Annotated in this window: 207 protein-coding genes and 2 pseudogenes (2 of these 209 only partly in view); 101 read left to right on the top strand and 108 right to left on the bottom strand. The window is 71.7% G+C overall.

Annotation, left to right across the window (positions count from 1 at the left end; translation table 11 throughout):
• Together ACQP2F_RS26920 and ACQP2F_RS26915 are read right to left on the bottom strand one after the other, a co-directional pair.
• Positions 1 to 824 carry the 5' portion of an SDR family NAD(P)-dependent oxidoreductase gene (locus ACQP2F_RS26920; protein WP_433292024.1) on the bottom strand. It extends 37 nt beyond the left edge of the window, so the window shows 824 of its 861 coding nt (coding positions 1–824); its start codon is at positions 822 to 824; its stop codon lies off the left edge, out of view.
• Complete coding sequence (locus tag ACQP2F_RS26915; RefSeq protein ID WP_433292022.1) at positions 821 to 2,299, bottom strand: flavin-containing monooxygenase; 1,479 nt, start codon at positions 2,297 to 2,299, stop codon at positions 821 to 823. Before ACQP2F_RS26915 ends, ACQP2F_RS26920 begins: the two co-directional genes overlap by 4 nt.
• 70 nt (positions 2,300 to 2,369) lie before the next feature.
• Here ACQP2F_RS26915 and ACQP2F_RS26910 point away from each other — a divergent pair, with 70 nt between their 5' ends.
• Positions 2,370 to 3,377, top strand: coding sequence for an AraC family transcriptional regulator (locus tag ACQP2F_RS26910; protein ID WP_433292020.1), 1,008 nt, complete (start codon positions 2,370 to 2,372; stop codon positions 3,375 to 3,377).
• Here the strand turns inward: ACQP2F_RS26910 and ACQP2F_RS26905 are convergent.
• Together ACQP2F_RS26905 and ACQP2F_RS26900 are read right to left on the bottom strand one after the other, a co-directional pair.
• Positions 3,371 to 3,664, bottom strand: coding sequence for a DUF4873 domain-containing protein (locus ACQP2F_RS26905; RefSeq protein ID WP_433292018.1), 294 nt, complete (start codon positions 3,662 to 3,664; stop codon positions 3,371 to 3,373). The two genes, ACQP2F_RS26910 and ACQP2F_RS26905, sit on opposite strands and share 7 nt — an antisense overlap.
• Positions 3,654 to 4,325 (bottom strand): TetR/AcrR family transcriptional regulator, encoded by a 672-nt coding sequence (locus ACQP2F_RS26900; protein WP_433292016.1) that lies wholly within the window; start codon positions 4,323 to 4,325, stop codon positions 3,654 to 3,656. Before ACQP2F_RS26900 ends, ACQP2F_RS26905 begins: the two co-directional genes overlap by 11 nt.
• Positions 4,326 to 4,381: 56 nt before the next feature.
• On the opposite strand from ACQP2F_RS26900, the gene ACQP2F_RS26895 reads away from it, so the two are divergent.
• The 9 genes from ACQP2F_RS26895 (at position 4,382) to ACQP2F_RS26855 (ending at position 13,644) form a co-directional block, all read left to right on the top strand.
• Complete coding sequence (locus ACQP2F_RS26895) at positions 4,382 to 5,275, top strand: AurF N-oxygenase family protein (RefSeq protein ID WP_433292014.1); 894 nt, start codon at positions 4,382 to 4,384, stop codon at positions 5,273 to 5,275.
• A gap of 169 nt (positions 5,276 to 5,444) precedes the next feature.
• Complete coding sequence (locus ACQP2F_RS26890; RefSeq protein ID WP_433292012.1) at positions 5,445 to 5,636, top strand: hypothetical protein; 192 nt, start codon at positions 5,445 to 5,447, stop codon at positions 5,634 to 5,636.
• Entirely contained in the window at positions 5,629 to 5,811 is a 183-nt protein-coding gene (locus tag ACQP2F_RS26885; RefSeq protein WP_433292010.1) for a hypothetical protein, read from the top strand. Before ACQP2F_RS26890 ends, ACQP2F_RS26885 begins: the two co-directional genes overlap by 8 nt.
• Positions 5,812 to 5,935: 124 nt before the next feature.
• Complete coding sequence (locus ACQP2F_RS26880) at positions 5,936 to 7,039, top strand: uroporphyrinogen-III synthase (RefSeq protein WP_433292008.1); 1,104 nt, start codon at positions 5,936 to 5,938, stop codon at positions 7,037 to 7,039.
• Positions 7,040 to 7,370: 331 nt separating this feature from the next.
• On the top strand, positions 7,371 to 8,036 hold the full coding sequence (locus tag ACQP2F_RS26875) for a sirohydrochlorin chelatase (RefSeq protein WP_433292006.1): 666 nt from the start codon (positions 7,371 to 7,373) through the stop codon (positions 8,034 to 8,036).
• A gap of 131 nt (positions 8,037 to 8,167) precedes the next feature.
• Positions 8,168 to 10,624, top strand: a complete 2,457-nt coding sequence (nirB, locus tag ACQP2F_RS26870) for a nitrite reductase large subunit NirB (RefSeq protein ID WP_433292004.1) — start codon at positions 8,168 to 8,170, stop codon at positions 10,622 to 10,624.
• Complete coding sequence (locus ACQP2F_RS26865) at positions 10,621 to 10,953, top strand: Rieske (2Fe-2S) protein (RefSeq protein WP_433292002.1); 333 nt, start codon at positions 10,621 to 10,623, stop codon at positions 10,951 to 10,953. Before nirB ends, ACQP2F_RS26865 begins: the two co-directional genes overlap by 4 nt.
• Positions 10,950 to 12,284: a nitrate/nitrite transporter gene (locus tag ACQP2F_RS26860; protein WP_433292000.1), complete on the top strand. Its 1,335-nt coding sequence runs from the start codon at positions 10,950 to 10,952 to the stop codon at positions 12,282 to 12,284. Before ACQP2F_RS26865 ends, ACQP2F_RS26860 begins: the two co-directional genes overlap by 4 nt.
• Positions 12,285 to 12,612: 328 nt before the next feature.
• Positions 12,613 to 13,644, top strand: a complete 1,032-nt coding sequence (locus ACQP2F_RS26855) for an alpha/beta hydrolase-fold protein (protein ID WP_433291998.1) — start codon at positions 12,613 to 12,615, stop codon at positions 13,642 to 13,644.
• Between the two features lie 7 nt (positions 13,645 to 13,651).
• Here the strand turns inward: ACQP2F_RS26855 and ACQP2F_RS26850 are convergent, their stop codons facing one another.
• Positions 13,652 to 15,736 carry a galactose-binding domain-containing protein gene (locus ACQP2F_RS26850; RefSeq protein WP_433291996.1) on the bottom strand — a complete coding sequence of 695 codons (2,085 nt, stop codon included), beginning with the start codon at positions 15,734 to 15,736 and terminating at the stop codon, positions 13,652 to 13,654.
• Between the two features lie 86 nt (positions 15,737 to 15,822).
• Positions 15,823 to 16,803 (bottom strand): AraC family transcriptional regulator, encoded by a 981-nt coding sequence (locus ACQP2F_RS26845; protein WP_433291994.1) that lies wholly within the window; start codon positions 16,801 to 16,803, stop codon positions 15,823 to 15,825.
• Between the two features lie 39 nt (positions 16,804 to 16,842).
• Here ACQP2F_RS26845 and ACQP2F_RS26840 point away from each other — a divergent pair, with 39 nt between their 5' ends.
• The 5 genes from ACQP2F_RS26840 (at position 16,843) to ACQP2F_RS26820 (ending at position 22,728) form a co-directional block, all read left to right on the top strand.
• Positions 16,843 to 17,352 carry a VOC family protein gene (locus ACQP2F_RS26840; RefSeq protein ID WP_433291992.1) on the top strand — a complete coding sequence of 170 codons (510 nt, stop codon included), beginning with the start codon at positions 16,843 to 16,845 and terminating at the stop codon, positions 17,350 to 17,352.
• The gene (locus ACQP2F_RS26835) at positions 17,349 to 18,377 is read left to right on the top strand and encodes a Gfo/Idh/MocA family protein (RefSeq protein WP_433291990.1); all 1,029 of its coding nucleotides are present in this window, start codon (positions 17,349 to 17,351) and stop codon (positions 18,375 to 18,377) included. Before ACQP2F_RS26840 ends, ACQP2F_RS26835 begins: the two co-directional genes overlap by 4 nt.
• Positions 18,378 to 18,470: 93 nt before the next feature.
• Positions 18,471 to 20,681, top strand: coding sequence for a GH92 family glycosyl hydrolase (locus ACQP2F_RS26830; protein ID WP_433307622.1), 2,211 nt, complete (start codon positions 18,471 to 18,473; stop codon positions 20,679 to 20,681).
• 24 nt (positions 20,682 to 20,705) lie between these two features.
• Entirely contained in the window at positions 20,706 to 21,971 is a 1,266-nt protein-coding gene (locus tag ACQP2F_RS26825) for a glycosyltransferase (RefSeq protein WP_433291988.1), read from the top strand.
• 31 nt (positions 21,972 to 22,002) lie between these two features.
• Complete coding sequence (locus ACQP2F_RS26820; protein ID WP_433291986.1) at positions 22,003 to 22,728, top strand: class I SAM-dependent methyltransferase; 726 nt, start codon at positions 22,003 to 22,005, stop codon at positions 22,726 to 22,728.
• An 805-nt stretch (positions 22,729 to 23,533) separates the two neighbouring features.
• Here ACQP2F_RS26820 and ACQP2F_RS26815 read toward each other — a convergent pair.
• Entirely contained in the window at positions 23,534 to 24,118 is a 585-nt protein-coding gene (locus ACQP2F_RS26815) for a DUF664 domain-containing protein (protein WP_433291984.1), read from the bottom strand.
• Positions 24,119 to 24,292: 174 nt separating this feature from the next.
• Between ACQP2F_RS26815 and ACQP2F_RS26810 the strand changes: the two genes are divergently transcribed.
• Both ACQP2F_RS26810 and ACQP2F_RS26805 read left to right on the top strand, forming a co-directional pair.
• On the top strand, positions 24,293 to 24,916 hold the full coding sequence (locus ACQP2F_RS26810) for a DedA family protein (protein WP_433291982.1): 624 nt from the start codon (positions 24,293 to 24,295) through the stop codon (positions 24,914 to 24,916).
• Positions 24,917 to 24,925: 9 nt separating this feature from the next.
• A complete protein-coding gene (locus tag ACQP2F_RS26805) occupies positions 24,926 to 25,570 on the top strand; it encodes a VOC family protein (RefSeq protein WP_433291980.1) in 645 nt (214 codons plus the stop codon).
• A 78-nt stretch (positions 25,571 to 25,648) separates the two neighbouring features.
• On the opposite strand, the gene ACQP2F_RS26800 is transcribed toward ACQP2F_RS26805, so the two are convergent.
• On the bottom strand, positions 25,649 to 27,538 hold the full coding sequence (locus tag ACQP2F_RS26800; RefSeq protein WP_433291978.1) for a Na+/H+ antiporter NhaA: 1,890 nt from the start codon (positions 27,536 to 27,538) through the stop codon (positions 25,649 to 25,651).
• Between the two features lie 100 nt (positions 27,539 to 27,638).
• Between ACQP2F_RS26800 and ACQP2F_RS26795 the strand changes: the two genes are divergently transcribed.
• On the top strand, positions 27,639 to 28,094 hold the full coding sequence (locus tag ACQP2F_RS26795) for a hypothetical protein (RefSeq protein ID WP_433291976.1): 456 nt from the start codon (positions 27,639 to 27,641) through the stop codon (positions 28,092 to 28,094).
• Here the strand turns inward: ACQP2F_RS26795 and ACQP2F_RS26790 are convergent.
• Both ACQP2F_RS26790 and ACQP2F_RS26785 read right to left on the bottom strand, forming a co-directional pair.
• Positions 28,075 to 28,974: an SMP-30/gluconolactonase/LRE family protein gene (locus ACQP2F_RS26790; RefSeq protein WP_433291974.1), complete on the bottom strand. Its 900-nt coding sequence runs from the start codon at positions 28,972 to 28,974 to the stop codon at positions 28,075 to 28,077. The genes ACQP2F_RS26795 and ACQP2F_RS26790 overlap by 20 nt on opposite strands.
• A 41-nt stretch (positions 28,975 to 29,015) precedes the next feature.
• Positions 29,016 to 30,110 carry a hypothetical protein gene (locus ACQP2F_RS26785; RefSeq protein WP_433291972.1) on the bottom strand — a complete coding sequence of 365 codons (1,095 nt, stop codon included), beginning with the start codon at positions 30,108 to 30,110 and terminating at the stop codon, positions 29,016 to 29,018.
• A 142-nt stretch (positions 30,111 to 30,252) separates the two neighbouring features.
• Between ACQP2F_RS26785 and ACQP2F_RS26780 the strand changes: the two genes are divergently transcribed.
• Positions 30,253 to 30,741 (top strand): hypothetical protein, encoded by a 489-nt coding sequence (locus ACQP2F_RS26780; protein ID WP_433291970.1) that lies wholly within the window; start codon positions 30,253 to 30,255, stop codon positions 30,739 to 30,741.
• A 367-nt stretch (positions 30,742 to 31,108) separates the two neighbouring features.
• On the opposite strand, the gene ACQP2F_RS26775 is transcribed toward ACQP2F_RS26780, so the two are convergent.
• A complete protein-coding gene (locus tag ACQP2F_RS26775) occupies positions 31,109 to 31,534 on the bottom strand; it encodes a VOC family protein (protein WP_433291968.1) in 426 nt (141 codons plus the stop codon).
• Between the two features lie 48 nt (positions 31,535 to 31,582).
• On the opposite strand from ACQP2F_RS26775, the gene ACQP2F_RS26770 reads away from it, so the two are divergent.
• Complete coding sequence (locus ACQP2F_RS26770; protein ID WP_433291966.1) at positions 31,583 to 32,794, top strand: serpin family protein; 1,212 nt, start codon at positions 31,583 to 31,585, stop codon at positions 32,792 to 32,794.
• Between the two features lie 6 nt (positions 32,795 to 32,800).
• Here ACQP2F_RS26770 and ACQP2F_RS26765 read toward each other — a convergent pair whose 3' ends face one another.
• The 4 genes from ACQP2F_RS26765 to ACQP2F_RS26750 form a co-directional block, all read right to left on the bottom strand.
• A complete protein-coding gene (locus tag ACQP2F_RS26765) occupies positions 32,801 to 34,591 on the bottom strand; it encodes a carbohydrate-binding module family 20 domain-containing protein (protein WP_433291964.1) in 1,791 nt (596 codons plus the stop codon).
• Between the two features lie 165 nt (positions 34,592 to 34,756).
• A complete protein-coding gene (locus ACQP2F_RS26760) occupies positions 34,757 to 35,968 on the bottom strand; it encodes an MFS transporter (protein ID WP_433291962.1) in 1,212 nt (403 codons plus the stop codon).
• Between the two features lie 48 nt (positions 35,969 to 36,016).
• Positions 36,017 to 37,036 carry a hypothetical protein gene (locus ACQP2F_RS26755; protein WP_433291960.1) on the bottom strand — a complete coding sequence of 340 codons (1,020 nt, stop codon included), beginning with the start codon at positions 37,034 to 37,036 and terminating at the stop codon, positions 36,017 to 36,019.
• 86 nt (positions 37,037 to 37,122) lie between these two features.
• Positions 37,123 to 38,253, bottom strand: coding sequence for a BadF/BadG/BcrA/BcrD ATPase family protein (locus ACQP2F_RS26750; RefSeq protein WP_433291958.1), 1,131 nt, complete (start codon positions 38,251 to 38,253; stop codon positions 37,123 to 37,125).
• A gap of 77 nt (positions 38,254 to 38,330) precedes the next feature.
• Here ACQP2F_RS26750 and ACQP2F_RS26745 point away from each other — a divergent pair, with 77 nt between their 5' ends.
• From ACQP2F_RS26745 to ACQP2F_RS26710, 8 genes are all read left to right on the top strand, one after another.
• Positions 38,331 to 39,263 (top strand): MurR/RpiR family transcriptional regulator, encoded by a 933-nt coding sequence (locus ACQP2F_RS26745; protein ID WP_433291956.1) that lies wholly within the window; start codon positions 38,331 to 38,333, stop codon positions 39,261 to 39,263.
• On the top strand, positions 39,260 to 40,012 hold the full coding sequence (locus ACQP2F_RS26740; protein WP_433291954.1) for a sugar isomerase domain-containing protein: 753 nt from the start codon (positions 39,260 to 39,262) through the stop codon (positions 40,010 to 40,012). Before ACQP2F_RS26745 ends, ACQP2F_RS26740 begins: the two co-directional genes overlap by 4 nt.
• A 17-nt stretch (positions 40,013 to 40,029) precedes the next feature.
• On the top strand, positions 40,030 to 41,451 hold the full coding sequence (ngcE, locus tag ACQP2F_RS26735; protein WP_433291952.1) for an N-acetylglucosamine/diacetylchitobiose ABC transporter substrate-binding protein: 1,422 nt from the start codon (positions 40,030 to 40,032) through the stop codon (positions 41,449 to 41,451).
• A complete protein-coding gene (locus tag ACQP2F_RS26730; protein WP_433291950.1) occupies positions 41,451 to 42,335 on the top strand; it encodes a carbohydrate ABC transporter permease in 885 nt (294 codons plus the stop codon). The genes ngcE and ACQP2F_RS26730 overlap by 1 nt, the downstream gene beginning before the upstream one ends.
• Positions 42,332 to 43,207, top strand: a complete 876-nt coding sequence (locus ACQP2F_RS26725; RefSeq protein WP_433291948.1) for a carbohydrate ABC transporter permease — start codon at positions 42,332 to 42,334, stop codon at positions 43,205 to 43,207. Before ACQP2F_RS26730 ends, ACQP2F_RS26725 begins: the two co-directional genes overlap by 4 nt.
• 38 nt (positions 43,208 to 43,245) lie before the next feature.
• Positions 43,246 to 44,412: a glycosyl hydrolase gene (locus ACQP2F_RS26720; protein ID WP_433291946.1), complete on the top strand. Its 1,167-nt coding sequence runs from the start codon at positions 43,246 to 43,248 to the stop codon at positions 44,410 to 44,412.
• 98 nt (positions 44,413 to 44,510) lie between these two features.
• Positions 44,511 to 45,023, top strand: a complete 513-nt coding sequence (locus tag ACQP2F_RS26715; RefSeq protein WP_433291944.1) for a hypothetical protein — start codon at positions 44,511 to 44,513, stop codon at positions 45,021 to 45,023.
• A 48-nt stretch (positions 45,024 to 45,071) separates the two neighbouring features.
• Positions 45,072 to 46,097 (top strand): lysylphosphatidylglycerol synthase transmembrane domain-containing protein, encoded by a 1,026-nt coding sequence (locus ACQP2F_RS26710; RefSeq protein ID WP_433291942.1) that lies wholly within the window; start codon positions 45,072 to 45,074, stop codon positions 46,095 to 46,097.
• Between the two features lie 38 nt (positions 46,098 to 46,135).
• Here ACQP2F_RS26710 and ACQP2F_RS26705 read toward each other — a convergent pair whose 3' ends face one another.
• Positions 46,136 to 46,861 (bottom strand): alpha/beta hydrolase, encoded by a 726-nt coding sequence (locus tag ACQP2F_RS26705; RefSeq protein ID WP_433291940.1) that lies wholly within the window; start codon positions 46,859 to 46,861, stop codon positions 46,136 to 46,138.
• A 55-nt stretch (positions 46,862 to 46,916) separates the two neighbouring features.
• Here ACQP2F_RS26705 and ACQP2F_RS26700 point away from each other — a divergent pair, with 55 nt between their 5' ends.
• Positions 46,917 to 47,918 carry a LacI family DNA-binding transcriptional regulator gene (locus ACQP2F_RS26700; RefSeq protein WP_433291938.1) on the top strand — a complete coding sequence of 334 codons (1,002 nt, stop codon included), beginning with the start codon at positions 46,917 to 46,919 and terminating at the stop codon, positions 47,916 to 47,918.
• A gap of 16 nt (positions 47,919 to 47,934) precedes the next feature.
• On the opposite strand, the gene ACQP2F_RS26695 is transcribed toward ACQP2F_RS26700, so the two are convergent.
• Genes ACQP2F_RS26695 through ACQP2F_RS26665 form a run of 7 tightly spaced genes read right to left on the bottom strand, consistent with a single transcriptional unit; the run spans position 47,935 to position 54,783 of the window.
• Positions 47,935 to 48,798 carry a sugar phosphate isomerase/epimerase family protein gene (locus ACQP2F_RS26695; RefSeq protein ID WP_433291936.1) on the bottom strand — a complete coding sequence of 288 codons (864 nt, stop codon included), beginning with the start codon at positions 48,796 to 48,798 and terminating at the stop codon, positions 47,935 to 47,937.
• Complete coding sequence (locus ACQP2F_RS26690) at positions 48,795 to 49,871, bottom strand: Gfo/Idh/MocA family protein (RefSeq protein ID WP_433291934.1); 1,077 nt, start codon at positions 49,869 to 49,871, stop codon at positions 48,795 to 48,797. The genes ACQP2F_RS26695 and ACQP2F_RS26690 overlap by 4 nt, the downstream gene beginning before the upstream one ends.
• Positions 49,868 to 50,695 carry a sugar phosphate isomerase/epimerase family protein gene (locus ACQP2F_RS26685; protein WP_433291932.1) on the bottom strand — a complete coding sequence of 276 codons (828 nt, stop codon included), beginning with the start codon at positions 50,693 to 50,695 and terminating at the stop codon, positions 49,868 to 49,870. The genes ACQP2F_RS26690 and ACQP2F_RS26685 overlap by 4 nt, the downstream gene beginning before the upstream one ends.
• A 12-nt stretch (positions 50,696 to 50,707) precedes the next feature.
• Positions 50,708 to 51,655: a Gfo/Idh/MocA family protein gene (locus tag ACQP2F_RS26680; RefSeq protein WP_433291930.1), complete on the bottom strand. Its 948-nt coding sequence runs from the start codon at positions 51,653 to 51,655 to the stop codon at positions 50,708 to 50,710.
• On the bottom strand, positions 51,652 to 52,515 hold the full coding sequence (locus tag ACQP2F_RS26675) for a carbohydrate ABC transporter permease (protein WP_433291928.1): 864 nt from the start codon (positions 52,513 to 52,515) through the stop codon (positions 51,652 to 51,654). The genes ACQP2F_RS26680 and ACQP2F_RS26675 overlap by 4 nt, the downstream gene beginning before the upstream one ends.
• Positions 52,512 to 53,432, bottom strand: a complete 921-nt coding sequence (locus ACQP2F_RS26670; RefSeq protein WP_433291926.1) for a carbohydrate ABC transporter permease — start codon at positions 53,430 to 53,432, stop codon at positions 52,512 to 52,514. Before ACQP2F_RS26670 ends, ACQP2F_RS26675 begins: the two co-directional genes overlap by 4 nt.
• Before the next feature lie 13 nt (positions 53,433 to 53,445).
• Positions 53,446 to 54,783, bottom strand: a complete 1,338-nt coding sequence (locus ACQP2F_RS26665) for an ABC transporter substrate-binding protein (RefSeq protein WP_433291924.1) — start codon at positions 54,781 to 54,783, stop codon at positions 53,446 to 53,448.
• 170 nt (positions 54,784 to 54,953) lie between these two features.
• Between ACQP2F_RS26665 and uxaC the strand changes: the two genes are divergently transcribed.
• On the top strand, positions 54,954 to 56,351 hold the full coding sequence (gene uxaC / locus ACQP2F_RS26660; protein ID WP_433291922.1) for a glucuronate isomerase: 1,398 nt from the start codon (positions 54,954 to 54,956) through the stop codon (positions 56,349 to 56,351).
• Here uxaC and larC read toward each other — a convergent pair.
• From larC to larE, 3 genes are read right to left on the bottom strand one after another with little or no spacing between them, the layout of a single operon-like run.
• Positions 56,324 to 57,598, bottom strand: coding sequence for a nickel pincer cofactor biosynthesis protein LarC (gene larC, locus ACQP2F_RS26655; RefSeq protein ID WP_433291920.1), 1,275 nt, complete (start codon positions 57,596 to 57,598; stop codon positions 56,324 to 56,326). The genes uxaC and larC overlap by 28 nt on opposite strands.
• Entirely contained in the window at positions 57,595 to 58,254 is a 660-nt protein-coding gene (larB, locus tag ACQP2F_RS26650; protein WP_433291918.1) for a nickel pincer cofactor biosynthesis protein LarB, read from the bottom strand. Before larB ends, larC begins: the two co-directional genes overlap by 4 nt.
• The gene (gene larE / locus ACQP2F_RS26645) at positions 58,251 to 59,072 is read right to left on the bottom strand and encodes an ATP-dependent sacrificial sulfur transferase LarE (protein WP_433291916.1); all 822 of its coding nucleotides are present in this window, start codon (positions 59,070 to 59,072) and stop codon (positions 58,251 to 58,253) included. The genes larB and larE overlap by 4 nt, the downstream gene beginning before the upstream one ends.
• Before the next feature lie 95 nt (positions 59,073 to 59,167).
• On the opposite strand from larE, the gene ACQP2F_RS26640 reads away from it, so the two are divergent.
• Entirely contained in the window at positions 59,168 to 61,882 is a 2,715-nt protein-coding gene (locus tag ACQP2F_RS26640) for a hypothetical protein (RefSeq protein ID WP_433291914.1), read from the top strand.
• Positions 61,883 to 61,895: 13 nt separating this feature from the next.
• Here the strand turns inward: ACQP2F_RS26640 and ACQP2F_RS26635 are convergent, their stop codons facing one another.
• From ACQP2F_RS26635 to ACQP2F_RS26615, 5 genes are all read right to left on the bottom strand, one after another.
• Complete coding sequence (locus ACQP2F_RS26635; protein ID WP_433291912.1) at positions 61,896 to 63,698, bottom strand: glycoside hydrolase family 15 protein; 1,803 nt, start codon at positions 63,696 to 63,698, stop codon at positions 61,896 to 61,898.
• 851 nt (positions 63,699 to 64,549) lie between these two features.
• Complete coding sequence (locus ACQP2F_RS26630) at positions 64,550 to 65,464, bottom strand: carbohydrate ABC transporter permease (RefSeq protein WP_433291910.1); 915 nt, start codon at positions 65,462 to 65,464, stop codon at positions 64,550 to 64,552.
• On the bottom strand, positions 65,461 to 66,402 hold the full coding sequence (locus ACQP2F_RS26625; RefSeq protein ID WP_433307620.1) for a carbohydrate ABC transporter permease: 942 nt from the start codon (positions 66,400 to 66,402) through the stop codon (positions 65,461 to 65,463). Before ACQP2F_RS26625 ends, ACQP2F_RS26630 begins: the two co-directional genes overlap by 4 nt.
• A gap of 139 nt (positions 66,403 to 66,541) precedes the next feature.
• Entirely contained in the window at positions 66,542 to 67,912 is a 1,371-nt protein-coding gene (locus ACQP2F_RS26620) for an ABC transporter substrate-binding protein (RefSeq protein ID WP_433291908.1), read from the bottom strand.
• Between the two features lie 294 nt (positions 67,913 to 68,206).
• Positions 68,207 to 69,571: a UDP-glucose dehydrogenase family protein gene (locus ACQP2F_RS26615; RefSeq protein WP_433291906.1), complete on the bottom strand. Its 1,365-nt coding sequence runs from the start codon at positions 69,569 to 69,571 to the stop codon at positions 68,207 to 68,209.
• Between the two features lie 324 nt (positions 69,572 to 69,895).
• On the opposite strand from ACQP2F_RS26615, the gene ACQP2F_RS26610 reads away from it, so the two are divergent.
• Genes ACQP2F_RS26610 through ACQP2F_RS26600 form a run of 3 tightly spaced genes read left to right on the top strand, consistent with a single transcriptional unit; the run spans position 69,896 to position 76,681 of the window.
• Positions 69,896 to 72,574: a cellulose binding domain-containing protein gene (locus ACQP2F_RS26610; RefSeq protein ID WP_433291904.1), complete on the top strand. Its 2,679-nt coding sequence runs from the start codon at positions 69,896 to 69,898 to the stop codon at positions 72,572 to 72,574.
• Positions 72,575 to 72,611: 37 nt separating this feature from the next.
• On the top strand, positions 72,612 to 75,539 hold the full coding sequence (locus tag ACQP2F_RS26605) for a glycoside hydrolase family 48 protein (protein ID WP_433291902.1): 2,928 nt from the start codon (positions 72,612 to 72,614) through the stop codon (positions 75,537 to 75,539).
• 11 nt (positions 75,540 to 75,550) lie between these two features.
• A complete protein-coding gene (locus ACQP2F_RS26600; RefSeq protein WP_433291900.1) occupies positions 75,551 to 76,681 on the top strand; it encodes a lytic polysaccharide monooxygenase auxiliary activity family 9 protein in 1,131 nt (376 codons plus the stop codon).
• A gap of 55 nt (positions 76,682 to 76,736) precedes the next feature.
• On the opposite strand, the gene ACQP2F_RS26595 is transcribed toward ACQP2F_RS26600, so the two are convergent.
• Positions 76,737 to 77,789, bottom strand: a complete 1,053-nt coding sequence (locus tag ACQP2F_RS26595) for an endo-1,4-beta-xylanase (RefSeq protein ID WP_433291898.1) — start codon at positions 77,787 to 77,789, stop codon at positions 76,737 to 76,739.
• A 201-nt stretch (positions 77,790 to 77,990) separates the two neighbouring features.
• Here ACQP2F_RS26595 and ACQP2F_RS26590 point away from each other — a divergent pair, with 201 nt between their 5' ends.
• The 5 genes from ACQP2F_RS26590 to ACQP2F_RS26570 all read left to right on the top strand — a co-directional run bounded on the left by ACQP2F_RS26590 (position 77,991) and on the right by ACQP2F_RS26570 (position 84,317).
• On the top strand, positions 77,991 to 78,584 hold the full coding sequence (locus tag ACQP2F_RS26590; protein WP_433291896.1) for a polysaccharide deacetylase family protein: 594 nt from the start codon (positions 77,991 to 77,993) through the stop codon (positions 78,582 to 78,584).
• Positions 78,545 to 78,700 (top strand): hypothetical protein, encoded by a 156-nt coding sequence (locus ACQP2F_RS26585; RefSeq protein ID WP_433291894.1) that lies wholly within the window; start codon positions 78,545 to 78,547, stop codon positions 78,698 to 78,700. The genes ACQP2F_RS26590 and ACQP2F_RS26585 overlap by 40 nt, the downstream gene beginning before the upstream one ends.
• Before the next feature lie 130 nt (positions 78,701 to 78,830).
• Positions 78,831 to 80,114: an SGNH/GDSL hydrolase family protein gene (locus ACQP2F_RS26580; RefSeq protein WP_433291892.1), complete on the top strand. Its 1,284-nt coding sequence runs from the start codon at positions 78,831 to 78,833 to the stop codon at positions 80,112 to 80,114.
• A complete protein-coding gene (locus ACQP2F_RS26575; RefSeq protein WP_433291890.1) occupies positions 80,111 to 83,071 on the top strand; it encodes a glycosyl hydrolase 115 family protein in 2,961 nt (986 codons plus the stop codon). The genes ACQP2F_RS26580 and ACQP2F_RS26575 overlap by 4 nt, the downstream gene beginning before the upstream one ends.
• 1 nt (position 83,072) lies before the next feature.
• Positions 83,073 to 84,317, top strand: coding sequence for an SGNH/GDSL hydrolase family protein (locus tag ACQP2F_RS26570; RefSeq protein WP_433291888.1), 1,245 nt, complete (start codon positions 83,073 to 83,075; stop codon positions 84,315 to 84,317).
• A 97-nt stretch (positions 84,318 to 84,414) separates the two neighbouring features.
• Here ACQP2F_RS26570 and ACQP2F_RS26565 read toward each other — a convergent pair whose 3' ends face one another.
• From ACQP2F_RS26565 to ACQP2F_RS26555, 3 genes are read right to left on the bottom strand one after another with little or no spacing between them, the layout of a single operon-like run.
• Entirely contained in the window at positions 84,415 to 85,671 is a 1,257-nt protein-coding gene (locus ACQP2F_RS26565; RefSeq protein WP_433291886.1) for an FAD-dependent oxidoreductase, read from the bottom strand.
• 39 nt (positions 85,672 to 85,710) lie between these two features.
• The gene (locus ACQP2F_RS26560) at positions 85,711 to 87,531 is read right to left on the bottom strand and encodes a DUF6461 domain-containing protein (protein ID WP_433291884.1); all 1,821 of its coding nucleotides are present in this window, start codon (positions 87,529 to 87,531) and stop codon (positions 85,711 to 85,713) included.
• Between the two features lie 46 nt (positions 87,532 to 87,577).
• The gene (locus ACQP2F_RS26555; RefSeq protein WP_433291882.1) at positions 87,578 to 88,198 is read right to left on the bottom strand and encodes an L-threonylcarbamoyladenylate synthase; all 621 of its coding nucleotides are present in this window, start codon (positions 88,196 to 88,198) and stop codon (positions 87,578 to 87,580) included.
• A 76-nt stretch (positions 88,199 to 88,274) separates the two neighbouring features.
• Here ACQP2F_RS26555 and ACQP2F_RS26550 point away from each other — a divergent pair, with 76 nt between their 5' ends.
• Entirely contained in the window at positions 88,275 to 89,207 is a 933-nt protein-coding gene (locus tag ACQP2F_RS26550; protein WP_433291880.1) for a GlxA family transcriptional regulator, read from the top strand.
• Here ACQP2F_RS26550 and ACQP2F_RS26545 read toward each other — a convergent pair.
• Positions 89,098 to 90,009: an NAD(P)-dependent oxidoreductase gene (locus ACQP2F_RS26545; protein WP_433291878.1), complete on the bottom strand. Its 912-nt coding sequence runs from the start codon at positions 90,007 to 90,009 to the stop codon at positions 89,098 to 89,100. The genes ACQP2F_RS26550 and ACQP2F_RS26545 overlap by 110 nt on opposite strands.
• A gap of 109 nt (positions 90,010 to 90,118) precedes the next feature.
• On the opposite strand from ACQP2F_RS26545, the gene ACQP2F_RS26540 reads away from it, so the two are divergent.
• From ACQP2F_RS26540 to ACQP2F_RS26520, 5 genes are all read left to right on the top strand, one after another.
• Positions 90,119 to 91,546 carry an NAD-dependent succinate-semialdehyde dehydrogenase gene (locus tag ACQP2F_RS26540; protein ID WP_433291876.1) on the top strand — a complete coding sequence of 476 codons (1,428 nt, stop codon included), beginning with the start codon at positions 90,119 to 90,121 and terminating at the stop codon, positions 91,544 to 91,546.
• Positions 91,547 to 91,627: 81 nt separating this feature from the next.
• On the top strand, positions 91,628 to 92,041 hold the full coding sequence (locus tag ACQP2F_RS26535) for a GntR family transcriptional regulator (RefSeq protein WP_433291874.1): 414 nt from the start codon (positions 91,628 to 91,630) through the stop codon (positions 92,039 to 92,041).
• A gap of 2 nt (positions 92,042 to 92,043) precedes the next feature.
• On the top strand, positions 92,044 to 92,925 hold the full coding sequence (locus tag ACQP2F_RS26530) for an ABC transporter ATP-binding protein (RefSeq protein ID WP_433307618.1): 882 nt from the start codon (positions 92,044 to 92,046) through the stop codon (positions 92,923 to 92,925).
• Positions 92,922 to 93,938 (top strand): ABC transporter permease subunit, encoded by a 1,017-nt coding sequence (locus ACQP2F_RS26525; protein ID WP_433291872.1) that lies wholly within the window; start codon positions 92,922 to 92,924, stop codon positions 93,936 to 93,938. Before ACQP2F_RS26530 ends, ACQP2F_RS26525 begins: the two co-directional genes overlap by 4 nt.
• 166 nt (positions 93,939 to 94,104) lie before the next feature.
• Entirely contained in the window at positions 94,105 to 95,223 is a 1,119-nt protein-coding gene (locus tag ACQP2F_RS26520; RefSeq protein ID WP_433291870.1) for a sugar ABC transporter substrate-binding protein, read from the top strand.
• Here the strand turns inward: ACQP2F_RS26520 and ACQP2F_RS26515 are convergent.
• Genes ACQP2F_RS26515 through ACQP2F_RS26495 form a run of 5 tightly spaced genes read right to left on the bottom strand, consistent with a single transcriptional unit; the run spans position 95,216 to position 99,008 of the window.
• Positions 95,216 to 96,499: an NYN domain-containing protein gene (locus ACQP2F_RS26515; protein WP_433291868.1), complete on the bottom strand. Its 1,284-nt coding sequence runs from the start codon at positions 96,497 to 96,499 to the stop codon at positions 95,216 to 95,218. The two genes, ACQP2F_RS26520 and ACQP2F_RS26515, sit on opposite strands and share 8 nt — an antisense overlap.
• A complete protein-coding gene (locus tag ACQP2F_RS26510; RefSeq protein WP_433291866.1) occupies positions 96,499 to 97,224 on the bottom strand; it encodes an alanyl-tRNA editing protein in 726 nt (241 codons plus the stop codon). Before ACQP2F_RS26510 ends, ACQP2F_RS26515 begins: the two co-directional genes overlap by 1 nt.
• A complete protein-coding gene (locus ACQP2F_RS26505; protein WP_433291864.1) occupies positions 97,221 to 98,252 on the bottom strand; it encodes an LLM class flavin-dependent oxidoreductase in 1,032 nt (343 codons plus the stop codon). Before ACQP2F_RS26505 ends, ACQP2F_RS26510 begins: the two co-directional genes overlap by 4 nt.
• 1 nt (position 98,253) lies before the next feature.
• Entirely contained in the window at positions 98,254 to 98,736 is a 483-nt protein-coding gene (smpB, locus tag ACQP2F_RS26500; RefSeq protein ID WP_433291862.1) for an SsrA-binding protein SmpB, read from the bottom strand.
• Between the two features lie 8 nt (positions 98,737 to 98,744).
• Positions 98,745 to 99,008, bottom strand: a complete 264-nt coding sequence (locus tag ACQP2F_RS26495) for a hypothetical protein (RefSeq protein WP_433291860.1) — start codon at positions 99,006 to 99,008, stop codon at positions 98,745 to 98,747.
• A gap of 167 nt (positions 99,009 to 99,175) precedes the next feature.
• Between ACQP2F_RS26495 and ACQP2F_RS26490 the strand changes: the two genes are divergently transcribed.
• Genes ACQP2F_RS26490 through ACQP2F_RS26480 form a run of 3 tightly spaced genes read left to right on the top strand, consistent with a single transcriptional unit; the run spans position 99,176 to position 103,361 of the window.
• Positions 99,176 to 101,305, top strand: a complete 2,130-nt coding sequence (locus tag ACQP2F_RS26490) for an MMPL family transporter (RefSeq protein ID WP_433291858.1) — start codon at positions 99,176 to 99,178, stop codon at positions 101,303 to 101,305.
• A 50-nt stretch (positions 101,306 to 101,355) separates the two neighbouring features.
• Positions 101,356 to 102,354: an NAD(P)-dependent alcohol dehydrogenase gene (locus ACQP2F_RS26485; RefSeq protein ID WP_433291856.1), complete on the top strand. Its 999-nt coding sequence runs from the start codon at positions 101,356 to 101,358 to the stop codon at positions 102,352 to 102,354.
• Positions 102,354 to 103,361 carry an amidohydrolase family protein gene (locus tag ACQP2F_RS26480; RefSeq protein ID WP_433291854.1) on the top strand — a complete coding sequence of 336 codons (1,008 nt, stop codon included), beginning with the start codon at positions 102,354 to 102,356 and terminating at the stop codon, positions 103,359 to 103,361. The genes ACQP2F_RS26485 and ACQP2F_RS26480 overlap by 1 nt, the downstream gene beginning before the upstream one ends.
• Here ACQP2F_RS26480 and ACQP2F_RS26475 read toward each other — a convergent pair.
• Positions 103,319 to 103,642, bottom strand: coding sequence for a putative quinol monooxygenase (locus ACQP2F_RS26475; RefSeq protein ID WP_433291852.1), 324 nt, complete (start codon positions 103,640 to 103,642; stop codon positions 103,319 to 103,321). The genes ACQP2F_RS26480 and ACQP2F_RS26475 overlap by 43 nt on opposite strands.
• Positions 103,643 to 103,711: 69 nt before the next feature.
• Here ACQP2F_RS26475 and ACQP2F_RS26470 point away from each other — a divergent pair, with 69 nt between their 5' ends.
• Complete coding sequence (locus tag ACQP2F_RS26470) at positions 103,712 to 104,518, top strand: IclR family transcriptional regulator (protein WP_433291850.1); 807 nt, start codon at positions 103,712 to 103,714, stop codon at positions 104,516 to 104,518.
• 87 nt (positions 104,519 to 104,605) lie between these two features.
• Positions 104,606 to 105,550, top strand: a complete 945-nt coding sequence (locus tag ACQP2F_RS26465) for a hypothetical protein (RefSeq protein ID WP_433291848.1) — start codon at positions 104,606 to 104,608, stop codon at positions 105,548 to 105,550.
• Here ACQP2F_RS26465 and ACQP2F_RS26460 read toward each other — a convergent pair.
• From ACQP2F_RS26460 to ACQP2F_RS26435, 6 genes are all read right to left on the bottom strand, one after another.
• Complete coding sequence (locus ACQP2F_RS26460; protein WP_433291846.1) at positions 105,512 to 106,051, bottom strand: GNAT family N-acetyltransferase; 540 nt, start codon at positions 106,049 to 106,051, stop codon at positions 105,512 to 105,514. The two genes, ACQP2F_RS26465 and ACQP2F_RS26460, sit on opposite strands and share 39 nt — an antisense overlap.
• Before the next feature lie 80 nt (positions 106,052 to 106,131).
• Positions 106,132 to 106,449, bottom strand: a complete 318-nt coding sequence (locus ACQP2F_RS26455) for a hypothetical protein (RefSeq protein WP_433291844.1) — start codon at positions 106,447 to 106,449, stop codon at positions 106,132 to 106,134.
• A gap of 96 nt (positions 106,450 to 106,545) precedes the next feature.
• Positions 106,546 to 107,247: an SHOCT domain-containing protein gene (locus ACQP2F_RS26450; RefSeq protein WP_433291842.1), complete on the bottom strand. Its 702-nt coding sequence runs from the start codon at positions 107,245 to 107,247 to the stop codon at positions 106,546 to 106,548.
• Positions 107,248 to 107,258: 11 nt separating this feature from the next.
• The gene (locus ACQP2F_RS26445; RefSeq protein ID WP_433291840.1) at positions 107,259 to 107,672 is read right to left on the bottom strand and encodes a DUF6325 family protein; all 414 of its coding nucleotides are present in this window, start codon (positions 107,670 to 107,672) and stop codon (positions 107,259 to 107,261) included.
• A gap of 555 nt (positions 107,673 to 108,227) precedes the next feature.
• Entirely contained in the window at positions 108,228 to 109,118 is an 891-nt protein-coding gene (locus ACQP2F_RS26440; RefSeq protein WP_433291838.1) for a M56 family metallopeptidase, read from the bottom strand.
• On the bottom strand, positions 109,115 to 109,495 hold the full coding sequence (locus ACQP2F_RS26435; protein WP_433291836.1) for a BlaI/MecI/CopY family transcriptional regulator: 381 nt from the start codon (positions 109,493 to 109,495) through the stop codon (positions 109,115 to 109,117). The genes ACQP2F_RS26440 and ACQP2F_RS26435 overlap by 4 nt, the downstream gene beginning before the upstream one ends.
• A 322-nt stretch (positions 109,496 to 109,817) precedes the next feature.
• On the opposite strand from ACQP2F_RS26435, the gene ACQP2F_RS26430 reads away from it, so the two are divergent.
• Complete coding sequence (locus ACQP2F_RS26430) at positions 109,818 to 110,807, top strand: DMT family transporter (RefSeq protein ID WP_433291834.1); 990 nt, start codon at positions 109,818 to 109,820, stop codon at positions 110,805 to 110,807.
• A gap of 87 nt (positions 110,808 to 110,894) precedes the next feature.
• On the opposite strand, the gene ACQP2F_RS26425 is transcribed toward ACQP2F_RS26430, so the two are convergent.
• On the bottom strand, positions 110,895 to 112,550 hold the full coding sequence (locus ACQP2F_RS26425) for a methyl-accepting chemotaxis protein (protein ID WP_433291832.1): 1,656 nt from the start codon (positions 112,548 to 112,550) through the stop codon (positions 110,895 to 110,897).
• Positions 112,551 to 112,733: 183 nt separating this feature from the next.
• Here ACQP2F_RS26425 and ACQP2F_RS26420 point away from each other — a divergent pair, with 183 nt between their 5' ends.
• Complete coding sequence (locus ACQP2F_RS26420) at positions 112,734 to 113,069, top strand: carboxymuconolactone decarboxylase family protein (RefSeq protein WP_433291830.1); 336 nt, start codon at positions 112,734 to 112,736, stop codon at positions 113,067 to 113,069.
• Here ACQP2F_RS26420 and ACQP2F_RS26415 read toward each other — a convergent pair.
• The 4 genes from ACQP2F_RS26415 to ACQP2F_RS26400 are packed head-to-tail and all read right to left on the bottom strand — an operon-like array spanning position 113,039 to position 115,603.
• The gene (locus tag ACQP2F_RS26415; RefSeq protein ID WP_433291828.1) at positions 113,039 to 114,199 is read right to left on the bottom strand and encodes an AI-2E family transporter; all 1,161 of its coding nucleotides are present in this window, start codon (positions 114,197 to 114,199) and stop codon (positions 113,039 to 113,041) included. The genes ACQP2F_RS26420 and ACQP2F_RS26415 overlap by 31 nt on opposite strands.
• Positions 114,183 to 114,626 (bottom strand): DUF7144 family membrane protein, encoded by a 444-nt coding sequence (locus ACQP2F_RS26410; protein ID WP_433291826.1) that lies wholly within the window; start codon positions 114,624 to 114,626, stop codon positions 114,183 to 114,185. Before ACQP2F_RS26410 ends, ACQP2F_RS26415 begins: the two co-directional genes overlap by 17 nt.
• A gap of 3 nt (positions 114,627 to 114,629) precedes the next feature.
• A complete protein-coding gene (locus ACQP2F_RS26405) occupies positions 114,630 to 115,382 on the bottom strand; it encodes a potassium channel family protein (protein WP_433291824.1) in 753 nt (250 codons plus the stop codon).
• Positions 115,379 to 115,603: a hypothetical protein gene (locus tag ACQP2F_RS26400; protein WP_433291822.1), complete on the bottom strand. Its 225-nt coding sequence runs from the start codon at positions 115,601 to 115,603 to the stop codon at positions 115,379 to 115,381. Before ACQP2F_RS26400 ends, ACQP2F_RS26405 begins: the two co-directional genes overlap by 4 nt.
• A gap of 174 nt (positions 115,604 to 115,777) precedes the next feature.
• On the opposite strand from ACQP2F_RS26400, the gene ACQP2F_RS26395 reads away from it, so the two are divergent.
• Positions 115,778 to 117,163, top strand: a complete 1,386-nt coding sequence (locus ACQP2F_RS26395) for a DUF2252 domain-containing protein (protein WP_433291820.1) — start codon at positions 115,778 to 115,780, stop codon at positions 117,161 to 117,163.
• Between the two features lie 11 nt (positions 117,164 to 117,174).
• On the opposite strand, the gene ACQP2F_RS26390 is transcribed toward ACQP2F_RS26395, so the two are convergent.
• Positions 117,175 to 117,375 carry a hypothetical protein gene (locus ACQP2F_RS26390; RefSeq protein ID WP_433291818.1) on the bottom strand — a complete coding sequence of 67 codons (201 nt, stop codon included), beginning with the start codon at positions 117,373 to 117,375 and terminating at the stop codon, positions 117,175 to 117,177.
• Between the two features lie 33 nt (positions 117,376 to 117,408).
• Positions 117,409 to 118,797, bottom strand: coding sequence for a hypothetical protein (locus ACQP2F_RS26385; protein WP_433291816.1), 1,389 nt, complete (start codon positions 118,795 to 118,797; stop codon positions 117,409 to 117,411).
• Between the two features lie 205 nt (positions 118,798 to 119,002).
• On the opposite strand from ACQP2F_RS26385, the gene ACQP2F_RS26380 reads away from it, so the two are divergent.
• From ACQP2F_RS26380 to ACQP2F_RS26350, 7 genes are all read left to right on the top strand, one after another.
• Positions 119,003 to 119,515 carry a DUF1269 domain-containing protein gene (locus tag ACQP2F_RS26380; protein ID WP_433291814.1) on the top strand — a complete coding sequence of 171 codons (513 nt, stop codon included), beginning with the start codon at positions 119,003 to 119,005 and terminating at the stop codon, positions 119,513 to 119,515.
• Positions 119,516 to 119,613: 98 nt separating this feature from the next.
• A complete protein-coding gene (locus ACQP2F_RS26375) occupies positions 119,614 to 122,319 on the top strand; it encodes an MGH1-like glycoside hydrolase domain-containing protein (protein WP_433291812.1) in 2,706 nt (901 codons plus the stop codon).
• The gene (locus tag ACQP2F_RS26370) at positions 122,316 to 123,779 is read left to right on the top strand and encodes an alpha-amylase (protein WP_433291810.1); all 1,464 of its coding nucleotides are present in this window, start codon (positions 122,316 to 122,318) and stop codon (positions 123,777 to 123,779) included. Before ACQP2F_RS26375 ends, ACQP2F_RS26370 begins: the two co-directional genes overlap by 4 nt.
• Positions 123,776 to 125,200 (top strand): MFS transporter, encoded by a 1,425-nt coding sequence (locus ACQP2F_RS26365; protein ID WP_433291808.1) that lies wholly within the window; start codon positions 123,776 to 123,778, stop codon positions 125,198 to 125,200. The genes ACQP2F_RS26370 and ACQP2F_RS26365 overlap by 4 nt, the downstream gene beginning before the upstream one ends.
• A gap of 23 nt (positions 125,201 to 125,223) precedes the next feature.
• Positions 125,224 to 125,628, top strand: a complete 405-nt coding sequence (locus ACQP2F_RS26360) for a DUF6325 family protein (RefSeq protein WP_433291806.1) — start codon at positions 125,224 to 125,226, stop codon at positions 125,626 to 125,628.
• A gap of 12 nt (positions 125,629 to 125,640) precedes the next feature.
• Positions 125,641 to 126,087 (top strand): DUF6325 family protein, encoded by a 447-nt coding sequence (locus ACQP2F_RS26355; RefSeq protein WP_433291804.1) that lies wholly within the window; start codon positions 125,641 to 125,643, stop codon positions 126,085 to 126,087.
• A gap of 3 nt (positions 126,088 to 126,090) precedes the next feature.
• On the top strand, positions 126,091 to 126,411 hold the full coding sequence (locus tag ACQP2F_RS26350; RefSeq protein ID WP_433291802.1) for an SHOCT domain-containing protein: 321 nt from the start codon (positions 126,091 to 126,093) through the stop codon (positions 126,409 to 126,411).
• Positions 126,412 to 126,481: 70 nt separating this feature from the next.
• Here the strand turns inward: ACQP2F_RS26350 and ACQP2F_RS26345 are convergent, their stop codons facing one another.
• On the bottom strand, positions 126,482 to 127,321 hold the full coding sequence (locus ACQP2F_RS26345; RefSeq protein WP_433291800.1) for a M48 family metallopeptidase: 840 nt from the start codon (positions 127,319 to 127,321) through the stop codon (positions 126,482 to 126,484).
• Positions 127,322 to 127,830: 509 nt separating this feature from the next.
• On the opposite strand from ACQP2F_RS26345, the gene ACQP2F_RS26340 reads away from it, so the two are divergent.
• The 5 genes from ACQP2F_RS26340 (at position 127,831) to ACQP2F_RS26320 (ending at position 134,336) form a co-directional block, all read left to right on the top strand.
• Complete coding sequence (locus ACQP2F_RS26340; protein ID WP_433291798.1) at positions 127,831 to 130,428, top strand: LuxR C-terminal-related transcriptional regulator; 2,598 nt, start codon at positions 127,831 to 127,833, stop codon at positions 130,426 to 130,428.
• Between the two features lie 65 nt (positions 130,429 to 130,493).
• Positions 130,494 to 131,069 (top strand): HdeD family acid-resistance protein, encoded by a 576-nt coding sequence (locus ACQP2F_RS26335; RefSeq protein WP_433291796.1) that lies wholly within the window; start codon positions 130,494 to 130,496, stop codon positions 131,067 to 131,069.
• A 3-nt stretch (positions 131,070 to 131,072) separates the two neighbouring features.
• The gene (locus tag ACQP2F_RS26330) at positions 131,073 to 132,971 is read left to right on the top strand and encodes a phage holin family protein (protein ID WP_433291794.1); all 1,899 of its coding nucleotides are present in this window, start codon (positions 131,073 to 131,075) and stop codon (positions 132,969 to 132,971) included.
• Positions 132,972 to 132,973: 2 nt separating this feature from the next.
• Entirely contained in the window at positions 132,974 to 133,798 is an 825-nt protein-coding gene (locus tag ACQP2F_RS26325) for a class II glutamine amidotransferase (RefSeq protein WP_433291792.1), read from the top strand.
• A gap of 151 nt (positions 133,799 to 133,949) precedes the next feature.
• Positions 133,950 to 134,336 (top strand): VOC family protein, encoded by a 387-nt coding sequence (locus ACQP2F_RS26320; protein ID WP_433291790.1) that lies wholly within the window; start codon positions 133,950 to 133,952, stop codon positions 134,334 to 134,336.
• 103 nt (positions 134,337 to 134,439) lie between these two features.
• On the opposite strand, the gene ACQP2F_RS26315 is transcribed toward ACQP2F_RS26320, so the two are convergent.
• Positions 134,440 to 134,661 (bottom strand): hypothetical protein, encoded by a 222-nt coding sequence (locus ACQP2F_RS26315; protein WP_433291788.1) that lies wholly within the window; start codon positions 134,659 to 134,661, stop codon positions 134,440 to 134,442.
• A gap of 279 nt (positions 134,662 to 134,940) precedes the next feature.
• Between ACQP2F_RS26315 and ACQP2F_RS26310 the strand changes: the two genes are divergently transcribed.
• From ACQP2F_RS26310 to ACQP2F_RS26290, 5 genes are read left to right on the top strand one after another with little or no spacing between them, the layout of a single operon-like run.
• A complete protein-coding gene (locus ACQP2F_RS26310) occupies positions 134,941 to 135,201 on the top strand; it encodes a hypothetical protein (RefSeq protein ID WP_433291786.1) in 261 nt (86 codons plus the stop codon).
• Positions 135,180 to 135,560 carry a helix-turn-helix transcriptional regulator gene (locus tag ACQP2F_RS26305; RefSeq protein WP_433291784.1) on the top strand — a complete coding sequence of 127 codons (381 nt, stop codon included), beginning with the start codon at positions 135,180 to 135,182 and terminating at the stop codon, positions 135,558 to 135,560. The genes ACQP2F_RS26310 and ACQP2F_RS26305 overlap by 22 nt, the downstream gene beginning before the upstream one ends.
• A 37-nt stretch (positions 135,561 to 135,597) precedes the next feature.
• Positions 135,598 to 135,855: a hypothetical protein gene (locus tag ACQP2F_RS26300; protein ID WP_433291782.1), complete on the top strand. Its 258-nt coding sequence runs from the start codon at positions 135,598 to 135,600 to the stop codon at positions 135,853 to 135,855.
• Positions 135,830 to 136,525 (top strand): helix-turn-helix transcriptional regulator, encoded by a 696-nt coding sequence (locus ACQP2F_RS26295; RefSeq protein ID WP_433291780.1) that lies wholly within the window; start codon positions 135,830 to 135,832, stop codon positions 136,523 to 136,525. Before ACQP2F_RS26300 ends, ACQP2F_RS26295 begins: the two co-directional genes overlap by 26 nt.
• Before the next feature lie 12 nt (positions 136,526 to 136,537).
• Positions 136,538 to 136,789 (top strand): helix-turn-helix transcriptional regulator, encoded by a 252-nt coding sequence (locus ACQP2F_RS26290; RefSeq protein ID WP_433291778.1) that lies wholly within the window; start codon positions 136,538 to 136,540, stop codon positions 136,787 to 136,789.
• A gap of 132 nt (positions 136,790 to 136,921) precedes the next feature.
• Here the strand turns inward: ACQP2F_RS26290 and ACQP2F_RS26285 are convergent, their stop codons facing one another.
• The 6 genes from ACQP2F_RS26285 to ACQP2F_RS26260 form a co-directional block, all read right to left on the bottom strand.
• Positions 136,922 to 137,581 carry a class I SAM-dependent DNA methyltransferase gene (locus ACQP2F_RS26285; RefSeq protein ID WP_433291776.1) on the bottom strand — a complete coding sequence of 220 codons (660 nt, stop codon included), beginning with the start codon at positions 137,579 to 137,581 and terminating at the stop codon, positions 136,922 to 136,924.
• A 23-nt stretch (positions 137,582 to 137,604) separates the two neighbouring features.
• Positions 137,605 to 138,063 (bottom strand): RDD family protein, encoded by a 459-nt coding sequence (locus ACQP2F_RS26280; protein WP_433291774.1) that lies wholly within the window; start codon positions 138,061 to 138,063, stop codon positions 137,605 to 137,607.
• Positions 138,060 to 140,789, bottom strand: a complete 2,730-nt coding sequence (locus ACQP2F_RS26275; RefSeq protein WP_433291772.1) for a cation-translocating P-type ATPase — start codon at positions 140,787 to 140,789, stop codon at positions 138,060 to 138,062. The genes ACQP2F_RS26280 and ACQP2F_RS26275 overlap by 4 nt, the downstream gene beginning before the upstream one ends.
• Positions 140,790 to 141,020: 231 nt before the next feature.
• Positions 141,021 to 141,515, bottom strand: coding sequence for a hypothetical protein (locus ACQP2F_RS26270; protein ID WP_433291770.1), 495 nt, complete (start codon positions 141,513 to 141,515; stop codon positions 141,021 to 141,023).
• Between the two features lies 1 nt (position 141,516).
• Positions 141,517 to 141,951 (bottom strand): DUF7144 family membrane protein, encoded by a 435-nt coding sequence (locus ACQP2F_RS26265; protein ID WP_433291768.1) that lies wholly within the window; start codon positions 141,949 to 141,951, stop codon positions 141,517 to 141,519.
• Between the two features lie 13 nt (positions 141,952 to 141,964).
• Positions 141,965 to 142,462, bottom strand: coding sequence for a DUF6069 family protein (locus ACQP2F_RS26260; RefSeq protein WP_433291766.1), 498 nt, complete (start codon positions 142,460 to 142,462; stop codon positions 141,965 to 141,967).
• On the opposite strand from ACQP2F_RS26260, the gene ACQP2F_RS26255 reads away from it, so the two are divergent.
• Positions 142,461 to 142,988 (top strand): DUF7144 family membrane protein, encoded by a 528-nt coding sequence (locus ACQP2F_RS26255; RefSeq protein ID WP_433291764.1) that lies wholly within the window; start codon positions 142,461 to 142,463, stop codon positions 142,986 to 142,988. The genes ACQP2F_RS26260 and ACQP2F_RS26255 overlap by 2 nt on opposite strands.
• 114 nt (positions 142,989 to 143,102) lie before the next feature.
• Here the strand turns inward: ACQP2F_RS26255 and ACQP2F_RS26250 are convergent.
• The 5 genes and pseudogenes from ACQP2F_RS26250 to ACQP2F_RS26230 all read right to left on the bottom strand — a co-directional run.
• Positions 143,103 to 143,684 (bottom strand): annotated as a pseudogene (locus tag ACQP2F_RS26250) (ribonuclease BN); the annotation flags it as partial.
• A gap of 157 nt (positions 143,685 to 143,841) precedes the next feature.
• Entirely contained in the window at positions 143,842 to 146,529 is a 2,688-nt protein-coding gene (locus tag ACQP2F_RS26245) for a LuxR C-terminal-related transcriptional regulator (RefSeq protein WP_433291762.1), read from the bottom strand.
• Positions 146,530 to 146,677: 148 nt separating this feature from the next.
• Positions 146,678 to 147,775, bottom strand: coding sequence for a carboxylate-amine ligase (locus ACQP2F_RS26240; protein WP_433291760.1), 1,098 nt, complete (start codon positions 147,773 to 147,775; stop codon positions 146,678 to 146,680).
• A gap of 88 nt (positions 147,776 to 147,863) precedes the next feature.
• Positions 147,864 to 148,352, bottom strand: coding sequence for a hypothetical protein (locus ACQP2F_RS26235; protein WP_433291758.1), 489 nt, complete (start codon positions 148,350 to 148,352; stop codon positions 147,864 to 147,866).
• Entirely contained in the window at positions 148,349 to 148,882 is a 534-nt protein-coding gene (locus ACQP2F_RS26230) for a hypothetical protein (RefSeq protein WP_433291756.1), read from the bottom strand. Before ACQP2F_RS26230 ends, ACQP2F_RS26235 begins: the two co-directional genes overlap by 4 nt.
• Positions 148,883 to 148,993: 111 nt before the next feature.
• Here ACQP2F_RS26230 and ACQP2F_RS26225 point away from each other — a divergent pair, with 111 nt between their 5' ends.
• Together ACQP2F_RS26225 and ACQP2F_RS26220 are read left to right on the top strand one after the other, a co-directional pair.
• Positions 148,994 to 149,395: a hypothetical protein gene (locus ACQP2F_RS26225; protein WP_433291754.1), complete on the top strand. Its 402-nt coding sequence runs from the start codon at positions 148,994 to 148,996 to the stop codon at positions 149,393 to 149,395.
• 9 nt (positions 149,396 to 149,404) lie between these two features.
• Complete coding sequence (locus ACQP2F_RS26220; RefSeq protein WP_433291752.1) at positions 149,405 to 149,953, top strand: Rv1733c family protein; 549 nt, start codon at positions 149,405 to 149,407, stop codon at positions 149,951 to 149,953.
• 42 nt (positions 149,954 to 149,995) lie between these two features.
• Here the strand turns inward: ACQP2F_RS26220 and ACQP2F_RS26215 are convergent, their stop codons facing one another.
• Positions 149,996 to 150,424, bottom strand: coding sequence for a hypothetical protein (locus tag ACQP2F_RS26215; protein WP_433291750.1), 429 nt, complete (start codon positions 150,422 to 150,424; stop codon positions 149,996 to 149,998).
• Entirely contained in the window at positions 150,421 to 151,905 is a 1,485-nt protein-coding gene (locus ACQP2F_RS26210; protein ID WP_433307617.1) for an APC family permease, read from the bottom strand. The genes ACQP2F_RS26215 and ACQP2F_RS26210 overlap by 4 nt, the downstream gene beginning before the upstream one ends.
• Before the next feature lie 225 nt (positions 151,906 to 152,130).
• Between ACQP2F_RS26210 and glnII the strand changes: the two genes are divergently transcribed.
• On the top strand, positions 152,131 to 153,141 hold the full coding sequence (gene glnII / locus ACQP2F_RS26205) for a glutamine synthetase (RefSeq protein WP_433291748.1): 1,011 nt from the start codon (positions 152,131 to 152,133) through the stop codon (positions 153,139 to 153,141).
• Between the two features lie 46 nt (positions 153,142 to 153,187).
• Positions 153,188 to 153,961: an N-formylglutamate amidohydrolase gene (locus ACQP2F_RS26200; protein ID WP_433291746.1), complete on the top strand. Its 774-nt coding sequence runs from the start codon at positions 153,188 to 153,190 to the stop codon at positions 153,959 to 153,961.
• On the opposite strand, the gene ACQP2F_RS26195 is transcribed toward ACQP2F_RS26200, so the two are convergent.
• Positions 153,945 to 154,535, bottom strand: coding sequence for a TetR/AcrR family transcriptional regulator (locus tag ACQP2F_RS26195; RefSeq protein WP_433291744.1), 591 nt, complete (start codon positions 154,533 to 154,535; stop codon positions 153,945 to 153,947). The genes ACQP2F_RS26200 and ACQP2F_RS26195 overlap by 17 nt on opposite strands.
• An 87-nt stretch (positions 154,536 to 154,622) precedes the next feature.
• Between ACQP2F_RS26195 and ACQP2F_RS26190 the strand changes: the two genes are divergently transcribed.
• Positions 154,623 to 156,029: an MDR family MFS transporter gene (locus ACQP2F_RS26190; RefSeq protein ID WP_433291743.1), complete on the top strand. Its 1,407-nt coding sequence runs from the start codon at positions 154,623 to 154,625 to the stop codon at positions 156,027 to 156,029.
• Between the two features lie 32 nt (positions 156,030 to 156,061).
• Here the strand turns inward: ACQP2F_RS26190 and ACQP2F_RS26185 are convergent, their stop codons facing one another.
• The gene (locus ACQP2F_RS26185) at positions 156,062 to 158,356 is read right to left on the bottom strand and encodes a CHAT domain-containing protein (protein ID WP_433291742.1); all 2,295 of its coding nucleotides are present in this window, start codon (positions 158,354 to 158,356) and stop codon (positions 156,062 to 156,064) included.
• Positions 158,357 to 158,461: 105 nt separating this feature from the next.
• Between ACQP2F_RS26185 and ACQP2F_RS26180 the strand changes: the two genes are divergently transcribed.
• The gene (locus ACQP2F_RS26180; RefSeq protein ID WP_433291740.1) at positions 158,462 to 159,055 is read left to right on the top strand and encodes a hypothetical protein; all 594 of its coding nucleotides are present in this window, start codon (positions 158,462 to 158,464) and stop codon (positions 159,053 to 159,055) included.
• A gap of 8 nt (positions 159,056 to 159,063) precedes the next feature.
• On the opposite strand, the gene ACQP2F_RS26175 is transcribed toward ACQP2F_RS26180, so the two are convergent.
• Together ACQP2F_RS26175 and ACQP2F_RS26170 are read right to left on the bottom strand one after the other, a co-directional pair.
• On the bottom strand, positions 159,064 to 159,645 hold the full coding sequence (locus ACQP2F_RS26175; protein ID WP_433291738.1) for a GNAT family N-acetyltransferase: 582 nt from the start codon (positions 159,643 to 159,645) through the stop codon (positions 159,064 to 159,066).
• A gap of 87 nt (positions 159,646 to 159,732) precedes the next feature.
• Entirely contained in the window at positions 159,733 to 160,212 is a 480-nt protein-coding gene (locus ACQP2F_RS26170; RefSeq protein WP_433291735.1) for a molybdenum cofactor biosysynthesis protein, read from the bottom strand.
• 203 nt (positions 160,213 to 160,415) lie between these two features.
• Between ACQP2F_RS26170 and ACQP2F_RS26165 the strand changes: the two genes are divergently transcribed.
• Positions 160,416 to 161,207: a phosphatase PAP2 family protein gene (locus ACQP2F_RS26165; RefSeq protein WP_433291733.1), complete on the top strand. Its 792-nt coding sequence runs from the start codon at positions 160,416 to 160,418 to the stop codon at positions 161,205 to 161,207.
• On the opposite strand, the gene ACQP2F_RS26160 is transcribed toward ACQP2F_RS26165, so the two are convergent.
• Positions 161,208 to 162,530 (bottom strand): neutral zinc metallopeptidase, encoded by a 1,323-nt coding sequence (locus ACQP2F_RS26160; RefSeq protein WP_433291731.1) that lies wholly within the window; start codon positions 162,528 to 162,530, stop codon positions 161,208 to 161,210.
• A 91-nt stretch (positions 162,531 to 162,621) separates the two neighbouring features.
• Between ACQP2F_RS26160 and ACQP2F_RS26155 the strand changes: the two genes are divergently transcribed.
• Positions 162,622 to 163,632: a molybdopterin-dependent oxidoreductase gene (locus ACQP2F_RS26155; RefSeq protein ID WP_433291729.1), complete on the top strand. Its 1,011-nt coding sequence runs from the start codon at positions 162,622 to 162,624 to the stop codon at positions 163,630 to 163,632.
• 382 nt (positions 163,633 to 164,014) lie between these two features.
• On the opposite strand, the gene ACQP2F_RS26150 is transcribed toward ACQP2F_RS26155, so the two are convergent.
• The 5 genes from ACQP2F_RS26150 to ACQP2F_RS26130 are packed head-to-tail and all read right to left on the bottom strand — an operon-like array spanning position 164,015 to position 171,166.
• Positions 164,015 to 165,181, bottom strand: coding sequence for a PP2C family protein-serine/threonine phosphatase (locus ACQP2F_RS26150; RefSeq protein ID WP_433291727.1), 1,167 nt, complete (start codon positions 165,179 to 165,181; stop codon positions 164,015 to 164,017).
• A 43-nt stretch (positions 165,182 to 165,224) separates the two neighbouring features.
• Positions 165,225 to 166,049, bottom strand: a complete 825-nt coding sequence (locus ACQP2F_RS26145; protein ID WP_433291725.1) for a carbohydrate ABC transporter permease — start codon at positions 166,047 to 166,049, stop codon at positions 165,225 to 165,227.
• Positions 166,046 to 166,969: a carbohydrate ABC transporter permease gene (locus ACQP2F_RS26140; protein ID WP_433291723.1), complete on the bottom strand. Its 924-nt coding sequence runs from the start codon at positions 166,967 to 166,969 to the stop codon at positions 166,046 to 166,048. The genes ACQP2F_RS26145 and ACQP2F_RS26140 overlap by 4 nt, the downstream gene beginning before the upstream one ends.
• 2 nt (positions 166,970 to 166,971) lie before the next feature.
• Entirely contained in the window at positions 166,972 to 168,288 is a 1,317-nt protein-coding gene (locus ACQP2F_RS26135; RefSeq protein ID WP_433291721.1) for an ABC transporter substrate-binding protein, read from the bottom strand.
• 1 nt (position 168,289) lies between these two features.
• Entirely contained in the window at positions 168,290 to 171,166 is a 2,877-nt protein-coding gene (locus tag ACQP2F_RS26130; RefSeq protein WP_433291719.1) for a family 78 glycoside hydrolase catalytic domain, read from the bottom strand.
• Positions 171,167 to 171,345: 179 nt separating this feature from the next.
• Between ACQP2F_RS26130 and ACQP2F_RS26125 the strand changes: the two genes are divergently transcribed.
• Positions 171,346 to 172,239, top strand: coding sequence for an AraC family transcriptional regulator (locus tag ACQP2F_RS26125; RefSeq protein ID WP_433291717.1), 894 nt, complete (start codon positions 171,346 to 171,348; stop codon positions 172,237 to 172,239).
• 47 nt (positions 172,240 to 172,286) lie between these two features.
• Complete coding sequence (locus tag ACQP2F_RS26120; protein WP_433291715.1) at positions 172,287 to 173,612, top strand: MFS transporter; 1,326 nt, start codon at positions 172,287 to 172,289, stop codon at positions 173,610 to 173,612.
• Positions 173,613 to 173,648: 36 nt separating this feature from the next.
• Here ACQP2F_RS26120 and ACQP2F_RS26115 read toward each other — a convergent pair whose 3' ends face one another.
• Complete coding sequence (locus ACQP2F_RS26115; RefSeq protein ID WP_433291713.1) at positions 173,649 to 174,104, bottom strand: ribosomal protein L7/L12; 456 nt, start codon at positions 174,102 to 174,104, stop codon at positions 173,649 to 173,651.
• A gap of 8 nt (positions 174,105 to 174,112) precedes the next feature.
• Positions 174,113 to 174,658, bottom strand: coding sequence for an HXXEE domain-containing protein (locus tag ACQP2F_RS26110; RefSeq protein ID WP_433291711.1), 546 nt, complete (start codon positions 174,656 to 174,658; stop codon positions 174,113 to 174,115).
• 140 nt (positions 174,659 to 174,798) lie between these two features.
• On the opposite strand from ACQP2F_RS26110, the gene ACQP2F_RS26105 reads away from it, so the two are divergent.
• Positions 174,799 to 175,302: a permease-like cell division protein FtsX gene (locus ACQP2F_RS26105; protein WP_433291709.1), complete on the top strand. Its 504-nt coding sequence runs from the start codon at positions 174,799 to 174,801 to the stop codon at positions 175,300 to 175,302.
• A 284-nt stretch (positions 175,303 to 175,586) separates the two neighbouring features.
• Here the strand turns inward: ACQP2F_RS26105 and ACQP2F_RS26100 are convergent, their stop codons facing one another.
• The 5 genes from ACQP2F_RS26100 to ACQP2F_RS26080 form a co-directional block, all read right to left on the bottom strand.
• Positions 175,587 to 176,402, bottom strand: coding sequence for a hypothetical protein (locus ACQP2F_RS26100; protein ID WP_433291707.1), 816 nt, complete (start codon positions 176,400 to 176,402; stop codon positions 175,587 to 175,589).
• Between the two features lie 386 nt (positions 176,403 to 176,788).
• Positions 176,789 to 178,189 carry a WD40 repeat domain-containing protein gene (locus tag ACQP2F_RS26095; protein ID WP_433291705.1) on the bottom strand — a complete coding sequence of 467 codons (1,401 nt, stop codon included), beginning with the start codon at positions 178,187 to 178,189 and terminating at the stop codon, positions 176,789 to 176,791.
• An 82-nt stretch (positions 178,190 to 178,271) separates the two neighbouring features.
• Positions 178,272 to 183,323, bottom strand: coding sequence for a DUF4011 domain-containing protein (locus ACQP2F_RS26090; protein WP_433291703.1), 5,052 nt, complete (start codon positions 183,321 to 183,323; stop codon positions 178,272 to 178,274).
• 57 nt (positions 183,324 to 183,380) lie between these two features.
• Positions 183,381 to 183,968: a hypothetical protein gene (locus ACQP2F_RS26085; RefSeq protein WP_433291701.1), complete on the bottom strand. Its 588-nt coding sequence runs from the start codon at positions 183,966 to 183,968 to the stop codon at positions 183,381 to 183,383.
• Positions 183,911 to 184,384, bottom strand: coding sequence for a hypothetical protein (locus ACQP2F_RS26080; protein WP_433291699.1), 474 nt, complete (start codon positions 184,382 to 184,384; stop codon positions 183,911 to 183,913). Before ACQP2F_RS26080 ends, ACQP2F_RS26085 begins: the two co-directional genes overlap by 58 nt.
• A 62-nt stretch (positions 184,385 to 184,446) precedes the next feature.
• On the opposite strand from ACQP2F_RS26080, the gene ACQP2F_RS26075 reads away from it, so the two are divergent.
• The 4 genes from ACQP2F_RS26075 to ACQP2F_RS26060 all read left to right on the top strand — a co-directional run bounded on the left by ACQP2F_RS26075 (position 184,447) and on the right by ACQP2F_RS26060 (position 186,187).
• Positions 184,447 to 184,794, top strand: coding sequence for a MerR family transcriptional regulator (locus tag ACQP2F_RS26075; protein WP_433291697.1), 348 nt, complete (start codon positions 184,447 to 184,449; stop codon positions 184,792 to 184,794).
• Between the two features lie 23 nt (positions 184,795 to 184,817).
• Positions 184,818 to 185,531, top strand: a complete 714-nt coding sequence (locus ACQP2F_RS26070; protein ID WP_433291695.1) for a lysostaphin resistance A-like protein — start codon at positions 184,818 to 184,820, stop codon at positions 185,529 to 185,531.
• Positions 185,532 to 185,622: 91 nt separating this feature from the next.
• Positions 185,623 to 185,862, top strand: coding sequence for a hypothetical protein (locus tag ACQP2F_RS26065; protein ID WP_433291693.1), 240 nt, complete (start codon positions 185,623 to 185,625; stop codon positions 185,860 to 185,862).
• An 85-nt stretch (positions 185,863 to 185,947) separates the two neighbouring features.
• The gene (locus tag ACQP2F_RS26060; RefSeq protein WP_433291691.1) at positions 185,948 to 186,187 is read left to right on the top strand and encodes a hypothetical protein; all 240 of its coding nucleotides are present in this window, start codon (positions 185,948 to 185,950) and stop codon (positions 186,185 to 186,187) included.
• A gap of 29 nt (positions 186,188 to 186,216) precedes the next feature.
• Here the strand turns inward: ACQP2F_RS26060 and ACQP2F_RS26055 are convergent, their stop codons facing one another.
• On the bottom strand, positions 186,217 to 187,020 hold the full coding sequence (locus ACQP2F_RS26055; protein ID WP_433291689.1) for a class I SAM-dependent methyltransferase: 804 nt from the start codon (positions 187,018 to 187,020) through the stop codon (positions 186,217 to 186,219).
• Between the two features lie 68 nt (positions 187,021 to 187,088).
• Between ACQP2F_RS26055 and ACQP2F_RS26050 the strand changes: the two genes are divergently transcribed.
• Complete coding sequence (locus ACQP2F_RS26050) at positions 187,089 to 187,844, top strand: DUF899 domain-containing protein (protein WP_433291687.1); 756 nt, start codon at positions 187,089 to 187,091, stop codon at positions 187,842 to 187,844.
• 3 nt (positions 187,845 to 187,847) lie between these two features.
• On the opposite strand, the gene ACQP2F_RS26045 is transcribed toward ACQP2F_RS26050, so the two are convergent.
• From ACQP2F_RS26045 to ACQP2F_RS26035, 3 genes are read right to left on the bottom strand one after another with little or no spacing between them, the layout of a single operon-like run.
• Positions 187,848 to 188,438: a TetR family transcriptional regulator gene (locus ACQP2F_RS26045; RefSeq protein WP_433291685.1), complete on the bottom strand. Its 591-nt coding sequence runs from the start codon at positions 188,436 to 188,438 to the stop codon at positions 187,848 to 187,850.
• 12 nt (positions 188,439 to 188,450) lie between these two features.
• Positions 188,451 to 189,194, bottom strand: coding sequence for an ABC transporter permease (locus ACQP2F_RS26040; RefSeq protein WP_433291683.1), 744 nt, complete (start codon positions 189,192 to 189,194; stop codon positions 188,451 to 188,453).
• Entirely contained in the window at positions 189,191 to 190,039 is an 849-nt protein-coding gene (locus tag ACQP2F_RS26035; RefSeq protein WP_433291681.1) for a hypothetical protein, read from the bottom strand. Before ACQP2F_RS26035 ends, ACQP2F_RS26040 begins: the two co-directional genes overlap by 4 nt.
• Here ACQP2F_RS26035 and ACQP2F_RS26030 point away from each other — a divergent pair.
• Positions 190,023 to 190,247 (top strand): hypothetical protein, encoded by a 225-nt coding sequence (locus tag ACQP2F_RS26030; protein ID WP_433291679.1) that lies wholly within the window; start codon positions 190,023 to 190,025, stop codon positions 190,245 to 190,247. The two genes, ACQP2F_RS26035 and ACQP2F_RS26030, sit on opposite strands and share 17 nt — an antisense overlap.
• Before the next feature lie 557 nt (positions 190,248 to 190,804).
• Here ACQP2F_RS26030 and ACQP2F_RS26025 read toward each other — a convergent pair.
• Positions 190,805 to 191,381: pseudogene (locus tag ACQP2F_RS26025) on the bottom strand (ATP-binding cassette domain-containing protein); the annotation flags it as partial.
• Between the two features lie 87 nt (positions 191,382 to 191,468).
• Here ACQP2F_RS26025 and ACQP2F_RS26020 point away from each other — a divergent pair.
• The 4 genes from ACQP2F_RS26020 to ACQP2F_RS26005 all read left to right on the top strand — a co-directional run bounded on the left by ACQP2F_RS26020 (position 191,469) and on the right by ACQP2F_RS26005 (position 195,878).
• The gene (locus ACQP2F_RS26020; RefSeq protein WP_433291677.1) at positions 191,469 to 192,575 is read left to right on the top strand and encodes a sensor histidine kinase; all 1,107 of its coding nucleotides are present in this window, start codon (positions 191,469 to 191,471) and stop codon (positions 192,573 to 192,575) included.
• Between the two features lie 27 nt (positions 192,576 to 192,602).
• Complete coding sequence (locus ACQP2F_RS26015) at positions 192,603 to 193,283, top strand: response regulator transcription factor (RefSeq protein ID WP_433291675.1); 681 nt, start codon at positions 192,603 to 192,605, stop codon at positions 193,281 to 193,283.
• A gap of 126 nt (positions 193,284 to 193,409) precedes the next feature.
• Complete coding sequence (locus ACQP2F_RS26010) at positions 193,410 to 195,059, top strand: dynamin family protein (protein WP_433291673.1); 1,650 nt, start codon at positions 193,410 to 193,412, stop codon at positions 195,057 to 195,059.
• A 57-nt stretch (positions 195,060 to 195,116) separates the two neighbouring features.
• Complete coding sequence (locus ACQP2F_RS26005; protein WP_433291671.1) at positions 195,117 to 195,878, top strand: MBL fold metallo-hydrolase; 762 nt, start codon at positions 195,117 to 195,119, stop codon at positions 195,876 to 195,878.
• An 87-nt stretch (positions 195,879 to 195,965) separates the two neighbouring features.
• Here the strand turns inward: ACQP2F_RS26005 and ACQP2F_RS26000 are convergent, their stop codons facing one another.
• From ACQP2F_RS26000 to ACQP2F_RS25955, 10 genes are all read right to left on the bottom strand, one after another.
• On the bottom strand, positions 195,966 to 196,973 hold the full coding sequence (locus ACQP2F_RS26000) for a 5'-3' exonuclease (RefSeq protein WP_433291668.1): 1,008 nt from the start codon (positions 196,971 to 196,973) through the stop codon (positions 195,966 to 195,968).
• A 514-nt stretch (positions 196,974 to 197,487) separates the two neighbouring features.
• Entirely contained in the window at positions 197,488 to 198,480 is a 993-nt protein-coding gene (locus tag ACQP2F_RS25995; RefSeq protein ID WP_433307615.1) for a LacI family DNA-binding transcriptional regulator, read from the bottom strand.
• A gap of 69 nt (positions 198,481 to 198,549) precedes the next feature.
• Complete coding sequence (araA, locus tag ACQP2F_RS25990) at positions 198,550 to 200,058, bottom strand: L-arabinose isomerase (RefSeq protein ID WP_433291666.1); 1,509 nt, start codon at positions 200,056 to 200,058, stop codon at positions 198,550 to 198,552.
• Between the two features lie 2 nt (positions 200,059 to 200,060).
• Complete coding sequence (gene araD / locus ACQP2F_RS25985) at positions 200,061 to 200,756, bottom strand: L-ribulose-5-phosphate 4-epimerase AraD (RefSeq protein ID WP_433291663.1); 696 nt, start codon at positions 200,754 to 200,756, stop codon at positions 200,061 to 200,063.
• A complete protein-coding gene (gene araB, locus ACQP2F_RS25980) occupies positions 200,753 to 202,399 on the bottom strand; it encodes a ribulokinase (RefSeq protein WP_433291660.1) in 1,647 nt (548 codons plus the stop codon). The genes araD and araB overlap by 4 nt, the downstream gene beginning before the upstream one ends.
• Positions 202,396 to 203,400 carry a LacI family DNA-binding transcriptional regulator gene (locus ACQP2F_RS25975; protein WP_433307613.1) on the bottom strand — a complete coding sequence of 335 codons (1,005 nt, stop codon included), beginning with the start codon at positions 203,398 to 203,400 and terminating at the stop codon, positions 202,396 to 202,398. Before ACQP2F_RS25975 ends, araB begins: the two co-directional genes overlap by 4 nt.
• 32 nt (positions 203,401 to 203,432) lie before the next feature.
• On the bottom strand, positions 203,433 to 204,470 hold the full coding sequence (locus tag ACQP2F_RS25970) for an ABC transporter permease (RefSeq protein WP_433291658.1): 1,038 nt from the start codon (positions 204,468 to 204,470) through the stop codon (positions 203,433 to 203,435).
• Entirely contained in the window at positions 204,467 to 205,438 is a 972-nt protein-coding gene (locus ACQP2F_RS25965) for an ABC transporter permease (RefSeq protein WP_433291656.1), read from the bottom strand. Before ACQP2F_RS25965 ends, ACQP2F_RS25970 begins: the two co-directional genes overlap by 4 nt.
• The gene (locus ACQP2F_RS25960) at positions 205,435 to 206,988 is read right to left on the bottom strand and encodes a sugar ABC transporter ATP-binding protein (protein ID WP_433291653.1); all 1,554 of its coding nucleotides are present in this window, start codon (positions 206,986 to 206,988) and stop codon (positions 205,435 to 205,437) included. The genes ACQP2F_RS25965 and ACQP2F_RS25960 overlap by 4 nt, the downstream gene beginning before the upstream one ends.
• On the bottom strand, positions 206,988 to 208,160 hold the full coding sequence (locus ACQP2F_RS25955; protein WP_433291651.1) for a substrate-binding domain-containing protein: 1,173 nt from the start codon (positions 208,158 to 208,160) through the stop codon (positions 206,988 to 206,990). Before ACQP2F_RS25955 ends, ACQP2F_RS25960 begins: the two co-directional genes overlap by 1 nt.
• 384 nt (positions 208,161 to 208,544) lie before the next feature.
• On the opposite strand from ACQP2F_RS25955, the gene ACQP2F_RS25950 reads away from it, so the two are divergent.
• The gene (locus ACQP2F_RS25950; protein ID WP_433291649.1) at positions 208,545 to 209,747 is read left to right on the top strand and encodes an FAD-dependent monooxygenase; all 1,203 of its coding nucleotides are present in this window, start codon (positions 208,545 to 208,547) and stop codon (positions 209,745 to 209,747) included.
• On the opposite strand, the gene ACQP2F_RS25945 is transcribed toward ACQP2F_RS25950, so the two are convergent.
• Positions 209,720 to 210,574 (bottom strand): alpha/beta hydrolase family protein, encoded by an 855-nt coding sequence (locus ACQP2F_RS25945; RefSeq protein WP_433291647.1) that lies wholly within the window; start codon positions 210,572 to 210,574, stop codon positions 209,720 to 209,722. The two genes, ACQP2F_RS25950 and ACQP2F_RS25945, sit on opposite strands and share 28 nt — an antisense overlap.
• 187 nt (positions 210,575 to 210,761) lie before the next feature.
• Between ACQP2F_RS25945 and ACQP2F_RS25940 the strand changes: the two genes are divergently transcribed.
• Positions 210,762 to 213,305, top strand: a complete 2,544-nt coding sequence (locus ACQP2F_RS25940) for a LuxR C-terminal-related transcriptional regulator (RefSeq protein ID WP_433291645.1) — start codon at positions 210,762 to 210,764, stop codon at positions 213,303 to 213,305.
• A 98-nt stretch (positions 213,306 to 213,403) separates the two neighbouring features.
• On the top strand, positions 213,404 to 213,982 hold the full coding sequence (locus ACQP2F_RS25935; protein WP_433291642.1) for an RICIN domain-containing protein: 579 nt from the start codon (positions 213,404 to 213,406) through the stop codon (positions 213,980 to 213,982).
• On the opposite strand, the gene ACQP2F_RS25930 is transcribed toward ACQP2F_RS25935, so the two are convergent.
• On the bottom strand, positions 213,979 to 215,070 hold the full coding sequence (locus tag ACQP2F_RS25930; RefSeq protein WP_433291639.1) for an MFS transporter: 1,092 nt from the start codon (positions 215,068 to 215,070) through the stop codon (positions 213,979 to 213,981). The genes ACQP2F_RS25935 and ACQP2F_RS25930 overlap by 4 nt on opposite strands.
• A 47-nt stretch (positions 215,071 to 215,117) precedes the next feature.
• Between ACQP2F_RS25930 and ACQP2F_RS25925 the strand changes: the two genes are divergently transcribed.
• Complete coding sequence (locus ACQP2F_RS25925) at positions 215,118 to 216,503, top strand: PLP-dependent aminotransferase family protein (protein ID WP_433291636.1); 1,386 nt, start codon at positions 215,118 to 215,120, stop codon at positions 216,501 to 216,503.
• Here the strand turns inward: ACQP2F_RS25925 and ACQP2F_RS25920 are convergent.
• Positions 216,475 to 217,467: a sensor histidine kinase gene (locus ACQP2F_RS25920; RefSeq protein WP_433291633.1), complete on the bottom strand. Its 993-nt coding sequence runs from the start codon at positions 217,465 to 217,467 to the stop codon at positions 216,475 to 216,477. The two genes, ACQP2F_RS25925 and ACQP2F_RS25920, sit on opposite strands and share 29 nt — an antisense overlap.
• Positions 217,412 to 217,840, bottom strand: coding sequence for a Crp/Fnr family transcriptional regulator (locus tag ACQP2F_RS25915; protein WP_433291630.1), 429 nt, complete (start codon positions 217,838 to 217,840; stop codon positions 217,412 to 217,414). Before ACQP2F_RS25915 ends, ACQP2F_RS25920 begins: the two co-directional genes overlap by 56 nt.
• Before the next feature lie 169 nt (positions 217,841 to 218,009).
• On the opposite strand from ACQP2F_RS25915, the gene ACQP2F_RS25910 reads away from it, so the two are divergent.
• Positions 218,010 to 218,153, top strand: coding sequence for a hypothetical protein (locus ACQP2F_RS25910; RefSeq protein ID WP_433291628.1), 144 nt, complete (start codon positions 218,010 to 218,012; stop codon positions 218,151 to 218,153).
• A 114-nt stretch (positions 218,154 to 218,267) separates the two neighbouring features.
• Positions 218,268 to 219,059 carry an SDR family oxidoreductase gene (locus ACQP2F_RS25905; RefSeq protein ID WP_433291626.1) on the top strand — a complete coding sequence of 264 codons (792 nt, stop codon included), beginning with the start codon at positions 218,268 to 218,270 and terminating at the stop codon, positions 219,057 to 219,059.
• Positions 219,060 to 219,305: 246 nt separating this feature from the next.
• On the opposite strand, the gene ACQP2F_RS25900 is transcribed toward ACQP2F_RS25905, so the two are convergent.
• Positions 219,306 to 221,684 carry a glycoside hydrolase family 3 N-terminal domain-containing protein gene (locus ACQP2F_RS25900; RefSeq protein WP_433291624.1) on the bottom strand — a complete coding sequence of 793 codons (2,379 nt, stop codon included), beginning with the start codon at positions 221,682 to 221,684 and terminating at the stop codon, positions 219,306 to 219,308.
• A gap of 296 nt (positions 221,685 to 221,980) precedes the next feature.
• Here ACQP2F_RS25900 and ACQP2F_RS25895 point away from each other — a divergent pair, with 296 nt between their 5' ends.
• From ACQP2F_RS25895 to ACQP2F_RS25885, 3 genes are all read left to right on the top strand, one after another.
• Positions 221,981 to 223,321 (top strand): extracellular solute-binding protein, encoded by a 1,341-nt coding sequence (locus ACQP2F_RS25895; protein ID WP_433291621.1) that lies wholly within the window; start codon positions 221,981 to 221,983, stop codon positions 223,319 to 223,321.
• Positions 223,322 to 223,398: 77 nt separating this feature from the next.
• Positions 223,399 to 224,241, top strand: a complete 843-nt coding sequence (locus tag ACQP2F_RS25890) for a carbohydrate ABC transporter permease (RefSeq protein ID WP_433291619.1) — start codon at positions 223,399 to 223,401, stop codon at positions 224,239 to 224,241.
• Between the two features lies 1 nt (position 224,242).
• Positions 224,243 to 225,127, top strand: coding sequence for a carbohydrate ABC transporter permease (locus ACQP2F_RS25885; protein WP_433291617.1), 885 nt, complete (start codon positions 224,243 to 224,245; stop codon positions 225,125 to 225,127).
• Here ACQP2F_RS25885 and ACQP2F_RS25880 read toward each other — a convergent pair.
• On the bottom strand, positions 225,092 to 225,931 hold the 3' portion of the coding sequence (locus tag ACQP2F_RS25880; protein WP_433291614.1) for a LacI family DNA-binding transcriptional regulator. It continues 198 nt past the right edge of the window; only the last 840 of its 1,038 coding nucleotides appear in the window; the start codon falls outside the window, past its right edge; it ends in the stop codon at positions 225,092 to 225,094. The two genes, ACQP2F_RS25885 and ACQP2F_RS25880, sit on opposite strands and share 36 nt — an antisense overlap.

The raw sequence follows: 225,931 nt of genomic DNA, 5'->3' as shown, positions 1-225,931 counted from the left end.
CGCGCCGAGGTCGCCGCGCGCACGATGCGCTCGTGGCCGACCGGCAGCAGGCGGGCCAGCAGGTCCGGCACCTTGGCGCTGGACGCGATCAGCACCCGGGCCTTGCGCTTGCCGACGGCGTCCAGGATCTGCCGGGCGGCCTTCTCCGGCGGGAACGTCAGCAGCTTGGCGAACACCTTGCGGTGGGGCTCGACCTCGGCGGCCGGGACGCCGCTGCCGACGATCGCGCTTTCCGCGATCCGGGTGCGTACGCCGCCCGGATGCACCGTGGTGACCCCGATGCCGTCGTCCGCGAGCTCGCTGTGCAGCACCTGGCTGAGCCCGCGCAGCGCGAACTTGCTGGCGCTGTACGCGGACTGGCCGGCCGGCGCGATCAGGCCGAACAGGCTGGAGACGTTCACCAGGTGGCTGCCCGGCGACGCCTTGAGCGCCGGCAGCAGCGCGTGGGTGAGCAGCATCGGCGCCCGGAAGTTCACGTTCATCACCCGCTCGAACTCCTCGACGGTGACCTGGTCGAAGCGGCCGCCCAGCGCCATCCCGGCGTTGTTGACCAGCAGGCCGATCGCCGGGTGCTCGGCGAGGACCTGGGTGGCGACCCCCTCGACGGCGGCGCGGTCGGCCAGGTCGGCGACGATCGTCCGCACGGCGCGGCCGGGGTGGACGCGCCCGATGCGGCCGGCGACGTCCTGGAGCCGGGCGTCGTCGATGTCCACGAGCACCAGGTCGCTGCCGCGCGCGGCCAGGCCGTACGCGAGCTGCTCGCCGATGCCGCTGGCCGCGCCGGTGAGCACGGCGGTGCGGCCGGGGAAGTGGTAGGGGGTCATGAGGGGATCTCCTCCAGGGGCGACGAAGAGGGGACGGGGGCGGGGGTCCGCCGGGTGAAGCTCATGTCGCGGGTGACGTCGGCGCGCGGGGTGGTGACCAGGTCGCGCAGGTAGTTCTGGCGCACCAGCCACGGGTCGCGGGCGCCCTGACGGGGGAACAGGTCGAGCGCGCGCTGCACGTAGCCGGAGGAGAGGTCGAGCAGCGGCCGGCCCTGCCCGCCCGGGGTGCGCGGGACGGCGACCGCATAGCCATTGCGGTCCATGTGCTTGAGCAGCCGCATCACGTACCGGTGGGAGAGGTCGGCGCGCAAGGTCCAGGACGCGTTCACATATCCGATGCAGTACGCCATGTTGGGGACGTCGCTCAGCATGATGCCGCGGTACGCCGTGCTGGCACCGATGTCGACCGGCCGGCCGTCCACCGTGGCCTGGACGCCGCCCACCGGGATGAGCGACAGCCCGGTGGCCGAGACGACGATGTCCGCCTCGAGGACGCGGCCGGAGCGAAGCCGGATGCCCTCGGGCACGAACGTGTCGATGTGGTCGGTGACGATCGACGCGCTGCCGTCCCGCAGCACGTCGTAGAGGTCGCCGGACGGGATCACGCACAGGCGCTGGTCCCACGGCTCGTACTTCGGGTTGAAGTGCTCGTCCACGAACGCCGGGTCCTTCAGCGACCGGAGAGCAAAGGACCGCAGGATCTGCCGTACGCGGGCTGGCCGCCGCCGGGCGAGCTGATAGAACCCCTGCGTGATCGCGATGTTCTTGGCGCGCGCGATCCGGTTGGCCACGCCCGCCGGCAGCACCCGCCGCAGCCCGTTGGCGATCACGTCGCGTTCCGGCAGCACGGTCATGTAGGTGGGCGACCGCTGCAGCATGGTGACGTGCCCGGCCTCGGCCGCCATCGCCGGCACCAGCGTCACCGCCGTCGCCCCGCTGCCGATCACCACGACCTTCTTGCCGGCGTAGGACAGGTCCTCCGGCCAGAACTGCGGGTGCACCAGCTTGCCGGAGAAATCCGGAATGCCGGGGAAATCGGGCTGGTACCCCTTGCCGTAGTCGTAATAGCCGGCGCACGCATAGAGGAAGCCGCAGGTCAGCGTCGTGCCGTCGGCCAGGCCCACGGTCCAGCGAGCGTCGCCCGAGTGCCAGTCGGCGGAGACGACCTTCGCGCCGAACCGGATGTGCGGCATGATCCCGCCCTCGACCGCCGTCTCCTCGATGTAGCGGCGGATCTTGTCACCGGGCGCGATCGACTCCGGCTCCCGCCAGGGCCGGAACGGGTAGCTGAGCGTGAACATGTCGGAGTCGGAGCGGACGCCGGGGTAGCGGAACAGGTCCCACGTGCCGCCGATCGCGTCGCGGGCCTCGAGGATCGCGTACGTCTTGCCCGGCAGCTGCTCCTGGAGCCGCCAGGCCGCGCCGATGCCGGACAGGCCGGCGCCGATGATGAGCACGTCGAAGTGTTCGGCCATGTGGCCAGTGTCGATGCCCGCCCCGCCCGGTGACTTGCCTTCTCGCGACACTGATTTATCCTTTCGCGACATGGGATCGGTGGTGCGGGCCGCCGGGCTGCGCGGACTGCCCGGCCTGATCGACGAGCTCGGCGGCGACGGCCGGGGGTTGCTGGCGCGCTACGGCGTCGACGCGGCGCTGCTGGAGACCGACGACGCGGTGATGCCGTCGCTCGCCGCCGGCCGGATCCTGGAGGCGGCCGCCGCCGACCGCGACTGTCCCGACCTGGGCCTGCGACTGGCCGCCCGGCAGGACATCGCGGTGCTCGGCCCGCTCGCCATCGCGATCGAGAACTCGGCCACCCTCGGTGAGGCCCTCGACTGCGCCACCCGGTTCCTGTTCGTGCACTCGCCCGCGCTCACCGTGACCCAGGTGCCCGACCCGTCCGGCCGGCCCGGCGTGATCGGCCTGCGCTACGGCTCGACCGAGATGGACCCGATGCCGCCGCAGGTCTGCGACAACGGGCTGGGCCTGCTGCACCGGATCACCGTGCTGCTGGCCGGCGGCCGGTACGGTCTGCGCTCGGTCCACCTCACGCACCGCCCGCTCGCCCCGGTCGCCCGCTACACCGAGTTCTTCGGCGCCGACGTCCGCTTCGGCCAGGCGGCGGCGGTGCTGCGGGTGCCGGCCACGCTCAACGACGCGACCGTCGCCGGCGGCAACCGGGTGCTGCGCGAGGTCGCCCTCGACTACATGCGCAGCCATTTCCCGGCGCCCGAGCAGGGCCTCGACGAGCGGGTGCGGCAGCTGCTGACCCAGTCGCTCGGCTCGTCGCCGGCCGGCATCGCGGCCGTCGCCCGGCGCCTGCAGATCCATCCGCGCACGCTCCAGCGGCGGCTGGCGGAGAGCGGGACCACCTACGACACGATCCTCGACGCCGTACGCCGGGAGACCGCGCACCGCCTCATCACCACCACCGACCTCCCGTTCAGCCAGGTCACCGCCATGGTCGGGCTGACCGAGCAGTCGGCGCTGACCCGGGCGGTCCGGCGCTGGTTCGGCGTGGGTCCCCGCGACCTGCGCCGCGGCGCTCACTGAAACCACGGGGGCGTGCCGGCTCCGGAAAGCCGGATGCCGCCCCAGGGGTCGGGCTCGCTCAGGCGTACCGCCGCGTCCGGGGAACCCGGAATGGCGATCCGCGCCTCCCGAAGGCCGCCGCTCACCCGCTCGCGCAGCTCTTCGTGCGGTGTCGTGCGCCCCGCCCAGCGGAACCGGCCCTCCAGCGGCTCGAAGTGCGCCGACATCCGGATCTCCACCGGCAGGTCGGCGTCGCCGATCCGCAAGGTCGCCGGGCCGCGGTACTCCTCGTCGTTGTCAGCGTCCATGCCGGGTCTCCTCCTGGTAGGCGGCCAGGCCGCCGGGGATGTCGGCGGCGTGCGCGATGCCGGACACGCCGCCCCACAGGAACGTGGTCAGGTACTCGCCGAGCGCCTCGCGGCTGATCGGCTGCTGCTGCCGCAACCACCAGTCGCCGACCGTCTGCACGTAGCCGACCACCCCGTAGGCCCAGGGCAGGGCCGCGCCCGAGTCGAGCCCGCGCGCCCGCAACCGGTCGCCGAAGATCCGGGCCAGGCCGCTCGCGACGGTGTCCACGACATCGGCCACCACGTCCCGGTGGCGCGCGATGTCGGGCTGGTGCACCACGAACTGGTAGAGGTTCGTGTCGGCCTCGATGTGGCCCAGGTAGGCGTCGATCGCCGCGGCTATGACGTCGCGCTCCTCCCGTACCGCGGCCACGGCCGGGACGATCGCGTCCAGCACCATGGCCGCCGCCCGCCGGCCGACCGCGAGCCAGAGCGCCGACTTGTCGGCGAAATAGCGGTAGAGGACCGGCTTGCTGACGCCGGCGTGCGCGGCGATCGCCTCCATGCCGACCTCGGGGCCCAGCTCGCGGATCGCCTCGATGGCCGCCGCGGTCAGCTCCTCGCGGCGCTGCTCGCGATGGCCGACCCAGCGGCCCTTGCGCCCGTCCTCCGGTGCGTTCATAGTACTAGGAGTAACTGTTACCTCGAGTAACGTCAAGTGCCACGAGGGGGCCACCCATGACCACTACGGATCGTGATCGGACTGCCGCGCGACTGTTGCGCTCCTCGGCTGAGCACTCGTACGACCCCGAGGTGGAGATCGACTGGGAAGCGCCGTTCGCCGACGGGCTCTACTTCGTGCCGCCGGAGCGCTCGTCGCTGTTCGGCACGCCGCTGTGGGAGTCGCTGAGCGAGGAGCAGCGGATCACGCTGACCCGGCACGAGGTGGCCAGCATCGCCGGGCTCGGCGTCTGGTTCGAGACGATCCTCATGCAGCTGCTCATCCGCGGCTACTACAAGCAGGACCCGACCGCCGCCCACGCGCAGTACGCGCTGACCGAGGTGGCCGACGAGTGCCGGCACTCGGTGATGTTCGGCCGCATGATCGACCGGCTCGGCACGCCCGTCTACCGGCCGGACGGGGTGAACGAGTTCCTCGGCAAGTGGATCGCGGCGACCGGGACCGGGCCGCGCATGTTCGCCGCCATCCTCATCTGCGAGGAGATCCTCGACACGCTGCAGCGCGAGGCGATGGCCTGCGAGCAGGTGCAGCCGCTGGTCCGCATGGTGAGCCGCATCCACGTGGTCGAGGAGGCGCGGCACGTGCGCTACGCCCGGGAGGAGCTGGCCCGGCAGGTACGCGCGGCGGGCCGGGGGCGGCTGGCCTTCGACAAGCTGGTGATCGGGCGGGCCGCGTACCTCTGCGGGCGGCGTTTGATCCACCCGGCGGTGTACCGGTCGGTGGGCATCGATCCGGCGGTGGGGCACCGGGCGGCGATGGCCAACCCGCACTTCCGCGAGACGCTGCGGTGGTCGGGGGAGCGGGTCGTGGCCTACCTGCGGGACCTGGACCTGATCGAGGGGCCGGGCATGCCGTTCTGGCGGCGGTCGGGTCTGCTCTCGCCGGCCTGACGGCATCCTCGCCTTTGCCGCATGCTTTGCCGCATCGGCGGGTTGACGCTTTGTCGTATCGGCCGGTTGACGACGCGTTCGAGGCTTACGGTCCGACCGATCGGCCGGTGGGCGGACATCACTCTGCGTGACAGATTTGCGGTCGGGTTTTCCGGGAGGGACCGCAGAGATGGATGACGCACTGGCCGCCTACGGCTCGGGGCACGCCGACGGGATGGCCGGGCGGCACGACGCCGGGCGGGCCGGCGATGCCGAGACCGGCGCCGACTATCGCGTCGGCGTGGTGGACGGGCAGCTCGCCGCCTTCGAGGAGGCCCTGATCGCGGCGATCAGGAAGGCGATGGGCGACCGCCGTGGATGACGAGTTCCGCGCGTACGAGAATGGTCGCTCCGACGGCATCGCCGCGCGCCGCGATGCCGGACGCGCGGAAGACCCCGCGTTCGGCCGGGATTACCGGATCGGCTTCCTGGACGGGCGGCTCGAGGTGTTCCGGATGCACGCCGCCGCCCGCAAGATTGCCGAGGAGCGCGAGTAACGTGGTGCTCACAATCGCCGGCGGGCGGTTGTGAAAGCGCGTTGACGTGTCCGAAACGCCTGTTCGACGTCGCGGTAACCGCAGGTGGCAACGCTTGCGTGAACGACGGCGAGATGGGGAGCGGATGAGCGAGGGCGTGCTGACGGGCTTCACCGTCGCGGTGACCGCCGAGCGGCGCCGTGACGAGATGACGGCGCTGCTGCGCCGCCGCGGGGCCCGGGTGGTGGCGGCGCCGGCCCTCACCATCGTCCCGCTCGCCGACGACGAGGCCCTGCACGCGGCCACCGCGGCCTGCATCGGGCTCGCCCCCGACCTGGTCATCGCCACCACCGGCTTCGGCTTCCGCGGCTGGATCGAGGCCGCCGAGGGCTGGGGGCTCGGCGACCGCCTCCGCGAGGTGCTCGGCAAGGCCCGGATCGTCGCCCGCGGCCCCAAGCCGTGCGGCGCCGTGCGCGCGGCCGGGCTCACCGAGGACTGGGCAGCGGCAACGGAGGCGTCCGAGGAGATCCTCGAACGGCTGCTGTCCGAGGGCGTCGCCGGCCTGCGCATCGTCGTCCAGGAGCACGGCGAGCCGCAGATCGAGTTCGTCGAGGCGCTGCGGTCGGCCGGCGCCGCCGTGGTCGAGGTGCCCGTCTACCGCTGGGTGCCGCCGCCCGACACCGCGCCCGTGCGCCGGCTGGTCGAGCAGATCGCCGCCGGCCAGATCGACGCCGTCACCTTCACCAGCGCGCCCGCCGTCAAGTCGTTCCTGCGGCTGGCCGGCGACGAGGAGGGCGTGGTGCTCGACCGGTTCCGCGCCGGCACGCTGGCCGCCTGTGTCGGCCCGGTCACCGCGGCCCCGCTGGTCGAGCGCGACGTGCCGGTGGCGATGCCGGAGCGCTTCCGCCTGGGCGCGCTGATCAAGACGGTCACCGACGAGCTGCCCCGCCGGACGACGAAGCTGCGCGTCGCCGGCGGCACGCTGGAGGTCCGGGGCCACGCCGTCCTGATCGACGACGTCCCGCACTCCCTGGCCCCGGCCGCGATGGCGATCCTCTCCGCCCTGGCCGCCCGCCCCGGCGTCGTGGTCGGCAAGGATCAGTTGATCGCCGTCCTGCCCCGCGGCAACGACGGGCACGCCGTGGACGTCGCGGTGGCCCGCTTACGCACGGCGCTCGGCTCGGGCCGGCACATCGAGACCGTTATCAAGCGCGGGTATCGGTTGCGCGTCGACGACCCGGCCGCTTGAGTCGCTCCCTGTCGCCGGCCGTGGGATCGCCGCCGTGGTCGGGCCGGGTTGCGCGTGGTGGCGGGTGGCGGGTGGCGGCTCGCCGCGGGATCGTCGCGCCTGGCCCGCGCGATTTTTCCGGCCGCGCCTCGCGGTCGCGCCGCTCGCGCCCGTGCCGCGCGATTTTTGCCGGCCGCGCCTCGCGGTCGCGCCGCCTCCGCCCGTGTCACCACGATCTTGCCGCTCCCGGCTCCGCGATCTTGCCGGCCCCCGCCCTCTCGGGTGGGGGTGAGTCAACCACGGGGCTACGACATTTTCCGGAGCGTCGTCCACAGACTCGAAAGGCCGCGCCATGACCAATCGCCGCACTCTGCTTGCCGTTGCGCACGGCACCCGCTCGGCCGCCGGGCAGCGTCAGATCCGCGATCTCGTCGCGGCGGTCGCCCGCCGGCGGCCCCGGCTCGATGTGCGCCTGTCCTACGCCGACGTCCAGCACCCGCGGATCGGCGAGGTCACGCCCGGCGTCCGCGACGCCGTGGTGGTTCCGCTGCTGCTGTCGGCCGGTTACCACGTACGCGTGGACATCGCCGACGCCGTCGCCGGAACCGGAATCCCGGTGGCCGCCACCCTCGGCCCCGACGATGTGCTGCTGGCGAGCCTGACCCGGCACCTTCCGGCCGCCGCCGACGCCGTCGTGCTGGCCGCCGCCGGATCGTCCGACCCGGCCTGGCGCGCCGGCATCCACGAGATGGCGGACCGGCTCGGCGGCGCCCACGTCGCCTACGCCTCGGGCCGCGACCGCCCGGTGTCCGACGTGGTCGCCGGGCTGCGGGCCGGGGGCGCGCGCCGGATCGCGATCGCCGCCTACCTGCTCGCCGACGGCCAGTTCTACCGCACCCTGCATCGCGCCGGGGCCGATCTCGTGACGCCGCCCCTCTGTCTCGACCCGGCGGTGGCCGGCCTCGTGCTGCGCCGCTTCGAAACGGCTTCTCTCACAATGGCCGCGGCGCCTCTGTAGGGTTTTCCGAACCAACGCGCAATCGCGGCGGTCCGGGCGCAAAACAATGGCCCGGAAGTATCCGTGATGTGCATTCGCCATCGCGATTTCCACGGATGCACGGTCATTGGCCAGGCTCCGCTGGAGGTCTGATGAAACAACGATTGGTGGTCATCGGCAACGGGATGGCCGGTGCCCGGACGGTCGAGGAGATACTGGGCCGCGGCGGCGACTTCGCGATCACGATGTTCGGCGACGAGCCCTACGGCAACTACAACCGGATCATGCTGTCCAACGTGCTCGCCGGCGTCGAGGACGAGTCCGGGATCTTTCTCAACGACCTTTCCTGGTACGCCGACAACGACATCACGTTGCACGCGGGCACTCGCATCGAGCGCATCGACCGGTCGGCCAGGACCGTGCACGCGTCGGACGGCACCGTCACCCCGTACGACAAGTTGGTCATCGCCACCGGCAGCTCCGCCTTCGTCCCGCCGATCAAGGGCGCCCATGTTCCCGGCCGCGGCTATCACCAGGGCGTCTTCGTCTTCCGCACGCTCGACGACACCAGAGCCATGATCCGGTACGCGAAGGAGCACGAGCGCGCGGTCGTGATCGGTGGCGGCCTGCTGGGTCTCGAGGCGGCCCGCGGCCTGCAGAGCCACCTGAGCCGGGTGACGCTCGTGCACGCCCCGGGCCACCTGATGAACACCCAGCTCAACGAGCGGGCCGGCCGCACCCTGCAGGCCACCGTCGAGCAGAAGCTGGGCATCGAGGTCGTGGTCGACGGCATGACCACCGAGATCCTCGGCAAGCACGCCGTCACCGGGGTCAAGCTGGCTGACGGCCGGGTCATCGACTGCGACGTGGTCGTGGTCGCGGCCGGCATCCGGCCCAACGTGCAGGTGGCGGCGGACAGCGGCCTGGTCGTCGAGCGCGGGATCGTGGCCGACGACCAGATGCGGGCGGCCGGCGAGGACGACATCTACGTGGTCGGCGAGTGCGCGCAGCACCGGGGCCAGGTCTACGGCCTGGTCGCCCCGCTCTGGGACCAGGCCAAGGTGCTGGCCGACCACATCACCGGCACGGACAGCGCCGCCGCGTACCACGGGTCGCAGGTCGCCACCAAGCTCAAGGTGGCCGGCGTGGACGTGGCCGCGATGGGGTTGCAGAGCCCGGAGCGCGAGGACGACGAACTGCTCGAGTTCGCCGAGCCCAAGCGGGGCGTCTACAAGAACGTCATCATCCGCGACGACCGGCTCGTCGGCGCGACCCTGGTCGGCGACAACAGCAAGGCGCTCGCCCTGATCAAGGCGTTCGAGAAGGGGCTTCCGCTCCCGGAGGACCGGGCGTCGCTGCTGTTCGACCTCGGCGGCCCCGCGACCGAGGAGAGCGTCGCCGACATGGCCGACGACGAGCAGGTCTGCAACTGCAACGGCGTATCCAAAGGGGCTCTCTGCGGCGCCGTCGCCGAAGGCTGCAGGACGGTCGGCGCGGTGATGGACCGGACGCGGGCCGGCAAGGGCTGCGGCACCTGCAAGCCCCTGGTGCAGCGGATCACGGAGTGGGCCGCCGGCGGCGAGCTGGAGGCCGACCCGGCCGCCTCCTACTACGTGCCAGGCGTGCCGATGCCGAAGCCCGAGCTGATGGACGCCATCCGGCTCTACGGGCTCAAGTCGGTGTCCTCCGTCTTCGCCAGGCTCGGCGGCGAGGAGGACGCGAAAAGCAAGATGGGGCTGGCCTCACTGCTCAAGATGATGTGGGGCGACGCGTACGTCGATGAGCGTGACGCCCGGTTCATCAACGACCGGGTCCACGCCAACATCCAGCGCGACGGCACCTTCTCGGTGGTGCCCCAGATGAAGGGCGGCGTCACCACTCCCGCCCAGCTCAAGCGCATCGCCGAGGTCGCCGAGAAGCACGGCGTCCCGATGGTGAAGCTGACCGGCGGCCAGCGCATCGACCTGCTCGGCATTCCCAAGGAGAAGCTGCCGCAGATCTGGGCCGACCTCGACATGCCCTCCGGATACGCGTACGCGAAAAGCTTCCGCACCGTGAAGACGTGCGTCGGATCGGATTTCTGCCGCTTCGGCGTCGGCGACTCGACCGCGCTCGGGATCGCGCTCGAGGAGCGTTATCAGGGCATCGAGGGGCCGGGCAAGATGAAGCTCGCCGTCACCGGATGCCCACGCAACTGCGCCGAGGCGTACGTCAAGGACCTGGGTGTTGTCGCTATTGACGGCGGCAAATGGGAAATCTACGTCGGCGGCGCGGCCGGAGCGCACGTCCGCAAGGGTGACCTGCTGGCCACGGTCTCGTCGGCGGACGAGGTGATCACGCTGACCGGGCGGTTCCTGCAGTACTACCGGGAGAACGGCAACTGGCTCGAGCGCACGTACGCGTGGGTGCCGCGCGTGGGGATCGAGAAGATCCGGGCCGTGGTCGTCGACGACGCCGAGGGGATCGCCGCCGGACTCGACGCCCGGATGGCGGAATCGGTCGCCGCCTACCGCGATCCGTGGCGGGAACGGACCGAGCCGGTGACGCCCGGGCAGTTCCGCACCTCGCTGCCGCTGACCGTGCTGCCCCAGGTCCCGGTGCGCGCATGAGCGTCGACGCGATCCACGACATCCCGCTCGGGTCGATCCACGACATCCCGCCGGGGGAGGGCCGCGCCTTCGCGGTCGGCGGCGAGACGGTCGCGGTGTTCCGCCTCCGCGACGGTTCCGTCCGCGCCACCTCGGCCGTGTGCCCGCATCGAGGCGGGCCGATCGCCGACGGCCAGATCGACCTCAAGCAAATCGTCTGCCCCCTGCATCTGTACGCCTGGGACCTCACCACCGGCTGCTCGCTCAGCGGTCAGCCCGACATTTCCGTCTTCTCCGTCCGCGTCGACGGCGACCGGCTGTACCTGGCTCTTCCTGGAGGTGCGAATTGACCGCGACCCTGCCCGTGGCCCGTCCCGCCGTGACCGTTCGCGGACACTGGATCGACGACTGGCGTCCGGAGGACCCCGCTTTCTGGGCCACCACCGGCGCGCCGATCGCCCGGCGCAACCTGATCTTCTCGATCCTGTCCGAGCACATCGGCTTCTCGGTCTGGTCGCTGTGGTCGGTGCTGGTGCTTTTCCTCGGTCCCGCGTACGGCATCGACCCGGCCGGCAAGTTCCTGCTCACCGCCGTGCCGACGCTGGTCGGGGCGGCGCTGCGCATCCCGTACAGCTTCGCCGTGTCCCGCTTCGGCGGCCGCAACTGGACCGTCTTCAGCGCGTCCCTGCTGCTCGTGCCGGCCGTGCTGGCCGCGTTCCTGATCCGGCCCGGCGTCTCCTACTCGACGCTTCTCGTCCTGGCCGCGGTGGCCGGCGTCGGCGGCGGCAACTTCGCCTCGTCGATGACCAACATCAACGCCTTTTACCCCAACCGCCTCAAGGGCTGGGCGCTGGGCATCAACGCCGGCGGCGGCAACCTCGGCGTCGCCGCGGTCCAGCTGGTCGGCCTGTTCGTGCTGGCCGTCTTCGGCGCCGGCCACCCCGGCATCGTGGCCGGCATCTACATCCCGCTGATCGTCATCGCCGCGCTGTGCTCGGCCTTCTACATGGACAACCTGACCCAGGCCCGCAGCGAGAAGAGGGCCATGCGCGAGGCCACCCGCTCGCCGCACACGTGGGTGATGTCGCTGCTCTACATCGGCACGTTCGGCTCGTTCATCGGCTTCGGCTTCGCCTTCGGCCAGGTCCTGCAGGTGCAGTTCCACACCGAGTTCAGCACCCCGGTCAAGGCCGCCTACCTGACCTTCCTGGGCCCCCTGCTCGGCTCGCTGATCCGCCCGGTGGGCGGCGCCCTGGCCGACCGCCTGGGCGGTGCCCGCGTGACCTTCGCCAACTTCATCGCCATGGCCGCGGGCGCCGGCATCGTGCTGCTCGCCGCCCAGCAGAGGTCGCTGCCGCTCTACCTGATCGGCTTCATCGCCCTGTTCATCCTGAGCGGCATCGGCAACGGCTCCACCTACAAGATGATCCCCGCCATCTTCAAGGCCCAGCACCCCACCGACGAGCCCCGGGCCCGCCGCCTCTCCGGCGCCGTGATCGGCATAGCCGGCGCGATCGGCGCGCTCGGCGGCGTCCTGGTCAACCTGGCGTTCCGCCAGTCCTTCCTGGAGACCAAGAGCGCCGACGCCGCCTACGTCGCGTTCATCGCCTTCTACGCCCTGTGCGTCCTGGTCACGTGGGCGGTCTACTTGCGACCCACCCGCACCCCCGGCGCCGTCTGACCAGCCTCCCGCGCGACCCCGTTCGACCGGGCGACCCACCTGGCGTGGGTAGCCCGGTCAGCACTCACCCGACGCGGTCTCCGCCCGGCCGGCACCCGCCGCGTTTGCCGGTCGCGCCGCGTTTGCCGGTCGCGCCGCGTTTGCCGGTCGCGCCGCATTTGCCGGTCGCGCCGTGTCTGCTGGTCGCGCCGCGTCTGCCGGCGTCCGGCGGCCGGACCGGGCGGATCCCGCGTTCGCCGAGGCCGCGCTCTATCCGGGCCTCGCGCCGGCCGGCAGCGGCTGGTGGGAGACGCACGTGGAGCCCGGAAACCGTGATTGACTCTCACGCATGCTGCCATGGAGTCACGAGCTCGCCGGAGAGCTGCATCAAGAGACGATCGAGTCGGAGCTGCTGCGCGGAAACCCGCTCGGCGATCCGCACGTACGCCCGCTGTGGGTCTACACCCCGCCCGGCTATGCGGAGAGCCAGGAGCGTTACCCGTCGATCTATGTGATCCAGGGGTACAGCGGACACGTCGGCATGTGGGCCAACCGGTCCCCGTTCCGGCAGCCGTTCATCGAGACCGCCGACGAGGTCTTCGCCAGTGGGGAGGCGCCCGGCTGCGTGCTGGTCTACGTCGACGCGTGGACGGCGTACGGCGGGTCGCAGTTCGTCGACTCGGCCGGCACCGGGGCTTATCACTCGTACCTCTGCGATGAGGTTGTCCCCTGGGTCGACGCGCGCTTCCGCACCCTCGCGGCGCCGGAGTCGCGCGCCATCTCCGGCAAGTCCTCCGGCGGCTTCGGCGCGATGATCACGCCGATGCTGCGGCCGGACCTGTTCGGCGCGCTCGCCACGCACGCCGGGGACGCGCTCTACGAATACTGCTATCTCAACGAGTTCGCCAAGGCCACCCGGGCGTTGCGCGAGTACGACCACGACATCCTCAAGTGGTGGAGCGACTTCCGCGGCCGCACGTCCTTCACCAAGGACAGCGACATGGCCCTGCTCCTGATCCTCGGGTGCACGGCCGCGTTCAGCCCGGCCGAGGACGGCACCCCGCAGCTGCCGTTCGACTCGCGCACCGGCCAGTTGATCCCCGAGCTGTGGGACAAGTGGCTGGCCTGGGACCCGATCCGGATGATCGACAAGTACGCGGACGCGCTCCGCGGGCAGCGCGCCATCTGGATCGACGCCGGCACCAAGGACGAGTGGTTCCTCGACCTCGGCGCCGAGGCGTTCCGGGACGGCCTGATCCGGATCGGCGTTCCCGCGGAGCGCATCCAGTTCGAGCTCTTCCCGGCCGGGCACGGCGGGATCGACTACCGCTATCCCCAGGCGGTGTCGTGGCTGGCGCACCGCTTGGCACGCCAGCCGTGACGACCGCTCAGCCGGCGTAGAGCTCCACCGCGGAGAGCTGGGCGGCGGGCCAGCCGGTGTTCCCGGTGACGGTGACGCGGAGATAACGGGCCTGGGCCGGCGTCCAGCTCACGGTCACCGCGTTGCCGGCGCCGGGGTCGAACGTACGCCCGGAAGCCGCCGCCAGCGTCGTGAAGGCCGACCCGTTCGTGCTCCCCGAGATCGCCACCGTCTGCGTCCGCGCGCCCCACGACGGCGGCAGTTTCAGTACCGCCCGCCCGACGCTCGTCGCCGCGCCCAGATCGACCTGCAGCCACTGGGGGAAGGCGTTGTTGGTGCTCTCCCAGTAGCTGTTGGCGTCGCCGTCGACGGCGTTCCCCGGCGTATATGTCTGGACATATCCGCTTGAAGTGGCGCTCTTGCCGCGCGCGAGGTCGCTCGGCACCGGGGGCGGCGTCGTCGTGTTGTCGGCGAAGGCCTGGAGCTGGGCGAGCTGCGCCGCCGGCCAGCCGGTGTTGGCCGTGACGCTCAGCCGGATATTTCGGATATTTACCCCGGGGAGCGCGATCGAGACCTGGTTGCCGGACGCCGGGTCGAAGACGTAGCCGGCCGAGGCGACGAGAGTGGCGCCGGTCGAGCCGTCCAGCACGGTGATCGTCTGCGTGCGCCGCTCCCAGCCCGAGGGCAGGCGCAGCACCAGCGACTTCACCGCGTAGGCGGCGCCCAGGTCGACCTGGATCCACTGTGGGAACGCGCCGCTCGACTCCCAGTAGCTGCTCGTGCCGGCGTCGACCGCGTTCGACGCCGGGAAGCCGCCGTTCGCGCTGCTCGCGCTCACCGCCTTGCCGGCGGCGAGATCCCCGGTGGCGGGCGGCGGCTGGGTGCCCGCTTGCGGCTGCGTCGGCCGTACGGACGTGAGCGCGATCTGCCCCTTGAGCATCTTCCCGGCGTCGGTCGTGATCCGCAGGTAGTAGTCGGCGTCGCAGCGGGTGCCGTCCTCGTCCAGCGCCCGGATGCCGGTGCCGGCCGGGACCGAGGCCTGGGTCTCGGCCGTCTTGGCGATCTGGTTGCCCTCGTTGAACTCGTCGAACATCGACACGTACAGGCCCTGGGCGCCGAGCCGGACCATGTTGTAGATGCTGCGCCAGTAGAAGTCGCCGTGCCGGCGGTGCCCGGCGCTCAGGTCGCCGGGGAGCACGCACGGCTGGTAGTCGATGCCGCGGGCGTTGCAGTCGGCCTGGTCGGCGGTGTTGACGTTGGTGTAGAACCAGTCGAGCCCGTCCAGGTCGCCGGTGCGGCCGACCATCCACGGCGAGATCATGTTGAAGGCGTGGTAGACGTCGAGGTACCCGGCGCGGCTGTCGTTCTTGCCCTCCCGCCAGTACGTGGGCACGCCGCCGATCACGTAGCAGCCCTGGGCCTTGAACCAGGTGATGACGTCCAGGCAGGCGGCCGGCGTGAAGGTGTGGTTCTCGTCGTTGAAGCCGAAGCCCCAGATGCAGACGACCGGCTTGCCGTTCTGCCGCGCATAGGACGACGACGCGGTGTGCGCCGACATCTTCGACGACCAGTCGGTCTTGATCTCGTTCTGCATCGACGACCAGCCGCTGACGTCGTACATGATGTAGAACTTCCGGCCGGTGGCCTCGGCCGCGGTGCGCACCTTCTGCGCCATCGCGTCCCGGGTCGGCCCCTCGTCGCCCATCGGGTTGAAGCGCTGCAGGGCGGCGGTGTCGATCCCGTACGTGCGCATCCAGCCGAAGTGGGTGTCGACGGTCTGCTGGTCGTAGGAGGAGAAGAGCGTCGCGACCGCGCCGTTGCCGAGGTTGGGGTACGCCGTGGGGTAGGCGTGCGTGTAGTCGCGCATGTCCGGCCAGGACACGATCGTGGTGTTGCTCGGTGACGGCGGCTGGAACCGGTCGCGGCTCCAGTGCCACCAGCCGCCGATCGGGGCGCCGTCGCCGGCGCAGGCGAACCAGCCCTGGTAGCCGACGCTGATCTTGCCGACGACGTCGCCGGGCGCGGAGGCGGCGTCCGCACGGCCGGTCGTGAGCAACGTCGCCGCGGGGGTGAGGGCGGCCGCCGACAGCAGCGCCCGTCGGGTGAGAGGCATGGGGGACTCCAGTCGATCCGGGGGAGACGGGGAACGGATCGACGGTCATCGTGACAGCCTGCGTCACACGATTGCAATACTTGGACTTATTCCTGCAATAACTGACCCGATCGCCGGTAGACGCCGGGCGGCAGGCCGACCTCGCGGCGGAACGCGGCCGCGAACGCCACCTCGGACCGGTAGCCGACCCGGGCCGCGACCGTCGCCACGGTGGCCTGCTCGTCGCGCAGCAGGGTCTTCGCCCGCTGCATGCGCAGGGTCAGCAGGTAACGCATCGCCGGCTCGCCGACGTGGCGGGTGAACCGGGCGGAGAAGGCGGCCCGGGACAGCCCGGCGGTGGCGGCGAGGCCGGCGACGGTCCACTCACGACCGAGGTCGGCGTGCAGGGCGGCGAGCGCGGCCGCCACGTACGGGTCGCGCAGGCCGGCCAGCCAGCCCGGCTGCTCGCCGACGGAGACGTGGTGGCGCAGCGCCCGGATGATCAGCGCGTCGGAGAGGCGGGCCATGACCAGGTCGCTGCCGGCGCCGCCGTCGAAGGCCTCGGCGGCCAGCGCCTGCAGCAGGGACGCCAGCCACGGCGGCGGGTGGCCGGCCACGCCGGGCACGTGGATGATGCGGGGCAGGCCGCGCAACGCGGGATGGTCCGGCTCGCCGACCACGAACGCGCCGCACACCACGACGGCGTCGGCCCGCGCGCCGCCTCCGGGCTCGCCGGCCCTCGGTCCGCCGGCTCGCAGGCGGGTCCCGGGTGTGCGCATGGCGAGCTCGAAGCCCGGCGTCACCGGCCCGCCGCGGGCGCCGGGGGAGCGCAGCACGTGCGCGTCGCCGCGCGGGAAGATGACCAGGTCGCCGGTCGCGAGCGGGAGCACGGTGCCGTCGTCGAGGGCCAGCTCGCACTCCCCGCGCGCGACGTGGTGCACGCCGCGCAGGCCCGGGCGGTCGAAGCCGACCCGGAACGGCGCGCCGAGCTCGAGCCACCTGTAGCCGGCGCTCTCCAGGCGCAGCTCCCGCAGGACCGCGCTGAGGAGATCGGCCGAGACGGTCGCTGTGGTTTCCCGGACGCCCACGCATGGATTGTCGTCACCGGGATTCCTAGCGTCGACCCCATGGAAACGACAGGGATCGACGGACTCGACCGGATCGCGCAGATCAAGCTGCCGGTGACCGACCTGGCGCGCAGCGTCTCCTGGTACTGCCGCGTGCTCGACCTGCGGCTGTGGACCGAGTTCGTGGAGGACGGCGTGCTGCGCGGCGCCGGGTTGATCGACCCGCGCGGGCGCTTCAACATCGCGCTGCGCGATCGCACCGTGTGCGCCGGCCGGCCGAGCCTGACCGGCTTCGACGTCGTGGCCTTCGTGCCCGGCTCGCGGGCGGTGCTCGAGGAGATGGTGGCGCGCTGCGACCGGCTCGGCGTCGGGCACGGGGCGATCGAGGACACCCCGGGCGGGCCGCGGCTGGACATTCCCGACCCGGACGGCACCGTGCTGCGCTTCTACCACTTCACCGCGCCGATCGGGGAGTTCGCCGGCATCGAGATGCGCGACGGCCAGTTCGCCGGCATCTATCGCGAGCCACGGCTCTCCGGGGCGGGAGGGCCGGTACGGTCGGCCGGGTGACCTCCTTCGCCCTGGTCGGCTTCGGTTTCCGGGCCCGCACCCTGCTGCGGGTCGCCGCCGGGCTGCCCGGCCTCACCTGCGTCGGCGCCGTCGTGCGCTCCCCGCGAGAGCTGCCGGTTCCGGCGTTCGCGTCGCTGGCCGAGGTGGCGGCCGACTTCGTCGTGACCGCGGTGCCACGCGCCGCCAACCCGGCGGTGATCGAGGAGGCCGTCGCCCGCGGCCTGCCGGTGCTGGCCGAGACGCCGCCCGCCCCCGACGTGGCGGGACTGCGCGCGCTGTGGGCGGCCGCCGGCGACAGCGTGCAGGTCGCCGAGCAGTACCTGCTCATGCCGGCGCACGCCGCCCGGCTCGCCGCCGTCCGGAGCGGGATCATCGGCACGCCCACCCAGGTCCAGGTCTCGTCCACCCAGCAGTACCACGCGGTGTCACTCATGCGGGGCTTCCTCGGCGCCGGGTTCGGCCCGGCCACCGTGCGGGCCTCGCGCACCACCGCGCCGCTGGTCGATCCGCTCGACCGGGGCGGGTGGACCGGCCAGGCCGAGCCGGTGGCGGCGACCACCACGATCGCGACGATCGACTTCGGCGACGGGAAGAGCGGCCTCTACGACTTCACCGACAACCAGACACGGAACCAGCTGCGCTTCCGGCGGCTGCTCGTCCGCGGCACGCACGGCGAGCTGCGCGACGACGAGATCGTGCACCTGGCCGGGCCGGAGGCGATCGCGGTCTCCCCGATCAGGCGGCGGCAGAGCGGCCACGACCTCGACCTGAACGGCTTCGACACCGAGACGTTCACGCTCGGCCGCGACGTCCTGCACCGCAACCCGTTCCCGGGGCGGCGCTGGAACGACGACGAGATCGCCACCGCGACGATCCTCACCCGGATGGCGGACTGGGTACGCGGGGCGGGGCCGGCGCCGTACCCGCTCGCCGAGGCCGCCCAGGACCAGTTGATCGCCCTGGCCATCGAGCGCGCCGCCGACCGGGACGAGACCGTGACCACTACCGGCGAGGCGTGGGGCTAGCGCATGCTGCCGGTAGCGCCGATCCCTGGGGGTCGGCGAGGAGTTCACACGCTGGAAACCGAACTATCCCTTTCTAGTAGATAGAGTGCCGCCATCCTCGACGACATAGACCCGTTCATCGGCACCGCCGCGACCGACCTGCCCCGCTCGCACGGTCTGGCCGCCACCTGGTGGTGGCCGAAACCGCAGGTGGGCAACACCCACCCGGGCGCGACCTCGCCGCTGGGCATGGTCAGCGCCTGCGCCTACTCCGGCGCCTACCCGACCGGCTACGGGCGTTACGCCAAGAACACCGAGGGCGTGCCCGAGGAGATGTTCGACCGGCTCGAGGCCTCCGGGTTCACCCACTTCCAGCAGTCCGGCACCGGCGCGATCCGCAAGTACTACAACTACGTGCGGGTCACCCCGATGGTGCAGCCGCTCGACGCGCTGGGGGAGTCCTGGGCGCTGCGCGACGAGGAGGCCCGTCCCGGCTACTACGCGGCCACCCTCGACACCGGCGTGCGCTGTGAGATCACGGTGGGCAACAAGGTGGCGGTGCACCGCTACACCTTTCCGGAGCACCGCTCCGCCCGGGTGGTGGTCGATCTCTCCTGCGGAGGGCTCGCCATCGACCTCGGCCGTACGGTGCCTCTGCGCGCCCAGGTCGAGAGCATCGGCCGGGGACGGGCCCAGGGCACGGTCGTCATGGAAGGCGTGCCGCTCTCGGTCCACATCGAGGCCGACACGCCCGGCTGGCGGCAGATGCTCTGGTACGACCGGCGGCTCATCGACGGCGGCACCCGGCTCGACTTCGACAGCATCCGGCACACCACGCTCCGCCCGTTCGGCCTGCTCTTCGTCGGCCCGGTCCGGGCCGGCCAGGTCGTCGAGCTGCGGATGGGCTTCTCGCTGCGCGGCTGCGACCAGGCCCGGGTCAACCTCGAGCGCGAGTGCGGCACCGAGCAGCCGGCCTTCGACGTGGTGCGCACCCGCACCCGGGCACGCTGGCGCGAGCACGTCGGCCGCGTCCAGGTCGAGGGCGGCACCCGGGCCCGGCGCAAGGTCTTCGCCACCGCGCTCTACCACTCGCTGATCAAGCCGTGCTTCGCCGACGACGAGAGCCCGTTCTGGCCCGACGCCGGCCCGTACGCGTTCGACGTCTGCACCATGTGGGACATCTACAAGACCCAGCTGCCGCTGCTGGCCGCGATCGCGCCGGACCGGCACACCGATCTGCTCGAGTCGCTGATCCGGGTCTGTGAGGAGGAGGGCAACTTCCCGATCGGCTACCGGATGGCCCGCGGCGCCGACCGGTTCTTCCGGCAGGCCAGCGCCCTGGCGCACACCGCGCTCGCCGACGCGCACGCGCTGGGCCGGCCCGGCATCGACTGGAGCTGGGCGATCGTGCACATGGTCGACGACCTGCGGCGGATGTACGGCGAGGACTTCTTCGAGCACGGCATGGTGCACCCGATCACGCACACCCTCGATCTCGCGTACGCGCATCACTGCACCGCCCAGGTGGCGCGCGCGCTCAACGACCGCCGGCTCGCCGACGACCTCGAGCGGCGCGGCCGGCAGTGGGTCAACGCCTTCGACCCGGCCACCGGCCTGCTGCGCGACTCCGAGTTCTACGAGGGCGGCAAGTGGAACTACTCGTTCCGGCTGGTGCACGACATGGCCGCCCGGATCGCGCTGGCCGGGGGCGACGCCGCGTTCATCGGCATCCTCGACCGGTTCTTCGGCTACGGCGCCGACCCGGTCAAGCAGCCCGGGCGCTGCCCGCAGCCGGCCGAGATGGCGGCCGGGTACGCCCTCAACCGCTTCGAGGGTCTCAACAACGAGCCGGACATGGAGGCGCCCTGGGCGTACCACTACGCCGGGCGCCCCGACCGTACGGCCGAGATCGTCCATGCCGCGCTGACCTGGCAGTACGGCACCGGCCCCGGCGGGCTGCCGGGCAACGACGACTCGGGCGGCCTCAGCTCCTGGTACGTCTGGGCGTCGCTCGGCCTGTTCCCGGTGGCCGGCCAGAACCGGTTCCTGATCAACGCCCCGGCGTTCGCCCGCACCGTGCTCCAGGCGGGCGACGGCGAGTTCGTCATCGAGACCAGCGGCTTCCACGAGTCGCCGATCGGCGTCGACGGCGTCGACCGCGACCCGCCGCCGCAGTACGTGCAGTCCGCCACCCTCAACGGCGAGCCGCTGCACGCCGCCCACCTGTCCGCCGCCGACGTGCACCGCGGCGGCCGGCTGCACCTGACGCTGGGCCGCGAGCCCAGCAGCTGGGGAAGCGGGATCCGTCCGCCGTCCCTGTCCTGATCCCTCCACCCCCGAGGAACGACCATGAGCCACCCCAGCCGCCGCCTCGTCATCGTGGTCCGGGCCGATCCGGTGATCTGCGGCCACTCCGGCGAGGCCCGCAACCTCGCCGAGGTCGCGCTGACCCGGGGCTTCGACGACGTCCGGCTGCTCACCTGGCCGATACCGGCCCTGGAGGCGGCCGGGCTCCCGCTCAAACCGCTGGACCGGCTCCTGCCGTACAGCCCCGGCATCACCGTCGAGCGGCCGGAGGCGGTCGGCGACTACCGGGTGCCGGACGGGCGCCACCTGGCCGGGCTGACCGGCCGGCTGGTCGAGCTGCTCGCCGAGCCGGTCCCCACGGTCTGCCTCTCGATGTACCTGGTGCCGCACACGACGGTGGTCGTCGACGCGGTCAACGCGGCCCGGGCCGCGGGCTTCGCGCCGCAGGTGCGGACGGTGGCCAAGGCGGTGGGGTCGGACGTCACGAACGTGATCCGCTCGTGCCTGCGGGAGGGCCGGTTCGGCGCCGCCACGGTCCTGTTCACGACGTTTCTCGCCAACGACGATCTGGTGGCCGTGTCGTCCTACACGCGCGATGAGATCATCGCTTCGGCGGCCGAGGTCGATGCGCACTGTGGCACCTCTTTTGCCGCGCAATGCTCCGCTCGCGTGCGGGTCAGTTACCCGCCGATCGACGCGTCCGCCTTCTTGAACAGATCCGATTTGGCGGTGGAGCACGCCCTCGCCCGGCGCGGGCTGGAGCGCGGCCGGTACATCCTCTTCCTCAGCCGGGTGGCCCGGGCCAAGGGCATCTACGACCTGATCATCGCGTACGGGCAGATGCGCTGCCGGGACGACGTGAAGCTCGTGGTCGCGGGCACCGGGCCGGCCCTCGATCACGTGCGGGCCATGGCCAAGGAGGACGACCGCATCGTCTTCCTGACCGACGTGGACGACGAGGAGAAGCCGCTGCTCATGGCCGGCTGCGCGGCGTACGCTCTGCCGACCAAGCCGGAGCCGGACTTCGTCGAGACGTTCGGCATCGCGCTGGCCGAGAAGATGCTGGCCGGCGGCGGCCCGATCGTCACCACCCTGACCGGCGGCACCGGCGAGGCGGTCGGCCAGGCGGCGGTGATCGTCGAGCCCGGCGACATCAACGGCCTCGCCGAGGCGCTCGACCGGGTGGTGCTCGACATGAGCGTCGCGCAGCGGGCCGACTACGAGCGGCGGGCGCGCGAGAAGGCACTGGAGTTCGACCGGACGGCCGTCTTCGACGGCCTCTTTCCCCAGGAGGCCGGCGTTCACTGAGCTGACGGAACGACCCCGATACCGTACGTGGGTGCGGCCCGCCCGGCTGCGCGCGTTCGCCGCGGTGACCGTCCTCTGCCTGGCCGGCGTCGTGCTCGCCGCGGTGTCGCCGTGGTTCCTGCTCTTCCTCGCGCCGCTCGTCCTCTTCGGCTACATCACGCTGATCCTCGCCCTGACCGTCTACCGGCTGAGCCCGCGCGGGGGCGCCTACCAGCACAAGATCCACTCGCTGATCGCCCACTCGGCGACGGTGCCGCCGGGCGGCCGGGTCCTGGACATCGGCTGCGGCAGCGGCGGCCTGACCGTGGCGGTCGCGCAGGCCCGGCCGACGGCCACGGTGACCGGCGTCGACTCGTGGGCCGGCGACTGGGCGTACTCCCAGGACCAGTGCGTCCGGAACGCGCGCTTGGCGGGCGTCGGCGATCGAGTCGCGTTCGATCAGCAGAACGGCGCGGCGCTCGCCTTCGGCGACCACACCTTCGACGCGGTCGTGAGCTGCCTGACTTTCCACGAGATGACCCAGATATCCGACAAAGTGGACGGAGTGGCCGAGGCGCTGCGCGTCGTGCGGCCGGGCGGCAGCTTCGTCTTCGTAGATCTCTTCGGCGACAAGAGGTTCTACCCCGATCCGGCCCGGATCCGCGAGGTAGCCGGCGCCGAGCCGCGCCCGTTGGCCGACCTGATGCCGCTGCCCTACCCGTTGCGCCACCCGAAGGTCCTGGGCCACGCGATGGTCCTCTCCGGCGCGAGTCGCTGAGAGCCGGAGCCGGAGCCGGAGCCGGAGCCGCACCCCACCCGGTCACTGGGTGGGGTGCAGATTACGGCCGGGGTGTGACAAGATCGGCTCGCCATCCACAGCGCGGCGCCGCGATCGGCCGCAGCGCCACGCGGAATGCAGTCCCGGTGCGCCTCCCGCCACGCCGGCCTCCACGCGGGCCTCGAACGCTGGCAACTCGACCTGCCTCGACCCGCGCCATGAGCTACCGGCACCTCGACCCGCCGGACCCGCGCCACGAGCTACCGGCACCTCGACCCGCCCGACCCGCGCCACGAGCTACCGGCGCCTCGACCGCCCGACCCCGGCTACGAGCTGCGAAGCAACTCGGCCCGCCCGACCCCGGCCACAAGCTCGGCGTCGGTAAGAAGGCCGCGGCCAGCCTCACAACCCACCCTCGGTCGAGGGCAGCCGATTGCCGGCGCTGCGCGGGCGGCCGTGATACAGCCGTTCGGTGGTGGGGCAGGCCGGTGGCCGGCGTTTCCGGGCGCGCCGTCATGCAGCCGTTCGGTGGTGGGGCAGGCCGGTGGCCGGCGTTTCCGGGTGCGCCGTCATGCAGCCGTTCGGTGGTGGGGCAGGCCGGTGGCCGGCGTTTCCGGGCGCGCCGTCATGCAGCCGTTCGGTGGTGGGGCAGGCCGGTGGCCGGCGTTTCCGGGCGCGCCGTCATGCAGCCGTTCGGTCGTCGGGCAGGCCGGGTGGCCGGCGTTTCCGAGGCGCCGTCATGCGGCCGCTCGGTCGTGGGCGGACCGGTAGCGGTGCTTCGCCGGGCGGCCGCACGCGAGGGCGGTCAGCTCGCGCCCGGGATGCGGTAGCTGCCGGAGGCCGGGCGCCAGCCGGCCGGGGGGTCCTCGCCGGTGCGGCCGTCGACCGCCTCGCGCAGCAGGTCGGCGTGGCCGGTGTGGCGGCCGTACTCCTCGAGCAGGTCGCACAGCAAACGCCGCAGGGTGGCGTGGTGGCCGTCGGCGGAGCCGGCGTGGATCGGCCGGCCGACGCCGCCGTCGGCGATCGCCGACGACAGCCGGGCGCGGGACCGCTCGACGGCGCCGTCGTAGAGGTCGTAGAGCGCGGCCGGCGGATCGGCGGCCGCCGACGTGAACTCCCAGTCGTCATCGTCGCGCGGCATCGCGGCCCACTCGGGGCCCAGCGGCTCGCCGTGCAGTTTCGTGGTCGAGTAGTAGTCCTCGATGAGCGCCAGGTGCTTGAGCAGGCCGCCGAGGGTCAAGGTGGACATACCCAGCCGCGCGCGGAGGCCGGCCGCCTCGAGACCGTCGGCCTTGAAGCGGAACGTCGTGCGCAACCGGTCGAGCGCACCCACCAGTTGCTCGGCCTCGGTGCCGGCCAGCGGCGGTTCCCACGGGAAGTCGTCGGTCATGCGGGCCACCCTAGAGTCATGCGGGCCACCCTAGAGTCATGCGGGTCACCCTAGACCGGCCCACCGACATTTTCGCCGGGCCGGAAAGCCGCAGTGACGCCCGTCCCTTATGCGTGGCTTCGGGGACCGCGCGGTCCTAACGTGTAAGCAGAGCGGGCGACGGGGAGGTGGCCGATGCTCCAGCTGGCGACGCCACTGCTCGGCGCGGTCGATCGGTTCGGGTATTTCGGCATCGCGCTCATCGTCTTCATCGAGAGCTTCGGCATCCCGGCGCCGGGCGAGACCGCGATCATCGCCGGGGCCGCGTACGCCGGCCGCGGTCACCTGAACATCTTCGCCGTCGCGGTCATCGCGTTCCTGGCCGCCGTGGTCGGTGACTGCCTCGGCTACTGGATCGGCCGGCGCGGCGGGCGACCGCTGGTGCGGCGCTTCGGCCGGTACGTGCGGCTGACCCCGGTCCGGCTCGGCAAGGTCGAGGGCTTCATGGGCCGCCACGGGCCGAAGATCGTCGTGGTCGCCCGTTTCGTCGAGGGCCTGCGCCAGTTCAACGGCGTGGTGGCCGGCCTGACCGGCATGCGGTTCCCGACGTTCGTGCTCTGGAACGTCCTCGGCGCCCTGCTCTGGGTGGGTTGCTGGGCCACGGCCGGCTACTTCGCCGGCGATCACCTCGACCAGATCACGGCCACGGCCGGACGCTATCTGACGGTCGCCGCCGGCATCGCGGTGCTGCTGACCATCGCGTACGTGTGGAGACGTCGCCGCCGTCACCGGCGCGAGCGGGAGATGGCCGCCGATTAGGCTCCGCCCATGGATCATCAGCCGCTGACCCGCCGGGCGGCATCGGAGGCCGTCGGCGACCGGGGATGGCGCTTCGTGCTCGGCGCCCTGCGCACGTCGATCCCGGCCGGGTCGATGGCGGAGGCGGCCGGGATCGCCGCGCGGGCCGTGGCGGCCTGCGGCCCGGACGCGGACGACCAGCTGCGCGCCGAGCTGCGACCGGGCCGCGTGGTGCTGACCCTGCGCTCGCGGGCCGGCGGCGGCGTGACCACCGGCACCGTCGAGCTGGCTCACCGGATCGCCGCCGCCGTGCCGCCCGGCCGGCCCGAGTCGGTCCAGCAGCTGGAGATCGCCGTCGACGCGCTCGACATCGCCGCCGTCCGCCCGTTCTGGCGGGCCGTGCTGGCCTACGCCGACGGCCCCGGCGACCTGCTCGTCGACCCGAACGGCACGACCCCGGTGGTGTGGTTCCAGCAGATGGACGCGCCCCGCCCGCAGCGCAACCGGCTGCACCTCGACATCTCGGTCCCGCACGACGAGGCGCCGGGCCGGCTCGAGGCCGCGCTGGCCGCCGGCGGCCGCATCGTCTCCGACGAGCACGTGCCCGCCTGGTGGGTGCTGGCCGACCCCGAGGGCAATGAGGTCTGCCTGACCACCTGGCAGGGCCGCGACTGAGCCGCCCGGCGGTGGGGATGGAGCCGCCCGGCGGGCAGGGATCGAGCCGCGCGGCGGGCGGGGACCGAGCCGCCCGGGTCAGCGGCGGCGCTCGGCGATGCGGGCCCGGACGCGGGCCAGGCGGATCGCCTCCTTGAGCGTGTGCACGTCGTAGGCGCCGTAGTGGCGCTGGCCGTTGATGAAGAACGTGGGAGTGCCGGAGACGCCGCTGAGGTCGGCGGACTCGAGGTCGGCGGCGATCCGGTCGGCGGTCGCGCGCCGCATCATGTCGTCGTGGAACTTCTCCTCGTCGAGGGCGATCTGCCGCGCGTACGTGAGCAGGTCGGTGATGCGCAAGTGGTCCTGATGCGCAAGCAACAGATCGTGCATCTCCCAGAATTTGCCCTGAAGCCCGGCCGCCTCGGCCGCCTCGGCCGCCAGTTGCGCCTGCGGGTGCACGTCGGTGAGCGGCAGATTCCGCCAGACGAAGCGCAGGTCGACGTCGGCGAACAGCTCGCGCACCACCGGCTCGGCCTGACCGCAGTACGGGCATTGGAAGTCGCCGTACTCGACGACGGTGACCGACGCCCCGGCCGGCCCACGGATGTGATCGCGCTCGTCGTCGACCTCCGGGATCAGGTCGACCAGCTGCTCGGACTCGCCCAGCAGGGCGACCGCCCGCTTCGGCTTGGGCAGCAGGAACGTGATCCGGAACTCGGCCCAGGTGAGCACCGAGGCGGCGACGGCGGCGGTCAGCACGCCCAGCTTCGCCTCGGCCAGCGCCGGGCCCTCGAAGGCGAGCGCCGCGATCAGGAACGAGACGGTGAAGCCGATGCCGGCGATCGTGCCGGTGCCCAGGACCGACGCCCAGCCCACGCCGGGCCGGACCCGACCCCGGGACAGCCAGGTCACCAGGGCCGAGGTGCCGGTGATGGCGATCGGCTTGCCGAACACGTACGCGACGAAGACGCCGATCGTGATCGGTGAGGTGACCGCCCGGCGCAGGAAGTGCGCGTCGATGGCGATGCCGGCGTTGGCCAGGCCGAACAGCGGCACGATCAGGTAGCTGCTCGCGCCCTGGTAGGTGCGCTGGAGGCGGTCGTTCCAGGAGAACGACCGGGTCACGCCGAGGCTCGCGAACCGGGCCAGCTCCGGCGTCGGCTGCTCGCGGAACGACCGGAACAGGTCGCTCGCCTGCTCGAGGTCGCCGCGGGCCGGGGTGTACGCGGCGGCCGCCAGCCCGAGGGCGAGACCGGAGACGACCGGGTCGACCCCGCTGGCCAGCATCGCGCCCCAGATGGCCACGCCGAGCGGCACGTAGGCGTACCCGCTGCGGACCTTGAGCCGCACCAGCACGAAGGTGCCGAGGTAGAGCACGATCGCGATGACCAGCGGCATCACCTCGATCTTCTCGGTGTAGGCGAACGCGATGATCAGCAGCGCCACCAGGTCGTCCACCACCGAGACTGTGACCAGGAACAGCCGCGCCTGTTCCGGCACCCGGCGACCGACCAGCGCGAGCAGGCCGAGCGCGAGCGCGGTGTCGGTGGACATCGCCACGCCCCAGCCGCCGCTGCCCGGCCCGCCGTGGTTGATCGCCAGGAAGATGGCGATCGGGATGAGCATGCCGACCAGCCCGGCCGCGGCCGGCAGGATGAACCGGCGCCGGTCGCGCAGGTCGCCGAGGTCGAACTCGCGTCGCGCCTCCAGCCCGACCACCAGGAAGAACAGCGTCATCAGGCCGCTGTTGACCCATTCCCGCAGGGTCAGCGAGATGCCCATCGAGCCGAGGTCGATCGAGAGCTCGGTGTGCCAGAAGTCCTCGTAGGACCCGTCGGCCACGTTGGCCCAGATCAGCGCCACGACGATGGCGAGGACGAGCACCCCGGCGCTGCCGGCCTCGGTGCGCAGGATCCGGCGGACGGTGACCACCCGGTTGGTCCAGGCGGTGCTGCCGCTCATCTCGGCGGTGGCCTGCTGTTCGCTCACGGGATCACCCAAGCATGCCGCGCCCCTTCGATCCACGGTCTGTGACGCGCGTCCGCCGTGCCGTATAGTCTGGGAGCGCTCCCACTATTGGAGGTCCTCGATGCGTCGCGGTGTGCTGGCTCTGCTGTTCGTTCTGCCGCTGGCGGCCTGCGGCACGGACCGCACCGGGCTCGACGGCCAGCCCGCGGTCGCCGGCAGCCTGGCGTCCGTCGCCGCGGACACCAAGACCGCCTGCGAGGCGGTCGGTGCGGCGTACACGAAGAACATCGGTCCGTTCGCCGAGGCGGTCACCAAGCTCACGCCGGCCGGCACCGCCGCCGACCGCAAGGCCGCCCAGCAGCGGCTCGGCGACTTCGCGACCTCGATCCGCACCGCCACCGAGAAGAGCGCCGACCCGCGGATCGTCGCCGACGGCAAGGCGACCGCCGACGCGCTGAAGGCCAAGGCTTCCGACCCCGCCGTCTTCGCCGCGATCAAGACGCCGCAGGACGCGAGCACGCTGCTCGGGCCGACGCTCAAGCAGTGGCTGTCGCCGATCAACCACCACTGCTCGTAGCCTTCGGCAGCACCGCGACGGCCGGCTCGTGCAGGCTGCCGAGCCAGACGTCGCCGTCGTGCTCCCGCACGCCGGTGACCATGTGGAAGCCGGCCGCCTCCGCGCCGAGGTCGTGCACGAGGGTGCCGTCGGCCGCGTAGGCCTGCACCCGCACGGTCCGCTTCGGCGCCGGCTGCAGGCCCTGCGGAATGCGGGTCACCGCCCGGCGCACCCAGAGCGGCCCCCGCTGGATGCGCTCGACCAGCGGGTCCCGCGGGCTGGCGATCGTCACCCAGATCAGCCCGTCACTGCCGCGGGAGATGTTGTCCGGGTAGCCCGGAAGATCGGTGACCAGGAAGTCCCGCCGCCCGTCCGACAGCCAATGCCGCACGACCGTGCGGGTGGCCGTCTCGGCGACCGCGACGAACTCGTCGGCGAGCGCGACGCCGTTCGCGAAGGCCAGGCCGTCCTGCAGAACCTCGACCTTGCCGCCGGGGTCGCGGCGGAGCAGCCGCCCGGTGCGGGTGACCTCGACGACCTCGGCCCGCCACTCGGCGATCGGATGCACGGTCGAGGAGTCGGAGAAGTAGATCGTGCCGTCGCCGGCCACGGCCGCGTTGTTGCAGAACATCATGTCGCCGGCGAGCTGCTCGATCGCCCCGCCGGCCGGGTCGACGGCGAGCAGGCCACGGCGGGCGTCGCAGACCAGCAGCCGGCCGTCGGGCAGCAGCTCGATACCGAGCGGCCGCCCACCGGTGTCGGCGACGGCTTTGACCGCGCCGGTGCCGGGGTCGATCCGGTGGACAATGCCGTCCTCCGTGCCGGTGTAGATCTCGCCACCCGGCCCGACCAGGACATCCTCGGCCCCGTACCCCGGCACCTTGATCACGCGCATGGCCATGCCCGACTATCCACCGCCGCCCGGCGGAAAATCAACTTTCCTCAGTGCCGCTCCAGAATCAGCGGCACGCCCCCGGTCTGGTTGCCGGCGGCCCAGGTGTGGGTGGTGCCGGGCCGCGCCGAGACCGCCCACAGGCTCGGCACGCCGGTGGCCGGTGCGTCCGGCCGCGTCCACTGCCGGCCGTCCCAGTGCTCGGTGAGCGGGGCGACGTACGGGGTGTCGGCCAGCAACTGCGGTCCGACCGCCCAGACGTCGCCGGTGGCCCGGGCGCTCACCGCGCGCAGGTATCCACCGTTGCCCGGAATCGGCGGGCCGGCCACGACCGACCAGGCGGTGCCGTTCCAGTGCACCATGGCGGGCTGGACCGTGTCCTGGACGGTGGCCGGGTCGAGCTGCCCGACCGCCCACGCATCGGCGGGGCTGACCGAGGTCACCGACCACACCTGGAGGCCGGCCGGCATCGGCACGAGCGACCACGCCGTACCGTCGAAATGGATCGCGAAGGCCGCGGTGACATGGCGACGCGGAGAGTAGTTGCCGACCGCCCAGACGTCGTCGGCCGAACGGGCCGCGACGGCCGTGAACGATCCCGCACCTCCCGGGTTCGGTGTGCTGACGCCGGCCCAGGCGGTGCCGTCCCAGTGCTTGACGGTGTCGCCGACCGCCCACGCGTCGGCCGGCCCCACGTCGGCGACCCCCACCAGGGTGCCGCTGCCGGGTACGGACACCGGATTCCACGCGCCGCCGGTCCAGTGCATCGCGATCGGCGAGACGACGATGTGATAGCCCGGCGGGTGGGTGCTCACCGAGCCGACCGCCCACGCGTCGCCGGCCGCGCTGCCGCTGACGCCCCACAGCGTGGTACCGATGCCCTGCGGCGGCACCGGCACGTCGGTCCAGGCCGTGCCGTTCCAGTGCAGCGAGATCGGGTACGTCGGCGCGGCGGTGGGCGGCTGGACGTAGCCGACCGCCCACGCGTCGGTGTCGGTCCGGCCGTCGACCGCCTGAAGGCTGGTGAACCGAACGCCGGCGTTCGGAACCGGCACCGGGCTCCAGGTACCGGCGGCGGCGAGCGCGCTGCCGGCCGCCAGCGCCACGACGGCGCCGAACGCGGGCAGCTCGAATACTTTGGCCATGCCGTCCAGGCTGAGCGGCGCGGCTGACGCGGCACTGAAGCGCGACTGAAACTCGCTGCCCATCGAGCACACCGGCAAACCCTCGTCACGGGTGGCGGCGAGACCGGAAACGGCGGCCTCCGGTCGTCCTAACCTGGGGGGCATGTCCTACGTCGCCACCCGTGACGGCCGCCGGAACCGCCGCGCCGCACATCGGGCTCCCGCCGTCCCTGACCGGATCGACGACCTGCACGGCAACAGCCTGGGCGTCCTCGAGGTGCCGCACCACATGGCCTGCGGGCACGCCGGCCGCCGCCGCTACGACCTCGAGGACCCCACCCAGCTGCGGCACGCCTACGAACGGGTGCTGTGCGAGGCGGCCGGCTGCGGCGAGGTCGCGGACCTGATCAACCCGGCGGCGCTGCGCCGGGTGTGGCGCGACCTGCACCTGCCGTCCCCGGTGCGCGAGGCGTGGGAGAGCCGCCATCCGAGCCTTCGCCGTACGGTGAACCGGACACCCGGCGACGAGGCCCGGCCCGCCCGCGTCGCCGGCAACCAACCGGCCGCGCGGGGCTTCGGCCGACGCGGGCGGAGCCCGATCGCCCGCAGGACCACGCTGCGGGACGGCCTGATGGTCAGGCCGGTAATTTGAGGCCCCGGCGTCCCAGCCGCCATGCCCAGGCGCGCCTCGGCCCGGGCGAGCCCGGCGACCATGCCGAGCCCACAGACCGCCGGCGCCAGCAGCGCGAACCACGGCCGGAACCGGCGGGTGCCGAGCTGCCACGAGAGAGCCCGGACGGTCAGAAGAAGGATCGACAGCAGTAAGTCGGTCAGCTTCGGCGCGGCCGCCACGATATCGGCCGGCGCGCGAAAGCGAGCCGCCGTTCGGTTTCGGCGCGTAGGGGTGAGCAGAGCAAAGTCGCCGGCGGGCCTGGCCGGTCGGGCGCGGAGCCGGTCGGGCGGGGAGCCGGTCGGGCGGGGAGCCGGTCGGGTGTGGAGCCGGTCGGGTGTGGAGCCGGTCAGGTGTGGAGCCGGCCCAGCGGCGACCGGTCGCCGACTGACCAGCGGTGACCGAACGGATCGGTGAAGCCGCCCTGGCGGTGCGTCCCCCACGGGACCTGGTGGTCCTCGACGTCGGACACGTCGGTGGCGCCGGCGGTGGCGGCGCGTTCGATGAGGCGGCCGGGGTCGTCGGTGAAGACCTCGACGCGGGCGCTGCGCACGCCCGCGGCGCCGGGGGCGGCCTCGGCCGGCTTGTGCGGGCTGGACTCGTGCAGGAAGAAGGGCGCGCCGGCGATCTCGAGGCCGGCCACGCCGTGCAGGTTCCACAGCTCGGCCGCGCCCAGGGCGTTCTTGTACCACGCGATGGCGGCCTCGGCGTCGGGGACGATGAGCATCACCGAGATCACTGGCCCGGCCTCGCCGGGAGGAACGGCACTGGTCATGACCTCATGATGGCGGAACCGGACGCGAGAAACAGGAGTCCAAGCTAGGTGCGTACGCCGAAGAGCCTTGTCCTGGTCTTGATCGGTGCCCTGATGCTGGCCGCCTGCGGAAAGGCCGTGCCCGGCGACGCGGGGCGGATCGACGCCGAGCTCGTCTCCGACCTCGGGCCGGGTGATGCGCAAGCCGTGGCGGGGGCGGTCGACGAGTTCGGGTTCGATCTGTTCCGCCAGGTGGCGACCGGGGACCGCAACACGGTCACGTCCCCGCTGTCGGTCTCGGTGCTGCTGGCGATGGTGCTGGCCGGCGCCGACGGGGACACGGCCACCCGGATGGCCCGGGTGCTGCACCTCGAGCAGCGCCGGGACGTGCGCGTCGGCGGGCTCCTGCGGGCGCTGGCCGACACCGATGACGTCAAGCTGTCGGTGGCCGACGGACTCTGGACCGGCGTGCCGCTGCGGGACGACTACCGGGACTTCGTGCGCAGGACGTTCGGCGCCACCGTGGAGAAGGCCGACCTCGGCGACGCGGCGACGGCCCGGAAGATCGACGAGTGGGCCTCGAAGAACACCGGCAAGCGCATCGACCGCATCGCCGGTGACCTGGGGCTGCCCGATCCGCAGATGGCTCTCGTGCTGCTCAACGCGGTCTACTTCCTCGGGAAGTGGCGGACGCAGTTCGACCAGGGCTTCACCCGGCCCGGCCCGTTCCGGACGCCGGGCGGCAGCGTGACCGTGCCGATCATGCACATGAGCGAGGCCACGTTCGGTTACGCCGAGCTCGACGGCTACCGCATGCTGCGGCTTCCCTACGGCGAGCAGGGCCGGTACGGGATGGAGATCCTCCTGCCCGACCCGGGCACCTCGCTGCCCGGGCTGCTGAAGCGCCTGGACGCCGCCGAGTGGCGAGCCGCGGCCGGCGCCCTGAGCGACCAGGAGATCAGCGAGCTCGCGCTGCCCCGCTTCGAGCTGCGCTGGTCGTCGCCGCTGCTCGGCCCGCTGCGGCGGATGGGGCTGCCGACCACCGGGTTCACCGGCCTGTCGGCGGCCGACCCGGCGCTGACCGCGGTGGTGCACAAGACGTACATCCGGGTCGACGAGAAGGGCACCGAGGCGGCCGCGGTCACCGGCGGGGCGATGGCCATGTCGGCCCGGGTCGGTGGCGCGTCGTTCGTGGTCGACCGGCCGTTCGCGTTCACCGTCTCCGACCGGCGGACCGGCGCGATCCTCTTCCTGGGGGCCGTCGCCGATCCGCGGTCGTGAGCCGTCTCAGTGCCAGGTGTCACTCACCGACTGGGTGCAGGCGGAGCCGGTGGTCAAGGTCCGGTTCGAGCCCGACTCCCAGGTCACCGCCGACCCGTTCTTCTTGACGTACTTGTACTCGATCGTGGTGTTCTTCGGCAGCGCCACGGTGCCGGTCCAGACCGGGTAGGAGGCCGACGAGAGCGCCACCCCGCCGCTGGTGTTCCAGTTGCTCAGCGCCGCCGTGTTGCCCAGGACGAAGATGTTCTCGCCCCAGACCGTGGTCGCGTTCACCGCGAAGCTCACGCTGACCGACGTGCACGAGCCCGGTGAGGAGGTTCCGGTGGTGCGCGCGTTGACGTGCAGGGCCAGCATCGAGTTCGCCGGCACCGACGCGGTGAACGTGCCCGACGAGCTCACCGTGTAGGTCGCGCCGGTGCAGGCGCCGCCGGAATAGTCGCCGTTCGCGACATCGCAGTAGGTTCCGGCGGGCAAGCTGGTCGAGAAGGTCCGGCTCAGCGTGCCACCATCTCGGTTGAAGACGGCGTACGCGGAGGAGCCGCGCCCGAAGGCGATCTGGCTCCCGCCGTTCGACCACCAGTTGGTCAGCCCCGTCCCGTACGCGGCGTTGTGGAACCCGACCATGTTCGCGGTGGTCCGCCACCGGTGCTCGCAGGCCCAGCCGGAGGAGCAGTTGACCGCCGTCGTCGTGCCGTTCGACGAGGCCGGCGGCCCGGCGTCGGCGTTGCTGAACGTGAAGCTCGACATGACCGACGGCGTTCCGTAGGGATAGGCCAGCATGAACGCCTCGGCCAGGCCGTAGGTGCTGCCGTCCTTGTACGTCAACTTGGCCCGGCCGTTGCGCTGGGTGTCGTGGTTGTCGATGAACGCGACCGCGTCCCCGCTGCCGACCAGCATCTGGCCGGGCAGGTTCTGCAACCCGGAGAGGCTCGCGTTGCGGAAGGCGTTGCCGACCACGTCGCCGTAGCGGAACTCGGTGACGTCGCCGACGCCGGTGTACTCGGCCGGGCTGATCTCGCCGGCGCCGCCCTCGATCGTCTCCTGGAAGATGTACGGCGAACCGCTGAGCTGCCCGTAGATGGCCTGCAGATCGGCCACCGGGATGTGCTTGGCGGCGTCGACCCGGAACCCGTCGACCCCGAGCGAGATCAGGTCGTTGAGGTAGCCGGCGATCTTTCCGCGTACGTAGGAGGACTCGGTCGCCAGATCGGAGAGATCGACCAGCTCGCAGTTCTGCACCTCCCAGCGGTCGGTCCAGTTGACGATGTCGTCGTTGCCGTTGCGCCCGCAGTGGTGGAAGTCGTTGGTGCCGTAAGCGACGGCCGGGTACGAGTAGTGGCTGTAGGTCGAGCCCGCGCTGCCGGTGCCGGTGGACGCGCCGCCGGCCATGTGGTTGATGACCGCGTCGACGTAGATCTTCACGCCCGCGGCGTGGCAGGTCTTCACCATGTTCGCGAACGCCGTCCGGTCGCCGCGGCGGGAGACCAGCTGGTAGCTGACCGGCTGGTAGTCCTGCCACCACGGGTAGCCGGAGCCGGGCAGCACCACGTGCTCCTGCGGCGGCGAGACCTGAACGCCGCCGAAGCCCTTGGGCCCGAGCACGGTGGTGCACTCGGAGGCGACCGACGCCCACGGCCACTCGAAGAGGTGCACGACGACGTCGCGCGCCCCCGGGTTCGCGTCGGCCTTGGCGTCGGCCTGGCGCGGCCGGCCGATCGCCACCGTGATCAGCGCGGTGAGCAGGATGAGGACGCCGGGTATCGCCCAGCGGCGTGTCTTGGCGGAGATAAGGCCCATCGGCCCCTACCTTTCCGGGAGCGGGATTGCGCGACCTGGGGCGTTGCGCTCGCGGACGGATGCGGGGCAATGCCGGTTACACGGACGAAATGCCGCGTTCACATTTGGTCGAGACGCTAGCAATGACTTGCATCGATTGGAAGAGCTTCCATGAATGTTGCAAAGTCATGCGGTGAAGGAGGTCGATGTCCGCGGACGGTCCAGGCGCCGGGCCGGTCGTGCGGTGATCGCGTACGCGCCGAGCAGGACGTTGCCCGCCGCGTACAACGCCGTCGCCGCGCGCAGGCCGGCCACGTCGATCAGCAGGCCGTAGGTCAGCATCGCCAAGGGCACCGCGGTCATCTCGGCCGCCAGCAGCACCGCGAAGACCTGAGGGCGCAGCTCCTCCGGGGTGTTCTCCTGGTGGATGGTCACCTCGAGCGGGTCGTAGCCGCCGGTGACGACGCCGATCGCGGCCAGCACCAGCAGGGCCGGCACGATCGGCGGCAGGCCGATCAACAGGCAGGTCAGCAGGGGATAGACGATCCACATGGTCAGGAAGGCGGGACGCCGGGGCAGCCGCCGGGCCGCCACCGAGAAGGCCAGCGCGCCGATGAGGCCGCCGGCGCCGAGCGCGGTCACCATGGCGGCCAGGGCCGCGGCGCCGCCGAACCGCTCGCGCGCGTAGACCGGCAGCAGGACCGCGGACAGCGGCGTGACGAGGAAGGCGCCCGCCGTCCAGATGACGAAGAAGGTCCGGATGATCGGGCTCGAGCGCACGAACCGCAGTCCGGCCAGCACCGGCGGCCGGCCGGCGCGCGCCCCCGCCACGGCGACCGTCGTGATCGTGATCAGGGCCGAGACCGCGTACGAGCCGGCGTCCAGCCACAGCGAGCCGGCCGCTCCGACGACGCCGATCAGCACCCCGGCGAGCGGCGCGCCGATCAGATAGCCGAGGTGCTCGGTGACGGTGGCCACCGCGTTGGCGCGCTCGAGGGACGTGCCGCTCTGCACCGCGAGCGCGGGCAGCAGCGATCGGCGGGCGGTCCGGCCCGGGGCTTCGAAGGCGCCGGCGGCGAAGGCCAGCGCGAGCAGCAGGCCGAAGTGGAGCCGGCCGGCGGCGTGGGCGAGGGGGATGGCGCCGATGGCGCACGCCGCGCCGAGGTCGGCCAGAACGGCGGTGCGCCGGGGGCCGAGCCGGTCCACGAGCGGCCCGGCGCCGATGGCTCCGGCGGCGAGCGGGACGGTCGTGGCGAAGGCGGTGAGGCCGGTGCGCGCGGCGCTGCCGGTGGTCTCCAGGACGAACCAGGGCAGCGCGACGAGCGCCACCACGTTGCCGACCTGGGAGATGGCCGTGGCCGTGAGCAGGCCGGCAAGCCCGCCGCGTGCGCGACCCATGCGGGGCGGGCTACCCGCGGGACGCCCACGATAAAGCCCCCGACCGGGTCAGGCGGTGGCGCTGCCGGCGTCCTGCGGCTGGGCGCCGGCCGTGACCGGGTCCTCCTGGCGGATCTTGCGGGCGGCCACCCACAGGATCGCGGCGGCGGCCAGCAGGTAGATGGTGCGGCTCACGGCGTCGAGGACGGGCGGCTTCGAGTAGTCCATGGCAAAGGCGTGCCAGCCCGAGGTGGCCAGCGCGCCGGCGGCCACGGCGAAGCGGTGCCGGGGGCCCCAGCCGTCGCGGCGGGACCAGCGGGCGACGAGGACGGCCAGGACGATCAGGCACACCAGCGCGATGGCGATCGACGCCTGCCACGACGGGAGCGACGAGGCGCCGGCGAGCAGGCCCCAGCCGATCCCGGCGATGACCGTGGCGGCGAGGACGAGCCACGGGGACGGCGCCCGGCCCGGTGCCGGCCGGCGGTCGCCGTGCGGAAGGAGGAACGCGACCAGCACCAGCAGCGCGGCGATAGCGGCGCTGACGCCGATCTGGGCCGGTGAGGCCGAGAACGGGGCGTCGGCGTCCTCGGCCTTGGTGACGGCGAACTCCATCACGCAGCCGAGCAGGAACAGGACCGTGACCACGACCAGGCCGGTGCGGCCGAGCCAGGGAGTGGTGCGGCGGTCGCGGGCCGACTCCTCGACGATCTCGATCGGGGCGGCGATGCTCCACAGCATGTGGCCGCCCAGCACGAAGACGGTCCACAGCAGACCGATGCCGAGGGCTTCGATGTAGCCGGGGTCGAGCAGGTGCAGGTCCTGCGCGAGATAGTTCGGGTTGAACAGCGACTGGGTCAGCACGCCCTCCTCGAGGACGCCGAACGCCAGGCCGAGCGTGATGATCGCCGGCCAGCCGCGGCCGGTGCGGCGGGTCGTCTCCCGGATGAGGACGGCGCCGCTGCCGTAGAAGAGAGCGAACGGCACGATCAGGAAGATCAGCACGATCGGCAGCGTGGTTCCCGAGAAGTACTCGCCGACCAGCGGGCTGAGGAAGAACAGGGCGAACACAGGAGCACGGCGCCGCATTGCTGAGGATCCCTTCCGCAACGACTGTCGGCCGACACGTTAGGACCCCACGGCGGCGGCCGCTGTCCCTTGTGTTCGGTCTTCGTCTATTCAGGCAGCAGGGCGGCGTGCAGGTCGGCGGGGGCGAGCGGGCTGAACGGGCGGGCGGCCAGCCAGGCGGCCGCGGCGGCGGGGTCGCGGCTGGTGCCGGTGGGTACGCCACGGGCGGCCAGCGCGGCGAGGACCCCGTCGCGCACGGGGGTGTCGCCGGCCAGGAGGCCACCGGCGAGGACCACCACCGCCCGCCGGGCCGAGAGGGCGATCGGCACGGCGCCCTCGGGCGAGGGGGCGGTGGGTAAGGCGCCGTTCGGCGAGAGAGCGGTCGGCACGGGCCCCTCGGGCGAGGGGGCAGTCGGGACGGGCCCCTCGGGCGAGTGAGCGGTCGGCACGGGCCCCTCGGGCGAGAGGGCGGTGCTTAAGGCGCGCTCGGGCGAGGCGGAGGTGGCGGCCGGGATGGGGGGCCGCGGGGCGACCGCGTCGAGGGTGTCGAGCAGGCGGGCGACGCCGTCGGTGACGATCGCGCGCGCGGCCGGGTCGCCGTTGCGGGCGGCGGCGCAGACCAGCGGGGCGAGGGCGTCGATCGCGGCCATCGGCAGGGACTGGGCCCAGGCCACGAGCTCGTCGGCCGATCGCGCGCCCGCGTGGTGGGCCACCGCGACGGCCAGGGGCGATGACCAGTTCCGGACGGCGTGGCGCAGCGCCCGCAGGCCCATCCAGCGGCCGGAACCCTCGTCGCCGAGGAGCCAGCCCAGGCCGTCGGCCACCTCGGCGATCTCGTGGGCGGTGATCCGGGCGGCGACCGCGCCGGTGCCGGCGATCAGGGCGGCGCCGGACGGCGACGGGGTGCCGGCCGCGAACGCGGTGACCACGTCGCCGACGATGCGCACCTGGCCGCGCACGCCGAGGCCGGGCCACGCGGCGGCGAAGGCGGCGGCGATCGCGGGGGAGGAGACGGCGCTCGTGCCGGCCACGCCGACCACGCCGGCGACGACCCGGGACGGATCGGAACCGGTCAGGGCGTCCTGCACCGCGAGAGCGATGTTGGCGACCGCGCCGGGACCGCCGGATAGCGGGTTCCCGGGGCCGGCCCGGCCGCGGCCGACGACGGCGCCGGCGACGGTGGCCACCACGGCGCGCGACGCGGTGCCGCCGGCGTCCACGCCCACCACGAGATTCATGGTGGGGATCGAAGCATAGAAACTTCTTGTTGACTAGCGACGCCGACGGTCGTAATTTTCATCGCCAACAGCACTTGATGAAAAGGACGACCACCGTGACGCAAAGTGGCGGGCTGCTCGGGCGGCTGCACATCGAGGGGCCGCAGATGCCGGAGGCCCTGGCCCGGATCGCCGAGACGATCCTGGCCGATCCGGAGACGGCCGCGCACGCCAGCATCGTGGACCTGGCCGAGCGGTCGGGCACGAGCACGGCGACCGTGACCCGGTTCAGCCGCACGCTCGGCTTCAAGGGCTACGCGAACCTGCGGGTCGCCATCGCCACCGAGACCGGCCGGGCCGAGCAGGCCCGCTGGGAGACCGACATCAGCGGCGACATCGCCCCCGGCGACCCGCTCACCGACGTGCTCGGCGTGGTCACCGCCGCCGACACCCGAGCCATCCAGAGCACCGCCGCCGGCCTCGACGTCGCCGCGGTCGAGCGGGTCGCGGCCGCGATCGCCGGGGCCGGCCGGGTGGAGATCTTCGGGCTCGGCTCCAGCGGCACGTCCGCCCGCGAGATGGCGTTCCGGCTCGAGCGCATCCGGATCCCGGTCTGGCACCGCATCGACTCGCACACCGCGCTGACCAACGCGGCGCTGCTGCTGCCCGGCGACGTCGCGATCGGCCTGTCGCACTCCGGCCGCACCCGCGAGGTGATCGAGACCCTGGCCGAGGCCGCCGACCACGGCGCGCTGACCGTGGCGGTGACCAGCTTCGCCCGCTCGCCGCTGGCCGAGGTCGCCGACGTCGTCTTCACCACCAGCGTGCAGGAGACGACGTTCCGCCTGGCCGCGCTCTCCGCGCTGCACTCGCAGCTGCTGGTGCTCGACCTCATCTACGTGGCGGTCGCCCAGCGCACCTACGAGCGCACGGCCGAGGCGCTCGAGCTCACCGTCCGGGCCGTGGACGCCCACCGCCTGCCCGAGAAGATCCCGTCCCGCAAGCGCGGCCGCCCGAAAGGACAACCGTGAGTGTCACCGGCAACGAATACCTGACCACGCTGCAAGAGGTGGTGGCGAAGGTCGGCACCGGCCAACGGGAGGCGAAGAGGAAGGCCGCCGAGATCCTGACCGAGGCCGTACGCAACGGGGGAGTGATCCAGGCCTTCGGCTGCGGGCACTCCGAGGCCCTGGCCATGGAGATCGCCGGACGGGCCGGCGGCCTGGTCCCGACCAACCGGATCGCCCTGCGCGACATCGTCCTGTACGGCGGCGACCCGCTCGAGGCGCTGAAGGACCCGATGGTCGAGCGCGGCACCGAGATCGCCCACCGCCTCTACGACCTGGCCCCGATCAAGCCCGACGACGCGTTCGTCATCGCCTCCAACTCCGGCATCAACGGCGCGGTCGTCGAGATGGCGCTGCTGGTCAAGGAGCGCGGCCACCGGCTCGTCGCGATCACCTCGGCGCAGCACTCGGCCGGCGTCGAGTCGCGCCACCCGAGCGGCCGCAAGCTCGGCGACATCGCCGACGTAGTGCTCGACAACGGCGCCCCCTACGGCGACGCCGCGCTGCCGCTGCCCGGCGGGGGCGCGGTCGGCGCCGTCTCCTCGATCACGGCCGCGCTGCTGGCCCAGCAGATCGTCACCGAGGTCGTCGCCAACCTGCTCGAGGCGGGCGTCACGCCGCCCGTCTACCTGTCGGACAACGTGCCCGGCGGCAAGGAACACAACGCACAAATTGAGGCGCGGTACGCCGGGCGCATCCGGCGTACCGCATAGGGAAGAAGGCCCACGTCATGAACCCTGAACCCCAGCTCAGACCGTACCCGAGGAGAAGGACCCTGCTCAAAACGGCCGCCGCCGCGGCCGTCACCGTGCCCACCCTCGCAGCGTGCGTCACCTCCGGCGAGAAGGACGAGGGAACCAAGGCGGCGAGCGGCGAGAAGAGCGCCGACAACCCGCTCGGCGTCAAGGCCGACGCCCCGCTCGAGGTGGTCGTCTTCAAGGGCGGGTACGGCGACGACTACGCCACCAAGGCCGAGACGCAGTACACGCAGCGGTACCCGCAGGCCAAGATCGATCACAAGGGCCTGCAGAAGGTCGGCGAGGCGATGCAGCCGCGGTTCGTGGCCGGCAACCCGCCCGACGTCGTGGACAACACCGGCGCCGGCCGTCTCGACATCGCGACCCTGGTCACCGTGGGACAGGTGGCCGACCTGGCCGATCTGCTCGACGCCCCGGCGCTGGACCAGCCGGGCAGGAAGGTCCGCGACACGCTGCTGCCCGGCGTGGTCGAGGACGGCACCTTCGGCGGCAGGACGGCCGCGCTCAATTTCACGTACACGGTCTGGGGTCTGTGGTTCTCGAAGCCGTTCTTCGCCGAGAAGGGCTGGACCGTGCCGAAGACGTGGGCGGAGATGCTCGCGCTGTGCGAGACGATCAGGAAGGCGGGCGTGGCGCCCTGGACCTACCAGGGTAAATATCCCGAGTACATCAACGACCCGCTGCTCTCGATGGCGGCCAAGGCCGGCGGCCCCGACCTGATCAAGGCGGTCGACAACCTCGAGCCGAACGCCTGGAAGCAGGAGGGGCTGGTGGCGGCGGCGACCGCGTTCGCCGACCTGGCCGGCAAGGGCTACATCATGAGCGGCTCCGAGGCGCTCTCGCACACCGAGGCCCAGGCCGCCTGGTGCCAACGGAAGGCGGCGTTCATCCCCTGCGGGTCGTGGCTGGAGAGCGAGCAGAAGGGGGTCGCGCCGGCCGGTTTCGACATGGTGATGGCGGCGGTGCCGGCGCTGACCGCGAGCGACAAGCAGCCGGCGACGGCGGTGCAGGCGGCCAGCAGCGAGTCGTTCATCGTCCCGGCCAAGGCCAAGAACGTGGCGGGCGGGAAGGAGTACCTGCGCATCCTGTTCTCGAAGGCGTCGGCGACCGATTTCGCCAAGGCCAACTCCACGCTGCCCGCCGTCGCCGGTGCGACCGACGGGCTCACGCTCTCCAGCGGGCTGGGCTCGGTGCGCGACGCGGTGGTCGCGGCCGGGACCAACACCTTCACCTACCGATTCCGTACGTGGTACGCGCCCCTGGCCAAGGCGGTCGACGACGCGACAGGCGAGCTCGTCAACAAGCGCATCTCGCCCGCCGACTGGTCCACCCGGATCCAGAAGGCCGCCGACGCCGTGGCCAAGGACTCGACCGTCGCGAAGTTCTCCCGCTGATGCGGCACGGCCGGTGGCGGTTCCTGCTCGGCGCGCTGGTGCCGGCGCTGGTCCTGCACGTCGTCTTCGTGCTCTCGCCGTACGCGCAGGCCTTCTGGGTCTCGCTGACCGACTGGACCGGCGTGGCCGGCGAGGCGCACTACGTCGGGGCGGGCAACTACGCCCGCCTCGGCGGCGACTCCCTGTTCCTGGACGCGGTGCGCAACAACGCGGTGATGCTGGTGGTCGTGCCGTTCGCGACCATCGCGCTCGGACTCGGCCTGGCCGCGCTGCTGCGGACCCGGCGCGGCTCGGCGGGCTATCAGATCGTCTACTTCTTCCCGCAGCTGCTGTCGCTGGTCGTGATCGGGGTGCTCTGGGGCTTCGTCTACAACCCGAACACGGGACTGCTCAACGCCGGGTTGCGGGCCGTCGGGCTGGGGTCGGCGGCCAGGTCGTGGCTGGCCGAGCCGAAGCTCGCGCTGGCGGCGGTGATGGCGGTGCTGGTCTGGTCGTCGGTCGGGTTCTACGTGGTGCTCTTCCGCGCGGCGATCGACGGCATCCCGGCCGAGCTGTACGAGGCGGCGCTGCTCGACGGCGCCGGCGGGTGGACCACGTTCCGGCGCCTCACCCTGCCCCTGGTGCGCGAGACCGTGCAGGTCGCGTTCGTCTACCTCGGGATCGCGGCCCTGGACGGATTCGCGGTCGTGCAGGTGATGACCGTCGGGCCGGGCGGGCCGGACGGCGCCACCGAGGTGATCGGGCTGTCGCTCTACCGCAACGCCTTCACGTACGGGAAGTTCGGCTACGCCTCGGCCATGGGCGTGGCGCTGTTCTTCGCGACGCTGACTCTGGCCGTGCTCGCGCTGCGGACCGGCCGCAAGGAACGGCTGGAGCTGGCATGACGCTTCTGCGTGACCGTCCGGCGGTGATCGCGCCGCCCGCCCCGGTCCGGCGAAACCGGGCGAATCCGCTCCCGCAACTGGCCATGCTCTGCTGGGCTGTGGTGACGGCATTGCCGCTGCTGTGGGCCGTGATCTCGTCGGTCAAGTCGGACGACGAGATCCTGAACTCGCCGTGGTCGCTGCCGTCCACCCCGCACTTCGACAACTGGGCACGGGCGTGGACCTCGGCCAGCATCGGGCGCTACTTCCTGAACAGCCTCATCGTGGTGGGCGGGGCGCTGCTGCTCACCATGCTGCTGGGCGCCCTCGTCGCGTACGCGCTGGCCCGTTACGACTTCCGCGGGAACCGCCTGATCTACTACGTCTTCGTCGCGGCCATGTTCTTCCCGGTGTTCCTGGCCCTGGTGCCGCTGTTCTTCGTCGTTCAGCAACTGGGGCTGCTCGGCACGTACCAGGGACTGATTTTGGTCTATGCGGCGTACGCCGTGCCGTTCACCGTCTTCTTCCTGCACGCCTTCTTCCGCACGCTGCCGACCGAGATCGCCGAGGCCGCCTTCCTCGACGGGTGCTCGCACGGCGCGGTGTTCTTCCGCGTCATGCTGCCGCTGGCCCGCCCGGGGCTGACCGCGGTCGGCATCTTCAATTTCCTCGGGCTCTGGAACCAGTACCTGCTGCCGCTGGTTCTCAACCCCGACCCGGACCGGTACGTCCTGGCGCAGGGTCTGGCCGCCCTGTCGGTCAGCCAGGGGTATCGCAGCGACTGGGGCGGACTGTTCGCCGGCCTGACCATCGCCATGCTGCCGGTGCTCGTCGCCTACGTCGCGTTCCAGCGCCACATCCGAGCCGGAATGACCGCCGGCGCGGTCAAGTAGATCCCCACCCCCATTTCTCCGTTGGGAGGAGTCTGTCCATGCTTATCGATAAACGTCGATTGGCGTTGTTCGCCACCGCGGTCGTCACCGCCTCGGGCGCGGTCGCTCTTTCGTCGGGCACGGCCTCGGCGGCCGACTGCGGCTATCTGTTCGACGACTTCCATTACGCGTCGTCGTCCGACTCGTCGCTGACCGCGCACGGCTGGACGCCGCGCACCTACGCCGGCGGCCCGGGCGTGCCCGGCGCCACCTGGTCGGCCACCAGCATCACCTTCCCGTCGTCGAAGGGCGACCAGGTCATGCAGCTCACCGCCTCGACCGACGGCACCTCGGCCGGCACCAACCAGGCCGAGCTCTACTCGACGCAGAAGCGGTTCCTCGACGGCACCTACGCCAGCCGGATCCGGTTCACCGACGCGCCGACCGGCGGCACCGACGGCGACCACATCAACGAGACGTTCTTCACGATCAGCCCGCTCAACGGGGACCTCGATCCGACGTACTCGGAGCTGGACATCTCCGAGTACCTGCCGAACGGCGGGTGGGGCGAGACCGGGCCGATCAACTACCAGACCAGCTGGTACACCTACCGCAACGATCCCTGGTACGCCGACAACGTGCACTCGGAGGAGCGGCAGAGCTTCAACGGCTGGCACGATCTGGTCGTCCAGGTGGCGAACGGGCACATGATCTACTTCATCGACGGCGTCCAGGTCGGCGACCACTCGGGCAAGTTCTACCCGCGGCAGACGATGACCATCAACTGGAACCTGTGGTTCATCGACACCGCGGCGCACACGGGCGGCCTCTCGACGTACATCGAGCAGGTGGATTGGCTCTTGTTCGCCAAGAACCAGGTGCTCTCGCCGTCCGCGGCCGCATCCAAGGCCGCCGCGTATCGATCGTCGGGCAACGCCTTCACCGACACGGTCGACTCGTCCGGAACCTGCTCGACTCCGCCTACGACCAGTCCCACGACCACTTCGCCGACCACTCCGCCCGCCACCAACTGCTCGACCGCGCCGGAATGGGCGTTCTCGGCCGTCTACACCGGCGGCAGCCTGGTGAAGCACGAGAAGAGCAAGTACGGCGACCCGAGCGGGCCGCCGTCGGGTCAGGGCAAGCACCTGTGGAAGGCCCGCTACTGGACGCAGGGCTCGGAGCCGGGCTGGACGCAGCAGTGGGAGGACCTCGGCCGCTGCTAGATTTCGATCATCAAGAAATGGCCGGGGGACCGGGGCGGACGCGCCTCGCCCCCGGCTATTGTGTCGCGGCTGTGCTTCGATCAGGGCCGGGAGGATGCGTGGGCGCTTCGGGGTGGGACTACTACATGCCCTACCAGGACGACCGATACGTCGCCTTCGTGACCCTTCGTCAGCTGGTCTTCGAGGCCGGCGAGTTCTTCTGGGCGGTCAGCGGCAAGAACGCGGCCGACGACCCGGCGCGCCCGGCCACCGAGGACGAGCTGTGGGCCGAGGAGGTCGTACGCCTGCAGGGCACCCACTCGATCCTCGACATGTACCGGGTGCTGGCCGAGGGCGAGAGCCCGAACTACGGCTATCTCCCGTACGCGTACGAGACGTTCGAGGAGTACATGGCGCTGGTGAAGGAGCACGGCAACCCGGACTACGGGGTGATCGTGCCGGTGACCGAGGCCGAGGCGTACGAGGCGGCCGGCAACACCAAGCTGACCCGCGACCACGTCGAGGCGATCGTGCCGCTGGCGCGCTATCCCGGCATCGGCCGTCTCGCCGTGTTGCACGACGACGACGGCGAGCCGGCTGAGCTGTACTTCTGGGGTTTCTCGGGCGACTGATCTCACAGGGGGTAGCCGCCGGTTGACGATGTTTGCCAGGATCGCCGCGTGACACCTACCCGCTCCCGGCTGCGGTCCGCGCCGGCCCCTCGACCGGCGCGCCGTCGCTGGTGGCGGCGGCTGCGCCTGCCGCTGCTGGTGGCCGCCGGCCTGGTGCTCGCCGCGGCCGGCCTGTGGGGGCGGCTGCCCGACCCGCGGGAGTTCGTGCGGGCGCTGATCGGGGCGGACTACGGGTGGGTCGCGGCCGCCGTCGCGCTGCAGGGTGCGTCGCTGGGGGCCTTCGCGTGGCAGCAGCGGGCGGTGATGGGCGCGTTGGGCGTACGGCTGACCGCGCGTCGCGCCGCCGCGGTGACGATGGCCCGCACCGCCATCTCCATCTCGATGCCGGCCGGCGCCGCCGTCTCGGCCGGCTACGCGGTCCGCGAGTACCAGCGCGCCGGCGTCGCCAAGGAGCTCGCCGCCGCCTCCATGATCGTCTCCGGGCTGACCTCGATCGGCGGCCTCACCGTCCTCTACCTGACCGGCGGCCTGGCCGTGCTCGGCACCGACCCGGCGCTGCTGCTCAGCCCCCGCCCGCTGGCCGTGGTCGGCGGCCTGACCCTGCTGACCACCGCCGCCATCGTGCTCGGCCGCCGCATGCCCGCCATCCGCACGTCGGTCCTGCCCGACGACGGCCGGGTGCTGCGCTGGCTGCGCGCCACGCTGGCCTCGGCCCACGAGGCGTGGCAGGCGGGCGCCGCGTTGCGCCCGCGCGACTGGACCGCGGCGGTGCTGTTCTTCGCCGTGAACTGGCTGGCCGACCTGCTCTGCCTGGCCGCCGCCTGCCGGGCGGTGGGCCTGCCGATCGGCGTGGTAACCCTGGCCGGCATCTACCTGGGCGTGCAGATCGTCCGCCAGGTCCCGCTCACCCCCGGCGGCGTCGGCGTGGTCGACACCGCCCTGGTCGCGGGCCTGACCGCGGCCGGCGCGACGGCCGTGACCGCCGCCGCGGCCGTCCTGATCTACCGGCTGATCTCGTGCTGGCTGCTGCTCCCGGCGGGCGGCGCCGCCGCGCTGGTCCTCCGGCGCCGCTGACTGTCCGCCCTCGACCTGACCCGCACCTTCGCGGAGGCTCAGGGCGCGGACGGCCCGCGCGCCACGTCGACCCCGCCGCCCTCGGCGTTCCCGGCGGAGAGCTCGGCACGCACGAAGTCCCGCCATCGAACCTCGGCCGCCGGGTCGGTGACGCCGTGCCCGCCCGGATAGGTGAGCAGCTCCTTGCGTGGGCTCGCCAGCAGATCGAAAAGGTCGCGCTGGCCCTCGACCGGGAACATGGTGTCGCCGAGCTGGAGGTGGAACAGGACCGGACACGTGATGCGGGCCGCGTCGGTGATGTAACGCGCGGACGGGAGCAGCGCCGGGTTCATGGACGGGGACGGTCGCAGGCCGAACTTGCCGAGCACGGCGGCCCGGCAGCGCGACCCGAGCGCGGCGACCAGCGGCAACCCGAAGCGGGTGCCCATCGACAACCCGATGTAGGCCAGGCGCGACATGTCGACGCGGGCGGCGAGGGCGTCGATCGTGGCCTGCCAGTCGGCGACCATGCGGTCGAGGACCCGCTCGGGCCCCTCGGCCGCCATCCGGGACCAGTACTCGGACGCGGTCATCGGGGACGGGACGCGGTCGCCGTGGTACGGGCCGTCGATGGCCGCCGCGGCGAAGCCGGCCGTCTCGGCGAACCACGCACCCAGGCGGGCGAGCCGGGGGTTGCTCTTGTCCGAGCTGCCGCCGTGGCCGAGCAGGACGAGCGGCGGCCGCTCCGATCGCGGGAACCAGGTCACGGCCGGGACGTCATTCACGACGGGCGAGCCTAATCGGTGTCGCGCACAGCATGACGGATTTAACATTCTCGACATGAGCCGCCCGACGATCTACGACGTGGCTCGCGAGGCCGGGGTGGCCGCGTCCACGGTGTCACGGGCCTATGCGCGGCCGGGGCGGGTGCACGCCGACACCGCGCAGCGCATCTTCGCGGCGGCTTCGCGACTGGGGTACCGGGCGGCGACTCCGCGGACCGGCGGGCCGGTCAGTCAGCGCAACGCGATCGCACTGGTGGTCGCGGACGTCACCAACCCGTTCTACGGCGACATCATCAAGGGCGCGTACGAGGCCGCCCGTGAGGCCGGCTACCAGCTGATCCTCTCGCACACCAACGAGTCGCCGCGGGTCGAGCGGGAGACGATCGAGCAGGAGCTGGGCCAGGTCGACGGGGTGGTGATCGCGAGTTCCCGGATGACCGACTCGGCGCTGCGCATGGTGGCCAAGCAGAAGGCGGTGGTGCTGCTCAACCGCAGCCTGCCCGAGGCGAACTGCGTCGTGATCGACGCCGAGCGCGGCATCCGGCGCGCGGTCGACCACCTGGCCAAGCTCGGGCACGAGCGGATCACGTACGTGGCGGGGCCGGAGACGTCGTGGTCCGACGGCATCCGCTGGCGGGCCGTCCGCACGGTCGCCGCCGAGCTGGGCCTGGAGGCACGCCGGGTCGGCCCGTGCGAGCCGACCGTCCTGGCCGGCCTCAGCGCCGCGCTGCGGGTCGCCGAGATGCAGGCGACGGCCGTGCAGGCGTACAACGACCAGCTCGCGATCGGCATCGTCAAGGGCCTCGGCCGGCTCGGCATCGACGTCCCCCAGCAGGTGAGCGTCGTCGGCTTCGACAACATCATCTTCGACGAGCTGGTCGAGCCGCAGCTCACCACCATCGCGTCGCCGCTCTACCGGATGGGCTTCACCGGCGTGCGCAACTGCATCGCCGTCGCCCAGGGCGCCCAGCCCAGCGGCGACCCGCTGGTGCTGCCGGTCCGGCTCGTGGTGCGCGGCTCGACCGGGCGCGCCCGCCGCGACGGCGCGCATCGGTGAGCAGAGCAAAGTGCGCTCAGGGTGACACGCGGCCGGCCAGGGCGGTCTGTGCCCACTCGAACGACATCCGGTGCGACTCGCGCTTCGACTCGACGCTCGGCTCGTCTACCTCGATCATGAAGTCGCCGTCGTAGGTGGGCGGGATCGCGGCCAGCACGGCCTCGAAGTCGACCACACCCAGGCCGGGCTCGGCCCACAGGCGCTTGGTCTCGGTTGCGGCTCGGTAGGACAGGTCGCGGCGGTCCAGCAGGTCGGGGAAGACGTCCTTGATGTGGATGCCGCCCAGGCGGTCGGCATAGCGGCGGATGAAGGCGGCCGGGTCGATGCCGGCCCAGCGCAGGTGCCCGGTGTCCGGCCCGAAGCCGATCACCTCGGGGCCGAGGTCGTCGAGCAGCTTGGTGATCTCGTGCTCGGTCTCGAAGACGCCGCCGACGTGCGAGTGGTGCAGCGGCTGCAAGCCCTCGGCGGCCAGCGTGCGGCACACCTCGCCGCACATGTCGATCGCGCGATCCAGGCGGGCGGGGGAGAAGCCGGCGCCGACGGCCGGTGACGCGAGGCGTTCGGGGACGGCCATCGACGAGATCATCGTACGGTCGAGGCCGAGCCCGACCTGCGCGGCGGCGAACTTCTTGGCCCTCTCCACCTCGTCGGCCGGCGCCACGGTCTCGTCGAAGGGCGAGTTGAACAGGCTGAGCGACGGCTGCAGTCCGTATGACGTGATCCACGAGAGATAGGAGGAGGCGGTCATGTCGTCGGGCACGTCGGCCTTGACGGCGGTGAAGCCGATCTCCTGAAAGTCGCGGAACGCCTCGTCGAAGACGGGCCGGGTCTTGCCGGCGGTGGCCCAGTACGGAATGGGATTAGCGGCGATCCGGCTCACGACAGCACCACCGGCCGTCCGGTGCGGGCCGACTCGTACGCGCCGGTGATGACCCCCACCGCCTGCCGGTTGGTCTCGAGGTCGACCCGCAGCTTCTCGGTGCCGGCCAGCGCGCCCAGGAAGTTCAGGTACTGCAGCCGGTGCGCGTCGGAGAGTTGCCCGGGGTTGGCCGCGGCCGCGGTGTCGGAGGAGCCGCCCGAGATGGACTGCGTTGATCCCATCAACACCTCGGCCGGGGACGATCCAGCGGGCGTGGCGTGGAAGAACGCCATCTCGTCGTTGTCGATGACGGCCGATCCGCGGTCGCCGTGCACCTGCAACCGGGCGCTCAGGCCCGGGTAGGCGGCCGTCGTCGCGTGCAGCACGCCCAGCGCGCCCGACTCGAAGCGCACCACACCGGTCGCCACGTCCTCGACCTCGATCCGCTCGTGCGCCAGGGTTCCGGTGTAGGCGAACACCTCGACCGGCCGGCCCAGCGCCGCGATCAGCAGGTCGACGGTGTGCACGCCCTGGTTCATCAGCGCGCCGCCGCCGTCGAGCTCCCAGGTGCCGCGCCAGCCGCCGGAGTCGTAGTAGCTCTGCCCGCGCCACCAGTCGATCGACGCGATGCCGGAAGTGAGCCGGCCGAGCTCGCCGGCCTCGATCGCGGCCAGCACCTTCTCGGTCGCCGGGTCGAACCGGTGCTGGGAGATGACCGTGACCAGGGTGCCGGCCTTCTGCTGGGCGCGGATGATCTCGTCGGTCCGGGCCACGGTGATCTCGGCCGGCTTCTCCACGATCACGTGCTTGCCGGCCTCGAGGGCCTCGATCGCAACCTCGCCGTGCTTGCCGGTCGGGGTGCAGACGACCACGACGTCGATCTCCTCGGCGGCGAGGGCGTCCCCCAGGGAGGCATACGGGCGCCCGCCACGCTCGGCAGTCAGCGAGGACGCGCGATCGAGGTCGACATCGGCGACGGCGACGAGGGAAAGACGGTCGGCGAGCTGACTCGTGACGAGACCGTGATGGCGGCCGATCACGCCGGCGCCGACGATGGCGAACCTGGGTGCGGTGCGGGAAGGTGCGGTGCTCACGCGTACTCAATCTCCTCGGTCTTCAAAAGATCGGTGAAAGCCCGCCACGCCCGGCGGAACTGGTCGGGGCCGGAGAACCCGCCGGTGGCGTGGCCCAGCGCCAGGTGCGGTTCGAGCGAGAAGAAGCCGTCGAAGCCGTCGTGGCGCAGCGCCCGGATGGTGGCGGCCAGCTCGCCGTCGCCCTCGCCGGCCGGGACCACCGTGCCGTCGGCCGCCAGCGCGTCCTTGATCTGCATGTACTCGACGTGCGGGCGCAGCGCCGCGTACCCGTCGCTGTAGGGCCGCACCCCGACCTGCACGAAGTTCGCCGGGTCCCAGGCCAGCCGCAGGTAGGGGGAGCCGACCGAGCGGATCAGGTCGAGGCAGCGGGCCGGCACGTCACCGTAGATCTCCTTCTCGTTCTCGTGCAGCAGCACCAGATCGGCCTCCTCGGCCACCCGCACCAGCGCCCGCATCCGGTCGATCACCTCGGCGCGGTGCTCGGCCGGGTCGCTGCCGGGGCGGAGGAAGAACGAGAAGATCCGGATGTACGGCGCGCCCAGCTCCTGGGCGACCTCGGCGGCGTGCCGCATGCGGTCGAGGTGCGGGCCGAACTCCTCGTCGATGAAGATCTTCCCGATCGGGGAGCCGATGCTGGACACCTTTATCCCGTACGTGGAAAGGGTCTTCTTCATCGTGTTCAGTTGATCGGGGGACAGGTCGAGGATGTTGACGTCCCAGGCGCTGCGCACCTCGATGTACTTGAGGCCGAGGCTCGTCGCGACCTCGCACTGCTCGGTGAGATCGGGGGAGATCTCGTCGGCGAATCCGGAGAGAGTCCACATCGGCGGCGCCCTTCAGGTGTCGGAGCGGTAGATCTGGTCGATCAGGTACTGCGACTTCAGCGCCTCGGCCGGCCCGATCCAGAACGGCTCGGGATCCTCCAGCGTGCGGTAGAAGTCGGCGATGAGCAGCTCGTGCGAGGCGCCCCAGTAGTCGCGCCCGCCGCCGTCGGCCCGGCGCTCCTCGATCGCCTCGGTGCGGCCGTCGGCGTACGCGATGGTCAGGCCGTTCTTGATCGTCAGTACGGCCTCGTCGGTGACGATCTCGATGGTCACGGGCTGGTCGACGACGTTGGTGGTGGTGGCGAAGACGACGCTGCGGGCGCCGCCCTCGTGGTCGAGGAGCAGGTGGGCGGTGTCCTCGACGTCGCCGGGAAGTCCGCCGTAGCGCCCGGCGTGGCCGCTGACCGCTTCGACGTCGCCGAGGAACCACTGCATGAGGTCGATGGTGTGGATAGCCTGATTTATCAGTACACCGCCACCACTGCGGGCTTTGTCGCCGCGCCACGGCGATGCGCGGTAGTAGTCGGGCGTGCGATGCCAGAAGACCGTGGCCGATCCGCCGTTCGCCGCCTGATTGGCCAGGACTTTCCGGACTTTTTCCGAAGAGGCGTTGTAGCGGTTCTGCAGGCACACGCCGATCTTGACGGCCGGGTGGGCCGCGGCCGCCTCGACCAGGCGGGACGCCTCGGCGACGGTGTGGGCGACCGGCTTCTCCATCAACACGTTGACGCCGCGTTCCAGCGCATCGATCGCGAGCTGGACATGTTGATCGTGTGGAGTACAGATGTGCAACACGTCCGGCCGCGTCGCGTCGAGCAACGCCCGGTGGTCGCGGTAGCCGTCCCCGGCACGTGTCGGGTCGACGTCGCACACGCCGACCAGGTCGGCGCCGAGCGACGAGATCGCCGCGAGATGCACCACCGACACGTCGCCGAGGCCGGCCACCGCCACCCGGGTCACTTGACGCCACCCGCCGTGAGCCCGCCGACCAGGTAGCGCTGGAAGATCAGATAGAGGATGACCACCGGGGCCGCGCAGACCAGCGCCGCCGCCATCATCTGCGAGTAGACCGGCAGCGCGCCGCCCTCCTGCGACGAGCCGAAGATCTGCAGCGCGACCGCGGCCGTGTGCGTCTCGGGCCGGGTCAGCACCGAGGCGAAGAGAACGTCGTTCCAGCCGAGCAGGAACGCGAAGATCCCGGACACCACGATCGCCGGAAGGCTCAGCGGGAAGACGATCCGGCGCAGGATCACCATCGTCGACGCGCCCTCGGTGCGGGCCGCCTCCTCCAGCTCACGGGGAAGACCGCGCAGGTAGGTGACCATCACCCAGGTCGAGAACGGCAGGGCGAAGGTCAGGTACGCGATGAACAGGCCCCACCGGGTGCCGATCACGGTCAGGCCGAGATAGTTGCCGGCCGACGAGAACAGCACGAAGACCGGCAGCAGCATCAGGGTGCCCGGGATGCTCTGCAAGCCGACCAGACCGCGCAGGATGGTGAGCCTTCCCCAGAAGGCATAGCGGACCAGCACGTACGCGGTGGTGGTGCCGAGCAGCGCGGAGGCGACCGCGGTGAACCCGCAGACGATCAGGCTGTTCACGAGGCCGGTCGAGAGGTCGGCCGTGGTCCAGATCTTGTGGTAGCTCTCCAGGCTGAACGAGCTCGGCCAGAACTCGCCCGACGCCACGCCCACGTCGCTGTTGAGCGAGGCCAGCACGATGTACGAGATCGGCACCAGCACCATCGCGCACAGCAGCACGGTCAGCGTGATGAGCAGGGGGCGGGGGAGCAGCCGGGTCGCCTCGGCGTGCGCGCTCATTTGCGGCCTCCTTCCTCGTGCACGTCCAGCCGCACCGCGCGCAGATAGACGAAGAGCGGGATCAGGATCAGGATCAGCGAGACGACCGCCATCGCCGCGCTCAGCCCGAACCGCAGGCCCTGGAAGCTGGTCACGTAGACCAGCATCGGCATGACGTTGACGTCGTCCGGGGCCGGCGCGCCGAAGAGGACGAACGGCAGCGTGAAGTTGTTGATGTGGTTGAGCGTGGCCAGCAGGCAGGCGAGCAGCACCGGGCCGCGCAGGTAGGGCAGGATCACCTTGATCAGCTTCGGCCACCAGGTCGCGCCGTCCACCGCGGACGCCTCGTGCACCTCGTGGTCGACCGACTGCAGGGCGGCCAGCGACATCAGGTAGATGAACGGCCAGGCCGCCCAGATCTCCACGAGCACCAGCGTCCAGTACGAGTTGGGCCCGTTCAGCCACAGCGTGCCGGTCTTGCCGAGCAGGCTGTTGACGATGCCGTCCGGCTGGAGCATGGTGCGCCACACCGTCGCCACGACGAAGGACGGCAGCACGTACGGGATGAGGAACACCGCCCGGACCAGCCCGCGCCCCCGATAGGCGTTCTGGGTGACCAGTGCCGCCGCGATCCCGATCGGCACCGTGGCGGCGGTCGACAGGAGCGCGAACGACACGCTGATCCAGATCGAGTGCAGCAGGCCGGCGTCGAAGGCCTCGACGTAGTTGGCCAGGCCGATGAACGGCGCCTCGACCCAGCGGCGCAACGTGTACTGATCGAGGTCGATGAACGAGATCCACAGCGCGAGCGCCAGCGGTATCAGGATGACGACGACCATGAGCAGGCCGCCCGGCGTCAGCAGCCAGAGCGGGCGCTGCTGCTGGGTCACGCCCTTTCTGTGCTTCTCCGGCGTCGCCGCCTTCTGCGGCGTTCTCACCAGTGTGGTCATGTCACTTGGCCCGGTCCAGGGCCGTCTGCGCGGCCTTCTGCGCGTCGGCGATGCGGGCGTCGATCTGCGCCGGCGAGAGCGAGCCCTTGGCCAGGTCGGGCAGCGACTGCACGGCTACGTTGGTCAGCGCCAGCTGGATCTCGCTCCAGGCGCCGGTGAACGGCGTGGCCACCGACTTCTTGGCGGCCTCGGTCACCGGGCCCAGCTTCGGGTCGGCGGCCAGGGTCTGCAGCGCGGAGGCGTTGGCCGGGAGGTTGCCGAACTTCTTGTAGTAGTCGAGCTGCACGTCGGGGTTGGTGACCAGCTTGACGTACTCGAAAGCGAGGTCCTTGTTCTTGGAGTAGTCGGCGACCAGCAGGTTGTCACCGGAGAGGATGCTCGCCGCCTCGACCCCGTTCGCGGGACGGGTGGTCGCGCCCGGCGGAACGGTCGGCAGCAGCGTGAACGCCCACTTGCCCTTCACCGCGCCCTGGTCGAGCGAGTTGGTGGCGGTCGTGGTGGTCAGCGCGAAGTAGCCGGTCTTGCCCTTGGCGAACGCGGCCAGCGCCTGCGGGTTGGTCCAGCCGACGGCGGCCGGGTCGACCACCTTGTCGTTGGTCAGCCAGCCGAAGTACGTCTGGTACGCCTTCTGCACGGTCGGGTCCTGGATCTTCGCCGTCTTGCCGTCGACGAGCGGGTTGCCGGCCTGCACCGACATGCCCCAGACGAACTTCCACGGGTCGAAGTTGTCCTTGTAGGCGACGGCCAACCCGTACTGGTCGCCCTTGGTCAGTTGTTTGGCCTGCTGGGTCAGCTCGTCCCAGGTGGTCGCCGGCTTGCTGATGCCGGCCGCCTTGAGCAGCTCGGTGTTGTAGGCCATGACGAACGGGCGGCTGACCCACGGGATGCCGACCTGGTTGTTCTCGTCCGGACCGGAGATGCCGAGGGTGGCCGGGTTGAACTTGTCCTTGCCGCCGATCTTCTTCCACTCGTCGTCGCCCATCTTGACGAAGGCGCCGGTCGAGTAGGCCGTGGGCGTGAACGTGGTGCCGACCGCGTAGACGTCCGGCCCGGAGCCGGCCACCACCGACGTCTGTATCTTGGTGAGCTCGTCGTTGGCGCTGGCGAACGTCTCGAACTTGACCGTGGCGCCGGTCTGCGCCTTGAACTTGTCGCTTATCGACTTCTGCCAGGCCTGGAACTCCTCCGGGTACTGGGTGTTGGCCCCGATCAGCACATCGAGCGTCTTGCCGGAGCCGCTGCTGCCGCCGCCGCTGTCGTCGCCGCCACCGCAGGCGGTGAGGGCGGCGGCCAGCACGGTCGCCCCCGCCAGCGCCAAGATCTTCCGTGTACGCGCCATCGTCGGTCTCCTTCGGGTATCGCCGGCGGGGAGTGACCCGCATCACTGTTACGCGATGGTTTCCACAGGCGACGGTGCGTGGCAACGAGTTGCCAGTTGTTGCCCCGGCGCCGAGGCAACTGATGGCAACCGCTTGCCTTCCGGAATTCGCCGCGCCGAGGCTCGGGCCCATGGCCGCCCTCACGCCGCACCCCGACCGCCTGCTCCCCGCCGACCCCGGGGTGCGCGATCTCGCGCGCCGCCTGTACGCCGCCGTGGCCGAGCTGCCGATCGTGAGTCCGCACGGGCACGTGGATCCGCGTCTGCTGCTGGACGACGCGCCGTTCGCCGATCCGACGTCCTTGTTCATCCAGCCGGACCATTACGTGACGCGGTTGCTGCACGCCGGCGGGGTGTCGTTGTCCGCTCTCGGGGTGGGTTCCGGGCCTCTTCCGGAGCCGGCCGCGCGGGACGCCTGGCGACTGCTCTGCTCCCACTGGCACCTGCTGCGGGGTACTCCGGTGCGATATTGGTTCGAGAGTTCGCTGGCTTTGTTCGGCGTTACCGCGCGGCCCTCCTTGGACAATTCGGATAAATTGTATGATGAGGTGGCCGAGAAGCTTTTGTCGCCTTCTTTCCGGCCGCGTGCGCTGCTCGATCGCTTCAACATCGCGTTCCTGGCGACCACCGACGACCCGGCCGACGATCTGGCCGCGCACCGGGCGCTGGGCGACGCGGTCCCGACGCGGATCGCGCCCACGTTCCGGCCCGACCGCTATCTCGAGGTGGGACGGCCGGGGTGGACCTCGTACGTCAAGGATCTGGCCGGGGACGGCGGCGACGTCGGCGACTACGCCGGCTTCATCGCGGCGCTGGAGGAGCGGCGGCGGTACTTCGTCGCGCACGGCGCGGTCTCGGCCGACCACGGGCACGCGGACGCCGGGGCCGAGCCGCTGGACCGGCGCGAGGCGGAACGGATCTACCGGTCGGCGGTGGCGGGCACGGTGACCGTACGCGAGGCGGTCGCCTTCCGCCGGCACATGACCTTCGAGATGGCCCGCATGTCCTGCGACGACGGCCTGGTCATGACCCTGCATCCGGGGATCTGGCGCAACCACCACCCGGCGACCCTGGCCGCGTACGGCCCCGACACCGGCCACGACATCCCGGTCGCCGTCGAGTTCACCGCCGCGCTGCAGCCGCTGCTCGAGAAGTTCGGCACGCACCCCGGCTTCCACCTGGTGCTCTTCACCGTGGACGCGACCGTCTACAGCCGCGAGATCGCCCCCCTGGCCGGCTTCTACCCGTCCGTGTACGCCGGGGCGCCGTGGTGGTTCCTCGACAACCCGGCCGAGATCCGCCGTTACCAGCAGGCCGTCACCGAGATCGCCGGCTTCTCGCGCCTGTCCGGCTTCATCGACGACACCCGGGCGTTCTGCTCGATCCCGGCCCGGCACGACATGTCCCGCCGCCTGGACGCGGGCTTCCTGGCATCGCTGGTGGCCGAGCACCGCCTGGACGAGGACGAGGCCCTCGACACGCTGACCACCCTGGTCGTCGATCAGCCCCGGGCCGTGTTCAAGATCTGAGCCGCCGCGGCCAGCGCCTCCTGCAGCACCATCCGCTCGGATCGCCCTTGTTCCCTGGCCGCCGCGGCCACGTCCTCGAACTCGGGCATGGCCTGCACCGCGACGCCATCGAGATATCCCACCTTGACGCGGATGATCGCCCCGCCCGCCGCCGCGCCGCCGGTGGGCACACCGTCGAGCCGCACCTCGACGACTGCCCGATCGAGCGCCACCCGCCCACGCTCGGCGTGCCGGATGCCGAGCGTGCTCGTATCCCGGAATATCCGGGCACGCACCGCCGGCACAAGCTCCGCCCGGCAGAGCACGCTGAGTGTGTGCGCGGGCCGCCCCTTCTTCATGAGGATCGGCGTGAGCCAGGCATCTGCCGCGCCGAGTTCCATCAGCCCCGCCAGCACGCCCGGCCACAGTCGCGGATCCAGGTCGTCCACGTTGGCCTCGAGCAGCAGCAAAGTCTCGTCGGTTGCGTCCCCCGCCGGCCTGGCATCTCGTGGTGCGGCCGGGTTGCCGACCAGCACGCGGATCACGTTGGCGCGTTCGGCCGGGTCGCGCGTGCCCGCGCCGATGCCGACCGCCTCGAGCGTCATGGGCGGCAGTTGTTCGCAGGCCTGCGCGAACGTCCGCAGCAACGCCATGCCGGTCGGCGTCGCCAGCTCACCTGCACCACCGCTCGCAACCTGCCAACCCCGGGCAAGCTCGACGACCGCCGGCGCCGGCACCGGAAGACGGCCGTGACGTGCCCGGACCGTCCCCGACCCGAGTGCGACCGGCGAGCCCGACACCTTCGTTATGCCGAGCCGGTCGAGGGCGGCACAACAGCCCACCACGTCCGCGATCGCGTCGAGAGCACCCACCTCGTGAAAGTGCACGTCGTCCGGCTCGATCCCGTGCACGCGCGCCTCAGCCTCGGCCAGTCGCGTGAAAACGGCCGTAGCGGCGGGCAGATCGACGCGCCCGAGCAGTTCGCGGACCTCGCGCCAGCGACGCGTCGGCGGATCCTCGTCGAGAAGCTGGACGTCGACCTTGAGCGCGCGCAAGCCGGCCCGGGTCACGTGATGAACGCGCAGCCGGACCGCGTCCCCGGCCACCGCACGGACAGCCGACCGAACGGCGCCGAGCACGGTGTCGCCGTCGAGATTCGCGGCGCGGCCGGCATCGCCGTAAAGGCTTGCGCCCGCGTCGAGGAGAGCGCCCAGCAGCATGTCGCCGGCCACGCCGGCCGAAGCGTCGATCCAGGCGTGCCTGCTCACGGCGCGGCAATCTGGGCGGCCAGGTGCCCGGCGCCGTAGCCGTTGTCGATGTTGACCACCGCCACCCCGGGCGCGCAGGCGTTGAGCATCGTGAGCAGGGCGGCCAATCCCTCGAACGCGGCGCCGTAACCCACGGACGTGGGCACGGCGATGACGGGGGCGGCGATCAGGCCGGCCACCACGCCGGGGAGGGCGCCGTCCATGCCGGCCACCACGATCACGGCCCGGGCGCTTCGGAGCGTGTCGAGGTGGGCCAGGATGCGGTGCAGGCCGGCCACGCCCACGTCGACCACCATCTCGGTGCGCCGGCCCAGGTAGCGAGCGGTCAGCATGGCCTCGCGGGCGACCGGGAGGTCGGAGGTGCCGGCCGTCACGACGACGACCGGGCCGCCGGCGGGTGCGGGCTCGGCGGGCGGCCAGGCGAGCAGGCCGGCGCCGGCATCGTGGACGGCGTCGGGCAAGACCTCGAGCACGGCTCGGGCATGCGACGGCGAGGCCCGGGTGAAGAGCGTGACGACATCGGGGCGGGCGGCGACGGCGGCGGCGATTCCGGCGACCTGCTCGGGCGTCTTTCCGGCGCAGAAGACCGCCTCCGGATAACCGCGCCGCCGCGCTCGGTCGAGGTCCAGGTCGGCGTAGGACGAAAGGTCGGTCACCGGGCCGCCCCGTCGGCGGATGCGTCGCGCGTGAAGGCGCCGGACTGGATGCCGGCCAGGTCGAGCGCGACGAAACGGAACCCGGCTCCGGTCACCGCGGCGTGCATCGACGAGCGCAGGGGCTCGGAAACAGCCCGGGGCAGGTCCGCGGGAGAGAGCTCGATCCGGGCCACCTCGCCGTGGTGGCGGACGCGCAGGTCGCCGAAGCCCAGGCGGCGCAGGGCGGCCTCGGCCCGTTCCACCTGGCTCAGGCGGCGCGGGGTGACCTCGGTGAAGTGCGGGATGCGGGAGGCCAGGCACGGCGCGGCCGGCTTGTCGGCCACCGGCAGGCGCAGCGAGCGGGCGATCTCGCGCACGTCGGCCTTGACCAGGCCGGCGTCGGCCAAGGGGGTCAGCACGCGGTGGGCGCGGGCGGCGCGGGCGCCGGGGCGGTCGGTGCGGCGTACGTCGTCGGCGTTCTCGCCGTACGCGATGGCGTCGAGGTCGTGGTCGACGGCAGTGGACTCGGCGATCCGGGTGAACAGCTCGTCCTTGCAGTGGAAGCAGCGGTCGGGCCCGTTCGCCCGGTAGGCGGGGCGCGCGCCCTCGTCGGTGGGTACCTCGACCAGCCGTACGCCGATCAGCTCGGCCACCCGGTGGGCGCCGGTCCGCTCGTCGGCGGCGAGGCTGGGTGACACGCCGAGGATCGCGACGACCCGGTCGGTGCCCAGCGCGCGGGCGGCCAGTGCCAGCAGCACGGACGAGTCGACCCCGCCGGAGAAGGCGACGCCCAGGCGGCGCACCCCGCTCAGGTGGGGTGTGAGGTCAGCGGTGTTCATGACGGTCATTCCATGCCGCATACCCCGTGGGGCGGCAAGCAGTTGCCAGATGTTGCGCTGCGGTCACCAGGCCACGCTACGTTAGATTGATCCCCATGCCGGGGGACGACGCGCTGTGCCGCGAGCTGGTCGCGGCGAGCCGGGCCGGCACCGTGGTCACCGCTCCGGCCGTCATCCCGGCGGCCACGCTGCGGCGGGCGCTGCTGCAGCCGCCGGGTCCGCAAGACCATCCCACCGGGCAGCTCTACCTGCGGGGCGTGACCGTCGAGGGCGACCTCGACCTGCGGGGCTCGACGCTCGGCGTGCAGCTGACCCTGATCGACTGCACGGTGCGCGGCGGCATCAACCTGCTCGAGGCGACCCTGCCCAGCCTCCAGCTCGACCGCACCACGGTGGCCTGGGTGGACGCCGCCAACTGCCGGTGCACGCAGGACGTGTGGCTCAAGGAGTCGTCGTTTGCGGCCGGGGTCGACTTCACCGACGCCCGGGTCGGCGGGTCGATGCACCTGGACGGCTCGCTGTTCGGGCCCGACCACCGGACCGACGCGATTTCGGTGCTGCCCCGCGGCTGCCCGGTGCGGATGCGGCGGCTCACCCTCGGCGGCATGCTCAGCGCGCCCCGGATCGAGTGCCGGGGGCTGTTCGACCTGGCCAACGCGCGCGTCGGCGGCGACCTCGAGCTGGACAGCGCCCTGCTGGTCGCGCCAGCGGCGGAGGGGCCGATGCCGGGCACCGCGCTGAACGGGCCCGAGCTGCGGATCGACGGCTCGCTGAGCGCGGACCGACGGCACGAGCGCGCCCGGCGGTCGATCGCGCGCGCCGACCTGGCCGAGCGCCGGTCGGGATCGTCCCGCACCAACGCCGACCTGCTCGAGGTGACCGGCCGCTTCTACCTGCCGGGGGTGGTGATCGACGGGATCGTCGACCTGAGCGCGGGGCGGTTCGCCGCGGCCGAGCCGCCGGCGCCCGAGCGGCACGGCATCGGCCCGAGCGGGGATGCGGAGTTCGACCCGTACGCGGTGGTGGTGATCGACGGCGCGAAGGTGCGCGGGAACGTGGAGCTCGACGCCGGGTTCAGCGCGCGGGGCAGCGTCCGGGTCAGCGGCGCCGAGATCGGCGGCGACCTGCGCTTCGACAACGCGGCGATCGACGGGCACGCGTACGCGATCGTCGCCAACGGTGTCGTGGTTCGCGGCCACGTCAGCGCCACCGACGCCACCATGACCGGCGAGATCTGCCTGCAGGACGCGCGCATCCAGTACAACGTGCACGTCCAGCGCTCGACCCTGCGTGCGGCCGACGGCAACGCGCTCAACCTGCACCGGGCCCACGTCGGCGGCGCCGTCGACTGCGGCGACCTCGACGCGGAGGGGTCGCTGCGGATGGCCGACCTGGTCGGCGGCTCGGTCTTCGTCTCGGGCGCCACGCTGCGCGAGCCCTGCCGCACCGACGTGCGCATCTATCAGCCCGGCAGCCGGGAGAACCGGCACGACCCGGTGCTCAACCTGATCGGCGCCGAGATCACCGGCACCGTACGCGGAAACCCGGCCGCCTCGCCGTTCCGCGCGTCCGGCCAGGTCGCCCTCCGTGGCGCGAAGGTCTCCCGGTCGGTGCAGTTCATCCGGGCCGAGATCGTCAGCGAGGAGGGCCCGGCCGTCGACGCGTCCTCGCTGGCCTGCTCCGACCTGTATCTCAAGGGGATCGACACGGTCGGCGGGGTGCGGTTCGCCGACGCCCGCATCTCCGGCGACGTCGACCTCACCGAGGCGCGCGTGCGGCGCGGCGCGCAGCCGCGGGACGACCCGCGCCCGTCGCCGTCCATCGACGGCGGCGCCGCGGTGATCGGCGGCGACGCGTGGTTCGACGACACCCGGGCCGAGGGCCTGCTGCGGCTGCGGCGGGCCGAGGTCAACCGCTCGGTCGGGCTCAAGGGCGTCGTGCTGGGGGCGGACCCGAGCGGGCTGGTGCTCGACCTGGCCGGGCTGCGCACCCCCGACCTGGTGGCGGCGCCGGGCGAACCGCTGCGCGGCAACGTCGACGCCTCCCGGGCCGTGGTCATCTCGTTCACCGACAACGCCAACTTCTGGCACGCCACCCACCTGGATCTGCTCGGCTTCGAGTACCAGGTGCACCTCGACCTGGACGCGACGGCGGGGCGGGCGGACTGGCGTACCCAGATCGAGCGCCTGCGCAGCACCAAGATCCTGCCGCCGCCGTCGACGCTGCGGACCGAGTCGGCCCTGCCGACCGGGCAGCTCTCCCAGCCGTACCTCCAGCTCGCCGCGACCTACCGCGCGGCCGGCGCCGACGCCGTCGCCCGCCGCATCCTCTTCGAGATGCGCCGGCGCGAGTGGGCCCAGCGCACCGAGCCGCCGCGCAATCCCCGCCGCCAACTGCTGCGGCTGGTCGGCTTCCTCTATCGGATCACGGTCGGGTACGGCTACCGGCTGCAGCTCGCGCTCTACTGGCTGCTCGGCCTCTGGCTGGCCGGTTTCCTCGTCTTCGGCGTGCTGGCCGGCCCCGAGCGACCCGACCCGAAGCCGGCCGCCGGCCCCACCAGCGAATGCGTGGTCGTCGACGCCGCCGACCCGGTGCCCGAGCAGCCCGGCTACTGCGGGAGCTTCAACCCGGCGCTGTACTCGCTGGACCTGCTGGTGCCGGTGGTCGACCTCGGCCAGAAGTCGTCCTGGCACTACCGCGACGTGGGCCTCCAGATCGTGGCCGACATCCTGCAGATCGCCGGCTGGATCCTCGCGACGGCGGCCGCGACCGCCGCCCTCGGCCTCGTCGGCCGCGGCGAAGATCGGTGATGGCCGCGAGTGCCTACTTGAGGCCTTCGTGGGCTCGCGCTTCGGTCGGGGCGAGCGCGGCGCCGAGCGTACGGGCGGTGTCGATCAGCGGTACGTGGCTGAACGCCTGCGGGAAGTTGCCCACCAGCCGGTGCGCCCCGGTGTCGTACTCCTCGGACAGCAGCCCCACGTCGTTGCGCAGGGCGAGCAGCCGGGCGAAGGTCTCCCGGGCGTCGTCGTGCCGCCCGATCAGCGCGTAGTTGCTGGCCAGCCAGAAGGTGCAGGCCAGGAACGCGCCCTCGCCCGGCGGCAGGCCGTCGACGTCGGAGCCCGGCTTCTGGGTGTACCGCTGCACGAAACCGTCGACCATCAGATGCCTCTCGACGGCGGCGACCGTGCCGATCACCCGCTCGTCGTCGCCGGGCAGGAAGCCGACCAACGGGACCATGAGCATCGCCGCGTCCAGCTCGTCCGAGCCGTAGAACTGGGTGAACGTCTTACGGTCCGGGTCGTACCCCTTCTCCAGGATCTCGTCGCGGATCTCCTCGCGCAGCGCCCGCCAGCGCTCGACCGGGCCGTCGAAGCCGAAGTGCTCGACCGCCTTGACCGCCCGATCGACGGCGACCCACGCCATCAGCTTCGAGTGCACGAACTGCTTGGGCCCGCCGCGGACCTCCCAAATGCCCTCGTCCGGGTCGCGCCAGTGCTCCTCCACGAACTCCATGAGCTTGACCTGCAGGCCCCACGCCGGATCGTCGGCCTTGAGGCCCGCCCGCCGGCCCTGGTGCAGGGCGTCCATCACCTCGCCGTAGACGTCGAGCTGGAACTGCTCGGCGGCGGCGTTGCCGATCCGCACCGGGTTGCCGTCGTAGCCGGTCAGCCAGGTCGCCTGGTACTCGTCGAGGCGGCGCTCGCCGGCCACGCCGTACATGATCTGCAGCTCGGCCGGGTTTCCGGCGATGGCCCGCAGCAGCCACTTGCGCCAGGCGATCGCCTCGCTCTGGAAGCCGGAATAGAGCAGCGACTGCAGGGTGATCGTCGCGTCCCGCAGCCAGCAGAACCGGTAGTCCCAGTTCCGCACGCCGCCCAGCTTCTCCGGCAGGCTGGTGGTGGCGGCCGCGACGATGCCGCCGGTCGGGGCGTAGGTGAGTGCCTTCAGCGTCAGCAGCGAGCGGACCACGGCGTCGCGCCATTCACCCTCGTACGTGCAGGCCGACACCCACCCGCGCCAGTAGCCCTCGGTGACGCCGAGCTCGTGCGAGGGGTCGAGCGGCTCCGGCGGCGGCAGGTGCGAGGGCCGCCAGGTCAGCACGAACGGCACCCGCTCGCCGGTCTGCACCCGGAAGCGGGCCCGGGTCGCCATGTTCTCGCCGTGCGTCTCGACCGGGGTGCGCAGCCACGCCGCGTCCGGCCCGGCCACCGCGACCAGGTGCTCCTGCTCCCGGTAGACCCACGGGACGACGTGCCCGTAGTCGAAGCGCAGCCGCAGCGTCATCTCCATGTCGACGGTGCCGCGCACACCCTCGACGATCCGGATCAGGTCGGGCGCCTCGCCGCGGGGCGGCATGAAGTCGATCAGCCGTACGACGCCGTCGGCCGTCTCGAACTCGGTCTCCAGCACCAGCGTGTCGTCGCGATAACGTCGGCGGGTCGCCACCGGCCGGCCGGCCGGCCGGATCGTCCAGTGCCCGTTCTCCTCGGTGCCGAGCAGAGCCGCGAAGACGGCCCCGGAGTCGAAACGCGGCGCGCAGAACCAGTCGATCGACCCGTCCCGGCCGACCAGGGCCGCCGTCTGCGTGTCCGCGATGATCGCGTAGTCCTCGATCGGAAGCGCCATGCCCGCCGTCTTACCCGCCCTCGCCCCCGCGCGAACGCTCCCGCCCCGCCCGCTTCGTCCCGCCCGCCGCGCCCGGCTGGCCGCGCTCGCTCCGCCGGCTGGCCGCGCTCGGTCACCGAGCCGGGCGTGGACGATCTGCGCGCTCCGCCCGGCTGGCCGCGCTCGCTCCGCCCGGCTGGCCGCGCTCGCTCCGCCCGGCTGGCCGCGCTCGCTCCGCCCGGCTGGCCGCGCTCGCTCCGCCCGGCTGGCCGCGCTCGCTCCGCCCGGCTGGCCGCGCTCGCTCCGCACGGCTGGCCGCGCCCACCCCGCCCGGCCCACCGAGCCGGCACCGACCCACCTCACCGCGCCCGGCCTGGCCGCGCCCGGCCCGACCCGCCCGCCTCCCCGCGCTCCGCTCGCCGTGCCCGCCGCGCTCCGCCTCGTCTCGTCCCGCGGAGGGCGGCCATTTCCACGAATTGGTCGCTAAATCGGGCCGCCGACGGTCCACTTCCTGGAAATGGCGCGTAGCGGGAGGTCCATGCAGCGCAAGGGCCGGGGGCGGGAGGGCAGCGCGCGCGGGAGGCTGGGGAGCGGGAGGACCGGGAAGCGGGAGGGCCGCGCAGCGCAAGGGGCCGGGCAGCGGGAGCGGCCGGACAGTGGGAAGGGCCGCGCGGCGGGAGAGTCGCGCGGCGGGAGAGTCGCGCGGCGGAAAAGGCGGCGCGGCGGGAGGGGGACGCGCAGCGCGAGGGGTGGGGAGCCCGAAGGGCCGGAGAGCGCCAGGGGCCGTGGAGCGCGAGCGGCCGGGGAGCGGGAGGGGCGGGCAGCGAAAGGGGCCGCGCCCGTGTGGACGCGGCCCCTCCGGGAAACGGGCCCTAGCCCTTGACGCTACCGGCCATGAGACCACGGACGAAGTAGCGCTGGAGCAGCAGGAACACCACGACCGGCACCAGGATGGAGACGAAGGCGCCGGCGGAGAGCAGCTGCCACGCCGTGCCCCGGGTGCCGCTGAGGTTGGCCAGCGCCAGCGTGATCGGGGCTACCTCGTTGCCGCCGCCCGCGAAGACCAGCGCCACCAGCAGGTCGTTCCAGACCCAGAGGAACTGGAAGATGCCGAACGCCGCCAGCGCGGGCGTCAGCAGTGGCAGCATGACGCGGAAGAAGATCGACACATGGCCGGCGCCGTCGACCCGGGCCGCTTCGATCAGGCCGGCCGGCACCTCCCGCATGAAGTTGTGCAGCAGATAGATGGCCAGCGGCAGCGCGAACGTCGAGTGGGCGAGCCACAGCGTCCAGAACGTACCGGTGATGTGGATGTTGACGAAGATCTTCAGCAGCGGCAGCAGCGTGATCTGCAGCGGCACGATCTGCAGGGCGAAGATCGCGATGAACAGGAAGTTCTTGAACCGGAAGTCGATCCAGGCGAAGGCGTACGCGGCCAGCGACGCCAGCGCCATCGGGATCAGCACCGAGGGGATGCAGATCACCAGCGAGTTGACGAAGAAGTCGGCCATGTTGATGCCGCCGCCCTCGCCGAACACCGCGCGGTAGTTGTCCAGCGTCATCTGCGGGTCGGAGAAGAACGTCCACCAGCCGGTCCGCTTGATCGCCCGCTCCGGCCGGAACGAGGAGATCAGCAGGCCGAACGTGGGGATGGTCCAGAGCACCGCGATGATGATCGCGAACAGCGACGCCCACGGCGAGCTGAGCCGCTTCTTCGCGACCGCGGCCGCGCTCGGCTTCTCCGCCGCCAGATCGGGCGTGGTCGTCAGGGGAGTTACGGCGGTCATCGTGCCTCCGATTGACGAACCTGCCGGATGTTGTACGCGACAACGGGGATGACCAGGATGAACAGGAGCACCGCGAGAGCGGCGCCGAGGCCCTGGTTGTCGGCCCGGAAGGTCTGCGAGTAGAACTCGTTGGCCACCACGCTGGTCTTGAAGTTGCCGCCGGTCATGGTCCGGACGATGTCGAAGACCTTGAGCGTGCCGATGCCGATGGTGGTCAGCACGACCACGATGGTCGGGCGGACGCTGGGCACCGTGATGTTCTTGAACATGGTCCAGGCGGTGACGCCGTCGAGCCGGGCGGCCTCGACGATGTCGTCCGGGATCGCCTTGATGGCCGCCGAGAGCACGGTCATGGCGAAGCCGGCCTGGATCCAGATCATCACGACGATCAGCAGGAACGTGTTGAGCGGCGACTCGATCAGCAGTTGGACCGGCTTGCCGCCGAGCCAGACGATGATCTGGTTGATCAGGCCGATCTGCTTCACGTTGGCCTGGTCGGGGCGGTACTCGTACATGAACTTCCAGATGATCGACGCCGCCACGAAGGAGATCGACATCGGCAGGAAGATCAGCGCCTTGGCGAACGACTCGAACCGCGACTTGTCGACCAGGATCGCGTAGATCAGGCCGATGCCGGTCGCCAGGAACGGGGTGAGGACGACCCAGAACACCGTGTTCCGCAGAACGGTGAGCTGGTCCTTGTCGGTGAAGATGGTCTTGTAGTTGTCGACGCCGACGAACGCCTTGCCGGCGGCGTCGAAGAACGACTCGTAAATGGTGCGAAGGCCGGGGTAGACGAGGCCGACCAGCAGCATGAGCACGACGGGGAGCAGGTAGAGATACCCGACCCACTTGTCGCCGCGCCGGCCGCCGATGCGGCCCGCGAAGAACAGGATGACGCCCATGACCGCGGCGAACAGCAGCAGCGCGGCGAGCATCTGCAGGAGTTTTTCAGGGGTGGTGGAGGCGGTGTTGAACACGCGGCCCGTACCTCCTTCGCTTCTTTCTCAGAGAAGAGGCTGAGGGCCGGCCGGGAAGGGGATGCCCTCCCGACCGGCCCCGATGGAGCTAATCAGATCACTTCGGCCACGAGTTTTCGATGTTCGTCAAGGTCGTCTTGGTGTCCTGACCGGTGACCCACGCGGTCGCCTGCTTCCAGAACGAGTCCGAGCCGACGGCCGCGGGCATCTGGTCCGAGCCGTCGAAGCGGAACTGCGAGGCCGGGTCGAGCAGGATCTTGGCCGCGAGCTGGTCGATCGGGCTGGTCAGGTTGTTCGGGTCGAGGCCCTTGTTGGCGCTGACCCAGCCGCTCGACAGCTTGGCCTTGGTGTTGGCCCAGGTGTCGGACGAGAGGTAGGTCTGGAACGCCTGGACCTCGGGCCGGTCCGAGAAGGCCAGGATGAACTCGCCGCCACCGAGAACCGGCTTGGCCGAGGTGTCCTTGCCGGGCAGGTAGAACGCGAAGACGTCGCCGTCCTCGGCCACCTTGGTGCCCTTCGGCCAGTTGGCCGCGTAGAAGCTGGCCTGGCGGTGCATCATGCACTGGTCGTCGAGGATCGGCAGACCCGCGTCCTGGAAGGTCGTGGAAGCGATGCTCTTGACGTCGCCGAGACCGCCGTTGACGTACTTGTCGTTCTTCAGGTAACCGCCGACGGCGTCGAGGGCCGCGGTGGGCTCGGCGCTGTTGAACGCGATCTGGTGGTTGACCCACTTGTCGTACTCCTCCGGCCCGGAGAGCCGGAGCATGAAGTCCTCCATCCAGTCCGTGACCGGCCAGCCGGTCGCGTCACCGGAGTTGATGCCCGCGCACCACGGCTTCTTGCCGTCGGCGACCATCTTGTCGCTGAGGGCCTTCAGCTCGTCGAGCGTGGTCGGGACCGCGTAGCCCGCGTCCTTGAACGCGTTCGGCGAGTACCAGACCAGGGACTTGACGCTGGCGCCCAGCGGGGCCGCGTAGAACTTGCCGTCGACCGTGCCGTACGCCTTCCAGTCCTTGGACCAGAACTTGTCGACGTTGGCCTCGGTGTCGGCCGGGGCCGCGACCGCCTTGCCGGTGGCCACCAGCTGCTTGACCAGACCGGGCTGGGGCACGATGGCGAGGTCCGGCGGGTTGCCGGCCTTGGCGCGCACCAGGATCTGAGTCTCGAACGACTTGTCGCCCTCGTACTTGACCGTGACGCCGGTGCACTGCTCGAACGGCTTGTACGAGTTGATGTGCGGGGTGTCCTCGGGGGTGACGATGCCCGTGTAGATCGAGACCGTCTTGCCCTTCAGGTCACCGAACTTGGTGTATGGCGCGCAGTCGATGGCCGACGCCGACGCGCCCGTTGACGCATTGCTTCCGGAGTCCTTGTTGTCGCCGCACGCGGCCACGCTGAAGATCAGCCCGGCGCTCAGCGTGCTGGCGAGCACGACCCGCGACCGCGGGCTCGTAGGTTGTCCGAACATACCGCTCCCTATGTCAAATCGCGCCTCCGACGTCCGAAGACGTCGCCGTCCGAAGCGCTACTTGGATGACAGTCAAGAGGTAACCGGGACGTTGCGCAATGATTTCCGCTCGATCGACTCGGTAACGATACGGCTGCGGAGGTCAACGTCCCTTAACCGGTTCAGGAAGAGCCCTGGTCACGGCCGGAAGGAGCCCTCGGACGACCCTAGTCGCAATGCGGCCGCCTCGCCCGGAAAAACGAGAAATCCGGGGAGACGGCCGGTGTGTCCTGCTTAAAACGGGCGGAACGGACGTCAGCCCGCGATCGCCAGGTATTTGTAGCCGAGCCGGGCCATGCGGTCGGCGTCCAGCACGTGCCGGCCGTCGAGCAGGATCGGCGTGCGCATGAGGCCGACGAACTTGCCCCAGTCCAGCTCGAGGTACTGCGCCCACTCGGTGACCAGCACGACCGCGTCGCAGTCGTCGAACAGCTCGTCGACGGTCTCGCTCAGGTACGGGGCGAGCTCGGGCTGCTCCCGGCGGAAGCGCTCGCCGGCGACCGGGTCGTGCAGCTTGACCCGGGCGCCGCGGGCGAGCAGCAGGTTCGCGATGTCGAGGGCGGGCGAGTCGCGCAGGTCGTCGGTGTTCGGCTTGAACGCGACGCCGAGCAGGCCGATCTTGCGGCCCTTGAGGATGCGCAGCTCGTCCTGCAGGCGCTCGACGGCGATCTGCCGCTGCCGGTCGTTGACCTCGCGGGCGGCCCGGACGATCGGCATCTCGTAGTTGTACTCGGCGGCGGTGGCGATCAGGGCCTTGGTGTCCTTGCCGAAGCAGGAGCCGCCCCAGCCCACGCCGGCCTGCAGGAACCGCGAGCCGATCCGCTGGTCGAGGCCCATGCCCCGGGTGACCTCGGTGATGTCGGCGCCGACCTTGGCCGCGAGCAGGCCGATCTCGTTCGCATAGCTGATCTTGAGGGCGAGGAACGCGTTGGCGGCGTACTTGATCAGCTCGGCCGAGGCGAGGTCGGTGGAGACCAGCGGAACCGCGCCGATGTCGTCCGGCCGCGGCGAGAAGCTGGGCGCGGTGAACGTCTGGTTGATGATCGGCCGGTAGAGCTGGTTGAGGATCTCGAGGCTGCGCGGATTGTCGGAGCCGATGACGATCCGGTCGGGGAAGAGGGTGTCGTGGATCGCGTTGCCCTCGCGCAGGAACTCCGGATTCGACGCCACCGAGAATTCACAGCCCTCGGGACGGTCCGTCCGCTGCGCGAACGACTCGCGAAGAATCGCATCCACCCAGTTACCGCTGCCGATGGGCACGGTCGACTTGTTCACCACCACGGTGAAGGGGTGATCGAGGTTCTGCGCCACGGTCTCGGCGGCGGAGCGCAGGTAGCGCAGGTCGGGGCTGCCGTCGGCGGCGGAGGGGGTCTGCACGGCCACGAACACCACGTCGGCGCCCGGCACCGCCTCGGCGTAGCTGGTGGTGAAGGTCAGGTTGGCGGCGGCCTCGGCGAGCAGCTCCTCCATGCCCGGCTCGTAGATCGGGCAGCGCCCGCCGTTGAGCATGTCGACCTTGCTCTGGTCCAGGTCGACGCAGGTTACCTGGTGGCCCAGGAACGCCAGACTCACACCGGTCGTGAGCCCGACATAACCCGTGCCCACCACACAAACCCTCATGAAAACGCTCCTCGCTCCGGCCAATCAACGCCCGATGATACACATCGGGTTAAGACTGCCCCTGTCGGTAAAGTTCATGCCGGGTTGACGGTATGTGTTCGGGCCATTTCGGCGCGTTGCTGAACGTTTTTTAAGCAATTTGCGCGCGCCAATTCCATAAATGCACGGCCGGACGGTCGCCGGTCGGGCCGCCGCCGGGGCCGGGCGAGGTCTTTATATCCACGATTATCAACTAGTGGTTTCCGGGGCTTGACAGCGGTGTGACGCGGGCCGGACGCTCTTGGGAGCGCTCCCATGTGCACGTACGTCAATGGAAGGGTCCGGATGAGAAGGACGCCAGTCGCGGCGACGATCGCCGCCCTGTCAGCCGGGGTGGTGGCGGTCGCCCTGGCCCAGCCCAGCACGGCCGCCGCGGCCGCGGCCGACCCGTACTCGTGGAAGAACGTCCGCATCGACGGCGGCGGTTTCGTGCCGGCCGTCGTCTTCAACCCGGGCGAGAAGAACCTGATCTACGCCCGCACCGACATCGGCGGCGCCTACCGCTGGAACGAGTCCGACCAGAGCTGGACGCCGCTGCTCGACTGGGTCGGGCAGAACAACTGGGGCTACAACGGGGTGCTGTCCATCGCGCCCGACCCGGTCGACACCAAGCGCGTCTACGCCGCGGTCGGCATGTACACCAACGACTGGGACCCCAACAACGGCGCCGTCCTGCGCTCCACGGACAAGGGCGCGACCTGGCAGGTCACCACGCTGCCGTTCAAGAACGGCGGCAACATGCCGGGCCGCGGCGCCGGCGAGCGCCTGGCCGTCGACCCGCACAACAACAAGAACGTGTACTTCGCGGCCGAGGGCGGCAACGGGCTCTACCGCAGCACCGACTACGGCGCGACCTTCAGCAAGGTCACCAGCTTCCCGAACGCCGGCAACTACGTGCAGGACCCGTCCGACACCAACAACTACCTCAACCAGAACCAGGGCCTGGCCTGGGTCACCTTCGGGGCCGCCAACCAGGTCTTCGTCGGCGTCAACGACAAGGCCAACCCGGTCTACATGTCGAACGACGGCGGCTCGACCTGGTCCCGGATCGCCGGCCAGCCGACCGGATATCTGCCGCACAAGGGCGTCGTCCAGGGCGATTTCCTGTACATCGCGACCAGCGACACGGGCGGGCCGTACGACGGCGCCGCCGGACAAGTCTGGAAATATCAGATAAGCACGGGCGCCTGGACGAATATCTCGCCGACCCCCGCGGCCGACGCCTATTACGGATATTCCGGGCTCACGGTCGATCAGGAAAAGCCCGGAACCCTGATGGTCGCCACCCAGATCTCCTGGTGGCCGGACGCGATCTTCTTCCGCAGCACCGACTACGGGGCCACCTGGACCCGCATCTGGGACTGGAACGGCTACCCGAGCATGACCAAGCGCTACACCATGGACATCTCGGCCGACCCGTGGCTGGACTTCAACAGCAACCCGCAGCCGCCGGAGTCGACCCCGAAGCTCGGCTGGATGAACGAGACGCTCGCGATCGACCCGTTCAACTCCAACCGCATGATGTACGGCACCGGCGCGACCCTCTACGGCACGACGAACCTCGGCAACTGGGACGCCGGCTCGACGATCACGATCAAGCCGATGGCCCGGGGCATCGAGGAGACCGCCGTCCTCGACCTGGCCAGCCCGCCGTCCGGGGCGCCGCTGGTGAGCGCGCTCGGCGACATCGGCGGCTTCTACCACGCGTCGCTCGACGCCGTGCAGCCCAGCTTCCACGACACGCCCAGCCTGAGCAGCAACACGAGCCTGGACTTCGCCGAACTCACGCCCACGGTGTTCGCGCGCGTCGGGAACGCGGACGCTGCCCCGCACATCGGCATCAGCACCGACGGCGGCAAGAGCTGGTACCAGGGCCAGGAGCCGTCCGGCGTGACCGGCGGCGGCACGATCGCGGTCGGCGCCGACGCCAACGCCATGGTCTGGTCGCCGCAGGGCACCGGGGTGTACTACTCGACCACCCGCGGCAGCTCGTGGACCGCCTCCTCCGGGGTGCCCACCGGCGCCGTCGTCGAGAGCGACCGGGTCAACCCCAAGACCTTCTACGCGTACGCCGCCGGCAAGTTCTACACCAGCAAGGACGGCGGTGCGACGTTCGCCGCCTCGGCGGCGTCCCTGCCGAGCTCGGGCCGGCTGCATTTCCAGGCCGTGCCGGGCGCCGCCGGCGAGGTCTGGCTGGCCGGTGAGACCGGGCTGTTCAAGTCGGCCGACGCCGGAGCGACGTTCACCAATGTCTCCTCGGTGACCGCGGGCGTGAACGTCGCGTTCGGCAAGGCCGCGCCGGGCCGGTCGCACCCGGCCGTCTTCCTGGTCGGCACCGTCGACGGGGTCACCGGGGTCTTCCGCTCGGACGACACCGGCGGCTCCTGGGTCCGGATCAACGACGACGCCCACCAGTACGGCAACGCCGGCGACGCGCTGGCCGGCGACCCGCGCGTCTTCGGCCGGGTCTACCTCGGCACCAACGGCCGGGGCATCCTCTACGCCGACCGGACGACGAACGCGACGACGCCCACCGGCTCGACGTCGTCGCCGACTCCGACTCCGACGTCGTCCTCGCCGTCGCCGTCGCCCTCGCCCTCGCCGACCGTGTCCTCGCCCGGCCCCACCCCGTCGCCCACGACGCCGGCCCCGGGCGGCTGCACGGCGACCTACAAGATCACCGGCTCGTGGAGCGGCGGCTTCCAGGGTGAGGTCACCGTCGCCAACACCGGCTCCAGCGCGACCAAGAGCTGGACCGTCACCTGGAACTACACGGCCGGTCAGACGATCACGCAGCTCTGGAGCGGCACGGTCAGCCAGGCCGGCGCCGCGGTCAAGGTGACCAACGCGAGCTACAACGGCGCCGTCGCGGCGGGCGCCTCCACCACCTTCGGGTTCCTCGGCAGCACCACCGGTGCCACGAACCCGGTTCCGTCCCCGGTCACCTGCTCGGCAACCCGCTGAGTGCCACTCCCCAACCCCCACCGGAAAGGAAAACCCCGTGCGACAACGAGAAAGACGACTGCGGCGACTGCGCCGCGGCCTGGCCGTCGCCGGCACCGCCGTCCTCGGCGCCGGCGTGGCCCTGGTCGCGGGCGTGCCCGCGCACGCCGCGGCCGGCTGCACCGTGGTCTACAAGGTGCAGAGCCAATGGCCCGGCGGCTTCACCGGCGACATCCAGATCACCAACTCCGGCGATCCGGTCAGCAGCTGGAAGCTCGAGTACGACTTCCCGGACGCGGCGCAGAAGGTGTCGCAGGGATGGAACGGCGTCTACAGCCAGAGCGGCCAGCACGTCACGGTGAACAACGCGAGCTGGAACGGCAGCATCGGCACCAACGCCACCGTCGGGACCGGCTTCAACGGGACCTTCGGCTCGGCCAACCCGGTGCCCACGGCGTTCAAGCTCAACGGCACCGCGTGCAACGGCGCGGCCGCCGCGCCGACCGTGTCGATCACGGCGCCGGCCGCGAACACCCGCTACACGGCGCCGGCCTCGATCCCGATCACGGCCACCGCCGCCGCGGCGACCGGCAACACGATCAGCAAGGTCGAGTTCTACCACGACGGCCTGCTGCTCAACACCGACACGGCGTCGCCGTACACGTACACCTGGACCGGGGTGCCGCAGCAGACCGCGGCCTACCACCTCCAGGCCATCTCGTACGACAACACCGGCGCCAAGAGCAGCACCGCCGACGTGCCGGTCTTCGTCGACGCCAGCACCTCGCCGGCGATCGTCGCGGACGCCACGTCGCTGTCGGTCGCACCGGGCGCGAGCTCGACGTTCAAGCTGGCGCTCTCGGCGGCGCCGACGGCGAACGTGACGGTGGCGGTCGCGCGCACCGCGGGGGCCACCACGGTCTCGTCGACGCCGGCCTCGCTGACCTTCACGCCGTCGAACTGGAGCACCGGGCAGACCGTGACCGTCGCGGCCACCGCGGCCGCCACCGCGGGCACCAGCGCCACCTTCTCGGCGACCTCGACCGGCTACACCGCGGCGACGGTGACCGCGAACGTGGTGCCGGCCGGTAGCGTCGACGACCGGTTCACCCAGATGTACAACGACATCAAGAACCCGTCCAACGGCTACTTCAGCCCCGAGGGCGTGCCCTACCACTCGATCGAGACGCTGATCGACGAGGCACCGGACCAGGGTCACGAGACCACGTCCGAGGCGTTCAGCTACTGGCTGTGGCTGGAGGCCGAGCACGGCGCGGCCTCGCAGGACTGGGCGCCGTTCAACGCGGCGTGGTCGACGATGGAGAAGTACATCATCCCGTCGCACGGTGACCAGCCGACCAACGCGAACTACAACGCGTCGAAGCCGGCGACGTACGCGGCGGAGCACCCGCTGCCCTCGCAGTACCCGTCGCAGCTCGACTCCAGCGTCTCGGTCGGCACCGACCCGCTGGCGTCCGAGCTGAAGAGCGCGTACGGCACCGACGACATCTACGGCATGCACTGGCTGCTGGACGTGGACAACACGTACGGCTTCGGTCACTGCGGCGACGGCACCACGCGCGTCGCGTACATCAACACCTTCCAGCGCGGCCCGCAGGAGTCGACCTTCGAGACCGTGCCCCAGCCGTCCTGCGACACGTTCAAGTTCGGCGGGCCGAACGGCTACCTGGACCTGTTCACGAAGGACTCCAGCTACGCCAAGCAGTGGAAGTACACCAACGCGCCGGACGCCGACTCGCGCGCCATCCAGGCCGCGTACTGGGCGTACACCTGGGCCACCCAGCAGGGCAAGGCCTCGCAGATCTCCACCGCGGTGGCCAACGCCGCCAAGATGGGTGACTACCTGCGCTACTCCTTCTACGACAAGTACTTCAAGCAGCCCGGCTGCCGTTCCACCTCGTGCGCGGCGGGCACCGGCAAGAACGCCTCCAACAACCTGATGTCCTGGTACTACGCCTGGGGCGGCGCCTACGACACCAGCGCGGGCTGGGCGTGGCGGATCGGTTCCAGCACCGACCACTTCGGCTACCAGAACCCGATGGCCGCGTACGTGCTGAGCAACGTCAGCGCCTTCAACCCGAAGTCGCCGACCGCGAAGTCGGACTGGCAGGCCAGCCTGAACCGGATGCTCGAGTTCTACCAGTGGCTGCAGTCGTCCGAGGGCGCGATCGCCGGCGGCGCGACGAACAGCTGGAACGGCGACTACTCGAGCCCGCCGTCCGGCACCCCGACGTTCTACGGCCTGGCCTACGTCACCGCCCCGGTGTACGAGGACCCGCCGTCCAACCAGTGGTTCGGCATGCAGACCTGGTCGCTGGAGCGGCTGGCCGAGTACTACTACACGACCGGTGACGCCAAGGCCAAGTCGGTCCTGGACAAGTGGGTGACCTGGGCGCTCGCGAACTCCACGATCAGCGCCACCAGCTTCGAGATCCCGTCCGACCTGACCTGGTCGGGCGCGCCGGCCACCTGGAACGCCGCCAGCCCGGCCGCGAACACCAACCTGCACGTCACGGTGAAGAGCAAGGGCACCGACCTCGGTGTGGCCGGCTCGTTCGCGAAGCTGCTGACCTACTACGCCGCCAAGTCCGGCAACACGGCGGCCAAGACCGCGGCCAAGAACCTGCTCGACGCGATCTGGACGCACAAGGACGCGAAGGGCGTCTCGGTCACCGAGACCCGGGCCGACTACAACCGGATGGACGACGTCTACGACGCCACCACCGGCCAGGGTCTCTACATCCCGCCGGGCTGGAGCGGCAAGATGCCGAACGGCGACGTGATCGCCCCCGGAAAGTCCTTCCTGGACATCCGCTCCTGGTACAAGAACGACCCGGACTGGCCGAAGGTCCAGGCCTACCTCAACGGCGGGGCCGCGCCGACGTTCAACTACCACCGCTTCTGGGCGCAGGTCGACGTCGCCACCGGTTACGCCGACTTCGCCCGCCTGTTCCCGAACGGCTGAGGGGAGGAACCATGAGAAAGAAGAGATTGCTGGCGTACGTCGCGGCCGCGGTGATGGCCGCGGGCGTGGGTGCGGTCGTCATGCCGAGCTCGGCGTCGGCCCACGGGGCGATGATGATGCCCGGTAGCCGTACCTTCCTCTGCTACAAGGACGGCCGGAACCCGACCACGGGCGCGATCGAGCCGAAGAACCCGGCCTGCGCGGCCGCCGTCGCGCAGAGCGGGACGACCTCGCTCTACAACTGGTTCGCCGTGCTGCGCTCCGACGGGGCGGGCCGGATGGCCGGGTTCATCCCGAACGGCCAGCTGTGCAGCGGCGGGACCGGGGGACCGTACGACTTCACGGGCTACAACCTGCCCCGGAACGACTTCCCGGTCACCCACCTGACGTCCGGCAAGACCATCGAGATCGACTACAACGACTGGGCGAAACACCCGGGCACCTTCTCGCTCTACGTCACGAAGGACTCGTGGAGCCCGACCCGGGCGCTGGCCTGGGACGATCTGGAGTCGACGCCGTTCTCGCAGGTGACCAACCCGCCGGCGAACGGCGGACCGGGCACCGACGACGGTCACTACTGGTGGAACGCGACGCTGCCGTCCGGCAAGTCGGGTCGCCACATCATCTACTCGGTGTGGTCCCGCTCGGACAGCACGGAGACGTTCTACGGCTGCTCCGACGTGACGTTCGACGGCGGCAACGGCGAGGTCACCGGGATCGGCAACGGCGGCACCACGACGCCGCCGCCGACGCCTCCGACGACCCCGCCCACGTCACCGGCGACGCCGCCCACCTCGCCGACCACGCCGCCGACCTCGCCCACCAGCAACCCGGGCACCGGGGGCTGCACGGCGATGTACAACGTGACCGGCTCCTGGCAGGGCGGTTTCCAGGGGCAGGTCATGGTGCACGCGCCCGCCGGCAGCGCGATCGGCAAGTGGACGGTCACCTGGACCTGGCCGGGGTCGCAGACCCTGACCCAGCTCTGGAGCGGGACGGCGACCACCAGCGGCTCGCTGGTGACGGTCAAGAACGCGTCGTGGAACGGGTCCATCCCGGCCGGCGGCGACACCACGTTCGGCTTCCTCGGGTCGGGCTCGACGCCGGCCACGGTGAACAACCTGACGTGTAGCACGGCCTAGGAACACAAGAGGGCGGCGGCGCTTTCCCGCGCCGCCGCCCGCCGTTCCGGTCCCGTCAGCTCGCGAGCTGGAACGTCTCCTTCAAGGTGTCGTACGCCGGCTTCTTCTGGTAGTCCTCGGTCATCGGGGTGGCCGAGCCCTCGCCGGAGAAGACGCCGGGAACCCAGGAGTACTTGTCGGTGAATCCCCACACCGTGTACGAGATGCAGTGCCGCACCAGCAGGCAGGCACGCAGCAGCAGGCCGAAGCCCTCGGCCTGGGCCTGCGTCTTGATCTGGTCGTCGGGCAGGATCATCCGGATGTCGACCTCGGTGAACGCGGTCTTCACGCCGAGCGCGTCGAAGCGGCGCACGTTCTCCAGCACGTCACCGGGAAGCCCGTACTGGATGCCGAGGTGACCCTGCATCCCGAAGCCCTGCACCGGCACGCCCTGCCGGCGCAGATCCTTGATCAGGTTGTACTCCGCCGTGCTCTTGGGGCCGATCCATTCCACGTTGTAGTCGTTGAGGAACAGGATCGCCGACGGGTCGGCCTGGTGCGCCCAGCGGAACGCGTCGGCGATGTAACCGGGGCCGAGGTTGCGCAGCCAGATCGTGTCGCGCAGGGTCCCGTCCTCGTTGAAGGCCTCGTTCACCACGTCCCAGGCCCAGATACGACCCTTGAAATGGCCCATCTCGGCGAAGATGTGCCGGCGCAGCAGGTCCCGCAGCTGGGCCGGGGTGAAGTCGGTCTCGTTGATCCAGGACGGGAGCTGGCTGTGCCAGACCAGGGTGTGTCCCCGGACCGCCTGGCCGTTGCGGCGGGCCACGTCGACGAGCTTGTCGGCCTGGGTCCAGTCGTAGTGGCCCTGGGTCGGCTCGACGACCTCCCACTTCATCACGTTCTCCGGCGTGACGGTGTTGAACTCGCGGGCGCCCGCGGCCGCGTACGGCGCATCGGTCGCGAGCGCGTCCATGTTGACCGCGGTGCCGATCTTGACGCCGGTGCCGCGGGCGGCGGCGCGCAGCCCGGTGTCGCCGGCCGTCGCCGCGCCGTTCGGCAGCACGGCCAGGCCCACGACGGTGACCGCGGCTATGGCTGCCGCGGATAAGACGCGGGGTCGCATCATCGAAATATCCCTCCGGTCGGTGGATCCGAAAGTTCCGAGAACTTCCGGAAAGCTTCGCTGCCTGGTGGGCCCACGTCAATGGCAGTTTTTGATCGAAGATCATTCGACGCGAGCCCTTGACGGCATAGATCGGTCCCTCTACCTTCGGGATGTTCGGCTGACATGTTTCCGAAACTTCCGATCCACCACGGAGGATTCCGCGTGCGCCGCTTCCCCTCTCGTGCCCTCGTCGCCCTGGTGACGGTCGCGGGCACGGTCACCGCTTCGACCCCTCCCGCCCAGGCGGCCGGGTCCCGGCCCGGCGGCCCGCCCACGCCGGTCGTCGTGGACACCGCCCGCGGGCACGGCAACGTCGTGAGCTTCACGTTCGACGACGGCCCCAATCCGCCCGACACCCTGAACCTGCTCGCGGTGCTGAGGAAGCACCACGTCAAGGCGGTCTTCTGCCTCTGGGGCGACCATGTCCGCGAGCATCCCGAGGTGGTGCGCGCGATCGCCCGCGACGGGCACACCCTGTGCAACCACTCGCTGCACCACGACGACATGTCGGCCTGGACGCCCGAGCAGATCCGCGCCGACCTCGAGGCGACCAGCGCCCTGATCCACCAGGCCGTCCCGCACGCGAAGATCGCCTACTTCCGCGCGCGTACGGGGCCTGGGGCCAGACCCCGCAGGTCGCCGCCGAGCTCGGCATGCAGCCGCTGGGCTGGCGCTTCGACATCGGGGACTGGGTGCCGCCCGGCACCGACGTGCTGGTGCAGCGGATCCTCGACCGGCTCACGCCGGGCGCCGTGATCCTCATGCACGACGGCGGCGGCGACCGCAGCCAGACCGTGGCGGCCGTCGACCAGGTCATTCCCCAGCTCCGCGCCGACTGCTGGCGCTTCACCCTGCCACTGGCCCGCGGCTGACCGTTCCGCCGCGCTGTGGATCGGCCGCGAAAACTGTCGTACCGCGGCCGTAATCTCACCCCACCCCGTGCACGGGGTGGGTTCGGTAACGGACCCACCGGCGCGCGGGGTGGGGTCGAAAGGAGACCCCATGTCCACCACCCGACGCGAACTGCTTGCCCTGGCCGCCGGCTCCGCCGTCGGCGCCGCCACCGCCGGCGTCGGCACCCCGGCCCACGCCCACGGCGCCGGACCCGACGGCTGGGTGGCCACCTGGGCCGCCGTGCCCACCACCATCCCGTCCCGCGGCACGCCGACCGTCCTCGAGCGGCAGACCGTCCGGCACGTGGCCCACTGCTCGACCGGCGGCGACGAGCTGCGCATCCGGCTCACCAACGAGTTCGGCGAGACGCCCCTGCACATCGCCGAGGTCCGCGTGGCCCGGCGCGACGGCACCGGCGCCAGCACCGCCACCGTGCCCGGCACCGACCGGCGGGTGACCTTCTCCGGCCACGGGAGCGCCACCATCCCGGCCGGCGCGCCGCTGGTCAGCGACCCGGTGCGGCTGCGCCTGCCGGCCGGGGGCGACCTGGCGATCAGCATCTACGTCGAGCAGCGGACGACGGTGACGACCCTGGCCGCCTTCTCCTTCCAGGACAACGTGATCGCGGCCGGCAACGTCACCGCGGCGCGGACAGTCACCCCCACCGCCACGATCCAGCAGGACCTGTTCCTCTCCGGGGTGGCGGTCCGCAAGCGGGGGAGCGCGTCGATCGTCACGCTCGGCGACTCGATCACCAACGGCGCCAACACCGTCGCCAACCTCAACCACCGCTGGCCCGACCTGCTGGCCGAGCGGCTGCGCCGGGCGCACCGCGACCTCGGCGTGGCCAACGTCGGCGTCTCCGGCAACCGGCTGCTGCACGACCCGAACCCGCCGGCCGGCAGCAACGCCGAGACGTTCGCCAACTACTTCGGCGTCAGCGGGCTGCGGCGCTTCGACCGGGACGTGCTGGCCCAGCCCGGCCGCCGCTACCTGATCGTGCTGCTCGGCGTGAACGACCTCGGGCATCCGGGCACGGTCGCGCCGCTCTCCGAGACCGTCAGCGCGGACGACCTGATCGCCGGCCATCGCCAGCTGATCGCCCGGGCCCACGACGCGGGCGTCATCGCGTACGGCGGAACGATCCTGCCCTTCAAGGACGACACCCTGGGCTTCTACTCGCCCGAGAACGAGGCGAAGCGGCAGCGGCTCAACCGGTGGATCCGGACGAGCGGCGAGTACGACGGTGTGGTCGACTTCGATCGCGCCATGGGTGACCCGGCCGACCCGATCCGGCTCAACCCGGCCCTCGACAGCGGCGACCACCTGCACCCGAACGACGCCGGCATGGCCGTGATGGCTGCCGCCGTGAACCTGAGGCTGTTCCGATGAGGGCTGCGCTCACCCTGGCGCTGGTCCTGCCGTTGCTGGCCGTCCCGGCCGCCGCGCAGGCCCATCCCACTTCCGCGGCGGACACCGTGCATGACTACGTCACCACGCATCCCGGGCCCGGGCGTTTCCCGCTGGCCGGGGCGCCGGTCGTCGTGGACGATGCCGACCACCCCGGGGTCGTCCGGGTCGCCGCCGATCTCCGCAGTGACCTCCACAAGGTCACCGGTCACGAAATCTCCGGAAAGAACGATCCGATCATCCTCGGGACGATCGGCCGGAGCCCGACGCTGGCCAAGATCATCGCACGCGGCAAGCTCGACGTCTCGTCCGTCCAGGGCGCATGGGAGACGACGATCGAGCAGGTCGTCGACAACCCGCTGCCCGGGGTGAAGAGGGCCTTCGTCATCGCCGGCAGCGACCAGCGGGGAACGATCTACGGCGCGTACGACCTCTCGAAGAACATCGGCGTCTCGCCCTGGTACTTCTGGGACGACGTGCCGGTCGCCCACCAGGACCACCTGTACGTGATGCCCGGGCGGCACAGCCAGGGCACGCCGGCCGTCAAGTACCGCGGCTTCTTCATCAACGACGAGAACCCGGCCACCGGCACCTGGGCGCCGCGGTACTTCGGGCCGGTCAAGGCGCCGGGCTACCCGGGCGGGCTGAACGCCGCGTACTACGCCAAGGTCTTCGAGACCATGCTCCGGCTCAAGGCCAACTACCTGTGGCCGGCCGTGTGGGGGCGGGCGTTCGCCGAGGACGACCCGCAGAACCACGCGACCGCCACCGCGTACGGCGTGGTGATGGGCACCTCGCACGAGGCGCCGATGATGCGCGGCATCGAGGAGTGGAACCGGCACGCCGGCAACGGCACCGACCCGTACGGCGGGAATGGTGTCTGGAGTTACCGGCAGAACAAGAACGCGATCGAGGCCTATTGGCGGGCCGGCGCCCAACGGATGCGGGACCAGGACATCGACGGCGTCATCACGCTCGGCATGCGCGGCAACGGCGACGTCTCCCTGCCCGACGGCGACGGCATCGACCTGATGAGCTCGATCATCGACAGCCAGCGGCAGATCCTGCGCGAGACCGGGCTGATCGACCGGCCCCAGGTGCAGACCCTCTATAAGGAGGTGCAGCGCTACTGGGACTCCGGGTACCGGCCGCCGGACGACGTGACGGTCGTCTTCTGCGACGACAACTGGGGCAACATGCGCAAGCTGCCGAACGCGTCGCTGCCCGCGCGCAGCGGTGGCTACGGCATGTACTACCACTTCGACTACGTCGGGGACGGCCGGAACTACAAGTGGGCGGACACGGCCAACCTGACCAACACCTGGGAGCAGCTGCACCGGGCGTACGACTCCGGGGTGAACCGCCTCTGGGTGGCGAACGTCGGTGACCTCAAGAACGAGGAGCTGCCCACCCAGTTCTTCCTCGACTACGCCTGGAACCCGTCGGCGTGGCCGGTCTCGCGGCTGGGGGAGTGGACGCGGCACTACGCGGCGTCGAGCTTCGGGACCCGACTCGCGCCGGCCATCGCCGCGATTCTCGACCGGTACGGCCACCTGCAGTCCCGCCGCAAGCCGGAGCTCCTGAACCGGCGGATCACGGTCGACCCGGCCAAGGACATCACGACCGACCCGACCGCGGTGGTCTACGACGACCAGCAGACGCCGTTCAGCCTCACCGACTACGGCGAGATGGATCGCGTCACCGACGATTGGCTCGACCTCGCCCGCCGGGCCTCCCTCCTGCGCGAGCGGGTGCCGGCGGCCTGGCAGGACGCGTTCTACCAGCTCGTGTACTACCAGGTGAAGGACACGGCGATCATCTACGACCTGCGGCGGGCGGAGTTCACCAACATCGCGTACGCCGCCCAGGGCCGCGCCGCCACCAACGCCCTCGCCGATCGGGCCGAGGCGCTCTTCGCCCAGGACCAGGCGATGAGCGACTACTACAACAACACCCTGGCCGGCGGGAAGTGGCACGACTGGCAGCTCCAGCCCAAGATCGGGTACGGGAACGTGGCCCGCTACGGCCCGAACGCGCCGTGGCAGCAGCCCGAGCTCAACAACGTGGCGCTGCCGGACGAGATCTTCCCGTACGTTCGCCGCATCACGGTTCCGGCGGGCTCGTCGATGGGCGTGGCACTCGACGGCGGATCGGCCACGACGCTGCCTTCGTTCAGTCCGTGGCAGAGCCAGTCCCGGCAGTACATCGACGTCTACAACAAGGGGACGACGCCGTTCGCGTACCGGATCAGCAGCGGCGCGCCGTGGCTCTCGGTGACCCGGGCCGCGGGCACCGTCACCGACCAGGTTCGCGCGCTGGTCACCGTGGACTGGCGGCGGGCGCCGCGCGGGACACGAAGCGTGCCGATCACCATCACCGGGGCCGGCTCGTCGGTGACCGTGCAGGCGCCGATCTCCTATTCCTCGCTGCGGCCCTCGGGCTTCGTCGAGGCCAACGGGTACGTGGCGATCGAGGCCGACCACTACAGCCGTCGCACCGGGAGCTGGCAGCTGCTGCCGGGCATCGGCAAGACCGGCAACGGGCTCACGCCGCTGTCGCTCTCCGGGACGCGCCTCGACTACACGATGACGCTGACCACGACCGGGCCGGTCACGGTGTCGGCCTACCTGTCGCCGCGGAACAACGTGCTGCCCGGTGACGGGTTGAGGTACGCGGTCTCGATCGACGGCGAGACGCCGCAGGTGGTCAACGTGACCAAGGCGACCGGGGCCAACGACACCACGATGAACCGCCAGTGGGCCCGCAACACCTCGAACAACATCAACGTCACCGGTACGACCCACACCGTGGACCGGGCCGGCACGCACACGCTGACCTTCTGGGCCGTCGACCCGACCGTGATCGTCCAGCGGCTGGTCGTCGACACCGGCGGCGTGCAGGACAGCTACCTGGGACCGCCCGAGAGCCGGAGGGCCTGACATGCGACGCAGAGCAGTACTGGGCCTGGGCGGGGCGGCGGTTCCGGCCGCGTTGCTGGGTGCCGACCCGGCCGTCGCCCACGGCTCGCGCCCGCGGTGGATGCACACGTGGGTGGCGATGCCGCAGCTGACCGAGCCCGGCAACCTGCCGCCGGCGCCGTTCACCGGTGCGACGTCGGTGCTCGTGGACACCACGCTCCGGCAGACGGTGCACGTGACGGTGGGTGGTTCTCGGCTGCGGGTCCGCTTCTCCAACGCGTTCGGCGGGGCCGCGCTCCCGATCACCTCGGCGGCCGTGGCCCGGCCGGCGGGAGGCAGGGCCGGGGTCTCGGCCATCGTGGAGGGCAGCAGTCGCCCGCTGACCTTCGGCGGCCGGTCCTCGGTGGTCGTCCCGGTCGGGGCGCAGGTCGTCTCGGATCCCGTTGACGTGTCGGTCGCGGCCGGCTCCAACCTTACGATCAGTATCTACTTGGCTTCCGGGCTCGCCTCGCTGAATCTGACCTCGCACCCGGGGTCGCGGACCACGACGTACCTGGTGAACGGGAATTTTGTCCTTTCTCCTGATTTGTCGGGTGGGGCGAGCGTGGCGCACTGGTACGTGATCAGCGGGGTGGAGGTGGTCGCCGGCGCCCCGGCCATCGCGATCGTGGGTGACTCGCTGACCGACGGGCGAGGGTCCACGACCGACGGCAACGACCGCTGGCCCGACCAGTTGTTCGCCCGCCGCCCCCGGACGGCCGTGCTCAACCAGGCGGCCGGCGGCAACCGGGTGCTCAACGACGGGCTCGGTCCCAACGTCCTGGCCCGCCTCGACCGCGACGTGCTGTCCACCAGCGGCGTCGACCGCATGCTGCTGTTCGAGGGCGTCAACGACATCGGCACCGCCGAGGCGTCGGTGGCCGCCCAGAAGCAGGTGGTCGACGACCTGCTGTTCGCCTACTCCCAGGTGGTGCTGCGGGCGCACGCCCGCGACATCGTCGCCTACGGCGCCACGATCACCCCGTTCGGCGGCAACACCGGCTACGACGACCCCGGCGGCTTGCGCGAGGAGTCCCGCCAGGCGATCAACGCCGCCCTGCGCCGCGGCCGGATATTCGACGAGATAGCCGACTTCGACATTGCGGCGCGTGATCCCGCCAACCCTCGGCAGCTCGACCCGCTCTACGACACCGGCGACCACCTGCACCTCAACCCGGCCGGCTATGGGGCCTTGGCAGCGGCCGTCCCGCTGCGCTGGCTCTCCTGACGGCCGGGGCCGCCGGACAGGCCCCGCGCGATCCCCGGGCTTACGCGGGCCCGGGGCTCGCGCGGGGCCGCCCTTTGCTCTGCGCACCGATCCGGGCTCAGCGGCCCGGGCGGGCCCCGACGGCGTCACTGAGGATGGCCACGGCGTGATCGGCCACCTCGATGTCCGAGCCGGACCATACCGACTCGAGCCAGGGACCGGCGAAAAGGCCGACCATGGTGGGTGCGCCGTCGGCGGCGGTGGCGTCCAGCCACTCGCTGACGCTGCCGGTGCCCGGTCCGTGGACGCGGTAGTAGCCGGCCCGGTGCCGGGGCCAGAACTGTTCGGCGAAGCGGAGTATCACCTTCTCCACCCGGCCCATGCCGAGCCGGCTCCGGGCGGCGCGGTGCCCGGCAGGCAGCGGCGGAGCGAACTCGAGCGTGTCCAGCACCGTGATCGGCGTCGTGACGATGACCGCGTCCGTCTCGTGGGTCGCGTCGCGGGACTTCAGCCGTACGGCGTCGTCGTGCACCTCGATCCGGTCGACCGGCTGTCGCAAGCGCACCTCCACGCCGGAGGCCAGATGCTGCACCAGCGGGCGGTAGCTGCCGACGATCCAGCGGTCGCCTTCGCCGACGCCGGGCTCGAAACCGTAGCGGGCGCTGAGCCAGGACAGCGGCTTGCCGGCGTCCATCATGATCTCCGCGTCGACGAGCCGGCGGATCGCCTCGGCCGGATACGGCGCCGGGTCGCGTACCCACTCCTCGACGACGTCGGCGATGCTGGCGCCGTCCGCCGCCGCGGCCAGCCGAGTCCGCAGCTCACGCTCGATGCGGTCCGGATCGGGGGCCGGCGACGCCGCCGGGGGGCCGAGCACCAGTGGGTCGGTGAAGTCGGTGGCGACGGTGGTGAGCCCGAGCGCGGCAGCCACCTCGGCCAGCTGGTTCTCCTCGTACTGCTGCAGCCAGTTGGCGCCGAGGTCGAAGGTGAACCCGCCGACTTCGACGCCGCAGGCGCGCCCGCCGATGCGGTCGCGCGCCTCCCACACGATCGCTTCGACCCGGCGCCCGGTGAGCTCCCGGGCGGCGGCGAGCCCGGCCACCCCGGCGCCCACCACGGCGACCCGGGCATGACCAAGGTCAGCCGCCCACCGCGCCGCGGCGACGCCCTGCTCGAAGGCACCGTGCGTCATGCCGGCCCGGGTCGGGTGGGTCGCCTCACCGGCGATGCGCAGCCGGCCGCCGATCGGCTCACCGAGCGACACGCGGTCCGTGGGCGTCCCGTGCCGGCCGATAAGGCTCCACGCGCCGCGTGACCAGGGGTCGTCGCCCCAACGCGACACCACGGAGGCGACCAGCCGCGCTGACTTGGACATGCCGGGAAGCTAGCATCCGAGCCGCCCGCAGGCCCGCGGTTATCCGTCCGGCGCTCGACCGAGGTCGAAGGCGGCGCGGAAGGCGGCGATCGTCGCGCCCGGGTCGAGCACCACCGCGTTGTGGATGGTGTCCATGGCGGCGACCAGCGGATCCTCGTGGCGGGCGGCGATCACCTCGTGCAGCGCGATCACCGCGGGCTCGATGCGGGGTGGCTCGGCCGGGCCGAAGGAGATGGTTGCCGAGGACGTAACGCTCTCCGGAGGGACGTCCCGCCAGCGGGCGAACGCGGTGTGGAAGTCGGTGAAGGGTGGCGTCGGGGGATCGCCTCGGTCGAGGGCGGTCAGCTCGGCCTCGACCCAGTCCTGGGTGATCAGGCCGGCGCGGGCGCACCAGTAGCGGGCCGCCCACACCGCCATCTCGCGCTGCGCGGCCGGGCCGGCCTCGGCGATGCGGTCGATCAGGTCGCGGTCGTGGTCGACCAGGCCGCGGGCGTGCTGCGCCACCTCCTCGTCGAGCAGCCGGGGGTCGGCGGGGACGCGGCCGCCCCAGGTGCGGGTCAGGTCGGCCCGCCGCCACTCCTCCTCCTGCCGCTCGCGGGCCTCGCGCTTGCGGCGCTGGGCCGGCCGTTCGGCGGGCGGGGCGGGCGGGGCGGGCGGTGGGACCGCGACGTCACGCAGCTCCGGGAAGTCGCGCCACAGGTCGGCGTGCAGCTCCGCCGCCGTGCCGCCGCCCATGCCGAGCGCCGAGACGAAATGCCAGCACAACCGGTCGGTGGCGTGCTTCTGCTCATGAGGCCACAGCGCCGACCGTACGGCGTTGAGCTGGGCCGCCTCGTCGTTGTGGTAGGGCGGCAACACCGTACCCAAATGGGCCTGGAGCCGGTCCCGCACCAGCCGCACGTCGGGCTCGGGCGCCCACTCGTCGCGCTGCATCCGGTCGCGGATGGGGGCGAACCACGGCTCTTCCACGATGCCGGCCCGCCGGAACGGGCGGTCCTTCGCCCACACCGTCATGCGGGCGATCAGCTCGGCCGGCGCGTGGGCGATCGCCAGCGCCAGGTCGCGGTCCTGGTCGTAGAGCGACGTCCCGGCCGCGCCGAGCGCCTTGACCTTCCGGTCGGTGACGCCGCGCCGGCCCCACCCGTCCAGGTCGTCGCCGGCCCAGTCGTCCGGGTCCTCCGCGTACGCCGCCAGCTCGGCCCGGACCTCGGCGTACCAGGGCTGGGCCGTGACGTGGCTGCCGATCCCGCCGACCCCGGCACAGCGGAACGTCGCCGCCGCCAGGAACGCCGCGTCCCACCGCACGCCGGTGATCCGCTCCATCAGGGCGAACGTCCGCTCCCGGAACTGCTGGTCGTAGTCCGTGCGGTCCGGATCGAGCCCGAACCCCAGCTCGGCGAGCACCGGGTCGAGCCGCCCGGGATCGGCGCCGTACCGCTCGGCCGGACAGCCGGGATCGAAGGCGACCACCTCCCGGCCGCCGACCGCCCAGACGAAGCGCGGCGTGGTGTTCTCATTGAAGTAGAACGACACCATCGCGCCGGCGGCCGAGAGCGTACGCACGGCGTCGTCGCCGGCGCACAGAAACCCGTTCGGCTCGATGACCATGGTCCAGTCGCCGGCCGGCGTCGCCGCCACGTAGTCCAGGCCGCTCGGACGGGTCGCACCCTGCTCGTCGACCCGCGTGTCCACGGCGTCCATCGCCGCGCCCAGCGCCTCGGCCGAGGCCATCGAGACCGGGTCCGCCCCGCCGAGCCGGGAGATCACCTCGTCCGGCCCCAGGCCCCGGACGAACGTCAGACAGAAGTCGAGGCCCAGGGCGTGGGTCTCGACCGCCCAGGCGTAATCCTCCGCGACCACCCGCCCAGCCTGCCGCAAAGCGCGGGGCAACGGCGGGCGAAGCGGGTTACTCGAAGCGGGCGACGTCTCCGGCGCCGACCCGGATGATCTCGGGTTCGCCGCCGGAGAGGTCGATGACGGTGGTGGGCTCGACGCCGCACTCGCCGGAGTCGACCACGGCGTCGACCGCGTGGTCCAGGGTCTCCTTGATCTCCCAGCCCATCGTCATCGGCTCCTCCTGGCCGGGCAGCAGCAGCGTGCTGGACACCAGCGGCTCGCCCAGCTCGGCCAGGAGCGCCTGCGCCACCACGTGCTCGGGGATGCGTACGCCCACCGTCTTCTTCCGGGGGTGCAGCAGGCGGCGCGGCACCTCCCTGGTGGCCGGCAGGATGAAGGTGTACGGGCCCGGAGTCGACGCCTTCACCAGGCGGAACGACGCGTTGTTGATCTGCACGAACTGGCCCAGCTGGGCGAAGTCGCGGCACATCAGCGTGAAGTGGTGCCGGTCGTCGAGGTGGCGGATCTCGCGGATCCGGTCGAGACCCTCCTTGTTGCCCATCCGGCAGCCCAGTGCGAAGCAGGAGTCGGTCGGGTACGCGATCAGCCCGTCGCCGCGGACCAGGTCGGCCACCTGCCGGATCGCACGCGGCTGCGGGTTCTCCGGGTGCACGTCGAAATACTTCGCCACCCGAGCAGCCTAGTGAAGGCCACGACGCCGTAACTGGCTGTCCCCTCGGCGTGTTCGCGCTGGCAGGCTCGGTGAGGTGCGGAACGTTGCGGTCCTGATGCCGTCCACCGTGCGGCCGTTCGACCTGGCCGTCTACTGCGAGGTGTGGGACCGGCCGCCGTTCGCGTTCGCCATCTGCTCCGAGCGGCCGGGCGTGCCGGTGCCCACCGCCGGCGGCATGCGGGTCACCCCGGCCGAGGACCTGGACCGGCTGGCCGCCGCCGACGTGGTCGCGGTCGCCCCGCCCCAGGAGCCGGCCCGCGACGTCGGCCCGGCCACCAGGGAGGCGCTCGAGAACGCCCTGGCCCGCGGCGCCCGGGTGGTCGCGGCCGGCGCCGGAGCGTTCCTGCTGGCCGCGGCGGGCCTGCTCGACGGCCGTACGGTCGCCGCGCCCGGGCCGTACGCCGACCGCATGCGTGCCTGGTTCCCGCGGGTGCGGATCGACCCCGGCGCGCGCTACCGGGACGACGACCCGATCCTGACCTCGGCCGGGACCGCCGCCGCCGGCATCGACCTGTGCCTGCACCTGATCGGCAAGGACCACGGCGCGGCCGCGGCGGCCGCCGTCTGGAGCGGGATGGCGCTCGGGGTGGCCCGGGTGGCCGAGGACCGGCGGCGGCGCGACGACGGCGTCGACCAGGTGCTCGCGTGGGCGCTCGGCAACCTGCAGGAGGACCTCTCGATCGAGGTGCTGGCCCGGCGGGCGTTCCTCTCGACCCGCTCGTTCGCGCGCCGGTTCCGGGCGGCGACCGGCACCACCCCGTACGCGTGGGTGCTGGAGCAACGGATCCGCCTGGCCCAGCACCTGCTCGAGACCGAGCCCGCCTGCGGGGTCGAGGAGGCGGCCGGGCGGGCCGGGTTCAGCTCGGCGGCGCTGCTGCGGCAGCACTTCCAGCGGCGGCTGGGCTGCTCGCCGAGCCAGTATCGGCAGCGGCATCACGAACGGTTCGCGCCGTCAGCGCGTGGATGACCGCGGCCATGTCGAGGCCGCCGTGGCCCAGCTCCTCGGCCTCGGCGAAGAGCCGGCGGCAGACGTCGAGCAGGGGCGAGGCGATGCCCCGGGCCGCGGCCGCCTCGACGATGAGCCGGTTGTTGTAGTGCACGTCCCGGATCGAGGCCTGCACCGCGTAGTCGCCGTCGACGATCTTGCCGGCCTTGCCGCGGGAGACGTAGCTGGCCATCGGCCCGGCGTCGAGCACCTGCCGCAGCACGTCGAGGTCGAGATCGTGCCGCTCGGCGAAGTGGAACGCCTCGGCGAGCGCGGTCACCATGCCGATCAGGTACGTGTTGACCGCCAGCTTCATGCGCAGCCCGTTCGGGACCGGCCCGCAGTCGATCACCTGCCGGCACATCGGCGGGAGCAACGGGCGTACCCGGGACAGGTCTTGATCTTGACCGGCCAGCATCGCCACGAGCTGCCCGGCCTCGGCGGGACCCCGTGACCCCGACACCGGCGCCTCGACGTAGCGCCCACCGGCGGCGACGATGCGCCCGGCGAGATCGGCCGAGTAGTCCGGCGAGGTGGTGCCCATGTGCACGACCGTGCGTCCGGCGACGTGCGGCCCGATCACGCCGTCGATCGCCTCCGGCCCGGCCAGCATGAGAAAGACGACCTCGCTCGCGGTGAACACGCCGGCCGGGGAGGGTGCGAAGCGCGCGCCCTCGAGCGGCACGCCGGACCGGGTCCAGACCACCAGCTCATGACCGGCCGCCACCAGGTTCGCCGCCATCGGACGGCCCATCACCCCGAGACCGAGAAAACCCAGAACCATGCGCACAACGTACGGGTGGGCAAGCGCGCAGACCGCTCGAATCCGGCGCCGGATTCCGGCCATCCCGGCAACCGTGGCGCGATCGGCGGACCGGGACCATGCTGGGGTTGTGGAAACTGAACTCTTCATCGGTGGCAAGTGGGTCCCCGCGTCCTCCGGGGATCGATTCGACGTGCTCGACCCGGCGACCGGGGACGTGATCGCCTCGGTGGCGGACGGCGGCGAGGCGGACGCGATCGCGGCGGTCAACGCGGCGGCGGAGGCGGGTCCGGGCTGGGCGCAGACCCCTCCGCGGGTCCGGGGCGAGGCGCTGCGCCGGGCGTTCGAGCTGATGACCGAGCGGGCCGGCGAGCTGGCCAAGATGATCAGCCTGGAGAACGGCAAGGCCCTGGTCGACGCGAAGGGCGAGGTCACGTACGCGGCCGAGTTCTTCCGCTGGTTCGCCGAGGAGGCCGTGCGGGGCGAGGGCATGGTCGGCACCGCGCCGAGCGGCGCCAACCGGATCCTGGTCGTCCGCCAGCCGGTCGGCGTGTGCGTGCTGGTCACGCCGTGGAACTTCCCGGCCGCGATGGCCACCCGCAAGATCGGGCCGGCGCTCGCCGCGGGCTGCACGGTCATCCTCAAGCCGGCCAGCGACACCCCGCTCACCGCCCTCGCGATGGCCGCGATCCTGGCCGAGGCCGGCGTCCCGGACGGGGTCGTCAATGTGCTGCCGTCGCGCAGCTCGGGCAAGGTCGTCTCGAAGATGCTCAAGGACCCGCGGGTGCGGAAGGTATCGTTCACCGGCTCGACCGAGGTCGGCCGGATCCTGCTCGCCCAGGCCGCCGAGAACGTCGTCAACACGTCGATGGAGCTGGGCGGCAACGCGCCGTTCCTGGTCTTCGCCGACGCCGACCTGGACGCGGCGCTGGACGGCGCGATGATCGCCAAGATGCGCAACGGCGGCGAGGCGTGCACCGCCGCCAACCGGTTCTACGTCGAGGCGTCGGTGGCCGACGAGTTCTCCCGCCGGCTGGCCGAGCGGATGTCCGGTCTCGTGGTCGGGCCCGGCACCGACGAGAAGACCCAGGTCGGCCCTCTGGTGAACGAGGACACCGTGGCCAAGGTCGACACCCTGGTGCGCCAGGCGGTGGACGGCGGAGCCACGGCCGTCACCGGCGGGAGCCGCCCGGACGGGCCGGGCTTCTACTACCCGCCGACGGTGCTGACCGGCCTGCCGGGCGACGCGCCGATCCTGCGCGAGGAGATCTTCGGACCGGTCGCGCCGATCGTGACGTTCACGAGCGAGGACGAGGCCGTCCGGTTCGCCAACGACACCGAGTTCGGGCTCGTCGCGTACGTCTACACCCAGGATCTCGCCCGCGGCCTGCGGGTGAGCGAGGCGATCGAGGCCGGCATGGTCGGGCTCAACCGCGGCCTGGTCAGCGACCCGGCGGCGCCGTTCGGCGGGGTCAAGCAGAGCGGCATCGGGCGCGAGGGCGGCCACGAGGGTCTGCTGGAGTACCTCGAGTCGAAGTACATCGCGCTCAACTGGTAGTCGCGGAAAAGGCCCGGAGGCATTGCCTCCGGCCCTCTTTTTACTGCTATTGTGCTAGTAACCTAGTGGAATAGAGATATCATGATCGAGTTCCACCTCGACGCCCGGTCCGGCGTCTCGCCCTACATGCAGCTCATCCAGCAGGTGCGGCACGCCATGCGGCTGGGCCTGCTCAAGGAGGGTGACAAGCTGCCCACGGTCAAGGACGTGGTCGCCCGGGTGGCGATCAACCCGAACACGGTGCTCAAGGCCTATCGCGAGCTGGAGTACGAGGGACTCGTCCAGCCCCGGCCCGGCCTCGGCACCTTCGTCACCCGCACCCTCGGCGGCGACGCCGAGGTGGCCGCCCACGAGCCGCTGCGCCGCGACCTCGAGGGCTGGCTGGCGAAGGCGCGCGACGCCGGCCTCGACGACGAGAGCATCGAGGCGTTGTTCGTGAACACATTTCGCCGCTTTTCGGCGGAGCGAGCGGAGCGAACGGGAAGGCGGGGATGACGATGACGAGCGTCGTGGTCACTGACGGCCTGACCAAGCGGTACGGGCGGCGGACCGCGCTGTCCGACTGCACCCTCGACGTCCCGGCCGGCCACGTCGCCGGCCTCGTCGGTCCGAACGGCGCCGGCAAGTCGACGCTGCTGCAGCTCGTCTGCGGCCTGCTCGCGCCGACCGCGGGCAGCCTGTCGGTGCTGGGCGCCCCGCCGGTCAGCGGGTCGGCCCGGATCGGCTTCGTCGCCCAGGACACGCCGGTCTACGCCGGACTGACCGTCGAGGACCACCTGCGCTTCGGCGCCCACCTCAACCCGTCCTGGGACGACGCCGCGGCCCGCGATCGCGTCGCGCGGCTCGGCCTCGATCCGCGGCAGAAGGCGGGCAAGCTCTCCGGCGGCCAGCGGGCCCAGCTCGCGCTCACCCTGGCCATCGCCAAGCGCCCCGACCTGCTGCTGCTCGACGAGCCGGTGGCCGCCCTCGACCCGCTCGCCCGGCGCGAGTTCCTGCAGGGCCTGATGGAGTACGTCGCGGAGACCGGCACCAGCGTGGTGATGTCCTCGCACCTGGTCGCCGACCTCGAACGCGTCTGCGACTACCTGGTCGTGCTGGTCGGGTCGCGGGTGCGGATCGCCGGCGAGGTGGAGGAGCTGCTCGCGACCCACCACCGGCTCACCGGGGCGCGCATCGACCCGGCCGCGCTCGGGGGCGGCCGGCAGGTGGTGCAGGCCCGGCACACCGACGTCCAGTCCACGCTCGTGGTGCGCAGCTCGGCGCCGATCGAGGACCCGGCGTTCAGCGTCGACCGGATCGATCTCGAGGACCTGGTGCTCGCCTACATGTCCGAGGCCGGTGACGCCGGCCGCGACCGCGTACTGGAGAAGCAGCGATGATCTGGCTCACCTGGCGTCAGTTCCGCACCCAGGCCCTGATCGGGATCGTGGTCGCGGTGGTGGTCGCCGCCGTCCTCCTGGCGACCCGCGGCCCCCTGCTCGATCTGGCCCGCACGATGGGTTACACCGGCTGCACCGTCGACTGCGACCAGCTCGCGAGCCAGTTCGTGCGCGAGGCCCAGCGCCGGTTCTACGGCCGTCTGATGTTCAACGGCTCGCTCCTGCTGTTCGTCATGCCGGCCCTGATCGGCCTGTTCTGGGGCGCCCCGCTGGTGGCCCGTGAGCTCGAGACCGGCACCCACCGCCTGGTCTGGAACCAGACCGTGAGCCGCGGGCGGTGGCTGGCCGTCAAGCTCGGCGGCACCGGCCTGGTGACCATCGCGATCGCGGGCCTGCTGACCTGGGCGTTCACCGCCTGGGCCAGCCCGCTCGACCGGGCACAGGGCTGGATGGGCGTGGACACCTTCACCGTGCGCGGCGTGGTGCCGATCGGCTACGCGGCCTTCGCGTTCGTGGCCGGGGTCGCGATCGGCATGGTGGTGCGCCGCACCGTGCCGGCCATGGCGCTCACGCTGGTCGCCGTCGGCGTCACGATGTTCCTCTCGCTCACCGTCCTCCGTCCGCACCTGGTGCCGGCGACCAGCTACACCGGGCCGGTCACCGCCGGGAACATCGGCGGGATCAGCCTCAGCATCGACGACCCGGACCGCGGGATCCGGGTCACCGCCGACGACCCGGTGAAGCACGCGTGGATCCTCAGCAACACGGTCGTCACCTCGGCCGGCGCCGAGTTCCGCGGTCCGTACGACCCGGCGATCTGCGGCCCGGCGGCGTCCGGGGGTCCGCGGGCGTGCGAGGAGTGGATCGCTTCGCAGAATCTGCAACAAAAGGTGATCTACCTGGGGCCTGACAAGTTCTGGCCGCTCCAGTGGCGGGAGCTGGGCGTACTTCTGGTAGCTTCGGTCGCTCTGGGGCTGTTCTGCTTCTGGTGGATCCGGCGCCGGGTGGCGTAGGGTTCGACGGCACTGTGGGTAGTCAGGCGACGCTCACGCACGGGAGATGAACCGTTTTCTCCGGTGCGCCGTACCCCGTGTCGGGCGCATCGCGTGTTGCTCGATACTGGGTCGACGTTTCGGCGGACCACACAGGTCGGGATCCACCTGAGAGGACTTCTCGGAAATGCGCAAGAAGCTGCTGGCGCTCGCGACGATCGGGCTGCTGGCTACGGCCACCATGACAGCGTGTGACGACTCCGATCAGTCGAGTGACGCCAGTGGTGGCAGCAGCGACTCCGGCAGCGGTGGCTCGGGCAAGGCCAGGGTCGGCGTGATCATGCCGGACACCAAGAGCTCGCAGCGCTGGGGCAGCGACGATCCGAAGTTCCTCAAGGCGGCGTTCGACGCGGCCGGCGTACCGGTCGAGATCAAGAACGCTCAGGGTGACCGGGCCAACTTCGTGAAGATCGGCACGGACTACATCAACAGTGGCGTCAAGGTGCTGCTCATGGCGAACCTGGACTCGGACACCGGCAAGGCCGTGATCGACAAGGCCAAGGCGAAGAAGATCCCGGTCATCGACTACGACCGGCTCACGCTCAACGGCGGCGCCAACTACTACGTCAGCTTCGACAACGAGGCGGTCGGGCGGCTCCAGGCGTACGGGCTGATCAACTGCCTCACCGCCGCGAAGAAGACCAACCCGATCGTGGCCGAGGTCAACGGCTCGCCGACGGACAACAACGCCACCCTGTTCAAGAACGGCTACGACTCGATCCTGCAGCCCCGGTACGACAACGCCGAGTACACCAAGGGCCCGGACCAGTCGGTGCAGGACTGGGACAACGACGAGGGCGGCAAGATCTTCGCGCAGATGCTCGACCAGCAGCCCAAGATCGACGGCGTGCTGGCGGCCAACGACGGCCTCGGCGGCGCCGTGATCAAGGTGCTGCGCAAGAAGGGCCTGAACGGCCGGGTGCCGGTCACCGGGCAGGACGCGACGCTCGAGGGCCTGCAGAACATCCTGCTCGGCGACCAGTGCGTGACGATCTACAAGGCGATCAAGCCGGAGGCCGAGACCGCGGCCAACATCGCGGTCCAGCTGTTCAAGGGCACGCAGCCATCGGTGAAGGGCCAGATCAAGGACCCGGAGTCCGGCGCGTACATCCCGTTCGCCAGCCTGCAGCCGAAGTCGATCACCGTGAACAACATCAACGACGTCCTCGCCGACGGCTTCGTCGACAAGAAGAAGCTGTGCGCGGGCAAGTTCGCCCCGCTCTGCGTGGAGCACGGCATCAAGTAACCGGCTCGGCCGCCGGCGGAGAGCTCAGCCAGGTGCGCACGGCCGCGGTCTCGGCCTCGGAGAGGACGACCTCGGCCTCGGCCCGGCTGATCACGTTGCCGACGAAGGCGGCGCCGATCTCGGCCGCGGTCGGCGCCGGCCGCCGGTGCAGCGGCGCGCCGCCGTACGACGTGCCGCGCACGACGAAGGCGACGGCGCCGCGGGGGACCGGCAGTCCCTGCTCGCGCAGCCGGTCGCGGGCCCAGCTCGTGCACTGGGTGAGGTTGAAGACGTGCGACTCCGCGTACTCGGCCAGCGCCTGGTAGATCATCGGCCACCACTCCTGCGGCAGCCGCGGCAGGTTGAGCTGGTCGGCCAGGCGCTCGGCCGGCGCCGGCAGCGCGATCCGGCGCGACGTCTCCGACTCCTCCGGCGGCTCGTGCCGGCTGTCGTCCCAGAGCAGGTGCTGCGAGACGCGCAGGTGCGGCAGCTTGAGGCTGTCGACGGCGCGGGCGAAGCTGCCGAAGCCGAACCAGTCGCTGTCGCTGACCGCCTGCCCGAGCTGCTCGCGGAGCCGGTGCGCGAGCGAGGCCATGTTCAGCGGCTCGGCCGCCTTCTCGTACTCGCCGGTCATCAGCGAGCGGAACGTCTCGTACGCCTCGGTCCGGTCGCCCTCCGCCTCTTCCACGTCGCCGGCCTCGAGCGGCTCCTCGTCCACGTCCACCGGTTCGTCGTCCACGTCCACCGGCTCGCCCTGCACCAGGGCGAGCACGCGCTGGCTGTCCAGCACCTGGTCGGCGATCGAGGTGAAGGCCTCGGCGGCGTCGGCCGGTGAGACGATCATGGTGCGCCGGTCGGCCCGCCGCAGCCGCTGCAGCAGCGGGGTCATGTCGGAGTCGCCGGACGCGACCACGAACTCGTCGTAGCGGGTGTCGTCGGACAGCGCGTCGAGGGCGTCGACCACGATCCGGATGTCGGCCGCGTTCTTGGTGCCGCCGTAGCGCGGGCAGTCGATCACCTCGAAGCCGGCCCGGACGAACCGCGGCCGGTACTTGGAGAAGTACAGCCGGGTCTGCTCGCCGGAGGGCTCCGGGTGGAACACCCAGCCGGCCGGGTTGAGGTAGCAGCGCAGCACCAGCCAGCGCCGGGGCGCGTCCAGGGTCAGCGTCGTGGACAGGCGGCGCAGCCAGGTGCCGGGCTCGCTCGCGAACTCGATGGCGACCTCGGGGTCGAGCTTGTAGAGGCCGCTGAAGACGTTGTCGAAGTCCAGGTAGAGCGCGGCGCGGACGTGTCCCATCAGCCGGCCAGGCGGATGCGGACCCGGCGGTTCTGCCGGCCCTTGCTCTCGACCTTGACCACCTCGACCCGCCCGACCTGGGCGGTGGATGCGACGTGCGTGCCGCCGTCGGCCTGGACGTCGAGGCCGACGATGTCGATGATCCGGATCTCCGGCTCCTCGAGCGGCGGCAGGGCGTCCTGCGTGCGGACGAGCGTGGGGATGCGCAGCGCCTCCTCGCGCGGCAGGATGCGGGCGACGATCTTGCGGTCGGCCGCGATCTCGGCGTTCACCGCGTCCTCCAGGGACTGCTTGAAGCCGGGTGGGACCTCGGGCAGGTTGAAGTCCATCCGGGCCTCGCCGGGCTGCATGTTGCCGCCGGTGACCAGCGCGCCGAAGTCGCGGAACACCGTGCCGCACAGGATGTGCAGGCCGGAGTGGGTGCGCATGAGCGTGCTGCGGCGGTCGTCGTCGATCGCGCCACGGACGGCGGTGCCCACCGGCGGCACCGGGTCGCCCGGCGCGGGAATCAGGTGGAAGTCCGCACCTTTGCGGGTGTCGACGATCCGGGTCTGCACGCCCTGCCAGAGCAGCACGCCGTGGTCCGGCGGCTGCCCGCCGCCGCCGGGGTAGAAGGCGGACCGGTCGAGCACGATGCCGGCCTCGGGGTCGGCGGGGTCGGACCACACCACGGTGCAGTCCCACTCGCGCAGCGTCGGATCGGTCCAGTCCAGCCGGGCACTCATGCCAGCAGCTCCTTCACTCGCGGTACGACCTGGGTGGCGTACAGCTCGATCGCCTTGGTCTGCAGCTCGTGCGGCAGGGTGCCGGCCGAGTACTTGAGGTCGAAGCGCTGGACGCCGAGGTCCTGGATGGTCTTCGCGATCTTCTGGGCGACGGTCTCGGGCGAGCCGGCGTGCCAGGCGCCGGAGTGGATGTCGGCCTCGAAGCGGTCCCGGGTGAGCGGGGGCCAGCCGCGCTCGCGGCCGATCCGGTTCATCATCACGCGTACGTGCGGCCACAGCTGCTCGGCCGCCTCGGCGTCGGTCTCGGCCACGAAGCCGGGGGAGTGCACGGCCACCGGCAGGTCCTCGGGCTGCCCGAACTCCTTGAGCGCCCGCCGGTAGAGGTCGACGTACGGCGCGAACCGGGCCGGCGCGCCGCCGATGATCGCGAGCACGAGCGGGAAGCCGTACTCGGCGCAGCGGATCACCGACTCCGGGCTGCCGCCGACGCCGATCCAGGTGCGGATGTGCCCGGACTCGGTCTTGGGGTAGACCTGCTGCTCCTTGAGCGCGGCCCGGACCTTGCCCGCCCAGGTCACCGGCCCCTCGGTGAGCAGCCGGGCCATCAGCTCGACCTTCTCCGCGAACAGCTGGTCGTAGTCGGTGAGGTCGAAGCCGAACAGCGGGAACGACTCGGTGAACGAGCCCCGGCCGAGGGTGATCTCGGCCCGCCCGCCGGACACCGCGTCGAGGGTGGCGAACCGCTCGAAGACCCGGACCGGGTCGTCGGAGCTGAGCACGGTGACCGCGGTGCCGAGCCGGATGCGCTCGGTGCGGCTGGCGATCGCGGCCAGCACGATCTCCGGCGCCGAGACCGCGAAGTCGTCGCGGTGGTGCTCGCCCAGACCGAACGCGTCGACGCCGAGCCGGTCGGCCAGCACCGCCTGCTCCACCACGTTGCGGATGACCTGGGCGTAGGGCAGGCGCTTGCGGTCGGGGCCGGCGGTGACGTCGCCGAAGGTGTCGAGACCGAATTCCACCATGATCATCCTACCCGCGGCGACCCTTGAGACGGCGGCCCATCTCCCGGGCGATCTCCTTCTGGGCGTCGCGCGCCGCCAGGACCTGCCGCTTGTCGTACGACTTGAGGCCGCGCGCCAGGCCGAGCTCGACCTTCGCCCAGCCGTTGCTGAAGTACATCGACAACGGGACCAGGGTGAGCCCGTTGCCGTCGCGCAGCTGGTTCAGGATCTTCGCGATCTCGAGCCGGTGCAGCAGGAGCTTGCGGGTGCGGCGCGGGGCGTGGTTGGTCCAGCTGCCGTAGCCGTACTCGGCGATGTGCAGGCCGTAGAGCAGGATCTCGCCCTGGTACTCCTGGGCGAAGGCGTCGACCAGCGAGGCCCGGCCCTCACGCAGGGACTTCACCTCGGTGCCGGCCAGCACGAGGCCCGCCTCCCACGTCCTGAGGATCTCGTAGTCGTGCCGGGCCTTCTTGTTCGAGGCGATCAGCTTCCGGCCGGTCTCTTTAGCCACGCCTAAGCCTACGGGACGGGCCTTCTCATCGAGTACGAGACACTGCTCAGCCGGTGTGGCTCGCCCACCACGTGGATGGCGTTGCGCGCGTACGCCTGCCAGCCGGCCGCCCCGGCCCGGTTGAGGTGACGCAGGTCGTCGAAGCGCTCGTCGGTGCCCCAGCGCAGCACGCCGCCGGGGTGGTGGAAGGTGGCCGTCCAGTCCATGTATCGGTCGGTGCCGAGCGTGCCGGCGGCGCGGTACTCCAACCGCGCATACTCCCAATTGGTCACCCATTCGATTATGCCGTGACCCGATCGGGGTTGCTGTCCGATCCCGACACACGGCAACCGCTTCCCTGAGATAACCCTGAGGTTGTCGGAAACAGGGTTGGGCGCGGATGCGCCTCCGGCATACCCTTCGCCCGTCAACGGCTCACGTCTCGGGGGGAGACGACGAGATGGCTTCGGGTGGGATAGCAAGACTGGTCTGCGGCCGATGGTCGAAATGGATCGTGCTCGGCTTGTGGGTCGTGGTGCTGGCGATCGCCGCGCCGCTGGCCGGCAAGCTGACCGGCGTCCAGAAGAACGACAACTCGGCCTGGCTGCCGGGCGGCGCCGAGTCGACCGCGGTGATGGACCTGCAGAAGCAGTTCCAACCGGACGACATCGTGCCGGCGATCATCGTCTACGAGCGCACCGGCGGCATCACCGCCGCCGACATGACCAAGGCCGGCGCGGACGCGAAGGCGTTCGCCGCGGTGCCGGGCGTCGTCGGCCAGGTGACCGGGCCGGTCCCGGCGCAGGACAAGCAGGCCCTGTCGACGTTGGTGAACGTCAAGGTCGACGAGAACGGCTGGGACAAGATCGTCGACGTCGTCGACAGCCTCAAGGCGATATCCGGTACGGGCACCGACGGTCTCCAGATCTACCTGACCGGCCCGGCCGGCAACGCCGCCGACTCGGCCGGAGCGTTCGAGGGCATCGACGGGACGCTGCTCTACACGACACTGATCGTGGTCGCGGTGATCCTGCTCATCACGTACCGGAGCCCGGTCCTCTGGCTCTTCCCGATCATCACGGCGGGCGTGGCCCTGACCAGCGCCCAGGCCGTGATCTACCTGCTCGCGAAACACGCGGGCCTGGTGGTGAACGGGCAGAGCGCCGGCATCCTCACCGTGCTGGTGTTCGGCGCCGGCACCGACTACGCGCTGCTCCTGGTCGCGCGATATCGCGAGGAGTTGCGCAAGCACGAGGACCGGCACGAGGCCATGATGATGGCGCTGCACCGGGCCGGCCCGGCGATCATCGCGAGCGCCGCCACCGTCGCGATCGGCATGTCGATCCTCACGCTCGCCGAGCTCAACTCGACCGCGGGCCTCGGGCCGGTGGCCGCGATCGGCATCGTGGTCGGCCTGATCGCCATGATCACGCTGCTGCCGGCCATGCTGGTGATCTGTGGTCGCTGGCTGTTCTGGCCGGTCAAGCCGAAGTTCGGCACGGCCGAGCCGACCGCGACCGGCTTCTACGCCCGGCTCGGCAACCGCATCGCCCGCCGGCCGCGCGCGGTCTGGATCGGCACCGCCCTGGCGCTCGGCGCGATGGCGCTGGGCCTGCTCCAGCTCAAGGCCGACGGCCTGTCCACGGCGGACAGCTTCACCACCAAGCAGCCCTCGGTCACCGGCGAGGAGGCGCTGGCCCGGCACTTCCCGGCCGGCGGCGGCCAGCCGGTCACCGTGATCGCCAAGTCCGAGCTCGCCGACCAGGTGAAGCAGGTCTTCGCCGGCGTGCCCGGGATCAGCTCGGTGGCCGACCCGCTGGTCAAGAACGGCCTGGTCCAGCTGGACGGCACGCTGGCCACGGCGCCGGACAGCAAGGCCGCGCAGAACACGGTCGAGAAGGTGCGCGAGGCCGTGCACGCGGTGCCGGGCGCCAACGCCAAGGTCGGCGGCGCGACCGCGATGGTGGTCGACATCAACGCGGCCAACCGGCACGACAACCGGCTGATCATCCCGCTCGTGCTGCTGGTCGTGCTGGTGATCCTCAGCGTGCTGCTGCGGGCCATCGTCGCGCCGGTGATCCTGATCCTCACCGTGGTGCTGTCGTTCGCGGCCGCGCTCGGCGTGAGCGCGCTGGTCTTCCGGCACGTGTTCGGCTGGGCCGGCGAGGACACGTCGTTCCCGCTGTTCGTCTTCGTGTTCCTGGTCGCGCTCGGCATCGACTACAACATCTTCCTGATGACCCGGGTGCGCGAGGAAGCGCGGACGCACGGCACCCGACGTGGCGCGGTGATCGGCCTCGCCGCGACCGGTGGCGTGATCACCTCGGCCGGCATCGTGCTGGCCGGCACGTTCGCGGCGCTCGGCAGCCTGCCGCTCGTCGCGTTCGCCGAGATCGGCTTCGCGGTGGCGTTCGGCGTCCTGCTCGACACGCTGATCGTGCGGTCGGTGCTGGTGACCGCCCTCAACCTGGACATCGGCCGGTGGATGTGGTGGCCGAGCAAGCTGGCCCAGGTGCACGACGAGCCGGTCGTGCCGGGCCCGCGCGGCGAGGAGCCGTTGTCATCATCTGAACCCGAGCTAACGCACTGAGTCCCGTTCCTTGCAGGGTCGGGGGACCACCGACCCTGCAAGGAGGCGAGATGAAGGCCGTCCGGGTCCACTCCTACGGAAAGCGCCCCTCTGTCGACGAGATCCCCGAGCCTCGGGTGACCGGTCCCCTCGATGTGCTGGTACAGGTCGGCGCGGCCGGGTTGTGCCGCACCGACCTGCACATCGTCGAGGGCCAGTGGGCCGAGAAGTCCGGCGTGCAACTCCCGTACGTGATCGGGCACGAGAACGCGGGCTGGGTACGCGAGATCGGCAGCGCCGTCACCAATGTCGCCGTCGGCGACGCGGTGATCCTGCATCCGCTGGTGACGTGCGGGCTGTGCCGTCCCTGCCGCTCGGGCGACGACGTGCACTGCGAGAACTCGCGGTTCCCCGGCATCGACAGCGACGGCGGCATGGCCGAGCTGCTGCTCACCACCGCCCGCTCGGTCGTCAAGCTCGACAGCGGGCTCGAGCCGGCCGCGGTGGCCGCGCTCGCCGACGCCGGCCTCACCGCCTACCACGCCGTGCGCAAGGCGGTGCCGCTGCTCTATCCGGGCACCACCTGCGTGGTCATCGGCGCCGGCGGCCTCGGCCACATCGGCATCCAGTGCCTGGTCGCGATGACGGCCGCCCGCGTGGTCGTGGTCGATCCCAACCCGGCCGCCCGCGAGCTGGCCCAGTCGCTCGGCGCGCACGAGGTCACCGGCAGCACCGACGGGCTCGAGGACAGCGCGCACGTGGTGCTCGACTTCGTCGGCGAGAGCGGGGCCGAGAAGCAGGGCCTCGCGATCACCCGCCGGGCCGGCAGCTACTTCGTGATCGGCTACGGCGGCACGATCGACATCCCGACCATCGACCTGATCTCGACCGAGCGGAACATCATCGGCAACCTGGTCGGGTCGTACAACGACCTGGCCGAGCTGATGACGCTGGCCGCTCAGGGCAAGGTCACGCTGCACACGCGTACCTATCCGCTGGGCGCGGTCAACGAGGCGATGGACGATCTGGAGGCCGGGCGGCTGCAGGGGCGCGGGATCCTGGTGCCCTGATGTATTCCGGGGGCGGCGAGAGCTATTTCGTGGTCGACGGGCACGCGCATTTCTGGGACGGCAGCCCCGCCAATCAGAGGAACCGGTACGGCGAGGGGTACGTCAACTGCCTGCACGGCTACCACACGAATCTCTCGCCGCCCGGCTACCGGCTGCCGCTGGAACGGTTCGAGCGCCTTTCCGACGACCGGATCGTCGGCGACCTGTTCGACACGGGATACGCCGATGTGGCGATTCTGCAGTCGGCGCATCTGACCGACTGGTTCGTCAACGGCTTCACCACGACCGAGCAGAACGGCGAGCTGGCCGAGCGCTATCCGGGACGGTTCCTCGTCAACGGCACCTTCGATCCGCGGGACGGGGAAGCGGGCCTGGAGGACCTGGAACGGCTGCACGAGCGCTGGCAGCTCCAGGGGGTCGCCTTGTGCACGGCCGAATGGCGGGGGGACAGCAAAGGCTGGAAGCTCAGCGACCCGTGGGCGTACCGGTATCTGGAGAAGTGCTTGTCGCTGGGAATCCGCAACATTCACGTGGCCAAGGGGCCGACCGTCTACCCGATGAACCGGGATGCCTTCGACGTGGCCGATGTCGACGACGCGGCGACCGCCTTTCCCGGGCTGCGGTTCATCGTCGAGCACGTCGGGCTGCCGCGGCTCGAGGACTTCTGCTGGATCGCGACCCAGGAGCCCAATGTCTACGGCGGGCTGGCGATGGCGCTGCCGTTCCTGCATTCGCGGCCGCGCTATTTCGCCCAGATCATCGGGGAACTGCTCTACTGGCTGGACGAGGACCGCCTTCTCTTCGGCAGCGACTACGCCGTCTGGCATCCGAAATGGCTGGTCGAGATGTTCGCCGCCTTCCAGATTCCGGAGGACATGCAGGGGGAGTACGGCGTTCTGACGCCCACGGTCAAGCACAAGATCCTGGGTCTGAACGCCGCACGCCTCTACGACCTCAAGGTGCCTTACTCGACGGCGAGCTCGCCCAGCTCCGACCAGTCGTCCTGATCGATCGTCTGGCTGACGATCTTCGGGGTGGCCACGAGGTACTGCGGCAGGTCCTGCTGCGCCTGCTTGAAGTGCGCCGACCCGACGTGGGCCGCACCCGCGTCGCCGTCGCGGAACGCCTCGACCAGCACGTACTCCTGCGGGTTGTCGAGGCTGCGCGACCACTCGAACCACATGCAGCCGGGCTCGCCGCGGGTGGCCCGGGTGAACGGGCCGGCGATCTCCGGCCACTGCTCGGCGTGCTCCGGCTTGATCAGGAACTTGGCGGTAATGAAGATCATCTCGGTTGACCTTTCGCGCGATCAGCCATCGGGGTTCCCTCCCCGGCGGCCTGGACGGACGCTGGATGCATGAGCGGCAAGGGCGCCGGCCTCCTTCAGTCGGTCGAACGGGCGATGCGGGTCCTCGATCACATCGCCGCTTCCGCCGGACCGGTCGCGGCCCGGGACGTCGCCGCGTCGCTCGGCTTGACCCTCCCTACCACCTACCACCTGCTGACGACTTTGGTCACCGGTGGATATCTGGTTCATCTCCCTGAGGAAAAGGCGTACGCGCTGGGGCACCGCGTGGACGACCTGGCGCGCGGCCTGCGCCGGCAGATCGCCGTGCCGCCGGAGGTGCGGCGGGTGGCCGCGGTCGTGCACCAGCAGGCCCAGGCGGCGGCCTACTACGCGGCGCTGCGCGACGCCGAGATGATCGTGGCGCACGTCGAGGAGTGCCCGTCGCATCCCCGCATCCAGCCGCTCGACGTCGGGTTCCACCAGGCGCCGCACGCGACGGCGTTCGGCAAGCTGATGCTCGCGGTGCTGTCGCCGGACGAGCGCTCGGCCGTGCTCGATCACACCGGGATACCTCCGGTGACGGCTTCGACGGTGACCGATCGTGCCGTCCTCTTCCGGCAGCTACGCCAGGTGCAGGGCACCGGGCTGGCCGTCGAGGTCGACGAGTTCCAGGCCGGGTTGAGCTGCATGGCCGCGCCGGTGACCGACGCCGCCGGGCGGTTCGTGGGCGCGGTGGCCATCTCGATGCCGACGTCGCGGTTGCGCTCGGACCGCTGGACCGCCGAGCGTGCCGTCCGGCTGGGCGCCGTGCGGGCGACCCGGGTGGTGGCGCTGACCGCGGCGGCCCGGTCGGGCAGGGTGGCGCCGGGCCCCTGATCCTCCGTCCGGCCGGTCCTTCTTCCGTCCGGTCCTTCATCCGTTCGGCATGATGTCCCGTGGCGTGCGTTTGCCGAGACTCTCGGCATGGGCCTGTATGGATTTGTCCGGACGGTGCTGCTGACCGGTGCCGTGGTCGCCGGCGTTGCCGCGTGCGACTCCGGCGATGGCGGGGTCGCGTTGCCCTCCACCCTGCCGTCGATCACGCGGACCGCCGACCGGGCGACCTCCACCCCGGACGCCACCTCCACCACCACCACCGCCGCGGACACCTCGCCGACCCGGACCCGGACCGCCACCAAGCCGGCCGAGTCCACGACCAAGCCGGCCGAGTCCACGACCAAGCCGGCCGAGCCGACGACCAAGCCGGCCGAGTCGACCACAAGGCCGGCCGAGCCGACGACGAAGCCCGCCGAGCCCACGACGAACGCTCCTCCTCGCACCACCGAGGCGACCACGCCGGCCACCACCGCGGCGGCTCCCGGGACCTCCTCGGCGTCGCCCACCCCGGTCGCCGCCACGACCGAGGACACCAGCGGGATGAGCACCCTCGGCTGGCTGCTGCTCCTGCTCGTCGTGGCGCTCGCGATCCTCGTCGCCGTGCTGCTGGTCAACCGGTCGCGCCGCGCCGCCGCCTGGCAGACCGAGGCGTTCGACCTGGCCGCGGCGGGCCGCGATCTGATCGCCACCCGGCTGCCGCAGGTGCTCAGCACCCGGGAGCCGGCCGCGCGGGCCCTGGCCTGGCCGACGGTACGCGCCGAGCTGACCGAGATGGCGGCGCGGTGGGTCGCCCTGGCCGGGCGGGCCGCCGACGACTTCCACCGTGACTCGGCCGGCCAGCTGAGCATCATGGCGCAGGACCTGGTGACGGCCGTCGACGCGGAGAACGAGGCCCTGGCCACCGGCCGGGACTGGCATCAGCTCAGCCCGCGGGTGGACCAGATCGTCCGAACCTGGGACGCGGCGCTGGCCGGCTTCCTGATCCCGCAGCCGTCACCGACCACGGGGGGCGCCGATCCGTACCCGGCGTGAGGTTTGTTCCTCGCCTGTCGTGACGTCCGTCCGTGGCTGGGGCCGGTGCTCCATCCACACCGTCTCCGGCCAGCCGTCGCGCTCGCCCGGCTCCCGGCGCAACTCGGTGAAGCCGCGCCGCTCGTAGAAGCGGGCCGCCCGGTCGTTGCCGTCGACGTACTCGAGTCGTACCGGCCGGCCGGGCGCCCGCCCCAGTAACGCCGCCATCAACGCCGTGCCGGCGCCGGTGCCCTGGGCGTCGGGCAGCACGTAGAGCTTCCAGATGATCGGGACGTCCCCGCGCAGGTCGATGTTGCCGACGCCGACGAGCTCCGGCCCCTCTTCGGCGACCAGCACCGTGGTGTCGCGCAGGCTGCGCTCGATCGCCGCGGTGGACCACCATGTGGCGAGACCGTTCCGCACGTACGCCTCGCCGGCAAAGCCATAGGCCGACGGCCAGGTGCGATGCCCGATGCCGATGATCGCTTCGATGTCGCTCGCGGTGGCGTCCCTGATCTTCACGCCTGAATTGTGCACGCTGCGGAGGGGGCCGTCGCCCCCTGCCTGGACGCAGCGATCCCGCCGCGGGTCGTGCGCTTCGGTCAGCCGGTGAAGGCCGACTCGTTGGTGGCCGGCGCTTCCTCCTCGCTCGTCGCGCTGTCCGTCGTGCCCGTCCCGCGGTGGGCGAGCAGGCGCTCGGCCACGATCGCGATGACCGCGCCGGTGATGGTGGCGGCGATCGCGGTGATCGCGATCGTCCGCCCGGTCCGGCGAAGGTCCTCCCCACGCATCACCTGCAACGCCAGCCCGGCCCGATTGGCGTAGACCGGCACCAGCTGCCGGAACTCCCCACCGCTGACCCGAGCGGCGGCGACCGCGTTGTCGATCGCGTCCCGCAGCTCCATCTCACGTCGTCCCATCGGTCATCCCTTCGCCGTGCGCGTGTCCTTCACGTGCGTGTCCTTGACGTGCGTGTGTTCGCGACCGTCTTCGCCCCGCGACCGCGAAGCGCCAAGTCATCTGCCGAGCAAGCGCCCCCTGGCGGCGGCGAACTCCTCGTCGGTGAGAACGCCCTCGGAATACAGCGCCGCAAGCCGCTCGAGCCGGGAGTTCAAATCGTCGGCAGTCGCGGAGGAGGCAGCCGGCCCGAACGGCGCCGCACCTGCGCCCGGCCCGGAGGTCCCGAACGGCGCGGCACCTGCGCCCGGCCCGGAGGTCCCGAACGGCGCGGCATCTGCGCCCGGCCCGGAGGTCCCGAACGGCACGGCATCTGCGCCCGGCCCGGACGGCCCGAACGGCGCCGCACCCGTGGCCGGCCCGCCGGAGTCGTCCGTTCGAGCGGGAGACCCGGCCGAGGACGCGGGATAGCTCGCGGGCGCCGCCGACTTCGGCCGGTAGATCGGCTGCTCCTCGTAGCGTGACTGCACCTCATCGCCCGGTTGGGCCTCATAGGCGGGTTGCGTCTCGTAGCGGGCCGGGCCGTCGTAGTCCCGCTGCGGCGCGTACGGCGGCCGGATGTCGTACGCGGTCGCCGGTGGGTATGGCGGCTGCATTCCTTGCTCCGCGCTCGGCAAGTCCTCGACGGCGGTCTCCGGGACGGTGTCCTGCCGATCGGTTCGGGACGCGGACCGCCCGGCCGGGACGCCGGCCCCACCGGCGAGCGTGCCCCGCAGCAGCGGCGCACCCCGGCGTGGTCCGGTCGGGCGACGGGCGAACATGGCGTCTCCTCTCAGCGTCCGGCCGTGGCCTCGGCCGCGTGCTCGGCCGGGATCGGCGCCGACGCGACCAGCACGCCGTCCTCGGCGGCGACCCGTTCGGCCAGGTCGGCCGACCATCGGTGCTCGACCAGCAGGGCGAGTGCGTCCTCACCCGGGGCCACCGCGGCGGCGATCTCGCGCATGTCGTCCTCGGTGATGAGTCCCTCGACCGGCGCGTCCCACCCGGACGCACGACCGTTCAACCCGGGCAGATCGGCCAGCTCCACCGCGGAGACGGCGCCGTCCGGGCCGGTTCGCACCACAAGGGCATCGATCAGCCGTACGTCCGGGGAAGTCGCCAGCCGATCAAGCGCAACCGTGACGCCGGCCGGAAGCCGCGCGGGCGGAAACGTCACCACGACGAGTTCCAGCGGTCCCCAGCTCATGACGCCACCCTCCCGAACGGACGCCCGAACCCGCCTCACCCCGCCCGGATGAACCGGCGCCCGCCCTCAAGACCGCCGAGCACCGCCGCCTTTTGCCCACGAACCGCCCGATTCCGGTCGCCGGCGCTTTGCGGGCGAAATGTGCCGAACGGTGACGGCTGCCGCGAAGCCCAGGCCAGCGATCGCCACGCGAGATGGGTGCCGCCGCGAGGAGGCGGTGGTCGCGTGAGGAGGGGGAGGGGTGGCGCGCGGGGACGGGATGGCGGCGCGGGGATGGGGTGATGGCGCGGGGAGGAAGCGGCGGCGCAAGCCAGGTGGTCGGGTGAGGAGGGGTGCGGCGCGAGGAGGCGGTGGTCGCGTGAGGAGGAGGGAGGGGTGGCGGCGCGGGCACGGGGTGGCGGCGTCGGGAGGGGGTGGCGGCGCGGGGAGGAAGCGGCGGCGCAGGTGAGGTGGTCGCGTGCGGAGGGCGGCGGCGTGAGCGGACGCCGCGGCGCGGCAGGGGCGGTCGAGCGTGGCGGCAGTGGTGGTGGTGGGGCCGGCCGGCCGGTCGGTGGGTCAGCCGATCGACCAAGCGCGCAGCACGTCGACGAACTGCGCGGTGGCCGACGCATCCAGCGCCAGGCACGCTATGCCCACCATGGCCGGCAACGCCGGCTGCCAGCGGGCCGCGCCGGGCTGTGGGCGCTGCAGCGCGCGCACGCGCCGGGCTATCGCGCCGCCGTGCACGCCGAGGGCCGCGGACCGTGCCGGGTAGCCGGCGGTGGCCAGGGCGGCGCGGGCCACGGCGCGGGCCACCAGGTCGCGGTCGCCCACGCCGGAGGCCGCCTCCTCGTCGGCCCAGCGCTCGACCAGGTACGCCACCGCGTCGCGGGCCGGGCGCAGCAACGGGTTGACCGCGGCGGCGGCGCTCGCCAGCAGGACCGCCACGTGGTGGCGATGGGCCAGGTGGGCCCGCTCGTGGGCCAGGACGGCGCGGCGCTCCGAGGCGTCCAGCACCTTGAGCATGCCGGTGGTCAGCAGCACCTCGCCGGGACGGCCGGGCACGGCCACGGCCAGCGGCTCCGCCCAGTCGGCCACGACCAGGCCACCGGCGTTGGGCCCTGCGTGGCGCAGGCGGGCGGCGGCCGCGCGGCGGACGTGCACGTCGCGGGCGACGCTGATCAGGACCAGGCAGAGGGCGGCCGCGGCGAGGACGGCGACCCCGTCGGGCACCGGCTCGGGCGGGTGCATGCCGGCGCGCGATTTGAGGGCGGCCATGGCCGGCAGGTCGTCGAACAGGGTCAGGACCAGCAGCAGCAGCGACCAGATCGAGGCGGCGGCGGTGAGCACGGCCGCCGCGACCAGGCTCGGCACGGCGGCGCGCGGGCGGCCGCGGTCGGTGGCGTGGCGGGCCGCCCACGCGACCAGCACCGGAAGCAGGAGCGGGAGATAGACGGCGAGCGTCATGACTCACGCTCGGCCAGGAAGGCCCGCAGCGTCTCGACATCGTCCTCGGCCAGGCCGGCCGCGAACTGCTGCAGCACGGCGCGGCGGTCGGCGCGCTCCTCGAGCGTGGCCCGCATGCGGGTGGCGGCGTGGGTGGCGGCGTCCTGCGACGGCCAGTACGCATGACCACGCCCCCGGACCGCCGGCCCGCGCCGGACCAGATCCTTTTCCAGCAGGCGGCTGAGGATGGTCTGCACGGTGTTGTAAGCCAGGCCGCCGCCCAGCGCGGACTGCACCCCGGCCGGCGTCAACGGCTCGCCGGCCGCCCAGAGCGCGGCCATCACCTCGGACTCGAGCGCGCCCCGCGCCCGTCGCCGACCGGCCTCGTCCTCCGCCATGCCTCACCCCGACCCTGCCGTGTCCCCGGGAAACCGCCGAACACCCCAGAGGCTAGCGCCCGGGGCCGACAACTTCCGGCACCCGATCCCGACATGCGGTCATCGCCACCGGAACCAGCGACCCGCAGAGCTACCATCGCCGGATGCCGCGCTCCGTCATCTCCCCGCCCCGCTCCTGAGCGGGACGGCCTCACACGCTCCGGGCCACGGTCCGGCGCGAGCTGACGCGCGCGCGTCCGGCTGATCCCGCTTCCGCGAAGTCCTCGGCATCCGAAGTCCTCGGAGCCGAGCCCCTCCCTCGCGAAGCAGGAGCAAATCAACCGTGCATACCACCCGGAACAATAAGAACAACGGCCTTTGGCTGCTCGTCGTCGCCGGCACGCTGTGGGGTACGGGCGGCCTCACCGGCAGCCTGCTGGCCCGGCACACCGGTCTCACCTCGCCGGCCGTCGCCGCGTACCGGCTCGGTCTCGGTGGTCTTGTCCTTGTTCTGATGGTCGTGGTCACCGGGCGGAAGTGGCCGCGCGGACGACGCGCCTGGACCAGGATCACCGTGGTCGGGCTGCTCGCCGCCGGGTTCCAGGCCAGCTACTTCGCCGGCGTCGGCCGCGTCTCGGTCAGCCTGGCCACGCTGCTCACGATCGGTGCCGCGCCGGTGCTGGTGCTGGTCGCCGAGTCGGCACTGGGCCGGCGCCGCGTCGACGGCCGCGCGCTGGTGACGGTGGCGATCGCGCTGGGCGGCCTCACGCTGCTCATCGGCGTACCGGAAGGGGGCCGTGAGCTGACCGCCATGCTGGCCGGCGGCGGTTTCGCCCTGCTCGCGGCGGCCGGTTTCGCCACCATGACCATCGTCGGCAGCCGGCCGGTCGACGGGCTGGACGATCTCGTCGGCACCGGCCTCGCCTTCACGCTGGGCTCGTTCGTGCTCGCGCCGTTCGCCGCGGCCGGCGGCGGGCTGGGGTTCACCCCGAACGGGCCGGGCGTGGGACTTCTGGTCGCGCTGGGCGTGGGTCCGACGGCGATCGCCTACGCGGCTTACTTCCGAGGCCTGCGTACGTCGGAAGCCGGCACCGCCGCCCTGATGGCGCTGCTGGAGCCGCTCGTCGGGACGGTGTTGTCGATCGTCGTGCTCGGTGATCGCCTCGGCCCGGCCGGCGGCACCGGAGCGGTGCTCCTGGTCGTCGCGCTGTTCCTCGAGGCCCGCCGAAGCGCCGCCGGAGAGGTTCGCCCGCGGAGTCGGGAGGCCGGCGCCGCCCCGGTGGAAACCGCCGGAAACGCCACCCCGGTGGAAACCGCCGGGAAGTTGTCGTAGGCGGGCCGTAACGTCACCCCCACCCAGTGAACGGGGTGGGGGTGACGTTGGGCGGCGGCGAGCGGGTCGCATCCGCGTTGGCGGTGATCAGACCCGGAAGCGGGCGACCACCGTCCGCAGCTCGTCCGCCACCTGGGTGAGCTCGGCGACCGACTGATCCGCCTCGCCGAGCGCGCTGGTCTGCGCCTGCACCGCGTCGGCGACCGCGTTGATGTTGCCGGCGATGTTCGCGCTGCCGTCGGCGGCGTCGCCGATGCTGCGGCTCATCTCGTTGGTGGTGGCGGTCTGCTCCTCGACCGCCGACGCGATCGTCACCTGGTAGTCGTTGATCTCGGAGATGATCCGGGAGATCTCGCCGATCGCCTCGACCGCGCTGCTCGTGTCGGCCTGGATCGCCTCGACGCGGCGGGAGATGTCCTCGGTGGCCTTGGCCGTCTCCTGGGCGAGGTCCTTGACCTCGGTGGCGACCACGGCGAAGCCCTTGCCGGCCTCGCCCGCCCGGGCCGCCTCGATCGTCGCGTTCAAAGCCAGCAGGTTGGTCTGCTCGGCGATCTGGGTGATCACCTTGACCACGTTGCCGATCTCCTCGGAGGACGTGCCGAGCTTGGCCACGGTGTCGTTGGTGGACTGGGCGACGCCGACCGCGCTGGAGGCGACCTGGGCGGCGTTGTTGGCGTTCTCGGCGATCTCGCGGATCGAGGCGCCCATCTCGTCCGAGCCGGCGGCCACCGACTGCACGCTCGACGACACGTCGCCGGCGCCGGCCGCCACGACGCCGGCCTGCTCGGCCGCGGCCCGGGCGCCGTCGGCGAGCCGGGCGGTGACGCTGGTCAGCCGCTGCGTGCCCTCGCCCAGCGTCTCGGCGCCGTGGGTCAGCGCCGACACCGTCGTGCGCAGGCCGTCGCGGGCCCGGTTGACGGCGGCGGCCATCGCGCCGAGCTCGTCGCGGGAGCGGACCTCGGCCGCGACGGTCAGGTCGCCCTCGGCCACCGCGTCGAGGGCGGTGGAGACCGTGGTGAGCTGCCGCCGGATCAGGCCGATGACCATCACGCAGATGGCCGCGGCGAGCACGATGCCGATGCCGAGGGCGATCAGCAGCACCGTACGGGCATGGTCGTACGCCGCGGTGCCGGCCGCCGCCATCGCGTCCGACTCCTGGTCCTCGACCGCCTGCATGGTCCGGACCGCCGCGGCGATCGCGTTCTCGAGCCCGACGAACTCGGCCGAGATCTGGTCCGCGGCCGGCACCGGGTAGCCGCCGACCATCGGCTCGCGGAACAGGATCGTGTCGCGCAGCGCCCGGTAGTGCTTGATGTTCTCGGCGAACTTGGCCAGGGCCGCCTGCCGGCCGGGCGAGCCCACGGTGATGGCGCCGTAGCGGGCCATCGCCTGGTCCATCCCGTCGTCGGCGGTCCGCACGCCGTCGCGCGAGCTCTTCAGGATCGTGTCGTCGCCGTTGGCCGTGTAGTAGACGAGCATGTTGCGGAACATCGCCGCCAGCTCGCCCCGAATGTTCGCGACCTCCTGCAGGCTGTCGACGTGCAGCGCCTTCATGTCGCGCAGGTCGGCGTTGAGCGCCGACATCCGGCTGATCGACAGGACGCTCACTACGACGGCCACCACCGCCACGCAGGCCGCGGCGATCACCGTCTTGATCGTCAGGCTGCGGTCGCCGAGGAGCTTCTCGAAGACGGTCCGCTGCACCGTGATCGCGGTGTCACCGTCGTGAGCCCCTCCGGGCATGGCATCCCCCCGTTTGCCGGCCATTTGCCGAATGCGACCAACTTTAGAATTGGATTCGCGTTCGGGGGATGAATCGTAAATTTCGGGGCATGCTGGTTCGCCCCTCAGTACTATCCGCGGGGGATGAGGCCCCGGAGTGGTGACAGGCGGTTGTCTACGCCCAACCACGAAGGGGGAGGACCCATGTCCATGGACCAGGATTTCGGCGCGGCGATCCGCGAGCTGGCGCAGGGCGGCGGGCCGGTGCTCGAGGCGCTGGCGAAGCAGTCGGAGAACGCGTTGCAGCACGCCGGGCTCGACCCGCAGACGGCCTTGCTCGTCCGCATCGCGGCGCTCGTCGCGCTCGACGCGGCCCCGGCGTCGTACCTCGTCCATCTCGGCATCGCCGACAGCGGCGGGATGAAGGCCGAGGCGATCGAGGCGACGCTCATCGAGCTGGCTCCGCTGGTCGGCAGCGCCCGGATCGTCTCGGCGGCCGGAAAGATCGATCAGGCTTTGCGCGAGTTGTCGACGCCCTGATCGCGGGTCTCGGCGGCCGGAGGCGGCAAAGCCGGAGGATCAGCGGGGGAGGGGCCGCCGGAGAGCAGGGGATTGATCCAGCGCGTGGCGGGGTCGATGTCCACCAGCAGCCCCTTCGCCAGCAGGCTCATCGGGATGGCCAGCAGCGCGCCGAGCGGGCCCAGCACCCAGCCCCAGAAGATCAGGGACAGGAACGAGATGGTGGCCGAGAGGCCTACCGCGTTTCCCACGATCTTGGGCTGGATCACCGACTGGATGACGAAGTTGATCGCGCAGTAGACGACGATGACCCAGATCATCTGCTCGACGCCGCCGGTCAGCAACCCGAGCAGGGCCGGCGGGATGACGCCGATGATGAAGCCGATGTTGGGGATGTAGTTGGTGATGAACGACAGCAGTCCCCACAGGAGCGGCAACGGGATGCCCATCGCCCACAGCACGAGCGTGTCGATGACCGCGACGATCAGCCCGAAGACGGTGGTCACCCACAGGTAGCGGCGGGTGCCCTGGGCGAACTCGCGCAGCGCGCCGATCACCTGCGGCCGCTGGGCGCCGCTCTCCGCCATCCGGGCCGGGAAGCCGAGCGCGTCGATGCACATGAACAGCAGCACGGCCAGCAGGAACACCGTGTTGGACAGCGCGGAGGCGACGCCCCCGAAGATCCAGCCGATGACGTCGACGACCGCGCTCGGGTTGGTGGCCTTCTCGAGGGCGGCCACCACCTGGCTCTGGTCGATGCCCGCGCTCGACAGCGCCTGGGCCACGTCGTTCCGCACGTTGTCGAACTGCTGCTGGTACTGCGGGAGCAGGTCGACCAGGCGGGCCAGCGACAGCGCCATGGCGCCGCCGAGAACGGCCAGCAGCAGATAGACCGCCAGCACGTTGCCGACCATCGCGAGCCACAGCGGCACGCCCTTGCGGCGCATCCACAGGGCGATCGGGCTGATCGTCACCGTCAGCATCAGGGCCAGGAACACCGGGCCGAGCAGGCCGGCGGTGGCCCGCATGCCGCCGACCACGACCACCAGGCTGGCGAACCCGAGCAGGACGATCACGCCGCGTGGCAGGCCGGCGCCCGGAACCCCGTACGCCGGCCGGACCCGCGGCGGTCGCTCAGTACTGGACCTCACGGCCGTGCACGGCGAGCGCGTAGATCGCGAGCACGTCGAGCGCGATGACGATGGTGGACCAGATCGGGTACGCGGGCAGGAACGCGATGTTGGCCAGCGCGCTCAGCACCGCGATGATGATGCCGGTGACCCGGGCCCACGTCTGCCCGACCAGGACGCCGATGCCGGTGCCCACGGCGATCAGACCGATGATCAGGTGGGTCCAGCCCCAGGCGGTGAAGTCCATGGTGAGCAGCAGCCCGTTCCGGGTGACCAGGTAGTAGTCGTCCCGGAAGATGGCGACGAGACCCTGAATCGCCTGGAATCCGCCGAGCATCATCAGCATGACACCGGCGAAGACCACGTACCCGACCCAGCCGGTCGCCTGCGGGCGGCGCGGGGTGTAGTGCGTTTCGGAGGCCGCGGGCCTCGCTTGCGTTTCGGACATGCTTCACTCCTCGATCGAGCGAGAGTTGTCGCGGTCGGACGGTGCAACGGTCGTCTCTTCCGGAGCGCCGGGGGCCATCCCGGGCGAATGAGATTTGTTCCGCCACCCCCGCGGGCTCCACACGTTGACGATTTTCGCGACGGCGGTGACCAGGAAGAGCTGGCCGAGCAGCGCCTCGAGCACGGCGAGGGTCTGTCCCGGGTTGCCGGCCGGCACGAGGTTGCCGTAGCCGGTGGTGGTGAGTGTGACGAAGCTGTAGAAGAGGCTGTCGGCCAGCGTCCCGTCGCCCTGCGCGCCGTAGAACGGCGACGGCTGGAACGCGGCGATGCAGCGATAGGCAAAGGCAAAAGCCATTCCGAGCATGAGGTACGTGGCCAGGGCGCCCATCATCAGCTCGCGGTCCACGTGGTGGCGGCGCCCGAGATCGCCCACGATCGACAGGGGCGCGACCACGTACAGCACGCTCCCGGCGAAGAAGACCAGCCCGATCAGCGTCCTGCCGTGCGCGAACATGTTCCAGCCGCCGGCGATCAGCGACAGCGCGAAGATCAGTGTGGCCAGCACGCGCAGGCTGGTGTGCGCCCGGGAGATCCGCAGCGCGTACCAGACCGTCCCGATCTGGGCGAACAACAGCAGCGAGATCGTCCACCGGTGGTCGGCGACGGTCCCGATCACATAGGTGCCCGCGATCAGCAGCATCAGCGGGCCGTAACTGTCCGCCGACCAGATCGGCGTGCGGCGGCGCCCGACTCTCACGGATGAGTGCCCTCGCCTCCCGGCAGCCGCCGGATCTCGATCAGCCGCAACCCCATCCCGTGCATCCGCGAGATCAGGCCGAACAGTGCGGACTGGTCGGGCAGCTCGCCGTACAGGACGGTCTCCGGCGGTTCCACCGAGATAGTCATGTCGGACAGCTCGTCCAGCAGCTCGCTCGGGATCGTGCCGGAGACGCGTACCTGGTAGTTCGTCGCGGTCATGACCATCCTTTCCGCGTCGTCTCGACCAGGTCCGGTGCGATGCGCGCCGAGCCGGCCGCGGTTGGTTGGACCTTCAAGACTTGACCCCTTGCTGGCCTGCGTCGTCACCCCGGGCAGATGAGGCGGCGGCTCCGGCGAAAAGGTGTGCTCGAAGGGAACAGAGGAGGCATCGCCGTGATCGATCCCGAGACACGCGCCGCACGAGGACGGGACGCCCGCAAGCGGGTGCCGCCGGAAAGCCACGCCATCCACGAGCCGGCCAAGGAGCGCGACCCGGTGGCGATCCTTCAGGAGCAGGACGCCGACCGGCTCCCGGAGCTGGTGCCGATCCGGCACGGGCGGATGGGCCTGTCGCCCTTCGCCTTCCTCCGGGGCGCCGCCGCCGTGATGGCCGCCGACCTCGCCACCGGGCCGGACAGCGGGCTCACCGTCCAGCTCTGCGGCGACGCGCACCTGCTGAACTTCGGCGTCTTCGGCTCGCCCGAGCGCCGGCTGGTCTTCGACATCAACGACTTCGACGAGACCTATCCGGGCCCGTGGGAGTGGGACGTCAAGCGCCTGGCCGCGAGCCTGGCCGTGGCCGGCCGGGAGAACGGCTTCGGCCGCAAGGCCCGGCGGGCGGTCACGCTGGCCATGGCGGCCACCTACCGGCGGACGATGGCCGAGTTCGCGGGCATGCGCGACCTCGACGTCTGGTACGCGCGGGCGGACGTCGACGACGTGGTGACCATGCTCGGCGACCAGCTCGACAAGGCCCGCCGCAAGAACCTCGACAAGGCCCGGTCGAAGGCGATGACCCGGGACAGTCTCCAGGCGTACCGGAAGCTCACCACGGTGGTCGACGGGAGCCGGCGGATCGCCGCCGACCCGCCTCTGATCGTCCCCGTCCGTGACCTGGTGCCCGACGTCGAGTGGCAGGAGCTCGCCGCCGACCTGCAGACGCTGTTCACCGGCTACCGGGACAGCCTGGCCGACGACCGGCGGCACCTGTTCGACCGCTACGAGTTCGTCGACATGGCCCGCAAGGTCGTCGGCGTGGGCAGCGTCGGCACCCGGTGCTGGATCGTGCTGTTCACCGGCCGCGACGAGAACGACCCGCTGCTGCTGCAGGTCAAGGAGGCCGGACCGGCCGTCTTCGCCGCCCACCGGCCCGGCGCGTCACCGCATGCCAACCAGGGCCACCGGGTGGTCTCGGGTCAGCGGCTGATGCAGGCGGCCAGCGACATCTTCCTGGGCTGGGACCGGGTGCCCGGCTTCGACGGCCGCACCCGCGACTTCTACGTGCGCCAGCTGCGCGACTGGAAGGGCGCGGCCGTCGTCGAGTCGATGGACCCGGTCGGGCTGCGCGTCTACGCCACCATCTGCGGCTGGACCCTGGCCCGCGCCCACGCCCGCACCGGCGACCGGATCGCGATCGCCGCCTACCTGGGCGAGGACGAGGCCATCGACCAGGCCGTCGCCGAGTTCGCCGAGCACTACGCGGACCAGACCGAGCGGGACCACGCGGCGCTGCGCACGGCGGTGAAGGAAGGCCGGGTCCAGGCCCAGGAGGGGATCTAGGACAAGCCCTGCTAGCCGGGGACGGAGTCGAGGTAGACGACCTCGACTCCGGACTTGTCCAGGCGCTCGAGCAGCTGCTCGAGCTCCTCGGTCGACAGCTTCGCCCGGATCGTGCTCTGCCGGGGGAGGACCTCGCAGGCCAGCTGCTTGAACCGGTTGCGCAGCAGCGGACCGAGGAGTCCGTGGATGCGGATCTCGTACCGTTCCTTCATGGCAAGCCCCCTGCCGTGCGTGCGGCTGACTGGTCACAACGGTGCCGGATCGGGCGGCGGGGTCACCTCATCATGAGAGAGTGACCGGGCGATCAGGGTCACGCCGACCTCGTAGACGGCCAGGACGATCGCCACGATCAGCAGCGACGTCCAGGACGACAGGATCAGCGCCAGGATGCCGGCCACCACCAGGCCGCCGACGCGCAGCAGGTCGAGGTGGGCGGCGATCCAGCCGGGAGCGTTGGCGCCCAGCCAGCGGCCGCCGCGGGCGGCGCCGTGACCGGTCGCCACCGCGCCCCGGCGCACCTGCGCGCGCACCCACACCGCGCCCCGGCCGGGACCGGCGAGGTAGCAGACCACGGCCAGGATCGCGCCGATCCAGATGATCTGGGTGCCGCGCGTGCGCAGGACGCTGAAGACGCTCGTCACCGCCGCGGCCACGCCGTCGCGGTAGACGCCCTCGGGCACCTGGCCGAGCAGCTGGTCGCGGACGCCGCGCAGCACGGCGCTGACCGCGACCGCGGCCACCACCAGCCACAGCCCGAGCTGGACCAGCGTCCGCCGGCGCCAGGGCGAGATCGCCAGGGCGATCAGCAGGAGCAGGACCGTGCCGGTGACGAACCACAGCAGGTACCGCTTGGCCGCCGCCACCGACTCCTGGACGGCCTTGAGCTGTCCGTTGTCGTAGACGGTGAACTGGGCGAAGTTGGCCGGCAGGGAGACGCCGACGGCGTCCTCCACCCGTACCCGCAGGTTCTCCGGAATCTCGCCGCTGGACAGGTCCGGCAGCGTGATCGTCTTGCCGAACAGCGTCGGCAGCTGGGCGCTCAGCTGGCGCAGCACCTGGTTGATCAGCGGTAGCAGGTCGATCTGCACGCTCTGGTCGGTCGCGGTCACCAGCTCGCTGCGCGCCTCCACGATCGCCATCACCCGGTCGTGCACGCGCCGGTTGAGCTCCACCCAGATCTTCTGGAACTGGTCGCTCTCCATCACGTTGACGACGGTGTTGCGGATCTGCGTGCGCAGCTGCCCGGTGATCGGGCCGGCCACGAACGCGGCCCGCGGCGGCAGCACGTTCTCGATCCGCTGCTGCACGTCGAGCGCGTCGAACAGCTGGGTGGTCGAGTACTCGGCCACCGCGGCCGCGATCTTCGGATCCTGCGGCAGCGGCGCCACCGTCGACACCCAGCGGTCGGTGCTCAGCACGGTGGTCGCGGCCCACAGCCCGACCACGCTGGCGACCAGCGCGAACGCGGTGATCATGATAAATACGGCGGCGGCCACCCGGCGCAGCGCCAGCACGGCGAACTGCCGCCGCCGGCGATCGTCCAGCCGGCCCTGCAGTGCGGAGACCTCCGCCTTCAGCCGCGCTATCTCTTCCGGGTCCAGATCGGGCGGGCGTACGTCCGCGTCCGAGGTCATGGCCGGCTCCCCTCACCGAGGCGGACGGGTGCAGACCGACGCTCGCCGACCGCGGCGCAAGACGCGTCATCCGTCGCGAATGAACGGTCCGGTGGTGATCCGGGCGCCCCGTGGCGGATCTTGCCGGTTCATTCCCCCGGTATGAGGACCGGGCCGCCCGGCTGTGGCTGACTGGCGGTCACTACGAACACGAAGGGACGTAACCATGTCAACTCTGGTCGCCATCGGATACCCCGACGAGACCACGGCGACGTCGGCGGGGCTGGAGGCCGAGCGTCTCGCGAAGGACCTGATCATCCAGCCCGACGCCATCGCGGTCATCCGGCGGGACACCGAGGGCAAGTACCACGTGACGACCAACCACCACGCGGTCGGTGGCGGCGCCACCTGGGGCATGTTCTGGGGCCTGCTGTTCGGTCTGCTGTTCTTCATCCCGGTGATCGGCATGGCGGTCGGCGCCGGCCTGGGCGCGCTGATGGGCAAGTTCACCAAGGGCGCGATCAACAAGGAGTTCCAGGAGCAGGTACGCGACATGGTCCAGCCCGGCACGTCGGCGCTGTTCCTCATCGTCGAGGCCGTCACCCCGGACAAGGCGGTCGACGCCCTCAAGCAGTACGGCGGCACCGTGCTCAAGTCCTCGCTGTCGAAGGAGGCCGAGGCCCAGCTGCAGGAGGCGCTGCACGGCACCGGCGAGCCGCAGCCGCAGACCGGTCGCTGAGAATCCCGCGAGACAGCCCCCGGCGTGAACGGCGCCGGGGGCATTCTCATCCCCGTCGAATGACGTGACGGGGAGAGCCTCCGCGAAGCATGGATGCCATGACGAGCGCGGAACAGCAACGTCTCAGCGACGCGGACGCGGGCGCCGAGCCCTGGCGGCGGTGGGGGCCCTACCTCAGCGAGCGGCAGTGGGGCTCGGTGCGGGAGGACTACAGCCCCGGCGGCGACGCCTGGAACTATCTCAGCCACGACCAGGCGCGATCCCGGGCGTACCGGTGGGGTGAGGACGGCATCGCGGGCCTCAGCGACGACCGGCAGCTCCTCTGCCTGGCCCTGGCCATGTGGAACGGCCGCGACCCGATCCTCAAGGAGCGCTTCTTCGGGGTGACCAACTCCGAGGGCAACCACGGCGAGGACGTCAAGGAGTACTACTTCTACGTCGACGGGACGCCCACCCACTCGTACATGCGGATGCTCTACAAATATCCGCAGGCCGAGTTCCCCTACAACGACCTCGTGCAGACCAACCGCGGCCGGGGGCGGGACCAGTTCGAGTACGAGCTGCTCGACACCGGGGTCTTCGCCGGCGACCGCTACTTCGACGTCGAGGTCGAGTACGCGAAGGCCGGCACCGACGACATCCTGTGCCGGATCACCGTCCACAACCGCGGTCCCGAGCCCGCCACCCTGCGCCTGCTGCCGACCCTCTGGTTCCGCAACCGGTGGGCGGACACCGCGGAGAGCCGCCCCGGCCTGTTCCAGATGCCCGGCGTCGACGGCGCCGCGGTGGTCGAGGCCCGCCACCCCGAGCTCGGCCGCCGCTGGCTGCTGGTACACGGCGATCATCCGCTGCTGTTCACCGACAACGAGAGCAACGACGAGCGCTTCGGCGGCGGGCCCAACGTCTCGCCGTACGTCAAGGACGGGATCGGCCGCTACGTGGTCGACGGCGAGAAGGAAGCGGTGAACCCGGCCCTGACCGGCACCAAGGTGGCCGCCGACATCACCCTCGAGATCCCGGCCGGGGAGTCCTCGGTGGTGCGGCTGCGGCTGACCGACGAGCCGGTGCCGCCCGAGGCGGTGCGCGACCGGCTCGGCCCGGTCTTCGCCGAGACCGTCGACCAGCGCCGGCGCGAGGCCGACGAGTTCTATGCCGAACGGCTGCCGCCCGGCCTCGGCGACGACGAGCGGCAGGTGGTCCGGCAGGCGCTGGCCGGCATGCTGTGGAGCAAGCAGTACTTCGGCTACGACGTGGAGAACTGGCTGACCGGGCACGGGCTCGACCCGCTCGACGCCGGCGACATCCGCAACGGGCGCTGGTACCACCTGCTCGCCGACGACATCATCTCGATGCCGGACGCCTGGGAGTACCCGTGGTTCGCGGCCTGGGACCTCGCCTTCCACACGGTCGCGTTCAGCCTCATCGATCTCGGCTTCGCCAAGAGCCAGCTCGACCTGCTGCTCAGCCGTCGCTACCTGCATCCCAGCGGGCAGATCCCGGCGTACGAGTGGAACTTCTCCGACGTCAACCCGCCGGTGCACGCCTGGGCCACCTACCTCGTCTACGAGCTGGACAAGTCCCGCCGCGGCGACGGCGGCGACCGGGCCTGGCTCGCCACCGCCTTCCACAAGCTGGCCAAGAACTTCACCTGGTGGGTCAACCGCAAGGACGCCGACGGCAACAACGTCTTCCAGGGCGGCTTCCTCGGCCTGGACAACATCGGCGTCTTCGACCGGTCGGCGCCACTGCCCACCGGCGGCCATCTCGACCAGGCCGACGGCACCGCGTGGATGGCGCTCTACGCGCAGAACATGCTGCAGATCGCGCTCGAGCTGGCCCACGACGACGAGACGTACCTCGAGCAGGCGCAGACCTATGTCGAGCACTTCGCCTGGATCGCCGCCGCCGTCAACCACCCCGGCCGCGCGTCGATGTGGGACGAGGACGACGGCTTCTTCTACGACCTGCTCCGGCTGCCGGACGGGGGCGCGGTGCGGCTCAAGGTGCGCTCGATGGTGGGCCTGCTGCCGCTGGCCGCCGCGACCGTGTTCGACTCCGCCGTCAGCCGCCGCTACCCGCAGATCATCGACGATGCCAACGCGTTCCTGGACGCGCATCCGAGCGTGCGCCATGCCCTGCCGGAGGGGCGGTTCGCCGGCCGGCCCGGCAGCCATCTGCTCGCCCTCTTCGACGAGGACCGCCTGCGGCGGATCCTGGCCCGCCTGCTCGACGAGGAGGAGTTCCTCAGCCCGTACGGGATCAGGAGCCTCTCGAAGTTCCACGACGCCCATCCGTTCGAGTTCGACGTCGGTGGCCAGGCCTATCGCGTCGCCTACACGCCGGCCGAGTCGGACAGCGGGATGTTCGGGGGCAACTCGAACTGGCGCGGGCCGATCTGGTTCCCGGTCAACGTGCTGATGATCCGCGCTCTGCTCAACCTGTACGGCGGCTACGGCGACGACTTCACGGTCGAGTGCCCGACCGGCTCCGGGGTGCGGATGACGCTGTTCGAGGTGGCCAAGGAGATCTCCGACCGGCTCACCCGGATCTTCCTGCCCGGCGCGGACGGGCGCCGACCCTGCTACGGCGGCCAGGACGTCTTCGCCACCGAGCACTGGCGCGACCTGATCACCTACTCCGAATACTTCCACGGCGACAACGGCGCCGGCCTCGGCGCCGCCCACCAGACCGGCTGGACCGGCCTGGTCGCCGTCTTCCCCGTGCTGTTCACCGTGCTCGACGGCCCGGACCTGCTCGAGCGCGGCATGAGGGGCGTCCTGCGGACGACCGAGGAGGAACGATGACCGGCTGGCCCGGCGCACCCGTGGTCTACGAGATCGACACCTGGCCCTGGCTCACCGCCGTCGCCGCCCGGCTCGGCCACCCGGTGACCCTCGCCGACGTGCCCGGCGAGGTCTGGGACGAGGTGGTCCCGCCCGGCACCGACGCGGTGTGGCTGATGGGCGTCTGGGAACGCAGCCCGGCCGGCCTGGTCGTGGCCCGGGCCAACGAGGGCCTGCAACGCTCGTTCCACGAGGCGCTGCCCGACATGAAGCCGGCCGACCTGGTCGGCTCGCCCTACTGCGTGCGCCGCTACCGGGTCGACGAGCACCTCGGCGGCCCGGCCGCGCTCGCCACCGCCCGGGCCGAGCTGGCCCGCCGCGGGGTGCGGCTGATCCTCGACTACGTGCCCAACCACGTGGCGCCCGACCACCCGGCGGTCGTGGAGGAGCCGTCCTGGTTCGTCGCCGGCGACGAGGCCGACGAGGCGAAGGAGCCGGACGGCTGGTTCCGGGCCGCCGGCCGGATCCTTGCCCACGGCCGCGACCCGTACTTCCCGCCCTGGCCGGACGTCGCCCAGCTCAACGCGTTCGACCCGGGCCTGCGGGCCGCCACCGCGCGGGCGCTCGGCGAGATCGCCGCCCAGTGCGACGGCATCCGCTGCGACATGGCGATGCTGCTGACCAACGACGTCTTCGCCCGCACCTGGGGCGCGCACGTCGGACCGGCGCCGGAGCAGGAGTTCTGGCCGCAGGTGATCGGCACGCTGCGGCAGAGCCATCCCGGCGTGGTGCTGATCGCCGAGGCGTACTGGGACATGGAGTGGACGCTGCAGCAGCAGGGCTTCGACTTCTGCTACGACAAGCGGCTCTACGACCGGCTCGCGCACGAGAGCGCCGCCTCGGTCCGCGGGCACCTCGCGGCCGGCCGCGACTACCAGGACAAGCTCATCCGGTTCATCGAGAACCACGACGAGCCGCGGGCGGCCGAGGCGCTGCCCGGCGGCCGGGACCGGGCCGCCGCGGTGGCGATCGCGACCCTGCCCGGCGCGACGCTCTGGCACGACGGCCAGTTCGAGGGCCGGCGCGTGCACCTGCCGGTCTTCCTCGGCCGCTTCCCGGACGAGCCGGCCGACGAGGATCTTCGCGCCTTCTACCGGCGGCTGCTGGCGGTGGTCGGGGGGATGCGGCGGGCCGACTGGAGGCTGCTCGACGTCGGCGGCTGGCCGGACAACCCGACCCACGCCGATGTGGTCGCGTGGGCCTGGCACGACGAGGTGCCGCACCACATCGTGGCGGTCAACCTCTCCGATCATCCGGCGCAGGGCCGGATCGCGCTGCCCTGGCCCGCGCTGTCCGGGCACACCCGGCTGGTGGACCTGCTCGACGGCCGCGTGTTCGAGCGCGACCGGCTGTCCGAGGAAGGGCTCTACGTCGACCTTCCGCCGTGGGGACGGCACCTGCTGGCGGTCACGACGTCATGACGCAGATCAGACCCACGACCGCGGCCGCGGCCCGCGCCATCGTGCTGCCACTCGCCCTCGCACAGTTCATCGCCAGCTATGCGGCGAGCAACATGAACGTCGCGATCACCACGATCGCCGACGACATCGGCACCACGGTCGCCGGCATCCAGACGACGATCACCCTCTTCACGCTGACCATGGCCGCCCTGATGATCCCGGGCAGCAAGCTGACCGACATCTGGGGCCGCAAGCGCTGCTTCAACCTGGGCATGATCGTCTACGGCGCGGGGGCGCTGATCGCCGCCTTCGCCCAGGGTCTGCCTCTGATGATCATCGGTTACTCGCTGCTCGAGGGCATCGGGTCCGCCCTGATGATCCCGCCCATCTACATCCTGATCACGGTCGCCTTCGAGGACGTGGTCGCCCGCGGCAAGTACTTCGGCATCGTCAGCGGCGCGGCCGGGCTCGGCTCGGCCTCCGGCCCGCTGATCGGCGGCCTGATCACCAGCTGGCTCGGCTGGCGGGCGTCGTTCCTGCTGCAGTTCGCCGTCGTCGTGGTGATCCTGGTCCTGGGCCGCAAGATCCAGGAGCCGGCCCGGACCGGGACGCCGCCGCGCTTCGACTACGGCGGCGCCGTGCTCTCCGCGCTCGGCCTGTTCCTGGTCGTCAGCGGCATCCTGTTCTCGTCGAGCTACGGCATGATCTCGTGGCAGGTCTTCCTGCCCGTTCTTCTCGGCCTGGCCGTGCTGGTGTACTTCCTGCGCTACCTGGCCACCCGCGAGCGCTCGGGACGCGAGCCGCTGCTCTCGCCCCGGCTGTTCCGCAACAGGACCTCGAACCTCGGCCTGTCCACCCAGCTCATCCAGTGGCTGATCATGCAGGGCTCGTTCTTCGTGATCTCCGTCTACATCCAGCAGGTCCGGCACTACGACGCGATCCACACCGGCCTGCTGCTCACCCCGGCCACCATCGGCGTGCTGCTCGCCTCGGCGATCGCCGGCCGGATGGCCAGCCGCCGCCCGCAGGCGCTGCTGGTCCGCGGCGGCTTCGTGCTCACCACGATCGGCATGATCCTGGTGCCGGCCCTGGTCCGGCAGGACTCGTCGGTGTGGACGTTCGTCCCCGGGCTGTTCCTGATGGGCTTCGGCGTCGGCGTGATGCTGACCGCCTCGGTCAACGTGGTGCAGTCCGCCTTCGGCGACGACGACCAGGCGGAGATCTCCGGGCTGTCCCGCAGCGTCTCCAACCTCGGCTCCTCGCTGGGCGTGGCGATCGCCGGATCGATCCTGGTGGCCGCGCACGGGAAGCACCTCGGCACCCCGTTCGCGGTCGCGCTCGGCCTGCTCGCCGTCCTCTCGCTGGTCGGCTTGCTGGCCGCCTCCTTCCTCCCGAAAAGGCCGCCGCCCGTCTCATCCGCCACGGGTGAGGCGGCGGCCTGAGCCGGGCGCGCATGCTGAGCTTCATGGCACTGGGTCCGTTGGAGCTCATCGTCCTGACCTTCCCCGCGGCACGACTCAACGACGGCGTCCTGGCCACACTCGACCGACTGCACGGCGCACCCGCGCTCCGGGTGGTGGACGTTCTCGTCGTGCGCACCGACGCCGCCGGCGGCGCCTGTCCCGTCGAGCTCAGCGAACTGCCGGGGCTCGGCCCCGACGCCGCGCTGAGCCGTCTGGCCACCGGCCTGATCACCGAGACCAACATCGACGAGGTCGGCGAGCTCGTCGATGACGAAACGGACGCTCTCGCCGTACTGGTCGAGCACCTCTGGGTGAACGACCTCGCCAGCGAGGTGGCGTCGACCGACGGCACCGTCCTCGCCCTCATGCACATTCCGAACGCCCTCGCGGCGGTCGGCGGACCGTGAAAGGGAGCCGCCATGGACGACCTCCACGACCTCCAGGAGATGGGACCGGTCGACTACCTCTGCATCGAGTTCCCACCGGGCAGCCGTCCCGGTGAGGGGCTGCCGCACATCGTGAGCCTCGTCGACCGCGGCATCATCCGCGTGCTCGACCTGCGGTTCCTCCGCAAGGCCGCGGACGGCACCGTCAACGAGCTGGTCGGCGAGCAGATCGACGACGGTCTCGCCCTGTTCCAGGGCGCCGCCTCGGGCATGCTCGGCGGCGACGACCTCGAGGACGCGGCCAAGGTGCTGGAGCCCGGCAGCTCAGCCGCGCTGATCGTGTACGAGAACGTCTGGGCCGCGCCCTTCGCGATCTCGGTACGCAAGGCCGGCGGGCAGGTCATCGCCGGTGGCCGGATCCCGATCCAATCGCTGCTCGCGGCGCTCGACGCCTCCGAGCGGGACTACGTGGGGAGCTGACAGATGGGACTTCTCCGGGGAGTGGCCCGCACCGCGGTCGTCGCGGGCACCGCCACCGCCGTCTCCAACCGGGTCTCCCGCCGGCAGGCCGGCCGGTGGTCCCGGCAGGCCGAGCAGGAACAGGCCGACCAGTACTACGAGCAGCAGCAACAGGAGCAGTACCAGCAGCAGCAACCGCAGTACCAGCAGGCGCCGCCGCCCCCGGCGGCCGACGACATGCAGGCCAAGCTGGACGCGCTCAAGCAGCTCGGCGAGCTCAAGGAGCAGGGCGTCCTGAGCGAGCAGGAGTTCCAGCAGCAGAAGGCCAAGATCCTGGGGACTTGATCCGGGGGTGAGAAGACGCCGGCCGCCGATGGTGGGAGACCATCGGCGGCCGGCGTCCTTCTGCGCGGTCTCAGACCGCGGTCTTGGCCGCCTTCTGCTTGTGCAGCATCCCCAGGCGGAACAGGTGCTCGAGGCGGCGCACGGTGAACGGGTGGGACATCGGCAGCTGGGCGAGGCCGGTCCAGAAGCCGTGCAAGCGCTGGCCCTGGCGCAGCAGCTCGTCGACGTTGACGTCGTTCTCGACGTACCGGCCGGCGGTCAGCACGACCAGGCCGTTGACGCCGGTCGGGCACAGGTACGCGCCGTGCCGGTCGCACGAGTATTCGCGCAGGCGGGACAGCGCCGGGCCGAGCAGCGGGATGCGGCCCGAGTACGCGATCGCCAGGTTGTACCAGAGCGACACGTGGTGCAGCCGGATGTGGCCGAGCTCGTGCCCGAGGATGAAGCGCAGCCCTTCGCGGTTGTTGTTGTAGAGGTTGGCGAACAGCTCGTTGGCCAGCACCACGTAGTCGTGGCCGGTGGCCTGGGCCGCGAACGCGTTCAGCGTCCCGTTGCCGTTGGCCAGGTAGATGACGGGTCGGCGGCGGAGACCGAGGCGGCCGGCGAAGTCCTCGGCCGTGCGGTAGATGTCCGGGAACTGGGTGGGTGACAGCTCGACGGCCTGACCGCGTACCGACGCCCGCTGGGTCTCGCGGATGATGACCAGGGCGGGAAGCAGCAGCAGGAGCGCGATGAAGGCCGACCGGACGGCGACGCCCCAGCCCGATTCGCGCACCGACTCGGGCAGCCACGCCAGCGTGGAGGCCGCGGTGATGATCGCCACGATGATGATCACATTGAGTACGACCATGAAGATGAACAGCGGCACCTCGACCGGGTGCCGTAGCCGGTGATCGGACGGTCGGGACACGACTCCTCCTCGAGAGGCAGACTTGGTCGAGGATCACCCGCCGTGTCGGCGGGACGCTTCATACCGGCGGGATGAGCCGTACCCGGCGATGGGCCAACCTGGTTCGATGAGGGAGATCACCCCGTGCGCGATGTTGCGTTCCGGCTGCAATCTGTGTTGGGCTTTGCGCGGGGAAGCAAGACAACTACGACGGCATCACTCTCCGTCACCCGCGGGTCGTGGCCATTCCTTTGTGGAGCACGACGAATCGGCGGCGTGGGTGGCAGTGCGTGAAGGTGATCGTCGTCGCCCGGAGTCCCGGCTCCGGCGTCCACGGCCGTGTCCGCGAACCAGCGGCCACCGGGCGCCGTCCGGCACATGCCACGCCGACACGGCGTGGCCGTCCGGGCAGCTACCTCGCGGGCACTGCGGGCGCCCGTAGCGAGGAGGTAATGCCGCCGGGGCGCGACCGCGGGGGTGGTTACTGAGTGACAGACGTAGGAAGGACCACGTCGGCGGGCCATACAACCGTGCCCGGCGCCTCCCCGGGGACGAGCCGGCCCGGTAGCGGCCGTCTCGGCCGCCCGGCGGTACGGCATCCGCTGGTTCCGCGTCCGCGGCTGGCCGAGATGCTGGACGCCGGCGTGCGTCGGGCGGTGACCCTGGTCTGCGCCGGGCCGGGCTGGGGCAAGAGCACCCTGGTCTCCTGGTGGGCCGAGTCCCGGGCGGCGTCCGGGCCGATCGGCTGGCTCACCCTCGGACCGCCGCACAACGACCCCCGCACCTTCTGGTCCGACTTCGTGCTGGCGCTGCGGATGGCCGGCGCCCTGCCCTACGGCAACCCGCTGGAACACCTCGACGGCGGCGACCAGCCGACCGTACGGCAGGTGATCGCGGGCCTCGACGAGCTCACCGCGCCCGTCGTCCTCGTCCTCGACGACTTCCACGAGGTGCACGACCCGAAGGTGGTCGGCGGCCTGGCCGAGCTGCTGCACGACCCGCCCCCGGCGCTGCGGCTGGTGCTGGTCGGGCGGACCGAGCCGAGCCTGCCGCTGCACCGGTTCCGGGCCGCCGGCGACCTCACCGAGATCCGGGCCCGGCACCTGGCCTTCCGCGCGCCGGAGGCGGCCGAGCTGCCGGTCGTGCTCCGCCAGCGGCTGCCGGTCGAGGAGCTGACCGGCCTGGTCGGCCGGACCGAGGGCTGGGTGGTCGGCCTCCAGCTGCTCGGCGACACCCTGGCCGAGCGGGGCACGGTCGACAACGGCGAGGTCCGCGCCGTCACCGACTACCTGCTGCGCGAGGTCGTCGCCGGGCTGCCGCCCAAGATGCGGCAGTTCCTGGTGCGGACCAGCGTCGCCGCCGAGGTCAACGGCCCGCTCGCCGACGCGCTCACCGGCGAGTCGCACAGCCGCCGCCTGCTCGAACGGCTGGAGACCGCGAACGCCTTCGTCACCCGGGACGAGCACCGGCCCGGCTGGTTCCGCTACCACCCGCTGCTGCGCGACGCCCTGCGCCACGAGCTCGACCTCGACCGGCCCGGCGCCGAGCCCGAGCTCAACCTGCTCGCCGCCCAGTGGTACGCGGGCGAGCAGCTGACGATGGACGCGCTGCGGCACGCGATCGCCGCCCGGGACTGGCGCTACGCCGGCCGCCTCGCCGTCGAGCGGGCCATGGTCCGGGTCCTCACCTCGGAACGGGAGCCGTTCGTCGAGGTCATCGCCGGGATCCCGGCCGACCAGTACGCGGCGTCGCCCGAGCTCGCCCTGTGCGGGGTCGCGGTGCGCTACTCCGCCGGCGACCGGTCCGGCGTGGCCAGCATGCTCCGCCTGGCCCGCACGCTGGCCCCCGACCGGTCCCGCGTCCCGCCCGCCACCGACATGACGCTGCGGCTGATGGAGGCGGCCATCCTGCACTGGCGGCGCGGCGCCATGGCCGAGCTGATCGCGATGTCGTCGGACACCCTGAAACGACTCACCGCGTTCCGTCTCGACGAGCTGCCGTCGCTGCTGCACTATCGCGCTCTCGCCCTCGACCAGAAGGGCGCCGGGCTGCTCTGGATGGACCGGGCCGACCACGCCGACCGCTACCTGTGGGCGGCGTCGACGGCCGCCCGCAGCGTCGGCGCCTCGGTCCTCGAGATCAGCGCGCTCGCCCATCTCGGGCTGCTGGTCTACCTGCAGGGCTCGGTCCGGGAGGCCGCCGACCTGGTGAACACAGCCCTCGACGTGGCACGCCGGGACAACTTCGCGACGATGGCGCAGGGCTCGCTGGCCTACCTCGCGCTGGCGCTGATCGAGCTCGAGCGCGACCGGATCACCGAGGCCCAGGAATGCCTGCGCAAGGGCCTGCACGCCGGCGGCGACGAGCCGGCCGCCATCCCGTCGGTGCTGGCCACGCTCGTCCGCGCGCGGATCCTGCTCGCCACCGGGGAGCCGGCCGCCTGCCGGGCGTTGCTGCGGCAGGCGCGCGACGAGATGCCGCCCGGCCTGAGCTCGCCCCTGCTCGACCGATGGCTGCGGCTCACCCTCTCCGAGACCGACCTGGCCACCGGGTTCAACCGGGACGTGGTGGCCCGGTACGAGTCGCCCGCGCCCCGCGGCATCCTCACCCCGGCCGAGCAGGTCACGCTGGCCCGCGCCTACCTGGGCCTGGGCGAGCACGCGGCGGCCGAGCGGCTGCTGGCCCGGGTGCGCGGCGGCGCCGACCACGTCGCGGCCACCGTCGCCTGGCTGGCCACCGCGTTCGCCGCCGAGGCCGAGGGGCACGGCAACCGGTCGATCGACGCGCTGTCGCAGGCGGTGGCGGTGAGCGAGCGCGAGGGCATCCGCCGGCCGTTCCGCATGGTCGACCAGCGGCGGCTGGCCGTACTGCTCGACCGCCGCCGCTGGGTCGAGGAGCGCACCATGCCCCCGTCCGAGAACACGGTCGAGGGCGCCGACGCGCTCAGCGAGCGGGAGCGCGACGTGCTGCGCTATCTGCCCACCGTGCTCACCGCCGGGGAGATCGCGGCCAACCTCAACATCTCGGTCAACACCGTGAAGGCGCACATGCGCTCGATCTACCGCAAGCTCGGGGCGGCCCGCCGGCGGGAGGCCGTGGTCCGGGCCCGCCAGCTCGGTCTGCTGTAGGGACGTGCACAGAGACATCCGACGGGGATGAGGACGGCGGCGCGCCGCCGGGCGATGCTGGCGGCATGACCGAGACCCGCGAGTGGCACGGCGTCGCCGCCGAGGTCCGCTCCCAGAACTTCCCCTGGTGGACCCTGCTGATCACCGGCCTGCTCGGCGTCGCGTTCGGCATCGCCGTACTGGTCTGGCCCGACATCACGCTGCGTGTCATGGCCGCGCTCGCCGGCGTCTGGCTGTTCATCGCCGGCTGCGCCCGCATCATCGGCGCGTTCCTGCCCAGTGGCAGCATCGTGCGCAACGTCCTGTCCGGGATCGTCGGCATCATCGTGCTGATCGCCGGCGTCATCTGCCTGCGCAACGTGGTGACCCGGCTGGCGCTGCTGGCCCTGCTCTTCGCGATCACCTGGATCCTCAGCGGCCTCACCGCGGTCATCGTCGGCACGCAACGGGAGGGCACCGAGCGTACCGTCCTGATCATCGTCGGCGTCGTCTCGCTGATCGCCGGCCTCGTCTTCGTCTTCGCTCCCGGCCTCTCGCTCGCGTCGCTGGTGATCCTGACCGGCATCAGCAGCATCGTGGTCGGCGCCGGCGAGGTCGGCCTCGCGTTCGTGGTCCGCCGCGCCAACGCCGTCGCCGCCTGACCCATGCTGCGCAACGCCGGCATCCTGATCATCGGCTGGGCCGCCCTCGCCCTCACCATCTGGCTGCTGCCCGGCATCACCGCCGACAACGGCTGGGCGACGCTCGGCGCGGCGGTCCTGCTCGGCCTCTTCGGGGTCGCACTGCGCCCGCTCGTCGCCCGGCTGATGACCTGGATCGGCTGGGCCGGCGTGCTGGCGGGCTGGCTGTTCGCCCAGGCCGGCCTGGTCTACCTGGCGTTGTGGCTGGCGCCCGGCATCCACGTCCACGACTTCTGGACCGCGTTCTGGGCGTCCTGGATCTATGCGGCCATCGTCAGCGTCGCGCTCTGGGTGGTGACCGCCGGGCGCACCGAGACCGTCACCCGGCACCTGCTGTGGGTCAACCGGCGGTTCCGGGGCAAGGTCCCGCGCAGCGACGTCCCGGGCGTGGTCTTCATCCAGATCGACGGGCTCTCGGCCCCGCTGGCGCGCTGGGCATTGGACACCGGCAACCTGCCCACGCTCGGGCGGTGGCTGCGTTCCGGGAGCCATCTGCTCACCGAGTGGCACGCGCAGCTGCCGGCGACCACGCCGGCCAGCCAGGCGGGACTGCTGCACGGCGCGAGCGACCGGGTGCCGGCCTTCCGGTGGTACGAGAAGGAGAACGCCCGCCTCGTCGTGACCAACCAGCCGGCCGACGCGGCGCTGGTCGAGACCCGGCTCAGCGACGGTCACGGGCTGCTGGCCGACGGCGGCGTCTCGCTGTCCAACGTGTTCTCCGGGGACGCGCCGACCAGCCTGCTGACGATGAGCACCGCGCGCGCCGGTCGCGGGCCGGCGCACTACCTGAGCACGTTCCTGCTCGACCCGTTCGGGCTGACCCGCTCGCTGATCCTCACCCTGGGCGAGATCGTCAAGGAGCTCTACCAGGCGCGCCGGCAACGCCTGCACCGGGTCGAGCCGCGGATCAAGCGGGAGCCCTCGTACGTGCTGCTGCGCGGCGTGACCAACGTGCTGCTGCGGCATCTCAACGTGGCCGTGCTGGCCGAGCACCTGATGCGCGGGACACCCGCGATGTACTGCGACTTCGTCGACTACGACGAGATCGCGCACCACGCCGGCCCGGCCCGGCCGGAGTCGCTGGCGGCCCTCGAGGGAATCGACGCGGTGCTGGCCAACCTGGAGGAGGTCGCGGCGGCGGCGCCCCGGCCGTACGAGTTCGTCGTGCTCTCCGACCACGGGCAGAGCCAGGGCGCCACCTTCCGGCAGCGCTACGGGATCGGGCTCGAGGACCTCGTGCGCGGCGAATCGGTGCTCACCACCTCGGACGACGAGCAGGCCGGGCGGGCGAAGACATTGCGCGCAAGCCTGTTGCCCGGTTCCTCCGATGAGTCGGAGAAGACGGTGGAAACGCCCGAGTTCGTCGTCATGGCGTCCGGCAACCTCGGCCTGGTCTACCTGCCGCGGCTGCCCGGGCGGCTGACGTACGAGGTGATCGAGAAGCACCACCCGGGCCTGGTCGACCGGATCGCGACCCACCCCGGCGTCGGCTGGGTGATGGTGCGCTCGGAGGCCGACGGCCCGGTCGTGCTCGGCGCCACCGGCCGGCGCCGCCTCGACGACGACCACGTCGACGGCGACGACCCGCTCGCCGGCTTCGGGCCGCACGCGGCGAGTGACCTGCGCCGGCACGACGGCCTCGAGCACACGCCCGACCTCCTCGTGAACAGCCTGCACGATCCGGCGACCGGCGAGGTGGCCGCGTTCGAGGAGCTGGTCGGATGCCACGGCGGCCTCGGCGGGTGGCAGGACCGGCCCGTGCTCATCCATCCGCGTACCTGGGAAATCGCCGTTGACCTGTCGAGCGCGGACGCCGTGCACGCGCAGCTCAAGCGGTGGCTCACCACCTACTCTGGGAGATAGTCATGTGTCGATGGCTGGCCTACTCCGGAACGCCCATCTCGCTCGACCAGCTGCTCTACAAGCCCCGGTTCTCGCTCATCGACCAGAGCATGCACTCGCGGCTCGGCGTCGAGACCACCAACGGCGACGGCGTCGGGGTCGGCTGGTACGGCGCCGACGACGCGCCCGCCCTGTTCCGCGGCGTGGGCCCGGCCTGGGGCGACGTCAACCTGCGCGAGCTGGCCCGGGTCACCCGCTCCGGCCTGTTCCTCGCGCACATCCGGGCCAGCACCGGCACCCCCGTGCAACAGAGCAACTGCCATCCCTTCCGGTACGGCCGCTGGCTGTGGTGCCACAACGGCGCGATCCACGGTTTCCGGGAGCTGAAACGCGACCTGGTGCTGGCGGTCGACCCGGAGCTGTACCCCAGCATCTCCGGCTCCACCGACTCCGAGGTGATGTTCTACCTGGCCCTGACCTTCGGCCTGCGCGACGACCCGGTGCGCGCGGTCGAGCGGATGGCCGGCCTGGTCGAGCAGACGGCCCGGGCCCACGACGTCCCCGAGCCGCTGCAGATGACCGTCGGCACCACCGACGGCGAGCGGGTCTGGGCCTTCCGCTACTCCAGTGTGGGCAAGAGCCGGACGCTGTTCTACAGCACCGAGCTCAACGCGCTGCGCGCGTTGCACCCCGACTTCGCGCTGATCCAGGGCTTGTCGGAGGAGACCCGCCTGATCGTCTCCGAGCCGCTGGGCGAGCTCGAGGGGGCGTGGCAGCCGGTACCCGAGTCCAGCTACGGCGTGATCCAGAAGGGCGCCGACGAGCTCGGCTCCTTCACCCCGCGCTGAGGGTTCCGGTAGGGTCGTCGGCGTGAACACCGGACCGGCTACCCGCCACGCACGGATCGGTGACCCGGTGGGCGACTGAGCCGCCCCGCCGACTCGGCGCGTGGGCCTCCGCGGCGTTTCCGCCCCGGAAGCCCATCGTCAGATTCGGAAAATGAGGTTCGCTTTGGTCGCCAGCTTCAACCACACCATCGTCGCGTCCCGGGATCGCGAGGAGTCGGCCCGCTTCTACCGCGAGCTCCTCGAGGTGCCGCCGGCGCCGTCGTGGGGTGTGTTCACCAACATCCAGCTCACGGACGGTGTTCTGCTGCAGTTCGCCGAGCCGCCCGTCGAGATCCAGATGCAGCATTACGCCTTCCTGGTCGACGACGAGCTCTTCGACCGGGCCTACGCGCGCCTGCGGGAGTGGGAGGTCGTGCACTGGGCCGACCCGCAGATGCGCCGGCCCGGTGAGATCAACAACGAGCACGGGGGTCGCGGGGTCTACTTCAAGGACCCGTCGGGCCACGCGATCGAGATCCTCACCCGGCCCTATCTCTAGGGGGCGGCGGCCGTCCGGCGTCTTCCGGGCGGCCGCTCGCCGCGAAGGAACCGGCTGGAACGGACTACGACGAATCGCGACGTCCGGAATGGCGTTCCGTGCGCTAGGCAAGATCGGTGATCGCGCGGCGGCTCAGCTGGTCGGCGCGTAGTTGAGCGGCGCGGTCATGGGCAAACTGAGCGTCGCGTCGCGCCTTGCCGGCTCGCTCGGACCATTGTTGAGCGGTGGCGGCGCGCTGGTGGGCGCGGTCGCGGGCCCGCGTGGCGTCGGCACGCAGCGCCCCGACCCGGTCGAGGGTCGGGGTCCGGCCGCTTCGGTCTTCCACCACTTCATGCACACGCGAGGGTGAACTGGCGTCAACGTCTACCCGTTTCAGGCATCGTTATGTGGGGCCAGCCGTGACGGAATTCGTGCAGCACGTGCGCAGGACGGAGGACGGCCGTGGTCACATCGATTCCGGTCACGCGGGGCGCGATGCAGTCGAGCGATCTCGGCGAGGTCGAGGCGCTGATGAGTCAGCGGTACGTCGGTCACCGCACCCGGGTGGTGGGCAGCGCCGACGGGTTCGTGTTCCGCTCCGTGTCGGCTCACCTACCAGGCGTGCATGGCGATCGCGGCGCAGCCGTTCACGTCCCTGCTGGTCGTCAGCCTCCTCGACGGCCGGTTCTCGATGACCGCCGGCCGGCACCACGCGCAGGTAGGACGCGGCGAGGCGCTGCTCTACCCGTCGCACGTCGATCTGGACCTGCTGATGGACCGGATGACCTACCAGGTCCTGGAGCTTCCGTTGTCGACGGTGACCCGCCTCGCGGCCCGGGCCGGCGTGGCCGAGGCGGACTTCCGGTGTTCCCGAACACCACCATGACCCTCGGCTACACCGCCGGACCCGGCCGGATCGTCCCGGCCGCGATCCGCCGCGCGGTCGCCTTCATCGACGCCCACGCCGCCGAAACGATCACCGTGGACGAGATCGCCGCCGTCGCCGGGCTCAGCGCCCGCGCCCAGCAGGCCGGGTTCCGGCGCCACCTCGACACCACCCCGACCGGCTCCCTGCTCAAGGTTCGCCTCGAACGCGCCCACCGCGACCTGCAAACCGCCGACCCGGCCACCGCCGCTACCGTCGCCGGTATCGCCCGACGCCGGGGATTCCCCGACCACAGCCGGTTCACCGCCGCCTACCGCACCGCCTACGGCCGGCTGCCCCGCCACACCCTGCGGCACTGAACGAACGGCACACCGCTTGAGAAGGAGGTGGAACGGAATGAGTGCACCGGTGCACAGCAGGTTCGCCACGACCGATCCCGAGCAGGCGCAGGCTCTGATCGCGGACGCCTACGCCGACAACAAGCTGCGGATCAGCGGCGACACGTCGAACTTCCGCTTCCAGCACGAGCGGTGGGCGGCCGGCATGATGTCAGTGAGCCTGATGTCCAACACCCTCACCATCGCGATGGACCTCCAGGAGAGCGACCCTCCAGAACGAGGTCGGCCACGTGACCCGGCGCTACGGGGTCGGTGATGTCTTCCTGGCCGCACCGCTCGGCATCGAGTACAACAACGAGCTGCAGAGCTACGCCGATCGGCCCGTCGGCCTCGATCCGAGCGTGTTCTGCGAGGTGACCGGAGACGAAGCGTTCGACCCGTTGAGCCGGCTGCGGCTGGACCCGCTACCGCCGCAGGCGGCGGCGTCCTGGCGACGGATCGTGGACTTCGTCAAGGACAGCGTGCTGAGCAATCCCGAGGCGGCTGCCAACCCGCTTCTCGTCGGCAGCGCCCAGCGGCTGCTTGCCGCGACCCTGCTTCACGGCTACGGCATGGAGCCTACCGAGCGCGCCGAGATACGCCGCGACGCGACGCCCGCGTCAGTGCGGCGCGCCATCGCGTTCATCGAGGCCAACCCCGACCTCGACATCAGCGTCGCGGACATCGCCCGCGCCAGCTACGTCTCCGTCCGCGCCCTGCAGCTGGCGTTCCGCCGGCACCTGGACACCACCCCCATGCGCTACCTGCGCCGCGTCCGGCTCGACCTCGCCCGTACCGACCTGCAAAAAGCTCACCCCGCAGACGGCGCAACCGTAGCCGACGTCGCGATGCGCTACGGCTATACCGACCGGAGCCGCTTCGCCGCCGACTACCACGCCGCCTACGGCGAACACCCGCATGTGACCCTGCGACGGCTGTACGGGTAACGCGACCACGGGGTGAGAGCCGCCGCGCACGTCAGCATCCGCACCATCCAGCTCGCGTTCCGCCGCCACCTCAACACCACGCCGACCAGATACCTGCGCCGCGTGCGCCTCCACCGCGTCCATCACGAGCTACAGGCAGCCGACCCCACGACGACCACCGTCTTCGCCGTCGCCAGCCGGTGGGGATTCGGCGACCACAGCCGCTTCACCGCCGCCTACCACCACACCTACGACACCACCCCATCGCAAACCCTGCGCAACTGACCGACGCCCTATGGATGGACCCGGGGACCGCGCTCGGGACCGTGGCCCGCCGTGCCCGCGACGGGGATCGCGTACTGCCGGCCTTCCCCAAGTCCGGCGCGCGTGGCGCCCTGGGGTTGCCGTAGCCGTGGGTCAGTGGCCCACCCCGTCGGCCGGGCGGCGGGCGAAGAGGATCGCCTGCCGGGACGGCTCGTCCGGGTTGAGGAGCGTCTGCGCCTCGATCGTGAAGCCGGCGTCACGCAGCCAGGCGGCCACCCGATCCGGCCGGCGCCGGTGGACGTGGACCCGCATCGGGTGGCCGCCGTAGCCCTGGGTCTTCAGGCGCGACCCGTCGCCGGCGTGGAACAGCAGCTGCAGCAGCCCGCCGGGGCGCAGGGCCCGGTGGAAGCGCGCGAAGACCGGGGGCACGGCGGCGTCGGGGATGTGGATCAGGGACTGCCAGGCGAGGATGCCGGCCAGTGAGGCGGCGGGCAGGTCCACATCGATCATCGAGCCCACCTCGAACCGCACCCCGGGGTGGTCGCGGCGGGCGATCTCGATCATGCCGGGGGAGAGGTCGATGCCGTACGCGTCGACGCCGAGCGCGCGCAGGTGGGCGGTGATGTGCCCGGGGCCGCAGCCGACGTCGGCGACCGGGCCGCCGCCCGCGTCCCGCACGCTGTCGGCGAACGCGGTGAGCGCCGCGCGCAGGTGAGGCAGGCCGGCGAGGGCGTTGCGCACCACGTCGGCGTAGCTGCCGGCGACCGTGTCGTACGAGATCCGGGTGTCGGCCAGCCAGTCGTCGGTCTGCATGCCGGGCACGGTAACCGGACCGGTCAGGAGCGGATCACCAGGGTTCGGGCGATCTTGTCGTGGATGGCCATGTGCCGGCGGTCGACCAGCAGCCAGAGCGAGCCGATCGGGAAGTACGCCAGCAGGAAGCCCCGCAGCAGCGCCCGCCACCAGCCCACCCGGTTGCGGTTCGTGGTGACCACCCGGACGCCGACCAGCGCCATCCCGGGCGTGCGGCCGGTCAGGCCCCAGAACGCCGTGCAGTAGAGGGCGAACACCGCCGGCAGCCCGACCAGGAAGGCCGTGGTCAGCGCCTGGGCCACGTCGTGGGCGTCGGCCCCGATCACCGAGGCGATCATGTTGGTCGCGGCGGCGCCGCCGGCCGAGAGGATCGAGACGGTCAGGGCATCCAGCACGTACGCGACGGTGCGGCTGACCACGCCCGCGAAGCCGGCCGGCGACTCGTTCAGAGTCGCCGGCCGGTCGGCCGCGGTCGCGCTCATGCGGCCACGGCGACGGGAACCGCGTCGGGCGCGGGCGGGGTGGACGAATGCCGGCGGCGCAGCACCGCCTTGCGGATCTCGGTCAGCACGACGACAGTCAGCGCCGCGCCGATGCAGATGAGCCACTGCACGGCGTTGAGGCCGACGGTGCCGAGCAGCCGCTGCAGGAAGTCGAGCGAGGTGGCCAGGAAGATGGCCGCCGCCGACATGCCACTGGTGATCACGAACCGGCGGTCGTTGAAGGTCTCGATGCTGAAGACCGAACGGAGGTCGCTGCGAACCGTGAACGAGAAGAACAGGTTCATGATCGAGAACGCGGTGACGCCCATGGTGCGGCCGGTCTCGAGGTTCCACTCCTTGTCGCCCCACCAGATCACCAGCAGCGTGCTGATGCCCATCACCAGGCCGACGACACCGAGCCAGCCCAGCGTCCTACGGCTCAGCAGCGGCTCGTCGGACTTGCGGGGCTTGCGAGCCATGATGTCGGGATCGCCCTTGCCGTAGCCGAGGCCGACCGACTGGAACACCTGGGTGGTGAAGTTCAGCCACAGGGTCTGCAGCGGAACGAACGGCACGCCCGCCGCGATGTTGAAGATGCTCGCGCTCAGGAACGTGACGACCATGCCGATGAGCACGCCGATCTGGAAGAAGATGTACTTCTTCAGGTTGTCGTAGAGCTCGCGGCCGAGCCGGACCGCCTTGACGATGGTGGCGAAGTCGTCGTCGGTGAGGATCATCGCGGCGGCTTCCTTGCTGACCTCGGTGCCGGTGATCCCCATGGCGATGCCGATGTCGGCCTTCTTCAGCGCCGGCGCGTCGTTCACCCCGTCGCCGGTCATGGCGACGATGTGTCCCTTGCGCTTGAGAACCTCGACCAGCCGCACCTTGTGCTCGGGCGTCACCCGGGCGATCACGCCGATGCCGTCGATCTGCTCGTCGGCCTGGGCGTCGGTCATCGCGCCGAAGTCGGCGCCGGTGATCGCCCGGCCGCGGATGCCGAGCTTGCCGGCGATCGCGGCCGCGGTGACCGCGTGGTCGCCGGTGATCATGCGGACCTGGATGCCGGCCGCGTGCGCCTCGGCGATCGCCGCCTTCGCCTGCGGCCGCGGCGGGTCGACGATGCCGACCAGGGCCAGCACGGTCATCCCGTCGAGCGCCTCGAGCAGGTCGCCGCCGGCGTCGAAGGTGGCCGGGTCGAAGTCCTTGCGGCCGGTCGCCATGACCCGCAGGCCCTGCTCGGCCAGCCGGGTGTTCTCGGCCAGGTAGCGCTCCCGCATGGCGTCGTCGACGGCCACCAGTGCCAGGTCCGGCCCGGGGACCAGGACGGCGCGGGCGAGCAGCTGGTCGGGCGCGCCCTTGACGAACGCCCGGATGACGTCCTTGCCGTCCGCGTCGGTCATGCGGTGGAACGTGGCCATCATCTTGTACGCGGCGTCGAACGGCAGCTCGGCCACCCGCGGATACTGCTCGCGGGTCGCGACCACGTCGATGCCGCCCTTCTCGGCCAGCACCACGAGCGCGCCCTCGGTCGGGTCGCCGATCATCGTGCCGTCGTTGACCACGGCGTCCGAGGCCAGGGCCATCGGCAGCAGGAAGTCGTCGAGCGGGGTGTCCGGCTGCCCGGCGACCCGCTTGATCGAGCCGTCGGTGGAGTAGCCGCTGCCGGAGATCACGTACCGCCGCCCCGGAATGGTCATCTCGGTGGCGGTCATCTGGTTGAGGGTGAGCGTCCCGGTCTTGTCCGAGTTGATGGCCGAGGTCGAGCCCAGGGTCTCGGTCGAGCGCAGCCGCTTCACGATCGCGTTGGCCTTGGCCAGCGTGGTGGTGCCGAGCGACAGGATGGTGGTGACCACGGCGGGCAGGCCGGTCGGGATGGCCGAGATGGCGAACGCGATGGCGGCGGTGAAGACCACGTTGAACTCGTTGCCGCGGGCCAGGTTGAGGATGACCGACGCGAGCAGGGCGAGGCCGGAGATGACCAGGATCTGGTTGGTCAGCTTGGCCAGCTGCCGGGTGAGCGGGGTCTCCTCCTCCTTCTCCGTCTGGAGCATGCCGGAGATGTGGCCGACCTCGGTCGCCATGCCGGTCGCGGTGACCAGCAGCTCGCCGGCGCCGCGGGTGACATTGGTGTTCATGTACGCCATGTCGCTGCGGTCGCCGAGGTCGGTGTCCACCGAGCTGACCGGCTCCACGCTCTTGCTCACCGGCAGGCTCTCGCCGGTCAGGGCCGACTCGGCGATCTCCAGCGTGGCCGCGCGCAGCAGCCGTCCGTCGGCCGGGACCAGGTCGCCCGCCTCGATCTGCACGACGTCGCCGGGCACCAGCTCCTCGGCCGGCAGCTCGACGAGGGTGCCGTCCCGCCGCACCTTCGCCTTGACGATCATCATCTTCTGCAGGGCGCCGATCGCGGCCGCGGCCTTGCCCTCCTGGTGCAGGCCGAGCGCCGCGTTGAGCAGGGTCAGCGCAATCAGCAGGATGCCGGTGCCCCACTGCTTGAGCGGCACCATGCTGCCGATGCCGGCGGCCAGCAGCACGATCTGCATGGGATCGGCGTACTGCCGGAGGAAGGCCCGCCACCAGGGCTCCTTCTTGCCCTCGGCGAACTTGTTGGGGCCGTACTTCGCGCGTCTCTTCTCGGCCTCGGCGGTGCTGAGGCCGGCCTGCTGGTCGACCTCCTCGGCCTGCAAGGCCTCGGCCACCGACAGCGTGTGGAATGTGGTCGTCACTGGCTTCTCCTCGCGACCGTTCGCCGGGTGTACGGGAAGGGGCACGGCGCGGGGGGACGACCCCGGCCGTGCCCCGTGGCGCCGGCGTCAGCGGCGACGCCGGGACACCCGGCGTGCCGTGCGGCGGGACGTGCGCCGGGCCACTCTGCGGGATCCGAACATGGCCACACCTCCTTATCGAGAGGGTCCGTGAGCGCCCTCGCGGGCGCCTCATCCCCCGGGAATGACCGATCAGTGGAGCAGGATCTTGAGGACGATCATCACGACGCCGAACATGGCCGCGACCAGGGTCGAGACGAACCGCTCGCGGGGATGCAGGCTCGCGCCCATCCGCCAGCCGGCCAGGCCGAGCAGTAGCGTGCTGGTGATCAGCGCGGCCAGGATCGCGCCGCTCAGCCCGGCGCCGAAGCCGCGGGCGAGCAGCAGCACGATCAGCGGCAGCAGCGAGGCGCTCATGATCTCCCAGCCGGTGGTGAGCTGCCGCCGTACGGTGTGCCAGGTCGGCCGGTGCCCCTCGTGGATCCGCTCGGCCACGATCCGCGCGTACCGCTCGGCCGCCCAGTAGATGATCAGCGTGACGATCACGATGATGTCCAGCTTGTACGCGGCGTCGGCGTGCGCGGTCACCAGCACGGCCGAGCCGACGATGATGCCGTAGACGCCGGCCGCGGTGCCCTCGGCGGTCTCGTGCGTGAGGCGGATCCGCAGCCGGCGGTTCACCGACATGTCAGGACTTGCCGGTGCGGCGCAGCATCTTGCCCTCGTCGCCGTGGACCGCGATCGCGTACAGGGCGAGGAGGTCGAGGGCGATCGAGAGGATCGACCAGATCGGGTACGCGGCCAGGAACGTCAGGTTGATCAGTGCGTGCACGAAGACGACGCACAACGACACCAGCCGGGCCCACAGGTAGCCGAACATCACCGCGTAGCCCCCGCCGATGAGCAGCGCGCCGAACGCGATGAGCAGCCAGCCCCAGGCCGAGTAGTCGATGTCGATCGGCAGCTTCTCGGCGGTGACCAGGTAGAAGTCGTCGTCGACGAGCGCCACGATGCCCTGGATCAGGCTGATCAGGCCGCTGATGATCATGACGATGCCGACGAACAGGATCCAGCCGATCCACTTGGTGAGGCCGGTGTCGCGACCGGCCGCGTGCTGTGCCATGCGAGGGCTCCTGTCAGCGGTACTGCGGCGGCGGGGCCGGCCGCGGGTTCGGCTGGATGGCGGGTGGACGCAGCGCGCTGCGGGCGACGCCGGCCACGAGGGTGCCGATGGCGATGCCGAGCACCAGGTTGAGTCCGGCGGTGTAGAACCGCGAGCCGCGGCTCTCGTCGGTGACGAACGGCGCCAGCATGGCCGCGACCGTGGCGAGCCCGACGACCCAGCCGAAGAAGCGCATGGGCCGGGGCGTGGTCAGGATCAGCACCTGGACGAGGCCGGTGGCCAGCAGGGCGGCGACGGCGGCGCCGAAGGCGTACCAGAAGGTGCTCGCGTCGCCCCAGACGCCGTTGCCCTTGGGCGCCAGGACCTCGACGTCGAAGATGCCGCGGCCGATCAGGATCCCGACCACGGCGATCAGCGCGGCGACCACGGCCGTGGCGCCGCCACCGGCCCACAGGCGGCCGGAGTTGAGCACGGGTCGGGGTGGTGTCGGCGGTCGATAGACGTTGGACATGGCTCCGAGCATCGGCGGCGGGCGCGTCCGGGCGCCTCATCCCGGGCAGATGACGCGTCCGGACGCGCCCGCGGGCGACGCTGAACCCACATCGGATGGGGGAGGAAAGGTGTCCACACATCGCAGTGACGAGGCCAGCGGCTGGGTCGCGTGGATCCTGTTCGGGGGCCTAATGCTGGTGCTCCTGGGCGGAGCGCATCTGACGATCGGGTCGCTCGCGCTGGTCCGGCCGGAGGCGCTCGAGGGCAGCCGGTCCGACATGCTGCTCAGCATCAGCCTCACCGGGCTGGGCTGGGTCCACATCGGGCTCGGGATCGTGCTCATGGTGGTCGGCGGCGGGCTCATGCTCGGCCAGGTCTGGGCCCGGGTGCTCGCGATCGTCCTCGCCTGCGTCGCCCTGGTGATCAATTTCGCGTACGTCTCGGTCTATCCGATCTGGTCGGTGGTCGCGATCGGGCTCAGCGGCATCGTGCTCTACGCGACGGTGGCGCACGGCGGCGAGCTGACGCGGGCTTATCAGCACTGACAGCGACCGCAGGCCGGCCTCGCCGCGGATCACCTTGCCGACCAGGCTGAGATCCTCGGCGAGGACCCGGCCGATCACGGCGCTCGCCAGCAGGCAGAACGAAATGACATAAAGCCATCCGATGTACGTGAACGCCAGCCCGATGGTGCCGTAGTGCGCGTCGCTGCTGCGCAGGGCGCGGGGCAGGTAGAGCTCGCCGGCCGGCCGGACGGCCAGCATGATCAGGGCGAAGACGAGGCCGCCGGGCACCAGCTTCCGGGCCGGCACCGCGCCGCCCAGCAGCATCAGCGGCAGCAGGACGGTCAGCGCCGTGTCGGCCACGAACAGCGTCGGCGGCCCGGCGACGCCCAGCGGCACCCGGCTGGCCACCACGAAGAGGGAAAGCATCAGCACGACCAGCACCCAGCGGCCGGCCGCGGCGGCGCTCGAGCGGACCTTGCCGATGTGCCAGACGACCGCGTACGACCGCACCAGCGCCCGCGCCAGCCCGGTCGCCGAGAGGATGACGATCAGGGCGCTGAGCAGCCCGAACGAGTTGAACCCCTGCTCGCCGAGAGCCTGGGTGAGCAGCCGGCGGGACGAGTCGGGAATGTCCAGCGCGTCGGCCAGCTGGTTGGTGTACTTCGCCCCGAGCAGCGTCCCGAACATGATCAGCAGCGGGAAGATCGAGGTGAACGCCTGCGCCGCCAGGGTCATCGCCCGGTCGAAGATCTGGATCTCGAGCAGCCCGGTGACGCACCGCAGCAGCAGCTTGCCGAACCAGGAGGCCAGCACCAGCGCGGCGCGCGGGCGTAGCCACCCGGGAAGGGTGGCCAGCCCGCGCTCCGCGTCCATCTCGGACCCTGGACCCTCGTCAGATGAGGCCGAGCGAACGAGCCCGCCGGACGGCCTCGTTGCGCCGGGACGCCGACAGCTTGCGCAGAATGCTGCGGACGTGCGTCTTGACGGTGTTGACCGAGACGTAGAGGGAGGCGGCGATCTCCTCGGTCGGCAGCATCGCCGCCATCCCCTCGAGAACCTCCATCTCCCTCTTGCTGAGCGGCTCCACGACCACGACCGCGTCCGGCCGTGCCGCGGGCTTGTCGGGCTGCGGCGCGCCCTGCAGCTGCCGGTACTGCGCGGCCAGCTCGTCGTTGTCGCGCAGCACCCGGCGCAGGTCGGCCCACACCTGCTGGACCGCCCGGCGCTGCGACTCGGGCAGGGCCGCCCGCAGGGCCTGGCGCAGCGCGCCGCGTGCCTCGTCGACCTCGCCGCGGCGGGCCGCGACCGTCGCCAGCACCAGCCACGCCTCCAGGCTCACCGGGCCGGCCACCCCCGCCGTCCCGGCCACCGGCTCGACCAGCTCCCACGCCCGCTGCGCGTCGCCGGCCGCGGCCAGCGCGGCGGCCCGCACCACGCTCGCGTCCTCGGCGTCGGGCCGCTCGAGCCGGTCGACCGTCTCGATCGCCTCGTCCGGCCGGCCCATGGTGATCTGGAGCCGGGCCCGGGACAGGGCGACCTGGCGCGTCAGCCAGGACGGCGCGGCCTGGCCGCCGGGCACGTGCCCGGCGTCGTCGAGCGCCGTGAGAGCGCTGCGCAGCTCGCCGCGCGCCTGCAGGCGCCGGGAGCGGACCAGCGCGAACGCCGCGTGGATGAGGCCGTCGGCCGGGCGGATCCGGCGCGGGTCGGCCGCCCGCAGGTGCCGGCCGGCGGTGTCGATGTCGTAGCGCTCCATCGCCACCCAGGCCAGCGCCAGCTCGGCCGCCAAGGGTCGGCTGGCCGTGCCCAGGCCCATCCGGTCGGCCAGCTCGGTCGCCTGGTCGGCGAGCTTCTCGGCGTGCCGCAGGCGGCCGCGGTGGGCCTCGATGAGTGCCAGGTGGGCGAGCGCGTCGATCCGCACGTTCTCGCACGACCCGGCGGCCGCGTTGGCGACCTCGGTCAGCGTCACGGCGGCCGCGTCCACGGCCCCGGTACGGCTCTGCGCGTCACCCTTGGCCCCGAGTACCAGCATGCGCAGCTCGCCGTGGCGGTCCCGCCGCTCGGTGGGCACCTGCGCGAGCAGCTCCTCGGCCGCCGCCGCGGTGTGCAGGACGCTGTGCGCGTCGTCGCGCAGCCGGGCCAGCACCACGTCGGTGATCAGATGGGCCAGGGCCAGCGCCGGGGTGTACCCCGACCGGTGGCTGATCATCAGTTCCTCGGCCCGCTCGAGCTGGACCGTGCAGGTGTCGGCGTCCCGGACGGACAGCGCCAGCGCGGCCGCGACGACGGCGCCGTCCGCGCTCTCCAGGTCGCCGGGCAGGGCGGCGAGCTGTTCGCCGAGCCGTCCGGTGCGCCCGTCCAGCAGCAGCCGGCCGACCGCGTGGTCCTCGACCACGATCGACGCGGCCAGCGGCCAGTCCTCGGCGGCGACCGCGTGGGCGACCGCCTCGTTGATCTGGCCGTGCGCGCCGAACCAGGTGGCCGCCCGGCGGTGCAGCTCGGCGATCCGGTCGGGTGCGGTGCGGTTGAGCTGGGCTTGGAGGAGTTCGGCGAAGAGGCGGTGGCAGCGGTAGGCGGTGAGGCCGTCGCCGGCGGGTTGGACGAAGGCGTTCTGGCGGCAGAGGGCGGTCAGGAGCCAGCGGGCGTCGGTGCGGCCGGTGACGGCTTCGGCGAGTTCGGGGGTGAAGACGTCGAGGATGCTGGTTTCGAGCAGGAAGGTGCGGACGTGGTCGGGTTGGATGCGCAGGACTTCGTCGACGAAGTATTCGGCGATGGTGGCTTCGTTGCCGGTGATGGTGGCGACGAGGGTTTCGGCGTTGCCGGCGTCTTCGAGGGCCATGGCGAACAGGCGGAGGCCGGCGGCCCAGCCTTCGGTGTGTTGCAGGAGTTGGTCCATGCCGTGGTGGCTGAGGGGTACGTGGTGGAGGGTGAGGAGTTCGGTGGCTTCGGTGGTGGTGAAGGCGAGGTCTTCGCTGCGGATTTCTTCGAGGCGGCCGGCGAGGCGGTAGCGGTGCAGGGGTAGGGGTGGGTCCCAGCGGCCGACGAGGACGAGGCGGAGCATGCGGCCGGCGTGGCGGAGGACGAACTCGAGGTCGGTGGCCCATTGCTGGCCGGTGAGGTTGGAGACGCCGTCGAGGACCAGCACGGTGGGCGTGGCCTGGTCGGCCAGGGCGGCCGCCAAGCGTACGAGGAAGGACCGGTCGGCCGCGGCGGTGGTGTGCGGGGCCGTGAGGGAGGCCGCGACGGGCACGCCCGCGCGGCGCAGCGCCTCGAGGATGTAGGCCCAGAACGCGTCGGACTGACCGTCCTCCTCCTCGATGGTGATCCAGCCGATCGGATATCCGGGCGTTCCCTCGGCGGCCCAGGCCGCGACCAGCTGGGTCTTGCCGGCCCCCGCCGGGCCGACGACCAGGCTGACGGGCTCGCGGACGCCGCGGGCCAGGCGCTCGGTGAGCCGGGGCCGGGCGACCAGGAAGCTGGGCGGCTCGGGCACGGCGAACTTCGACTGCAGCAACGGATCGCCGCCGGTGGCCGGGGCCGCCGGGTGCGATGTCTGTGCCGGTACGACGAGCTCAGCTGTCACTACAGCTCCCTCCGCAGGCACGGGCGTCGGAACGACTCGATCATCCTTGAACGGGGGAGAGGCCCCCCGCATCGTCCGAATCGGATTAAGCGCTGAGTAACCCTCTCACTACGCGAAGGTGGATACCGGCGCTTACGTTGACAAGTTCCTATTTGTGTGCAGCGGCGACGGCGACCGTGGCGTTCGCCAGGAAATCGACGAAACCCTCCGGCGTGCCGGCCTTCGCCCAGGCCCGGCGCTGCCGGTCGGCGCCGGTGCCGTCGAGCCGCATCCGGTCGAGGTGATCGAAGACCTCCTCGGCGTCGCCCCAGGCCACGAGGGCGGGGCTGACCTTGGCCATCAGCCGGGCCACCGCGCCCGCGCCGGCCGGTGACGAGCCGTCGGCCGGGCGGCCGCGACGGATCCGGACCTGGCCGTGCGCGGCCGTCATCAGGTGCGCGTCCACCACGCCGGTCGGGATCGGCAGCGTGGTCAGGTTGCGCCGGGAGTCCTCGATCAGCGTGGCGACCAGGGCCCGTACCACCGCCGCGAAGAACACCGTGTCGTCGGTGGTCAGGCAGGCGTCGGCCACCCGCACCTCGACCGTCGGGTACCGGGCCGACAGCCGGGCCAGGAAGTAGATGGCGGCGTCGTCGAGGGCGGCGCCGGCGCCGACCAGCTGACGCACCACCCGGTCGTACCGCGCGGCGCCCGCCCAGGCGCCCGGCGGCCGGAACGTCGGCCAGCGTTGCTGCAGGTGGAACCGGTAGCTGGCCCACCCGGTGTCCCGGTCGCCGGCGAACGGCGAGTTGACCGTCAACGCCAGCAGCGCGGGCAGCCAGGGCCGGATCCGGGCGAGCACCTCGACCGCGAGGTCGCGGTCGGGCACCCCGACGTGCACCTGGCAGGCGCACGAGCTGCCGGCCACGACCGCGCCGGGGAAGCGCCCGGCCAGATCGCGGAACCGGGTCTCGTCGGTGACCGCCCCGAGCGGGCCGGCGGCGAAGGGTGGCGCGCCCACCGACACCAGGTTCGCCCCCGCCCGCCGGGCGGCGTCGCCGGCCCGCTGCCGCAGCCCGGTCAGCTCCCGCCGAAGCTGGTCGAGCCGGGTGCAGACGGCCGTCGTGGTCTCCAGTTGATAGGCGAGGAACTCCGGTTTGACCTGGTCACCGGCCCGGGCGGCGCGGGCGACGTACGGTGCCGAGGGCACCACGGCGCCGTCCGGCCCCAGAAGCAGGAACTCCTCCTCGACCCCCATCGTGAGCATCGCGTCCCCCTCGCTCGCTGCTCCACGTCCGAGCAGCGTGCGACCGGTTCGGCGGGAGATGCCTCATCCGCCAGGGGTGAATCGATCTTTACCTCCGCAGCATCTTGCCGGTGACCCGGTCGACCGCGTCGTCGCCGGCCGCGGCACCCGAGCGGATCCGGCCGACCAGCTCGTCGACCATGGTGTCCCGCTGGCCGCGCACGAGCGCCTGGATGCGGTCCGGCTCCTTCTCCAGCATCGTCAGCACATCGTCCAGGACGCCGCTGATGAGCGGCCGCAGGATCCGGTCGATCTGGGCGTCGACCACCTTGTCGATGATCGGCGAGGTGGCGATCGCGGCGATCGCCGCGTCCAGGCCCGCCGCCGCCCGCCTGCGGGCCTTCACCCGTTCCCGCGCGCCGCGCTCGGCCATCTCGGCCATCCGCCGCTGCACCGTCGCCGAGGTGCCGGTGAACGGCCGGGTCGCCGAGAACCGCACGCTGCCGGCCAGCAGCTCGGCGGCGTCCTCGGCGGTGAAGACGGCGCCGACGACCACGTCGCGCAGGCGGCCGGCCTGCGCGACGAAGAACGTGGTCATGACGCCCGCTCGAGCTCGTCGAGCCGGGCCGCCTCCTCCGCGGTCACCAGGCCGATGCCGACCAGGTCGAGCGGGCTGATGAACGAGTCGGCGAGCCGGAAGCCGCCGGCTCGGGCGATCGCGTCGCGCAGCGGCACCGCCCAGTGGTGCTCGATCAGCAGCAGCGCGGCGGCGCTGTCGTCGGGGATCTCCTCGAGGACGTCCCAGGCGGTCTCGTCGTCGAAGACCTCGATGCCGTCGGCGGCCGCTTCGGCGCCGAGCCGCGCCCCCGCCTCCAGGCCGTCCTCGCCCTCGATGCCGAGGCCGACCAGGGCGCCGACCTTGCTGCCCAGCTCGATGGCCTCGTCGGTGGTCAGGTTGCTGAGGTGCTCGACCTCGATCTCGCCCTTGGCGTCCTTGTAGACGGCGAGAGCGTCGATCACCCGGATCGCGTCGGTCGCCCGGAGCCGCTCGAGCTCGGCGATGACCTCACCGTGGAAGTCCGGGTGCGAAAAGCCCAGCACGATGAGCTGGACGGGTCCGATGGACATGCGTGCGCTCCCTTCGGCGATGATGAGCAAAGCGTGTCGCCGGGCCGGGATCCGGCGCCTCATCCGGCCGGGGTGACGTCGCCGGCGGCGCCGCCGACGATCCTCGAACACATGCGACGAATGGCAGTCATCATCACGACGGGCGCCCTGGTCGCCCTGCCCCTCGCCGGATGCGCCGACAGCTCCTCGCCGGCGGTCTGCGACAGCCTCGACGCCGTGCAGAACTCGGCGCAGCACGTGCGGGACACCAACGTGGCCGAGAACGGGCTGTCCCAGCTCCGCACCAACCTGACCCAGCTCAAGACCGACGTCCAGCGGCTCGCGGCCGACGCGAAGACCCAGTGGGCGACGCAGGCCGACGCCATCACCGCGGCGCTCGACCAGGCCCGCGCCCGGATCCAGGTCGCCCGGGACGCGCCGACCGCCGCCAACCTCAGCTACGTGCGCACGTCGATCGCCTCGCTCGAGGACAGCGTCCGCGCCCTCGGCGACGCCATGCGCAGCACCTGCTGAGCGGCCACGATGCGCGGGCTGCTGCGGCGGCTGGGCTGGGACCGCAACCCGCTCCGCCGCCGGACCGACCGGGCCGAGGCATGGCTGAACGCCGTGCTGCTGATCGTGCTGCTGGTGGCGGGCGGCGTGCTGGCCCAGTACACCGGCCGCAGCACCTACCGGGAGCAGGCACGGGTCAGCGCCTGGGAGCGGGAGCACCGCTTCCAGGTGTGGGCCACCCTGCTGGAGAAGCCGGCCGGGCAGCCGCCGACCGCCCGAGCGCGGTGGCGGACACCGCGGGGCGGCCTGCGGACCGGTCCGGTGAGCGCACCGGAGACCAGCGCGGCCGGCGCGTGGGTGCCGATCTGGGTGGACGAGAACGGCGCCGTGGTCGCCGCCCCGCCCCGGCGGCGCCCGGCCACGCAGGCGGCCGAGGTCGCGGTCGCCACGGTCGCGGTCGTGACCGCCTCGCTCGGCGGGGTGTGGCTGTTCTGCCGCCGCCTGCTGGACCGGCGCCGGATGCGGTACTGGGACGCCGAGTGGCTCGACGTCGGGCCGCGCTGGTCGAAGTACCGATGAGAGAAGGGCCGGCGCGGGAAGCGCCGGCCCTCCTCTCCGCCGTCACGCGGCGACGTCGGCGTACTTCAGGTCGTCCAGGACCTGCTGGAAGTCCGCCGCCTCGTCGGGGCAGTACACCTTGATGATCAGGGCGACACCCTGCACCGCCTTGTTGTCGGCGATGATCGGCCGCTGCCCGGGACCGGCCGCGCCGTTCGTGAGCTGTCCGTAGAGGATGCTCTTGACCAGCGCGTTGGCCGGCGCGTGGCAGACCGCGCCGCCGTCGTCGCCGAGCACGTTGTAGATCTGCTGGGCCGGCGGCACCGGCAGCCCGGCCGACGCCAGCTCGGCCGAGAGCTGGTTGGCCTTGTCGACCGCCTGGTCGTTCTTCTTGTTGGTGTTGTAGATCGACGCGAACACGATCATGGCGCCTACGAAGATCACCGCGAGCACGATGTACGTGACCCGCCGTTCCTGCCGGCGGTCCATCATGACTGTGCCACCTCCGCCTCCGCTTGCTCCGCGTCCGCGGCGTCCACCGTCTTCCAGGACGGCTTGCGGGCCCGGTAGAAGAGGAACGGCACCAGCAGGCCGAGGCCGAGCGCGCCGCCCGCCACGATCAGCACGTAGACCAGCGGGTTACCGCCGCCGAACTGCGACGGCGGCACGAAGCCGATCAGCAGCGCCGCCAGCGAGGCCGCGAAGCCGACGCCGCACAGGCCGACCAGCATCGGGGCCCGGTAGCCGCGCGGGTGATCGGGCTGGCTGCGGCGCAGCCGGACCGCGGCCACGAACATCAGCAGGTAGACGATGAGGTACACCTGCGTCGTGATCACCGAGAAGATCCAGTACACGCTGGACACGTCCGGGATCAACGCGTACCCGAGAGCGATGACCGTGGTGACCAGGCCCTGGGTGACCAGGATGTTCTGCTGCACGCCGTGCTTGTTGAGCTTCTGCAGGAACGGCGGCAGGTAGCCCTCCTGCCGCGAGATCAGCAGCAGGCCCTTGGACGGGCCGGCCAGCCAGGTGAGCATGCCGCCGAGCGAGGCCGCCACCAGCATGATGCCGACGATCGGGGTCAGCCAGTTCCAGCCGAACTGCCCGAACATCGCGTCGAACGCCTGCATGACGCCGGCCGTGAGCGACAGCTGGTCGGCCGGGACCACCCAGCTGATCGCCAGCGCCGGGAGGATGAAGATCAGCAGGACCAGGCCCATGGCCAGGAACATCGACTTCGGGAACTCCTTGGCCGGGTTGCGCAGCGAGCCCACGTGCACCGCGTTCATCTCCATGCCCGAGTACGACAGGAAGTTGTTCACGATCAGCACCAGGCTGGACAGGCCCGCCCAGGCCGGCAGCCAGTGCCCGGCGCCCATCGGCGCGGCCGACGGGTTGCCCTGGCCGAGGAAGACCATGCCGAGCACGACGAGCACGACGCCCGGGATCAGCGTCCCGATGATCAGGCCGCCGCTGGCCAGGCCGGCGACCGAGCCGGTGCCGCGCGAGGACACCCAGACACCGGTCCAGTAGCAGACCATGATCACGATGGCGGTCCAGATCCCGCTCGAGGCGAGATCCGGGTTGATCACGTACGCGAGGGTGCTGGCCACGAAGCCCAGCAGGCTCGGGTAGTAGAAGATCGTCATCGCGAACTGGCACCAGACCGCGAGGAAGCCCATCGGCTTCGACAGGCCCTGGCTCACCCAGTTGTAGACGCCGCCGGTCCAGCCCGAGGCGAGCTCCGCCGAGACCAGCGAGGTCGGCAGCAGGAACACGATGGCCGGCACGATGTAGAGGAAGACACAGGCCAGGCCGTACACGGCCATGGTCGGCGCGGCGCGCAGGCTCGCCACCGAACTGGTGGTCATCAGAGCCAGCGCGATCCAGGAGATGTAGTGGATTGCTTTGGGTTTCGCGGCGGCGGGTGTCGCCGACGCCGCGGCTGGGGCCCGCCGTGCGGGCACGTCCATGGCGCTCACGCTGGGTCCTTTCGAATATGGACTCCCCGAGAATTCGCATCATCGGTGGCGGTCTGACCGATCAGCCTCATCCCTGGCGGGCTAAAGCACTCTGTTTCGAGCGTGTTAACACGGAGAGTGAGCATCGATCGATGATCCTCGACTGGTTACGATCGTCGCGCCGCGCCAGCGTCGTCCGGCATCGATCCCTGTTCAGCACGAACACCGGAGTGCCGCATGCCGTTCAAGGCCGAATACATCTGGGTCGATGGCACCCAGCCCACCGCCAAGCTGCGCTCGAAGACGAAGATCGTCGACGACGGCGCCGAGCTGCCGATCTGGGGCTTCGACGGCTCCAGCACCAACCAGGCGCCGGGCGACAAGTCCGACTGCGTGCTCAAGCCGGTCCTCAGCTGTCCCGACCCGATCCGCGGCGGCAAGAACGTCCTGGTCATGTGCGAGGTGCTGCTGATCGACGGCACGCCGCACCCGACCAACACCCGCGCCGCCTGCGTCGAGATCGCCGAGAAGTTCGCCGGCCAGGAGCCGATCTTCGGCATCGAGCAGGAGTACACGTTCTTCAAGGACGGCCGCCCGCTCGGCTTCCCGGTCGGCGGGGGCTTCCCGGCCGCTCAGGGCGGCTACTACTGCGGCGTCGGCTCGGACGAGGTCTTCGGCCGCGCCATCGTCGAGGCCCACATGGACCTGTGCCTCGAGGCCGGCCTGCACATCTCCGGCATCAACGCCGAGGTCATGCCCGGCCAGTGGGAGTTCCAGATCGGCCCGGTCGGCGCGCCGCGGGTCGCCGACGAGCTCTGGGTGGCCCGGTGGCTGCTCTACCGCGTCGCCGAGGACTACAACGTCTCGGCCACCCTCGACCCCAAGCCGGTCAAGGGCGACTGGAACGGCGCCGGCGCGCACACCAACTTCTCCACCAACGCGATGCGCGAGGACTACAAGGCGATCATCACGGCGTGCGAGGCGCTGGGCGGCGAGGGCAAGGTCGCCGAGCACATCGCCGGCTACGGCGCCGACATCGAGCACCGGCTGACCGGCATGCACGAGACCGCGCCGTGGAGCGAGTACAGCTACGGCGTCTCCAACCGCGGTGCCTCGGTGCGCATCCCGTGGCAGGTCGAGAAGGACGGCAAGGGCTACATCGAGGACCGCCGGCCGAACGCGAACTGCGACCCGTACGTGACCACCCGCCTGATCATCAACACCTGCTGCTCGGCGCTGGCCGACTGAAGAACGGCCGGCTGACGGACGGCTGAAGGACGTAGGCTGCCGGGCGATGATCTTCGAAGTCTCGCCCGGCGCCGCCTCCTCCCCGGTGATCCTGCACGTGCCGCACGCGTCCCGGGAGATCACCGAATCCGCCCGGTCCGGCCTGCTCATCGGCGACGCGGCACTGGCCGAGGAGCTCGACCACCTCACCGACGCGCACACCGATCGCATCGCGGCCGAGGCGTCGTCGGGGGCGGCGATCCGGCCCTGGATGTTCGTCAACCGGTGGTCACGCCTGGTGGCCGATCCCGAGCGTTTCCCCGATGACCGGGAGGAGATGCGGGCGGTGGGCATGGGCGCCGTCTACACCCACGGCTTCGCCGGGCGCCGGCTCCGAGACCCCGATCCGGTACGGGACGAAGCCCTGCTCCGCACGCACTTCGAGCCCTATGCGACGGCCCTCGCCGCGCTGGTCGCCGACCGGCTCGCGGCGACCGGGCGAGCCGTCGTCGTCGATGTCCACTCCTACCCGACGGTCGCGCTCCCGTACGAGCTGCATGGCAAGGACCCCCGCCCGCCGGTCTGCCTCGGCACCGACAGGTACCACACGCCCGCCTCGTTGATCGCCGCCGCGCTCGCGGCGTTCCCGGACTCCGCGCTGAACTCGCCGTTCTCCGGCTGCTACGTGCCGATGGCCTTCTACCGGCGGGAGGCGCGGGTGTCGTCGCTGATGATCGAGATCCGGCGTGACCAGTACATGGCCGAACCGGGCGGCCCGGTCCACGACGGTCTGCCCGCCCTGGTCGCCGCCCTGACCGGCCTGCTCAACTCTCTTTCCTGATCAGGGGGAGGAGGATCTCGTCGACGATCTCGCGGATCGACTCCTCGGACGCCGGCCGCATGGTCATCAGCAGATCGTGCCGCAGCAGGTCGCCGGGCAGCGCCCGGACCCGGGGCGTGAGCTTGGCCGGGTCGATCTCACCGCGCTCGATCGCGCGCTTGATCACCACGTCGAAGCCGAACGGCTGGGCCCGCGCCGCCAGGAACTCCTCGCGCAGCTCGGCCGGTGTCGTGCCGGTCTCCGCGAAGTACTCGCCCATCTGCACGCTGAACAGCGCCACCAGCTCGAGCCGCCGCTTCGCGATGTCGTGCAGCAGGGTGATCAGGTCGTCCCGGAACGTGCCGGTGTCCGGCACCTCGACGACCTCGTTGCGGCTGAAGTGCCGGATCGCGGCGATCGCCAGGTCGGACCGCTGCGGCCAGCGGCGGTAGATGACCGGGCGGCTCGTGCCCGCCCGCGCCGCCACACCCTCGACGGTGAAGCGGGCGTACCCGGCCTCGGTGAGCTCGCGCCACGCCGCCTCGAGCAACGCCGCCTCGAGCTCGGCCCCGCGCCGCCGCGTCTCACCCGCCATTAGATGCACTCCCGTATCTTATTGACGTTTGGTCCTCCCCAGGGTAGTTCTAGATACAGACCTGTATCTTAACCACGGGGGTAGGTCATGACGACCACTGCCACGTCCGCCCGGCAACGCCTCGATCCCGCACTCGTCCGTCTGACCTTGATCATGATGGTCGGCGTCCTCGCCGTCGTCTTCGACACCACGATCGTCAACGTCGCCCTCGACACGCTCGGCCGCTCGCTCGGCGTCGGCGTCGCGACCGTCCAGTGGGTGACGACCGCCTACCTGCTGGCGCTCGGCGTCGCGGTGCCGGTCACCGGCTGGCTGATGGACCGCTGGGGCGGCAAGCGGGTCTGGATGGCCGCGCTGGCCGTCTTCCTGATCGGCTCGATCGGCGCGTCGCTGGCCGTCGACGCGCCCACCCTGATCGCCGCCCGGGTGGTACAGGGCGTCGGCGGCGGCCTGATGCTGCCGGTGATGACCACGCTGCTGGTGCAGGCGGCCGGCGGCCGGATGCTGGGCCGGGCCGTCGCCCTGGTCTCGATGCCGATCGTGGTCGGCCCGGTGCTGGGCCCGTTCCTCGGCGGGCTGATCGTCGCCCACCTGTCATGGCGCTGGATCTTCTGGGTCAACGTCCCGTTCTGCGTCGCCGGCCTGCTGCTGGCCTGGCGGTTCATGCCCGCGCTGCCCGGCTCGCGCCGCAGCCGCCTCGACGTGGTCGGCCTGGCCCTGATCACGCCCGGCATCGCGGCCGTGGTCTTCGCCCTCTCCCGGGCGACGGACGGCTTCGGCCACGCCACGGTGCTCGTGCCGCTGGCCGCGGGCCTGGGCCTGCTGGCGGCGTTCACCGCGCGGGCGTGGCGGCGGGGCGGGGACGCCCTGGTCGACGTACGCCTGTTCCGGATCGGCTCGTTCTCGGCCGCGAGCGGGCTGCTGTTCCTCTCCGGCTTCAGCCTCTACGGCGGCATGCTGCTGGTGCCGCTCTATTTCCAGCAGGTACGGGGCGCGTCCGCCCTCGCCGCCGGGCTGCTGATCGCGGCCCAGGGCGTGGGGGTGCTGGTCAGCCGGGGCCTGGCCGGGTCGCTGACCGATCGCATCGGGGCGCGTTGGGTGACCTTCGCCGGGTTGGTGGTCGTGGCCGTCGCGACGGTCCCGTTCGCGCTGGCCGGCGACCACACGAGCCGGTGGTGGCTGGTGCCGGCGCTGGCCGTCCGGGGCGTGGGGCTGGGCGCGGTGACCGTGCCGGTGATGACCTCGGCGTACATCGGCCTGGACAAGCCGTCGGTCCCGCACGCCAGCATCATCACCCGGGTGGCCCAGCAGATCGGCGGCTCCTTCGGCACGGCCGTCCTGGCCGTGATCCTCGCCCGCGAGGTCGCGGCGCACCCGGCCGTGCACGCGTTCCAGGTCGCGTTCTGGTGGTCGATCGCCTTCACCGCCGCCGCGCTGTTCCTGACGGTCCGCCTCCCGGTCGCCGCTCCCGCGGGCGAGGGACCCGCCGCCTGACCCTTGCCGGCGCCCGTTGCCCTGATCCGGCGTCAGCCGGCGTACCTGGTCATCCAGAACCGTGCGCCGTCGCGGTCGCCGGCCTCGGCCAGCAGGAGCGCCAGCTCCAGCGCCGCATCCCGATGACCTCGCTGGGCCGCCTGGTCGAACCAGTGCCGGGCGCCCTCGAGGTCGCCGAGGTCGCGCCGGATGACGCCCATCAGATGGGCGGCCGGGAGGTTGCCGTGGTCGGCCGCCCGCTCCAGCCAGTACTGCGCGCTGTGGTCGTCGCCGCCGTCGTGCTCGGAGATCCCGCGCTGGTACTCGGCCTCGGAGTCCATCTCCTCGCGCTGCCGCCGCTCCCGATCGCGCTCGGACAGCAGCCGCCCGAGCTGCCGCGCCGCCCCCGGATCGCCCCCGCGGGCGCCGACCTCGAGCCAGTGGATCGCCGGTTCGATCTCGCCGCGGTCCCGCAGGAACAGGCCGAGGATGTACGCCGCGGCGACGTCGCCGCCAACCGCGCCGCGCTCCAGCCAATGCCGGGCGCCCTCCTGGTCGCCCCAGTCCTTGAGCCGCAGCCCCAAGGTGTACGCGGCGGCCGGGTTCGTCTCCGCGGCCTTCTCGAGCCAGTGCCGGGCTGCCGCCCGCTGGCCGCGCTCGGCGAGCAGCACGCCGAGGTCGAACGCGGCGCCGCCCTCGTCACCCCCGGCGGCGTTCGCCAGCCAGCGGATCGCGCCCTCGTCGTCGTTGCCGTCCCGCAGCAGCAGACCGAGCTGATAGGCGGCGGCCGCGTTGCCGCCCGCGGCCGACTTCTCCAGCTCACCGCGGGCGGCGACCGGGTCGCCCTCGTCCTTGAGGCGCAGGCCGCGGCCGTACTCGATGTCCTTCGTCCCGGTGCCGGCGTTCTCCTCCCGGCCGCCGGCACCGGCCTTCTCGACCTGGTCGGAGATCTGCAGGCCGTCGCTGGCGCCGGCGGTGACCGTGACGCGCTGGCCGGCGCTGGTCGTCCCGGCCTCGGTCCAGCGGATGACCAGGCGGCCGTCCGGCGCGAGATCGGCCGGTTCGGCGAGAGCCCGGCCGGCGGCGTCCTTCGCCGTCACGTCGGCCAGGTCGCGGCCGCCGCAGTTGTGCACGTGCAGCTCCCAGGCGACCCGGGCGGGCGCGCCGTCCGCCGCGACGTCCTTCTCGACGCGTTCCTCGAGGCGCAGGGCGAGGTCGGCCTGGCCGCCCCGGCGCCCGGCCGCGTCCGCGCCGCGGCCGCCGAACAGCCGGCGGCTGGCGGGCCGCAGGAAGAGCACGGGCGTGCCGAACTCGGCCTCGCAGCCGGCGGCCCAGATCGCCTTGCGTGCCTGGGCCAGGGCGGCGTCGATCGGGAGGCGGTCAGCGATCGCGCCGTAGACCCGCTCGGCGAAGATCACGGCCGCCTCGTCGCTGATCTCGAACTGCATGCCGACGACCGCCGGGATGCCGCACTCCATCAGGCTCGACGCGACGCCGGTGAACGGGTCGGTGTCGCTGGTGCGGGCGCCCTCGCAGCTGTTGAGGACCACCAGCTGCAGGCTGTGCTGGTCGTCCAGCAGCATGCGCAGCTCCTCGCCGCTCACGCCCTGCGGCCGGTCCGCGACGGCGAGGACACCCGACTCGAGACGGGGGTTGTACTCGCCGTGGCCGACGTAGTGGAAGACGTGGAACTGGGTCGGCTCCGCCAGCCTGCGCTCGAGCTCCCGGAACGTCCCGTGGGACAGCCAGCTGATGTCGACCAGCCCGGCCGCGACCGCCTTGCCCAGCGCGCGGTCGAGCCGGTTCCGCTCCTTGTTGACCTTGAGCCGCGGCGTGCCGGGCGGATTGCTCGCCATGGCCAGGATGCGCAGCGGCGGTTCCAGGTCCCGCGCGGGGCGGATCGCCTTGGACTCGAGCGAGCGAACCACGGGCGTGTACGTCGAGGCGGCGAGGAAGCCGTGCGGCCGCTCGTACAGGAACTCCCAGGGGATACGCATCAGCTCGGGCACATCGGTGAGTTGCAGGGTGATCCGCAGTCCCCGGTGTTCCCCGACCAGGGAGCTCTTGCGCGCGCCGTCGTAGAGGGTGCGGACCGAGCCGGTGAACAGCGCGTCGAAGATCCGCTCCCCGAAGCTCTTGGCCTCCTCCATGTGGCCGGAGAACCGCCGGCGCACCGGAAGGCCCATCCGCAGCAGGAAATGGGCGAGCTCGTCGTCGTTGACGGGCAGCACGAATCTCTCCGACGTCCGGCTGCCGTCCTGGGCCGAGGCGAGGACGTGGTAGCCGCCGTCGCCGTCCCGCTGGATACGCAACTTCAGCTCGTCGTAGTCGAGATCCTCGTCAGCCATACCGGTCAACCTTGCCACCGGGAGAACGGCCTGCCGGGCCGCTGTCCCTGATCCGATATCACCTCCTCGTCCCCGCCTGATATCGATGACGACGGAGGTGGCGCGATGCCCGATGACCACCGTTTCCTGTTGCGTGCCACCCCGGCCGGGCTGCGGATGGTTCCGCTCCGCGGCCTCGGCACGTCGACGTTCGCCTGGTCCGATCTGCTCGCGGCGGAGCTGAGCGCGGCGGACGTCTACGTCATCTACTTCCCGTCCCGCTTCGACCTGCCGGTCGACGGCGCGATGTCGGACACGCTCGAGGTGTTCGGCTCGCACAGCTCCGCGCGCACGAGCGTGAACAGCTGGGATCCGACGGACGAGCACTTCAGCGAGGCGCTGGCCCTCTTCGGCGTACGCCGTCCGCCCGCCCTGGTGCTGATGACCGGCCTGAAGGGCGGCATCGAGTCGCTGTACTGCGTCAGCTTCACCGACGCGTCGGTGCTCTCCGAGCGTGCCCTGACGGCCGAGGCGCTGAACATCGCCCACGAGGTCCTGATGCGCTGCGACCGTAGCGAGATCGCCGGCTACCTGCGCGGCCGCAAGCGGGAGGCGCTGCTGCGGACCGTCGGCCGGGGAGCGGGCGTGGTCCGCGACGAGTTGTTGCGCCTGCATCCCAAGTTCGGCCTGCCCGGCGGTTTCACCGTCGAGCTCGGCTGACCCGCGGGCTATCGGTCGCCGCGGATGCGGGCGTGCAGGTGCATGTCGTGGCGGCCGTCGGCGTGGACGGCCTCGCTGCGCTTGGTGCCCTCCAGCCGGAAGCCGGCCTTGAGCGCGACCCGGCAGGAAGCCTCGTTGCGGGTCGAGTGGCTCAGGTGGAGCCGGTGGAAGCCCGCCTCGCCGAGCGCCCAGTCGCCGACGGCGGCCAGCGCCCGCGGCGCCACCCCCTGACCGCGGGCGTCCGGCAGCACCCAGTACCCGCAGCCGGCCACGCCGTCGTCGAGGTCGACGCTCCCGATCGCGATCCGGCCGAGCACCCGGCCGCCGCCGGTGACCGCCCAGCTGGCGCCCTGCTCGCCGGCCCAGTCGCGGCGGTACCGCTCGAACCATTCCCGTACCTGCTCCTCGGACGCGGGCTGCCGGGTGTGCCACCGCCGGATCGCCGGGTCGCGGTAGGCGGCGAGGAACACCGGCGCGTCGGAGTCGGCCCAGGGCCGCAGCGCCAGGCCGCCGGGCGCGGTCAGCACCGGCTGCGGTCGGGCGGCGAGCGTTCCGGGGGCGATGGCGGGCGGCGTGACCAGAGCGCGCATGGAGGTCATTCTGCCCCCGGCGGCGCGCCGCAGGGCGGCGGCCGTGCCCAACGGCGGCGCGCCGCAGGGCGCCGGCCGTGCCGCCGGTCAGCGGGGCCGGGCCGTCCAGAGCACCGGACCGACGCGCAGGATGCCGTCGTCGAGCGGGGCGCAGCGGACGCCGCCCTTGCCGCGCAAAGCCTTCCGGGCGCCGGGGGCGATCATCACGTCCATCCACACGCAGGGATGGGCCTTGCTGGTGACCTGGAGGCGGACCGGTCCGTCGCCCGAGTCGAGGGTGAGGATCTCGCCGACCAGATCGTCGACCGGGATGCCGCTCACCAGGATGTTGCGGCGCACGGCGGCCAGGCCGACGCCCGGCGGTGGCAGGGACTCGCGCGCGATCACGGTCACGCTCGCGTCGCGGTGGGCCGGCTTCCCGAAATACCGGTCCCCGACGATGCCGAGGCCGGCCCGCAGACGTACGGCCGGGACCAGCTCGCCCGGAGGAGCCGGCGCCGGGCCGTCACCCGAGCGTCCCTCGAACCGATGAACGGGTGACGCCAGCAATTCGATGATCTCGGGCACGCCGGAAGTCTATTTCCCGACGCCCAACGGCTGGACCAGGCCGAACGGTCGGTCACAGGTTAACGACATCGCTCCCGCAGGTGAAGGATGTCATACCGCACAGTTGCGGGGATCTGCGAAGATCGCAGGCCGGTCGGCGGCACGGATCTTCATCGGATCGCCTTGCCGGGGATCGCACAGCCGGGACCGGGGGGAGACGCGCGATGAGCCTGCTGCAGGAGGAGACCTCCGGCGAAGCGGTGGCCGCCGTCCGGAAACGGCCGGCACTGCGCCGGGCGCTCTACGAGATCCTGCTGGTGGCGCTGCTCTTCACGGCGTACAAGATCGGCCGGTTGGCCGCCGACGGGCATGTCGGTGAGGCCCTCGCGAACGCCCAGAACGTGTGGAACCTCGAGCGGTTGCTGCACCTGCCCAGCGAGTACGGCCTGCAGCAGGCGATCGTCGGCCACGGATGGCTGATCAAGGCCGCCAACTGCTATTACGCGTACGTCCATTTCCCGGCGACCGCCGCCGCTCTGATCTGGTTGTACGTGCGGCGCCCGGAGCGTTACGTCGCCACCCGCCGCCTGCTCGCCTGGCTCACCGCGTCCGCGCTGGTGGTGCACCTGCTGTTCCCGCTCGCGCCGCCGCGCATGCTGGCCTCCGTCGGCATGCTCGACACCGGCCGGCTGTTCGGCCCGGCGGTCTACGGCTCGCCGAGCACCGACACCCTCACCAACCAGTACGCGGCGATGCCGTCCCTGCACGTCGGCTGGGCGCTCGCCGTCGCGATCGCGCTGATCGGCGCCACCCGCGGCCGGTGGCGCTGGCTGTGGTCGGCCCATCCGCTGATCACGCTGATGGTGGTGGTGGCCACCGGCAACCACTACTGGCTCGACGCGATCGTGGTGGCGGCGCTGCTCGGCCTGGTCGCCTGGGTGCTCTCGGGCGGCGCGGTCACCGCGCTCGGCGCGTCGCAGCCCTCGATCCCGAAGCCGCGCGTCGGCGAGAGCTGATCAACCGCACACGCCGGTGCCTTCCAAGACCCCTTTCCGGTACGCGGTGATGCGGTCGAACGCCGACGGACCGGTTCCCTTCTGGGCGCGCCCGAAGGCGAGCAGCGCGGCCACCGCCTCGTCCAGGTCGCCGGGGGAGAGCCGGATCCGCTGGTTGCTCTGGTCGTCCCGGGTGAGCAGGTCGTTGGTCCACGCGCCGGCCAGGCAGTCGACGGCCAGCTGACCGGCCCGGTCGGCGGCCGGCTCGCCCCGCTGCACCTGGGCCGCCCGCGCGAACAGGTCGCCGAGCAGCATGCCGACCGCGAAGTCGCCGATCCGGTCGTAGAGCGCCGGGCCGAGGCCGGAGTTGTCGAAGGCGACGTACCCGCCGGCCGGGCAGTAGAACGCGGCGCCGCCCGCGGTCGCGTCCGGGGCGTCGCAGTCCGGCGGCGAGCCGGCCTCGAACGCCTCCACCTTCACCGGCTGCCACGGCCGGTCGTCGGCCAGCTGCGGGAACGTCCGGGTCCAGTAGTCCTCGGCGTCCTGGGCGAGCAGGTTGACCGCGTCGGCGTACGGCAGCTCCCCGCCCGTCTCCGCCTCCTGCTCGGTGCTGAACGGCACCTCGGTGACCTGCAGGTTGTCGGCGTCGTAGCCGGCGCACTTCCGCGGGCCCTGCTGGATGCCCTCCTGGAACGCCCGGATCCGGTCGAACGCGTTGCCGTGCGCGCCCTCGGCGACGGCCGGCGTGCCCGGCTGGTCGCGCAGCATGAGCAGTCCCGCCACCGTGTTGTCGAGCTGGGCGGGGGTGATGTCCTTGAACGCGGCCGAGTGCCCGGCCTGCACGTCGGCGAGCCACGCGCCGGCGAAGCAGTCGGCCTGCTGCTCGAGCACGACGGTCGGCTGATCGGTGTTGCCGAGACGGGCCTGGACCGCGTGCCCGTACTCGTGGGCCATCACGACCCCGACCAGCAGCGGACCGAACTGCTCCTGCAGCTGCGGGATCAGGACCTGGGCATCCCAGGCGATGTAGTCACCGTCCGGGCAGTAGAAGGCGTTCGGCTGATATCCGGCGGACTGGCCACCACAGTCGGGCGGCAGGTTCCTTTTCGTGTACGGGTGGAAGCCGCCCCGTACCGGCTGAAAGACCTTGCCGTTGGTCAGTTTGGGGAACTCGCCCTTCCAGTACCGCTCGACGTCGGTCAGCGACCGGGTCACCACGTCCGACGAGTTGGCCGTCGCCTTCGTGGCCGGCGCCGCCCGGTCGTCGTCGGGCGCGGGTGCCAGCCCGCACGCCGCCGCGATCACGAAGGCCACCGCCGCCGCCCCGATCCGCACCGCCCGCATCGGGCCTCCTTCCGGGTTCCACCTTGTGGCGGAGTGGTTCCCCACCTCACCGGTATCCAACCGGGGCAACTCGGCGGGTTACCGTTCCGCCATGCGCGTACGTCTGCGGGCCCGGCAGGGCGGCCGGCGGGTCGACCTGGCCCTCGGCCTGCTGCTCGCCGTGGGCGCGCTGACCGGAGTCGCGGCCAACACGATCGGGGTGAACTGGCCGCTCGACCTGATCCAGATCCACGCCGCCGCGGCGCTGGCGATCCTGCTGCTCGCGCCCTGGAAGTACGTGGTGATCCGCCGCGGCCTCGGCCGGCGGCGCCGGGGCGCCGGCACGAAGGCGCTCTCCCTGGCGTTGCTGTTCTTCGTGCTGGTCACGGTCGGCAGCGGCCTGCTCCACTCGACCGGCCGGGTCGAGTTCGCCGGCCCGCTCACCCTGATGCAGATCCACGTCGGAGCCGCGGTCGGCGCCCTGCTCGCGCTGGCCGCCCACTTCCTGGGGCACGGGGTCCGCCCGCGCCGGGCCGACGCCGACCGGCGCGCGCTGCTGCGGCTGGCCGTCCTCGGCGCGGGCGCCGGCGTCGCGACCGCGGCCTGGGACACGGGCGTGGCCACGGACCGCCGCTTCTCCGGCTCGGTGCCGAAGAAGGACCTGGAGGTGACAGCCTGGTTCGACGACGCGGTCCAGCGCCTCGACCCGGCGACGTGGCGGGTCCAGGTCGGCGCGGCGGCACTCGACCTGGCTTTCGTGACCGGCCTGCCGCACGAGAGCTTCACCGCGGTGCTCGACTGCACCAGCGGCTGGTACAGCGAGCAGCGCTGGGAGGGCGTCCGGCTGAGCGCGGTGCTGGCCGCCGCCCGGGTGCCGATGGCCGGCCGGCGCAGCGTCGAGGTGCGCTCGGCCACCGGTTACGCCCGCTGGTTCGGCGCCGGCACCCTCGACGACGTATGGCTGGTCACGGGGGTCGGCGGGAGGCCGCTGGGTTATGGGCACGGCTTCCCGGCCCGGATCGTGGCGCCGGGCCGGCGGGGCTTCTGGTGGGTCAAGTGGGTGACGTCGATCGAGCCGTCGTCGCGGCCGGCTTGGGCGCAGTCGGTGTTTCCGCTGAGCTGACGGCGAGTGTGGACAGCCGCGAGAAGTCGTCGTAGGTGGGCCGTAATCTCACCCCACCCAGTGAGGCGGATTCTGGGGCGATGTGGCTCCGCTCGTCGACGTTCCGATAGCGGCCACGCGCCGGTGACGGCGAGACCACGCGGGTTCGGCCCGTGCGCCACCGTTTCCCGGTCCGCGGGTTGATCCCCCACGATGCGCGCCGCCTGCGAAAAGTTCATCGCGTGATTCACCAGGTGACCGGGTGGGGTGAGAGTAACCAGGCGCGGCGGTGGGCGGAGTGCGGTGGGGCCCCCGGCGCGAGGCGCGGTGAGGCAGGCACGGCGGTTGGACCGAGCGGCCCCAGACGTGCCGGGGCGGACCTCGAAGCCGAAATCTCGGTGGATCAGGGGCGACGCCACTGGAGCATGGCGGCCGTGGCGTCGTCGCGGAGGTCGCCGTCCTCGTACGAGATGATCGCCTGCACCAGCCGCCGCATGGTTTCCGGGGCCGGGATGCCCCGGCCCAGCGCCTCGATCAAGAAGTCGCCCAGCCGGTCCACGCCGAAGAGCGTGCCCGACGCGTCCCGGGCCTCGGTGATGCCGTCGGTGTAGAGGACGAGCGCGTCGCCCGGCTCGAGCTGGGTCTCGACGACCCGGGGCGGCCGGTCGACCATGTGGCCGAGGCCCAGCGGCAGCGTGTTCGGGGCCGGCAGCTGGGGGAGGACCCGGCCGCCGCGCAGGAAGAGCTCGGCCGGGTGGCCGGCGCTGATCCGCCGGTACGCGCCGGTGGGGACGTCCAGCTCGGCCAGCAGGGCGGTGACGAAGGCGCCGGGGTACTGGGCGTGGATCCACTTGTCGATCGAGCGGCAGGTGTCGGCCAGCGAGAGGCCGGAGCGGCGGGCGTTGCGGTACGTGTTGAGCGTCAGCGTGGTCAGCGCGCTGGCGCTGATGCCGTGGCCGACCGTGTCGAAGAGCGCCACGTGCAGGATGTCGGCGTTGGCCGCGTAGTCGAACGCGTCCCCGCCGACCTCGTAGCAGGGCTCGAGCACGGCGGTGACGATCGTCCCGTCGACGGCGAAGGTCAGCGGCGGCAGCTGGTTCCAGATGACCTCGGCCGCCACCTGCATGGGCAGCCGCCGCCGGGTGTGCTCGACCGCGTCGCCGTAGAAGCGGCGGCTCGCGATCAGCTCGGCGACCAGGGCGGCGATCACCTCGAGGTCACGCCGGTCGGACGCCGACGGCCGGGTCTTGGTGCGCAGCTCGAGCACGCCCAGCCGCTCGGCGCCGTGCAGCAGCGGCAGCCAGAGGAGCCCGTCGTCGTGCCACTGCTGCCGGGCGGTCGTGAAGGCGCGGCCGGCCGGCGAGTCCTCGAGGCCGTGCGAGGTCGCCGTGTCGAGGACGGTGCCGCGCAGCGGGTGCAGCGCGATCTGCCCGTAGTCGACGAGCAGGACGGTGGCGGCCTCGGCGTCCAGCAGCGGTGCGGCCGTCGTGAGCACGGCCGGCAGGTCCTCGGCCCGTCCACGGTGCCGCAGGTCCATGAGCCGCCGTACGGCCTCCATCGGGTCGAGCATCGCACCCATCTTCCGTCAGGCGGCCGCGAAGGTCGAGACGGCCCTACCCCTTGATCGCGCCGGCCGTCATGCCGGCCACGATCTGGCGGTTGAAGAACAGGTACATGACCAGCGGCGGGATCGTGATGAGCAGGATGTTCATGAACAGCAGGTTGTACTGGGTGTTGTACTGGCTGGAGAAGTTGAACAGGGTCAGCTGGACGGTGGCGTTCTGGTCGCCGGGCAGGAAGTAGAGCGGGTTGGTGAAGTCGTTGAAGACGAACACCGACTGCACCACGACCGACGTGACGATGACCGGCTTGAGCAGCGGCAGGATCACCCGGAAGAACAGCCGCACCGGCCCGGCGCCGTCGATCACCGCGGCCTCGTCCAGCTCGCGCGGGATCGTGCCGATGAAGGCGCGGAACAGCAGGATCACGAACGACATGCCGAAGGCGACCTCGACCAGGATCAGCCCGGGCATCGTCCGGAACAGCCCGAGCTTCTGCAGCACCCAGATCGTCGGCACGACCGCCGGCGGGATGATCAGCCCGGCCAGCACCAGGGCATTGACCAGGCCGTTCCACCGGCTGCGGCGCCGTTGCAGGACGAAGGCGACCATCGCCCCGAAGACCACCATCAGGGTCACGCTGGCGACCGTGAGGATGGTGCTGTTGATGAACGCGATGATCAGCATGTAGTCGCGGGCCCGGACCACGTCGAGGAAGTTCTGCACCAGCTGGAATTGGTGCGGCCAGGAGAAGTCGAGCAGCGAGGCCTGGCGCTGGTCCTTGATCGCGGTCAGCAGGATGAACGCGAACGGCACCACGAACACGACGATCGACAGGACGATGGCGACCGCGCTGAGTAAGGACCTACGGGCGTTCACAGCTCGACCTCCTTGCGGTTGAGGAAGCGGGACAGCGGCAGCACGATCGCCGTCACCACCAGGAACAGCACGACGTTCCCGGCCGTGGACAACCCGTAGAAGCCGGCCTGGTACTGCTTGTAGATCACCGATGCGATCACGTCCGAGGTGAAGCCGGGGCCGCCCCGGGTCATGGCCCAGATCAGGTCGAACGAGCGCAGCCCGCCGATCAGCGACAGCGTGATCACGGTGACGGTCGCCGGCCGGGCCAGCGGCAGCACGATGTGCCGGAAGTTCTCCCAGGCCCCGGCGCCGTCGACGCGGGCGGCCTCGAAGTACTCCTGGGGGATCGAGACGATGCCGGCGATGTAGATCAGCGTCGCCAGGCCCACGCCCTTCCAGACATCGACCAGGGCGACCGACAGCAGCGCGTACGAGGGATCGGTCAGCCACCCCGGACCCTGGATGCCGATCACGGCCAGCGACTGGTTGATCAGGCCGCGCTCCGGGTTCATCAGGACCGTGAAGGTCAAGCCGACCCCGATGGTGGAGACCAGCACCGGGAAGAACACGACCGAGCGCAGGTAGCCGCGGGCCAGGATCTGGGAGGTCAGCAGCATCGCGAGGCCGAGGCCGAGCACGACCTTGAGCCCGGAGGTGACCACCGCGTACACCAGGGTGTGCCACAGGCTGTTGACCAGCCCCGGCTCCTGGAAGAACGTCACGTAGTTGTCGAAGCCGATGAACTTGGAGTCGAAGATGCTCCACCGGGTCAGGCTGAAGTAAAAGGCGATCAGCGTCGGCACGATGAAGAGCACGCCGTAGATCACGGCGGCGGGAACATAGAACCAGGTGGGGTACGGGCTCTTGGCCCGCACCCGGCCCGCCGGGCTCGCGCCGCTGCGCGTCCTCGCGGGCCGGGTCACGGTGGAGGTCGCCACGGCTACCAGCCCGACAGCCCGAGCTGCTGCGCCTGCTTCTTCACGTCCTCGTCGTACAGCTTCGCGCCCGCGTCCGCCTTGCGGATGCCGGAGCCGACCTCGACGCAGATCTGCTCGAGGGCCGGGCCCTTGACCGGGGAGAGGAACTCCAGCGCGAGGTTGGAGTTGCCGCTGTCGATGTACGTCTGCATGTCCTTGACCGCCTGCGGGACCGAGTCGGGCAGGGTGCAGCCCTTCACCGCGTACGGACCGGTCGGCTGGGTGGCCGTGGTCTGCGAGGCGCAGCCGTCCGCGGTGGCGATGAAGGCGGTGAACTTCCTGGCCGCGTCGAGCTTGGCGCCGGTCGTGGTCTTCGGGATGTAGACGCCGCCCGGGGCCCAGACCGTCAGGTTGTTCTTGGCCGCGTCGGTGCCGGGGATCGCGAACAGGCCGATCTTGTTCTCGCTGCCCGGGTTGTCGGCGATCAGCTGGCTCAGCATGGCCGACAGGATCGGGTACTGCGCACCCTTGCCCTGGGCCAGGTAGCGCAGACCGTCGGTCAGCTTCGCCGACGCGAAGTCCTTGTTCGCGTAGCCGAGGTCGTGCACCTCCTGCAGGTGCTGGAAGCCGGCCAGCGCGGCCGGGGTGGTGGCGTACTTGGCCTGGTTGGCCGTGTACTTCTCGGCGAACTGCGGATCGGCGGTCAGCACGTTGGCGAAGTCACCGAGCACGAACAGCTGCGAGGTCCACGTCTCGCCGTACGTCTGGACCACCGGATCGACGCCGGAGTCCTTGATCTTCTTGCCGTTGGCGATGAAGTCGTCCCAGGTCTTCGGGGCCTGCAGGCCGAGCTTGGCGTAGACGTCCTTGTTGTAGAGGATCGCGCCGGCCATGAAGCCGCCCATCGGCACGCCGTAGACCTTGCCGTTGGCCGTGACCGTGGTGGCGAAGTTCTTGTCGAGGCTGCCGATGTTCTGGCTGTCGTCGTAGGGGACGAGGTTCTTCTCCGGGGCGAGGGCCTGGAAGAGCGAGCCCGAGTTGTACGCGAAGACGTCGCTCATGTCGCCGGTGGACAGCCGGGTCTTGACCAGGTTGTCGCCGTCGGTGCCCTGCGGCCGCGTCTCGACCTTGATGGTGATGTCCGGGTTCTTCGCCGTGAAGTCCTTCACCAGCTGGTTGGCGACCTTCACCGTCTCCTGCTGGTTGTCGACCAGGTAGGAGATGCTGACCTTGCCGCCGCTCCCGCTGTCGTCGCTGGAGCCGAGGCTGCCGGCGCTGCACGCGGCCAGTGCCATCGAACCGGTGGCGAGCAGGGCGATCGCTATGGGGCGTTTTCTCATCTCAGTTACCTCCGGGGGAGTAGAGGGCGCGCATCCGATCGGCGCCCGGGATGAAGCCGTCGGCGGTGGCGGCGTCGGCGACGGTGGCCGCCGGCGCGTCGAAGAAGGGCTGGAGGCGATCGGCGAGCGCGGCCTCGCCGGCCGCGACGCCCGACTCGAGGGCGGCCGAGACCAGGCGATCCCAGCTGGGTTCGTGGTCCATCAACTGCCGGATCGTGCGCTCACCGGGCGTTTCCGGGCCCGGCGCGTACGGGTCGGGCACCGTCCAGGTGTGACGCCCGTGGCGTACCTGGTGGTCGTGGTCCTGGCCGGGCACCCGGACCGCGGCCGACGCGCCGACCGGAACCACCACGGTCAGCCGCAGCTCGCCTCCGGACCGCTCCCAGGACACCGAGGCCTCGCCGTAGGGGGTCAGATGCCGGGCCGACGCGGCGGTCAGCCGAGCGTCCGGCAGCGGGCGCACCTCGATCAGCTGGTAGCCGGGCGCGCCCGGGGCCAGCCCCGCCACCCGCCGGTGCAGCCAGTCGGCGACCGCACCGAGCGCGTAGTGGTTGAACGACGTCATCTCGCCCGGGTTGATCGAGCCGTCCGGGAGCATGCTGTCCCACCGCTCCCAGACCGTGGTGGCGCCCATGGTCACCGGGTAGAGCCAGGACGGGCATCCGGTCTGGAGCAGCAGCCGGTACGCGAGGTCCGGGTGCCCGGCGTCGGCGAGCGCGTCGGTCATCAGCGGCGTGCCGACGAACCCGGTGCTGATCCGGAACCCGGCCGCGCGCACCAGGTCGGCCAGCCGCTCCCCGGCGTGGCGGCGCTGCCCCGGGTCCGGCAGCAGGGCCCACTGCAGGGCGAGCGCGTACGTGGTGGCGGCGTCGCCGAGGACCCGGCCGCCCGGCGTCACGTACTCGCGGGCGAACGCGTCGCGGACCCGGGCCGCCAGCTCGCCGTACTCGCGTGCGGTGTCGGCGTCCCCGGCCACCTCGGCGGCCAGCGAGACGATCTCGGCACTGCGGGCAAGGTGTGCGGTGGCGATGACGTCGGGATCGGCCCTGGCCCGGAACGGGTCCTCGGGCGGGGCGGCCGGGTCCAGCCAGTCGCCGAACTGGAAGCCGCCCGACCAGAGCAGGCCCGGCCCGGCCAGCGCCGCCATCTTGCCGACCCACCCGCGCATGCTGGGCAGCTGCCGCTCGAGCAGCTCCCGGTCGCCGGTGCGCCGGTAGAGCACCCACGGCACGATGGTGGCGGCGTCACCCCAGGCGGCGGTGGCCGGGCCGGGGCGGCGGATCACGTCCGGGACCACGTACGGGACCGAGCCGTCCTTCTGCTGTTCGGCGGCCAGATCGGCGAGCCAGTTGCCGAGGAAGCCGGCCGTGTCGAACAGGAAGCTCGCGGTGGGGGAGAAGACCTGGATGTCCCCGGTCCAGCCGAGCCGCTCGTCGCGTTGCGGGCAGTCGGTCGGCACGTCGACGAAGTTGCCGCGCATGCCCCACACCACGTTCTCGTGGAACCGGTTGAGCAGATCGTGCGACGACTGGAACCAGCCGGTCCGGCGCAGGTCGCTCCCGACCACGACGGCCTGGACGTCGCCGGCCGTGATGGTCGCCCCGGTGACCTCGGCGTAGCGGAACCCGTGGAAGGTCAGCTCGGGCTCCAGGACGATCTCGTCCGGGCCGGCCAGCACGAAGGTGTCCGTCGCCTTGGCGGTCCGCAGCGGCCGGACGCCGAGCTCCCCGTCCTCGAGCACCTCGGCGTGCCGGATGGTGACCGTGTCGCCGGCCTTCGCTCCGCTTACCTTGACGCGCACCCAGCCGACGAGGTTCTGGCCGAAGTCGACGATCGTCTTGCCGCTGGGCGACGTGATGATGCTCTGTGCCGGGAGGACGTCGGTGATCCGCACCGGCGGCCCGTCGGGTGCGACGAGGAGCCCGAGATCGGCGTCGATGACATCGACCGACGTCTCCGCTGTGGACGACCGCCCAAAAGTGTCGGTCCCGGATGCCAGTCTCTCCCCCACCCAGGACGAGGGTGGGGGAGGGCCGGGGGCGACCCTCGTGCCGGAAATTTCGCGATAATCGGTGGTCTGGCCGTCATAGAGGTCATCGGCGACGATGTGGCTCTCGCGGGCGGTCCACGTGCCGTCCGTGCTGAGCACGTGCACCGCGCCGTCGGCGGTCGTCACCTCGAGCTGGGCCAGGGCCGCCAGCCGGTCGCCGTAGACGGCGCTCTGGCCCTGGAAGCCCAGCCGCCCGCGGAACCAGCCGTTGCCGAGCAGGATCTCCAGGCGGTTGGCGCCCTTCCCGACCAGCGCGGTGACGTCGTGCGTGCGGTAGCGCAGCCGGTGCTGGTAGGCGGTCCACCCGGGCGCCAGCTGCTCGTCGCCGACCCGGACGCCGTTGATCCGGGCCACGTAGAGGCCGTGGGCGCTGGCGTAGAGGCGGGCCTTCACCACGTCGCCGGGCAGGTCGATCGCGCCGGACACGATCGGGGCCGGCTCGCCGATGCCGCCGATCTCGCGGGGGCTGACGAACCGCGCGGTCCAGTCGCCGGCGCCGAGCAGGCCGGCCTCGACGATCGCGGGGGACGACCACTCGCTCCAGGTGGTGGCGTCTCCGACCCGTACGCGTACGGTCGCCTGCTCTTTTGAAGTCAGCGGCGCCGCCGGCCAGGCCACCAGGATCTGCTCGCCGGAAGCTACGGAATGGATCTCGGGCTCGCCGCCGCCGCGGGTCGTCTCGATCTCGTAGCGCGCCTGGGCCCAGTCGTCCGGCGCCGCCGGGATCTGCCAGGACAGGCGCGGCGTGGCGGTGCCGATGCCCAGCACCGGACGGTCGGCCGGGTGATGGTCGAAGCGGAGGTCGGTCGGTGCTGCTGAGGCGGGCATGGGCGCTCCTGGCGGGGTGAAACGATTCAACAACCGGTGCCAAAGCCTGATCACGGTGTTTCGGCTTGATGGCGAAGAGGTTTCGCTTGCCCCCGATCCTGCGGCGTGGCGCAGGTCACGGCATAGCCCGAAGTGAACCGGAGGTAGCACGAAATTCACCTCGGGCGGTACGGTGCGGCATGGGCGACGAGTTCCCGGTCGAGCAGACGCGGACGTTGCTGCACTTCATCGACGGGTCGCTGGCGTTCGCCGGGCACTACCTGCACGAAGACGTCCACCCGATCCACACCCACAGCTTCGTGGAGATCGCCGTGGTGATGGGCGGTCAGGGCGCGCAGCTCAGCCTGGCCGGCCGGCAGCAGCTCGCGGTCGGTGACGTGCTGGTGCTGCGGCCGGGCGTCTGGCACGGCTACGAGGACTGCGTTCATCTCGATCTCTACAACTGCTGCTTCTCGCCCGAGCTGCTGCGGCGCGAGCTCGCCTGGACACGCGAGGATCCCCCGCTCGGGCATCTGCTCTGGACCGGCCCGTACGCGGAACAGCGGCGCGGCATTCTGACGGCGCACCTGGCGGGGGATGCCTTCGCCGAGTGCGTCGAGCATCTGGAGCGGCTGCACGATCTCCGCGGGGCGCCGCTCTCGTCGTACCGGGGAGATCTGGTCGGGCGGTTGACCTTGTTCCTCAGCTGCCTGGCCCGGGCGATCGCGCCGGTGTCGGCGGACGGCCCGAGCGAGACGCATCCCGCGGTGCTGGACGCGATGCGGTTGATGGAGGAGAAACCGGCGTACCACTGGACGCTGACCGAGCTGGCCGCCTCCCTGCACGTGGCGCCCGGCTATCTGGTGCGGCTGTTCAAGTCGGCCACCGGGCTGCCGCCGATGGCGTATCTCTCCCGGCAGCGGGTCGAGCTCGCGGCGGCCCAGCTGCTGCACACCGACCAGCCGATCAACCGGATCGGCGAGTCGGTCGGCTGGCCCGACCAGAACTACTTCGCCCGCCGGTTCAAGTCGCACTTCGGCCTGAGCGCGTCGACCTACCGGGCCCAATTCACCAAGTCGCTGAGACACGTTTGAACGCGCATTGATCGGGGTAGATGGCCGCCAATTCGTTGGAGGCGGCCATGGTCACTTCAGATCTGTCCTCGGTCCAGCGGCGCCGCGCCGTCGTCGCGAGCACGGTCGGCACCACCATCGAGTGGTACGACTTCTTCCTCTACAACACCGCCGCGTCATTGATCTTTCCGGCGCTGTTCTTCCCGAAACAGGCGGCCTTCACCGGCATTCTGCTGTCCTTCGGCACGCAGTTCGTCGGCTTCGCGGCCCGCCCGGTCGGCGCCGCGATCTTCGGCCATTACGGCGACCGCATCGGCCGCAAGGCCACCCTCATCGCGACCTTGCTGCTGATGGGCCTGGCCACCGCGCTGATCGGCGTGCTGCCGACCTATTCCTCGATCGGGTACGCGGCGCCGGTCCTGCTCGTGCTGCTGCGCATCTGCCAGGGCATCGGGGTCGGCGGCGAGTGGGGCGGCTCGGTGCTGCTCTCGATGGAGTGGGGCAGCCGGCGCCGGCGCGGCCTGATGGCGAGCTGGCCGCAGCTCGGCGTGCCACTGGGCCTGGTGACATCGACCGGCGTCGTGCGCCTGATGACCGACTGGACCGGCTCGTCGTTCGATTCCTGGGGCTGGCGGATCCCGTTCCTGCTCAGTCTCGTCCTGATCGCGGTCGGCCTCTACGTTCGTCTCCGCGTACTGGAGAGCCCCGAGTTCACGGCCGTCCGCCAGGCGTCCGCGGTCGCCCGCCGGCCGCTCGTCGACGTGGTGCGCCACGAATGGCGGACCATCATCACCTCGGCGTTCGTGCGACTGGGCGAGCAGGCGCCCTTCTACCTGTTCACCTCGTTCGTCCTCACCTACGGCACGAAACAGCTCGGACTCGATCGGGACGGGTTGCTCGACTACATTCTGATCGCCGCTTTGGTGGGCTTGGTCAGCGTGCCGCTCTTCGGCCACCTATCCGACATTTACGGACGTCGGCGCGTTTACGGCACCGGGATCGTGTTGACGGGTTTGTTCGCCTTTCCGTATTTCGGCTTGCTGAACACGAAAGAATCCGCCCTGATCCTGATCGCCATCGTGGTATCGCTGATCTTCCACGACATGCAGTACGGCCCGCAGGCGGCCCTGATAGCCGAGCGTTTCGGCACGAACTTGCGCTATTCCGGCGCCGGTCTGGGTTATCAGCTGGCCTCGGTGATCGCCGGCGGACCGGCCCCGCTGATCGCCACGAAGATCCTCCAGGAGACCGGATCGAGCACCGGCATCAGCTGGTACATCATCGCCTGCTGCGTGCTGGGCCTGGCCGCGTTGCTGCTGATGCCCCGGCGGGCCGCCGCTGCGGAGCCGGCACCCACGGCAGCGGCGGCAAAGGAGGCGCCGCCATCGCCGTAGGTCGCACCGCAGAGCGCCGTGGGTGACCGGCTCGGCTCATCGACCGGTCACATCGCGGGCCCAGGACGGGCTCGGCCGCGGACTCACCCGTACCGTCGCTCCCGCATCGACGAGAGCGGCGCCGAGCCGGTCGGCGCTCTCGCGTGTCAGGTCATCCCAGACCGGTCGTGCGGGATCGTCGACTCGACGGGATGCCTCACCGAAATCCAGGCCGCCATGCTCCCGCAGACAGGCGACCACCCGAAGGCGGTCCCGCCCCTGGCCGGTGACGAACAACGCGGTGGCGCCCCCATGCTCGACCCGCCACGGCGCCGGCTTGCCGTGCCGGACGTATCGCCACCACTGCCGGGACGCGAAAGCGGCGAAGACCAGGAAGAAGATGAGCGACCGCAACCCCGAAGCCAGCCATTCGGGCGTCACGGCCGACGAGAGGACGCCCGCGGTGCCGAGCAGCAGCACGACGACGACGCGCGGGGCAGCGCGGCGAAGCATTCCCGCGATCACCTCTCCCCAACGCGGTCGCGCATCATCGTAAGTGCTCGCCCCACCCCTTGGCTCCCGAGGATCGCCGCCGCCATCAGCAGCAGACCGCGCCCCGGCCGCTCGAGCTGCACCGGCACCCCGGCCTTCCGAAGCCGCCCCGCCGCCCACAGCGCGAATGGCCCCGCCACCACCGGCGCCGTCACCACACCCGGCGTGTAACCCCCGGTCAGCACGGACTGCGCCACATGACCGGCGCCGTGCACGCCGAAGCCGACCAGCGCCGCCTGGTAGAACGGGCTCCGGCCGCCGGACCGGGCCCCGCGCGCCGACGCCGCCGCCACCAGCACGCCCATCGCCCCGATCGCGATCGCGGTCTGGGCCGGCGTCACGCGCATGCCGTCCCACACCCGGTCGGGCACCCACGGAAGCCGGCGCCGCAGCCGGGGACGCGCCCGGTCCACCCAGCCGGGCATGGTGAGCAACTCCTCGGTGTCGTGGATCAGCCACGCCGCCAGGAGGCCCCACGTCACGGTCGCCGGCACCTGCTGCGCACGAGATGTCATGCCGCCATCCTCACCCCTCGGCCGGGTTGTGAGCTGTCCCGCATGCAGTGACCTGAGGTCCGGCTCGGCGCGCGACCGGCGGAGCGCAGCCGGTCCGGCCGCCACCGCGGGATGGCGTCGTTGATGTACGTTGATGCACCGTGTCCGACATCAGCGTCACCCCGGAAGCCGCCCCCGTCGTTCCGGAACGCCGCCCCGCTCGGGCATTATGGCTGGTCGCGCTGCTCACCGCGGCCGTGTCAATGCTGCTCGGCGTGGGGATCGGAGCCGGTGCGCTGCTGGTCGGGGGCTGGCGCTATCAGCCCGATCGCGAGTTCAACGTCTCCGTCTTCCTCAAGGAGGGCGCCACCGCCGCGGAGAAGTCCGCAATTCAGGCCGAACTCGCGAAGATGCCTGCGAAGGACGGCGTGCACCTCGAGACGAAGGCCGAGGCCTATCAGCGTTTCAAGGAGCTCTGGAAGGACGATCCGCAAGCACCGGAGATCACTCCCGATGTGCTGCCCGAGTCGTTCAAGCTGGTGGTCGTCGGCAAGGAGTTCGACTGCGCGCCCGTCCGGACGGTTCGCAAGCTGCCCAAGGTCGGGGACGTCATCATCGCCGCGGCGGTCACCGAGAAGCACCCGGGCCTCGGGGTCCACTGCTAGGCAGCAGCTTCAGGCAGACGAACGGGCCACGCACCCCGGGCGCTGAACCGTTCGGCCGCCGCGAACGCGAGGCGCAGCCGGGCGCGCCCGCCGCAGGCGAGCCTTGCGATTGCCGTCATGCCCACACGCCCCGGACCCGGCGCCCGCGGTCAGTCCCGTGGCGTCGCTGATCTCCTCCGGCGCGTACCGCCGGCACCGGGACGACGCGGTGATGCGAGCAATCGGGAGTTCGCGGACCGACCGGCGCATCACTTATGCCGCGGTGTCGGCAGCGCCTGATGAATTCAGCTGTTCAGGGCATCGGTGATCGCTACGATCGATGCGCCGGCGTCCGCGATCTCTTTGGCCCCCACCGAGACGTTGTGGACCGTCCGCCAGAGTCGGCCCAGCCGATCGGTGAAGCTTGGTTTCTGGGCTTCCGGAAATGCGATTGACGCTCCGACGAGCCGATCAACTGTGGCTTGAACGCCTTCAACGCCGACTATCCGTACGTGAAGGATGGCGCGTTCGATATCGAGAAGCAAGTCGATCAACTGCATCTTCAGGTCCGGCGTCAAGTCGTCATCGTTACGAACGGCGGCCATGAGATCCTGCGTCAGCCTCAGAATTTCGTCCACTTTCGCCTTGGGGACCGAGGCACCGCCGATCTGATGTTCCTCCAACGCGTCCGCGCACATCTCGAGGCCGTACATTGCATTTTCGCCGGGGACACTTGCGTACTGAAGAGGCTTGGTCCGCAGGAAAAGCGAGATGAAGAGATCCTCAAACTCGGGAAGGTGCCGCAGAAGTGGCTCCTTCTTCTTTCGCTCGGGGAGTCTCGCCACCGCCGCACGGATCTGGGCAATCATTGCAAGGTATCGCAGCCCAAATGATCGCAATTCGTCGACATCATCCGGGTCGGCCCCCAGAAGTCGGCACATCTGTTCACCCGTCGCGACAGTAGGCATGGCGGCGGGTCGGCCATCGGAGCGGCGTGCAGTGCCGAGCGATCTTACGATGGCATACAGCCGACCGGCGACATTGTCGGCAGTCACCGCCGATTCTTGGCCGGTATCCGAGTCGTCGTCCTCTTGCATTGGTTGACTCTGATCTTCAGCCATGACTGCTACTTTACATCAGTTTCGCGGTCTTGAATTTCGTTACGTCTGAGCACACGTGCAAATACCGACAAACGAGCGCACACTGATCCTCCGAGTGGGGAACCTGTCGGTTAATCGACAGAGATGTTGTTCGATGGGACTATTGCGTCTCCATAAGGGCAGCGATGCCCGGCTGTCGGAGCACACTCGGAATACCCGTGGGAGCGCAGCCATTCGGCCGAACGCTTTCGTGCGGCGAATGTAATGCCAGGAGGTCGGTGGACGGTGCCGAAGCGGCGCTACACCTCGAGGGAGTCCGACCCCCACTGCCCGTCGATCGCTTCGACGGAGCGCAACCCTCGCAGGGGCCGGGCGACGGACGGGCAGGATGCGCAACCCGGGTCAGGCTAGGCCGATAGGGCGCCGTCCGCGCCGAGGGCCAGGATCACCAGCTCGCCGTGGTGGTCGGTGGCGGTCAGGCGGTGGTCGTCGAGGCGGGTCAGGGCCGCGATGCCGTAGCCGAACTCGCCGATCAGCCGGGGGCCGGGCGGCACGCCGGTCCAGTCCAGCGTCCACGAGAACAGGCGGAAGTCGTGGGACGCGGCCACCACCACCGGCGCGTCGGGGGTGCCGAGCACGGCCACCGCCTTCACCGGCTCGGGCGCGTGCAGCGTGATGCCTCGCTCCACCGCCAGGTCGGGCGAGTCGGACACCAGCATCACCCGGACGGTCCGATGGGCGGCCGAGACCACGACCCGGGAAGCCAGCGCGGCCACCGCCGTCACGCGGGTCTCGTGCTCCCACAGCGGGTGGCGGTCGCCCTGGGTGCCGGCGGTCAGGATGCGGCCGGTCGCGGTCAGCGCGCCGCCGCGGAACGGGGCGGCCGGCTCGAGGGCGGCCGGCGCGGCGTCGAGGCCGGCGCCGGTGGCGAGGTCGAGCAGGTGGGGACGGCCGCCGAAGGTGGCGGCCGCGACGGTCGAGCCGGCGGCGGCCAGCGACCGCGGCCACAGCCGGGCGTCGGTGCGGCGCCAGCGGGGCCGGCCGGCCGGGTCGAGCGAGACCAGCGCCGGGTCGTACGTGCCGGCGATGAGCGCGCTGCCGTCCGTCGACCACGTGATGCCGCGCAGCGGCGCGTCGCCGAGGCGGACCGAGCGCAGCGGCAGCAGGCCGGGGTTGAGCAGCTCGAGCGAGCCGTCGGCGCCGGCCAGGGCCAGCGTCGTGCCGTCCGGCGACCAGGCGCAGTCCTCGACCGGGGCGGACGGCAGGTACGTGATGCGGCCCGGGTCCCGCCACAGGTCGCGGACCGCCACCAGCCCGTCCGCGCCGACCGTGGCGACCAGGCCGTGCGGGCTCACCGCCAGGCGTACGCAGTCCTCCAGCTCGCCCAGATAGGTCTCGCCGAACGCGTTCCACACCGCCGCCCGGCTCTCCGCGATCTGGCAGATCATGTGCTGGCCGTCGGGCATCCAGGCGACCGAGGTGACCGGGCCGGGATGGCCGGCCAGCACCTTCATCAGCGACGGCGGCCGGTCGTCGACCACCCGCCAGACCGCGGCCGTGCCGTCGGCGCTGCCGGTCGCCAGCAGGTCGGCGGCGGCGGGGTTGAAGGCCACCGACAGCACCGCGGCGTGATGGCCGAACTCGGTCACCATGATCAGCCGGGCGGGGTCGCTGGTGTCCCACACGATGACGCTGCGGTCGTGTGAGCCACTGGCCAGGCGCCATCCGTCGGCGCGGAAGGCGACACAGCTGATCGGCGCGGCATGCGCCGGCCCGGTTCCGACCGTCACCCGGACAATGCTGGACATCAACCGAGCGTGAGTCAATACAGTAGACAGCGAAGATCATCGTGCCAACCGCACTTGACAGCAAATGCCCGGGTGTAAACCGTCAGGGCGCCGGCGTGAGCTCCCGGGTCGCCGGGTGCCGGCCGGGCAGCGCGAGCGAGAAGAGGGCGGCCCGCAGGCGTGCCTCCTCCTCGGCCCGGTCGCGGTACCAGGCCGCGCCCCACACCCGGTGCAGGTTCCAGCCGAGCCCGGTCAGCACCGCTTGGCGCAGCCGGTCGCGGTCCCGGGCCACCGGGCAGCCGTGGTAGGAGGCGCCGTCGCACTCGATGCCCAGCACATAGACATCGTCGTGGCCGGGCCGCAGCACGCCGATGTCGAGCCGGTAGCCGCCCGAGCCGATCCGGGTGCGCACCCGGAACCCCCACGACTCGACGGTCTCGCGCACCGAGGTCTCGAGCGGGCCGAGCGGCTGGTCACTCTGGGTGCGGCCGGTTCCGCCGCGTTCGCAGAAGTCCAGGTACGCCGCGAGCTGCCGGACGCTCTCGCTGGCGCTCTCCGGGATGTCGCGGGCCCGGATCGAGGAGACGATCTCCACCCGCCGCCGGGCCCTCGTGATCGCCACGTTGAGCCGCCGCCACCCGTTGGGCCGGCTCAGCGCGCCGAAGTTGGTGCTGATCCGGCCCTGCTCGTCGTGGCCGTAGCCGATCGAGAAGATCATGACGTCGCGCTCGTCGCCCTGCACCGACTCCAGGCTCTTCACGAAGAAGCCGTGCAGCCGGTCTCCGTCCAGCAGCCGGTCCAGCCCGGGCTGCTCGGCGGCCGCCGCGACCAGCGCGTTCTCGATCGCCTCGGCCTGCGCCACGGAGAACGTGACCACGCCCAGCGACAGGTCCGGCCGGCTGGTCAGCGACTCCACCACCCGCTCGGCCACGATCGCCGCCTCGACCGGGTTGTCGCGGGTGGTGCCGCGCCGGTAGACGCCGCCGGCCGGGATCAGCCGCACGCCGGTCTCCGGGCTCTCCTGGTCGGCGGCCGGGAAGGTGATCAGCCGGCCCTGGTAGAACGCGTGGTTGGCGAAGGCGATCAGCGCCTCGTGCCGGCTGCGGTAGTGCCAGGCCAGGCCCAGGCTCGGGAACGCGCCGCAGGCCTTGGCCAGCTCCAAAATCGACTGGTAGTCGCTGACGTCGCTGCCGCCGTCGGTCACGGTCTCGAAGAACGACGTAGGCGGCAGCTGTTTGTCGTCGCCGGCCGCGACCAGCGCCGTACCGCGATAGATGCAGTTGATCGCGTCGGCCGGCGTCACCTGCGAGGCCTCATCGAAGATCACGACGTCGAACCCGATGTCCGGCGGGAGATACTGGCTCACCGCGAGCGGTGACATCAGGAAACAGGGCTTCATCGCGAGCACGGCGGTGCGGCATCGAGCGATAAGCTCCCGTACGGCGAGATGCCGTTGCTCCTTCATTCCCTCCCGCCGCAGCAGCGCCGCCTCCTCGGCCGGCACCGACGCCGAGCGCCGCGCCTGGAGCGAGGCGACGATGTGCGCGGGCGCGGCGGCGATCAGCGCCTGGTCCCGGTCGCGGAACTCGCCGACCAGCTGGTCCCGCTCCTCGGCGCGCAGCGGGCGCAGGCGCTCGTCGCGGTGCAGCACGTCGTCGGCCCAGGCCCGCAGCAGCGCCCGTTCCAGCACGTCGCGCACCTGGCCCGGCGGCACCGCGGTGTCGGCGCAGAAGGCGATCGCCGGCTCGAGGCCGAAGCCGGCCAGCACCTCGCGGGCGGCGACGTGGCTGAACCACTCCTCCTGGCCGCTGGAGTCCTCCCGCAGCGCCCGCAGCAGCGCCGGCCCGCGCTCGTAGTCGTCCAGCTCCGCGCCGAGCGCCGGTCGCCGCCCCGCCGCGAACGCCTCGACCACCGCCGCGCGCGCCGACTCCCAGGCGGCGGCCCGGTCGGCGAGCCCGGGCGCGGCCCGCAGGGTGGACAGCGCCGCCGCCTGCGCCTCGGTGAGCGAGCCGCCCCGGATCAGCGAGCGGGCCTTCTCGGCCCAGTCGATCGCGGCCGCCTCGGCCCCGGGGTCGGCGTCCTCGGCCCCGGCCACGAACCGGCGCGCGTCCAGCACCGCCTGCCGCAGCCCGGCCAGCCGTCGGACCCCGTTGAGGTCCAGCGTGCGGCCGGTCGCCTCGTCGAAGGCCGCCACCACCCGGGCGGCGCTCTCGAGCGGGGCGGCGTTCGCGCGCAGCCAGGCGATCGCGTCGCGCACCGCGCCCTGGGCCAGCTCGGGGCGGGCGGCCGGCTCGGGCGCGGCCCGCAGCGTCGACTGCCAGCGGGCCACCGCCGCCTGCACGCCCGCGGCGATGCGGAGCAGGCCCTCGTCCGGGACCGGCGCGCACACGTGGTCGATCACCGCCGGGACGGCCTGGGGCGGGGTCCAGCGCAGCAGGTCGGCCGCGGTCTGGAGAGCCTCGTTGAGCGCGATGAAGTCGGTGGTGGCGCCCCGCCAGTAGCGGCCGAGGACGGCGGCGTGGTCGCGTTCGAGCGCCGCCAGCTCGCGGCCGGCGGCCCGCCAGGCGACGGCGAGCCCGAGGTGGGCGACGGCCTCCGACGAGGACATCGACGGCAGGGCGAAGGCGGCGACGGCCTCGTAGTCGCGGCGGTACGCGCCGAACAGCTTGCGCAGACCGCGGTGCACCCGGGTGAGGCGGTCGGCGAGGTGCTCGACCGGCTGGTCGAGGATGCCCTCGTGGAAGTAGCGGCGGGCCTGTCCCTCGGCGGCGGTCAGCGACTCCACGCCCCGGCGCAGCGCGGCCGCCGCGGCCTGGGCCTTGGCCAGCGCGCCGGCGCCGAACCAGAACGGCTCGGGCCGGTGCGGCCGCCCGCCGAGCTCCGCGATCGCGACGACCCGGGACACGTCGGCGAAGGTCGCCGCGGCCGGCAGGGTCAGCCGCGAGGTCACCTTCCCGAGGTCCCGCAGCCGGTCCTCGAGCAGGGTGGCGTCGTCGTCGAAGCGGCGGGCCAGCCCCGCGGCCGCCTCGGCGGTCAGCGGTCCGGGGTCGATGGCGGCCGGCCGCAGCGACGGCAGCTCCACCGGCGGCGGGTCGGCCGGCAGCTCGTCCCACTCGACGCCGGCCGCGGCCCGCACGGCCTCCCGCGCCTGGTGGAGAGCGGCGAGCCGGCGGCCGCGCTCGGCCGCGTCCCGGCGCACCGCGCGCAGATTGGCGGTGGTCAGCCACGTGGTCGCCACGCCCGGCGGCCGGACGGCGGCGTGCCCGGCGAGCGCGGCGAGCGCCGCCGCGTCCGAGGGCCGGGTCAGGCCGAACACGGCGGCCGGCCCCGCAATGCGCCCGCTCACGCCGGCGGCGCGGGACGGGCCGGTCGCAGCGGCCGCACCGGCTTCACCCGACGCGTCGGTGGCGCCGGACGGGCCGGTGGCGGCGGACGGGCCGGTGGCGGCGGACGGGCCGGTGGCGGCGGACGGGCCGGTGGCGCCGGACGGCCCGGTCGTGCCGGACGGCCCGGTGGCGCTGAAGAGGCCGGCGCGGGCCGCCGCGCCGGACAGCTCGCGCAGCGCGTGCTCGGCGCGTTCCAGGCGGCCGTCGAGCGGCTCGTGCTCGATCACGTCCCGCCAGGCGAACTCCTCGCCGAGCGCGGCCGGCCGCCACGAGCGGGCCAGGCGGTCGGCGGCGTCGCGCACCTGCCGCAGCGCCTCCGGGCTGAGCGTCACCGGGGCGGGCGCGGGCGCGGCGGGCAGGTCGGCGAGCCGGGCGCAGCGGCCGAGGATCTCGTGCAGGCTCGATCCGAGCGGTTCCCGCACCTCGTTCATCGCCTCGGCATAAGCGGACAGCGCCTCCCGCGAGGCGCGGGCGTCGCTGCCGGCCCGGCTCTCGCCGCCGGCCCGGCTCCCACCGCCGGCTCGGGTGTCGCCGCCGGCCCGGCTCACACCGCCGGCCCGGCTCTCGCGGCCGTCCCGAGTCTCAGCGCCGGCCCGGGTCTCACCGCCGGCCCTAGTCTCAGCGCCGGCCCGGGTGTCGGCGCCGGCCTGGGGCTCGCCGGCCTGCGTCTTAACCGCCGGGGTCTGCGGCATCGGCCGGAGTGGCTCGTCCACGGCCGACGCCAGCGTGCGCGCCACCTCCTTGCGGGTTGCCTTGTTGCTGTGCAGCTCCAGCAGGTAGCCGTCGAGCCCGGCGCCGGCCAGGCGGTTGCGGACCACCTCGAGCGCGGCCGCCTTCTCGGAGACGAACAGCACCCGCTTCCCGGCCGCGAGCAGGCAGCCGATCATGTTGGCGATGGTCTGCGACTTGCCGGTGCCGGGCGGCCCGTCGAGCACGAAGCTGTGGCCGGCGGCGGCCGCGGCGATGCAGGCGCGCTGGGAGGCGTCGGCGTCGAGGATCAGCGGTACGTCCTCGGGCGGCGCCGCCGTGTCGACGGCGGCCGGGGCGATCGGCTCGAAGCCGGGCTCGCCGTCGATCGCGGCCAGCGACCGGACGATCGGGTGCGCCAGGATCCGCTCCTCGTTGTCGTGCAGGTCCCGGTACATCGCCTCCTTGTGGAAGCTGAACGTCGACAGCAGCACGGTCTCGTCGGCCCGCCAGCCGTCCCGCCCGGAGATCGCGGCTCGCACCCGGGTGCGGAACTCGGCGAGGTCGAGGCCGTCCAGCGACTCGACCGGGGGCAGCTCGACGCCGAGCCGGCGCAGGCGCAGCACGAGCGCGGGGTTTACCACCGGGTCGTCGTCGCGGGCGCGCAGCCGGGGCAGGTCGGCCGGGCCGTCGGCGGTCAGCTCGACCGGGAGCAGCAGCAGCGGACTGGCGTAGCCGGCACCTTCCTCGTCGCGCCAGTGCAGCATGCCGATCGACAGGTGCAGCGGGTCGACGCCGCGGTCGAGGAAATCCTGGCGGGCCTTGCGCATCAGCCGCCGGAGCACGCCGCCGAGCGCGTCCGCGGCCAGGCCCGTACGGAAGAACTCGCCCTCGCCCGCGAAACCGTGCTCGCCGCCGGACCGCAGCGCGCCCACGATGACGGCCGGTGGCGGCCCGGCGATCTCCACCATGCTCGTGCCGGACCGCCGGAAGTTGATCAGGCGGTTGCCGGCGTCGAGGTTGACCAGGCCGTCCCGCCAGGACCGCAGTGCGGCGCTGACCTCGGCGTTCTCGGGCGTCATATGCCCGATTCAAGCCAATAAACGACGTATCCGCGGGCTTTTCGTGAGAAAGCCTCGTCAGCGGAAGATGTCCTCGTCGGCCTTGGAGTAGTCGCGCACGCTCGCCGTCTCGCCGGCCGCCATCAGCCGTACCCAGTCCGGGTTGGCGAGCAGGATGCGGCCGAGCGCGACCAGGTCGAACTCGTCGTTCGCGAACCGCTTGAGCAGGTCGTCGCGGTGCGGGAAGGCGCGGGTCAGCCCGACCGAGCCGACCGTGATCACGGGCAACCCGGTGAGCCGCTTGGCCCAACCGGCCAGGTTGCGGTGGTCGCCGTCGAAGGCCGGCTCCCAGAAGCGGCGCTGCGAGGCGTGCAGCACGTCGGCACCGGCCTCGGCGAACGCGCTCAGGATGCGGCCCAGCTCGGCCGGCGTCTCGGCGATCCGTGCGTCGTAGTCGCGCTCTTTGAACTGCGAAAACCGCACGATCAGCGGCGTCGAGGGCGGCAGCTCGGCCTTGACCGCGCGGATGACCTCGGCCGGGAACATGGCCCGGTTCCGGCCGTACGCGTCGGTGCGGCGATTGGTCCGCGGCCAGAGGAACTCGTCGATCAGATAGCCGTGCGCGCCGTGGATCTCCACCGCGTCGAAGCCGGCCCGCACGGCCACGCGCCCGCTCTCGGCGTACGCCGCAAGCAGGGTTTCGAAGTTTTCCCGCGCATGGTGCCCGGGGTCCACGCGGGTAGACCATCGACGGGCTGCCGCTCGCTTCCGAGATGCCAGATCTGCGCGGCGATCTTGCCGCCCGCCGCGTGGACCTCGCTGGTCACCCTCCGCCAGCCGGCCTCGGCCGCTCCCGGCGTGAGTCGCGGGACATCGCTCTCGTGACTCGCGCTGGGGTGGCCGACCAGCGCGCCCTCGGTGATGATCAGGCCGATGCCGCCCGCGGCCCGGCGGCGGTAGTACGCGGCGACCTCCGCCGTCGGCACCCCGCCCGGCGACCGTTTGCGGGTCATCGGCGCCATCACAAAGTGGCTGGTCAGCGAGAGTCCGGCAACGGTGGTGGGTGCGATCAGCTCGTCCATGCCGGTAGGCTAAAACTTCACACGGGTGTCAACTTCAAGCTTCTGTGGCGCGGGAGACATCGATGAAGATCGGGGACCTGGCCGCGGCGACCGGCGCGAGCGCGCGGTCGCTGCGCTACTACGAGGAGCAGGGGCTGCTCTCCAGCGGCCGTACGCCCGGCGGGCAGCGCACCTATCCGGCGAACGCGGTCGAACGGGTGACCCTCATCCAGTCGCTGCTGGCGGCCGGGCTCACCAGCGCCACCATCCACGATGTCCTGCCCTGCATCAGCGACGAGACGTTGCGCACACCGTGGCTGGCCGGTCGTCTGTGCTCCGAGCTGGACCGGGTCGAGAAACAGATCGACAGCCTTCAGCGCACCCGGGAGATCCTGGCCGGACTGGTCGAGGAGTACCGGGTTAGTTCCTAGAGGTTGGGTACTCTTCAGCCGTCATGCCAGTACTCAATCACCGCCGCCGGCTGGCCCTCGTCCTCGGCGCCGTCCTCCTCGTCCTCGCCGCCGTCAACGTCGCCGACAAGTACGGCCCGCACCACACCGGCCTGATCGCCGGCCCCCTTGTCGCGGCGCTGCTGGTCGTCATCGCCCGCCGCGCCGGCCTCACCTGGCACGATCTCGGCCTGTCCCGCCGCACGCTGGTTCCCGGCCTGAAGTACGCGGTCGGCGCCATCCTCGCGGTCGCCGCCGTCTACGCGGTCGGCGCCGCCATCCCGCTGACCCGCCCGGCCTTCCAGGACGTCCGCTACCACCTGCACCCCGGCGCCGCCCTGCTGACCGCGTTCATCATCGTGCCGCTCGGCACCGTGCTGCTCGAGGAGATCGCCTTCCGCGGCGTACTGCTCGGCCTGGTCAAGCGGCACCGGGGCGCCACCTGGGCGAGCATCACGTCGTCGGTGCTGTTCGGCCTCTGGCACATCCTGCCGTCGTTGCGGCTCGGCCAGGCCAACCAGGCGGTCGGTGCGGTCCTCGGCGGCGGCCGGTGGCTGCCGGTGCTCGGTGCCGTCGCGTTCACGGCCGTGGCCGGCCTGCTGCTGTGCGAGCTGCGCCGCCGCAGCGGCAGCCTGCTCGCGGCGGCCGCGCTGCACTGGGCGACGAACGGGCTCGGCCTGCTGGTGGCCGCCGCCCTCGCCACCACCCGCTTCGCCTGACGAGCGACCCGCACCGCGCCCGGCCGGCATGAACGGCGGCGTGCCGGGTACCCAAGGGCCCGGCTTCTCTGGCGAACGGAAGGACTTGATCATGGCGACCACCGAGGCGCTTCCGGAACTGGTCGACGAGCTCTACGCCGCGCAGGAGCGGATCGACCGGGACGAGATCTACCGCCGGGCGGTCGCCGCCGACCTGCCGTCCGACGACATGGCCGTGCTCGACCGGCTGCCCGAGGGCGAGTACGCCGAGGACGAGCTGAACGAGGCGATCGCCCAGATCGCCGAGCCCGGCGCCTCCCCGCTGAGCGTCGACCCCGAGCCCACCGACTGACGGCGCTCCCTCCGCCGGAGCGGACAGCGGCGATGCGGGCGTTCCTCGTCACCGGCAACCCGGGATCGCCCTCAACCTGGAGAAGATGCTCGATCTCTTCGAGCGCGTCTTCCTGCTGACGATCGGGGCGGACGAGCAGGACGCCCGGCTCGCTCGGGCGACGTCGCCGCAGCGCACCGAAGGGATCAAGCAGCAGATTCGCGACGGGCGCTCGGTCTTCCAGGCCACCATGCTCGAAGCCGGCGCGGTGCCCCTGGACGCCGGCGCTTCGCCGGCGTCGCTCGCCGATACGGTGCTCGCGATGGCCGCACGCCCGGGGCACTGATGGACGGCCTCGCCCGGTGACGACGGCGGTCAGCGGCTCGACGGCGCCGGCGGTGTGCGGACCACCGTCATGCGGGTCAGGTAGCGCTTGGTGATGTGGCCGCCGTGGTCGTTGTCGATCAGCGACGCCAGGGCGGTGAGCAGGCCCTCGCGGTCGGCGGCCGGCAGCGCCCGGTGGCCGGAGTACGTCATCAGCAGGTCCAGGTAGCCGGCCGTCGAGTAGCTCTGCTCCCATTCGTACCGCCGGAACTCGGCGGCGGTGAAGCGGCCGGACCGGTCGAACTCCTCGGCGTCGTCGGGGATCTGGTCGCCCGGGGTCAGGCGCAGGCCGGGCGGGGTGGCCGGGTCGTAGCGCTCGTAGTAGGCCTGCGCGTCGTGGAAGAAGTCGACGGTGCCGCCGCGGACGTGCTCGGAGTAGATCACCGCCAGCGCGCCCCCGGGCCGGAGCCGGTCCGCGGCCTGGGCGGCCCGGGTGGCCGGGTCCAGCCAGTGGAACGACGTCGCCGCCACGACCAGGTCGAACGGCTCGGCCGGCGGCGTCCACTCCTCGAAGGCCGCCACCTCGACCGACACCCGGGGGAACGCGGCCAGCTTCCGCCGGGCGACGGCGGCCAGCGCCGGGCTCAGCTCCACCGCCAGCACCGAGCAGCCGAGCCGGGCCAGGGGCAGGGTCGCCTGGCCGGTGCCGCAGCCGATCTCGAGCACCCGGGCGCCCGGCCCGAGCCCCGTCATCGCGGCCAGATCGGTGAAGAGGCGGGCGGGGTAGCCGGGACGGGCCTTGTCGTAGAGGGCGGCGTCCTCGCCGAAGGTCTTGCGCAGGATCTCTCGGGTCACCGGGGGACGATACGAAGTCGGCACTCGGGAAGCGATTACTTTTCCCGGTTCGCCAGGTCCGTACGGTCATGAGCGAGATGAATCTTCCCGAGGTGGTGTCGCGCGACGAGTGGCTGGCCGCGCGCAAGGAGCTGCTGGCGAGCGAGAAGGAGGCGCTGCGGGCCAAGGACGCCCTCAACACCCGCCGCCGGCTGCTGCCGATGGTCGAGGTGACCAAGGACTACCGGTTCGAGGGACCGGACGGCGAGGTACGGCTGATCGACCTCTTCGACGGCGAACGCCAGCTGATCGTGCAGCACTTCATGTTCGACCCGGCCTGGGAGGACGGGTGTGCCAGCTGCACCGCCGCCGTGGACGAGCTCTCCGAGGGGCTGCTGCGGCACCTGCGGGCCCGGGGCACGGTCTACGCGGTGGTCGCCCGGGCGCCGATCGCGAAGCTCGAGAAGTACCGGGCCAAGCGGGGCTGGACGATCCCGCTGCACTCGTCGTACGGCTCGGACTTCAACTATGACTACCACGTCACGATCGACGAGTCGGTCGCGCCGGTCATGTTCAACTACCGCGGGCCGGACGAGCTGCGGGCGGCCGGCTTCGACTGGCTGCTCAAGACCGAGGACCAGCCGATGGAGCAGCCGGGCATGTCCTGCTTCCTGCGGGTCGGCGACGACGTCTTCCACACGTACTCGACCTTCGCCCGCGGCACCGAGATGACCGGCGGCGCGTACGGCCTGCTCGACCTGACCGCGCTCGGCCGGCAGGAGGAGTGGGAGGAGCCCAAGGGCCGCTCCGGCGCCGACCGCGGCCCCATCCCCGACTTCTCGTAGCCCTTAGCCGAGAAGCCGCACGAAGACCTCGGCCAGCTTCGCGGCGGTGGCGGGCGGCGCCGCCCGCGGCAGGATGATGTGACTGACCGTCAGGCGGATCACCGAGTCGACGGCGAGCGCGACCCGGTCGGCGGGCCGGGCCGCCAGGTGCACGCCGGCCCACTCCGCGATCACCCGGCCGGCCTCGGTCAGCACGACCTCGGAGCGGGTGGTCAGGTAGGGCAGCAGCTCGTCGGCGCCGCCGCGCCCGCTGGTCAGGATCGCCTTGACCAGCGGGTTGCGGGCGGCGTCCTCGAGCGTCATGAGGATTCCCGCGTACGCGGCGCCGCGCGGGTCCCCGCCGTTGGCGAACATCTGAGTCCGCACCCGTTGGGCGAACCGCTGCACCTCGCTGACCGCGAGCGCCTCGGCCAGCCCGGCCCGGCCGTCGAACTCGTTGTAGACGGTCTGGCGGCTGACCCCCACCGCCGAGGCCACGTCGGCCATCCGCACGCCGTCCCAACCGTGCTCGACGGTGAGGTCACGCGCGGCGTGGATCAGCGCCTCGCGCAGGCGCGCGCGATTCGACTCGCGGTACGACGGCGTGACCTCCATGGGCCTGAAAGGCTACACATCCCGGGCACCCACGATGAGGGCCCCGGCCGCGAGCGCCCCGAACGCCCACGCCGCGGCCACCCCTAGCCCGGCCCACGGCCCGATCGGCAGGCTATCGAGGTCCACGGTGGACAGAACGGTCAGCCCGGCCGTGGACGGGCCGATCCGGTAGATCGCCCGCTCGATGCCGGGGTCGGCGAACATGCCCATCACCACCGGAACCAGGTAGAGCAGGCCGAGCACCACCCCGGCCGACGCCACCGCGCTGCGCATGATCGCCGCCACGCCCAGCCCGAGCAGCGCGATCAGCCCGAGGTAGAGCACCGATCCGGCGGCGGCGCGGATCCCGCCGGACGCGCCCGCGGAAAAGGCGAGCAGGCACGTGGTGACGGACACGACGGCCGCCGTCAGCACCCCGCCGAGCAGCAGCAGCGCCTTGACGCCGAGCACGACGTGCCGGCGGGGAACGGCCACGAACGCCGGGCGGATCGTCCCGGTGCCGAACTCCCCGGCCAGCATCTGCACGGCCCAGACCGCCACCACGGCCTGCCCGGCCTGCACACCGAGCAGGGCGGAGTGGACCCGGTCCGGGCTGTCCGCGCCGGCGGTGGCCGCCGAGACGGCGACGATCAGCAGCACGGTCAGCCCGAACGCGACGGCCACGTCCGGAATGGTGCGCATCTTCACCCACTCGGCCGCGGCGGCGGCCCGGACGCGTCGGCCCGGGCGCAGGCGAGCGGCCCCGGCGGCGCTCACGCGTCGGCCCGCCGGGCGCGGTACGCGGCCAGCGCCAGCACGCCCAGCGCCCAGACCGCGAGCACGCCGAGCCCGGCCCACGGACTCAGCGGGAAGTACCCCTCGGCCGGCGTGTAGGGCTTGAGCACCTGGTGGTAGGCGGGCAGCACCTGCTTGAACGCGAACCCGGCCGCCGGCGTCAGCCGCAGCAGCCACGCGGCGACCCCGTCCGGCAGCAGCGAGGCGGTCGCCAGCAGGTAGGGCAGGACGATCAGCACGATGGCGACCGTGACGGCGAGCAGTCCGCGCCGGATCGCGCTGCCCAGCGCGTACGCGAGAATCGCCGCAAGCGACAGCAGCAAGGCCGCCCCGACGATGACCCGCACCCGGGTGCCGAGGCTGGTCGGCAGGAGGTAGTTCCCGTTCGCGACGACCAGGTGGGAGGCGAGCGGCACGCTGACCGCGGTGGCCACCAGCCCGCAGACGAAGCTGACCCCGCCGATCACCGCGGCCTTGACCGCGACCAGACGGCCGCGCGCCGGCATCGCCGCGAGCGTCGTGCGGATCAGCCCGGTGCGGTGCTCGCCGGTGATGAACAGGACCGCCACCACGATCACGGCGACCAGCGCCACCACGACCCCGGCCAGCACGAACTCCAGCGTCGGTCCGGCCTCGTGCCCGGCCGGCGCGATGTCGCCGCTGCCCGAGACGGTGAGCCGCCCGTCCTTCTCGGTGAAGCCGGCCGGCTGGGATAGCCGTTCCCAGTCGGTCTGCAGGCCGTCGTCCCCGACGTTGGTGAACGTCCACGCCCCGGTCCTCGACACCTGGTCGAAGGCCGCGGTCGCCTGGGTGAAGCGGGCCTGCACGATGCTGCCGCCGTGCGCCCCCCGCTTGCGGGTGACGTCGCTGGGCGAGGCGACGAAAAATCCGATGGCGACCGTACGGCCGGAGAGCCGCGCCGTTCCGACGGTGCTCCAGCGCCGGCCGTCGTCCGAGGCGTACCCGGTGATCGTCGAACCGGAGCGGGAGAGGCGCAGCCAGCTCGCCCTCGACGGCCCGGCCTCGTCCCCGTGAAGTCGTGCTGCATCCGCACGCCGTGCCGGGCGGTCACCATGATCGCCGCGTAGCCGGCGCCGGGCGCGGTCCCGTCCTTGATCATGAGACCGGCCTTGGCCCACGGGACGAGGCCCGCGACGATCCGGTCGTGGTCCGGCGGGGGATAGGTGATGATCCCGGTGAACGACGCGACGTGGGCGGTCAGTTCGCCGTCGCCGTCGAGCCGCTGATGCACGTACGCGAAACGGTCGTCGACGGCTTCCCCACCGGGCCCGGTCGGCGGCGCCGGGCAGGGACCGTCCGGGCAGTCGACCCGGATGCCGGTCGCCGCCGCCACGCCGAGCCCGACGATCGCCACCGCGGCGAGCACGAACCCGGCCACCCACGCCCGCACGCTGCGCAGCTTGACCAGCTCGGCGCGAAGCGCGGCCCTCATCGCAGCACCTCCGTTCCGCGGGTCAGCTCGAGGTAGGCGGCCTCCAGCGAGCCGAACCGCCCGGTCAGGTCGCCGGTGGTCGCCGACTCGACCGCCCGGCCCGCGCCCACGACCACGACGTGGCCGGCGACGTCCTGCAGCTCGCTCATCAGGTGACTGGCGACCAGCACGGCGCGGCCCTCGGCCGCCAGCGACCGCAGCAGCCCGCGCATCCACACGATCCCGGCCGGGTCGAGCCCGTTGAACGGCTCGTCCAGCATCAGCATCGGCGGGTCGCCGAGCATCGCCGCGGCGATGCCGAGCCGCTGCCGCATGCCGAGCGAGTAGCCGCCGGCCCGCCGCCGCGCGACCGGCCGCATCCCGGTCAGGTCGAGCACCTCGTCGACCCGGCGCGCCCCGAGACCCTGGGAGGCGGCCAGCCAGAGCAGATGGTTGCGGCCCGACCGGCCCGGGTGCAGCGCGCCGGGGTCGATCAGGGCGCCGACGTGGGTGAGCGGCCGCTCCAGCGTCCGGTAGTCCCGCCCGCCGGCCCGGGCCGTGCCCGAGTCGGCGTGGTCGAGCCCGAGCAGCACCCGCATGGTGGTCGACTTGCCGGCGCCGTTCGGCCCGACGAACCCGGTGACCAGGCCCGGTTCGGCCGCGAACGTCATGCCGTCGAGGGCGACCGCCGAGCCGTACCGCTTGTGCAGATCGATGACTTCGATGGTGGCTTCCATGGCCGTGAGTTCTACGCACCGGCGCCTAACCCGGGCGCGACAACGCCTGTCATACCGCTGTTAGCCCGCGACGGGCATGCTGGTCGGATGGGCGTCCGGCTGCGTTACACCCTCCTGTACGGGACGATGTTCCTCCTCTCCGGCGCCGGCCTGCTGGCGATCGTGGCCGCGTTCGGCAGCCGGAGCACCCGGCCTGCCCCGGACGGCGGCGCCCAGGAGCCGGCCGCCGAGCACATCGCCCGCCTGCAGCGCCAGCTCAGCGCGAACGACGAGGCGCGCACCCGGCAGCTGCTGGCCGGCGTGGTCATCGGCCTGCTGGTGATGCTGCTGATCTCGATGCTGCTCGGCAACGCGCTGGCGCACCGGGTGCTGCGGCCGCTGCGCGTGATCACGGCCGCGACCCGGCGGATCTCGGCCGACAACCTGCACTCGCGGCTCGCCGTGCGCGGCCCCGACGACGAGGTGAAGGCGCTCGCCGACACGATCGACGATCTGCTCGGGCGGCTCGAGGAGTCGTTCGCGGCGCAGCGCCGGTTCGTCGCCGACGCCTCGCACGAGCTGCGGACGCCGCTCGCCACCATCCGCGCCGCGCTCGACGTCGCGGTGGCCAAGCCGGGGCCGGTGCCGCCCGAGACGGTGCGGCTGGCCGGCCGGGTGCGCGGCGAGCTCGACCGGGTCGACCGGCTGCTGGAGGGGTTCCTGCTGCTGGCCCGGGCGCAGCACGGCGCGGTGGACGATCGGGCGGTCGTGCACCTGGCCGCGCTGGTGAGCGAGGCGCTGCCGGCCCCGCCGCGGTCCTCGCCCGCGGTCCACTGCGACCTCGCGCCCGAGGTCACCACGCGGGGCAACCCGGTGCTGCTCGCCCGGCTGGTCGGCAACCTGGTCGACAACGCCGTCCGGCACAACGTCCCGGACGGCTGGGTCCGCATCACCGTCCGCGACTCCGGCCCGTGCGCGTCGCTGGTGGTCGAGTCGAGCGGGCCGGTGCTCGACGCCGCCCAGGTCGCGCGCCTGGGCCGGCCGTTCGCGCGGATCGGGGCCGACCGCACGGCGAGCGGCGGCACCGGGCTCGGGCTGTCGATCGTGGCGGCGGTGGCGGCCGCGCACGGCGGGTCGGTGCGGATCACGCCGCTGGCTGCGGGCGGTCTGCGGGTGGCGGTCGACCTGCCGGCGGCGGTGGCGGTGCCGGCATGAGGGGGCCGGCGTCATGAGGGGGCCGGCATGAGGATTCTGGTGGTCGAGGACGCGCGGACGCTTGCCGATGTCATCGCCGAGGGGCTGCGCGACCAGGGGATGGCGGTCGATATCGCGTACGACGGGCTGACCGCCGCCGAGAAGCTCGACATCAACGCGTACGACGTGGTGCTGCTCGACCGCGACCTGCCCGGCCTGCACGGCGACACGCTCTGCCAGATGATCACCGCCCGTGACGAGCGCGCGATGGTGCTGATGCTGACCGCGGCCGGTACCGCCGACGACCGGGTCCGGGGACTCACGCTGGGCGCCGACGACTACCTGGCCAAGCCGTTCCACTTTCCCGAGCTGGTGCTGCGGGTACGGGCGCTGGCCCGCCGGCGGCCCGCGGCACGCGGCCGCACCCTGCGCGCCGCCGGTCTCGAGCTCGACCCGATCACCCGGGTGGTGACCCGGGCCGGGGTGCCGCTGCACCTGTCGGTGAAGGAGCTCGCGGTGCTGGAGGCCCTGCTGCGGGCGGCGCCGGCCCACCTCAGCAGCGAGGATCTGCTCGAGCAGGTCTGGGACGAGCACGCCGACCCGTTCACCAACACGGTGACCGTGACCATCGGCCGCCTGCGCCGCAAGCTCGGCGACCCGGCGGTCATCCTCACCACGCCGGGCGTCGGTTACCGCATAGCGGAGCAGCACGGTCATCGAGGGGTTTAGAAGTGCGAAGGCGAGGGAACGCGCCGGTCTTCCGTTCCGGATCGTCATCCGTCCGGATGTTGCGCCCAAGGTCCAGGATGGAAAGGCTGGTTGGTACGACCTTCAACTGTCGCCCGGAGGCACCGAGTGACCGATCCCCACTCCGGACTTGCTGACCTGATCGCGGTCGTGCGCGCCGAGGCGCTCGCGCTCGGGCGCGACGACCTGGCCGCCCTGCTGCCCGCGCCGCCCGGCGCCCGGGAGACGCTGCGCCGGCCGCGGATCGTGATCGCCGGTGGCGCCGGACGGGGCAAGTCCCGCCTGATCAACAGCCTGCTCGGCCGGCCCGGCCTCAGCCCGGTCGGCGACGCTCCGACAACCGCCGGCTGGATCGAGTTCCGCTATGGACCGGACGACACGGCCACCGCGATGATCACCGACCCGGCCGACCCGGGAACGCCGCGGCGGCAGCCGATCAGCCTCGACGACCTGGGCGCGTACGTGAGCTTCGAGGAGGTCACCGACGCCGTTCTCGGCGTCGAGGCGCGGGTGGACGCCCCGATCCTGCGGGAGGCCGTCCTGGTCGACACGCCGGGCGTGGCCGGGCCGCAGGCCGCGCTCCGCCACGCCGACGCCCTACTGTTCGTCGGCGACGCGACCGAGCCGATCCCCGGCTCCGAGATGGCCTTCCTGGCCCGGGCCGCGCAACGTCTGGAGACGGTCGTCGTGGCCGTCAACAAGAGTGACCAGACCGGCCACGAGGCCGTCCTCGCCGAGACCCGCCGCCGGCTCGCCGGCCACCCCGACCTCGCGCGCCTGCCCGTCCTGGCCATCTCGGCCCGGCTCGCCGAGCAGGCCGGCCGGCCCGGCGTCACGCACACGATGGCCGCCCGCCTGGCCGAGCTGGCCGGCACCCGGCAGCTGATGGACCTGCTGCTGTACGACGCGACGGCCGCCGCGCACCGGCTGCGCGCCACCGACCACGCCCGGCTGACCGCGGCCGTGGCCCGCGAGCTGCTGGCCGACGCCGACCGGGTGACCGGCCCCGACGACCGCATCGAGGCCGACCTCGCCACGGTGGCCAGCCTGCTCGACTGCGGCGGCCTGGTCGGCGCCCGCTTCGAGGAGGCCCGGCACGCCGCCGCCGAGCGCTTCGTGGCCCGGGCCGACGTGCTCGGCGCGGCCCACCGCGACCACGCCGAGCAGGGAACCGAGGCGGAGCTCGCCGCGCTGCCGCCGCGGCTGGCGGTGAGCCTGGCCGGGCTCGGCGCGGCCGCCTTCGACGAGACCCAGGCCGAGATCCTGGACGTGCTGCGCGACTGCCTGCGCGACGACGTGCTGGTGCCGGCGGGCGCGGAGCTCGACCTGCGGCTGCGGGCCGACAACGCGGCCGCCCGGCCGCGCGACGTGCTGCACACGCTGACCTCGCTGCTCACCGGCTCGGCGCTGGTCCTCACCGTGCTGACCGGGTCGGGCGTGGTCGGCGCCGGCATCGCGCTCGCGGCCTGCGCCGGGTGGTGGCGGCTGCGAGCACCCGGCGGCGATCTGCGTACGTGCATCTCGACCTGGACCGAGGCCGCGGTCACCGAGGCGAAGACCGCGCTCGACGAGGAGCTGCGCCGCCGGGTGCACGCCGCCCGGCTCTACGCGGCCGACGCCCTGCCCCGCCTGCTCGAAGCGCGGCGCGACCGGCTCACCGCGATGCGCGCCGACCGGTCCGGCGCGCCCCGGGCCGAGGAGGCGCGGGTGACGCTGGCCCGGGTGCTCGACGACCTGTCCCGGCGCAGCGCCGCCTGATTTTGCCGGTCAGTTGCCGGTCTCACGCCGGGGCCGTGCCTGCTTTAATCGACGGTCATGGGGGACAACCGGCTTACCCGCCGACTTTCCCGCCGGCTGCTGTTCACGGCCGGTGCGGGCGCGATCGGCGTGACCGTTCTCGGATCCTGCTCGTCGGGACCGTCCACACCGTCCTCGTCGCCGCAGTCCGCGGCGCCGGAGCCGTCGGCGCCGGCGGCCGGCGGGGCGGTGGCAGGGGACTGGCGCCAGGTCGACATGTCCTACGTGTCGGCCTACATCCTGGTGCGGGGCAAGGAGGCGGCGATCGTCGACCTCGGCACGCCCGGCTCCGACGCGGCGATCGCCGAGGGGCTGAAGGCGGCCGGGTCGAGCTGGTCGGCGGTGAAGCACATCGTGCTCACCCACCAGCACGAGGACCACGTCGGCGGGCTGGCCGCGGTCGCGCCGAAGGTCAAGGCCACGATCTACGCGGGCGTCATGGACCTGGCCTCGATCATCTCGGAGAAGCCGCTGAAGGGCGTGGCCGAGGGCGACGAGGTGTTCGGCATGCGGATCATCGACACGCCCGGCCACACGCTCGGGCACATCTCGGTCTACGAGCCGAGCACCCGCATCCTGGTGGCGGGCGACGCGCTGCGCAACGCGGGCGGGCTGGTCGGCTCCGATCCGCAGTACACGACGGACGAGAGCAAGGCCAACGACACCGTACGCAAGCTGGCCGCGATGGACATCATGGCCGTGCTGCCCGGCCACGGCGGCCCGGTGACGGTGGGCGCCGCGAAGGCCCTCAAGGAGCTGGCGGCCGGTCTCCCCGCCTGAGGCCGGCGCTCGGCCTCCCCGCCTGAGGCCGGCGCTCGCCCTCCCCGCCTGAGGCCGGCGCTCGGCCTCCCCGCCTGAGGCCGGCGCTCAGAACAGCGACAGCTGGCCCGGGGTCGGGTCGCGGCGGGCCGACAACCCGCCGCGGAAGACCCACGGCTTCCAGCCCGCCGTCTCGTCCTCGGCCACTGCCGACGGGGGCGGGGGAGCGCCGCCCACCAGCGCCCACAGCGAGGGACCGAGGTTGATGCCGCGAGCCCGCAGCGCCTGCCGCATCGTCACGTAGCTCAGTGGCAGCCGGGCGCCGGCCAGGGGCGGCAGCGCCAGGTCGTGGCGCATCGTCATGAGCGAGCGGTTGCGGTTGACGACCTCGCGGGCCGACGGGTCGGTGAAGAACGACGCGGCGTGGTCGCCGACGGCGGCGGCCACGTCGGCGAGCGTCGCCTGCCAGGCGGCCTCGACCGTGCCGAACGCGGCGAGCAGCTTCTTGGCCGTGGTGGCGCCGAAACGGCGTACGCCCGGAAGGTTGTCGGAGGGATCGCCCCGCAGCGCCGCGAAGTCCCGGTACTGCGCGGGAGTGACACCGTAGAGGCCGGGCAGCGCCTGCTCGTCGACCAGCACCGCCTCGTCGAAGCCGCCGTTGCGCACCCGCAGCACCGAGGTGGTCGCGTCGATCAGCGCGAAGGCGTCGCGGTCGCTGGTCATCAGCACCGACTGCCAGCCGGCGGCCCGGGCGGCGGCGGAGGCGGAGGCGAGCACGTCGTCGGCCTCGTAGGCGGGCGGGACCACTGTACACACACCGGCCGCCGCCAGCAGCTCGGGCGCCACCGCCAGCTGGGCCAGCAGGTCACCGGGCTTGTCCGGGCGGTGTGCCTTGTAGAGCGGGTACGAGGTGCGGCGGGCCGAGGAGACCGGGCAGTCGAAGCCGACCATCACCGCATCGGGGTTGAGGTGCGCGGCGGCGCGGGCCAGATAGCCGATCAGGCCGCGCAGCGCCCAGATGGGCGAGCCGTCGGGCGCGAGCATGCCCTCGAAGGCTGCCGCGTGATACGCACGGTGCAGCAGGCTGTTTCCGTCGAGGACCAGGAGCAGCGGCACCGTAGAAGCGTACGCGTGACCCGCCGGGACCATCACTCCCCTGATGGCCCCGACGGGGGTCCGCACGTCCGACATCGATGTTCACGTTCACAACCGTGAACCATGCCCATCGGCTCCGACGCCGTTTCCACGAATGTTAACGATCACACCTGACATGTCAAGATGCTGTGGCGGGCGCGTTTCAACGGACAAATCGGGTGGGTTGCGGATCGAATGTGGTCGATCAGTCGCCCGGGGTCCGGGGATGCGTCGCGCGTGGTCAGGCGCGGGAGGCCCGGCGGGCAATCGCTCTGCTTACTCATGCGCGCTGCGGTGCGCGGGTGTGTGGCGTCGGCGTCTGGCTGGGAGCGGTCCCGGTGGGGAATCGCTCTGCTTACCCATACGCGCCGCGGTGGCCGGGCGTGCTGCGTCTGGTCAGGACCGGCCCGCATGGTCAGGCAGGCGGCGGTCGGGGTGGCCGGCGTCGAGGCGGCGGGCGGTCCGGAGCGACGGGGCGATCGGGACCGGCAAGCGGTCAGGAACCGCCGGGTGGCGCGACGCTGTCCCGCTCGATCAGCACCGGCGCGATCGTGCGGCGTGTCCCCGAATCGGCCCGGCCGGCCTGGATCTGCGTCATGAGCAGCTCGAGCGTCGCCGTCGCCACCGCGGCGAAGTCGGGCCGCACGGTGGTCAGCGGCGGCGTGAAGTACGCCGCCTCGGGCACGTCGTCGAAGCCGATGATGCTCACGTCGCCGGGCACCCGGCGGCCGTGCTCGTTGAGCGCGCGCAGCAGGCCGAGCGCGATGTGGTCGTTGGCGGTGAAGACCGCCGTGACGTCGGGCAGGCGGGCCAGCAACTGACCGTTCCGGTAGCCCGACGCCGCGCTCCAGTCGCCGGTCAGCAGCGGCGGGATCTCGAGCCCGGCCGCGTGCAGCGTCTCCTCCCAGCCACGCACCCGGCCGGCCGCGTCGAACCAGTCGGACGGCCCGGAGATGTGCCACACCGAGCGGTGCCCGGCGTCGAGCAGGCGCTGGGTCGCGGCCCGCGCGCCGGCCACCTGGTCGACCGTGACCAGCGTGCTCGTACGCTCCGGGTCGCCGTCGATGGTCACCAGCGGCACGTCGGCCGGCAGCTGCTCGAGCGCCGGACCGGCGCTGGCCACCGGCGCGATCACCACGAGGCCGGCGACCCGCTGGTCGAGATGGCGCTCGACGGCGTCGGCGATCGAGCGCTCGTCGAGGCTGCGCACGCTGCTCACGTTCACCGCGAAGCCGGTCGCCTGGGCGGCCTCCTCGAAGGCGGTCAGCATCGACGCCGGGCCGAACAGCGACGAGTTCTGCGCGACCACCCCGATCACCTGGGAGGTGCCCGTGACCAGGGCGCGAGCCGCCCGGTCGGGGCGGTAGCCGAGCTCGGCTATGGCCGCCCGCACCTTGAGCCGGGTCTGTTCGCTCACGTTCTTGTGCTCGTTGAGCACACGCGAGACGGTCTGATGCGATACCCCCGCCAGCCGGGCGACATCCATCATGCCCGGCGGCCGTCCGCGCTTCACGCTCACCGACACCCCGCATCCGCCTTTAGCGGGCAGGATATCCCCTCACCGCAGGCCGCCGGCCAGCAGCTGATAGGCCGCGTTCCAGCGAAGCTCCTTGCGCAGGGCCGACGGAGTGGTCGCTCCATCGATCATCACCAATTCGGTACGGGTCAGCTCGGCGAACTGCTCGACGACCGGGACGCCCAGCGCCGTGCTCAGCACCGTGTGGTGCGGACCGCCCGCCATCAGCCAGCACTCGGCCGAGGTGGGCAGATCGGGGGCCGGCTCCCAGACCGCGGAGGCCACCGGCAGGGCGGTGAGCTCGTGATCCGGCGGCACGACGTTGATCACGTTGCCGACCAGCCGGAAACGGTCGCCCATGTCACAGATGCCGACCACGACACCCGGGCCCGGCGCGGCGGAGAACTTCAGCCGTACGGGATCCTCGCGGTTGCCGATGCCCAGCGGATGGATCTCCAGCCGTGGCTTCCGCGCGGCGATCGACGGGCAGACCTCGAGCATGTGCGCGCCGAGGATGCGCTGCGGACCGGGCCCGAGGTGATAGGTGTAGTCCTCCATGAACGAGGTGCCCCCGGCCAGGCCCGAGGCGGCCGCCTTGAGGGTGGCCAGCAGCATCGAGGTCTTCCAGTCGCCCTCGCCGCCGAAGCCGTAGCCGTCGGCCATCAGCCGCTGCACCGCCAGCCCCGGCAGCTGCCGCAGCCCGCCCAGGTCCTCGAAGTTGGTCGTGAACGCCCCGAACCCGCCGTCGGCGAGGAACTGCCGCAGCCCGGCCTCGATCTGGGCCCCGTAGCGCAAGGAGTCGTGGCGGTCGCCGTCCTTGGCCAGCTCGGGGGCCAGGTCGTAGATGTCGGAGTACTCGGTCACCAGCTCGTCGACCGCCGAGGAAGGGACCGCGTCGACAACGGCAACCAAGTCGTTCACGCCGTACGTGTTGACGCTGACCCCGAAATGCCGCTCGGCCTCGACCTTGTCGCCCTCGGTGACCGCCACATCCCGCATGTTGTCGCCGAACCGGGCCAGCCGCAGCGACCGCATGGTGGCCACCGCCACCGCGGCGCGGGCCCAGGAGGCGACCCGGTCGGCCGTACGCGGCTCGGACGCGTGCCCCACCACCGTCGTCCGCGGCACGCCGAGCCGGGTCTGCACGTAGCCGAACTCCCGGTCGCCGTGCGCGGCCTGGTTGAGGTTCATGAAGTCCATGTCGATGGTCGCCCACGGCAGTTCCCGGTGCGCCTGCGTGTGCAGGTGCAGCAGCGGCTTGCGCAGCGCCTCCAGCCCGCTGATCCACATCTTGGCCGGGGAGAACGTGTGCATCCAGGCGATCACCCCGATGCAGCGGTCGTCGGCGTTCGCGGCGATCATCACGGCCCGGATGCCGGACGCGTCGGTGAGCACCGGCCGCCACACGATCGGCGCCGGGATGTCCGGCGAGCCGTCGAGCTGCGCGACCACCTGCTGCGACTGGGCGGCCACCTGGGCGAGCGTGTCCTCGCCGTAGAGACCCTGGCTACCGGTGAGGAACCAGATCTCGCGACCGTCGAAAGGGTTCATTGTCAGCCTGCTTCCGAGAGGTTTCCGTAGTACGCGTCGGGACCGTGCTTGCGGCTGTAGTGCCGGCGGATCAGGTGCTCGGGCGGAGCCGCGTGCGGGTTGAGCGCGAGCGTGCGGAGGGCGATCTCGGCGACCGCCTCGCAGACGATCGCCGTCTCGAGGGACTTGGTGGCCGTGGGTCCCCAGGTGAAGGGCCCGTGCCCGGCGGTGAGCGCGGCCGGCACCGACTCGGCGTCGCCGTCGAGCAGGTCGAGGATGGCCAGGCCGGTGTTGCGCTCGTAGTCGCGCGCGCACTCCTCCGGCGTCAGGTCGCGGGTGCAGCGGATCGGCCCGTCGAAGTTGTCGGCGTGGGTCGTGCCGAGCACCGGGATGTCCCGGCCGGCCTGGGCGAACGCGACCGCGTACGTGGAGTGCGTGTGGGTGATCCCGCCGATCGCCGGGAACGCCTGGTAGAGCAGGCGGTGCGTCTCGCTGTCGACCGACGGCTTGAGCGTGCCGCCGACCACCTCGCCGGTCTCGACGTCGACGGTGACCAGCGACTCCTCGGTGAGCCGGTCGTAGGGCACGCCGGACGGCTTGATCACGTAGACGCCGGCGCCGCGGTCGATGCCGGAGACGTTGCCCCAGGTCAGCGTGGCCAGCCCGGCGCTCGCGATGCGCCGGTTGGCGTCCAGCACCTCGCGCAGCAGGTCCCTCATCGCAGGGCCTCCCGCCGGATCCGGCGCAGCCGCCGCATGACGTCGTTGCCGTGCCGGCCGAAGTAGTCGACCAGCGTGCGGTACTCGGCGTACAGCGCGTCGTAGCGGTCGGCGTTCGCCTCGTCCGGGGTCCAGGAGCCGTGCGACACGCGGCCCATCGCCGCGGCGGCGGCCCGGATGTCCGGGTACGCGCCGGCCGCCACCGCCGCGTGCAGGGCCGACCCGAGCGCCGGGCCCTGGTCGGAGTCGAGCACGTTGATCGGCATCCGGGTGACGTCGGCGTAGATCCGCATGATCATCGGGTTCTTCTGCAGGCCGCCGGTCACGACCAGCTCGTCGACGGCGACGCCGGCCTCCCGGAACGTCTCGATGATCAAACGGGTGCCGTACGCGGTGGCCTCGACCAGGGCGCGGTAGCCGTCCTCGGGCCGGGTCGCCAGGGTCTGTCCCACGAAGACGCCGGACAGCTCGTGGTCGACCAGCGGCGACCGGTTGCCGGAGTGCCAGTCCAGCGCGATCAGGCCGTGCCCGCCGACGGGCTGGTCGGCCGCGAGGTCGCTCAGGTGGTCGTGGAGCGAGATGCCCCGCTCGTCGGCGGCGAGGCGGTAGGAGGCGGGGACGCAGTTCTCGACGAACCACGCGAAGATGTCGCCGACCCCCGACTGCCCGGCCTCGTATCCCCAGAGACCGGGGATGATGCCGCCGTCGACCACGCCGCACATGCCGGGCACCTCGCGCAGCACGTCCGAGCTCATCACGTGGCAGGTCGAGGTTCCCATGATCAGCACGAGCCGGCCGGGCTCGACGGCCTGGGCCGCGGGGGCGGAGACGTGCGCGTCGACGTTGCCGACCGCGACCACGACGCCGGTGTGCAGCCCCATCATCGCCGCGGCCTCGTCGGTCAGTGTCCCGGCGGCCTGGCCGAGCTGCCCGATCGGCACATCCAGCTTCTGCGCCGGGAAGTCCGAGAAATCGGGATTGAGCTCGCGGAGGTACGCCGTGGACGGGTACCGACCGTCGACGAACTGGCCCTTGTAACCGGCCGTGCAGGCGTTACGGAGATAGACCCCGGTCATCCGCCACACGATCCAGTCGGCGGCCTCGACCCAGTACCGCATGGCGTTCCAGACGGCGGGCGCCTCCTCCAGCACCTGCAGCGCCTTGGCGAACTCCCACTCCGAGCTGATCAGCCCGCCGAAGCGCCGCAGCCACGGCTCCTCGCGCTCGGCGGCGAGCTCGGTGATGCGATCGGCCTGGGGCTGGGCGGCATGGTGCTTCCACAGCTTCACGTACGCGTGCGGCTCGTCCCGGAACTCGTCGAGGTCGCACAGCGGGGTGCCGTCCTCCGTCGTCGGCAGCACCGTGCACGCGGTGAAGTCGGTGGCCAGCCCGATCACGTCGGCCGGGTCGGCGCCGGCGTTGCGCAGCGCTTCCGGAACGGCGTTCCGCAGCACGTCGACATAGTCCGCGGGCACCTGCAGCGCCCAGTCCGGCGGCAAGATCTGGTCACCCAGCTTGCGGTCGACGACCCCGTGGGCGTACGCGTGAACGGCCGACCCGATCTCGGCGCCGTCCGACACCCGGACCACCACGGCCCGTCCGGACAGCGTGCCGAAGTCGACACCGATGACCAACTCGCTCATGACTTCTCCTGATCGGCCGGGGCGGCGGCCACCGTGTCGCGGGCGATGAGCACGGGCTCGACCAGCGCCGACTCGGACGAGCTGACCCCGGTCGCGAGCTGGTCGAGCAGCAGCCGGAGCGCCTGCCGGCCGACCTCGGCGAACTCCTGGCGGATCGTCGTCAGCGCGGGATGGAAGTAGCCGGCCTCGGGCACGTCGTCGAAGCCGATGATGCTGACGTCCTCGGGGATGCGGCGGCCCTGCTCGGCCAGCGCCCGCATGATGCCGAGCGCCACGTGGTCGTTGGCCGCGAAGATCGCCGTGCAGTCCGGGATCCGGGCGAGCATCCGCCCGCACTGGTAGCCGGACGCCGCCGACCAGCCGGCCCGCGGCATCGGCGGCGCCACCGCTCCGGCCTCGGCCAGCGCGGCCCGCCAGCCCTCCTCGCGGGCCCGGCTGCCGTGCCACTTCTCCGGGCCGGCCACGTGCCAGACCGTCTTGTGGCCGGCCGCCAGCAGGTGCCGGGTGGCGAGCAGCCCGCCGGTGTACTGGTCGACCGACACGTTGGCGGACTGCCACTCCGGCAGCCCGTCCACCGTCACGATCGGCACCCCGTCCGGCACCAGCCGCATCGCCTCCTCGGCCGCGTCGACCGGGGCGATGAAGACCAGGCCGGCCGCGCCCTGCTGGACGAGCCGTTCCACGATCCGCCGGGACGCGGCGGTGGCGTCGTAGCCCGCCACGTGCCCGACGGTCAGGGACAGGTCGGCGCCGAGCGCCGCCTCGCCGATGGCCTGCACCATGCTGGACGGTCCGTAGAGCGTGGTGTTCTGGGCGACCACGCCGATCACGTTGGACCGCCCGGTCGCCAGCACCCGGGCCGACAGGTTGCGCCGGTAGCCGAGCTCGGCGATCGCGGCCAGCACCCGGGTGCGGGTGGTGGCCGACACGTGCGGGTGCCCGTTGAGCACCCGGGAGACGGTCTGGTGCGAGACGCCGGCGCGGGCGGCCACGTCGGACATCACCGGCCCGCGGATCGGCGGGTTGCCAGGGCTCATGTGTCGGCCGAGTTGGTCCTGCGGCTCAGCACCGCCTGGAGGATCACCACGACCAGCAGGAACCCGCCGGAGACGACCTGCTGCACGTACGAGTTGAGGTTCGCGCCCTGCACGATCAGGTTCTGGATGACGAACAGCAGCAGGACACCGGCCAGCGTGCCGACCATCGACCCGACGCCGCCCGAGAGCAGCGTCCCGCCGATCACCACGGCCGCGATCGCCGACAGCTCGTAAGCGTCGCCGATCCGCGCCTCCTGGCCTCCGCCGGAGAGCGCCGTGGTGAGAATGCCGGAGAGGCCGGCACACAGGCCGCTCACGACATACACGATGGTCTGCGTGCGCTTGACGGGCAAGCCCATCAGCTCGGCCGCGTTCTGGTTACCACCCACTGCCTGAACGGACTGCCCAAATGGGGTCCGGTTGAGCGCCCACCATCCGATCGCGAAGACCGCCAGCATGATCCAGACGGGGGTGCCGATGGTCGCGAGCGAGCCGGTGCCGAGCGCCTCGAACGCCAGGCGGCCCTCGATCCGCGGGTGGTCGTTGCCCTCGTGCGTGATGTAGAAGACCAGGCCGCGGACGCCGGTGAGGCCGGCCAGGGTCACGATGAACGCGGGCAGCCGCAGCCGCGCGATGATCAGCCCTTGGACCAGGCCCACCACCCCGGCCGCGACCAGCGCGTAGGTGACCGCGATGAACGAGCCGCGGGGGGCGTACATGGCGCTGATGATCGTCGCGAGCGCGTAGGTGGAGCCGACCGAGAGGTCGATGCCGCCGCTGATGATCACGAACGTCATGCCGGCCGCGATGATCCCGATGAACGACGCGGCGAGGGCCACGTTGCGCAGGTTGTCGGGCTTGCCGAACGAGGGCACGAGCAGCGTGCCCAGCACCACCACGATGATCAGCACGGCGACCGCGCCGTTGCGGGAGATCAGCGAGGTCAGGGCCCGGGCCCGGGCGCGGGCGGCCTCGCGGCCGCCGTGGTCGGCGGCGACGGCCACCGGTGGTTCGGTCGTCACGGCGGGTGTCACCTGGAGCTCCTTGCCGGTCGCTGGATGTAGACGGCGGCGATGATGATCACGGCTTCGACCATCCGGGCCACCGAGTCGGGCGCGTTGTGCGACACCAGCGTGGTCTCCAGCATCTGCAGGAGGATCGCGCCGGCCACGGTGCCGAGGATGCGGACCCGGCCGCCGTTGAGCGACGTGCCGCCGACCACCACCGCGGTGATCGCCGACAGCTCCATCAGCAGGCCGATGTAGGACGGGTCGGAGGCGCGCAGCCGGGCGGTGGCGATGACGCCGGCCACCGCCGCGAGCGTGCCGGAGATCGTGTAGACCACGATCAGGGTGCGGCGCACCGGCAGGCCGGCGAGCACGCTGGCCCGGCGGTTGCCGCCGATGGCGAGCAGGCGGTACCCGAAGGCGGTGCGGCGGACCACGAACGCGATGGCCACCGCGAGCAGGGCCGCGACGATCATCACGTACGGGATGCCGAGGAACTTGCCGAGCCGCACGTCCTTGAAGAAGGGCACGAAGAGCTCGACGAGCGCCCCGCCGGTGATGACCAGCGCGATGCCCCGGCCGGCCACCAGCACGCCGAGCGTGGCGACGATCGGCTGCACCCGGGCGAACGCGACGACCAGGCCGTTGAAGACGCCGACCAGCAGGCCGGCCACGACCGCCGCGGCCATCGCGACGCCGATCGGCGCGCCCACGCCGACCACGAACTTGGCCAGCACCGCGCTGGCGATCGCCATGGTGGCGCCGACCGAGAGGTCGACGCCGCCGGTCCCGATCACCAGGGCCATCCCCAGCGACACGATGATCACCGGCGGCACCTGCGAGAACAACAGCTGCACGGTGTCCACCGTGAGGAAGTTGGGGGTGGCGATCGCGTTGTAGACGATCAGCACGAGCAGGGCCAGGTACACGCCGTGCTCACGGGCCCAGGCGCTGAGCGCCGTGCGGTCTCTGAGGTTGACGGCCAGGGTGGTCACTTGCCGGCCGCCTCGGCCGGGACCGCGGCCTCGATCTGCTCCGACGCGGCGTCGGCGATCAGGTCCATGATCTTGTCCTCACTGATGTCGTCGCCGACGAGCCGGCCGAGCTGGGCGCCGTCGCGCAGCACCACCACCGCGTCCGACCCCTCGACCACCTCCTCGAGCTCGCTGGAGATGAGCACGACCGCCATCCCCTTCTCGGCCAGCTCCGCGATCAGGGCCTGCACCTCGGCCTTGGCCCCGACGTCGATGCCCCGGGTCGGCTCGTCCAGCAGCAGCACCCGCGGGTTGAGGCAGAGCAGCCGGGCCAGCAGCACCTTCTGCTGGTTGCCGCCGGAGAGCTCGGACACCTTCTGGTTCGGGCCGGCCGCCTTGATCCGCAGCCGGGTCATGAAGGTCCTGACGATGTCGTCCACCCGCTTGCGCGAGACCAGGCCCGACTTCGTCAGCTGCGGCAGCGCGGCCAGCCCGATGTTGTCCCGGATCGACATGTCCGGGATGATCCCCTCGGCCTTGCGGTCCTCGGGAAGCATCGCCACCCGCTCCCGGATCCGGGAGGCGGGCGTCTGGTGGGTCAGCGCCTTGCCGTCCACGCTGATGTCACCCGAGTCCAGCGGCAGGGCACCGAAGATCGCCTTGGCGGTCTCGCTGCGCCCCGAGCCGAGCAGGCCGGCCAGGCCGACCACCTCGCCCGGGCGCACGACGACCGAGACGTCCTCGAGGATCAGCCGCCGGTTCATGTTCTCGGCCCTGAGCACCGGCTCGGCGTCGGCGATCTCGCGCCGGCCGAGCCGGGTGAGGCCCTCCTCCTCGAGCTCGGCCGCGTCCCGCCCGAGCATCCGGGCGATCAGCTGCCGCCGGGTGAGCTCGGAGGTGGGACCGGTCGAGACGAGCTTGCCGTCGCGCAGCACGGTGATCGTGTCGCAGGCCCGGAAGACCTCGTCGAGCTTGTGCGACACGTAGACGATCGCCACGCCCTTGGCCTTGAGCTGCCCGACCAGGTCGAGCAGCAGGTCGACCTCGCGCGGCTCGAGCGACGACGTCGGCTCGTCCATGATCACGACACTGGCGTCGGTCTCGACCGCGCGGGCGATCGCGACCATCTGCTGGATGCCGAGGCCGAGCTCGCCGAGCGGCCGCTTCACGTCGGCCACGATCCCGTAGCGCCGCAGCGCCTCGGCCGACTCGCGGTTCATCCGCTTGAGGTCGAGCGACCCGAGGCGGGTCGGCTCCCGGCCGAGGAAGAAGTTGCGGGCGACGCTCAGCTGCGGGGCGAGGTGCACCTCCTGGTAGATGGTGGCGATCCCGGCCTGCTGGGCGCTGCGGGGCGAAGCGAAGGCCACTTCCTCGCCCCGCAGCCGTACCGTTCCGCTGTCCAGCTGATACACGCCGGTGATCAGCTTGATCAGCGTCGACTTGCCGGCCCCGTTCTCGCCGACCAGCGCGTGCACCGAGCCCGCGTGCAGCTCGATCGAGACGTCCTCGAGGGCACGAACTCCGGCAAACCGTTTGCTTGCCGACGTGACCGCCAACACCGGCGTGGTCATCAGTAGGCCTTGCCCGAGCTGAGGGCCTCGGCGGCGTTGGAGCTGTCGTACTGGTTGTCGGTGGTGATGGTGACCGCCGGGGCGCCGTCGCCGTTCACGTACGCCTCGAGCGCCGCCTGCGAGGCCGGGCCGAACGCCGGGTTCGACTCGATCACGGCGTCGAAGTTGCCGTCGACGATCGCCTGCACGGCGCCCTTGGTGCCGTCGATCGAGACGATGTGCACCTTGTCGGTCCCGGACTTGCCGGCGTCGTCGAGCGCGGCCAGCGCGCCCAGGCCCATCTCGTCGTTCTCGGCGTAGATCGCGTTGACGTCCGGGTGGGCGCGCAGCAGCGTCTCGGTGACGCTCTTGCCCTTCTCCCGGGTGAAGTCGGCGGTCTGCTGGAAGATGACCTCGATGCCCGAGGCGTTCTTGGCCTTGAGCTGGTCGAGGAAGCCCGCGGTGCGGTCGTCGGTCACGTTGACGCCGGACGCGCCGAGCAGGATGGCCAGCTTGGCCTTGCCGCCGGTCGCCTTGATCATCGCGTCGGCCGCGCGCCGGCCCTGCTCCACGAAGTCGCTGCCGAGCTGGGGACCGACTTCCTGGCAGCCCTTCACCCCGGTGATGTTGCGGTCGACCGGGATCATCGCGACCTTCTTCTGCTTGGCGTACGCGATGGCGTCGCCGAGGCCGGTCGAGTTGATCGGCGAGAAGATGATCGCCTTCGCGCCCTTGTCGATCATGCCCTTGATGTCGCTGTTCTCCTGCTGCACGTTCGACTGCGCGTTCGTGGTGAGCAGCTTCCAGCCCTTGGCCTTGGCCGCCTCCACCTGCGACTTGGTGGAGGCGATGCGGAACGGGTTCGCCTCCTTCTCCGACTGCGCCCAGCCGATCGTGTCGGTCTTGAAGTCGATCTTGCCGATGCCGAGGTCGGAGCCCTTGCAGACGGGCCCGTACTGGGCCGAGACACCCTCCGGCTTGGGGGTGGTGAGCAGCTCGGTGCCGCCGGCCGCGGTGATCGCGGCCGGGACGCCGTTGGTGGCCGCGCCGAGCGTGGTGGAGACCGGGGCCGCCGACGCGTCGCCGCCGGACGACGACGAGCCCGAGTTGTTGCTGCCGGTGCTGCAAGCGGTGAGTAGAGCCGCCGCCGTGGCGGCCGTGGCCGCGACGGCGATCCTGCGACGTGCCTTCATGCGAAATCGTCCTTTGCGCTGGGTGAGAGAAGACCCGGGGGAGCGGGGGGCGACCGCCGCGTGATGCCGTTGGCGGGCAAAATTGTGAACGCAAACATGCGTGCGCCGCGCACGCGCTGTCAAGGTCTCACTACACCGGCGTTACGCGTTCGTGACATTGACCCGCCCTCGTCCTGACGTGGAAAAACTGCCTCTTGACAGCGTTTCCGGAGGTGGAGGACGGTGTCCATGATGTATCCGCGAGGTTTCCGATCACGTGATCGTCCACCGGTCACGAAGATCATCGTTGTGAACGATCTCAGCGAACCGGCGCATCGGCGGTCGTCATCCTCGAGCCGATGCGGCGGGGCCCGCGCCGGCCGGCGTCCGCCGTAGGCTCGTCCCATGGCGCCGCGGGGAGGGCTCAGGGTCGGCGTCGCGGGCGGGGGCATCGGCGGCCTGAGCGCCGCGGTGTCGCTGGTCGCGGCGGGCTTCGACGCGCACGTCTACGAGCGGGCGGCCGCCCTCGGCGAGATCGGCGCGGGCGTGCAAGTCAGCCCGAACGCCACCCGGATCCTGCACGGCCTCGGCCTGGCCGGCGAGCTGGCCCGGACCGGCGTGCGGCCGCGGGCGCTGTGGCAGCGCCGGTGGGACGACGGCCGGGTGCTGCTCGACGCGCCGACCCGCGACTTCGGCTTCCCGTACTACCAGATGCGCCGGCCCGACCTGCTGGCCGCGCTGGCCGGCGCGCTCCCGGCCGGGCGGGTCCACCTCGGGCGCCGGCTGACCGGCTTCGACGACCACGGCGACGGCGTACGCGCGTCCTTCGCCGACGGCTCGACCGCCGAGCTCGACGTGCTGGTCGGCGCCGACGGCATCCACTCGGTCGTGCACGGCGCCCTGTTCGGGGCGGCCCGGCCGCGGTTCACCGGCTGCGTGGCGTACCGCGGCCTGATCCCGGCCGAGCGCGTGCGCCACCTCGGCCTGCCGGTCACCACCCAGCTCTGGCTGGGACCCGGCCGGCATTTCATCCACTACTTCGTGGGCGGCGGCCGCTTCCTGAACTTCGTGGCGATCGTCGAGCAGGACAGCTGGACCCGTGAGTCCTGGACCGACCGCGCCGACGTGGCCGCGGCGCGGGCCGCCTTCGACGGCTGGCACCCGCAGATCCACCAGATCCTGGGCGCGATCGACCAGACGTACATCTGGGCGCTTTTCGACCGGCTGCCGCTGCCGCGCTGGTCGCGCAACCGGGTCACCCTGCTCGGCGACGCCTGTCATCCGATGCTGCCGTTCATGGCCCAGGGCGCCGCGCAGGCCATCGAGGACGGCGCGGTCCTGGCCGGCTGTCTGGCCGGCGCCGGCGATCCGGCCGGGGCGCTGCGCCGCTACGAGGCCCTGCGCCGGCCGCGGACGTCCCGCATCCAGGCGATGTCGGCGGAGAACAAGATCCGTTTCCACCTGCCCGACGGCGACGCCCAGAAGGCCCGCGACGAGGCGCTCGCCCGGGGCGGCACGAACCTGTCCGCCCCGATCGTGGAGTCGATCTACTCGTACGACGCCACCCGGGCGGCGGATCCTCAGGAGAGCGGACAGGTGTTCCGGTAGTCGCTGACGCTCGACCCGGTCGGTCCCGGGCAGATGAACTGGTCGTAGCGGGTGTCGTTGTCGACGAAACGCTTCAGCCACGCCACCGCGAGCCGCCCGGTCAGGGTGTTCACCGTCTGCGGGAAGAAGTGGCTCGCGTTGTTCAGCTCGAGATAGGCCTTCTCCGACGACGCCGGAATGGTGTTGTAGAACGGGATCGCATGCGACGCCACCGGGGCGATCGTGTCCGACTCGCCGCCGACGATCAGCGTCGGCACCCGGATGTCGGTCCACGACTTGTCGGTGTCCCAGGGCGCCAGCGGCACGGCCGCCCGCAGCGACGGCCGGTCCTTCGCCGCCTCCAGGGTCCCGCCGCCGCCCATCGAGTGGCCGGCCACGGCCAGGCGCGACGCGTCGACGCGGGAGCGCACCGAGCTCTGCGTGGTCAGGTAGCTCAGGGCGGCCAGCAGCTCGTCACCGCGCTGGGCCGGCTGGTCGTAGAGGGTGTTGGTCTCGATGCCGATCACGACGAAGCCGTGCGAGGCGATCCGCGGGCCCAGCCAGGCGATGCTCGACCAGGTGGCGGTGAAGCCGGGCGAGATCGCGACCGCCCCGAACGTCCCGTCGGCGGTCGTGGTCGGGTAGTAAACGGTGCCGCCGCCGAAGCCGCTCACCAGCGCCGGGACGGACGTCTGCGAGACCGCGTAAGGCCCGCGGGAGGCATCGAGTGCGGCCAATGTCGGCGCCGGGCCGCGCTGATCCGGGTTGTCGGCGGCGTGCGCGGCCGTCGCCGGCGCCACCGACAGCAGGGCGGCGGCGGCCGCGGCCGCCAGGAATCGGCGAATCATCGTTGTCACCGGGGACTCTCCCGAGGTTGGGGGATAGATGTCCGACAGTGTTCGGGCGTTCCGGAGAAGCACGCATCGGCGAAATTGCCGGTCTCCGTAACAAGCGCGAAATAGCAGCACGCGAAAAGTGACTTCCGTCCGGGCCGCGACCGGCGCGAGACTCGCCGGTATGGTTGATGCACCGGCAGTGCAAGAACCTGTGCTGGACGACCTGCTGCGGGCGGCGGCCGGCGGGCGGGGCGGCGCGCTGATCGTGACCGGCGAGCCCGGCTCCGGCCGCACCACGGTGCTGCGGTCGGCCGAGGCGCGCGCGGGCGGCTGGGCGATCTGGCGCGCGCCCGGGTTCCACGACGAGAGCTTCATCCCGTACGGGGGAATGGATCGTCTCGCGCTGCCGGTCGATCCCGGCTCATGTCCGCTGAAGGCCGGGATGGCGCTGGTCGACGCGCTGCGCCGGGCGAGCGCCCAGCGGCCGCTGCTCTGGCTGCTCGACGACGCCGACCAGCTCGACCCGCAGTCCTGGAGCCTGGTGCGCCTGGCCGCCCGCCGCGTCGGCGGCCTGCCGGTGGCGATCGTCGCGTCGGGTCCGCCCGGGTTCGCCGCCGGCCTGCCCGAGCTGCGCAGACTGCCACTTCCGGACGACCGGGCCCACGCGCTGCTGCCGCCCGATCTCGCCGGTGACGCGGCCGCCGCGGTGGTGCGGATGGCCGCCGGCAACCCGTCCGCGCTGCTGGCCATCGCCGGCGAGCTGACGCCCGCCCAGCGTCGTGGCTTCGAGCCCCTGCCGCCGTGCGTGCCGCGCGGCAGCGCCCTCGGTGATCACCTGCGCGCGCGCCTCGCCGCGCTGCCACCGGCGACCCGGTCGGCCCTGCTGCTGGCCGCCGCCCCACCCGGCCCCGGCCTGTCGGCCCTGCCCGTCGACTTGGCCGTCTTCGCCCCCGCCGAGCGTCTCGGCCTGATCCGGATCTCCGGCGGCGCGGTCCAGTTCCTCCCGGCCGCCGCCCGCGACGTGACCTACCACGACGCCCCGATCGCCGAGCGCCAGGCGGCCCATCTAGTCCTCGCCGCGACCATGTCCGGCCTCCCGTCGCTCCTGCACCGCGCGGCCACCACCACGACCACCGACCACGCACTTGCTCGCGAGCTGGTCGCGGCGACGCCGGGTGCCGCGCCCGAGCTCTCCGCGCTCGCTTTCCGGTACGCGTCGGAGCTCGGCGCCGCCCCGGCGCCCCTGCTCCTGGCGGCCGCCCGCCAGTTCGCGACCGCCGGCCAGTCGCACCAGGCCACCCCGCTGCTGCTCCGCCTGGGCGCCGTCCCCGCGACCGCCACCGTCCGCGCCCGGGCCCGGGGACTGACCGCCGAGCTGACCCTGCGCGGCGACCCGCTCAACGCCCGCGACACCCTGCTCGACGTGGCCGCGGAGCTGCTGCCGGCCGACGTGCCCGGCGCGCTGGAGGCCCTGCTGCCGGCGGGCGAAGCCTGCTGCCGGGCGGGCGACCCCGGCCGGTACGCCGCGCTGGTCGCGACCCTGCCGGCGATGGAGGATGACCTGGCCTTCCGGCAGGTGCGCGGCCTGGCCGACCTGATGAGCGGCGACCAGGCCGGGGCGTTCGCCCACTTCCGCGCCGTGCTCGCCCTGGCCGACCGGGTCGACGACCCGAACCTGCTGACCGCGGCCGCGATGGCCGCCATCCTGGTCGGCCGGGACCGCCGCGGCGGCGCCCTGGCCCGGCGCGCCGCCGCCCGGGCCGGCCAGACCGGCGCCCACGCCCTGGTCCCCGCCGCGCTGGAGGCGGCCGCCTACGCCGAGCTGGCCGCCGGTCGCTACGAGGCCGCGACCGAGGCCGCATTGGACGGCGCCGCCGCCGCCCGCCGCGCGTGCCGCCTGGACCTCGCCGACACCCACCTGGCCCTGCTCGCGGTCCTGGCCGCCCTGGTCGGCGACCGCCCCACCGGCGAGCAGCGCTGCCGGGCCGCCACCGCCCGCACCGACGAGACCCGCGACCTGGCAGCCTGGGCCTACGCCCTGCTCGACCTGGTGGAGGGCCGCCCGGCCCCGGCCGCCGCCCGGCTGGCCGCCCTGGTCGAGTCCCCGCCCGGCCGCGGTTCCGCCATCCTGCGCGTCGCCGTGATCCCCCACCTGCTCGAGGCGATCGCCGGCGCCCCGCCGACCGCCACCACCTCCGGCCACGATGCCGCCGAGCTGACCGCGATGGCCGCCGGCTTCGACCTCTGGGCGGGCAATACCGCCGAGCCGCCCTGGCTGGCCATGCGCGCCCGCTGCCGGGCCCTGCGCAGCACCGACCTCCACGATGCCGACGACCACTTCCGGGAAGCCCTGCGCCGCCACGAGCCCGGCTTCGCCCGCGCGCACACCGCCCTGCTCTACGGCCGTCACCTCCGCCGCCGCCGGCATCATCGGGAAGCCCGCGAGCACCTGCGCGAGGCGGTCGAGACCTTCCACCGGCTGGACGCGTCACCCTGGGCCGAACAGGCCGCCCTCGAGCTCCGCGCCGCCGGGGAACGGGCCCCCGTCGCCCCGCCGGCCGGCCCGCCGCTCACCGCTCAGCAGGAGCGCATCGCCGGCCTGGTCGCCGAGGGCGCCACCAACCGCGAGGTGGCCCAGCAGCTGCACCTGAGCCCCCGCACGGTCGACCACCACCTGCGCAACGTCTTCGCCCGCCTCGGCGTCCGCTCCCGCACCGAGCTGGCCCGCTTCCTGACCGGCTGAGCCGCTCGGCCGGCCGGCCGGCCGGTTTGCGCGGCCGGCGACCACACCGGTAGCCTCCCCGCAATCCACAGTAGAGGGATGATTCGGGGGAGCGAGCCATGGTCCGCAAGCGCGCACTTCACGCCGTCATGGCGTCCATCATGGTCGTCGTCTCCGTCATTCTCGCGCAGTCGCCGGCGCGGGCCGCCGGGGAGATCTACGGTCCCTACTGGCTGCTCGACATGAGCTCGAAGAAGTGCCTCGCCGACCCGGGCACCAGCATGAGCGACAACACCACGATGGTGATCTGGGACTGTCTCGGCCTCGACGACCAGAAGTGGAACAACGAGACCCCGGTCAGCAACAGCGACTACTGGACCTTCAACGCGGCCAGCCGGAAATGCCTCACCGTCAAGAACGCGGTGACCACCAACAACGCCGCGATCATCCAGTACACCTGCAACACCGGCACCAACGAGCGGTGGACCTACGAGTGGCACAGTCTCGGCGGTGGCCTCATCCCGATCACGGTGGCCGGCCGCGGGTATTTCATCGACGGGTACTACAAGATCAAGAACCTGAAGAGCGGCCGCTGCCTCACGGTCAAGAACCAGGGCAAGACCAACGGATCCGCGCTCCTGCAGTACGACTGTGACAGCCCGGGCAGCAACATGTGGGCCCAGCTCGAGATCTACTAGGCCGCGAGCAGCTCCGGAACCTCGGCCGGTCGCCGGCCGCACAGGGCGAGCGCCGGGACCATGGCCGCGGCCGTCAGCAGGAACGCGAGCGGGAAGCCGGTCGACGAGACGACCAGCCCGACGCCGATCGCGCCGACCGCCATGCCCAGGTCGTAGGCGGCGTTCCAGATCGCGCTCACGCCGCTGTACGCGGAGAGCGGCACGCTCGCGTACATCATGGTCAGGGTGGCGTTCTGCAGGATGCCGAAGCCGGCGCCGAAGACGGCCGACCCGGCGAGGACCGCGGTGGGCGAGCCGACCAGGGCCAGCGCGCCCATGCCGGCGACCGACAGCAGCATGCCGGGGATCAGCAGGCGGGCCTGGCCGCGACGGTCGCCGATCCGGCCCGCCAGCCAGCGGAAGGCGGTCGCGACCGCGGGCTGGACCAGCAGCGCGATCGACGCCTGGGCGCCGGAGACGGCCAGCGGCAGGAACGTGACCATGACGCCGGCCGCGGACGTGCAGGCGGCGAAGACGACGGCGGGGCGGACGACCGGCCGCAGCGCGTGCCGTTCCCCGGACGGCGGCGGGGCGGTCCGCGGCAGCGACGGCAGGGCGAGCAGGGCGGCCGTCGGCGCGGCCGCGGTCAGCGCGAAGACCAGCCCGAAGCCGTACCGCCCGGCCAGCCACATGCCCAGCGGCATCGCGACCAGCGAGCAGACCCCGCTGACCACGCCGATCAGCGCGACGCCCTGGCCGCGCCGGCTCGCCGAGACCATCGAGGCGGTCAGCGCGCCGCCGGCGACGGTCGCGATCGCGAAGCCGATGCCCCGCACGGCGTTGACCGCCACGATCAGGGCGGGCGCGTCGTAGCGCAGGAACAGCAGCGCGGGCGCACCGAGAAGGACCAGCCCGGCGGCCAGGGTCAGCCGGTAGCCGAGCCGGGCCACGATGCGCGGGGTCACCAGCTCGAACAGGACGGTCGCGACCAGGAACGCGCCGGTGGCGAGCCCGGCCGAGGACGCGTGGGCGAACAGCGGCACCACGGCGAGCGGCAGGTAGAAGCCGAGCGACGAGCCGGCGATCGGGGCGAGTGCGGCAGCCTTCATGCGGTCGACGCTAGGCGGCAAGTGGCTCACTGCTATGGTCCGATTTCATGGCTATCGAGTGGTCCGGTTGGGGGCCGCAGCTGCTTCTCACGCTCGATCGCGCCTCGGGCACCCCGCTGCGCGCCCAGGTCGAGCACCACTTGCGGGCGGCGATCCGGGACGGCCGGCTCACGGCGGGGGAGCGCCTGCCGTCCTCGCGGGCGCTGGCCGCCCATCTCGGCCTCTCCCGCGGCCTGGTCCAGGACTGCTACGCCCAGCTGCAGGCCGAGGGTTACCTGACCGCGCACGTCGGCTCGGCCACGCGGGTGGCGATGTCCGCTTCCAAGACCCCGGCGCCGGTACGGCCCCGGCCGCCGCGACCGGCGCCGCTGATCGCCGACTTCGCGTCGGGCGTGCCCGATCTGCGCGGCGCCCCGCGGCGGGACTGGGCGTGGGCGGTCGGCCAGGTCTGCCGGTCCGCGCCCAACAGCGCCTTCGACTACGGCCCGGCCGAGGGCCAACCCCGGCTGCGCGAGATCCTGGCGTCCTACCTGCGGCGGGTGCGGTCGATCGACGCGTACGCGGATCAGGTCGTGGTCTGCACGGGCTATGCCCAGGGTCTGGGGCTGATCCTGCGGGTGCTCGCCGGTCGCGGGCACACGACCGTGGCCTTCGAGGATCCGGGCGCGGTGCGGACGGCGCGGGCGGCGGCCACCGGCGCGGGGATGGAGGCTTTGCCCGTACGCGTGGATGGCCTCGGACTTGATGTCGCTCTTCTCGACCGGACCGGGGCGCGGGTCGTTATCGTGACGCCCGCGCACCAGTGGCCGACCGGGGTCGTGATGGATCCGTCGCGGCGGCATGCCCTGCTGGCTTGGGCGCGCGAGCGGGATGCCCTGATCGTCGAGGACGACTACGACGCCGAGTTCCGCTACGACCGCGACCCGGTCGGCGCCCTCCAGGGGCTGGCGCCCGACCGCGTGGCCGCGATCGGCACGGTGAGCAAGTCGCTGGCGCCCGCCCTGCGCCTGGGCTGGGCCGTCGTCCCGGTCGACCTGATCGACGACGTGGTCGAGGCCAAGCTGGTGGCCGACCGCGGCTCGTCCGGCATCGACCAGCTCGCGCTGGCCGCCCTCATCGAGTCCGGCCGGTACGACCGGCACCTGCGCCGCATGCGTTCGGTCTACTCGGCCCGGCGCGACGCCCTGATCGCGGCGCTCGGCGACGTGCCACTGTCCGGCCTGGCCGCCGGCTTCCACGCGGTCGTCGATCTGCCGCCCGGCGTCACCGAGCCCGCGGTCATCGAGGAGGCGCGCACCCGCCGGGTCGGCGTCTACGGCATGTCGGAGTACCGGGTTTCGCCCGGCCCGCCGCAGCTGGTGTTCGGCTTCGGCAACACCCCCGCCCCGGCCGTCACCGCCGGCATCACCGCGATCGCCGACCTGCTGCGCTAGATCGCGAACTCACCGTCCCGCTGTCGCGGCCACGATCGTCCGCGGCGCCCGTGTCTCCTGGCAACGGAAGCTCGGCGGTGACCGTGGTGCCGGCCCCACCCGAGACGATCTCGACGTGCCCACCGATCGCCAGCGCGCGGCTCATCATGCCGGCGAGTCCGACACCCACCCGCTCGTCACGGAAACCGTGCCCGTCGTCGGCGACACTGATCATCAGTGCCCGGCCGCTTCCGGTGACCGAGACCTCGATCCGGTCCGCGTCGGCGTGGCGGGCGGCGTTGGTCATCGCCTCGGTGACGATCCGGTAGACGGCGATCTCGACCTCGGACGGCAGGGCCGGCAGCGGACCACCGCGCACCCGGGCGGCCAGCGTGGCCGCCTCGCGGGCACGGTTCAGGTGGACGGTGTCCGGATCGGACATCGCGGCCATGCGGAGGCCCTGGTCGATGCGATCGAGCAACGTCGCCAGCCCGCCTTTCAGGTTCGCGCGCAGTCGACGGCGTTCGTCGCTCACGGCCTCGACCAAGCGGTCCCGCTCGGCCGACAGCTCGGCGGTGATCCGGGTGGCCCGCAGCACGACCGCGACCTGCGCGACCAGGGCCCGGTGGAGGGCGAGCTCGGCCCGGCCGCGGGCGGGCGGGGCCGGATACCAGGTGGCCAGCCACAGCATGCCGAGGTCACGGCCGCCGTACCGCAGCGCGCCGATCTGGTAGCGGGCGGGACGGCGGCCGACGGCGGCGATCACCGTGCCGTCCGGTCCGCGTACCGCCGCTCCTTGCGCGCCGGTCGAGGCCGCGACGCTGCCCAGTGCCCAGGGCAGCAGATCGGCGTCGCCGGCCGAGGCGACGCCGCCGCCGAGATCCCGGACGGCCGCGACGGGGTCCGCGCGGCGCCCGTAGACGAGCCGGTCACACGCTCGGCGCAGCCAGATCTGCACGGGCGTCAGTCCCACCGCGATGAGCACGGCCGCCTCCGCAGGGTGCGCGCCAGCCGCAGCGCCACCTCGTAGCAGGCGCTCGAATCGCGCTCGAGGAGGTCGCGGAACACGCCGGCCGGCAGCGTGTCGACGGTGACCGCGCCGCTTGCACGGGCCGAGACCGTCCGGGGTAGTCGTCGAGCGCGGCCGCCTCGCCGACCAGATCGCCGGGGCGCTTCCCGCCGACCCGGACGTCGCCGCCGTCCGGCCCGCCGCGGTAAAGCACGAGCCGCCCGTCCCGCACGAGGAAGACCTCGCCGGGCGCGCTGCCCTCGCCGTAGAGCTCCTGACCGTCGCCGAGCCTCCGCCGATCGCCGGCGGCTTCGAACGCGGAGTCCAAGGTGCTTCGGTCGGTACGCATGCTCACTCCCGGATGTCAGCGGTGTCTCAGGGGTTGAGGGCCTTCTTGACGGCCTTGGGTGTCGCGTTGCCCGCCAGCTCCGTGACGGGGTCGCACGCGACCAGGCCGACCAGGTTCGGGTGAGCGTCCGCGTGGTGGCGTCGATGTGTCCGCCGCGCAGCATCACGCCGTGCGTGATCATGCGGTGCGTGTAGCAGCCCGCGGCCGCGGCGTCGCGGTCGCCTTCCGGGGTGGGGGTGACGAAGTTGTCCTCGCGGCCGGGCCCCAGTACTGCTTCAACGTCGGCATGGTCGGCTCCTTCGTCTCGCGCTGACGCGCTGTGAGATCGATGGCCGGCCGGAGGGCGCCCGGGCCGGATGAGCCCGTCGTCCCGGCCGGGCCGGGAGGAGTGCCCGGGCATGCCGGGACGGGCCGCTATCGTGCAGCCATGACACGGACCGCGCTGGTCACCGGCGCCTCCTCCGGGATCGGGCGGGCGACGGCATCGGCGCTGGCCGCGCGCGGCTACCGGGTGCTGGGCACGAGCCGCGACCCGGACGGGCAGAAGGTCGAGGGTGTGGAGTTCCTCCCGCTCGACCTCGCCGAGACGGCGTCGATCGAGGAGCTGGCCGCGGCCGCCGGCGACATCGACGTGCTGGTCAACAACGCGGGGGAGAGCCAGTCCGGGCCGTTCGAGGAGCTGCCGGCCGACGCGCTGAGCCGGCTGTTCCAGGTCAACGTGCTGGGGCCGGTGCGGCTGAGCCAGCTGCTCCTGCCCGGCATGCGCGAACGCGGCTACGGGCGGGTCGTCATGGTCGGGTCGATGCTGGCGAGCTTCCCGCTGGCGTACCGCTCCTCCTACGTCGCGACCAAGGCGGCGCTCAAGGGGTTCGCGAGCGGTGCCCGCCACGAGTACTCGCCGTTCGGCGTCTGGATCACCACGGTCGAGCCCGGCTCGATCAACACCGGCATCAGCGAGCGCCGGACGAAGTACCTCGCGCCCGGCTCCCCGCATCGTCGCGACTTCGAGACCATGCTCGCCGCGCTCGACCGCAACGAGCGGGCCGGCATCGGTCCCGGGCGCGTCGCCGAGGTCATCGTCAAGGCGATCGAAACCCCGAGACCCAAGCAGCGGTACGCCGTCGGCAGCAACGCCCCGATGGCCTTCACCCTGCGACGGATCGTCCCGCAGTCGGTCGCCGAGAAGCTCACCCACCGCCGCCACGGCCTGACCCGGTAGGACAGCCCCGGAAAGCCGCCTGTGGACAGTCCAGCAGAATTGTCGTACCCGGGTGCTTTTCTCACCCCACCCACTGAACGGGGTGGGGAAGGCTAGCGGCCCTCACCCAGGAAACCGGGGTGGACCGCTAACAGACCGCGGCGGCCGCCCGATCCCTGTGGAATCGGGCAGCCGCCGACGACCGAACGGGCAGAGTTCGGGAAAAGTTCGGGCTTCCCGGCGGACGGTGCCGGGAAGCCCGAGGTCTCAGGGCCGGCCCACCTCCAGGGCCTTCTCGATCTCGACCGGGGTGAGCAGCACCCGGCGGAGGCCGGTCTCCCGCACCGGGCCGGTCAGCGTGACCGCACCCCGGCAGGGCAGGTCCTCGGCCGACGTGCCGACCATGATCTCCAGCGCGCCGGGCTCGACGATCCGGCGCAGGTCACGGCCGGTGAAGGCGGTGCGGTCGGTGTGCACGCGGAAGCGCACGTCCTTGGCCTCGCCCGGCTCCAGCGGCACCCGGGCGAAGCCGGTGAGCTGCTTGACCGGGCGGGTCACCGAGGCGACCACGTCGTGCAGGTAGAGCTGGACGACCTCGTCGCCGGCCCGCTCGCCGGTGTTGCGCACCCGCACGGTCACCGTGAACTCGCCGTCGGTCGGCACCGTCTCGTCGCTGATCCGCAGGTCGTCGACCTCGAACGTGGTGTACGAGCGGCCGTGGCCGAACGGGAACAGCGGGGTCGGGTCGAGGTTGCTGACGCCGCTGTTCTCGGCGCCCAGCGGCGGCTGGAGGTAGGTGCCGGGCTGGCCGCCGGGCGTCCGCGGGATCTGCACCGGCAGCTTGGCTCCCGGCTGCACCCGGCCGGAGAGCACGCCGGCGATCGCGGCGCCGCCCTCCTCGCCCGGCATGAACGCCTGCACCAGCGCCGCCGCGTCGCCGGCCACCTCGCCCAGCGCGTACGGCCGGCCGGAGACGACCACGATCACCACCGGGGTGCCGGTCGCCAGCAGCTCCTTCAGCAGGTCGCCCTGCAGGCCGGGCAGGCGCAGCTCGTCGGCGTCGCAGCCCTCGCCCGAGGTGCCGTGGCCGAAGAGGCCGGCCAGGTCGCCGACCATCGCCACGCAGACCTCCGCCTCCCGGGCGGCGTCGACGGCGGCCGCGAAGCCCGACCGGTCGCCGCCGATGACGTCGCAGCCCTTCTCGTACCGGATCTCGGCCGTGCCCAGCTCGGACCGCAGCGCCTCGACCGCGGTCGGCACCTCGATGCCCAGGCCGTGCGAGGGGTAGCGGGGCAGCACGTGGTTGGGGAAGGCGTAACAGCCCATGAACGTACGCGGGTCGGCGGCGCACGGACCGACCACCGCCACCTTCCGCAGCGCCGGGTCCAGCGGCAGGGCCGATCCGGCGTCGAGCAGGATCACCGACTTCTCCGCCATCTCCCGGGCCAGCGCCCGGTTCGCGGCCGAGTCGAGGTCGACCTGGCCGGCCCCGGCGACCGACTTCTCCGGCGTCCAGTCCGCGTCGAGCAGGCCCAGCTCGGCCTTCTGGGTCAGCAGGCGGCGGGCCGCACGGTCGATCAGCTCCTCCGGCACCCGGCCGATCAGGCCCTCGCCGAAGCCCAGCGTGTCGGGCAGCTCGACGTCGATGCCGGCCTCGAGCGCCTGCGCGCCGGCGTCGTCCATGTCGGCGGCTATCCGGTGCATGGTGGTCAGGAACGGCACCGCCCAGTAGTCGCTGACCACCGTGCCGGCGAAGCCCCACTGCTCGCGCAGCACCTCGGTGAGCAGCCAGGAGTCGGCACCGGCGGGCACGCCGTCGACGTCCGAGTACGAGTTCATCACCGAGCCGGCCCCGGCCTCGCGCACCGAGGTCTCGAACGTCGGCAGGATGACGTCCATCAGCTCCCGGCGGCCCATCGGCACCGGTCCGTGGTTGCGGGCGCCGCGCGAGGCCGAGTAACCGGCGAAGTGCTTCAGCGTGGCGATCACCCCGGCGCTCTGCAGGCCGCGGACATATCCGGCGCCGAGCAGGGCGACCAGGTACGGGTCCTCGCCCATCGTCTCCTCGACCCGTCCCCACCGGTAGTCGCGCACGACGTCGAGCACGGGGGAGAGGCCCTGGTGCACGCCGAGTGCCGCCATGTCCCCCCCGATGTGCGCGGCCATCCGCTCGACCAGCTCGGGGTCGAAAGTGGCGCCCCAGGCGATCGCGGCCGGGTAGACGGTCGCGCCGAACGCGGTGAAGCCGGTCAGGCACTCCTCGTGGACCAGCGCCGGCACGCCCAGGCGCGAGTCCTGCAGGACGACGTGGTGCTGGCGGACCACCTCGGCCGCGCCCTCGGCCACGGTCAGCGGCACGCTCCCGTACACCCGGGTGAGGTGGCCCAGGCCGTTCCGGCTGGCCTCGGCCAGCGGGATCGTGCCCGAGGCCGCGAAGACGTCCTGCATCGGGGCGACGTTCAGGGTCTCTTCGGAATCGGTGCGTCGTTCGTCCGATTCCGCCTCCTGCATGTCGTTGCCCACCCATCGGCTGCCGAGTTGGGCTACTTTCTCCTCGACGGTCATCGCGGCCAGCAAGAGCTCGACGCGCTCCGCCACGGGTAGGTGCGGGTCCTGCCATGGCTTGGCCGGGTGCTCTGCGGTCACGACGTTGCTCCTAAAAAGTTATCCAACAAGTTCCGAAACTTTCAGTACATTCACAGCATGAATTATCGGTCGGCCGAGGCGTGACCAAGGGGGCCCGAATTCGGTCCACTCTTGCCGTGGGAGCGCGACCAGAGCAAGACCCTTGACATGATCAAGCCGAAACCCTACGTTAACGAAACCTCACGTTAACTTGCGGTCGTTGCACGAAAGTTGCAGTGTTTGTGACGGCGGCAACCCCATCCCCACGACGATCCACTCGCCGCGGCAGGACGCGGCGCTCGAGTACGGAGATCAGCGTGACCAATAGGAACTTCTCCCGGCGCAACTTTCTGGGTCTAGCCGCGGGGGCTGCGGGTGCTGCGGCCCTCGCGGCTTGTGGCAGTTCGGGCCCGTCCGACAAGGGCGGCAGCAGTGGTGGCGGTTCGAAGGGCGGCGCCAGCTACTGGTCGCTCTCCGGTGAGCCCGGCCAGCCGATCCGGCAGGCGGCGATCGACCGGTTCAACAAGGCGAACGCGGACACCAAGATCACGCCCACGTTCTTCCAGAACGACGCCTACAAGCAGAAGATCAAGACCGCCATCGGCGCCGGCCAGGCCCCGACGATGATCTGGGGCTGGGGCGGTGGCGGCCTCAAGTCGTACGTCGACGCCAACCAGGTCGTCGACCTCACCGACTGGCTCGGCCAGAACGCCGCGGTCAAGGACAAGATCCTGCCGTCGTCGTTCGGCGCCGCCACGGTCAACGGCAAGATCTACGCGCTGCCGGTCGAGACCGTGCAGCCGATCGTGCTGTTCTACAACAAGAAGGTCTTCGAGAAGGTCGGGGTCGAGCCGCCCAAGACGTACGGCGACATCCTCAACCTGATCCCGAAGTTCAACGCCAAGGGCATCGCGCCGTTCTCGCTCGCCGGCCAGTCCCGGTGGACGAACATGATGTGGCTCGAGTTCATGCTCGACCGCAACGCCGGCTCGGACGTGTTCAACAACGTCTTCGCGGGCAAGGCGGGCGCCTGGTCCGACCCGGCCGTGCTGGACATGCTGACCAAGGTGCAGGACCTGGTGAAGAGCAACGCCTTCATCAAGGGCTTCTCCTCGATCACCGCCGACTCCAACGCCGACCAGGCCCTGCTCTACACCGGCAAGGCCGCGATGATGGTGCACGGCTCGTGGTCGTACGGCATCCAGAAGGCCAACGGCGGCGACTTCGTCAAGTCCGGCGGCCTGGGCTGGATGAACTTCCCGCCGATCGAGGGCGGCAAGGGCGACCCGACCAACACCGTCGGCAACCCGGGCCAGTACCTGTCGATCTCCTCCAAGGCGAGCGCCGCCGAGCAGGACGTGGCGAAGAAGTTCTTCTCGACTACCCTGGTGGACGACGACGAGAAGGCGGGCTGGGTCAAGTCCGGCGGCGTCCCGGTCCTGAAGAACGCGGACAGCCTCTACACCGGCGACGACGCGCAGTTCCTCAAGGACATGTCGGCGATCGCGCAGAACGCCAAGACCTTCGCCCAGTCGTGGGACCAGGCGCTCAGCCCGACCGCGGCCGAGACGCTGCTCGACAACATCGCGAAGCTGTTCCAGCTCCAGGTCACCCCGCAGCAGTGGGTCGACAACATGAACGGGGTCATCGGCAAATGACGACGCTCGCTCCGCCCGCCACCCGCGTGCAGGAGCCAACGACCGCCAAAGGCGGGCGGAGCGGCTCCGTCGGATGGATGGCTGTCCCGGCGCTGGTGATGTTCACCGTGTTCGGGATCGTCCCGCTCATCGGTGTGTTCGTGCTCAGCTTCACCACGTGGGACGGCATCGGTGACATCCACTTCACCGGACTGACCAGCTGGAAGGCCGAGCTGACCGATCCCGGTCTCCCGCACGCGCTGTGGGTGACGTTCGAGATCATGATCCTCTCGTGGCTGGTGCAGACGCCGTTGTCGATCCTGATCGGCGTGTTCCTGGCGGCGTTCAAGAGGTACCGCGGTGTCCTCGCGGTGCTGTACTTCATCCCCCTGCTGCTGTCCTCGGCGGCCATCTCGATCACGTTCAAGGCGCTGCTCGACCCGAACTTCGGCCTCGGCGCCGGCTTCGGGCTCGACTTCCTGAAGCAGGACTGGCTCGGCGACCCGCAGCTCGCCATGGGCGTGCTGGTCTTCGTCGTGTCCTGGCAGTACATCCCCTTCCACTCCTTGATCTACCAAGGCGCGGTCCGGCAGATCCCGACGTCCATGTACGAGGCGTCCATGATCGACGGAGCGGGCCGGGTGCGGCAGTTCTTCAGCATCACGCTGCCCCAGATCAAGTACACGATCATCACGTCCTCGACGCTGATGGTCGTGGGCTCGCTGACCTTCTTCGACCTGATCTACGTGCTCACCGGTGGCGGTCCCGGCGACTCCACCCGTGCGCTGGCGCTGGAGATGTACCAGAAGGGCTTCATGGCGAACCTCATGGGCCCGGCGAGCGCCATCGCCGTGATCCTGGTCCTGGTCGGTCTGCTGCTCGCGCAGTTGCTGCGCCGCCTCGGCGGCCGCGGCGACGAGAGCATGATGGAAGGTGTCTGACGTGACGGCGATCGATGTTTCCGGCACGCCGGGGCGCCCCGTGCGCCGCAAGGGTCTGCTCGGCCGGATGGCCAAGTGGAACTGGATCGGCGGCACGTTCGGCTGGGTGTGGCTGCTCATCGGGATGATCCCGATCTACTGGATCGTCATCACGAGCTTCAAGACCCAGGCGAACTACTTCATCACCAACACGTTCGCCCCGCCGAAGGACCCGACGTTCGAGAACTACAAGCTGGTGTTCGAGAACGAGATCGTCCGCTACTTCACGAACAGTGTGATCGTCACCGTCGGCGCCGTGGTGCCGGCCGTGCTCATCTCGTTCATGGCGGCGTACGCGATCGTCCGCGGCATCGGCAAGCGGTGGCTGCGCTGGTCGAACACGGTGTTCCTGGCCGGTCTCGCGATCCCGCTGCAAGCGGTGATCATCCCGGTCTATCTGATCATCATCCGGCTCAAGCTGTACGACACCCTGATCGCCATCGTCCTGCCCTCGATCGCGTTCGCCATCCCGCTGTCCGTCCTGGTGCTGAGCAACTTCATCCGGGACGTGCCGAAGGAGCTGTTCGAGTCGATGCGCATGGACGGCGCCACCGAGTGGGGCACCCTGTGGCGGCTCGCGTTCCCGCTCACCCGCCCGGCGCTGGTCACCGTGACCATCTACAACGCGCTGGGCATCTGGAACGGGTTCCTGCTGCCGCTGGTGCTGACCCAGAGCCCCGTCCAGCGCACGATCCCCTACGCGCTGGTCAGCTTTCAGGGTCAGTTCGGCGTCAACACGCCGGCGATCGCCGCCTCGGTCACCCTGACGACGATCCCGATCGTCCTGCTGTACGCGATCGGCCGCCGGCAGCTACTGAGCGGTCTTACCGCCGGCTTCGGCAAGTAGGGCCGTGCTCTCCCGGATCACGAGCTCTGTCGCCAGCTCCACCCGGGGAGTTTCGATGGGCTCGCCGCGGGACAGTCGCAAGACCGTCCGGGCGGCGAGCCCACCCATGTCGGCGAGGGGTTGACGCACCGTGGTCAGCGGCGGCGCCGACCACCGGGCCTCCGGCAGGTCGTCGAAGCCGACCACGCTGAGGTCGTCGGGGATGCGGATGCCGCGCAGCCGGGCGGCCTCGTAGAGCCCGAGCGCCATCTGGTCGCTGGAGGCGAAGATCGCGGTCGGCGGGTCGTCCCGGTCGAGCAGCCGCATGCCGGCCGCGAAGCCGGACTCGTGCCGGAAGTCGCCCGGCTCGATCAGGCGGCGGTCGACGCGCAGGCCGGCCTCCTCGAGGGCGGCCCGGTATCCGTCCAGCCGGGCCCGGGAGCACAGCAGCGCCTTCGGCCCCTCGACCAGGCCGATCCGGGTGTGGCCCAGCGAGATGAGGTGCTCGGTGGCGCTGCGCCCGCCCGACCAGTTCGTGGCGCCGATCGTCGGCACGTCCGCGGCCACCCCGCCGGCCGGGTCGATGATCACCATCGGCACGTTGAGCCGGTGGAGCTCGGTGCTGATCGGCCCGGCCCCGTCGGAGATCACCAGGATCACGCCGTCGGACTGCCGGGCCCGCAGGTTCTGCAGCCACTGCCGGGTCGAGGCGGTGCGGCGGTGGACGGCGGAGACCACGGTGCCGACGCCGGCCGCGTGGGTCGTCTCCTCCACGCCGCGGATCAGCTCGACGGCCCACGGGCTGTCCAGGTCCTGGAAGACCAG

The sequence above is a fragment of the Actinoplanes sp. CA-030573 genome (genome assembly GCF_050951115.1).
GTDB lineage: Bacteria > Actinomycetota > Actinomycetes > Mycobacteriales > Micromonosporaceae > Actinoplanes.
Note: the sequence above shows the minus strand (reverse complement) of the source record. Positions and strands in the feature narration are given on the sequence as shown.

Coding starts and splice junctions, on each gene's coding strand:
- ACQP2F_RS26545 (WP_433291878.1), bottom strand. CDS start 90,009: ATGGTTCTGGGTTTTCTCGGTCTCGGGGTGATGGGCCGTCCGATGGCG.
- ACQP2F_RS26375 (WP_433291812.1), top strand. CDS start 119,614: ATGACGAGCGCGGAACAGCAACGTCTCAGCGACGCGGACGCGGGCGCC.
- ACQP2F_RS26210 (WP_433307617.1), bottom strand. CDS start 151,905: ATGGACGTGCCCGCACGGCGGGCCCCAGCCGCGGCGTCGGCGACACCC.
- ACQP2F_RS26565 (WP_433291886.1), bottom strand. CDS start 85,671: ATGTCCAAGTCAGCGCGGCTGGTCGCCTCCGTGGTGTCGCGTTGGGGC.
- ACQP2F_RS26915 (WP_433292022.1), bottom strand. CDS start 2,299: ATGGCCGAACACTTCGACGTGCTCATCATCGGCGCCGGCCTGTCCGGC.
- araA (WP_433291666.1), bottom strand. CDS start 200,058: ATGAACCCTTTCGACGGTCGCGAGATCTGGTTCCTCACCGGTAGCCAG.
- ACQP2F_RS26570 (WP_433291888.1), top strand. CDS start 83,073: ATGCGACGCAGAGCAGTACTGGGCCTGGGCGGGGCGGCGGTTCCGGCC.
- ACQP2F_RS26200 (WP_433291746.1), top strand. CDS start 153,188: ATGATCTTCGAAGTCTCGCCCGGCGCCGCCTCCTCCCCGGTGATCCTG.
- ACQP2F_RS26050 (WP_433291687.1), top strand. CDS start 187,089: ATGAGCGAGATGAATCTTCCCGAGGTGGTGTCGCGCGACGAGTGGCTG.
- ACQP2F_RS26015 (WP_433291675.1), top strand. CDS start 192,603: ATGAGGATTCTGGTGGTCGAGGACGCGCGGACGCTTGCCGATGTCATC.
- ACQP2F_RS26675 (WP_433291928.1), bottom strand. CDS start 52,515: ATGAGCGCGCACGCCGAGGCGACCCGGCTGCTCCCCCGCCCCCTGCTC.
- ACQP2F_RS26280 (WP_433291774.1), bottom strand. CDS start 138,063: ATGAGCGCGACCGCGGCCGACCGGCCGGCGACTCTGAACGAGTCGCCG.
- ACQP2F_RS26235 (WP_433291758.1), bottom strand. CDS start 148,352: ATGACCACGTTCTTCGTCGCGCAGGCCGGCCGCCTGCGCGACGTGGTC.
- ACQP2F_RS26440 (WP_433291838.1), bottom strand. CDS start 109,118: ATGACGCTCGCCGTCTATCTCCCGCTCCTGCTTCCGGTGCTGGTCGCG.
- ACQP2F_RS26180 (WP_433291740.1), top strand. CDS start 158,462: ATGCCCGATGACCACCGTTTCCTGTTGCGTGCCACCCCGGCCGGGCTG.
- ACQP2F_RS26490 (WP_433291858.1), top strand. CDS start 99,176: ATGGCTTCGGGTGGGATAGCAAGACTGGTCTGCGGCCGATGGTCGAAA.
- ACQP2F_RS26875 (WP_433292006.1), top strand. CDS start 7,371: ATGACCAATCGCCGCACTCTGCTTGCCGTTGCGCACGGCACCCGCTCG.
- ACQP2F_RS26720 (WP_433291946.1), top strand. CDS start 43,246: ATGCTTATCGATAAACGTCGATTGGCGTTGTTCGCCACCGCGGTCGTC.
- ACQP2F_RS25935 (WP_433291642.1), top strand. CDS start 213,404: ATGGTCCGCAAGCGCGCACTTCACGCCGTCATGGCGTCCATCATGGTC.
- ACQP2F_RS26310 (WP_433291786.1), top strand. CDS start 134,941: ATGGCGATCGCGGCGCAGCCGTTCACGTCCCTGCTGGTCGTCAGCCTC.
- ACQP2F_RS26330 (WP_433291794.1), top strand. CDS start 131,073: ATGCTGCGCAACGCCGGCATCCTGATCATCGGCTGGGCCGCCCTCGCC.
- ACQP2F_RS26445 (WP_433291840.1), bottom strand. CDS start 107,672: ATGAGCTGGGGACCGCTGGAACTCGTCGTGGTGACGTTTCCGCCCGCG.
- ACQP2F_RS26640 (WP_433291914.1), top strand. CDS start 59,168: ATGCCGGGGGACGACGCGCTGTGCCGCGAGCTGGTCGCGGCGAGCCGG.
- ACQP2F_RS26265 (WP_433291768.1), bottom strand. CDS start 141,951: ATGGCACAGCACGCGGCCGGTCGCGACACCGGCCTCACCAAGTGGATC.
- ACQP2F_RS26880 (WP_433292008.1), top strand. CDS start 5,936: ATGAGCGAGGGCGTGCTGACGGGCTTCACCGTCGCGGTGACCGCCGAG.
- uxaC (WP_433291922.1), top strand. CDS start 54,954: ATGGCCGCCCTCACGCCGCACCCCGACCGCCTGCTCCCCGCCGACCCC.
- ACQP2F_RS26225 (WP_433291754.1), top strand. CDS start 148,994: ATGCGACGAATGGCAGTCATCATCACGACGGGCGCCCTGGTCGCCCTG.
- ACQP2F_RS26775 (WP_433291968.1), bottom strand. CDS start 31,534: ATGACCAGTGCCGTTCCTCCCGGCGAGGCCGGGCCAGTGATCTCGGTG.
- ACQP2F_RS26420 (WP_433291830.1), top strand. CDS start 112,734: ATGTCCATGGACCAGGATTTCGGCGCGGCGATCCGCGAGCTGGCGCAG.
- ACQP2F_RS26455 (WP_433291844.1), bottom strand. CDS start 106,449: ATGGGACGACGTGAGATGGAGCTGCGGGACGCGATCGACAACGCGGTC.
- ngcE (WP_433291952.1), top strand. CDS start 40,030: ATGAACCCTGAACCCCAGCTCAGACCGTACCCGAGGAGAAGGACCCTG.
- ACQP2F_RS26465 (WP_433291848.1), top strand. CDS start 104,606: ATGGGCCTGTATGGATTTGTCCGGACGGTGCTGCTGACCGGTGCCGTG.
- ACQP2F_RS26320 (WP_433291790.1), top strand. CDS start 133,950: ATGAGGTTCGCTTTGGTCGCCAGCTTCAACCACACCATCGTCGCGTCC.
- ACQP2F_RS26090 (WP_433291703.1), bottom strand. CDS start 183,323: ATGACGCCCGAGAACGCCGAGGTCAGCGCCGCACTGCGGTCCTGGCGG.
- ACQP2F_RS26060 (WP_433291691.1), top strand. CDS start 185,948: ATGCTCGATCTCTTCGAGCGCGTCTTCCTGCTGACGATCGGGGCGGAC.
- ACQP2F_RS26410 (WP_433291826.1), bottom strand. CDS start 114,626: ATGTCCGAAACGCAAGCGAGGCCCGCGGCCTCCGAAACGCACTACACC.
- ACQP2F_RS26765 (WP_433291964.1), bottom strand. CDS start 34,591: ATGGGCCTTATCTCCGCCAAGACACGCCGCTGGGCGATACCCGGCGTC.
- ACQP2F_RS26685 (WP_433291932.1), bottom strand. CDS start 50,695: ATGTGGACTCTCTCCGGATTCGCCGACGAGATCTCCCCCGATCTCACC.
- ACQP2F_RS26890 (WP_433292012.1), top strand. CDS start 5,445: ATGGATGACGCACTGGCCGCCTACGGCTCGGGGCACGCCGACGGGATG.
- ACQP2F_RS26125 (WP_433291717.1), top strand. CDS start 171,346: ATGGGCGACGAGTTCCCGGTCGAGCAGACGCGGACGTTGCTGCACTTC.
- ACQP2F_RS26575 (WP_433291890.1), top strand. CDS start 80,111: ATGAGGGCTGCGCTCACCCTGGCGCTGGTCCTGCCGTTGCTGGCCGTC.
- ACQP2F_RS26910 (WP_433292020.1), top strand. CDS start 2,370: ATGGGATCGGTGGTGCGGGCCGCCGGGCTGCGCGGACTGCCCGGCCTG.
- ACQP2F_RS26610 (WP_433291904.1), top strand. CDS start 69,896: ATGAGAAGGACGCCAGTCGCGGCGACGATCGCCGCCCTGTCAGCCGGG.
- ACQP2F_RS26595 (WP_433291898.1), bottom strand. CDS start 77,789: ATGATGCGACCCCGCGTCTTATCCGCGGCAGCCATAGCCGCGGTCACC.
- ACQP2F_RS25930 (WP_433291639.1), bottom strand. CDS start 215,070: ATGAAGGCTGCCGCACTCGCCCCGATCGCCGGCTCGTCGCTCGGCTTC.
- ACQP2F_RS26630 (WP_433291910.1), bottom strand. CDS start 65,464: ATGACCGCCGTAACTCCCCTGACGACCACGCCCGATCTGGCGGCGGAG.
- ACQP2F_RS26750 (WP_433291958.1), bottom strand. CDS start 38,253: ATGAATCTCGTGGTGGGCGTGGACGCCGGCGGCACCGCGTCGCGCGCC.
- larE (WP_433291916.1), bottom strand. CDS start 59,072: ATGAACACCGCTGACCTCACACCCCACCTGAGCGGGGTGCGCCGCCTG.
- ACQP2F_RS26150 (WP_433291727.1), bottom strand. CDS start 165,181: ATGCTCGACCCGATGGAGGCCGTACGGCGGCTCATGGACCTGCGGCAC.
- ACQP2F_RS26450 (WP_433291842.1), bottom strand. CDS start 107,247: ATGTTCGCCCGTCGCCCGACCGGACCACGCCGGGGTGCGCCGCTGCTG.
- ACQP2F_RS26255 (WP_433291764.1), top strand. CDS start 142,461: ATGGCTCCGAGCATCGGCGGCGGGCGCGTCCGGGCGCCTCATCCCGGG.
- ACQP2F_RS26120 (WP_433291715.1), top strand. CDS start 172,287: ATGGTCACTTCAGATCTGTCCTCGGTCCAGCGGCGCCGCGCCGTCGTC.
- ACQP2F_RS25960 (WP_433291653.1), bottom strand. CDS start 206,988: ATGACCACGCCGGTGTTGGCGGTCACGTCGGCAAGCAAACGGTTTGCC.
- ACQP2F_RS26840 (WP_433291992.1), top strand. CDS start 16,843: ATGGAAACGACAGGGATCGACGGACTCGACCGGATCGCGCAGATCAAG.
- ACQP2F_RS26520 (WP_433291870.1), top strand. CDS start 94,105: ATGCGCAAGAAGCTGCTGGCGCTCGCGACGATCGGGCTGCTGGCTACG.
- ACQP2F_RS25905 (WP_433291626.1), top strand. CDS start 218,268: ATGACACGGACCGCGCTGGTCACCGGCGCCTCCTCCGGGATCGGGCGG.
- ACQP2F_RS26865 (WP_433292002.1), top strand. CDS start 10,621: ATGAGCGTCGACGCGATCCACGACATCCCGCTCGGGTCGATCCACGAC.
- ACQP2F_RS26370 (WP_433291810.1), top strand. CDS start 122,316: ATGACCGGCTGGCCCGGCGCACCCGTGGTCTACGAGATCGACACCTGG.
- araD (WP_433291663.1), bottom strand. CDS start 200,756: ATGAGGGACCTGCTGCGCGAGGTGCTGGACGCCAACCGGCGCATCGCG.
- ACQP2F_RS26855 (WP_433291998.1), top strand. CDS start 12,613: ATGCTGCCATGGAGTCACGAGCTCGCCGGAGAGCTGCATCAAGAGACG.
- ACQP2F_RS26810 (WP_433291982.1), top strand. CDS start 24,293: ATGCTCCAGCTGGCGACGCCACTGCTCGGCGCGGTCGATCGGTTCGGG.
- ACQP2F_RS25955 (WP_433291651.1), bottom strand. CDS start 208,160: ATGAAGGCACGTCGCAGGATCGCCGTCGCGGCCACGGCCGCCACGGCG.
- ACQP2F_RS26425 (WP_433291832.1), bottom strand. CDS start 112,550: ATGCCCGGAGGGGCTCACGACGGTGACACCGCGATCACGGTGCAGCGG.
- ACQP2F_RS26435 (WP_433291836.1), bottom strand. CDS start 109,495: ATGGCGGAGGACGAGGCCGGTCGGCGACGGGCGCGGGGCGCGCTCGAG.
- ACQP2F_RS26615 (WP_433291906.1), bottom strand. CDS start 69,571: ATGAGGGTTTGTGTGGTGGGCACGGGTTATGTCGGGCTCACGACCGGT.
- ACQP2F_RS26365 (WP_433291808.1), top strand. CDS start 123,776: ATGACGCAGATCAGACCCACGACCGCGGCCGCGGCCCGCGCCATCGTG.
- ACQP2F_RS26300 (WP_433291782.1), top strand. CDS start 135,598: ATGAGTGCACCGGTGCACAGCAGGTTCGCCACGACCGATCCCGAGCAG.
- ACQP2F_RS26160 (WP_433291731.1), bottom strand. CDS start 162,530: ATGCGGGCGGTGCGGATCGGGGCGGCGGCGGTGGCCTTCGTGATCGCG.
- ACQP2F_RS26325 (WP_433291792.1), top strand. CDS start 132,974: ATGTGTCGATGGCTGGCCTACTCCGGAACGCCCATCTCGCTCGACCAG.
- ACQP2F_RS26825 (WP_433291988.1), top strand. CDS start 20,706: ATGAGCCACCCCAGCCGCCGCCTCGTCATCGTGGTCCGGGCCGATCCG.
- ACQP2F_RS26805 (WP_433291980.1), top strand. CDS start 24,926: ATGGATCATCAGCCGCTGACCCGCCGGGCGGCATCGGAGGCCGTCGGC.
- ACQP2F_RS26080 (WP_433291699.1), bottom strand. CDS start 184,384: ATGGACGAGCTGATCGCACCCACCACCGTTGCCGGACTCTCGCTGACC.
- ACQP2F_RS26355 (WP_433291804.1), top strand. CDS start 125,641: ATGGACGACCTCCACGACCTCCAGGAGATGGGACCGGTCGACTACCTC.
- nirB (WP_433292004.1), top strand. CDS start 8,168: ATGAAACAACGATTGGTGGTCATCGGCAACGGGATGGCCGGTGCCCGG.
- ACQP2F_RS26130 (WP_433291719.1), bottom strand. CDS start 171,166: ATGCCCGCCTCAGCAGCACCGACCGACCTCCGCTTCGACCATCACCCG.
- ACQP2F_RS26285 (WP_433291776.1), bottom strand. CDS start 137,581: ATGCAGACCGACGACTGGCTGGCCGACACCCGGATCTCGTACGACACG.
- ACQP2F_RS26485 (WP_433291856.1), top strand. CDS start 101,356: ATGAAGGCCGTCCGGGTCCACTCCTACGGAAAGCGCCCCTCTGTCGAC.
- ACQP2F_RS26730 (WP_433291950.1), top strand. CDS start 41,451: ATGCGGCACGGCCGGTGGCGGTTCCTGCTCGGCGCGCTGGTGCCGGCG.
- ACQP2F_RS26045 (WP_433291685.1), bottom strand. CDS start 188,438: ATGGAGGTCACGCCGTCGTACCGCGAGTCGAATCGCGCGCGCCTGCGC.
- ACQP2F_RS26065 (WP_433291693.1), top strand. CDS start 185,623: ATGGCGACCACCGAGGCGCTTCCGGAACTGGTCGACGAGCTCTACGCC.
- ACQP2F_RS26270 (WP_433291770.1), bottom strand. CDS start 141,515: ATGTCGGTGAACCGCCGGCTGCGGATCCGCCTCACGCACGAGACCGCC.
- ACQP2F_RS26600 (WP_433291900.1), top strand. CDS start 75,551: ATGAGAAAGAAGAGATTGCTGGCGTACGTCGCGGCCGCGGTGATGGCC.
- ACQP2F_RS26515 (WP_433291868.1), bottom strand. CDS start 96,499: ATGGGACACGTCCGCGCCGCGCTCTACCTGGACTTCGACAACGTCTTC.
- ACQP2F_RS26020 (WP_433291677.1), top strand. CDS start 191,469: ATGGGCGTCCGGCTGCGTTACACCCTCCTGTACGGGACGATGTTCCTC.
- ACQP2F_RS25995 (WP_433307615.1), bottom strand. CDS start 198,480: ATGATGGATGTCGCCCGGCTGGCGGGGGTATCGCATCAGACCGTCTCG.
- ACQP2F_RS26790 (WP_433291974.1), bottom strand. CDS start 28,974: ATGGCCATGCGCGTGATCAAGGTGCCGGGGTACGGGGCCGAGGATGTC.
- ACQP2F_RS25950 (WP_433291649.1), top strand. CDS start 208,545: ATGGCGCCGCGGGGAGGGCTCAGGGTCGGCGTCGCGGGCGGGGGCATC.
- ACQP2F_RS26475 (WP_433291852.1), bottom strand. CDS start 103,642: ATGATCTTCATTACCGCCAAGTTCCTGATCAAGCCGGAGCACGCCGAG.
- ACQP2F_RS26190 (WP_433291743.1), top strand. CDS start 154,623: ATGACGACCACTGCCACGTCCGCCCGGCAACGCCTCGATCCCGCACTC.
- ACQP2F_RS26905 (WP_433292018.1), bottom strand. CDS start 3,664: ATGGACGCTGACAACGACGAGGAGTACCGCGGCCCGGCGACCTTGCGG.
- ACQP2F_RS26195 (WP_433291744.1), bottom strand. CDS start 154,535: ATGGCGGGTGAGACGCGGCGGCGCGGGGCCGAGCTCGAGGCGGCGTTG.
- ACQP2F_RS26895 (WP_433292014.1), top strand. CDS start 4,382: ATGACCACTACGGATCGTGATCGGACTGCCGCGCGACTGTTGCGCTCC.
- ACQP2F_RS26220 (WP_433291752.1), top strand. CDS start 149,405: ATGCGCGGGCTGCTGCGGCGGCTGGGCTGGGACCGCAACCCGCTCCGC.
- ACQP2F_RS26260 (WP_433291766.1), bottom strand. CDS start 142,462: ATGTCCAACGTCTATCGACCGCCGACACCACCCCGACCCGTGCTCAAC.
- glnII (WP_433291748.1), top strand. CDS start 152,131: ATGCCGTTCAAGGCCGAATACATCTGGGTCGATGGCACCCAGCCCACC.
- ACQP2F_RS26100 (WP_433291707.1), bottom strand. CDS start 176,402: ATGGCTGAAGATCAGAGTCAACCAATGCAAGAGGACGACGACTCGGAT.
- ACQP2F_RS26165 (WP_433291733.1), top strand. CDS start 160,416: ATGAGCCTGCTGCAGGAGGAGACCTCCGGCGAAGCGGTGGCCGCCGTC.
- ACQP2F_RS25945 (WP_433291647.1), bottom strand. CDS start 210,574: ATGATTCGCCGATTCCTGGCGGCCGCGGCCGCCGCCGCCCTGCTGTCG.
- ACQP2F_RS26175 (WP_433291738.1), bottom strand. CDS start 159,645: ATGCGCGCTCTGGTCACGCCGCCCGCCATCGCCCCCGGAACGCTCGCC.
- ACQP2F_RS26815 (WP_433291984.1), bottom strand. CDS start 24,118: ATGACCGACGACTTCCCGTGGGAACCGCCGCTGGCCGGCACCGAGGCC.
- ACQP2F_RS26005 (WP_433291671.1), top strand. CDS start 195,117: ATGGGGGACAACCGGCTTACCCGCCGACTTTCCCGCCGGCTGCTGTTC.
- ACQP2F_RS25925 (WP_433291636.1), top strand. CDS start 215,118: ATGGCTATCGAGTGGTCCGGTTGGGGGCCGCAGCTGCTTCTCACGCTC.
- ACQP2F_RS26785 (WP_433291972.1), bottom strand. CDS start 30,110: ATGGCCAAAGTATTCGAGCTGCCCGCGTTCGGCGCCGTCGTGGCGCTG.
- ACQP2F_RS26700 (WP_433291938.1), top strand. CDS start 46,917: ATGAGCCGCCCGACGATCTACGACGTGGCTCGCGAGGCCGGGGTGGCC.
- ACQP2F_RS26470 (WP_433291850.1), top strand. CDS start 103,712: ATGAGCGGCAAGGGCGCCGGCCTCCTTCAGTCGGTCGAACGGGCGATG.
- ACQP2F_RS26385 (WP_433291816.1), bottom strand. CDS start 118,797: ATGACCTCGGACGCGGACGTACGCCCGCCCGATCTGGACCCGGAAGAG.
- ACQP2F_RS26525 (WP_433291872.1), top strand. CDS start 92,922: ATGATCTGGCTCACCTGGCGTCAGTTCCGCACCCAGGCCCTGATCGGG.
- ACQP2F_RS26185 (WP_433291742.1), bottom strand. CDS start 158,356: ATGGCTGACGAGGATCTCGACTACGACGAGCTGAAGTTGCGTATCCAG.
- ACQP2F_RS26505 (WP_433291864.1), bottom strand. CDS start 98,252: ATGATCATGGTGGAATTCGGTCTCGACACCTTCGGCGACGTCACCGCC.
- ACQP2F_RS26760 (WP_433291962.1), bottom strand. CDS start 35,968: ATGGGTCGCGCACGCGGCGGGCTTGCCGGCCTGCTCACGGCCACGGCC.
- araB (WP_433291660.1), bottom strand. CDS start 202,399: ATGAGCGAGTTGGTCATCGGTGTCGACTTCGGCACGCTGTCCGGACGG.
- ACQP2F_RS26725 (WP_433291948.1), top strand. CDS start 42,332: ATGACGCTTCTGCGTGACCGTCCGGCGGTGATCGCGCCGCCCGCCCCG.
- ACQP2F_RS26335 (WP_433291796.1), top strand. CDS start 130,494: ATGACCGAGACCCGCGAGTGGCACGGCGTCGCCGCCGAGGTCCGCTCC.
- ACQP2F_RS26625 (WP_433307620.1), bottom strand. CDS start 66,402: ATGCTCGCCGCGCTGCTGCTGTTCGCCGCGGTCATGGGCGTCATCCTG.
- ACQP2F_RS26900 (WP_433292016.1), bottom strand. CDS start 4,325: ATGAACGCACCGGAGGACGGGCGCAAGGGCCGCTGGGTCGGCCATCGC.
- ACQP2F_RS26070 (WP_433291695.1), top strand. CDS start 184,818: ATGCCAGTACTCAATCACCGCCGCCGGCTGGCCCTCGTCCTCGGCGCC.
- ACQP2F_RS26350 (WP_433291802.1), top strand. CDS start 126,091: ATGGGACTTCTCCGGGGAGTGGCCCGCACCGCGGTCGTCGCGGGCACC.
- ACQP2F_RS25975 (WP_433307613.1), bottom strand. CDS start 203,400: ATGTCCGACGTGGCCGCCCGCGCCGGCGTCTCGCACCAGACCGTCTCC.
- ACQP2F_RS26360 (WP_433291806.1), top strand. CDS start 125,224: ATGGCACTGGGTCCGTTGGAGCTCATCGTCCTGACCTTCCCCGCGGCA.
- ACQP2F_RS26745 (WP_433291956.1), top strand. CDS start 38,331: ATGAAAAGGACGACCACCGTGACGCAAAGTGGCGGGCTGCTCGGGCGG.
- ACQP2F_RS25915 (WP_433291630.1), bottom strand. CDS start 217,840: ATGCGTACCGACCGAAGCACCTTGGACTCCGCGTTCGAAGCCGCCGGC.
- ACQP2F_RS26510 (WP_433291866.1), bottom strand. CDS start 97,224: ATGAGTGCCCGGCTGGACTGGACCGATCCGACGCTGCGCGAGTGGGAC.
- ACQP2F_RS26155 (WP_433291729.1), top strand. CDS start 162,622: ATGCGCGTACGTCTGCGGGCCCGGCAGGGCGGCCGGCGGGTCGACCTG.
- ACQP2F_RS26400 (WP_433291822.1), bottom strand. CDS start 115,603: ATGACCGCGACGAACTACCAGGTACGCGTCTCCGGCACGATCCCGAGC.
- ACQP2F_RS26135 (WP_433291721.1), bottom strand. CDS start 168,288: ATGAGAAAACGCCCCATAGCGATCGCCCTGCTCGCCACCGGTTCGATG.
- ACQP2F_RS26620 (WP_433291908.1), bottom strand. CDS start 67,912: ATGTTCGGACAACCTACGAGCCCGCGGTCGCGGGTCGTGCTCGCCAGC.
- ACQP2F_RS26850 (WP_433291996.1), bottom strand. CDS start 15,736: ATGCCTCTCACCCGACGGGCGCTGCTGTCGGCGGCCGCCCTCACCCCC.
- ACQP2F_RS26580 (WP_433291892.1), top strand. CDS start 78,831: ATGTCCACCACCCGACGCGAACTGCTTGCCCTGGCCGCCGGCTCCGCC.
- ACQP2F_RS26230 (WP_433291756.1), bottom strand. CDS start 148,882: ATGTCCATCGGACCCGTCCAGCTCATCGTGCTGGGCTTTTCGCACCCG.
- ACQP2F_RS26240 (WP_433291760.1), bottom strand. CDS start 147,775: ATGCTCACGATGGGGGTCGAGGAGGAGTTCCTGCTTCTGGGGCCGGAC.
- ACQP2F_RS26665 (WP_433291924.1), bottom strand. CDS start 54,783: ATGGCGCGTACACGGAAGATCTTGGCGCTGGCGGGGGCGACCGTGCTG.
- ACQP2F_RS25890 (WP_433291619.1), top strand. CDS start 223,399: ATGGCTGTCCCGGCGCTGGTGATGTTCACCGTGTTCGGGATCGTCCCG.
- ACQP2F_RS26110 (WP_433291711.1), bottom strand. CDS start 174,658: ATGACATCTCGTGCGCAGCAGGTGCCGGCGACCGTGACGTGGGGCCTC.
- ACQP2F_RS26755 (WP_433291960.1), bottom strand. CDS start 37,036: ATGCGGCGCCGTGCTCCTGTGTTCGCCCTGTTCTTCCTCAGCCCGCTG.
- ACQP2F_RS26780 (WP_433291970.1), top strand. CDS start 30,253: ATGTCCTACGTCGCCACCCGTGACGGCCGCCGGAACCGCCGCGCCGCA.
- ACQP2F_RS26215 (WP_433291750.1), bottom strand. CDS start 150,424: ATGATGGACCGCCGGCAGGAACGGCGGGTCACGTACATCGTGCTCGCG.
- ACQP2F_RS26390 (WP_433291818.1), bottom strand. CDS start 117,375: ATGAAGGAACGGTACGAGATCCGCATCCACGGACTCCTCGGTCCGCTG.
- ACQP2F_RS26380 (WP_433291814.1), top strand. CDS start 119,003: ATGTCAACTCTGGTCGCCATCGGATACCCCGACGAGACCACGGCGACG.
- ACQP2F_RS26535 (WP_433291874.1), top strand. CDS start 91,628: ATGATCGAGTTCCACCTCGACGCCCGGTCCGGCGTCTCGCCCTACATG.
- ACQP2F_RS26095 (WP_433291705.1), bottom strand. CDS start 178,189: ATGTCCAGCATTGTCCGGGTGACGGTCGGAACCGGGCCGGCGCATGCC.
- ACQP2F_RS26635 (WP_433291912.1), bottom strand. CDS start 63,698: ATGGCGCTTCCGATCGAGGACTACGCGATCATCGCGGACACGCAGACG.
- ACQP2F_RS26795 (WP_433291976.1), top strand. CDS start 27,639: ATGCGTCGCGGTGTGCTGGCTCTGCTGTTCGTTCTGCCGCTGGCGGCC.
- ACQP2F_RS26480 (WP_433291854.1), top strand. CDS start 102,354: ATGTATTCCGGGGGCGGCGAGAGCTATTTCGTGGTCGACGGGCACGCG.
- ACQP2F_RS26530 (WP_433307618.1), top strand. CDS start 92,044: ATGACGAGCGTCGTGGTCACTGACGGCCTGACCAAGCGGTACGGGCGG.
- ACQP2F_RS26115 (WP_433291713.1), bottom strand. CDS start 174,104: ATGCTTCGCCGCGCTGCCCCGCGCGTCGTCGTCGTGCTGCTGCTCGGC.
- ACQP2F_RS26075 (WP_433291697.1), top strand. CDS start 184,447: ATGAAGATCGGGGACCTGGCCGCGGCGACCGGCGCGAGCGCGCGGTCG.